Annotated in this window: 171 protein-coding genes and 2 pseudogenes (1 of these 173 running past the window's edge); 78 read left to right on the top strand and 95 right to left on the bottom strand. The window is 66.2% G+C overall.

Going from position 1 to position 183,705, the window contains the following annotated elements; translation table 11 throughout:
- Positions 1-83: 83 nt before the first annotated feature.
- Complete coding sequence (locus tag AGI3411_RS11485) at positions 84-1,844, bottom strand: UvrD-helicase domain-containing protein (RefSeq protein WP_129527491.1); 1,761 nt, start codon at positions 1,842-1,844, stop codon at positions 84-86.
- A gap of 2 nt (positions 1,845-1,846) precedes the next feature.
- A complete protein-coding gene (locus AGI3411_RS11480) occupies positions 1,847-3,652 on the bottom strand; it encodes an ATP-dependent nuclease (protein WP_129527490.1) in 1,806 nt (601 codons plus the stop codon).
- Positions 3,653-4,622: 970 nt separating this feature from the next.
- Between AGI3411_RS11480 and AGI3411_RS11470 the strand changes: the two genes are divergently transcribed.
- The 4 genes from AGI3411_RS11470 to qatD are packed head-to-tail and all read left to right on the top strand — an operon-like array spanning position 4,623 to position 9,365.
- Positions 4,623-6,503: a KAP family P-loop NTPase fold protein gene (locus tag AGI3411_RS11470; protein WP_129527489.1), complete on the top strand. Its 1,881-nt coding sequence runs from the start codon at positions 4,623-4,625 to the stop codon at positions 6,501-6,503.
- Positions 6,503-7,366, top strand: a complete 864-nt coding sequence (gene qatB / locus AGI3411_RS11465; protein WP_129527488.1) for a Qat anti-phage system associated protein QatB — start codon at positions 6,503-6,505, stop codon at positions 7,364-7,366. The genes AGI3411_RS11470 and qatB overlap by 1 nt, the downstream gene beginning before the upstream one ends.
- Positions 7,363-8,628, top strand: a complete 1,266-nt coding sequence (gene qatC, locus AGI3411_RS11460; RefSeq protein WP_129527487.1) for a Qat anti-phage system QueC-like protein QatC — start codon at positions 7,363-7,365, stop codon at positions 8,626-8,628. The genes qatB and qatC overlap by 4 nt, the downstream gene beginning before the upstream one ends.
- A complete protein-coding gene (gene qatD / locus AGI3411_RS11455) occupies positions 8,625-9,365 on the top strand; it encodes a Qat anti-phage system TatD family nuclease QatD (protein ID WP_208748060.1) in 741 nt (246 codons plus the stop codon). The genes qatC and qatD overlap by 4 nt, the downstream gene beginning before the upstream one ends.
- Before the next feature lie 94 nt (positions 9,366-9,459).
- Here qatD and AGI3411_RS11450 read toward each other — a convergent pair whose 3' ends face one another.
- On the bottom strand, positions 9,460-10,086 hold the full coding sequence (locus AGI3411_RS11450) for a tyrosine-type recombinase/integrase (RefSeq protein ID WP_129527486.1): 627 nt from the start codon (positions 10,084-10,086) through the stop codon (positions 9,460-9,462).
- A 190-nt stretch (positions 10,087-10,276) separates the two neighbouring features.
- On the opposite strand from AGI3411_RS11450, the gene AGI3411_RS11445 reads away from it, so the two are divergent.
- Positions 10,277-11,239, top strand: coding sequence for a hypothetical protein (locus tag AGI3411_RS11445; protein WP_129527485.1), 963 nt, complete (start codon positions 10,277-10,279; stop codon positions 11,237-11,239).
- A 195-nt stretch (positions 11,240-11,434) separates the two neighbouring features.
- Here AGI3411_RS11445 and AGI3411_RS11440 read toward each other — a convergent pair whose 3' ends face one another.
- From AGI3411_RS11440 to AGI3411_RS11425, 4 genes are all read right to left on the bottom strand, one after another.
- Positions 11,435-12,694 carry a putative Na+/H+ antiporter gene (locus AGI3411_RS11440; protein ID WP_129527484.1) on the bottom strand — a complete coding sequence of 420 codons (1,260 nt, stop codon included), beginning with the start codon at positions 12,692-12,694 and terminating at the stop codon, positions 11,435-11,437.
- Between the two features lie 42 nt (positions 12,695-12,736).
- Complete coding sequence (locus AGI3411_RS11435) at positions 12,737-13,231, bottom strand: hypothetical protein (protein ID WP_129527483.1); 495 nt, start codon at positions 13,229-13,231, stop codon at positions 12,737-12,739.
- A 72-nt stretch (positions 13,232-13,303) separates the two neighbouring features.
- Positions 13,304-14,824 carry a tripartite tricarboxylate transporter permease gene (locus AGI3411_RS11430; protein WP_129527482.1) on the bottom strand — a complete coding sequence of 507 codons (1,521 nt, stop codon included), beginning with the start codon at positions 14,822-14,824 and terminating at the stop codon, positions 13,304-13,306.
- Positions 14,825-14,827: 3 nt separating this feature from the next.
- Complete coding sequence (locus AGI3411_RS11425; RefSeq protein WP_244240324.1) at positions 14,828-15,313, bottom strand: tripartite tricarboxylate transporter TctB family protein; 486 nt, start codon at positions 15,311-15,313, stop codon at positions 14,828-14,830.
- Between the two features lie 344 nt (positions 15,314-15,657).
- Between AGI3411_RS11425 and AGI3411_RS11420 the strand changes: the two genes are divergently transcribed.
- From AGI3411_RS11420 to AGI3411_RS11410, 3 genes are all read left to right on the top strand, one after another.
- A complete protein-coding gene (locus tag AGI3411_RS11420) occupies positions 15,658-17,028 on the top strand; it encodes a sensor histidine kinase (protein ID WP_129527481.1) in 1,371 nt (456 codons plus the stop codon).
- A gap of 11 nt (positions 17,029-17,039) precedes the next feature.
- Positions 17,040-18,350, top strand: a complete 1,311-nt coding sequence (locus AGI3411_RS11415; protein ID WP_165359150.1) for a sigma-54-dependent transcriptional regulator — start codon at positions 17,040-17,042, stop codon at positions 18,348-18,350.
- Positions 18,351-18,831: 481 nt separating this feature from the next.
- A complete protein-coding gene (locus AGI3411_RS11410) occupies positions 18,832-19,425 on the top strand; it encodes an SMI1/KNR4 family protein (protein ID WP_129527480.1) in 594 nt (197 codons plus the stop codon).
- A 426-nt stretch (positions 19,426-19,851) separates the two neighbouring features.
- Here the strand turns inward: AGI3411_RS11410 and AGI3411_RS11400 are convergent, their stop codons facing one another.
- Positions 19,852-20,745, bottom strand: coding sequence for a LysR family transcriptional regulator (locus AGI3411_RS11400; RefSeq protein WP_129527479.1), 894 nt, complete (start codon positions 20,743-20,745; stop codon positions 19,852-19,854).
- 244 nt (positions 20,746-20,989) lie between these two features.
- Between AGI3411_RS11400 and AGI3411_RS11395 the strand changes: the two genes are divergently transcribed.
- On the top strand, positions 20,990-22,129 hold the full coding sequence (locus AGI3411_RS11395; protein ID WP_208748063.1) for an MFS transporter: 1,140 nt from the start codon (positions 20,990-20,992) through the stop codon (positions 22,127-22,129).
- A gap of 77 nt (positions 22,130-22,206) precedes the next feature.
- On the opposite strand, the gene AGI3411_RS11390 is transcribed toward AGI3411_RS11395, so the two are convergent.
- The 4 genes from AGI3411_RS11390 to AGI3411_RS11375 are packed head-to-tail and all read right to left on the bottom strand — an operon-like array spanning position 22,207 to position 26,569.
- Complete coding sequence (locus AGI3411_RS11390) at positions 22,207-23,223, bottom strand: XdhC family protein (RefSeq protein ID WP_129527477.1); 1,017 nt, start codon at positions 23,221-23,223, stop codon at positions 22,207-22,209.
- A gap of 11 nt (positions 23,224-23,234) precedes the next feature.
- Positions 23,235-23,798: a nucleotidyltransferase family protein gene (locus tag AGI3411_RS11385; RefSeq protein WP_129527476.1), complete on the bottom strand. Its 564-nt coding sequence runs from the start codon at positions 23,796-23,798 to the stop codon at positions 23,235-23,237.
- 9 nt (positions 23,799-23,807) lie between these two features.
- Positions 23,808-26,099 carry a xanthine dehydrogenase family protein molybdopterin-binding subunit gene (locus AGI3411_RS11380; RefSeq protein ID WP_129527475.1) on the bottom strand — a complete coding sequence of 764 codons (2,292 nt, stop codon included), beginning with the start codon at positions 26,097-26,099 and terminating at the stop codon, positions 23,808-23,810.
- A complete protein-coding gene (locus AGI3411_RS11375) occupies positions 26,096-26,569 on the bottom strand; it encodes a (2Fe-2S)-binding protein (RefSeq protein WP_129527474.1) in 474 nt (157 codons plus the stop codon). Before AGI3411_RS11375 ends, AGI3411_RS11380 begins: the two co-directional genes overlap by 4 nt.
- A gap of 310 nt (positions 26,570-26,879) precedes the next feature.
- Between AGI3411_RS11375 and AGI3411_RS30095 the strand changes: the two genes are divergently transcribed.
- Positions 26,880-27,053, top strand: coding sequence for a hypothetical protein (locus tag AGI3411_RS30095; RefSeq protein WP_165359141.1), 174 nt, complete (start codon positions 26,880-26,882; stop codon positions 27,051-27,053).
- Positions 27,054-27,138: 85 nt separating this feature from the next.
- On the opposite strand, the gene AGI3411_RS11370 is transcribed toward AGI3411_RS30095, so the two are convergent.
- From AGI3411_RS11370 to AGI3411_RS11345, 6 genes are read right to left on the bottom strand one after another with little or no spacing between them, the layout of a single operon-like run.
- A complete protein-coding gene (locus tag AGI3411_RS11370; RefSeq protein WP_165359149.1) occupies positions 27,139-27,636 on the bottom strand; it encodes an aromatic-ring-hydroxylating dioxygenase subunit beta in 498 nt (165 codons plus the stop codon).
- 5 nt (positions 27,637-27,641) lie between these two features.
- On the bottom strand, positions 27,642-28,976 hold the full coding sequence (locus AGI3411_RS11365) for an aromatic ring-hydroxylating dioxygenase subunit alpha (RefSeq protein WP_244240323.1): 1,335 nt from the start codon (positions 28,974-28,976) through the stop codon (positions 27,642-27,644).
- Positions 28,977-28,983: 7 nt separating this feature from the next.
- A complete protein-coding gene (locus tag AGI3411_RS11360) occupies positions 28,984-30,894 on the bottom strand; it encodes a dipeptide ABC transporter ATP-binding protein (protein ID WP_129527471.1) in 1,911 nt (636 codons plus the stop codon).
- 4 nt (positions 30,895-30,898) lie between these two features.
- Positions 30,899-31,795 (bottom strand): ABC transporter permease, encoded by an 897-nt coding sequence (locus AGI3411_RS11355; RefSeq protein WP_244240322.1) that lies wholly within the window; start codon positions 31,793-31,795, stop codon positions 30,899-30,901.
- A complete protein-coding gene (locus tag AGI3411_RS11350; RefSeq protein ID WP_129527470.1) occupies positions 31,795-32,811 on the bottom strand; it encodes an ABC transporter permease in 1,017 nt (338 codons plus the stop codon). The genes AGI3411_RS11355 and AGI3411_RS11350 overlap by 1 nt, the downstream gene beginning before the upstream one ends.
- On the bottom strand, positions 32,811-34,361 hold the full coding sequence (locus AGI3411_RS11345) for an ABC transporter substrate-binding protein (RefSeq protein WP_129527469.1): 1,551 nt from the start codon (positions 34,359-34,361) through the stop codon (positions 32,811-32,813). Before AGI3411_RS11345 ends, AGI3411_RS11350 begins: the two co-directional genes overlap by 1 nt.
- 214 nt (positions 34,362-34,575) lie before the next feature.
- Here AGI3411_RS11345 and AGI3411_RS11340 point away from each other — a divergent pair, with 214 nt between their 5' ends.
- From AGI3411_RS11340 to AGI3411_RS11330, 3 genes are all read left to right on the top strand, one after another.
- Positions 34,576-35,070, top strand: coding sequence for a V4R domain-containing protein (locus AGI3411_RS11340; RefSeq protein WP_129527468.1), 495 nt, complete (start codon positions 34,576-34,578; stop codon positions 35,068-35,070).
- Between the two features lie 10 nt (positions 35,071-35,080).
- Positions 35,081-35,791: a GntR family transcriptional regulator gene (locus tag AGI3411_RS11335; RefSeq protein ID WP_129527467.1), complete on the top strand. Its 711-nt coding sequence runs from the start codon at positions 35,081-35,083 to the stop codon at positions 35,789-35,791.
- A 245-nt stretch (positions 35,792-36,036) separates the two neighbouring features.
- A complete protein-coding gene (locus AGI3411_RS11330; protein ID WP_129527466.1) occupies positions 36,037-36,333 on the top strand; it encodes a hypothetical protein in 297 nt (98 codons plus the stop codon).
- A gap of 37 nt (positions 36,334-36,370) precedes the next feature.
- On the opposite strand, the gene AGI3411_RS11325 is transcribed toward AGI3411_RS11330, so the two are convergent.
- Entirely contained in the window at positions 36,371-36,739 is a 369-nt protein-coding gene (locus AGI3411_RS11325) for a winged helix-turn-helix transcriptional regulator (protein WP_129527465.1), read from the bottom strand.
- Positions 36,740-36,844: 105 nt separating this feature from the next.
- Here AGI3411_RS11325 and AGI3411_RS11320 point away from each other — a divergent pair, with 105 nt between their 5' ends.
- Both AGI3411_RS11320 and AGI3411_RS11315 read left to right on the top strand, forming a co-directional pair.
- Positions 36,845-37,549, top strand: coding sequence for a glutathione S-transferase family protein (locus AGI3411_RS11320; RefSeq protein ID WP_129527464.1), 705 nt, complete (start codon positions 36,845-36,847; stop codon positions 37,547-37,549).
- Between the two features lie 101 nt (positions 37,550-37,650).
- Positions 37,651-38,439, top strand: a complete 789-nt coding sequence (locus AGI3411_RS11315; protein ID WP_129527463.1) for a PhzF family phenazine biosynthesis protein — start codon at positions 37,651-37,653, stop codon at positions 38,437-38,439.
- 30 nt (positions 38,440-38,469) lie between these two features.
- Here the strand turns inward: AGI3411_RS11315 and AGI3411_RS11310 are convergent, their stop codons facing one another.
- The 8 genes and pseudogenes from AGI3411_RS11310 to AGI3411_RS11275 form a co-directional block, all read right to left on the bottom strand.
- Entirely contained in the window at positions 38,470-39,711 is a 1,242-nt protein-coding gene (locus AGI3411_RS11310; protein ID WP_129527462.1) for an MFS transporter, read from the bottom strand.
- A gap of 6 nt (positions 39,712-39,717) precedes the next feature.
- Positions 39,718-40,694 (bottom strand): annotated as a pseudogene (locus AGI3411_RS11305) (M20/M25/M40 family metallo-hydrolase).
- Positions 40,695-40,702: 8 nt separating this feature from the next.
- On the bottom strand, positions 40,703-41,197 hold the full coding sequence (locus AGI3411_RS11300; RefSeq protein ID WP_129527461.1) for a 6,7-dimethyl-8-ribityllumazine synthase: 495 nt from the start codon (positions 41,195-41,197) through the stop codon (positions 40,703-40,705).
- Between the two features lie 58 nt (positions 41,198-41,255).
- Positions 41,256-42,731 (bottom strand): sodium:solute symporter family protein, encoded by a 1,476-nt coding sequence (locus tag AGI3411_RS11295; protein WP_129527460.1) that lies wholly within the window; start codon positions 42,729-42,731, stop codon positions 41,256-41,258.
- A complete protein-coding gene (locus AGI3411_RS11290; protein WP_129527459.1) occupies positions 42,728-42,940 on the bottom strand; it encodes a DUF3311 domain-containing protein in 213 nt (70 codons plus the stop codon). Before AGI3411_RS11290 ends, AGI3411_RS11295 begins: the two co-directional genes overlap by 4 nt.
- Positions 42,941-43,075: 135 nt before the next feature.
- Positions 43,076-44,509, bottom strand: a complete 1,434-nt coding sequence (locus AGI3411_RS11285; RefSeq protein ID WP_129527458.1) for an NAD-dependent succinate-semialdehyde dehydrogenase — start codon at positions 44,507-44,509, stop codon at positions 43,076-43,078.
- A 129-nt stretch (positions 44,510-44,638) separates the two neighbouring features.
- On the bottom strand, positions 44,639-45,142 hold the full coding sequence (locus tag AGI3411_RS11280) for a flavin reductase (RefSeq protein WP_129527457.1): 504 nt from the start codon (positions 45,140-45,142) through the stop codon (positions 44,639-44,641).
- A gap of 71 nt (positions 45,143-45,213) precedes the next feature.
- Complete coding sequence (locus tag AGI3411_RS11275) at positions 45,214-46,578, bottom strand: LLM class flavin-dependent oxidoreductase (protein WP_129527456.1); 1,365 nt, start codon at positions 46,576-46,578, stop codon at positions 45,214-45,216.
- Positions 46,579-46,793: 215 nt separating this feature from the next.
- Here AGI3411_RS11275 and AGI3411_RS11270 point away from each other — a divergent pair, with 215 nt between their 5' ends.
- Complete coding sequence (locus AGI3411_RS11270) at positions 46,794-47,360, top strand: helix-turn-helix domain-containing protein (RefSeq protein ID WP_129527455.1); 567 nt, start codon at positions 46,794-46,796, stop codon at positions 47,358-47,360.
- A 21-nt stretch (positions 47,361-47,381) separates the two neighbouring features.
- Here the strand turns inward: AGI3411_RS11270 and AGI3411_RS11265 are convergent, their stop codons facing one another.
- Positions 47,382-47,918: a GNAT family N-acetyltransferase gene (locus AGI3411_RS11265; protein WP_129527454.1), complete on the bottom strand. Its 537-nt coding sequence runs from the start codon at positions 47,916-47,918 to the stop codon at positions 47,382-47,384.
- Positions 47,919-48,078: 160 nt separating this feature from the next.
- Here AGI3411_RS11265 and modA point away from each other — a divergent pair, with 160 nt between their 5' ends.
- From modA to AGI3411_RS11235, 6 genes and pseudogenes are all read left to right on the top strand, one after another.
- Entirely contained in the window at positions 48,079-48,855 is a 777-nt protein-coding gene (gene modA, locus AGI3411_RS11260; RefSeq protein ID WP_129527453.1) for a molybdate ABC transporter substrate-binding protein, read from the top strand.
- Between the two features lie 388 nt (positions 48,856-49,243).
- Positions 49,244-50,191 (top strand): Bug family tripartite tricarboxylate transporter substrate binding protein, encoded by a 948-nt coding sequence (locus AGI3411_RS11255; RefSeq protein ID WP_165359148.1) that lies wholly within the window; start codon positions 49,244-49,246, stop codon positions 50,189-50,191.
- A gap of 24 nt (positions 50,192-50,215) precedes the next feature.
- Positions 50,216-51,229 carry a cyclase family protein gene (locus AGI3411_RS11250; protein WP_129527451.1) on the top strand — a complete coding sequence of 338 codons (1,014 nt, stop codon included), beginning with the start codon at positions 50,216-50,218 and terminating at the stop codon, positions 51,227-51,229.
- Positions 51,230-51,260: 31 nt separating this feature from the next.
- Positions 51,261-52,071: pseudogene (locus tag AGI3411_RS11245) on the top strand (SDR family NAD(P)-dependent oxidoreductase).
- A gap of 45 nt (positions 52,072-52,116) precedes the next feature.
- Positions 52,117-53,124, top strand: coding sequence for a Bug family tripartite tricarboxylate transporter substrate binding protein (locus tag AGI3411_RS11240; RefSeq protein WP_244240321.1), 1,008 nt, complete (start codon positions 52,117-52,119; stop codon positions 53,122-53,124).
- An 11-nt stretch (positions 53,125-53,135) separates the two neighbouring features.
- Positions 53,136-54,110 carry a quinone oxidoreductase family protein gene (locus AGI3411_RS11235; RefSeq protein WP_129527450.1) on the top strand — a complete coding sequence of 325 codons (975 nt, stop codon included), beginning with the start codon at positions 53,136-53,138 and terminating at the stop codon, positions 54,108-54,110.
- Here AGI3411_RS11235 and AGI3411_RS11230 read toward each other — a convergent pair.
- Positions 54,091-55,125, bottom strand: coding sequence for a LacI family DNA-binding transcriptional regulator (locus AGI3411_RS11230; RefSeq protein ID WP_129527449.1), 1,035 nt, complete (start codon positions 55,123-55,125; stop codon positions 54,091-54,093). The two genes, AGI3411_RS11235 and AGI3411_RS11230, sit on opposite strands and share 20 nt — an antisense overlap.
- Positions 55,126-55,333: 208 nt before the next feature.
- Here AGI3411_RS11230 and AGI3411_RS11225 point away from each other — a divergent pair, with 208 nt between their 5' ends.
- From AGI3411_RS11225 to AGI3411_RS11205, 5 genes are read left to right on the top strand one after another with little or no spacing between them, the layout of a single operon-like run.
- Positions 55,334-56,902 (top strand): AMP-binding protein, encoded by a 1,569-nt coding sequence (locus tag AGI3411_RS11225; RefSeq protein WP_129527448.1) that lies wholly within the window; start codon positions 55,334-55,336, stop codon positions 56,900-56,902.
- Between the two features lie 20 nt (positions 56,903-56,922).
- Complete coding sequence (locus AGI3411_RS11220; RefSeq protein WP_129527447.1) at positions 56,923-57,732, top strand: SDR family NAD(P)-dependent oxidoreductase; 810 nt, start codon at positions 56,923-56,925, stop codon at positions 57,730-57,732.
- A gap of 27 nt (positions 57,733-57,759) precedes the next feature.
- Entirely contained in the window at positions 57,760-58,740 is a 981-nt protein-coding gene (locus tag AGI3411_RS11215; RefSeq protein ID WP_129527446.1) for a Bug family tripartite tricarboxylate transporter substrate binding protein, read from the top strand.
- Positions 58,741-58,771: 31 nt separating this feature from the next.
- A complete protein-coding gene (locus tag AGI3411_RS11210; RefSeq protein WP_129527445.1) occupies positions 58,772-59,536 on the top strand; it encodes a citryl-CoA lyase in 765 nt (254 codons plus the stop codon).
- A gap of 55 nt (positions 59,537-59,591) precedes the next feature.
- Complete coding sequence (locus AGI3411_RS11205; RefSeq protein WP_129527444.1) at positions 59,592-60,017, top strand: bleomycin resistance protein; 426 nt, start codon at positions 59,592-59,594, stop codon at positions 60,015-60,017.
- A 46-nt stretch (positions 60,018-60,063) separates the two neighbouring features.
- Here AGI3411_RS11205 and AGI3411_RS11200 read toward each other — a convergent pair whose 3' ends face one another.
- Positions 60,064-60,402 carry a DUF190 domain-containing protein gene (locus tag AGI3411_RS11200; protein ID WP_129527443.1) on the bottom strand — a complete coding sequence of 113 codons (339 nt, stop codon included), beginning with the start codon at positions 60,400-60,402 and terminating at the stop codon, positions 60,064-60,066.
- 185 nt (positions 60,403-60,587) lie between these two features.
- Here AGI3411_RS11200 and AGI3411_RS11195 point away from each other — a divergent pair, with 185 nt between their 5' ends.
- Entirely contained in the window at positions 60,588-61,811 is a 1,224-nt protein-coding gene (locus tag AGI3411_RS11195) for a hypothetical protein (protein ID WP_129527442.1), read from the top strand.
- A 2-nt stretch (positions 61,812-61,813) separates the two neighbouring features.
- On the opposite strand, the gene AGI3411_RS11190 is transcribed toward AGI3411_RS11195, so the two are convergent.
- From AGI3411_RS11190 to AGI3411_RS11170, 5 genes are all read right to left on the bottom strand, one after another.
- Complete coding sequence (locus AGI3411_RS11190; RefSeq protein ID WP_129527441.1) at positions 61,814-63,178, bottom strand: MBL fold metallo-hydrolase RNA specificity domain-containing protein; 1,365 nt, start codon at positions 63,176-63,178, stop codon at positions 61,814-61,816.
- A gap of 16 nt (positions 63,179-63,194) precedes the next feature.
- Complete coding sequence (locus AGI3411_RS11185; RefSeq protein ID WP_129527440.1) at positions 63,195-65,561, bottom strand: phosphoketolase family protein; 2,367 nt, start codon at positions 65,559-65,561, stop codon at positions 63,195-63,197.
- 175 nt (positions 65,562-65,736) lie between these two features.
- Positions 65,737-66,513 carry an SDR family oxidoreductase gene (locus tag AGI3411_RS11180; protein ID WP_129527439.1) on the bottom strand — a complete coding sequence of 259 codons (777 nt, stop codon included), beginning with the start codon at positions 66,511-66,513 and terminating at the stop codon, positions 65,737-65,739.
- A 17-nt stretch (positions 66,514-66,530) separates the two neighbouring features.
- Positions 66,531-67,445, bottom strand: coding sequence for a beta-keto acid cleavage family enzyme (locus AGI3411_RS11175; RefSeq protein WP_129527438.1), 915 nt, complete (start codon positions 67,443-67,445; stop codon positions 66,531-66,533).
- A gap of 55 nt (positions 67,446-67,500) precedes the next feature.
- Positions 67,501-68,718: an ABC transporter substrate-binding protein gene (locus tag AGI3411_RS11170; RefSeq protein ID WP_425265336.1), complete on the bottom strand. Its 1,218-nt coding sequence runs from the start codon at positions 68,716-68,718 to the stop codon at positions 67,501-67,503.
- A 144-nt stretch (positions 68,719-68,862) separates the two neighbouring features.
- On the opposite strand from AGI3411_RS11170, the gene AGI3411_RS11165 reads away from it, so the two are divergent.
- Both AGI3411_RS11165 and AGI3411_RS11160 read left to right on the top strand, forming a co-directional pair.
- The gene (locus AGI3411_RS11165; protein WP_244240320.1) at positions 68,863-69,612 is read left to right on the top strand and encodes a Crp/Fnr family transcriptional regulator; all 750 of its coding nucleotides are present in this window, start codon (positions 68,863-68,865) and stop codon (positions 69,610-69,612) included.
- A gap of 101 nt (positions 69,613-69,713) precedes the next feature.
- On the top strand, positions 69,714-70,187 hold the full coding sequence (locus AGI3411_RS11160; protein WP_129527437.1) for a GNAT family N-acetyltransferase: 474 nt from the start codon (positions 69,714-69,716) through the stop codon (positions 70,185-70,187).
- Here the strand turns inward: AGI3411_RS11160 and AGI3411_RS11155 are convergent.
- From AGI3411_RS11155 to AGI3411_RS11145, 3 genes are read right to left on the bottom strand one after another with little or no spacing between them, the layout of a single operon-like run.
- Entirely contained in the window at positions 70,184-71,695 is a 1,512-nt protein-coding gene (locus AGI3411_RS11155) for a fumarate hydratase (RefSeq protein WP_129527436.1), read from the bottom strand. The two genes, AGI3411_RS11160 and AGI3411_RS11155, sit on opposite strands and share 4 nt — an antisense overlap.
- A 13-nt stretch (positions 71,696-71,708) precedes the next feature.
- Positions 71,709-72,689, bottom strand: a complete 981-nt coding sequence (locus tag AGI3411_RS11150) for a Bug family tripartite tricarboxylate transporter substrate binding protein (protein WP_129527435.1) — start codon at positions 72,687-72,689, stop codon at positions 71,709-71,711.
- Positions 72,690-72,737: 48 nt separating this feature from the next.
- Positions 72,738-74,093: a class-II fumarase/aspartase family protein gene (locus AGI3411_RS11145; protein ID WP_129527434.1), complete on the bottom strand. Its 1,356-nt coding sequence runs from the start codon at positions 74,091-74,093 to the stop codon at positions 72,738-72,740.
- 137 nt (positions 74,094-74,230) lie between these two features.
- Between AGI3411_RS11145 and AGI3411_RS11140 the strand changes: the two genes are divergently transcribed.
- The 5 genes from AGI3411_RS11140 (at position 74,231) to mobB (ending at position 78,777) form a co-directional block, all read left to right on the top strand.
- Positions 74,231-74,953, top strand: a complete 723-nt coding sequence (locus AGI3411_RS11140; RefSeq protein ID WP_129527433.1) for a GntR family transcriptional regulator — start codon at positions 74,231-74,233, stop codon at positions 74,951-74,953.
- A 172-nt stretch (positions 74,954-75,125) separates the two neighbouring features.
- The gene (locus AGI3411_RS11135; RefSeq protein ID WP_244240319.1) at positions 75,126-76,289 is read left to right on the top strand and encodes a putative sulfate/molybdate transporter; all 1,164 of its coding nucleotides are present in this window, start codon (positions 75,126-75,128) and stop codon (positions 76,287-76,289) included.
- 81 nt (positions 76,290-76,370) lie between these two features.
- On the top strand, positions 76,371-76,964 hold the full coding sequence (mobA, locus tag AGI3411_RS11130; protein ID WP_129527432.1) for a molybdenum cofactor guanylyltransferase MobA: 594 nt from the start codon (positions 76,371-76,373) through the stop codon (positions 76,962-76,964).
- Complete coding sequence (gene moeA, locus AGI3411_RS11125) at positions 76,961-78,241, top strand: molybdopterin molybdotransferase MoeA (protein WP_129527431.1); 1,281 nt, start codon at positions 76,961-76,963, stop codon at positions 78,239-78,241. Before mobA ends, moeA begins: the two co-directional genes overlap by 4 nt.
- An 8-nt stretch (positions 78,242-78,249) precedes the next feature.
- Positions 78,250-78,777: a molybdopterin-guanine dinucleotide biosynthesis protein B gene (gene mobB / locus AGI3411_RS11120; RefSeq protein ID WP_129527430.1), complete on the top strand. Its 528-nt coding sequence runs from the start codon at positions 78,250-78,252 to the stop codon at positions 78,775-78,777.
- A 13-nt stretch (positions 78,778-78,790) separates the two neighbouring features.
- On the opposite strand, the gene AGI3411_RS11115 is transcribed toward mobB, so the two are convergent.
- From AGI3411_RS11115 to AGI3411_RS11105, 3 genes are read right to left on the bottom strand one after another with little or no spacing between them, the layout of a single operon-like run.
- Entirely contained in the window at positions 78,791-79,606 is an 816-nt protein-coding gene (locus AGI3411_RS11115; protein ID WP_129527429.1) for an ABC transporter substrate-binding protein, read from the bottom strand.
- The gene (locus AGI3411_RS11110; RefSeq protein ID WP_129527428.1) at positions 79,603-80,298 is read right to left on the bottom strand and encodes an ABC transporter ATP-binding protein; all 696 of its coding nucleotides are present in this window, start codon (positions 80,296-80,298) and stop codon (positions 79,603-79,605) included. The genes AGI3411_RS11115 and AGI3411_RS11110 overlap by 4 nt, the downstream gene beginning before the upstream one ends.
- Positions 80,295-81,032, bottom strand: a complete 738-nt coding sequence (locus tag AGI3411_RS11105; protein WP_129527427.1) for an ABC transporter permease — start codon at positions 81,030-81,032, stop codon at positions 80,295-80,297. Before AGI3411_RS11105 ends, AGI3411_RS11110 begins: the two co-directional genes overlap by 4 nt.
- 144 nt (positions 81,033-81,176) lie before the next feature.
- On the opposite strand from AGI3411_RS11105, the gene AGI3411_RS11100 reads away from it, so the two are divergent.
- Complete coding sequence (locus tag AGI3411_RS11100) at positions 81,177-82,316, top strand: substrate-binding domain-containing protein (protein WP_129527426.1); 1,140 nt, start codon at positions 81,177-81,179, stop codon at positions 82,314-82,316.
- Positions 82,317-82,327: 11 nt separating this feature from the next.
- Here AGI3411_RS11100 and AGI3411_RS11095 read toward each other — a convergent pair whose 3' ends face one another.
- The 12 genes from AGI3411_RS11095 to apbC all read right to left on the bottom strand — a co-directional run bounded on the left by AGI3411_RS11095 (position 82,328) and on the right by apbC (position 94,074).
- Positions 82,328-83,170 (bottom strand): formate dehydrogenase accessory sulfurtransferase FdhD, encoded by an 843-nt coding sequence (locus tag AGI3411_RS11095; protein WP_244240318.1) that lies wholly within the window; start codon positions 83,168-83,170, stop codon positions 82,328-82,330.
- Between the two features lie 123 nt (positions 83,171-83,293).
- Positions 83,294-83,674: a hypothetical protein gene (locus AGI3411_RS11090; RefSeq protein WP_129527424.1), complete on the bottom strand. Its 381-nt coding sequence runs from the start codon at positions 83,672-83,674 to the stop codon at positions 83,294-83,296.
- 22 nt (positions 83,675-83,696) lie between these two features.
- Positions 83,697-84,860, bottom strand: a complete 1,164-nt coding sequence (locus AGI3411_RS11085) for a formate dehydrogenase subunit gamma (protein WP_129527423.1) — start codon at positions 84,858-84,860, stop codon at positions 83,697-83,699.
- A 13-nt stretch (positions 84,861-84,873) separates the two neighbouring features.
- On the bottom strand, positions 84,874-85,098 hold the full coding sequence (locus tag AGI3411_RS11080; protein ID WP_129527422.1) for a hypothetical protein: 225 nt from the start codon (positions 85,096-85,098) through the stop codon (positions 84,874-84,876).
- Positions 85,095-85,733, bottom strand: a complete 639-nt coding sequence (fdh3B, locus tag AGI3411_RS11075) for a formate dehydrogenase FDH3 subunit beta (RefSeq protein ID WP_129527421.1) — start codon at positions 85,731-85,733, stop codon at positions 85,095-85,097. The genes AGI3411_RS11080 and fdh3B overlap by 4 nt, the downstream gene beginning before the upstream one ends.
- A gap of 10 nt (positions 85,734-85,743) precedes the next feature.
- Entirely contained in the window at positions 85,744-88,713 is a 2,970-nt protein-coding gene (locus AGI3411_RS11070) for a formate dehydrogenase subunit alpha (RefSeq protein ID WP_129527420.1), read from the bottom strand.
- A 13-nt stretch (positions 88,714-88,726) separates the two neighbouring features.
- Complete coding sequence (locus AGI3411_RS11065; RefSeq protein WP_129527419.1) at positions 88,727-88,930, bottom strand: formate dehydrogenase; 204 nt, start codon at positions 88,928-88,930, stop codon at positions 88,727-88,729.
- Positions 88,931-89,079: 149 nt separating this feature from the next.
- A complete protein-coding gene (locus AGI3411_RS11060) occupies positions 89,080-89,709 on the bottom strand; it encodes a TorD/DmsD family molecular chaperone (RefSeq protein ID WP_129527418.1) in 630 nt (209 codons plus the stop codon).
- Positions 89,706-91,802: a 4Fe-4S binding protein gene (locus tag AGI3411_RS11055; RefSeq protein ID WP_129527417.1), complete on the bottom strand. Its 2,097-nt coding sequence runs from the start codon at positions 91,800-91,802 to the stop codon at positions 89,706-89,708. Before AGI3411_RS11055 ends, AGI3411_RS11060 begins: the two co-directional genes overlap by 4 nt.
- Entirely contained in the window at positions 91,799-92,410 is a 612-nt protein-coding gene (locus AGI3411_RS11050; RefSeq protein ID WP_129527416.1) for a DUF3306 domain-containing protein, read from the bottom strand. The genes AGI3411_RS11055 and AGI3411_RS11050 overlap by 4 nt, the downstream gene beginning before the upstream one ends.
- Complete coding sequence (locus AGI3411_RS11045; protein ID WP_129527415.1) at positions 92,407-92,973, bottom strand: DUF3305 domain-containing protein; 567 nt, start codon at positions 92,971-92,973, stop codon at positions 92,407-92,409. Before AGI3411_RS11045 ends, AGI3411_RS11050 begins: the two co-directional genes overlap by 4 nt.
- A 12-nt stretch (positions 92,974-92,985) precedes the next feature.
- Positions 92,986-94,074 (bottom strand): iron-sulfur cluster carrier protein ApbC, encoded by a 1,089-nt coding sequence (gene apbC, locus AGI3411_RS11040; protein WP_129527414.1) that lies wholly within the window; start codon positions 94,072-94,074, stop codon positions 92,986-92,988.
- 353 nt (positions 94,075-94,427) lie between these two features.
- Here apbC and AGI3411_RS11035 point away from each other — a divergent pair, with 353 nt between their 5' ends.
- The 3 genes from AGI3411_RS11035 to AGI3411_RS11025 are packed head-to-tail and all read left to right on the top strand — an operon-like array spanning position 94,428 to position 98,247.
- Positions 94,428-94,904, top strand: a complete 477-nt coding sequence (locus AGI3411_RS11035) for a type III secretion system chaperone (protein WP_129527413.1) — start codon at positions 94,428-94,430, stop codon at positions 94,902-94,904.
- A gap of 10 nt (positions 94,905-94,914) precedes the next feature.
- Positions 94,915-97,647: a hypothetical protein gene (locus AGI3411_RS11030; RefSeq protein ID WP_129527412.1), complete on the top strand. Its 2,733-nt coding sequence runs from the start codon at positions 94,915-94,917 to the stop codon at positions 97,645-97,647.
- A 24-nt stretch (positions 97,648-97,671) separates the two neighbouring features.
- Complete coding sequence (locus tag AGI3411_RS11025; RefSeq protein ID WP_129527411.1) at positions 97,672-98,247, top strand: hypothetical protein; 576 nt, start codon at positions 97,672-97,674, stop codon at positions 98,245-98,247.
- 23 nt (positions 98,248-98,270) lie between these two features.
- On the opposite strand, the gene AGI3411_RS11020 is transcribed toward AGI3411_RS11025, so the two are convergent.
- Positions 98,271-99,488 (bottom strand): MFS transporter, encoded by a 1,218-nt coding sequence (locus AGI3411_RS11020; RefSeq protein WP_129527410.1) that lies wholly within the window; start codon positions 99,486-99,488, stop codon positions 98,271-98,273.
- 95 nt (positions 99,489-99,583) lie between these two features.
- On the opposite strand from AGI3411_RS11020, the gene AGI3411_RS11015 reads away from it, so the two are divergent.
- Together AGI3411_RS11015 and AGI3411_RS11010 are read left to right on the top strand one after the other, a co-directional pair.
- A complete protein-coding gene (locus tag AGI3411_RS11015; RefSeq protein ID WP_129527409.1) occupies positions 99,584-100,522 on the top strand; it encodes a LysR family transcriptional regulator in 939 nt (312 codons plus the stop codon).
- Positions 100,523-100,646: 124 nt separating this feature from the next.
- The gene (locus AGI3411_RS11010; protein ID WP_129527408.1) at positions 100,647-102,140 is read left to right on the top strand and encodes an alpha/beta hydrolase; all 1,494 of its coding nucleotides are present in this window, start codon (positions 100,647-100,649) and stop codon (positions 102,138-102,140) included.
- 100 nt (positions 102,141-102,240) lie between these two features.
- Here AGI3411_RS11010 and bla read toward each other — a convergent pair whose 3' ends face one another.
- Complete coding sequence (bla, locus tag AGI3411_RS11005; RefSeq protein ID WP_244240317.1) at positions 102,241-103,137, bottom strand: class A beta-lactamase; 897 nt, start codon at positions 103,135-103,137, stop codon at positions 102,241-102,243.
- 101 nt (positions 103,138-103,238) lie between these two features.
- On the opposite strand from bla, the gene axcR reads away from it, so the two are divergent.
- Positions 103,239-104,099 (top strand): putative beta-lactamase transcriptional repressor AxcR, encoded by an 861-nt coding sequence (axcR, locus tag AGI3411_RS11000; protein WP_129527407.1) that lies wholly within the window; start codon positions 103,239-103,241, stop codon positions 104,097-104,099.
- A gap of 12 nt (positions 104,100-104,111) precedes the next feature.
- Here axcR and AGI3411_RS10995 read toward each other — a convergent pair whose 3' ends face one another.
- Together AGI3411_RS10995 and AGI3411_RS10990 are read right to left on the bottom strand one after the other, a co-directional pair.
- Complete coding sequence (locus AGI3411_RS10995) at positions 104,112-104,861, bottom strand: class I SAM-dependent methyltransferase (RefSeq protein ID WP_129527406.1); 750 nt, start codon at positions 104,859-104,861, stop codon at positions 104,112-104,114.
- Positions 104,862-105,036: 175 nt separating this feature from the next.
- On the bottom strand, positions 105,037-105,939 hold the full coding sequence (locus tag AGI3411_RS10990) for a LysR family transcriptional regulator (protein WP_129527405.1): 903 nt from the start codon (positions 105,937-105,939) through the stop codon (positions 105,037-105,039).
- A gap of 104 nt (positions 105,940-106,043) precedes the next feature.
- On the opposite strand from AGI3411_RS10990, the gene AGI3411_RS10985 reads away from it, so the two are divergent.
- The 6 genes from AGI3411_RS10985 to AGI3411_RS10960 all read left to right on the top strand — a co-directional run bounded on the left by AGI3411_RS10985 (position 106,044) and on the right by AGI3411_RS10960 (position 111,381).
- Positions 106,044-107,063 (top strand): aldo/keto reductase, encoded by a 1,020-nt coding sequence (locus AGI3411_RS10985; RefSeq protein WP_129527404.1) that lies wholly within the window; start codon positions 106,044-106,046, stop codon positions 107,061-107,063.
- A gap of 20 nt (positions 107,064-107,083) precedes the next feature.
- On the top strand, positions 107,084-107,518 hold the full coding sequence (locus AGI3411_RS10980; protein ID WP_129527403.1) for an SRPBCC family protein: 435 nt from the start codon (positions 107,084-107,086) through the stop codon (positions 107,516-107,518).
- A 174-nt stretch (positions 107,519-107,692) separates the two neighbouring features.
- The gene (locus AGI3411_RS10975; RefSeq protein WP_129527402.1) at positions 107,693-108,877 is read left to right on the top strand and encodes an MFS transporter; all 1,185 of its coding nucleotides are present in this window, start codon (positions 107,693-107,695) and stop codon (positions 108,875-108,877) included.
- Between the two features lie 34 nt (positions 108,878-108,911).
- Positions 108,912-109,931, top strand: a complete 1,020-nt coding sequence (locus AGI3411_RS10970; RefSeq protein ID WP_129527401.1) for a TIGR03571 family LLM class oxidoreductase — start codon at positions 108,912-108,914, stop codon at positions 109,929-109,931.
- Positions 109,924-111,042 carry an alkene reductase gene (locus tag AGI3411_RS10965; RefSeq protein WP_129527400.1) on the top strand — a complete coding sequence of 373 codons (1,119 nt, stop codon included), beginning with the start codon at positions 109,924-109,926 and terminating at the stop codon, positions 111,040-111,042. Before AGI3411_RS10970 ends, AGI3411_RS10965 begins: the two co-directional genes overlap by 8 nt.
- Positions 111,043-111,045: 3 nt before the next feature.
- On the top strand, positions 111,046-111,381 hold the full coding sequence (locus tag AGI3411_RS10960; RefSeq protein ID WP_129527399.1) for a MoaF-related domain-containing protein: 336 nt from the start codon (positions 111,046-111,048) through the stop codon (positions 111,379-111,381).
- 24 nt (positions 111,382-111,405) lie between these two features.
- Here AGI3411_RS10960 and AGI3411_RS10955 read toward each other — a convergent pair whose 3' ends face one another.
- From AGI3411_RS10955 to AGI3411_RS10935, 5 genes are read right to left on the bottom strand one after another with little or no spacing between them, the layout of a single operon-like run.
- Positions 111,406-112,128: an ABC transporter ATP-binding protein gene (locus AGI3411_RS10955; RefSeq protein WP_129527398.1), complete on the bottom strand. Its 723-nt coding sequence runs from the start codon at positions 112,126-112,128 to the stop codon at positions 111,406-111,408.
- Positions 112,125-112,859 (bottom strand): ABC transporter ATP-binding protein, encoded by a 735-nt coding sequence (locus AGI3411_RS10950; protein WP_129527397.1) that lies wholly within the window; start codon positions 112,857-112,859, stop codon positions 112,125-112,127. The genes AGI3411_RS10955 and AGI3411_RS10950 overlap by 4 nt, the downstream gene beginning before the upstream one ends.
- The gene (locus AGI3411_RS10945) at positions 112,856-113,803 is read right to left on the bottom strand and encodes a branched-chain amino acid ABC transporter permease (RefSeq protein ID WP_129527396.1); all 948 of its coding nucleotides are present in this window, start codon (positions 113,801-113,803) and stop codon (positions 112,856-112,858) included. The genes AGI3411_RS10950 and AGI3411_RS10945 overlap by 4 nt, the downstream gene beginning before the upstream one ends.
- Positions 113,800-114,663 (bottom strand): branched-chain amino acid ABC transporter permease, encoded by an 864-nt coding sequence (locus AGI3411_RS10940; RefSeq protein WP_129527395.1) that lies wholly within the window; start codon positions 114,661-114,663, stop codon positions 113,800-113,802. The genes AGI3411_RS10945 and AGI3411_RS10940 overlap by 4 nt, the downstream gene beginning before the upstream one ends.
- 30 nt (positions 114,664-114,693) lie before the next feature.
- Positions 114,694-115,902, bottom strand: coding sequence for an amino acid ABC transporter substrate-binding protein (locus AGI3411_RS10935; RefSeq protein ID WP_129527394.1), 1,209 nt, complete (start codon positions 115,900-115,902; stop codon positions 114,694-114,696).
- 151 nt (positions 115,903-116,053) lie between these two features.
- On the opposite strand from AGI3411_RS10935, the gene AGI3411_RS10930 reads away from it, so the two are divergent.
- Positions 116,054-116,644: a low affinity iron permease family protein gene (locus AGI3411_RS10930; RefSeq protein WP_129527393.1), complete on the top strand. Its 591-nt coding sequence runs from the start codon at positions 116,054-116,056 to the stop codon at positions 116,642-116,644.
- A 44-nt stretch (positions 116,645-116,688) separates the two neighbouring features.
- Here the strand turns inward: AGI3411_RS10930 and AGI3411_RS10925 are convergent, their stop codons facing one another.
- Together AGI3411_RS10925 and AGI3411_RS10920 are read right to left on the bottom strand one after the other, a co-directional pair.
- A complete protein-coding gene (locus tag AGI3411_RS10925; protein ID WP_129527392.1) occupies positions 116,689-118,770 on the bottom strand; it encodes a DUF8189 domain-containing protein in 2,082 nt (693 codons plus the stop codon).
- Between the two features lie 117 nt (positions 118,771-118,887).
- Entirely contained in the window at positions 118,888-119,760 is an 873-nt protein-coding gene (locus AGI3411_RS10920) for a LysR substrate-binding domain-containing protein (protein WP_129527391.1), read from the bottom strand.
- Positions 119,761-119,876: 116 nt separating this feature from the next.
- Between AGI3411_RS10920 and trpB the strand changes: the two genes are divergently transcribed.
- Complete coding sequence (gene trpB / locus AGI3411_RS10915; RefSeq protein ID WP_129527390.1) at positions 119,877-121,088, top strand: tryptophan synthase subunit beta; 1,212 nt, start codon at positions 119,877-119,879, stop codon at positions 121,086-121,088.
- The gene (gene trpA, locus AGI3411_RS10910; protein WP_129527389.1) at positions 121,085-121,870 is read left to right on the top strand and encodes a tryptophan synthase subunit alpha; all 786 of its coding nucleotides are present in this window, start codon (positions 121,085-121,087) and stop codon (positions 121,868-121,870) included. The genes trpB and trpA overlap by 4 nt, the downstream gene beginning before the upstream one ends.
- Positions 121,871-121,905: 35 nt before the next feature.
- Here the strand turns inward: trpA and AGI3411_RS10905 are convergent, their stop codons facing one another.
- The 5 genes from AGI3411_RS10905 to AGI3411_RS10885 form a co-directional block, all read right to left on the bottom strand.
- On the bottom strand, positions 121,906-122,280 hold the full coding sequence (locus AGI3411_RS10905; RefSeq protein WP_052097367.1) for a carboxymuconolactone decarboxylase family protein: 375 nt from the start codon (positions 122,278-122,280) through the stop codon (positions 121,906-121,908).
- 20 nt (positions 122,281-122,300) lie between these two features.
- Positions 122,301-123,932 carry a GMC family oxidoreductase gene (locus tag AGI3411_RS10900; protein ID WP_129527388.1) on the bottom strand — a complete coding sequence of 544 codons (1,632 nt, stop codon included), beginning with the start codon at positions 123,930-123,932 and terminating at the stop codon, positions 122,301-122,303.
- 2 nt (positions 123,933-123,934) lie between these two features.
- A complete protein-coding gene (locus tag AGI3411_RS10895; protein ID WP_129527387.1) occupies positions 123,935-125,623 on the bottom strand; it encodes a thiamine pyrophosphate-binding protein in 1,689 nt (562 codons plus the stop codon).
- A gap of 25 nt (positions 125,624-125,648) precedes the next feature.
- Positions 125,649-126,623: a tripartite tricarboxylate transporter substrate-binding protein gene (locus AGI3411_RS10890; RefSeq protein WP_129527386.1), complete on the bottom strand. Its 975-nt coding sequence runs from the start codon at positions 126,621-126,623 to the stop codon at positions 125,649-125,651.
- 81 nt (positions 126,624-126,704) lie between these two features.
- Positions 126,705-127,469: a GntR family transcriptional regulator gene (locus tag AGI3411_RS10885; RefSeq protein WP_129527385.1), complete on the bottom strand. Its 765-nt coding sequence runs from the start codon at positions 127,467-127,469 to the stop codon at positions 126,705-126,707.
- A gap of 267 nt (positions 127,470-127,736) precedes the next feature.
- On the opposite strand from AGI3411_RS10885, the gene AGI3411_RS10880 reads away from it, so the two are divergent.
- Both AGI3411_RS10880 and AGI3411_RS10875 read left to right on the top strand, forming a co-directional pair.
- A complete protein-coding gene (locus tag AGI3411_RS10880) occupies positions 127,737-130,325 on the top strand; it encodes a carbohydrate-binding family V/XII (RefSeq protein ID WP_244240316.1) in 2,589 nt (862 codons plus the stop codon).
- A 112-nt stretch (positions 130,326-130,437) separates the two neighbouring features.
- A complete protein-coding gene (locus AGI3411_RS10875; RefSeq protein WP_129527384.1) occupies positions 130,438-131,046 on the top strand; it encodes a LysE family translocator in 609 nt (202 codons plus the stop codon).
- A gap of 27 nt (positions 131,047-131,073) precedes the next feature.
- On the opposite strand, the gene AGI3411_RS10870 is transcribed toward AGI3411_RS10875, so the two are convergent.
- The 11 genes from AGI3411_RS10870 to AGI3411_RS10820 all read right to left on the bottom strand — a co-directional run bounded on the left by AGI3411_RS10870 (position 131,074) and on the right by AGI3411_RS10820 (position 140,695).
- Positions 131,074-131,817: a hypothetical protein gene (locus AGI3411_RS10870; RefSeq protein WP_129527383.1), complete on the bottom strand. Its 744-nt coding sequence runs from the start codon at positions 131,815-131,817 to the stop codon at positions 131,074-131,076.
- 15 nt (positions 131,818-131,832) lie between these two features.
- Positions 131,833-132,789: an acyl-CoA dehydrogenase family protein gene (locus AGI3411_RS10865; RefSeq protein WP_129527382.1), complete on the bottom strand. Its 957-nt coding sequence runs from the start codon at positions 132,787-132,789 to the stop codon at positions 131,833-131,835.
- The gene (locus AGI3411_RS10860; protein ID WP_129527381.1) at positions 132,782-133,957 is read right to left on the bottom strand and encodes an acyl-CoA dehydrogenase family protein; all 1,176 of its coding nucleotides are present in this window, start codon (positions 133,955-133,957) and stop codon (positions 132,782-132,784) included. Before AGI3411_RS10860 ends, AGI3411_RS10865 begins: the two co-directional genes overlap by 8 nt.
- Before the next feature lie 13 nt (positions 133,958-133,970).
- Positions 133,971-134,642, bottom strand: coding sequence for a CoA-transferase (locus AGI3411_RS10855; RefSeq protein ID WP_129527380.1), 672 nt, complete (start codon positions 134,640-134,642; stop codon positions 133,971-133,973).
- Entirely contained in the window at positions 134,639-135,307 is a 669-nt protein-coding gene (locus tag AGI3411_RS10850; RefSeq protein WP_129527379.1) for a 3-oxoacid CoA-transferase subunit A, read from the bottom strand. Before AGI3411_RS10850 ends, AGI3411_RS10855 begins: the two co-directional genes overlap by 4 nt.
- Entirely contained in the window at positions 135,304-136,182 is an 879-nt protein-coding gene (locus AGI3411_RS10845; RefSeq protein WP_129527378.1) for a MaoC/PaaZ C-terminal domain-containing protein, read from the bottom strand. Before AGI3411_RS10845 ends, AGI3411_RS10850 begins: the two co-directional genes overlap by 4 nt.
- Before the next feature lie 7 nt (positions 136,183-136,189).
- Positions 136,190-137,095 carry an SDR family NAD(P)-dependent oxidoreductase gene (locus AGI3411_RS10840; RefSeq protein ID WP_129527377.1) on the bottom strand — a complete coding sequence of 302 codons (906 nt, stop codon included), beginning with the start codon at positions 137,093-137,095 and terminating at the stop codon, positions 136,190-136,192.
- A 12-nt stretch (positions 137,096-137,107) separates the two neighbouring features.
- Positions 137,108-138,274, bottom strand: coding sequence for an acetyl-CoA acetyltransferase (locus AGI3411_RS10835; RefSeq protein WP_129527376.1), 1,167 nt, complete (start codon positions 138,272-138,274; stop codon positions 137,108-137,110).
- Entirely contained in the window at positions 138,271-138,645 is a 375-nt protein-coding gene (locus AGI3411_RS10830; protein ID WP_165359147.1) for a Zn-ribbon domain-containing OB-fold protein, read from the bottom strand. The genes AGI3411_RS10835 and AGI3411_RS10830 overlap by 4 nt, the downstream gene beginning before the upstream one ends.
- Positions 138,638-139,600, bottom strand: a complete 963-nt coding sequence (locus AGI3411_RS10825; protein ID WP_129527374.1) for a tripartite tricarboxylate transporter substrate binding protein — start codon at positions 139,598-139,600, stop codon at positions 138,638-138,640. Before AGI3411_RS10825 ends, AGI3411_RS10830 begins: the two co-directional genes overlap by 8 nt.
- A 162-nt stretch (positions 139,601-139,762) precedes the next feature.
- Positions 139,763-140,695, bottom strand: coding sequence for a LysR family transcriptional regulator (locus tag AGI3411_RS10820; protein WP_165359146.1), 933 nt, complete (start codon positions 140,693-140,695; stop codon positions 139,763-139,765).
- Positions 140,696-140,846: 151 nt separating this feature from the next.
- On the opposite strand from AGI3411_RS10820, the gene AGI3411_RS10815 reads away from it, so the two are divergent.
- The 4 genes from AGI3411_RS10815 (at position 140,847) to AGI3411_RS10800 (ending at position 144,838) form a co-directional block, all read left to right on the top strand.
- Positions 140,847-141,641 (top strand): enoyl-CoA hydratase, encoded by a 795-nt coding sequence (locus AGI3411_RS10815; protein ID WP_129527372.1) that lies wholly within the window; start codon positions 140,847-140,849, stop codon positions 141,639-141,641.
- Positions 141,641-142,777 (top strand): CaiB/BaiF CoA transferase family protein, encoded by a 1,137-nt coding sequence (locus tag AGI3411_RS10810; RefSeq protein ID WP_129527371.1) that lies wholly within the window; start codon positions 141,641-141,643, stop codon positions 142,775-142,777. Before AGI3411_RS10815 ends, AGI3411_RS10810 begins: the two co-directional genes overlap by 1 nt.
- Before the next feature lie 40 nt (positions 142,778-142,817).
- Entirely contained in the window at positions 142,818-143,729 is a 912-nt protein-coding gene (locus AGI3411_RS10805) for a LysR family transcriptional regulator (protein WP_129527370.1), read from the top strand.
- Positions 143,730-143,842: 113 nt separating this feature from the next.
- Positions 143,843-144,838 (top strand): Bug family tripartite tricarboxylate transporter substrate binding protein, encoded by a 996-nt coding sequence (locus AGI3411_RS10800; RefSeq protein ID WP_129527369.1) that lies wholly within the window; start codon positions 143,843-143,845, stop codon positions 144,836-144,838.
- A gap of 56 nt (positions 144,839-144,894) precedes the next feature.
- Here AGI3411_RS10800 and AGI3411_RS10795 read toward each other — a convergent pair whose 3' ends face one another.
- From AGI3411_RS10795 to AGI3411_RS10765, 7 genes are read right to left on the bottom strand one after another with little or no spacing between them, the layout of a single operon-like run.
- Entirely contained in the window at positions 144,895-146,076 is a 1,182-nt protein-coding gene (locus tag AGI3411_RS10795) for an acetyl-CoA C-acyltransferase (protein WP_129527368.1), read from the bottom strand.
- 14 nt (positions 146,077-146,090) lie between these two features.
- The gene (locus AGI3411_RS10790) at positions 146,091-148,199 is read right to left on the bottom strand and encodes a 3-hydroxyacyl-CoA dehydrogenase NAD-binding domain-containing protein (protein WP_129527367.1); all 2,109 of its coding nucleotides are present in this window, start codon (positions 148,197-148,199) and stop codon (positions 146,091-146,093) included.
- A gap of 28 nt (positions 148,200-148,227) precedes the next feature.
- On the bottom strand, positions 148,228-149,361 hold the full coding sequence (locus tag AGI3411_RS10785; protein ID WP_129527366.1) for an acyl-CoA dehydrogenase family protein: 1,134 nt from the start codon (positions 149,359-149,361) through the stop codon (positions 148,228-148,230).
- A gap of 13 nt (positions 149,362-149,374) precedes the next feature.
- Positions 149,375-150,559 (bottom strand): acyl-CoA dehydrogenase family protein, encoded by a 1,185-nt coding sequence (locus AGI3411_RS10780; RefSeq protein ID WP_129527365.1) that lies wholly within the window; start codon positions 150,557-150,559, stop codon positions 149,375-149,377.
- Positions 150,560-150,584: 25 nt separating this feature from the next.
- The gene (locus AGI3411_RS10775) at positions 150,585-151,448 is read right to left on the bottom strand and encodes an IclR family transcriptional regulator (RefSeq protein WP_129527364.1); all 864 of its coding nucleotides are present in this window, start codon (positions 151,446-151,448) and stop codon (positions 150,585-150,587) included.
- A 13-nt stretch (positions 151,449-151,461) separates the two neighbouring features.
- The gene (locus AGI3411_RS10770) at positions 151,462-152,448 is read right to left on the bottom strand and encodes a Bug family tripartite tricarboxylate transporter substrate binding protein (RefSeq protein WP_129527363.1); all 987 of its coding nucleotides are present in this window, start codon (positions 152,446-152,448) and stop codon (positions 151,462-151,464) included.
- A gap of 45 nt (positions 152,449-152,493) precedes the next feature.
- Entirely contained in the window at positions 152,494-154,017 is a 1,524-nt protein-coding gene (locus AGI3411_RS10765) for a class I adenylate-forming enzyme family protein (RefSeq protein WP_244240315.1), read from the bottom strand.
- 208 nt (positions 154,018-154,225) lie between these two features.
- Between AGI3411_RS10765 and AGI3411_RS10760 the strand changes: the two genes are divergently transcribed.
- Complete coding sequence (locus AGI3411_RS10760) at positions 154,226-154,990, top strand: class II aldolase/adducin family protein (protein WP_129527361.1); 765 nt, start codon at positions 154,226-154,228, stop codon at positions 154,988-154,990.
- A gap of 37 nt (positions 154,991-155,027) precedes the next feature.
- Here AGI3411_RS10760 and AGI3411_RS10755 read toward each other — a convergent pair whose 3' ends face one another.
- Complete coding sequence (locus AGI3411_RS10755; protein ID WP_129527360.1) at positions 155,028-155,537, bottom strand: DUF1993 domain-containing protein; 510 nt, start codon at positions 155,535-155,537, stop codon at positions 155,028-155,030.
- Between the two features lie 135 nt (positions 155,538-155,672).
- Here AGI3411_RS10755 and AGI3411_RS10750 point away from each other — a divergent pair, with 135 nt between their 5' ends.
- The 9 genes from AGI3411_RS10750 to AGI3411_RS10710 all read left to right on the top strand — a co-directional run bounded on the left by AGI3411_RS10750 (position 155,673) and on the right by AGI3411_RS10710 (position 164,989).
- Positions 155,673-156,413 (top strand): GntR family transcriptional regulator, encoded by a 741-nt coding sequence (locus AGI3411_RS10750; protein WP_129527359.1) that lies wholly within the window; start codon positions 155,673-155,675, stop codon positions 156,411-156,413.
- Positions 156,413-157,273, top strand: a complete 861-nt coding sequence (locus tag AGI3411_RS10745) for a sulfite exporter TauE/SafE family protein (protein WP_129527358.1) — start codon at positions 156,413-156,415, stop codon at positions 157,271-157,273. The genes AGI3411_RS10750 and AGI3411_RS10745 overlap by 1 nt, the downstream gene beginning before the upstream one ends.
- Complete coding sequence (locus AGI3411_RS10740) at positions 157,270-157,575, top strand: DUF1634 domain-containing protein (RefSeq protein ID WP_129527357.1); 306 nt, start codon at positions 157,270-157,272, stop codon at positions 157,573-157,575. The genes AGI3411_RS10745 and AGI3411_RS10740 overlap by 4 nt, the downstream gene beginning before the upstream one ends.
- 73 nt (positions 157,576-157,648) lie before the next feature.
- Positions 157,649-158,437 (top strand): alpha/beta fold hydrolase, encoded by a 789-nt coding sequence (locus tag AGI3411_RS10735; protein ID WP_129527356.1) that lies wholly within the window; start codon positions 157,649-157,651, stop codon positions 158,435-158,437.
- 109 nt (positions 158,438-158,546) lie between these two features.
- Entirely contained in the window at positions 158,547-159,542 is a 996-nt protein-coding gene (locus AGI3411_RS10730) for a Dyp-type peroxidase (protein ID WP_129527355.1), read from the top strand.
- A 129-nt stretch (positions 159,543-159,671) separates the two neighbouring features.
- Positions 159,672-161,459: an acyl-CoA dehydrogenase family protein gene (locus AGI3411_RS10725; protein WP_129527354.1), complete on the top strand. Its 1,788-nt coding sequence runs from the start codon at positions 159,672-159,674 to the stop codon at positions 161,457-161,459.
- A 29-nt stretch (positions 161,460-161,488) separates the two neighbouring features.
- Positions 161,489-163,366, top strand: a complete 1,878-nt coding sequence (locus AGI3411_RS10720) for an acyl-CoA synthetase (RefSeq protein ID WP_129527353.1) — start codon at positions 161,489-161,491, stop codon at positions 163,364-163,366.
- Positions 163,367-163,375: 9 nt separating this feature from the next.
- Complete coding sequence (locus tag AGI3411_RS10715) at positions 163,376-164,173, top strand: enoyl-CoA hydratase (RefSeq protein ID WP_129527352.1); 798 nt, start codon at positions 163,376-163,378, stop codon at positions 164,171-164,173.
- A 27-nt stretch (positions 164,174-164,200) separates the two neighbouring features.
- Entirely contained in the window at positions 164,201-164,989 is a 789-nt protein-coding gene (locus AGI3411_RS10710) for a crotonase/enoyl-CoA hydratase family protein (RefSeq protein WP_129527351.1), read from the top strand.
- A 12-nt stretch (positions 164,990-165,001) separates the two neighbouring features.
- Here AGI3411_RS10710 and AGI3411_RS10705 read toward each other — a convergent pair whose 3' ends face one another.
- Positions 165,002-166,126, bottom strand: coding sequence for a PAS domain-containing sensor histidine kinase (locus AGI3411_RS10705; RefSeq protein WP_129527350.1), 1,125 nt, complete (start codon positions 166,124-166,126; stop codon positions 165,002-165,004).
- A 152-nt stretch (positions 166,127-166,278) separates the two neighbouring features.
- On the opposite strand from AGI3411_RS10705, the gene AGI3411_RS10700 reads away from it, so the two are divergent.
- The 3 genes from AGI3411_RS10700 to fhuE all read left to right on the top strand — a co-directional run bounded on the left by AGI3411_RS10700 (position 166,279) and on the right by fhuE (position 170,287).
- Positions 166,279-167,256: a Bug family tripartite tricarboxylate transporter substrate binding protein gene (locus AGI3411_RS10700; protein WP_129527349.1), complete on the top strand. Its 978-nt coding sequence runs from the start codon at positions 166,279-166,281 to the stop codon at positions 167,254-167,256.
- Positions 167,257-167,273: 17 nt separating this feature from the next.
- Entirely contained in the window at positions 167,274-167,900 is a 627-nt protein-coding gene (locus AGI3411_RS10695; protein ID WP_062682641.1) for a response regulator, read from the top strand.
- Between the two features lie 206 nt (positions 167,901-168,106).
- A complete protein-coding gene (gene fhuE, locus AGI3411_RS10690; RefSeq protein WP_129527348.1) occupies positions 168,107-170,287 on the top strand; it encodes a ferric-rhodotorulic acid/ferric-coprogen receptor FhuE in 2,181 nt (726 codons plus the stop codon).
- A 42-nt stretch (positions 170,288-170,329) separates the two neighbouring features.
- Here fhuE and AGI3411_RS10685 read toward each other — a convergent pair whose 3' ends face one another.
- Positions 170,330-171,142, bottom strand: coding sequence for a bestrophin-like domain (locus AGI3411_RS10685; protein ID WP_244240314.1), 813 nt, complete (start codon positions 171,140-171,142; stop codon positions 170,330-170,332).
- Positions 171,143-171,263: 121 nt separating this feature from the next.
- Here AGI3411_RS10685 and AGI3411_RS10680 point away from each other — a divergent pair, with 121 nt between their 5' ends.
- From AGI3411_RS10680 to AGI3411_RS10670, 3 genes are all read left to right on the top strand, one after another.
- Complete coding sequence (locus AGI3411_RS10680; protein WP_129527347.1) at positions 171,264-172,313, top strand: NADP(H)-dependent aldo-keto reductase; 1,050 nt, start codon at positions 171,264-171,266, stop codon at positions 172,311-172,313.
- Positions 172,314-172,661: 348 nt separating this feature from the next.
- Complete coding sequence (locus AGI3411_RS10675) at positions 172,662-173,093, top strand: YciI family protein (protein WP_129527346.1); 432 nt, start codon at positions 172,662-172,664, stop codon at positions 173,091-173,093.
- Between the two features lie 185 nt (positions 173,094-173,278).
- Positions 173,279-175,393 carry a TonB-dependent siderophore receptor gene (locus tag AGI3411_RS10670; RefSeq protein WP_244240327.1) on the top strand — a complete coding sequence of 705 codons (2,115 nt, stop codon included), beginning with the start codon at positions 173,279-173,281 and terminating at the stop codon, positions 175,391-175,393.
- Here AGI3411_RS10670 and AGI3411_RS10665 read toward each other — a convergent pair.
- Entirely contained in the window at positions 175,383-176,201 is an 819-nt protein-coding gene (locus AGI3411_RS10665; protein ID WP_129527344.1) for a metallophosphoesterase, read from the bottom strand. The genes AGI3411_RS10670 and AGI3411_RS10665 overlap by 11 nt on opposite strands.
- A 133-nt stretch (positions 176,202-176,334) precedes the next feature.
- On the opposite strand from AGI3411_RS10665, the gene AGI3411_RS10660 reads away from it, so the two are divergent.
- The 3 genes from AGI3411_RS10660 (at position 176,335) to AGI3411_RS10650 (ending at position 178,488) form a co-directional block, all read left to right on the top strand.
- Positions 176,335-176,766: a lysozyme inhibitor LprI family protein gene (locus AGI3411_RS10660; protein ID WP_129527343.1), complete on the top strand. Its 432-nt coding sequence runs from the start codon at positions 176,335-176,337 to the stop codon at positions 176,764-176,766.
- Between the two features lie 23 nt (positions 176,767-176,789).
- Positions 176,790-177,419, top strand: a complete 630-nt coding sequence (locus AGI3411_RS10655) for a DNA-3-methyladenine glycosylase I (protein WP_129527342.1) — start codon at positions 176,790-176,792, stop codon at positions 177,417-177,419.
- Positions 177,420-177,498: 79 nt separating this feature from the next.
- Positions 177,499-178,488, top strand: a complete 990-nt coding sequence (locus AGI3411_RS10650; protein ID WP_129527341.1) for a bifunctional helix-turn-helix transcriptional regulator/GNAT family N-acetyltransferase — start codon at positions 177,499-177,501, stop codon at positions 178,486-178,488.
- 19 nt (positions 178,489-178,507) lie between these two features.
- Here the strand turns inward: AGI3411_RS10650 and AGI3411_RS30250 are convergent, their stop codons facing one another.
- Positions 178,508-178,954, bottom strand: a complete 447-nt coding sequence (locus tag AGI3411_RS30250; protein ID WP_208748058.1) for a gas vesicle protein — start codon at positions 178,952-178,954, stop codon at positions 178,508-178,510.
- Positions 178,955-179,053: 99 nt separating this feature from the next.
- Positions 179,054-180,037: a helix-turn-helix transcriptional regulator gene (locus AGI3411_RS10640; RefSeq protein ID WP_129527340.1), complete on the bottom strand. Its 984-nt coding sequence runs from the start codon at positions 180,035-180,037 to the stop codon at positions 179,054-179,056.
- Positions 180,038-180,155: 118 nt separating this feature from the next.
- Between AGI3411_RS10640 and AGI3411_RS10635 the strand changes: the two genes are divergently transcribed.
- Positions 180,156-180,761, top strand: a complete 606-nt coding sequence (locus tag AGI3411_RS10635; protein ID WP_129527339.1) for a glutathione S-transferase family protein — start codon at positions 180,156-180,158, stop codon at positions 180,759-180,761.
- Positions 180,762-180,777: 16 nt separating this feature from the next.
- On the opposite strand, the gene AGI3411_RS10630 is transcribed toward AGI3411_RS10635, so the two are convergent.
- The gene (locus AGI3411_RS10630) at positions 180,778-182,118 is read right to left on the bottom strand and encodes a ParB/Srx family N-terminal domain-containing protein (protein ID WP_129527338.1); all 1,341 of its coding nucleotides are present in this window, start codon (positions 182,116-182,118) and stop codon (positions 180,778-180,780) included.
- A gap of 170 nt (positions 182,119-182,288) precedes the next feature.
- On the opposite strand from AGI3411_RS10630, the gene AGI3411_RS10625 reads away from it, so the two are divergent.
- Complete coding sequence (locus AGI3411_RS10625) at positions 182,289-182,768, top strand: nucleoside deaminase (RefSeq protein WP_208748056.1); 480 nt, start codon at positions 182,289-182,291, stop codon at positions 182,766-182,768.
- Between the two features lie 19 nt (positions 182,769-182,787).
- Here AGI3411_RS10625 and AGI3411_RS10620 read toward each other — a convergent pair whose 3' ends face one another.
- Positions 182,788-183,705, bottom strand: partial view of an MFS transporter gene (locus AGI3411_RS10620; protein ID WP_244240313.1) — the 3' portion only. It continues 261 nt past the right edge of the window; 918 of the gene's 1,179 nt are visible here — the last part of the coding sequence; the start codon falls outside the window, past its right edge; the stop codon is at positions 182,788-182,790.

Here is a 183,705-nt window from a genome sequence, read left to right as displayed (position 1 = left end):
TGCTCAGGCGCATCGGCAACAACGGTTTTTAACCCTGGACTCTATGTCGGTGCCGTACTAAGTCTGGGGGCAGGTCACTGCCTCTACAACTTATGTCCGCGCAGGATTGGACATGCCGGCCACATGGGATCCACGATCAACGTGTGAATGCGAGCACGGGTAACCCCCACACGCAGGACTTTGCGGCTTTTAGGATGTGGCACGTCATCCCCTCGCCAAACGAATGAAGACTGTACTCCGGCAGCCGTGCGCCGTGCTTCTCGGACAATGACAACTCCATCGAACTGCTTTCCCTTGGCCTTATGAAAGTTCATCACCTGGAGCCCGGCAGGAGCCTCGATACCATCCAAAATTTGCTCTTGTGCAAGCGCTTGATCTAACGCTAACCGAGCGTTCGTATAGGCACCGTCGCGCAGCCATTCGTTGGCTAAGCCTGCTGAAACTCGATGTCCACGTCGGAAGGCGACTAGGAAGTCAAGCTGGGAAGCCACGCGCAGCAACTCATTTTGGCCAGTGGCTCGAAGAGCGTATTTGACGGTAAGCCAGTCGGTGGCGGGGTCCCCGGTGAAGCCGTCGGCGTGAAGACCTGCAATTAGGCCGCGCAACGCTTTAACGATGTTGATGTTGAGGGTCTTGCCGCCTCGAATTTTTCCCGCCTGCTCCAAGAGTTTGCTCACGGCGGCCTTGGCTTGTCCGGTCGCCCGCCGCGCAGCGGCGATCAGCTCCATGCTGGCTGCCACATCGAGTTCGAGCTGAGCAAGGTCTTTGGGCTCAAGCAGAAACGCCGCAAATCGTGCCGAGAGTAGGGCCTCGGCCTCGTCGAACAGCAGCTTGTGGCGCACAGCCTTGCCTACATTCGGTTCGATTGCGTTGAGCGCATTGGACATGCGTAACGCACTTCTGTTGTTTGACACCAAGATTGCAAGCGTTTGGGGTCGGCTATCGGACTCCGCGCGGATTTTCGACAGCAACTGAGCTATGGCGCGTCGTAGAACATGGTTCCAGTTCGGCGTTGGGTTTTCTGGCCGATAGGAAAAGGAAGAAACCCCTTTATAGGGCGCACCGCGTGCCTGCCCGGCCAGAATGTCGTTGGCAAAGATCAAGATTTCAGAATCTGGACTGCGATGGTTCTGAGTGCCCAGATCGACTTCGAGTGGATGAAGTGCAGCGCGAATCGCTGCGATCCGCTCTGGTCCAACGCCAGGCAGGTAATCGAAGATTTGTTGTTCGAGGTCGGCGAGGCAAACGATCTGCGCATGTGGAGCAAGCATTTCAACGCATTGCCACGCGAATTGCCCGGTATCCTGGGCCTCGTCCACGATGATGATGGGATGCCGTCGCGCGAGCGACGAAAGCAAGTGGCTGCTGGTGGCAAGCAAACGAGTGGCGTTGGGAGCGAACAGGTCGAACGCGATGCGTCCCTCTTCGCGGAACAGCCGCTCGCGCTCAATCAGCCATTGATCCCATTCGTCGTCCTCGTCGTCGATGCCCCCGCTCAGGGCCTTCTCATCCTGTGGCAGCAAAATCGACAGTTTGCGCGGAGCACCGAGCAGGTACGCGTGCGCCTTGAGGATGTCCCAGAAGAAGGAGTGGAAGGTCTGAATCGAAGGTTGCTCTTGCTCGGCTGCTGTAGCTTCTAGCTTGGCCGCGTCGAGGATGCGCGCTACTGCCGCGCGCGAGAAGCTCAGGAAGAGAGCGGACTGCCCAGGCGTCATTCCCTGTTGAATACGCTTGACCGCCTTTCGCAATGCAATGGTCGTCTTGCCGCTGCCAGGGCCACCAGTCACCAGCGCGTGCCCTTCGCAAGCAAGGACACTGTCGCGGAGCGGGCAAGGCTCGTTCATGGTCAGGCGAACAGATCCGCGTTGTCGCCGCCGCCCTCGTCGATGGGCGGCGGCGGCGGGAACAGAGCGAACACGGACGCGAGGAATTGTGTGGCGGTAGCCGGCAGCTCGTTGAATCCGCACTCTTCAAGCAGGCGGGCCGACCAGCCTGCGCCTTTGTTTCCGCCGAGAGCCTCCTTGGCGACGGCCTTGACCGCGTCGTCGGGTGGGCGCGCGTCGGGGATGGCGATATTGCCATATTCGCCGTTTGCTTTGAGGTTTGCGAGGAATGACCAAAGTCGATCCACTGGCACTTCAGCCACCAGGAGGTCTTCAAAGCCCTTGTAGGCGTGCTCGACGTTAATCTCGAAATTTTCCGCAAGTGCCTGAGCCTGCTCGGCTTTGCGCTTCTTCTTGTAGTCGAGGTCGTAGAAAGCGAAGGTGCGCAGCCCCAGCGTTTTGAAGAACTTACCGAACTTGGGCATGTTCGACTCGCCGTCGGCGTCGAAGAACGCCACGCCAGCGATGTCCAAGGGCTGCAAGTTAGGGTCGTTTTCCTCCATGCGGCGCGCAATGATGGGCATCGCATGCAGCTCTGTGACGCCTTCGACGACGATGGCTGCTCGCCCCAGCATGCATTCGGACAACCCCGAGCGAGAGAAGCGCTTGTAGTCGTTGTCTTTGAGGCCCGTTGCGTCGGAGACCTTGCGGGCGCTGACCACACCGCCGTCACGCGAGAGAAGTAGTGTTTTCGACGGCTCGAATTTCTCGATCACAAAGGGCGAGTGGGAGGTCACGAAAGCCTGGGTGGTCTTCGTCAACAAGTATTGGGCGATTCGGCGCTGCGTGTGTGGAGGTACTGCGATCTCGGGCTCCTCCATGGCGAAGATCACGGTGTCGGGTTTGAGATCCGCGATGAACGACAGGAGAGCGAGTACGAGCGTGTTGACAGTGCCGGTTCCCGCATGGGGAAAGGGGACGGGGCCTTGGTCGACAGAGATGGACAGGAAGAACGACATAGTCTTGCGAAGATGCTCGCGCGTGAGCTCCGAGACGTGCAGCTTCGTCGCGTTGCCGGGCGATTCCAGCGCAATGTAACGGTTTAGCCGCTTTTCGACCGAGCGCAAGACAGGAGCGATCTCGGCGGCGTCGGCTTCAATATCGAGGCCGCGCAGTCGCGCGATGGTCTTTTCCCAAAGAGTCGTGCGAACGCCCTTGGTACGTAGGATGATGTCCAGAAGCGAGCCGCGCTCAAGGCTCAGCGCCCGCAATCCCGTGCGCAATGCTCGCAGGTAGAGAAATCCGAACTGCCGCTTGATCGGCTTGGATACGGGCGTCAGTGTGCCTTCCGGTGCGTCGGGGCTGTGGGAAAAGAAAGTCCTGGCTTCGAATTCGTCCTCGGCGAGATCGTATTTGCCAATGGTCTCCAGACGAAGGCAAGGAACGACATGTGGCGGGTTGGCGGCCAGGACTTCGCCCGCATCCAAAAGACGCTGTTCTTCCAAGTGCCAGAATTCTGTATTGCCACCGCACTTGGCATCGATCTCAGCGCTCAGCTCGATCAGGACGACTTCCACGCGCAATGGAATTGACTCGGGCTCGGCATCCTCTTGCACGGGCGAGGCTAGATACTGGGCGTTGTAGAAGTCAAACTCGTCAATCGGCGGGAAGCGGTTCAGTCGGTCGGGCCCCAAGACAAGATCTAGCGCGTCGCAGATGGTGCTCTTACCGACGTTGTTAGAACCGACCATGAGCGTGTGCCCATCGAAAAGCAGTTCCGCAGACTTGATGCCCCGAAAATTCGAGATACTTAGACGAACTACTTTCATTTTCTACTTCCGCTTCGGTTATGGGCAATTCCCAGGGCCAAATGCAGAGCTCTTTCGACCCAGCCATCTATGAATCGTCGCATAGAAATTCCAATCGTCCGTTCGAGGGCGGAACCCTTGAGTTATGCCGAGCCGCGAAGCGGCCTCTGCGGATTTTTAGGTGCGCGTGCGACGTTGAACCGAGATCTGTTCCGTTATTCGGCGATTGATCTTGCGCTTCCATTTAAGCTGTTTGTCCGAGAGCTTCCGCTTGAGGCGTGTGCTAACTAAGAACTTATTTTCAGAGTCATAGATGTATCCCATCTTGCGCCCATGCTCGATGACGTCGAGGTTAGCGTTGGCATATGGATCGTTTGCAATGCGCTTCAGGCCGTCGAACAAGTTGCCCGTATCAATGCCAATGAACCGATTGATGCAAACATTGCCGACGTACGTCGAGTGGCCCGTGATGCGATTTGTTATGTAGCAAATGTTCTTTAATCTCTTGCCCGCAGGGGCACTGATCGAACAATTGCGTAATTTCAACACTCACCAAATCCCACTCAGTGCGGGCTGCGTCAAATATGTCCGACTGCGATAGTGGGAGGATGTGGGCTTTCAGCCTTTCGAAGTTATGTTCCATAGCAATCGCCGGGACACACCTGGCTAAATGCAGAAAAAGTAAAAGTTGGAAATCTCTCGTATAAAAATGACTATAGTCGGAAAGATGGGAGCGAGCATTGCAGAAGAGACCTTAGGCAGACCTAAGAATATTGAGATCGCAGATCGCCCTGAATCTTAATTAGCTCAGCATCGAACAACTGCTCTTGGCGTTATGCCGCCCTAAATGACCGACCGAAGACGGCTCACCATAGATAAGACTAAATAGTGATTTTGAGGTGGATATCCTAGGTTTTGAGAGGGCCGCGCGCCGTAGCGGCAGATCGGAAGTTAATATCAGACAACTTGGCATAGTTGGAGATAATTTGAAATGTGGTCAGACAACGAAACGACCGTCGACTACTTGAATTTCGGTGTGGTAGCGGACGCGTGCGCGAAACTCCTTCAACAGGCGAACGGCACGCCGATTTCGGTCGGCGTATCTGGCGGCTGGGGTGTAGGTAAGACCTCGTTGGTCAGGATGATAGAAGGCCGGTTGAAACAAGCCGATGCTCCGGGGACCAACACCTACGTCATCGTCACATTTAACCCTTGGCTATACCAAGACTTTGAGGGTGCCCGAGGTGCGCTGCTGCAGCTGGTTGGCGATGAGGTCCTGCGGCTGGCGGCCAAGAGCGAGCCCCTGCTAAAGAAGGCGAAGCGCCTCCTCAAGCGCATCAACTTCCTTCGCCTCGCTCAAATGGGTGGTGAAGCCGCCGTGACGCTTTACACAGGTGTGCCTGTCGGCAGCATCGGCTCCGCGGTCATGAAGGCTGCTGGGTTCTTCGGAGTCGGCGGAGACGACGACGCGAAGGAGTCGGGCGATGGAGAAGGCGAGAAGAAGGATAAGGGCGCTAACAAGGAGATGCCCAATGATCTGCTCAAGCCCTCAGAGCCGATCTCATTGCCCAATGAGATCCAGGCGTTCCGCAATGCCCTCGAAGAACTGCTCGAAGAGCTGAAGGTGACGCTGGTCGTTTTCGTGGACGACCTAGACCGCTGTCTGCCCAAGACCGCCATTTCTACGCTGGAATCGATTCGCCTCCTCCTCTTCCTCAAGCGCAGCGCGTTTGTGGTGGCGGCCGATAACGAGTTCATTCGAGGCGCGGTGCGGGTGCACTTCGAAGGGACCGGCATCTCGAGCGAGGTTGCAACGAACTACTTCGACAAGCTCATCCAGGTTCCGCTGCACGTCCCGCGACTTGGCATCAATGAAGCCAAGGCATATCTAGCTTTGCTGCTGATGGAGCGTGCCTATGCTGACGGCGTTTTCGCAAAGGTCGGGTTCGACGCGGCAAAGGAGGCTATCCCAAAGCGCCTGCAAAGCAGCTGGAAAGGCGACGCCGTCACGTCCGAGTTCTTGCAAAGCCTTGTCGGCATGGGCAACACGCCCATGCTCGAGTTGATGCAACTTGCTGAGGGGTTGGCTCCGCTGCTCACCCAGTCGAGCGCCGTAAACGCGAACCCGCGGCTAATGAAACGGTTCCTGAACACGGTATACTTGCGGTCGGCCTTAGCTGCCCCGCAGGGCATCGACCTCGACATCCCTTCTCTTGCAAAGTGGCACCTTGTCGAACGGTGCGACGAAACGTTGGCCAACGCCCTGGCTGCAAGGGTTTCGGCGGACGCCGATGGGCGAGTGACGGCCTTGCGTGAAGCGGAAGCCGCGGCGGCGGCCGGGACGCCGCTCCCCGAGCCCTTCAATGATGACCCCTTTTCGTGCGAATGGCTGCAACTCAAACCGCCGCTGGGAAATGTAGACCTCCGCCCCCTACTGCACTTGAGCAGGGATACGGCGACTCGGGACTTTGGCGCGGACAACATGACTGACCAAGGGCGTGCATTGCGCGACGCCCTGGTCACTGCAACGGCATCGAACGCACCGCTCACTGAAGCCATCCGAGCCGCTGGTGCCATTCAGGCAGGGATGGCCATGGGCAAAGCCTGGCAGCTGAAGGCCGCGATGCGGACGTGGCGCTCGGGTGAGGACGTCGTTCCGCTCATCGAGCCCTGCAAGGTGTACCCGGACCTGGCTGCCCAGGCCGCGGCGCTTTTGGCAGAAGCACCGGTCGGGAAAGTTGGTCCTGGCGTCGTCCCCCTCCTGTACTCGCAGACATGGGCACGCCCCACCCTCGACAAGTGGGAGGCAGACTCTTCGGTGGAGAAACCCACTAAAGCGGCCATCCAGCGGGCGAAGCGGGGGACCAGATAATGGGAACCTCAACGTCAAGTTCCGGCGGCAAAGCCGGCTCGCCGTTTGACCCGGAGTGGCTGATTCCAGAGGCGGCGCCTGCCGGCGGCGACGATGCCGCAGATGGCTCGCGCGATGATGGCGACCACGAGCCTGCTGACACGGGCACCGAAGCTGGAGCCGAGGGGGGCGCCACAGCCGGCGATCAAGAGGCGCCGGATGGGGCTTTTGCGCCCAGTCGCCGGTTCGCCGACGCGCGTTCCAAGATGTCCGCCGCTCTTGGCGGCGGCGGCCGCGACTCATTGCGAGGCGCGGCCAAGAGCATGGTTACCAAGGGCATGGGCGGTGCGCGGCGCGCGGCTTCCACCATGCGAGGTACGGCTCAGGGCGCAGGTGCCCTGGGGCAGTTCTTGGCGTCCGCCCGCGATGGATCTGACCCGCAGGTTGTGGACTGGGTAAATCGCACACGAGCTGCGAGTCTCGCTGCCGACGACCTCATCCTAGAATTGGTCAAGGAGGTCATGCCCGATACGGGCAGCGTGGACGACGAATCGCTGCGCAACGCTGCGGCCGAGGCGCTTGGACTGCTCTACGAACTCAGTCCCGACATCGATGTCTTCAACCTCACGGATGTGCAGATTCACGATGTCATGGCCATCACCATCGCCAACGATGTCTGCAATCGCATGGACCTGCAACTCGGGCAAATCTACGAGCGGCTGAGGCACGACCCGCAACAAGTCCAGCTCTTTCGGAAGGATGTGCGGGAGTACGTGCAGTCGGAAGTTCGTGTCGTCATGGAGCGGCTCGGTGGGACGGGGCTCGACCCGAAGCGGCTCGCCCGAGACGTTCTGCGGTCGGCAATGGAGGTGTTTGCGTCATGACGAAGGTGCTATGTACGTCCGTTAGCCACTTGCCCGCGACGCTCGCAGATGGCGAGCGCGCGTTCACGCTATTTAAGAGCGCCAAGCGCGCCGGCGTTGGAACAATCGCGCAGGGCTGGCGTGGGTCGTTGAAGCGCAAGGGATTCGCTCCAAGCGCTCAGGCTTGGGATTTCGTGCAGTTCTGTTTGTCGGTTTGCGCAGCCGACCTTTGCTGTTTGCGGAACACCAGTGCGGACGGCTGGACTCGGACCATCGAACTCACGGTCGGCTTGCATGAACCTCTTCGGTGGGCACCTTGGAAGGCCCATGTCGAACAGATGTTGAAGGTTCTGACGGGAGATTATTGGACGCTTCACTTCGTCGAGGGCGGGGTTGCGCCTCCGAACGGTAGACTCCAACCGCTGGCCCACGATTGCATCTCGCTTCTGTCGGGCGGTCTTGACAGCCTTGTAGGGGGCATCGATCTGGTGACCAGTGGGCGACAGCCGGCGTTCGTCTCGCAGTTGGCCCACGAGGATTCCGAGCGCCAACGCCGGTACGCCACGCTCCTTGGCGGCGGGGCGACTCACATGCAGTGGAGCCATGGCATCAACTTTACCGGCCGTCGGGAGCCCTCGACGCGCGGTCGCTCGTTGGCGTTCTACGGGTTCGCCGTGATGGCGGCATCCAAGATTGCTGGCCAGCCAGTGCAGGTGTTTGTCCCCGAGAACGGCTTCATCTGCGTCAATCCGCCCCTCGTCCCTGGGCGAGTGTCCAGCCTCAGCACGCGCACGACGCACCCGCTGTTCATGGCAATGCTGCAGGAGCTGCTCGAAGTGTTGGATATCGACGTACGGCTCGAGTTGCCATACCGGTTCAAAACGAAGGGCGAAATGCTGCGCGAATGTGCGAACCAGACCTTGCTTGACACCGTCGCTTCAGATTCCACGAGCTGCGGACGGTACCGAACCTACAATCGAACGCACTGTGGTCGCTGCGTTCCCTGCATGATTCGACGAGCAGCGTTTCTCGCCTGGGGCCATGGCCGCGACAGGACTACCTATACCTTCCCCTCGCTGGCCGGTTCTGACAAGTCCAGCGGACCGGACGACCCTATGGCGGCAGCGCTGGCTGTGTTGTCGGTGCGTGAGCAGGGATTGGACCGCTTCCTTGGCGCCACGCTCGCGTTTGCTGCGCCAGGTGAGCGTGGTTCATATCGGGGGGTGCTCCAAGCTGGTCTTGGTGAACTGGAGGCGTTGCTCCAAGCGGACGGACTGTTATGATGGACTTTCACTGCCACCTCGACCTCTACCCTCGTGCGATGGAGGTCTACCGCGAGGCCGCCCGCCGCAATAAGTTCACCTGGTTGGTGACCACGAGTCCTAAGGCGTTCGCGGCGACGTCGCGAGCGCTGGAGCCGTTGCCTTCAGTACTCATCACACCCGGACTCCATCCCGAAATTGCCCACGAGCGCGCAGCAGAACTAGACCTGCTACTGGAACAGATTGCTGACGTCAAGGCGGTCGGTGAGGTGGGCCTTGATGGGTCGCCTCGTTTCAAAGCCCACTACGAAGTCCAGCGCAAAATTTTCGGCGCGGTCGTCGCCCGGTGCGCGGAGGTGGGAGGCAGAACGCTCAGTGTCCATTCCCGCCGCGCAGTCAGGGACGTATTGGCGGATTTCGAGCGGCATCCGAACTTCGGCACGGCCGTCATGCACTGGTTTTCCGGAAGCAGATCTGAATTGAAGGACGCCGCGGCGCACGGGTGTTGGTTCAGCATCGGGCCGGCGATGTTCGAATCTGCGAATGGCCGGGCCTTGGCTGAAGCAATGCCGCACGACCGCGTTGTGCCAGAAAGCGATGGTCCCTTTGCCAAGGTTGGGGGCAAGTCAGTCTTGCCTTGGAACGCGTCCCAGGTTGCCGAGGGCCTTGCTCCGCTGTGGGCGACAACGCCCGATGAAGCGGCAGAGATTCTTGCTCGAAACGGTCAGGCGCTTCTTTATCTCATGGGCCAACGGTAAGGAAGTGCGCCACCATCGCGACTGGTGGCTGTAAGCAGACACTCGTGAAAGTCCGTTCTTGGCCGGCAAGCGACCGCTCGCCGGCGAGGATGCATCAAACCTCTGTTTGTTCAGCCATCTCAAGAGCATCGTCGACCTCGATACCTAGGTAGCGAACGGTGCTTTCCAGCTTCGTATGCCCGAGCAGCAGCTGTACAGCCCGAAGATTCTTCGTCCGGCGGTAGATCAGCGAGGCTTTTGTACGGCGCATAGTGTGGGTTCCATATGCGGTATCGTCGAGGCCAATCGATGCGACCCAGCGATGCACAATCCGGGCGTACTGCCGCGTCGACAGATGCGGCGATGTATGCAACCGGCTCGGAAACAGAAAATCCGCCGCCTTTAGCCTTCGCGTGTCGATCCATGCTTCAAGGCTCTCACGGGTTTGCTCCGTAATCTCGAATTGGACCGGACGCAGGGTCTTCTGTTGCATGACGGTGGCTCTCGCGGCTACGTGGCTTCCGTGACGGATTTCCTGTACCTGCAGTCGCATGAGATCGCACGCTCGAAGCTTGCTATCAATTGCGAGATTGAACATCGCGAGTTCCCGGGTGTTCGAAGCCATCTGAAGTCTCATTCGAATTGCCCAGATTTCTCGGAGCTTTAGGGGCGGTTTCTGCCCGGTGAGCTTTCCCTTGTTCCAGGGCACACGACGGTCAACGGCGGCATTCGCGGATTCCATGACAATCTCCTTTTGAGTAAGGGGAGATTCAGTGTGCTCCTCCGGAGGGGCGCTATCCGACCCTGAGCAGTCATTTGCGGCTGGAAGGAAACGGCCATTCATCAGGCTGCCGAACTCTAGGCAGAGAACCATATTTTCGTTTACACATAGCATAGCCCTCTACACTGACGTTCAAATCTGGTTAGGCCTTATGACCCGCTACCTCGACACAGTCCCCCATCCTTGGAATTACGCCGTCATTGAGGCGGCGATCTTCAAAAACTCTACGGATGCAAGAACAGCAATCGAGGACACAGAGGGAGGGCGGCTATGGCGGTCGCTTCAGGAACTCGACGACTCCGTTTATGTACTCGAGACGAACATCTCTGATCTATTGGACGAGATTTCGCTATTTTCGGATCGAAGCAAGAACCCCGCCTTCTGGCATCAAGGCGACGGAAGTGAGGCCGACCGCCATACGCGTGAGGTCAAGCGAAAGCTGGCAAATTGCACCGCCGCCCTCATGGCTCTGGTTGATCATGCGCGTAACTTCACCCGTGTATCGCCAGTTTCCGGATACGCAGAAGAGTTGAAGAAACACTTCTCGTCGCCCGGGCTGCATGAATTCTTGCAGTGCCTTCGTAACTACAACACTCACTGGCGTATAGCGCAGGCGAATTGGGAAATTTCCCACAACTTCGAAGTTAAATCAAGGCAGGCGCGCTTTCTTGTGACAAAGACTGAGCTTCTGGCTTGGAACGGTTGGAATGCGATGGCCAAGGGCTACATCGAAGGCTCTGAGGATGCAGTAGACATCTACGAGGTCTTTTCCATCTACCGCGGCAGCGCTCAGAAGTTCTATGCATGGCACCGAGGCGCAGTATTCAGCCAATACAACGCCATACTGCGTCCGTATCTGGAGTACAAGCGTCTGTATGACGGAATCAGCAAAAAGTACAGCTGGAACACGGTGATATCCCACTTGCCCAAGACGCTGAACCCCCTTCAGTACCTCTCGCGGTATTTGCCCTCACACGCGGTCGAGCGTGTTCTCGCTCTTCCCCACAAAAGCAGGCAACAGTTAGATGAAATTATAAGGCTGCTTGATATGGATGAGTTCTGTGACGAGGCACTTCGAGGCAAGGCGTATGCGCTATTTGGCTTAGAAAATTGAGGCCTACGCCCTCGTTCAATTGAGGCTGAAGGTCAGTTTAGGGCAATTCGCATATGTCCGCTTCTGGCCGCGAGCAGACGTCGACGACGGGCTGATTTCGACCCGCTGCGGTCATTAAGCCGAACCCTGCAAAGTTGTCATTCAGTCCGAATGCAGTGAGAGGCTAAAGAGGCAAAAACGGGGCCTTCGCATTGCTCAAAGGAAGAAAAGAAATGCTGCAGCAATAATTGTGGGTACCAACGCACCCGTCAGCAAGCCCAGCATGCTGACCGCACCGTTGGCGAAACTGCCTCGAAGCAGCGCGACCCCCGCCGGGTTCGGCGCATTGGCAATAACTGTCAGCCCGCCACCTGCGACGGCTCCGGCCACTAACATGTACTGAGCTTGGCTAGAGATTCCGTCGATGAGCGAGCCCAGGTAGGTCAAGGCTGCGTTGTCGGTAATCGCTGTGAGCGCCAAAGCGCCGACGAACAGCACGTTCGGGTCAAGCCCGCTCACGATGGGTTGCAACCACCACTGCTGCATGCCTCCCAATACGACAAGACCCGCGAGGAAAAAGCCCACCAATAACGCCTCTTTGATAATGAGAGGGCTTTGGTGCGTTTTGTATGCCTGAGTGTATCCAATGAAAAACAGAAAAAGACCCAGAAAGATAATCGGATGATGAGCGCTTATTACGACAGCGGCCAGAAAAGCCAGGTGCACGACGATCACGACGGCCGATACGGGCGCAGGCGATTTCTTCAGCGACAGCACATCGCCTGAACGCAAGTGGGGACGCAGTAGGGCGGTGACCAGCGTGGCATTGACCAGAACGGCCAGCGCTGCCTTCCAGCCAAACGTATTGAACATGAAGCTGCTATCCCAACCCCAGGTCGAGGCCACCATCAACACAGGCGGGGCGGCATACGAGGTTAGCGTTCCGCCAATCGAAATGTTGACGAACAGCACGCCCAACGCCAGATACTTCAAGCGCTCGGGCATGTCGCGATGAAACACCTGCGGCGCCAGCATCATCGCAGCTATCGTCATTGCTGCGGGTTCGGTCACCAGCGACCCCGCCAATGGCACTAGCGCCAGGCATAGCCAGGCTTTGGCGGTCTGGTCGCGAACGGGAAGCATGCGTGCGACGTGTTCGACAACGCGCATCACCGCCGTCAGCACCGGCAATGAGGCCGCAATGACCATCACCACGAAGACAAATGCGGGTTCGGTGTAGTTGCGCGATTCGGCGTACGCCAGGGCCGTGCTGCCGGAGGCGGCAAGCGCCATCAGGATAAGCAGTATTGCCGCCCAAAAGCCGAACACCACTTCGACTTCTCCCAGCAGGTGCAGCAGGCCGCCGTGGCGCTTGCTGCGATGCGCCAGACGCAAAAAGACCGGCGCGGAAAACGTGTGCACCAGGGCAAGGGCAAAAACAAAAGCGGCGATGACTTCCAATGCGGATTCCGTCACGTGTCAGTTCCTGTACATAAAGGGAGCGGGATAGGCCAACGGTCAGATGCGGGCGGACGATACGCGCGCCACTTCCACCCACAAGCGCGTCATGACGACGTGCCTGACCAGGTCAAAAAGATGCGCAGGCGCGTTGCTTGGCACCAGCACGCGGCGTATTAGCGCCTGAAGATCGACACGGACGCAAGGTTGCAATGCCGCGCGTCCGCGCTGCCGTGACAGCGTGCGCAGGCGCACCCGGGTTTTGCTTGGCATATCTATTTTCAATTCGGCATCCTCCGGGGCCAACACCGCATGATGCAGCGCATCGAGCGTTGTGCAGACATAGACCGATCCGGGCTGCGCGGCTTCGTCTTCAATCTGACGGCGCCATTCCTGCGAGCCAACCAGCGTCGCCGTCGAACCCCGTTCGGACACGTCGAAACGCAGGTGGCTGAATTCAAGCAACTCGATGAATTCTACAAAGGGAAGTTCGCGAACCACGGTCAGCGCCCCGCGCGGCATATTGCCGTCTTTTTGCTGCGCCGATTGTTTCATGACACCCTCCGTCAATGAGAAAAAGGGGAACCGCCGCGCGGCTCCCCATCAAGTACGACAGGCGTAAAGCGATCAGGCGCCGGCCTGAGCCCGCTCAAGCTCGCGGACCCGCTTCCGGTTGCGCACCGTCGAATACACCAGCCAGATTGCAAGCGCGAGGATGGCGTACACGAAGCCGGCGCTGATCGGGCGGTCAATGAACACATTCATGCTGCCGCGTGACAGCAGCAACGCACGGCGGAAGTTTTCTTCGACCATCGGCCCCAGCACGAAGCCCAGCAAGAGCGGCGCGGGCGAGAAACGCAGCTTCAGGAACAGATATCCGACCAGGCCCAGAACCAGCACCATGCCGACATCGAACAGATTGTTGTTCGTGCTGTAGACGCCGACGCAGACAAAGAATAGCGCGGACGGGAACAGGTACTTGTACGGCACCTTCAGCAGCCGTGCCCACATGCCGATCAACGGCAGGTTCATGACCACCAGCATGATGTTGCCGATCCAGAAGCTGGCGATCAGCCCCCAGAACAGATCCGCGTGCTCGGTCACCATCTGAGGGCCTGGCTGAATACCGTGGATGATCAGCGCGCCCAGCATCAAGGCCATGACCGAGTCGCCAGGAATGCCCAGGCTCATCGTGGGGATGAAGCTCGTCTGCGCGGCCGAGTTGTTGGCCGCTTCCGGGCCTGCCACGCCTTCAATCGCGCCGTTGCCGAAGCGCTTGGGCGTCTTCGAGACGCGCTTTTCGACGGCATACGACATGAACGATGCGATCGTTGCGCCGGTGCCGGGCAGGATGCCCAGGACGGCGCCGATGGCGCTGCCGCGCGCAATCGGCATGGCCGACTTCTTGATATCGCCCGGTTCGGGGCGCACGGACATCTTGGGGCCGTCGCCCACGGTGGTGGCTTTGCCGATCCGGTTGACGTTGGCAAAGAAGTCCGCCAGACCGAACAGGCCCATGGCCAGCGCCACCAGCGGAATGCCGTCGCTCAATTCGATGACCCCGAAGCCATAGCGGATGGTGCCGGTATTCACGTCCGTGCCCACCACGCCCAGCAGCAGGCCAAGAAAGACCATGGCGATCCCCTTGATGGCCGAACCCTTGGCGAGCGTGGCCCCCGCGAACAGTCCCAGCATCATCATCGAGAAGTATTCGGCCGGGCCGAACTGAAACGCCACTTCAACCAACAAGGGCGAGAACAGGATCATGATGATGATGCCCACGCTGGCGCCCACAAACGAGGCCATGACCAGCATGAACAGCGCCGATCCCGACTTGCCTTGCCGCGCCAAAGGATTGCCGTCCAGGCATGTGACCGCGTGCGACGGCGTGCCTGGCAGGTTGAGCAGGATGCAGGTGATGCCGCCGCCGTATTGGGCGCCGTAGTAGATGCCGGCCAGCATCATCAAGGCGGCCACCGGCGTCATCGCGTAGGTGAGCGGCAGCAGAATCGAAATGGCTGCCAGGACGCCCATGCCCGGCAGGACGCCGATCATGTTGCCCATGAACACTCCGAATAGCGACCACAGCAGGTTCTCCCACTGCAACGCTACCGAAAAGCCGTGTAGTACGTTGTCGAATAGATCCATTTCCTACCCCCAGCGCAGCATCGGAAACTGCAATTGCAGCGCCCAAGAAAATACCACCGCTCCGAAAACCGTCATCGCCAACGCAAGAATGGCGGCGGACTTCACGGAGTTGGACGTATCGCCCAGCGCCGAGGCGAACACCAGCGCGAAGGTGGCGGGCAAGAAGCCCAGGAAGCTGCCCAGGATGATGAACAGCGCGATGCCGCCAGCGATGCAAGCCATGCCGCGCAAGCGCTCGCGCCGCGTGGGCTGGGGCAATTGTTCTTCGATGAGTTCATCCTGCACTTCATCGGGGTCTGGGCTAAGGGGCACGAGGATGCCCAGCGCAACCAGAAAGCAACCGATCATCAGCGGGAAATAGCCCGGACCCATCCGAGCCAGTTCTCCGATGTTGTATGACGTTGCTTCAAGAATGGTCAGCGCGCCGCACAAAGCGATGAACGCACCGCCCCACAGATCGCGCTTTCTGGAAAATATGGTGCTGCCCACGGCTTGCTCCCCTGTATGTTGTCGACATGCTTCGGCCCGCACAACGTGGCAGGCTGAAGGAGGGGGCACTTTAAGGAGAGCGCCTTGCAATTTGCTTTCATGGTTTGACGGCCCGGATCCGGGAAAACCAGCAGCGGCAAACGCCCGCGTTCACGCGGCTGAACCGGCGTGAACAGCGCTGAACGCGCGATGTTCACGAAAGTGAACAACCCGGCGCCGTTTACTGGCGTTTAGCGGCCTTGGCACGGTTTTTTCCCGTCCCTTGCGCGCTTTCCATTTCTTGCAAATGGGGCGACCAAACTGTCCAAGGCATAATCGCGTTTTCGTGGTCCTTGCGTGTCGCCATGCTTCGCCTGCCCATTACCGCGCGCATTCCGCTTGCGGTGTCATTGCTGTTCTTGTTGATTTCCGCTGCGCTTATTTCGCTGGCGCTGCATGGTGTTTCCCGCCAGTTCGACAGACAGGTATCGGACCTGGGCCAGGTGTACCTGGACGGCTTGTCGGCAGCGATCTTGCCGTCGGTGCAAGCCGGAGATGCGGCGCAGATGGTCGACGTGCTGAACCGCGCGCTGGATACGCACCTGGGCGTGGTTGACCGGACGCTTGCCGTGGTGACCCCCGACCGCCGACTGCTGGCGCATGTGGCGCGCTATCCCGAAGTCGAACCCATTCCCCTTACTTCATTCATCGACGCATCCGGCACGCTGGTCAGCCCGAGGTCGGAAGGGGTGTGGACGTGGCGGCTGCTGGACGACAGCCGGCCGGATCTGGGCACGGTGGTGGCCAATCTGGACGTCAGCGATTTTCTGCGGCAACGCCAGGAACTGGCCTGGGAGCTGGGGCTGGTGGGACTGGCGATCAGCCTGATCGGTGCGGCGCTGTGCTTCGGCATGGCGCGGCGGCTTCAACGTCCCATTATTTCGCTGACCGAGGCGTTGCGCGGCGGCCCGGAGGACCGGCTGCGCCCCATGCGGGTCGCCACCTCTGACCCCGAACTTCAAGAGCTGCTGTCGGCATACAACTGGATGGTTGAAAGCGTTCAGGAACGCGAGGCCTTGGCCGAACGCAATTCGCGCATCGAACGAGAGGCCGTGTTAGGCCGCATGTCGGCCGCGCTGGCGCACGAGGTGCGTAACCCGCTGGGTGGCCTGCGCACCGCCGTGCAGACCTTGAGGCAGTTCGGTGAGCGTGGCGACGTGCGTACCGAGTCGCTGGACTTTATTGAACGTGGCGTGGAAGCGCTGCAAGCCGTGGTGGACGCCAGCTTGCGCACGTTCCGTCCGGGCGCCGCGTTGTTGCGCGAAGAAGATATCGCCGATATCCGCCTGATGGTCGGCGCGCAGGCAGGGCGGGGCGGCGTCCGAGTTCAAGTGCATTGCGAAGGGTTGCAGGGCTTGCGGCTGGCGCTACCGGCCGGCGCCGTCCGCCAGGTGCTGCTGAACCTGGTGCTCAATGCCATTCAGGCTTCACCTTCCGGCGCGCTGGTGCTTGTGTTTGCCCGCGCCCGGCCCACGGTGCTGACCTTGCATGTGGTGGATGTGGGCAGCGGCTTGCCCGCCGCCGCCCGCCGCGCGTTGAAGGGGCTTCCTGCCGAGGGCGAGGGAATGGGATTGGGTATCGTGGCGGATCTGATAAAAAGCATGCAGGGCCGGCTGCGCGTCACGCATCTGGCCAGCGGCACGCGCATCTCGGTGCGCTTGCCTTTTTCGGTATAGGAAAACGCGTCTTGAATGACATACAGGTATTGCTGATCGAAGACGACGAGCTGCTGGGCGGCGCACTGCTGCAACGCTTGCGGCTGGAAGGCATTTCCGCGCAATGGCTGCAAAGCTGCGCGCAAGCGGTCGAACTGTTTCGCAGGACGCGCATGCGCCCGGCCTTCCTGCTGGCCGACATCCGGCTCCCGGATGGCTCCGGTGAAGATCTGTATCGGCGCCTGATCCCATATCTGGCAAGCACCACCGTGGTGTTTGCGACAGCCTACGGCGACATCGCGCAAGCCGTGCGCCTGGTCTCGGCGGGGGCGAACGATTACCTGACCAAGCCCTACGACACCGATGCGCTGGTGGCGCGCATCCGGTCGGTGATCGCCGCCCAGCCCGCCGGACGCCACGAGGGGGTGTTTGACAACCCCTACGCGTTGCACGAGGAAACCTTACCTCTGGCGCAGGAGCTTGAACGTCTTGCTGCCAGTTCGCTGCCTGTGTTGCTGGAAGGCGAGACAGGCTCCGGCAAGGACCGTGCCGCGCGGTATATCCACGCGCGGTCGTCCTTTGCGTCGGGGCCTTTTGTGGCCGTCAACTGCGCCACCTTGGCGACCGATCTGATTGAAAGCCTGTTATTCGGCCATCAGAAAGGGGCGTTCAGCGGAGCCAGCGCGGCGCGCGAAGGTCTGTTCTCAGAGGCGGCGGGCGGCACACTTTATCTGGACGAGGTGACCGAACTGACTCCGCGCGCACAAGCCGCGCTGCTGGGCGTTCTGGAAAACGGCCAGTACCGGCCGCTGGGCGACAGCGCGCCCAGGCAGACGCACTGCCGGGTGCTAGCTAGCACGTGCATCGATCTTCAAGTAGCCATTGAAAAGGGCTCGTTCCGCGCGGACCTCTTCTATCGGCTGGCGGTGGCCAGAGTGGCCACGCCACCGCTGCGGCAGCGCCCAGGCGCATTACCGGGTTTGGCGCGCGCCATCCTTGCGGAGCAGTCATACACGGGGGCCGCCTTGTCCTCCGATGCCCTTCAGGCCATGCATGCGTATGCCTGGCCCGGCAATGTGCGGGAACTAAAGAATCGCATCGCGCGCGCGGCGGTCATGGCGGATGACGCCATACTGCAAAGCGGCGACCTCTTCCCCGAAAGCAAACTTGTAGAAAAGCCGGTTTTGGCAGCCACGCGGTTTGGAGCCGAACAGCGTGCCATCCAGCAAGCCATTGCCGAATCTGGCGGCCATATGGGTCAGGCGGCCAGGCTCCTGGGGATTTCGCGTACAACCTTATGGAAGAAGCTGCGAGAGAGGCGGGACGACGGCGCGGCGAATTGAGTGGGGCTGTTTGTATTCTGCCCAATTGCATCCGGTGCTATGGATGTCCGCTCCCGGCCGAGAGCAGTCGATTGCCATCCTCTTATTGGCTCACTGCCGTCCAGAGGTGATCGTGAATGAATACATTCCCAAGTTCAATGTACTAATTGGCTCAAAATTCCATGTTCAATGAACTTCAACATTGAGATTTGGTTCACGAAGTCGGCGCGTACCAAGTGTGCAGCGTGAACTGGCGTGCGGCTTGTGGTGGCGTGCTGCCCATTTCGGCCCCGAAGTGGCTGGAATCACGCATCTCCACTCACAGGCGCAGTGGCGGATTTTTGGTTCATTGAAGTTGGGAAACCAAGGGAAAGGATTCACTCAAAGTGCGCTGACCATAGGTACGATACGGAAGACGGCGCAATCGGGGATATAGTGGTGCGCCTTCAAGGTTCCCGCCTTTGCGGCGAGCCAGGATTTGTTTTTGATTCAGGAAGCTTGCATGACCATGACCGCCGAACAGTTTCACCAACGCATGTGGGAGATCCTTGATCCGGTGAACAGCGAGTATTTCGAGGTCGTGGCCGCGCCCGCGCCCGCGCCCGGCGCGGAAGCGATCGCTGGTCTGGAGGCCGCTGTCGGCTTCCCGCTGCCGGCGGCGTTTGCGGCCTTCTGCCAGCGTACCAACGGCCTGTGCGTGATGGCGCGCGAGGAAGTCTGGCCGCATGCGAAGGAGTTCGAGGTCGGCCCCGCCTGGACCTTCTGGCGCGGCCTGGTGTTGTTGGGCATCGATGCGCCGGAGTTGCCCGAATGGGCCAGCATCTCGGCGCAGCAGCGCCAGCTCGCCGAGGCCGGTTTGCCTGGCATCCTGCCCGTGCTGAAGATCGTGGGCGATGGCAGCCGGATCTGGGGCGTGGACCAGGCGGGGACAGTCGTGGCGATCGATGATATGGCCGATCTGGAGCCGCTGAGCGGCGGCCTCACCGACCTCTACGCTGAGCAGATCGCTGACCTGATGCAGCGTCAGCAGGACATGGCGCAGAGGCTGGCCGAACGCGCGACGCGCAAGAAAGTGGAGACGGCGCCGCGAGTATGAGTGCAGTCCTGCAAGTCGCGGAAGAACCCCTGGCCGAGGAGGACATCCTGCTGCTGCGCCGTGGCCGCAGCGGCAGATCGCTGACGGCCGTGTTCGCTGGCCTGATGTTCCTGCTGCTGGCGAGCAGCGCGATCCTGTTCGTTGTCCTGTTCGTGTCCGACCGCAGTCTGCGCCGCGGTGCCGACGGCGTGCTGGTCCTGTCGTGCGCGGTGGCGATGGCCGGCTTCGCGGTCTTTCTTGGACGCAGGTTGCTGCGCCTGCCGCGCGCCTGGCGCCGCTTCAACCAGGTGGCCGCGCCGGGCCAGGGCGTCGCGTTCGAGTATCTGGATGAGCGCAGTGCGCGCGTCCATCGAGCCGAAGGTAAATTGGGAGCCGTCCTGCCTTGCGCAGGGCAGGGTGGCCGGCGCCAGTGCAGCAGGACAAGGCTTAGGGACGCGCACGTAATGCGTTTGCTACCAGGGAAAATGCTGCCGAAGGCTGGCGGCGGCTCGGGTAGTACAAGTAATACCCTGGAAAAGGCGGACACCAGTCTTCCAGCACGCGCACTAACCGGCCTTCCGTGATGTGAGGCGCGAACTCGTCCTCGGGCAGGAACGCGATGCCCAGCCCCGCCACTGCGGCGTCCACCATGCTAGGAGAGGTATTGAAGATGAGTTGGCCATTCACCCGCACGTTCAATGGCTGGCCGCGGCGCTCGAAGTCCCACACATAGAGCCCGCCGGCTGATTGCATCCGCATATTGATGCAGTTGTGCTTGATCAGATCGCGGGGATTCTTCGGGATGGGGTTGGCGTCAAAGTAAGCGGGTGAAGCCGCTGCCGCCATGCGAAGCCGCGGCCCGATAGGCAAGGCGATCATATCCTTGTCGATGGTGTCGCCCAGACGCACCCCGGCATCGTACCGATCCGCGACGATATCCCTGAATCCGTAGTTGACGTCGAACTCCATCTTGATATCGGGGTACTCGAGCATCAGGGGAGCCAGCTTCGGCAGCAGCGTTGTCCTGAGGACGTGTTCGCCGCAGGTGATCCGGACCGTGCCCGCCGGCTTGTCGCGCATCTCGGTCAGTTCATCCAGTTCGGCGTCGATCTCGTCAAAACGGTGCCCAATGGCATTCAGCAGACGTTCGCCCGCGGTCGTGGGAGACACACTTCGGGTGGTGCGCGTCAACAGCCGAATCTCAAGTCTTGCTTCGAGCCCGCTGATGGCTTGGCTTAGGGCCGACTGAGTTACGCCCAGCAGCGAGGCGGCGCGGGTGAAACTGCCTTCCCGAGCCACCGTCACGAAATAGAGAAGATCGTTGAGGTTACGTTTGACCATGGCGGAGTTTCTCATGCGTCATTGATTAGCTTAACTAATATACCTTTTAAGTATTGATTAGCTAGTCTGTCGCCGGCGGATGCGCCAACATCGCCCTGTCGCATCGCTGATGCGAAGAAGGTGGATCAGATCGACAGGGATTGGCAACTTCATGAAGATTCGAGCAGGCGAGGCTGCAACGGCCTTTTTTTCAACCCGGTACGAGGCCGGCGTGCAGGCCGCCAATTGGAGCGGTGTCTTCGCCATGTCGTTGTGCGTGTTTGCATTGATCGCTTCCGAATTCATGCCGGTCAGCCTGCTGACGCCGATGGCGACGGACCTTCAGGTCACGGAGGGTATGGCCGGGCAGGGGATTGCGATCTCCGGAGTATTTGCAGTGGCGGCCAGCCTGTCGATTTCCACGGTGGCGAGGGCGATGAACCGAAAGACCCTGCTGCTTGCGCTGACGGCGCTGATGGCCGTGTCCGGCGCCGTGGTTGCGGCGGCACCCAACTTCCTCACCTATATGGCCGGCCGTGCCCTGATCGGGGTGGTGATAGGCGGCTTTTGGTCCATGTCGGCCGCCACGGCCATGCGGCTGGTGCCTGTTCATCAGGTGCCGCGCGCGTTGGCGGTTTTCAACGGCGGCAACGCGTTGGCGACGGTGATAGCCGCGCCGCTAGGCAGCTATCTCGGTGCGGTCATGGGCTGGCGCGGCGCATTTTTTTGCCTGGTGCCGGTGGCCCTGATCGCTTTGGTCTGGCAATGGATCAGTCTGCCGTCCATGCAGAGTCAGGATCATGCGCCTAGTTCCGGCAACGTCTTCAGCGTGTTGAAGTGCCGACCCGTTGCTCTCGGCATGGCCGCGTGCGGTGCCTTTTTCATGGGGCAGTTTGCCTTGTTTACCTACGTGCGGCCATTCCTGGAGACGGTGACGCGCGTCCAGGCTGGCGCGCTGTCTCTCATCCTGCTCGTGATCGGTGTGGCTGGATTCATCGGTACCGCGTTGATCGGCCTGACCCTCAAGCGCGGCCTGTATGGGACGCTGATCGCCATTCCCCTCCTTATGGCGGCGGTCGCGCTCATGCTGATTCCTTTCGGAGCCTGGATGGCCCCCGTCGTCGTCTTGCTGGGCCTGTGGGGCTTGATGGCGACGTCGGCGCCCGTGGGCTGGTGGAGCTGGATCGCCGAAACCATGCCGCGAAATGCGGAGGCCGGCGGCGGCCTGATGGTGGCAGTAATTCAGTTGGCCATCGCCTTCGGCTCCACTCTGGGCGGGCTGCTGTTCGACTCGATAGGCTATCGGAGCACCTTCATCGCGAGTGCCGCCGTGCTGCTCCTCGCGGCAAGCCTGGCGTTTTTAACCTCGCGTGCGCGGGCTTCGGCGTCGGCCCCGCACGCCTGATCTGGGCAGCCTCATGGCTATGAACGCGGGCGTCCTTCTCCATGGCCGAGAACATTGGTCGTCGTCCAGGCCCTGGTTCAGGCAATGGATGTCGTCAAGCGGCGCTTTACCTGTTCGACGGAGAGCGCGGCGGGCAAAGCAACGCCGTTCTTGACTGCAAGGATCTCAGCCATGATGCTCACCGCGATTTCGGCAGGCGTCCTGCTGCCAATATAAATGCCGACCGGCGCGTGCAACCGCTCCAGAGACGTGGTGGTTTCGCCAAAGTGCTCAATGAACCGTTCCCTGCGGCTGCTTGTGTTGCGGCGCGAGCCGATGGCGCCCACGTAGAAGGCAGGGCTGTGAAGCGCTTCCAGTAGCGCAAGATCGTCCAGCTTGGGATCGTGGCTCAGGGCGACGATGCAGGTACGCGTGTCGGGGGCCAGGGCGAGCACGGCGTCGTCAGGCATTTCGCGGGTGATCTGTACGCCGGGCACGGACCAGTTGCCCAGGTGTTCGACCCGTGGATCGCAGACCGTCACTGAAAAGTCGTTGAACAGGGCCATGGTGGCCAAGTATTCCGCCAATACACCGGCTCCGATGAGCAGCATTCGGTACTGCGGCCCCAGGGTGCAGGAGAGCGTCAGGCCATCGAACCGCACCGCGTCCGGCGCCGAAGTCGGGGTCAATGTGACCGCTCCTGTGGCCACGTAGACGGTGCGCTGGACGAGTTGGCCCGATTCCAGCCGCCGTACCAGGGCGTCAAGCGTTTCGAAATCCGGTTGGAACTCCAGCAGCAGCTCCAGCGTGCCGCCGCAAGGCAGCCCGAATCGGTGCGCTTCGTCGGCCGTTACCCCATAGCGCACCAGTTCGGGAGTGCTTTGCGCCATGGCGCCGTCGCCATAGGCACGGGTATACCGGTGAACCAGATCGTCTTCAATGCAGCCGCCGGACACAGAGCCGACGCAGCGCCCGTCCTCACGCAGCGCCATCATGGAGCCGACAGGGCGCGGAGAAGACCCCCAGGTCTTGACTACCGTAGCCAGTAGCAGCCGGTGCCCCTGCGCATGCCAGGAACGGGCTTCTCGCAATACACGGACGTCGACAGTTTCCACGCTGATGCTCCTTAGCTGGGCAGGCGGACCGAAAGCATGGCTTCGGCCCGCGCCAGATCGTCTTGCGTGTCGATGTCCATGGCGATTCCCGGATCGTCCAGATGCAGCACCTCTACGGCGTCCTTATTCCGATATGCCCGCACGATAGCGGCCGCGCCCATGTCCCCGCCAAGCGCCATTAGCGCCTTCCCGCATTCAGCGCCGAATCCGACGGGATGCCCCTGCCGGCCGCTCCAGGACGGGACAACCACCGGCCTCGAGGCCAGGCCCTGCGCCACCTGGCGCAGGCTGCGCGCGTTGATAAGCGGCAAATCGCCGGGCAGAATCAGCCAGCCGGCGGCGTCTTGGGTCGCACGTACTCCTCTTGCAATGGAGTCACCCATGCCACTGTCCGGAGGAGCCCGTTCTGGCCGGACGACGTGGCACGGCAGGCCTGAGTCGGCGACGGCACGAAGGACGCGCTCCAGTACGGGAACGCCCGCCAGTATCGCGTCGAGTTTGTGCGTCGCACCGCCGGACCGGCTAAAGCGCTCCCCTCGGCCGGCGGCCAACACGATGACGGTGGGCTGTTCCATTGCGTTGCGTCAGGCGACTCTGCGCACGGGCAGATTACGAATCCGCTTTCCGGTTGCGGCGAATATGGCATTGCATAGCGCAGGCGCCACGGGTGGAACCGGCGGCTCGCCTACGCCACCGGGCGGCAGGGCGTGGTCGTCGTTGACCAGATGCGTCCGGATCACGCGCGGCGACGCATTGTGGCGCAGCACTTCATAGTCGTGGAAATTGCTTTGCTTCACGCGGCCTTTCTCGAAGGTGATCTCGCCGGTGAGCGCAAGGCTCAAGCCCATGATGGCGCCGCCTTCCATTTGCGCGCGAATGCGTTCGGGGTTGATTTGCGGGCCGCAGTCCATCGCCATGTCCACCGCAACGATGCGTACCTCGCCCTTCTCGTCTACGGCCACCTCGACTACGGTGGCTGTGTAGCTCATGAAGCTGTAGCAGAAGGCCAGGCCAAGGCCATGACCCTTGGGCAGCGTCCTGCCCCATTCAGCCCCTTTGCACGCAGCTTCGATGACACCGCGCAGGCGGCCCGTGTCGTAAGGGTAGCGCTCGGGCGATTCCGAGTAATTCCAGGTGTCGGCCAGCGTGCCCGGGTCAATCCGGCGCGCCGGACCGATAAGGTCAAGCGCGAAATCTCTGGGGTCTTTTCCTGCGTGCTGGGCCAATTCGGCAATGAAGCACTGCGCCGCGAAAGCATGGGGGATGTTGGCTACAGAGCGGAACCACCCGATGCGGGCATGGGCCTCCACTTCGGCTGTTTCCACCCGGACGTTCGGAATACGGTACGGCATGTTGATGGCCGACATGGCCGACTCGAACATCTGCTGGCCTTTGGCCCCTACGGAGAAGAGAGAGGCGATGGTAGGGGCGGCGCTGCGGTGCAGCCAGGATTGGACCTGTCCGCTCTTGTCCAGGACGGCCGCCAAACGCTCGACCGACACGGTGTGCAGGTAATCATGGTGAATGTCGTCCTCGCGCGTCCACACCAGCTTGACCGGCGTGCCTTCGGGCATGGCGCGGGCAACAATGGCGGCCTCATCCACGAAGTCGGGTTTGGACTTGCGGCCAAACCCTCCCCCCAGCAGCAGGACATTTACCTTGACGTTGGCGGGGTCCAGCTTCAGGCGGGCCGCCACCGCATCTCGCGCCGCGACGGGGTTCTGAATGGAGGTCCAGACTTCGGCGTTGTTGCCTTTGATCTGGACGGTGGCCACAGGCGGCTCCATCGAGGCATGGGCAAGATGGGGCACGTAGTATTCCGCGGCCAGGCGATCGGTTTCGGGCGCTTTAGTCCAGACTTGCGCCACGTCGCCTTGATTGCGTATTGCCTTACCGGATTTGCGTGCCGCCGACTCCAGCGCCTGGCGGTAGGCGGCCGAGTCGTAGTTGCCGTTAGGTCCGTCGTCCCATTCGATTTCCAGCGCATCGCGGCCCTGGCGGGCAGCCCAAGTGTTGCGCGCGACGACCGCGACGCCGCCCAGAGGCTGGAACGCCGGCGCGCCTTGCATCGGGGGAATTTCCACGACCTTCAGCACCCCTGGAACGGCCAGCGCCTTGGTACTGTCGAAGCGACGGAGCTTGCCTCCGACGACAGGAGGGCGCGCCACGACTGCATAGACCATGCCGGGCAGACGCATATCCATGCCGTAGCTTGCCTGGCCTTTCCCGATAGCTTCCAGGTCTACGAGTCGGACCTGGTCTTTCCCGATGTAGCGGAACTCACTGCGATCCTTGAGTTTGAGCGCATCGCCAGTGGGGACAGGCTGCCTGGCCGCGTCGGCCGCAAGCTCGCCGTAAGCCAAGCGGCGCCCGGACGGCTGGTGCAGCACCTCATGCTGAACCGCCTTGACCTCGGCAACCGGAACGGACCACTGCGCCGCCGCCGCTGCTTCCAGCATCTGACGGGCCGCCGCGCCGACGCGCCGCATGGGCATCAGGAAGTGGCGGACGCTTCGCGAGCCATCCACGTTCTGGTTGCCATAGCGCACTTCATCGGCTTGCGCCTGTATGACCTTTACGCGATCCCAGCGCGCCTCCATTTCGTCGGCTACCACCATGGGCAGGCTGGTGCGGACCCCCGTGCCCATTTCAGCGCGATGCGCGACGATGGTAACGGTGCCGTCCGCGGCGATGCTGACGAAAACCAGCGGGTCCTCGACGGTGCCGCCGGGCATGCTGTCGGCGCCATATTTCTGAGCGGCAGCCTCCGCGGCCCAGACTGTCGTGATGAGCCCCTTGGATGTGATAGCCAGGGTAAGCGCGCCCAGACCGCCCTGCAGAAAGCTGCGCCGGGAAAGTTGCATGGTGAGCGTCATTGCTTGCCTCCCTGGGCCAGGCGCTTGGCAGCCTGCTGAATGGCGGCCCGGATGCGAGGATACGTGCCGCAGCGGCAGATATTGCCGCTCATGGCGTCCTCGATCTCTTGGTCGGTAGGCTGCGGCGTCGTTTTGAGCAGGCTTACCGCAGTCATGATCTGGCCTGCCTGGCAGTAGCCGCATTGAGCGACATTCTGCTCTATCCAGGCTTGCTGCACCGCCCGGCCGACAGCATCTGCCTCTATCCCTTCGATAGTGGTGATATCGTGGCCCGCCACAGCCGAGAGGGGGGTGACACAGGAACGGATTGGCGCACCGTCCATGTGCACGGTACAGGCGCCGCACAGCGCCATGCCGCATCCGAACTTGGTGCCGGTCATGCCGAGCTCGTCTCTTAGGGTCCAGAGCAAGGGCGTTTCGCCCGGGACGTCGACGTCCTTCGCCTGGCCGTTGATTTGAAGTTGGGTCATAGCGGAATCCTTGGGGGGCGGGCAGGGCAGGCGGTGCCTTGCCTCAGGCATGAGTAAACCACCTCTTTATATCGGAATTTCACCTTAAAATTGCAGAAGAATTCATTAGTTAAGCTAATAGGCCCATTAAGGGACGGTCAGCGCCTGGCCTTGCGCAGTTCGCGTTCGCCACTACGGGGAATTCCAGCACGCTTTGGCTCCGGTTCCATCCGAATATGCCGTGCCGGTGAAGAACCGGGCTGTCCGCCTGCTCAAGCAGAATCATGATGGCAGCCAGTACGTGGCTGTGTTTCAGTAGGGAGCCGCCGCTTTGTTTCTCTATTACCGGATCAGTTTCGTCCTGAGCGTGCTGGCGCATTCGGGCCTGCTCGCCTGCCTCGTGCGCGCAAGGCGGCCCGCGTCGATCCTGCAAGGCCGGCAAGGGGGCGCCATCCATCTCGCGTTCGGGGCGGGCTTTGTCGCCTATGCCCTGTATAGGTTCTAGCCGGGCTGAGTTCCAGGCGCCCCGGTGGGTTCGGCCGCTGGGTCGACGGGCGCCGCCAGTACGGCAGGGGCGTTGACGCGGCGCCTTATAGCAATAGCTGTATTGCCGGAAGGCAGGCATCTGCATTCAGCAATTCGACTTTTTTCATCCGTATCCGGAAGGCGCCCGGCCTGCCTTCGATCGTGTGATAAGCCGTGGCCGCCAGCATTTTCTGGGTATCGCCCTGGGTCTCCATATACAGGAACGGCGTGCGCATGCGGTGCAGCTCCGCCGAGGCATCGCTCGTCAGCACCTGAGGGGCCTGCAGGATGCGCAGCCCCCGCACCGCCGGGTGCAGGGAATGAGCGCGGGGATTGCGGTAGCGTTGGATGCGTAGCCGCAACAGCAGCAGGTCTTCGTGCAGCAGCGACGGCGCCTCGTCGCCCGGGGCCTGGTCTTGCGACAGCGGCATCCAGTACAGGCCCGATTCCGCATACAGGGTAAGCCATTCGTCATAGCGCTGCGTGTCCAGCAGCATGGCCTCGTGGTATACGAATGCCGCCAGCTCTGCCGGGACCGACGCGGTATCTCTATCAGTCGACACAATGTTCACGCCGCGCCTCCCATCAGTTCCAGCCAGCCGCGGTGCTGGTTGCGGATGACCCATTCGTTGTTGCCGCTATCCATGGACGCCGAGGCCTGGCCGATCTCGCTGTCCTGGTATCCCCGATGCAGGCTGAGCCATTCGTTGCCCGAGCAGAGCAGCCCGCGCTGCTGGCTTTCGAACAGGTGTACGTCGTCATGGGCCACGACGGACATGGGCGAGAACACCAGCCGCGCATAGGAAGCCGCGCGCTGCCGCAGGCGGGCGGGGGCGTTCTTCGGTGCGAATGCCCATATCTCGACGAGCGTCCGGTCCACCGCCAGGGGACGCAGGACTCGCAGGATCATGGGAGACGCCTTGGCCGCCAGGCTGGGATAGAGCACGGTGTTCTGCGGGGAAAACTGCAGGATCTGTTGCGCGGCTTCCTGGCCATGGCTCGCCTCGAGTTCCATTTGGTAATCCTGCAGCGGCGCGTAGCCGGTATGGATGCTGAACTTGGTGCCCAGCACGCTGTGCCCGTGCGGCAGCACCCGCGCGCCCATTTCCGAATAGAAGCTGTAGCCGGCCCCGAAGGGCAGCAACTGCTCCATGGCCAGCACGGTATCGCCGTTCTCGGGCAAGTTCTGCGCGACCTCTTTCGCGGCGGAGGCGGCCGACTCGTGCGTGGAAATCGGGTGCACGGTGTCGTTCACGTTTTCCAGGTACAGCTTCCAGTTGCAGTCGATGCGGCTGCGCAGGGGCTGGCCCAGCACCGACAGCTCGCCGTCCGGCGCCCGCGCCACCATGTTGTCCAGCGTGGCCAGGGCCTCGCCGAAATAGCTTGTGAAGTCCGGGCCATCCTCGCTGATCCGAACGAACACGAATCCTCTGTAGTTCATGCTGGCGCCGGGCGAGGACAGACCCTTCCCGGACGGGCACGAAGACAGGTTCGTGCCTTCGTAATCGTTCTTCAACGGAATGGACAGCAGGGAGCCGTCCAGGCGGTAGGTCCAGGCGTGATACGGGCAACGCAGCATCTTGCCGCAGTTGCCCTCGCGTTCGTGCACGAGCTGGCTGCCCTTGTGGGCGCAGCGGTTCATCAGCACCGTCACTTCCTGCGGGCTCTTGCGCAGCATGATCAGCGACTGCCCGGCGATCTCGGTGGTGTAGTAGTCGCCCACGGCGGGTATCTGGCTTTCGTGGCCCACATAAACCCAGGCGTGCGTCCACAGCCGCGCCTGTTCGACGGCGTAGACGCCGGGATCGGTGTACAGGTCCCGATGCACGCGATCCGGACCGACCAGGTGCCGAAAGCCTTCCGGGGAAGTATGGCCTGTCATGTTGTCTCCAATGCGTTTCATGATCGCCTCACGCCGCGGCAGGTTGCGCCGAGGCCGGCGCGGGGGCGGAAAGCGGTACCGGCGCCCAGGCGCGGCTGGCGGAATCGGGCGGGACGGCCGCGATCAGCGCGCGGGTATAGGCGTGCTGCGGCTGATCGAATACCTGGTCGACCGGGCCTTGTTCCACGATCCGGCCCTGGTGCAGCACGAGCACGCGCGTGCACAGGTACCGGACCACGGCCAGATCGTGGGACACGAAGACGAGCGCAATGCCCAGCTCCTGCTTGAGCCGCAACAGCAGATTCAGGATCAGCGCCTGCACCGATACGTCCAGGCCCGACACGATTTCGTCCGCCACGATCAGTCGGGGCGTCACGCACAGGGCCCGGGCGATGTTCACGCGCTGCTTCTGGCCTCCCGACAATTGCGAGGGCAGGCGGTCAACGGCCTCCGGGGGCAGGCCCACGGACGCGAGCAGGCGTCTGGCCATCTCCAGCCGCTGCGACGGACCCGAGCCCGCGCGCTCGGCAAAGGCGCCGGACTCCAGGATCTGGGTCACCAGTTCGCCCACGCGCCGCCGCGGATTCAGGGCCGAATCGGGGTTCTGGAACACCAGCTGCACGTCGCGTGGATCCGCCAGGCAAGCGCGGGGCGGCCGGGCCGTCGATCCTGGATACGCGATGCGTCCGGCGGTGGGCGCGACCATCCCGGCGATCAGGCGCGCCAGGCTGGTCTTGCCGCTGCCGCTTTCGCCGACGATGCCCAGGAATTCGCCGCGCTCCACCGCCAGCGACAGCGGCTGGAGGATCTGCAATCGCGGCCTGGCCCGGAACAGGCGGGCACGGCCTGGGTAGCTCAGCGCCACCTCCGTCAGCGTTACGACGGGCGGGCTTCCGGGCGCCGCAGGCGCCGCCCGCATGGCCAGGAACGCTGCGCTGTCGCCGCCGGCCATCGAGCCCAGCGAGGGAATGGAGGGCAGGCAGCGCGCGGCGCGCTCGCCGCCGCGCTCCAGCAAGGGGATCTCCTGTGCGTCGCAGGCCGCCTGGCGTGATGGGCAGCGGGACGCGAACCGGCAGCCGCGCAGCGTCGCGAAGTCGCGCAGCCCGGGCATGAAGTCGGGCAGGGTGCGCAGGGCCTGCGTCGGCGCCTCCATGCCCGGGGCGGATTCCTTCAGGCTGCGCGTGTAGGGGTGCAGGGGGGTGTCGAGCACCTGCCGCGCGGAACCGAATTCCACGACTTCGCCCGCGTACAGCACGGCGATCGTGTCGCAGACGTGCGCCGCCAGCCGAAGATCGTGCGTGACTAGCACCACGGAGGTCCGGTGGCGCTGTTGCTGGTCGGCCAGCACGCGCATGATCTGCGCCTGCGTAATCACATCCAGGGCGGTGGTGGGCTCGTCTGCGAAGATCAGCGCCGGATCGCCGCAAAACGCCATGGCGATCAGAATGCGCTGGCACTGACCTCCCGACATCTGGTGCGGATACCGCGCCAGCATGCCGGGGGCATCTGTCAGGCCGACCTCCTGCAGGCGCGCGCAGGCGTAGGATTCCCGCTGCGCGGCCGGTATTCCGACGTGGCGCAGATGCTCGAACAGCTGCTGGCGCACCGTCAGCGCGGGATTCAGGCCCGACAGCGGCTCCTGGGGAATGAACGCGATCTGGCGGCCGAGCATGTCGCGGCGCTGCGCCGGCGCCATCTGGTTCAGGTCCGCTCCACGGAACTGGATGGCGCCGGCGGCGATGCGAAAGCCCGGCGGCAGGGTGCCCGACACCATGCGGCCCAGCATGCTTTTGCCGGCGCCCGATTCGCCCACCAGGCCCAGCATGCGGCCTTCGGGGATGTCCAGGTCGATGCCGCGCAGGACGGCGGCGGGCAGGCGCCGGCCGTCGACGTCTACGTCCGTGGTCAGCGTCAGGTTGCGCAAGCTCAATAGCGACATGGGCTCAATTCCTTGCACGTTTGCGCGGATCCAGCAGCTGGCGCATGCCGTCGCTGAGCAGGTTGAAGCCGAAGACCGTCAGCACGATGCCGGTCACCGGCGCGACCAGGGTCCAGATGGCTTCCTGCATGGTGCTGCGGGCGTCGGCGATCATCACGCCCCAGGCGACCACGTCCGCGGGAACGGACAACCCGACGAAGCTCAAGATGGCCTCGACGATAATGGCGATGCCGATCTGCAGGCTGAACAGTGTCAGGATCAGCGGCGCCAGGCCAGGCAGCATCTCGCGCAGCATCACGCGCATATGGCCGAAGCCCATCAGGCGCGCCGCCGTCACGTAGTCGTTGCGGCGGATCTTGAGGGCCTCGGCGCGCACCACCCGGCAGAACCGGGTCCAGTCCACCAGCACGATGGCGAGAATCACGTTGCCCACGCCGGTGCCCAGGCCCACCATCAGGATCAGCGAAAGCACCACCGGCGGGAACGACATCCACAGGTCGACCAGATAGCCGATGCCCTTGTCCACGCGCCCGCCGAAGTAGGCGGCGACCAGGGCCAGGGCGGAACCCACCAGCATGGCGCCCATCGCGGCGCACAGGCCGACCCACAAGGCCACGCGCGTGCCGAAGATCAGCCGCGACAGCACGCAGCGGCCCAGGCTGTCCGTGCCTAGCGGATACTGGGCCATCCCATCGGCCGCCCAGGCGGGCGGCAACAGCGGCGACAGCAGGTCCTGCGCCAGCGGGTCGTTCGGCGCGATGGCGGGCGCGAAGATCGCGATCGCCACCAGCGCCAGCACGATCACGCAGCCCAGGGCGGCCTTGGGCGAAGCGCGCATGGCGGCCCACCAGGCCGATGCGCGCAGCGCAGACGGCGCCGCGCGTACATTCAGCGTAGTCATCAGGTGTCTCTCAAGCGGGGGTCGATCACGGCGTACAGGCAATCCACGCTCGCATTGATCAGCAGGATTACGGCGCAGAACACAAGCGAAATCCCCTGGATCAGGGGAAGATCGTGATTGCGTACGGCCTGAACCATCATGTTGCCGAGGCCAGGGAAGGAAAAGATCATTTCGATCAGCAGGGTGCCGCCGAACAGAAAACCGAACTGCACGCCGATCAGCGTCAAGGTCGGCAGGAAGGCGTTGCGCAGCATGTGCCGCAGGATCACGCGGCTTTCGGGCTGCCCGCGCAGCCGCGCGACCGTCACATACTGTTCGTGGCTGGCCTCCAGCAGGCTGGCGCGCAGCACCCGCACGATCAGGGGGCTGAACCCCAGGGCCAGCGCCAGGGCCGGCAGCACCAGATGCGAGGCCGCGTCGATCCACTCCCGCCAGTGGCCCTGCAACAGGAAGTCCAGGAGCACGAAGCCGGTGTACCCGGACGCGGAGACGTCCGAGCTGAACCGGCCGGAAAAGGGCAGGATGGGCCAATGCACGCCGAAGGCCAGCATCAGGAAGATTCCCCAGAGAAATCCGGGGATGGAGATCAGCAGCACCAGGCCCGCGTCAGCGGCCAGCTCGCCGCGGCGGTCGTGCAGCACATAGAGCAGCAGGCCGCCCGGGATGCTGATCGCCAGCGCCATGAGAAGCGCCACGAACGACAGTTCCAGCGTCGCCGGCAAGGTCGTCGCGATCAGCTGCGTGACGGGCGCGCCGGAACTGATGGAACGGCCCAGGTCGCCGTGCAGGACCTGTCCCAGCCATATGCCGTACTGTGCGACCAGCGAACGGTCGAGCCCCATGGCGTGGCGCAAGGCCTCGACTTCGGCGCGGGTCGCGCTCGGCGGCAGCATCATGCCGAGCGGGTCCGCCGGCAGCAGCCGCAGCACCACGAACACGACGACGGACAGCGCCAACATGGTGGGCACGGCCACCGCCAGGCGGCGCCCGAAATGAGATGCCAGCGCCGCCCACATCAGCGGCTCCAGCGATAGGCCGCAGGCAGGATGTAGCCGGTCTGGTAGACCTTCATGTCCACCGCTTTCTTGGACGCCACCGTGGCGACCGATTGCAGCAGCGGCAGGCTCCATGCGTGTTCCGTCGCCTGGCGGGCCAGTTCGCGGTAACCGTCGTAGCGCTTGGCGGGGTCGCCCTGCGCGGCCAGGGCGTCTATGGTTTTGGCGAGCTCGGGCTCCTTCCAGGTCGAGAAGCGCAGACGCGGATCCAGGATCTTGCCGGCGAAGATTTCAGGGTCGCCGGTCGCATTGGCCCAGCTGTACAGCATGACGCCCGGCACCTTGGACGAATGGCTGAGGTCCAGGTACTTCGCCAGCGTGATTTCCTGCAGGTCCGCCTGGATGCCGATCTGCGACCACATCTGCACGATGGCGCGCGCCATTTCGTAATCGCTGGGGAAGGTGTTGTTGGTCGACAGGAACTGGATCTTCAGCGGCTTGTCGGGCCCGTACCCGGCCTTGGCCAGTTCCGCTTGCGCGGCGGCCTTGTCGTAGGCGTAGCTGAATCCGGCCACGTCGCCAGGTGAGCCCGGCGTGGCCAACACCGAGATCGGCTTGGCCACATTGGCGTAGAACGCCTTGGAAATGGCCTGCTTGTTGATCGCCAGATGCAGGGCGCGCCGCACATGCTCGTTCTGGAACTCCGCAACGTAGCTGGGGATCTGCAGAATGAAGATCTCGCTGTACGGATAGACCTCGGCCTTCAGCGCGGGAATCTTGTTCAGGCGGTTGACTTCGCGCAGCGGAATCTGCACCGCCACGTCGGCCCTGGCCGATTCCAGCATCGCCACGCGCGCGGAAGCGTCCGGAACGAACTCGAACACGATCCGCTTGATCGCGGGCTTCTCGCCCCAGTACTTGTCGAAGGCCTCCAGCACCACGCGCGAGCCGCGTTCGTAGCGCACGATCTTGTACGGGCCGGCGCCGATGGGCGCCGCCTGGAATCCGTCCTCGCCCACCTTTTCGATATAGGCCTTGGGCAGGATGTAGGAAGTCAGGAAGCCCAGATAGTTGGGCGCGGTCGGCGTCGGAGCAGAGAACACCATGACGGCCTGGGTCGGGCTGGAGATCTCTATGTCCTGCAACGCGCCGAAAAAGCCGTTGATGGCCAGGCGCTTTTCCTTCTTCGGGCGGTCGAGGAAGCTGAACTTGAAGTCTTCGGTCGTCAGCGCGGAGCCGTCGTGGAAGGTCACGCCGTCGCGCAGCTCGATGGACAGCCGCATGTTTTTGTCGTCCAGCCAGCGCCAGCGCTTGACCAGCGCGGGCTGCAGCGTCAGGTCGCCGTCGATGAACAGCGGGGAATCGAACACGGCCTTGTACAGCGATTGCCCTGCCGGAAACGTGACGGCGGTCGGATCCCAGGACGGCACATCCACCGGATAGGCGATCTTCAACTCATCCGGTTTGTCTGTCTGGGCCTGCGCCGCCGACGCCGCCAGCCCGCCACCCACCAGCAAAAGACAGGATGCCAGCACCCTGCCCAACCACCGTACCCACCATGCATCAATCATGAACGGCCTCCGATAGCGGAATCGTTGCGGAAGCACCCGGTCGAGCCGAATGCAAACAGTATACTGTTTGTGATTTAAGCATTAATAGTTCATGATTCAACTAATTATTTACCCTGATATCAGCAGGTTATGGTCCTAAAAAAAGTATATTGTTCAGGGATAACCCTAGCCAATCTGGGAAAGTCATTCCTCCCTCGCCACAGGATCTGATCGAATGGGACAGCTGCAACAACGCCTGAAATGGGACCCGAACACGGGCGCCATCCTGGACGCCGACCGCCGCTACGTCATGCTTCGCGCCGACGTCCTGATGGGGCTGTTCGCCGGCCTGCCGCCCGGGCAGCGCGCCCAGGCGCTCGATAGTCTGCAAGCGTCGGTGCGCGCGCATGGCGGCGCATCCGCGCGTGCCTATCGGGCCAGCGCCGCGGCCGCCGACGCATTCCTGCGGGTGATGGCCGAGTCGGCCGCCGACCTGGGATGGGGCGTGTGGCGCTTCGAATCGGGCGGCGCGGCCGCATTGACGCTTGCGGTGCGTAACAGCCCCTTCGCGATGGCAGCTGCCACCCGCGACCGGCCGGTGTGCCACGCGATAACAGGTATGCTCGAAGCCGTAAGCGCGCTGGTGATGGGAGAGCCCAGGACGTTTCGCGAAACCAGGTGCGCTAGCATGGGCGCGCCCTGTTGCGTATTCCAGGCGCAAGACGAGTGAGGCCAGGCCGGTGGAGACGAAGGTAAAAAGCAGAAAAACGAGCAACGCGGCGCGCAAGCCCAATCTGCGCGAACGCGTGTATGGCATCGTCCGCCAACGCATACAGATGGGTCTGATCCGCCTGGAAGACCGCCTGGTGGATCACGATATCGCGCAGGAGCTGCATGTTTCCCGCATGCCGGTCCGCGAAGCGCTTATGCAGTTGAAGAACGAAGGCGTGCTCGAAGGCACGGCGCGCGGTTTCGTGCTGCGCCGGTTCACGCTCGCCGAAATGAACGAGATCTTCGAGATCCGCACCCTGCTCGAACCCTCCGCCGCCGCGTCCGCATCGCTGCATGCGGACCCCAAGAGCCTGGCCGAAATGAAGGGCGCCCTGGAGCAGGCCGAAAGCGCGCACCTCCGGACCGACCTCGACGACTTCATGCGCAGCAACGCGCGCTTCCGGCTGGTCTGGCTCGCCATGGTGCCCAACCGCGAGCTGGCCGGCGCGATTTCGCGCTACATCGATCACGTGCAGGTGGTGCGCCTGGTGACGATGGACGACCAGCAGGTCCGCAGCATCATTCTGGACGGCATGCGGGGCCTGTACGAAGCCTTCCTGTCCGGCGATACCGAACTTGTCCGTGTCCGCATGCTTGGCCATGCGCGCGCGGCGGCCGCCTGCTATTACAGCGCTTATCAGAAAATTTTCGAGTCCGGCCCATCAGGTAAGGGGAATTGAGGGGCGCCTATCTTGCCACCCATTCGCTTTGCAGGGGCGGCCGCGGAGCTGGAGTGACTTTTGGAAGCTTGCCCTAGATGCGTGACGGGCAATTGGAAATCCTCCGCTTGGTCGCCATTCTCGTCTCTATCGCGAATTTCTCGACGCATCTGCATGCGTGTTAAAAATCGCGGTCTGACACCCCTTTTTTTACGCCGCCCAGCGCATCCGCCTGGCCTTTACAGACCTGATAAGGTGCTACCGCCTTGTTCCTCTATTACCGAATCAGTTTCGTCTTGAGCGTGCTGGCGCTCGCGGCCTGGGTGATCGGTGTTGCCACCTATGACGCGCCGCGTCTTGGCGACGGCAATGGCCCGGACCCCCTCGGCGTTCTGCTGTTCTTGTCGCTGTGGCTGGTCGGCCTGCTGCTGGCGCATTCGAGCATGCTTGCCTGCTTCGCGCGCGCCAGGCGGCCCGCGACGATCCTGCAAGGCCGGCAGGGGGTCGCCATCCATCTCGCGCTGTGGGCGGGTTTTCTCGCCTACGCGCTGTATACGTTCTAGCCAGGCTGAGTCCCGGGCCAGCCCTGGCGGGGCAGCCCTAATCCCGCGAGGCGCCGCCGCCTTCACCGGCGCCGGCCACCGCGGAATCCTCGAGCGGCGCCGCATTGTCGTCCCACCAGTCGCCCAATGCCTCCAGCAGCGGCACGAGCGCGCCGCCCGAGGGCGTGAGGTCGTACTCGACGCGCCGGGGATATCCGTCGAAGTCGGTTCGCCGGACGATGCCGGCCAATTCCAGCTTGCGCAGTTCCAGCGTCAACATCCGATGGGAGATCGTCGGATTGTCGCGGCGCAGGTCGCTGAAGCGCTTGGTGCCCTCTTTGAGGTAGTAGATCAGCAGCGTCGGCCACCTGCCGCTCAGGACCTGCATGATCTCTTCGATGGGGCAGCGCGATACCAGGTCTTTCATCGGCGGGGCATGGTCACATAAATGTGCGTAGTTTACTTGTCCCGCCAGGTCCGTAGAATCCCAATCCGCTGCGCAGCGGAACCATTTACTACGGAGAAAATCATCTTGGAACCCATCCTGATTTATGGATTTCCGCTCGGCAGCTCCATGGGGCTCGTCGCGGCGCTGGAGTGGCTTGGCAAGCCATATCGCTTGTGCCGCGTGGACATGCTGGGCGAAATGAGGCTGCCTTCCTATGCGCGGCTCAACGCGCGCCATGAAACGCCTGCTTTCGTCGGCGAGCATGGCATGGCGTTCTCGGAGACCATGGCGATTGCGCGGTGGATCGAGAACCGGGATACCGAGCGGCGCGTCAGCTTCGATCCTCTCTCGCCGGAGTCGGATCGCATGCACCAGTTCATCGCGTTTCTGAATACCGGCTTTACCGCCGCCTACACGCCGCACTGGGTGGCGCTGGAAATGGATCCGCCAGATCCGGCAATGCAGAAAATGCTGAGGGAATGGGGCGCGCAACGCATCATCGAACGGCACGACAAGCTCGAGGCGATGCTTGGCGACACGCCGTTCGTGGTGGGAAACCACCCGACGCTCGCGGACGCCGTGCTGATCGGCGTGGCGCGTTGGCTGGATTTCCATGGCGTTGCCGATCCGACCCGTTGGCCTCGGCTGGCGGCATTGCGGCAGCGTCTGGAAAACGACCCGGCGGTGAAGTATGCCACTGCGCTGGAGACCGGCGAAAGTCCGTCTGGCTCGGGCCTTTGCAAAGGCCACGTGCCTCTGGACGAACTGATATCGGCATACGGCAAATAGGCCGACCAGGAACGGGCGGGCGGCCGGCGCGGCGGCCCCGGATATAGCAAAATGGTGTCTGGCGCCGCGCGCGCGATTCTCCTTTTCTGCCAGGACCCGCCATGCCCCAGTTCGATCTCTATCAGGTTGATGCCTTCACCGCCTCTCCATTCGGCGGCAACCCTGCCGCCGTGGTGCCGCTGGGCGCCTGGCTGCCCGATGAAACGCTGCAGCGCATCGCCGAGGAGAACAACCTTTCCGAAACCGCCTACTTCGTTCGCAAGGGCGATGTCCACGAGCTGCGCTGGTTCACGCCCGCAGTCGAGGTGGATCTTTGCGGGCATGCGACGCTGGCTTCGGCCTACGTCCTGTTCGAGCAGCTGGGGGTGCGGGAGGAGGTGCTGCGGTTCGCCACGCGCAGCGGAGAACTGCGGGTGCGCCGGGCGGGTGACCGGCTGGCGATGGACTTTCCGGCCAAGCGGCCCGAGGCCATGGATATCCCGCCGGGGCTGCTGCGGGCGCTGGGCTTGCCGGACGCCCGGGCGCTGTACCGCACGGACGACTACCTGCTGGTGATCGACGACGAGTCGCTGATCGACGGGCTGACGCCGGATTTCGCGGCGCTCGCGGCGTTCGATACGCGCGGCGTGGCGGTGACCGCGCCGTCATCCAGCTTCGATTTCGTATCGCGCTGGTTCGGGCCGCGGGTCGGCGTGAATGAGGACCCGGTGACGGGTTCCGCGCATACGTCGCTGGCTCCGTACTGGGCGGAGCGCCTGGGCAAGCGCGTCTTGAGCGCGCAGCAGGGCGGGGCGCGCAAGGGGCAGCTTCAATGCGAGGTGCTGGACAATGGCCGGGTGGTCGTCAGCGGGCAGGCCGCGCTGTACATGCGCGGCACGATCCATCTTTGATGCCCGCGGCCACGCCGGCCCCGAGGGCGGTCAATCGTGGATGGTCCGGGCGGTCAGCACGTAGCCCAGCAGACCGATAACGGGGCCGGGCACCAGGACCCAGGCGGCATCCAGGCCGATCTTCTCCAGGACGGACGTGGTCAGCGCGATTGAGACCACGGTAATCGCGAAGCCGATCGAATTCTGGATGGCCAGGGCGGAGCCGACGATTTCGGGCGGACAGTTGCGTGCGGACAGGGCTGAGAATTGCGGCGAGTCCGCAACCACCGAGGCCCCCCAGAGAATCAGGAGCGCCATCATGGCCGCAGCGGGCAGGGCATGCCAGGAAAGCGCGAATATGGCGCCGGAGAGGCCCGAGAGGCAGAGCGCCCCGAGGGCGACCGGCGCGCTTCCATGGCGCCGCGAGACCAGCCCGCCCAGGATGCAACCCAGCGCGCCGACGGCAATGACCGCGAACGAAATTCCCGGAATGCCCGTGAACGGCAGGAAAGAGGCGAGATCCGTGCGGGCCACCAGGACGGGAACAACGGTCCAGAAGGCGTACAGCTCCCACATATGGCCAAAGTATCCCCAGGCCGAGGCGCGGAATTTCCTGACCTTGAAGGCGGACAGCACATTCAGCCTGGCGGGCGCTGCGGCGCTGTCCGCCGCATCGCGCGGGCGCCTGGCGGGCAGGAATGGGCCATCTCCCAGTTTGAGGATCATCAGGCCGCCAGCCACGGCCAGCGCCGAGGACGCGAGCACGACGGATTGCCACGGCAGGCCGGCGCCAAGCTCGCGCAGGAGATGAGGCAGGGCGGTGCCGAGGGTAAGCATGGCGACGAGCTGGGCCAGCGCCATGCCTGTGCGCGCGGGCTCCCAGCTCACGATCAGCTTCATGCCGAGCGGATAGATTCCGGCAAGCGAAAGACCCACGAGAAATCGATAGGCCATCGCGTCGCCGAGGCCATGGGCGGCGAGCGCGAAGAGTCCGTTGAAGACCGCGCCGAGAGCCGTGCTCAAGGCAAATACCCGGCTCGCGGGGTAGCGGTCGGCAAGGCCGAATATGGCCAGGATCAGCGTTCCGGCGATGAAGCCGGCCTGGACTGCGCTCGTCAGCCACCCGATGTCCGACGCAGTGATGTTCCACGAGATGGCCAGGTCAGGCGCTGCGCTGTTCGCGCTGAACCACAGCGACGTGCCCAGTAACTGCGCGACCGCGATCACGGCCGACGGGCGTAGCCAGCGGTTCGTTTCCAGGCTGGGGGAAGTGGCTTTCATGCGGTTTTCCATCCGGATTCACCCGATCGCCTGACCGCCCCGCGCCTGCCGGAAGTAGGCATGCGCGAGATCGACCCAGTACCGGACGCCATGCGGAATGGCCGTATCGTTGAAGTCGTAATTGGGATGATGAAGATTATGCGATTTCCCGCCCGGCGAACCATTTCCAATAAGAATATATGCGCCGGGCTTTGCCTGAAGCATGAAGCCGAAGTCTTCCGAGGTCATGTTCGGCGGCGTGTCCACGTCCACTTTGTCGGCCCCGAAGGCATCCTGCAGAACCTGCGCGCAAAGCCGTGTTTCGGCTGCGGAGTTCACGGTTGCCGGATAGAACTGGAAGAATTCCACGGAGATGCTGGCGTCCTGGGCCAGCGCCAGGCCCTTGCAGAGATTGCTCATGCCGCGTTGCAGCATCTCCAGGACGCCGGTGGAGAGGGTGCGCGCCGTCCCGCGTATTTCGACACTCTCGGGTATGACGTTATCGGTGTGTCCGGCGTTGAGCATGCATACGGAGATCACGGCGGGGTCTATGGGATTCTTGTGCCGCGCCGCCAGGGTTTGGCGCCCGCGCCGCCTTCTTCGCCGGGCTGGAACACGAAATGCACGGTTCCGGGCAGCTGGGGCTGGAGCTTCAGGGCCCTGGCTGCCCCCAGCAGCATGACGATGTGGCCGTCGTGGCCGCAGGCGTGCATGCGGCCCTGGTGCCGCGAGGCATGTGCGAAATCATTGGCTTCCTGGATCGGCAGGGCGTCCATGTCCGCTCGCAGCATGATGGCACGGCCGGGGTCCCTGCCGGGCAGCGTGGCCACCAGGCCGGTCTCGGCGATGCCCCGTTCGACGGCATAGCCGTAACTTTCCAGGGCCTGGGCGATGGCGTCGGAAGTGAGATGCTCTTCGAAGCGCAGCTCCGGCCTGGCATGAAGCTGCTTGCGCAGCTCGCAGAGGCGCTCGATCGGATCTAGGGAAACGCCGGCGGCGCAGGTGTCTATGTCCATGGCGGGCCTCAGGCGGCTTGGTCGAGGTCTTGCGGAGGGAGGTCGAGCTCGAACCTGTTCAGCGCGTCGAGCATGCCCGCGCAGGCATCGGCGACCTCTCTGCCCTTGTGCTGCAGGTGATCGGAGAAGAATTTCTCGTGGTCCCCATGTGAATGAAAGTGATGGGGAGTCAGCGACATCGAGAACACCGGAACGTTTGTTTCCAGCTGCACGCGCATCAGGCCGTCGACGACGGCTTGCGCGACGAACTCGTGCCGGTAGATGCCCCCGTCGACGACCAGGGCGGCGCCCACGATCGCGTCGTATCGCCCGGACAGCGCGGCGCGCTTGGCCAGCAGGGGGATTTCGAAGGCGCCGGGCACGTCGTAGGTGTCGATGCGATTCAACGCCCAGCCATAGTGGGCCATCGTGTCGTAGAAGGCCAGCCTGGAGTGGGCCAGCAAGGCGGAGTGCCAGCTGGACTGAATGTAGGCGATGCGCCTGGTCTGTTTCTTGGTCCGCATAAACGTACGTTTGCGGCGCCGTTCGCGATGAACGGCGCCGCAGGCTCGGGGTCAGTGGTTAGGAAGCATTGGCGGAAAGCCGGCCCGGGGCGGAGAGGCCGCGTGTGGCGATCGAAACGACGGTCAGGACGACCAGATTGAAGAACAGTGCGATCATGCCGACGTTCAAGTCCTTCAACGCAGTCGGCAGGAACGGGAACATGCCCGCGACGGTTTGCTTGGTCAGCGAAACGTAGGCCACCGTGGAGACGCCCACAATGATGCCGGCGAAGGCCGCCGGTTTCGAGACAGGGTTCGACTTGAGCAGGCTGGCCAGGAAAACGGGAAAGAGCTGCGTCACGAACGCATAGGCCATGAGCAGCAGCGCCACGATGGTGTCTCCGCCGCCCAGGGTGAAGAACACGGCGACTGCCATGATCACGGGCGCAAGCCACTTGGCGACGCGGGCGATGTGCGCATCTTCCACGCCGGGCCGCAGGGGCCGGTAGACGTTGTTCGCGAGCAGGGTCGCGGACGTCATCAGAATCATGGAGCCAGGGACCAGCGCCGTGAGGATGCCTGCCGCGCCGATGACGCCGACGAACCAGGGGTCGAACGTCTGCAGCGAAATCTTGAAGAGCGCCAGGTCGATGTCGCCGCCTTTCAGGCCGGGCACCTGCAGGATCGCGGAGAAGCCGACAAACAGGATGAACAGCAGCATGAGCTGATAGATCGGCAGGATGAATGCGTTCTTGCGGAGCACGCCGTCGCCCTTCGCGGTGTACACGGCCATGAACATATGCGGCCACATATAGAAGCCGAGCGTCGACAGCACGACCGTCGAAACCATCCAGGTCGGGCTTTGGCCCACGTCACGAAGCGCCAGGAAGCCCGGTTTCGCCGCCTCGATGGCGGTGAACATGTTCTCGATGCCGCCGTAATAGTGGTACGGCAAGTACAGTCCGAGGAAGATGGCCACGAACATGACCAGCGCGTCCTTGATGACCGACGTCCAGGCCGATCCGTGCACGCCTGACAGCGCGACATAGGCGGCCACAACGATCGCGCCGATGATGACGCCCTGGTTCGCGGAGATGGCCGAGTAGGACGAGATGCTGACGATGATGCCCAGTCCCTTCAGCTGCAGCACCAGATAGGGAATCAGCGCGATGAAGCCGACGATGGCGACCAGCACGCCCAGCGCGTTGCTGTTGTACTTCGAGGCGAAGAAGTCGGGCTGGGAAAGCAGCCGGCGTTCCTTCGCATAGCGCCATACGGGCGGCAGGATGAAGTAGGAAAGGATGAATGGCAGGCTGCCGTACCCCAAAAGGTAGTAAGCGCCGGCGCCACTGCCATAGGCGAATCCACTGCCGCCGAGGAAGACAAAAGTGGTGTAGATTTCCCCGGCCATCAGCAGGAAGACGATCGCGGCGCCGAACCCACGGCCCCCGACGGTCCACTGCTCCAGGCTCATGTCCTTGCCGCGCCTGGCACGAATCCCGAGAAAGAGCGCGACCCCAACTGCCAAAGCAATAAAGATCAGTGCGCTGTTCATTTTGCGTGCCCGTCCTGCTGGGTGGATTCCGCCTTTTGGTCAGCGTAGTAAATGACCGCCATCACGATCGATGTCAGGACGAGGGACAGCGTCAGCCAAGACAGCAGAAACGGCATCCCGAGCATGAACGGGGTGACGCGATTCAGAAAGAACGGCCCAACAAGGACCATCAGGACTGGCGCCAGCGCCAGGGTGTGAACGGCTCGCATGGATAGATCTCCGATTTTTCCCTTGTGATTGGACGCGGTTCGACCTCAAGGCGATGGGTCATCGCCTCGATAATCTCTACGCGCGCTTGTTACGGTGAGCGTGGCCGACGCTCACCGCTTATCGTCGATGGAGGCTCAGGCCCAATCCATCAAATGCGAGATGCTCTTGACGTGCGTATAGCACTCAAGGCCTTCTGTGCCGCCCTCGCGGCCGTAGCCGCTTTCCTTGACGCCGCCGAACGGCGTTTCGGATACCGCCGACACCAGGTGATTGATCGCCAGGTTGCCCACTTCGAGCTCGTCGCCCAGCTTGTACGCATTGGCAGCGGACGTGGTGAAGGCGTAGCCCGCCAGCCCGTACGGCAAGGCGTTCGCGCGCGCGATGGCCTCGTCGATGTGAGTGACACGCACGATGAGGATCAGCGGGCCGAACGGTTCTTCGTGCATGGCGCGGGCGTTGTCGGGAACGTCGGCAAGCACGGTAAAGGGGTAGACGCACCCCGCGCCGGAAGGCGGGTTCCCGCCGCAGACCAGGCGCGCGCCGCGTTCGAGCGCATCTTTCGTCAGAGCGTCGATGGCGTCGAAGCGGCGGCGGTTGACCACCGGCCCGATGTCGTTGCCGGCGTCCATCGCGTTGCCCGCCTTGATCTGGCTTCCATGGCGCTGCATGGCGTCGACGAAGGCGTCGTAGACCGCCGCATGGACGAAGAAGCGGGTAGGCGAGACGCACACCTGGCCCGCGTTGTTGAGCTTGCCCTTGATGCAGGCGATTGCCGCCTTCTCCGGATCCGCATCCTCGCAGATCACGACGGGAGCGTGGCCGCCCAGTTCCAGGATCGCCGGTTTCATGTGCTGGGCGGCCAGCCCCGCCAGGTGTTTGCCCACGGGAGTCGACCCCGTGAACGTGATGCCGCGTACCGCCGGGCTCGCGATCAGATGCGCCGAGATCATCGCCGGATCTCCGAACACGACGTTCAATACGCCGTCGGGCAGCCCCGCGTCCTTGAACGCCTTTGCGAGCAGCACGGCGCCGGCCGGCGTTTCCTCGGCAGCCTTGAGAATGATCGAGCAGCCCGCGGCCAATGCGCCGCCCACCTTCCGAGCGGGGGAGCTCATCGGGAAGTTCCAGGGCGTGAAGGCCGCGATGACGCCGATGGGTTCGCGGATCACCGTATGGCGCATGCCGGGCTCGGCCGGGACGATGCGGCCGTAGAGCCGCTTCCCTTCGTTTGCGTCCCAAGTCATCAGGTCGCAGCCGCGGAGCACCTCGGCCCGGGCCTGGGCGAGGGTCTTGCCCTGTTCCAGAGAAATGGCGTGGGCGATTTCCTCTACGCGTTCGCGGATCAGGGCTATGGCCCGCAGCATGATTTCCGCGCGCAGGGCGGGCGCGGTCTTTCTCCAGGCGCGGAACCCTTGGGCGGCCGCTTGGATGGCGTCGTCGAGATCCTGCGCGCCGGCCCTGGGGACCGAGCCGATGACCGTGCCGTCGGAGGGATTGGTGACCGGGTCGCCGGCGACTTGGCGCCATTGGCCGCCGATAAACATCTGGATTTCTGGGTAAGCGTGCATTCTGGTGTCCAAAATTCTGATTTCGTTCTTCGATGCGGCTGCCGCCGGGCAAGCCCCGGCCATCGTCAGCCGCCGGACGAAGGAAAGAGGGGCTTGCCGCGCCCGCCCCGGGAGGGGGGACGGCGGAGGTCAGGCGTGGGCGGGTTGCGGCGCCTGCGGCAGGCGGTGGAAGTCGCGGCCGAAATACACCAGGCCTTCGCGGCCGACGGTGCTGCGGATCGCCTTGATTGCGCAATAGAAGACGGTGTGCGTCCCGACTTCGTTCATGGACATCACTTCGCAGTCCAGGGCGGCGACGCCATCGACAAGCGCCGGCGCGCCGGTTTCCAGGCGATCCCAGGTGGCCGCAGCAAAACGCGATTCCATGGGCACGCTCTTGGAGGCGAACTGCATGGCGATGTGGCTTTGGTCGCCGGCCAGCACATTCACGCACAGATTGCCGTTCTCGCGGATTACGGCGTTGTTCTTGCTTGCCCTGTTGATGCAGACGAGCAGGGTAGGAGGATCGTCCGTCACGGAGCAGACCGCGGAAACCGTGCAGCCGGCAAGCCCCGCCTTACCTTCGCTGGTAATGACGTTGACCGCCGCGCCCAGGCCCGACATGGCTTCTCGGTAGCTCGATTTGTCAATCATGGTGGCACCTTCTCGTTATCCTGCCGGGCATGCGGGCCGGGAGACGCCGCAAGCCCCGGCGCGACTACGGCTTATTTACCGTTGCTGCGATAGCTGGCCGCGGGATGCGAGGCCGGGAGGCGGGCGTGGCCAAACAGCTTTTCGCGATAGCAGCCATCGTTGTACGAGGCCTTGTAGACGCCACGTTCCTGCAATTGCGGAATCAGGTGCTCGATGACCTCATCGAAGCATTCGGGAACCACTGTGCGCGATAAATTGAAACCATCGACGTCGGCTTCTTCGCTCCAGCCGATCAACTGCTCGGCGATCTGATCGACGGAACCGACCCAAGGCGTTTGCCGGCTGCCGAGAACCATTTGTTCCAGCAGTTTTCGGCGCGTCCATTGCGGGCCGCTGGCGCGCGTCATGGCTTCCACGTTCGAGACGATCGCCTGGCTCTTGCCGGTATCGATGGGTTCGTCGATGTCGTACTTTGCAAAGTCGATTCCGAGCGACGCCGCCGCATGGGCAAGGGCGCCTTCGGTGCTGACGTACTTTCGGTACTCCGCGAATTTTTCCTGGGCCTCGGCTTCCGTGCGGCCGATGATCAGGGTGGCGCCCAGGAAGACCTTGACGTCATCCGCCCGCCGGCCGAGCTGCACCGCCTGGGCGCGGATGTCGCTGACGATTTCTTTGACGCCTTCCTTCTTCTGCCCATTGACGAAGACGCATTCGGCGTGCGTGGCCGCGAACTTGCGGCCGCGGGAGGAGGAGCCCGCCTGATACAGCACCGGCGTGCGCTGCGGAGAGGGCGCGCAAAGATGCATGGCGTCTACCTTGTATTGCGGCCCCGAGTGATGGATCGTCCGGATCTTGGCCGGATCGGCATAGATCCCGCGCTCGCGGTCAACCAGGACGGCATCGTCGTCCCAGCTGCCTTCCCAGAGTTTGTAGACCAGCGACATGTATTCGTCCGCCAGGTCGTAGCGGTCGTCGTGGGCGATCTGGCCGTCGATGCCGATGGCGCGGGCCGCGCTGTCGAGATAGCCGGTGACGATGTTCCAGCCGACCCGGCCCCCGGTCAGGTGGTCCAGCGTCGACATGCGGCGCGCGAACAGGAACGGCTGCTCATACGTAAGGTTGGAGGTAACGCCGAAGCCAAGATGCTTCGTCACGGCCGCCATGGCGGGGATGAGCAGCGTCGGATCGTTCACGGGAACCTGCGCGGCGCTGCGCAGGGCGGCGTCGGCGTTTCCGCCGAACACATCGTAGACACCGACCACGTCGGCGAAGAAGATCCCGTCGAAGAGGCCTGCTTCGAGCCGTTTGGCGTAATCTACCCAGTACTGCAGTTCTCCGTGCCGCGTCGATTGGTCACGCGGGTGTGTCCACAGGCCCTGTTGGATGTGGCCGACACAATTCATGTCGAAGGCATTGAAGCGAATTTCACGTGACATATCAGTTTCCGAAGCTGTACTTGGTGAGTTCCGGGCAAGCCCGAATCGCCGGTCTGGCTGTGGTGTCAATTATAGTGAACGATTGATCACTATCAAAGATCTTCCATCTAGGGACAAACCCGGAAGTCCGATGTGTGCTACGAAACCGGCATGGCCGGCAGGCATGACGCGGGCCGATACAATGACGAACAGAACCAGTAGCGCTTACCGCCACCATGAACAGCCCACTTCCTGATCCTTCCATTGCCATCGCCACGCGGCTTCGCATCGAGCGCGAGGCCAGGGGCTGGTCGTTGGGTGACCTGGCCGACAAGTCCGGCGTGTCCAAGGCGATGATCAGCAAGATCGAACGCTGCGAAGCCAGCCCCACCGCGACGATCCTGGGCAAGCTGTCCGGCGCGTTCGGGCTTCAGCTGTCCATGCTCCTGGCCCTGGCCGAGCGGACTGGCGAACGCCTGAGCAAGGCGGATTCGCAATCGGTATGGGTAGACCCGGAAACCGGCTATGAGCGCCGGGTGGTGTCGCCCCGCAACGGGACGATGCTTGAGATGGTGCAAGTGACCCTGCCCGCCGGCGTGCGGGTCGAATACCCGGCCAGCGCCTTTGTCTTCCAGCACCAGCAGATCTGGGTTCTCGAGGGAACCCTGACGTTCCACGAAGGGGAAACCACGCATGTCCTGGAACATGGGGACTGCCTGCAGCTTGGCCTGCCGGCCGCATGCGCATTCCATAATGCGACGGACGTGCCCTGCGTCTACGTGGTGGCGCTGATCCGCCGCTAGGGCCGTCGCAGCGTATCGGGTTCAGCCGTCCACGGGTTGGGCCGGGCCTTCGAGGCGGAGCTGATAAAAGCTCGCGTCCAGCCACCGGCCGAACTTGAAGCCGACTTCCGGCATGGTCCCGACGTGTTTGAAACCGAGCTTCTCGTGCAGCGCGATACTGCCCGCGTTCGTTGCGTCGATGCAGCCGATGAGGACGTGGACGCTTGATTCGCGCGCCCGGGCGATAAGGGCGGACAGGAGCGACCTGCCAAGCCCGCAGCCGCGGTAGTCCTTATGGACGTAGACGCTGTGCTCCACGGTGTACTTGAAGGCGGGGAAAGCGCGGAATGTGCCCCAGCTGGCAAAGCCGGCTAGCGTGCCGTCGTCCGTGAAGGCCCCGATCACCGGGAAGCCGCCCGCCGTTTTCGCCTGGAACCAGGCCACCATCGCGGCCGGCTCGCGTTGGCGGTAGTCATAGAGCGCCGTCGAGTTCAGGATCGCTTCGTTCAAGATATCGAGGATCGCGGTCGAATGCTGTTCAGCGCGGCAATCGGCAAATTTGAACGTGGGCTGAGGCATGTTCTGTCTGTCTACTATAGAAAACAATCGAATCCTATAAGGGATGACTATTGTGCGCCATCTTTGAAACGTATGGAAATATAGCCTTGTTACCAGCCTTCACGACGTGGTATCTATCCCCGATGTCGGACCGCGCCCGCGGTTGTTCCTAAGCGTTGCCATGAAATTCCTGCACCTCCTGTTTGCCGCAGCACCTCTTTTCGGAGCCAGTTTCAGTCCTAATGCCCTGGCCGGGGAAGTGCGAGTCGCCGTCGCGACCTTGCTTGCCGAACCGCTGCGCGCCATCGCCCAAAGCTTTGAAAAGGATACCGGTAACAAGGTGATCCTTACGGTGGGCAACACCAGCGAACTGCTGCGGCAAATCATCGATGGCGCCCGGTACGATCTATTGCTGCCCAATAACACGGCGGCTTTGAAGGAGCTGGAGGACCGCAATCTGGTCGTGGCCGGCACGCGTTTTACCTACGCGAGGAATTCGCTGGTGCTGTGGTCTCCGGAGGAGGGTTACGTCGACCCTCAGGGTAAGGTCCTGACCCGCAAGAAATTCGATCGGCTGTCAGTCGTGAGCCCGGCGCTTGTGTATGGCCAGCCGGCGAAGCAGGTGCTCGACAACCTCGGCATCGCCCGCGAGATCTCGGCCAAGCTGGTCGAACGCCACGACATCGCCGAGTCCCGGCAGTTCGTTGCTTCCGACGCTCCAAGCCTGGGCATCGTGACCTTGTCGCAGGTATACGCCAACGGCAGGCTCTTGCGGGGATCGGCCTGGCTGATCCCGCAATCGCTCTACGATCCCATCAGGCAGCAGACCGTCATTCTCGATGAAGGCCGGAACAACCCGACGGCGCGCTCGTTCCAGTTTTATCTCAAGGGTTCCAAGGCCGGTTCGATCCTGCTTGGCTATGGCTATAAACACGAAGTGATCGCTGGCGCGCTCTGAAATCCCCACGGTGCGCAACGCACCGGCAAGCGTAGCCCGTTCATGGGAAACCAAGGCCCTTCAGGGCCTGCCGCTGCCTGATTCCTCCCCCATTGGCACGCATCCGCGCGTAGCCCGTCTCCTCACCTCGCATCCCGGCCATTGCAATGCTGGCCGTCCCGGCCTCGCCCTTACCGAAGCTGGAAATATATGCCCTATTTGTTATTGGTGAACCGTTTCATTGTGTGCTAGAGTTGGCAAAAATTATGAAGACGGCCATTAATTCATAGGGAATTCAATGGCAATATGGGGAGGCGCGGTGCTTTTTTATTCAAATAATGAATCGGTTCAAATGGCGAGAGGCTTATCCGGCGGAGCCGTGCCGGGGCGCCGCGGATTTCTGACTGGCATGCTGGGCATGGCGGCCATGGGCCTGTCCGGCGCCAGCCGCGCCGCGGCCTACCCTTCGCGGGCGCTGACGCTGTATGTGCCTTTCGCCGCCGGCGGAATTGCCGACAGCAATGCACGCCTGGTGGCTGAAAAACTGGCGGCCGCGCTTGGGCAGCCTTTTGTCGTGGACAACCGGCCAGGCGCCGGCGGCAACATCGCCCTTGGCGTGGCTACGCGCGCGGCGCCCGATGGATACAGCCTGATGTTCGGCACCAATGGCACGCACGCCGCGAACCGGTATCTGTACAAGGATTTTCCCTATGACCCGCTACGGGACTTCGTGCCCGTGCATGGCCTGTTCGCCGACTTCAACGTGCTGGTCACCGGCGCGGCGACGCCGTTCGCCACGTTCGACGAGTTCCTGGTCCAGGCCCGCAAGCGGCCGGGCCAGTTGACGTATGCCTCGGCCGGCGTGGGCACGGCCCAGCACCTGGTGGCGGAGCTGCTGCAACAGGTGGCTGGCATCCGGTTGCTGCACGTTCCCTACAAGGGCGCCGGCCTGGCGATGAACGATCTGATGGCCGGCACGGTGGACGTGATGTTCGATTACCCCATTACCAGCTTGCCGCTGATCGGCGCGGGGAAACTGCGCGCGCTCGTGACGACGGGGCTGCGGCCCTTGCCGAGCCTGCCGGGAGTTCCCACCATCGCCGAGGCCGGATACGCCGGGGCGCAGTCGTCGGTGTGGTCGGGATTGTTCGCGCCGCGCGGCACCCCGGCCGAAGCGGTGGAGACATTGTCCGGTGCCTGCGGCCGCGTCCTGGCGGACCCGGCCGTGCAGGCGCGCGCCGCGCAGAACGGCACTGAATTGCTGGGCAAGCTCGATGCGCGGTCATTTCCTGCATTCGTCGCGGCCGAGGCCGGGCGCTGGCAGGGCATCGTGCAATCCGCGCACGTGCAATTGTGATGTGATGGCAAGGAACGATAGAAAATGAACCCACGCTGGAAAGTACGGCCCTCGGAATCGAACTGGGGCGACTTCGGGCCGGACGACGAACTGGGCCGGCTGAACCTGATCACGCCCGAGGCGGTCCTGCGGGGAGTGCGCGAAGTGTGGGAGGGGCGCAGCATCTGCCTGAGCCTGCCGCTGAACCTGCCGGGCGGCAATGTGCTGAATCCGCGCCGCCATCCGCCGGTGCTGGCGCCGACGCGGCGGGATGGGCGTCCCGTCTACAACCTGCCCGTCGACCCTGACGGCCACGCGCATACGGACGTTGTCTGCGATGACGCGGTAACCCTGCACACGCAGTACTCCACCCAGTGGGACAGCTTCGCCCACGTGGGGCACCGGTTCGACGTGGAGGGAAATGGCGAACCCGTGGCGGTGTACTACAACGGCTTTCGCGCCGGCGTCGACGTTGTCGGTCCCGAAGACGGGGCGCCGCCGGGCGCGCATCGCCTGGGTATCCAGACCATGGCGGAAAAAGCCATCCAATCGCGCGGCGTGCTACTGGACCTGCATGCGCTGTGCGGCGACGTGCGCCAGTATGTGGGCTATGAGCTGCTGATGCGCGCCGTGGATGCCGCCGGCGGCGATATCCAGTCCGGCGACATGCTGTGCCTGTACACGGGGTTCGCCGACAAGATCGTGGCCATGGGCGGCGCGCCCGACGCGGCGGTGCTCGATAGCAGCTGCGCCGTGCTGGATGGGCGCGATGAGCGCCTGCGGCGCTGGATCGTCGATAGCGGGATTGCCGCGCTCTGCGCCGACAACTACGCGGTCGAAGGCATACCGGGCCGGCCGGCTGCGGAGCCCTGCGCGCGCTTGCCCCTGCATCAGTTGTGCCTGTTCCAGTACGGGATCCCCTTGGGCGAGCTTTGGCACCTGTCCGAGCTGGCGCACGCCCTGGCCGCGCAAGGACGCTCGAAATTCCTGCTGACCGCGCCGCCGCTGCGCCTGCCCGGCGCAGTGGGATCTCCCGTCACTCCGGTGGCCACGCTTTGAGCCGCCGCGCTCCTTCCATCAAGAGTCCATCATGAGCCTAGTACAGAAATCCGAAGCCGCCGCATCGTGCCTGGAGGGCCGCCGCATCCTGGTGGTGGGGGCGGGGCGCTCGTCCGGCGCGCGCCAGCCTGCGGCGAATGGCAATGCCGCGTGCCTGGCGCTGGCGCGCGCCGGCGCGCGCGTGGCTTGCGCCGACCGCGACCTCGAGGCCGCGGAGCGCACCGTGGGCGATATCTCCGAGCTTGGCGGGCAGGCGATGGCCTTGCAGGCCGACGTGTCGGACGTGGCGCAGATCGAGGGCATGATCGACCGGGCGGCCGAGGCCCTTGGCGGATTGGACGGCCTGGTCCTGAACGTGGGCGTCAGCCACCGCACGCCGCTGTCGGGACTGACCCCCGAGAACTGGGACGCGGTGCTGAACGTCAATACCCGGGCGCATGTGTTCTGCGCCAAATATGCATTGCCCAGAATGGCGCCGGGGGGGCTCCATCGTATTCGTATCATCCACCGCATCGCGCCGTCCGGGCGGGCGCAACCCCGCCTACGAAACGTCGAAAGCGGCGCTGTCGGCCGTATGCCGGGCGGTGGCGCTGGAAGGCCAGCCGGCGGGCATACGGGCCAACACCGTGGTGCTGGGCCTGATCGACACGCCCATGGGCCGGGCGGCCACCCAGGCCAGGCCGGACCGGCTGGCGCAGCCCATGCCTTTCGGACGGCAGGGAACCGCGGAAGAAGTGGCGGCCGCGATCCGGTTCCTGTTGTCCGACGAGGCCAGCTATATCAACGCTGTTGAATTGCCGGTGGACGGAGGCATGTCGGCCGGCATCGTCTTGCGCAAATAGGGCGGCGCACGCCGCACTCATACATAACAACACCAGGAGACAACGATGAACCCTCGCTTTTTCTTGCGCCTGGCCGTGCTGGGCATGAAGCGCATGCTGGCGCTAGGCATGGCCGCAAGCGCCGTGGCCGCCGTGCCCGGTCTGGCGGCCGCCGCCTATCCGGAGCGACCCATCCGATACGTAATTCCCTTCCCGCCTGGCGGCTCCACGGATACGACGGGCCGAATCCTGGCGGAAGCCATGTCGAAGATCCTCGGCCAGCCCGTCGTCGTGGAGAATCGCGGCGGCGCCGGCGGCAACATCGGCGCCGCGCACGTGGCGGGTTCGCCGCCCGACGGCTACACCCTGCTGCAGGGAACGATCGGAACGCACGGAATCAATCCGACGCTGTACGAGAATCCGGCTTTCGACGCGCGCAAGGATTTCGAGCCCATTGCGCGCATGACGGCAGGCACGAACGTGCTGGTGGTGAACCCTTCGGTGCCCGCCAAAACGGTGCAGGAACTGATCGCGTGGGCGAAGGCGAATCCGGGCAAGCTGATGATGGGATCATCCGGCGCGGGCAGCAGCATCCACATGTCGGGCGAACTGTTCCAGGTGCTGACGGGCACCCGCTTCACCCACGTGCCGTATCGCGGCGGCGGCCCGGCCATGAACGACCTGCTGGCCGGGCACATCCAGCTCATGTTCGACAACCTGAACGTTTCCCTGCCGCACATCCAGGCCGGCAAGGTGCGCGCCCTGGGCGTGACCAGCCGCAACCGCGCCTCCGTGCTGCCGGACGTGCCCACGCTGATGGAGGCCGGCGTCCCAGGCTACGAGGTCACCAGCTGGAGCGGCATCTTCGCGCCCGCCGGCACGCCGCGGCCTATCGTGGAAAAGCTCAACGCCGTCATCAATCAGGCGCTGGCAAGCGATTCGGTGCGTGAGCGCTTCGATGAGGCCGGCATCCAGATCGACCTGATGGGCGTTGACCAGTTCAAGGCCTTCGTCGACAGCGAGATCGACCGCTGGGGCGACATCGTCAAGAAGTCGGGCGCGAAGGCGCAATAGTGGCCACGATGATGCGTGCGCTCGTCCTTGGGGCGGACGGACCTGTGCTGGCCCGGGCGCCGGTGCCGCGGCCGGGGCCGGCGGAAGTCCGGCTGCGGGTGCAGGCCTGCGCCCTCAACCGCGCCGACCTCTACATGGCCGAAGGCCGCCGCCACGGGGACGCCGGAGGGCCGGGCGCCATCCTGGGCCTGGAGTGGGCCGGGGTCGTGGACGCGGTGGGAGCCGAGGTGCCGGGCCATGTCCGCGTCGGACAGCGCGTCATGGGTTCGGGGCGCGGGGCCTTTGCGGACTATGCGGTCGCAGACTGGGGGCGCGTGCTGCCCATGCCGGACGGACTGGAACCCGCGCAGGCCGCCACCTTGCCCATCGCGCTGCAGACCATGCACGACGCGCTGGTGACCCACGGAGGCCTGCGGGCGGGCGCGTCGCTGTTGATCCATGGCGCGTCGAGCGCCGTGGGCCTGATGGCGCTGCGGATCGCGCGCTGTCTGAAGGCGGGCTGGGTGGGAGGCAGTTCGACCAATGCGGAAAAGCGCCAGCGCCTGGCCGGGCTGGGCATGGACCTGGTCGTCGATCCTTCCGTCTCCGGCTGGTCCGGGCAGGTGCTGGATGCCACGGCCGGCAGGGGAGCGGACCTGGTGGTGGACATGCTGTCGGGGCCGAGCATCAACGAAACCCTGGCGGCTACCGCCATCGAAGGGCATATCGTGAACGTGGGCCGGCTGGCGGGCCGGGCGGGCAGCTTCGATTTCGATCTGCATGCCTTGCGGCGGGTGCGCTACAGCGGCGTCACGTTCCGCACCCGCACCCGCGAGGAAGTCAGGCGGATCACCGCGAGCATGCTGCGCGACCTGAGCGGCCCCTTGAAGGATGGGAAGCTGAGCCTGCCGGTGGATCGCGAGTTCACGTTGGAGCAAGGCGCGCAGGCCCTGGCCTATATGTGCGCCAATGGCCACTTCGGCAAGATCATCCTGCGCGTCGCTTGACGGGGCCGCAGGATTGGCGCTCGATCAGCGCATAGGGAAAAACGCTGGTGCGGGGCTCGGATTGCGCTTCGCCGCTGCGGGCCTGGATGCGTTCCAGCAGCATCGCCGAAGCGCAGTCGGCCACCGATTCCACCGGTGTGCGCAGCACGGTCAACGGGGGCGCGTAGTCCTCGGCGAAGTCGGAATCCCCGATGCCGACCACGGAGATGTCTTCGGGCACCCGCTTGCCCATCGTCGCGATGGCCCGCAACGTGCTGCTCAGGGTTTGCGTGCCCTGCGCAATGATGGCTGTGGGCGCATCGGGCCGGCCCAGCAGGTCGGTGATGGCGTCGTAGGCCGAACTGGTGGGGGAGGGCCCCTGGATCAGCAGGTCGGGAACGGGCAGGTGCGCCGCCTTGAACGCCGCCTTGTAGCCTTCGATGCGCCTGCGCACGGGGCGGCTGCGGGCCTGCCACAGCACGAGAGCGATCCGGGTATGGCCAAGGGAAATCAGATGACGGACCGTATCGGCAATGCCTTTGGCGTGGTCGTACAGGACGGCGTCCGCCTTGACGTCCATGTCGCGGTCGTAGATCACCGCAGGCATGGTCAGGTTCTGCACCGCATCCAGCACGTCGGGATCGCGCTCGTTGCCCGGCGCGATGATCACGCCGTCCATGCCGCGCAGCTGGAAAGTGTTCAGGATGCTGACTTCGCGCTTCGGGTCATTGAGCCCGTTAGCCAGCAGCAGCATGTAGCCGGCGTTGAAGAAGCGGGCCTCGAGCGCCCGGAACGCGCGCGCATAGAGAGGGTTGGTGACGTCGGAGAACATGCAGCCGATGGTCTTGCTGCTGCGCGAACGCAAAGCCTGCGCCGCATGATTGGGGCGATAACGCAGCGCGGCGATGGCGCGTTCGACTTTAGCGCGAACTTCGGGCGTGACGTTGGCGGCGCCGTTGATCACGCGAGACGCGCTGCCCACCGAGGTGCCAGCCAGGGCCGCGACGTCCCGGATGCTGATTTTTTTTTGCCGCATGTAGATCCCTTTTGCAGCGCGAAAGTATAACCCAGGCCCGTCCGCGAGCACGCCTGGCGAAGGCCCGACGTCCAGTCATTTCTTGTTCTGTTGATGAAACGATTCATTTGAGCATATACTCCGCATTCGTTGAGCAGATAAACATGATGGTGAAACGATGCAAAGGTCTTGTGCCTAGCCGTCGCACCGCCCTCACACAAGGACAGCAATGACTACACACCGTGCCCATGTCGGAGGCACCATCGGCGACTTGATCATCCAGGCGATCGCGCGCTATCCGGACCGCGTGGCGTTCATCGACGAGCAGTCCCAGCTCAGCTATCGCCAGCTTGGACGTCGCATCGGCCAGGCCATGGCGGCGTTCTCGGCGTTGGGGCTCAAGCGCGGCGACGGCGTTGCCCAGCTCTCAGGAAACCGCAGCGACGTATTCGTGGTGATGGCGGCCGCCTACCTGATGGGGTTGCGCTCGGTCACGCTGCACGGCATGGGCGGGCTGGATGACCACGCGTACATCGTCCGCGACGCCGAGGCATGCTTCTTCATCGCGGACGGGGGCTACCGGGAGCGGCTGGATGCGCTGCGCGAGCATTGCCCCGCCGTGCGCCACTGGTATTCGCACGACAGTGGCGTGGCGGGCCAGGCATCCTTCTGGGAGTATGCGCAGGAACAGGAGCCCGCGCCCTTGCGCGTCACGGCCGAGGCCGATGACGTCATCCGCCTCGCCTATACCGGCGGCACCACGGGCAAGCCGAAGGGCGTCATGCTGACCAACCGCTCGATGTGGATGCAGGCGGTGCTTCTGCTGGCCGCGCGCCAGCTGCCGGCGGAATTGCGCCTGCTGTGCCCCACGCCCATCTCGCACGGCGCCGGCGCGATGCTGGTGCCCACGCTGTGGCGCGGCGGAACCATCATCCTGCAGCGGGGGTTCGATCCCGAGAAATACATCGCGGCGCTGCAGGCGCACCGGGCTTCCTTCAGCTTCCTGGTGCCCACCATGGTGTACGCGATCCTGGACCATCCGCTGTGCCAGGGAGCCGATTTTTCGTCGCTGCGGCTGTTGTCGTACGGCGCGTCGCCCATGGCTCCCGCGCGCATCGAGGAAGCGCTGCGCGTGTTCGGGCCCGTGCTGGTCCAGAGCTACGGCCAGACCGAAAGTCCCAGCAACATCCTGTTCCTGTCCCAGGAAGACCATGCGCGCACCGACGTCAATACGCTGGGCTCGGCGGGCATGCCGTATCCGGGCGTGACGGTGGAGTTGCTGGACGACCAGGACCAACCGGTCGAGCCGGGCGAGATAGGCGAGCTGTGCGTGCGCAGCCCCTTGGTGATGGAGGGCTATTGGAAGCAGCCGGACCTGACGGCGGAAGTGCTGCGCAACGGCTGGCTGCACACCGGCGACATGGCCTATCGCGACCCCCACGGCTATTACTTCCTCGTCGACCGCAAGAAGGACATGATTATTTCGGGCGGCTTCAACGTCTATCCGAAGGAAGTCGAGAACGTGCTGGCGGCGCATCCCACGGTGGCCGCGGCAGCCGTGATCGGCGTACCCGACGATAAATGGGGCGAGGCGGTCAAGGCCGTGGTGGTGCTGCGGCCCGGAGGCGCCGTCACCGAAGACGACCTGAAGGCGGCAGTGCGCAATGCAAAAGGGCCAGTCAACACGCCGAAGTCGATCGATTTCGTGGACGCGCTGCCCCTGACTACGCTGGGCAAGCCCGACAAGAACCAGTTGCGCGCCCGCTATTGGGGCGACCGCAAGCGCAAGATCAATTAATGGAAATACAGGGGAAGACTATGAGCATGGAAATCCAGGCCGCCGGGCGGTCGCTGGAAGGCCGGGTGGCCATCGTGACGGGCGCGGGTTCGCGCGCCGACGGCATCGGCAACGGCCGGGCCGCCGCCATCCTGCTGGCGCGCGACGGCGCGCGCGTGGCGTTGATCGACGCCGTCGAGGAATGGGCGGAGGTGACGCGGCGCATGATCGAGGACGAAGGCGGCGAGGCGCTGATCCTGCCCTGCGACGTGAGCGTCGATGCGCAATGCGCCCAAGCTGTGCGCGAGGTCCGGCAGCGCTGGGGCCGGCTCGACATCCTGGTCAATAACGTGGGCGTGGGCGGCCCGGCCGGCAACGCAGTCGATCTGGACCTGGAGGAATGGGACCGGGCCCTGCGGATCAATGTCACGTCGATGGTGCTGATGGCGCGCCATTGCATTCCGGCCATGCGCGAGCAGGGGCGCGGCGCCATCGTGAACGTGGCGTCGGTGGCGGGCCTGATGGGCGGCCATCCCAGCCTGCTCTATCCCACGTCGAAGGGCGCGGTGGTCAATATGACCCGCGCCATGGCCGCGCATCACGGGGAAGAGGGAATACGCGTCAACTGCGTGGCTCCGGGCATGGTCCACACGCCCATGGTGTATGCGCGCGGCATGTCGGACGAAAAGCGCGAGATCCGCCGCAAGCGTTCGCTGCTGCGCACCGAGGGCAATGGCTGGGATGTCGGGCACGCCATCCGCTATCTGGCGAGCGACGAGGCGCGCTGGATGACGGGCGTGGTTCTGCCGGTGGATGCGGGCACCACCGCCGGACGGCATTCCTATCAATAAGCCCGCGCAATCGCACCGGAGGAAAGCATGAAGAACTGGAACAGGAAACTGATGGCGGCCGCCGCGGCCGCGTGCGCCTTGCTGATGGGGTCGCAAGCCCGCGCGCAAGACTACCCCAGCCACAGCCTCACGCTGGTGGTGCCGTTCGCGGCGGCCGGCATATCCGACAATCAGTCGCGCCTGCTGGCGCGCAAACTGGCCGACATCCTGGGGCAGCCCGTCGTGGTCGAGAACCGGCCCGGCGCCAGCGGCATGATCGGCGCCGAGGCCGTGGCGCATGCCAAGCCGGACGGCTATACGCTGCTGTATGGCACCCACGGAACGCAGGCCGCCAATCTGGCGCTGTTCGACAACGTGCGCATCGATCCGCCCAAGGACCTGCGCGCGGTGCACTCGCTGTTCCGCCAGTCGACCGTGCTGGTGGCCAATGCCGCCACGCCGTACCACAGCCTGGGCGACCTGGTGCAGGCGGCCAAGCAACGGCCGGGAGCGGTGAACTACGCTTCGGCCGGCTCGGGCACGCAGACCCATCTGGCGGCGGCCAAGCTGCAATCGGCGGCGGGCATCTCCATGACGCATGTGCCCTACAAGGGGGCGGGGCCGGCGCTGTCCGACGTATTGGCGGGCAATGTGGAGATCATGTTCAGCTACCCCGAATCGGTAAGCCAGCATATCCAGGCGGGCAAGCTGCGCGCGCTGGCGGTGGCGGGCTCGAACCGGCTGGACGCCATGCCGACGGTACCCACCATGGCCGAGGCAGGCTATCCGGATGCGGCGCTGGAGGGCTGGTCGGGGGTGTTCGTGCCCGCGGGCACGCCGGACGCCGTGGTCGCCAAGCTGGCCAGCGCGATCGGGCAGATTACCCAGGCGCCGGACGTCGTGGCCGCGATGGCGGCCATCAGCAGTTTCCCCATGGGCTTGTCCGACCAGCAGTTCCAGCGCTTCGTGGAGGAAGAGGTGCCGCGTTGGAAAGCCGTGGTGCGCCAATCGGGCGCGCGCCTGGAATAAGCGGCCCGCCCGAATCTGAAAAGGAAAGCACATGTTCAAGAGCGATATCGGCGGCGGCGACGCCGACCACATCAGCATCAGAGGTTATGACCTGGTCGAGGACCTGATCGACAAGCGCGACTTTGTCGATGTCCTGTGCCTGACGGTGCTGGGAAGTTTTCCGGACGCCAACCAGCGCCGCATGATCAATATGTTCCTGGTGACCGCGGCGGACCACGGCCTGACGCCCAGCGCGCTGGCGACCCGCCTGACCCTGCACGGAGCGCCGGAGTCCATGCAGGGCGCGGTGGCGGCCGGCCTGCTGGGCGCGGGCAGCCGCTATCTGGGCGTGGTGGAGTACGCCGCGCGCTTCCTGCAGCAGGCCGCGGCGGATTTCGAGGGTTCCGACGAGGACGCGGCCGCGTTGGCCGCGCATGCCGAAGGCGTGGTGGCGAGCGAGCGCGAGGCGCGCCGGCGCATTCCCGGAATCGGGCATCCCATCCACGTCGAGGCCGACCCGCGCTCCAACAAGATACTGGCGGTGGCTGCCGACTGCGGCTACTACGGCAGGCATTGCCGCTATGTGCTGGCCCTGGCCGAGGCTGCAAGCCGCGTATTCGGCAAGCCGGTGCCGTTGAACGCGACGGGCGCCAAGGCGGCGGTGTTGCTCGACATGGGCCTCAGCCCTGAGTTCGGCAAGGGCATGACGCTCATAGGCCGGGTGGCGGGGCTGATCGCGCATGTCATCGAAGAGCGCGAGCAGCCGATCTCCCAGGCGCTATGGGACGTCGCAAGCGGGAAGCAGAACGGCCGCTAGCGGCTGCGCGGGCAGGTTCTGGCATCATGCGGGTTCTGAAAACCTGGAGAGCCCGATGACTGAGCTTCGCCGTGCCCGCATGGTGCCTGAACTGCTGGTAAGCGACCTGTCGCGCAGCCTGGCCTTCTGGATGGATCTGTGCGGCTTCGAGATCGCCTATCGGCGGGAGGACGAGGGTTTCGTCTACCTGGATCTGGACGGCGCGCAATTCATGCTGGAAGAGGTGCGCGGCGGCGAGAACTGGATCACGGCCCCTCTCGACGCGCCGCGGGGCCGGGGCATCAACTTCGAGGTCAAAGTGCAGGCCATAGAGCCGTTGCTGGAGCGCCTGGCGGCTGCCGGATGGGCGTTGTACCGCGAGCCGCAAGAGCGCTGGTATCGCAGCAATGCGGTCGAGGTCGGCGTGCGCCAATTCCTGGTGCAGGACCCGGACGGATACCTGCTGCGCTTTTCGGCCTGGATCGGCGACCGTCCGGCCTGACGGCCAGCCGCGCGCCCGCCGGCGCCCGCGCCGGCGGAACGCCGGTTCAGGCCGCGATAGTGGAGGCGGGCTCGCCTATCGTGCCGAATTCCACGCGGCTCTTCGCATAGAAGAGGTGCAGGCCGGGCTCGTTGCGCAGGCGTTCCATCAGCGCCTCGCATTCCTCCGCGGACACAATCATGGTTATTTCCACCGGTTGGTCGGCCAGGTCGAAGAAATGCGCGGAATGCAGGCGGTGATGGCTGCCCAGCCCTTCCTGCGCGCTGACCAGCGTGGCGCCGCGGATCTGCATCGATTGGGCCAGCGTCAGCAGCCATTGGCATAGCTGCTGATGGCCATGCCGGCGCTCTTGCTGGGTAAAGAAGGTGAGCTGATATCCGTCCATGGACGACTCCCGCGGAGCACGGCGTGCGCGCCGCACAGCGGCAGGCCGGCGCAATCCGGTTCGGCACTAGCGATACACTGGCGGCCAGTGGAAAAACGCCATCTCCATGCAAATCCAGTGTACGCCCCGCAAATTGGCCGCGCAATCGAACGGAACTGCCTGGATATTCGACGAGGCCTTTGACATTGAAGACCGGAAATTATCTGTTCGGTATCATCGTTTCCTTCGCGCTGGCGGGCCTGGTGGCGGCTCTCAGCGTGTATGCCGTGACCAGCCCCTATCTGGGCTGGGGGGCGGTGGCCCTGCTGAGCTACGGGCTGCTGTTCGGCGGGCCGCTGGTCATCGTGCTGCTGCTGACATGGGTCGTATACATGGTGCGCGACCGCGCAAGCATGCCCGGGCGGGCTCATGCCTTGCTGCTCCTGCCCACGCTGCTGGCGGCGATGATCGTGCCGGTCAGCGAGTCCGTCCAGCAGAGCCGGCGCGACCGTTTCCGCGAGGCGCACCCGGCGATCACCGAGACGCACGTCAATCTGAGCAGCGGCATGATCCGGTTCGATACACGCGGCGGCTATAGATCGTCGGACGCAGTGAGCTATCTGGAGCCCGGATCGGCCGAAAACCGCCGCTTCGCCAGGTTTTCTCGGTATCAGCATGAGATCCCGGAGGGAGGAGGGAAATTCCCCTACGCGGGCGCGCGGCTGAAGGAGGACGTCCGGCTTTACGAGTATCCCGGCCAGGATGGGGCGCCGGGCACGTCCGTGCCGCTGCGGCGCCTGCCCCAACCGGAAATGGGCAAGCTGGCGGCGGCGCATGCGTATGGCGAGGCCTCGTTGCTTGTGTACCAGTATTTCCATTATGCCGACCATGTCGAGGTGGCGCCGAGCATCGCGCGTTTCGCCGCAACGACCGAGGACGCGATGACGCGGGCCCGCATCCCGGGGCTGGCGATCTTCGGCCTGGAGAATTACACGCCCCAGACGATCTTCAGGGTGGAAATCAACGGTCAGACGCTGGATCTGGGTGAGTACGCCGCGCGCAGCCTCGGACCTCGGCCGTGCGATCAATCCGGGGGCGGCAGTCCTGCCTTGCTCGATCTGGATCCGCCCGTGCGCCTGCGCTGGCAGGCCCTGGAAGATCCCGAGGCCTGGCATGAGGCGACGGTGGCCGTGCCCGCTTTCAGCCAGGCGAGCAAGGCCGACCCCGATACCGGCCTGGTGCGCGTGCGCCTGTATCTGCTGCCCGATGGCGAGGTGGCAGCCGAACGCTATAAAGAGATCCGTTCCCGGGATGGGAAACTCGCCGTCCGCGCCACCGGGCTGCCCGAGCAGGCGAAGCCTTACGCGCGGTGCAGCAGCGGCGCCTATGCCCAGTACAACCCGCAGACGGTCACGCTGCTGCCCAACTGAGGCTAGTCCGTGAGCGGATACATCTGGTCCTGCAAGGGCACGGTGGCATGCCAGCCAAGTTCGCGCTGGATGCGCTCGCGCAGGGCCTCGGAGGCCTCCGGCTCGCCATGGACGATGAAGACCCGGCGCGGCGCCTCGCGAAAGCCGGACAGCCAGCGCATGAGTTCATCGCTGTCGGCGTGCGCCGACAGCATGGGCAATTCGGTGACTTCCGCGTTGATGCTTATCCACTGGCCGTAGATCCGGGTTTCGGCGGCGCCGTTCAGCAGCTTGCGCCCGCGCGTGCCGGCGGCCTGGAAGCCGGAGAAGAGCAGGGTGTTGCGGTGGTCGCCGCCGAAGGCGGCGATGTGATGCAGCACCCGGCCGCCAGTCGCCATGCCGCTGGCCGAAATGATGACCTTGGGATAGCGGTTGGCCGACAAGGCCTTGGATTCTTCGACATCGCGCACGTAGGTCACGGCCGAGCAGGCGGCCTCGTACTCGCGCGCGGGCAGCTTGTGCTCGCCGGCGTGCCGTTCCAGCAGCTCGGTCGCGCTCGTCGCCATCGGGCTGTCGAGGTAGACAGGGACGTTCTGCAGCCGCCCGGCCTGGCGCAGCTTCCACAGCGCGTAAATCAGGGTCTGCGCCCGGCCCACCGCGAAGGCGGGGATCACCACGGTGCCGCCGCGCTGCACGGTGCGATCGATGACCGCGCCCAGCGCTTCGACGGGATCGGCGGTGTCGTGGCGCCGGTTGCCGTAGGTGGACTCAATGACGATGTAATCGGCTCGCGGAACGGCTTCGGGGTCGTGCATGACCGGGTCGCCGTAGCGGCCGAGGTCGCCGGAGAAGACCACGCGCATTCCGCCCATGTCGATCTGCGCGGTGGCCGCGCCAAGAATGTGCCCGGCGCGGCGCAGGGTCAGTTTCGCGCCGCCGGGCAAGGCGGCCGGCTGGTGCAGGGGGACGTCCGCAAAGCGCCTCATCGCCCGTTCGGCGTCGACAACACGGTAGAGCGGCAGCGCCGGCGCATGCTTGGAGAAGCCCTTGCGGTTGGCGAATTCGGCATCCTTCTCCTGCAAATTGGCGCTGTCCAGCAGGATCAGTTCCGCGACGTCGCGGGTTGCGGAGGTGGCATGGATGCTGCCCTTGAATCCGTCTGTCACCAGCCGCGGCAGGTAGCCGCAGTGATCCAGATGGGCATGGGTCAGCACGACCGCGTCGATGTCGGCGGGCGAGACGGGCAGGCGCTGCCAGTTGAGCTCGCGCAGGTTCTTCAGGCCCTGGAACAGCCCGCAGTCGATCAGCAGGCGGGTGTCTCCGTGGCTCAGCAGGTGCTTGGATCCGGTGACGGTGCCGGCGCCGCCAAGGCAGGTCAGTGAGAGCATGGTTTCCTCGTGAGCGTCAGGACAGGGGGGCGAGCAGGTCGGCGGGCTTGCCGTGGCCGTCGATGGCGCGTAGCCGGGGCGGGTCCAGCACGTCCTGGCGGCGCCAGCCCGCCACGGCGGCCGCGGCATCGACCGCGTGCGCCCAGGTGCAGCGGTTGGCGAAGAGCATGCCCGGCACGTCCAGCGTGCCGCCCCGGCTGATGTAGCCAAGCGCCCGGGTGCGGGCCGGCCCGCCGTCCAGCCGGCGCAGGATGCCCAGCATGGGTTCGGGGCGGGTATGGCACAGCAGTACGCGCGGCAACCCCGGCGGGAAGAGCGCGCGCACGTCGGCATCCGGAAGGACGAAGCCGGATTCAAGCTCGTCGCGTGCAATGCGCAGGCGGCCGGGCTCGATCACCACGGATACGCAGCATTCGTGTCCGCGAGCGGCCAGATGGTCGCGCGCCTTCAGGGCCTCTTCGAGCTGGTAGGCGCCTATGGCGACGAATTGCAGCACGCTGGCCGACGGGTCGCCCGCGACATGCGCCGCGCCGCGTTCCACGAGGGACTCGGCGGCCCGCACGTCGAAGCGATGCGCGCCGTCGCGCTTGGACACGACGATGCAGGCCACCTGGGCGCGGCGCGCGTAGACGGCCCGCAACGCCGCCGCGGCGCTATTGCCATCCACGGGGAAGAGCACGCGGGAGGTATCGGACATCTCGCCCAGCAGGGCTTCGCCTATAGTGGGATCCTGGTGCGATTGCTCGTTCTTGGCGTTCTCCCAGGTATGGGATGTCACCACCAGGGGGACCGATAGCCATCCCGGCGATTGCCCGAGCTCTTTCTGGCGGCGGGCGAAGATGATTTCCTGGCGCAGCAGGCCCAGCATCTTCACAGCGAAGGCTTCATAGCTGACGATGAGGTTCAGGCCGGCCTTGTTCGCAAGCGCAGCGGCGGCCACGGCCTCTTCGTTCAACGCAGTAATGACGGAGCCGTGCAGGCCCTCCGGCACCTCGGCTTCCGGACGATTGACGCGATGCTTGAGCAGGGCCAGCGTGCCGCCCATCTTGTTGCTGGCCAGTTCGTCCGGGTTGCCGACGCGCACGCGCAGGGTGGGGTTGGCCCGCGCCAGTTCCACGAACCAGCGATCCAGCGCGGCCATGGCGCTGCCCTGGCCGCCGACGGTTTCCCAGGCCGGCGTGGGCAGCGCGGGAGCATCGGGATGGCGGTGCGCCATGGGATGCCGGCTTTCGCGAGGGCGCCCTTGGGAATCGTGGTTGGAGAGGGCGGCGATGGCGGCATCCAGCTCGGGCCCGGAAACGAAAAGACGGCTCGCGCCTTCGTTGAAAGCGTCCCGCGCCGCGCGGTCGACGCGGGGATTTCCGCCTAGCGGCAGGTTGTGCGCGGCATTGGTTCCCGCGCCGGGGAAGCCGAAACCTTTTTCGGTCTCGGCGATGACGTAGGGCAGCCGGGCGGGGTACTGGAAATCCGCTTCCGCCAGGCGGGCTGCCAGCCGCGCTTCGGCTTCGAGGATGGCCCAGGCGATGGCCGCGGGGTCGCGGCCATCGACGATGAGGGGATCGAAACCGTTGTGCCGCAGGTCTTCGGCCAGCCAATGCGCGCCGCCTTCCTGCACGATCTGCGTGCGCTGCTCGATGCGCCGGCCGTTGAGGATCATGACGGGAACGGCCTGGCCGCAATCCTCCGCTCGCCACCAGCGCGTAGCCCAGTCGGATCCGCGCTGCTCTTCAAAGGCGCCGTCGCTCAGGAAGGCCACCAGGCCCTCGCCGGGCAGGGGAATATGCACGTATTGCAGGCCGGCAAAGCCCAGATAGCCGCCCTCGGAGACGGCGCCCGCCGTATTGGGTCCGGCATGGCTGCCCAGCGGAACGGCGGGCAGCCCCTGGGCGTCGATGGCGTAGGAGTAGAAATCGTTGATGAGGCGGGCCAGGCCGGCTTCGCTGCGATCGTAGCGTCCGCGCTGCGCCGCGGAGACGTCGCCGGTCAAGGCGTTGACGGCTTCGATGGCGGCCACGCAATGGCCCTGGCCCATCAGCCAGCCGCGGGTTATCCCGCTCAGCGCATTGGCCAGCAGGTAGCCCACGAAGGCGGGCGCCATGTTGAGCGACCCACCCGTATGGCCCTCAGGATTGGGTTTGAAGTCCTCGGCCGCCAGCGGGGCGCCGGCCGGGTCGATGCGCCGGGCGTAGGTCATGTGCGCCACCACGTTCATGGCGGCGCAGCCCAGCCGGTCCGCCGCGGCCAGCATGGCATAGGCATCGTCCGGACCGGGGATGCGGCCAGCGGCCGCAAGGCTGCCCACCAGCGCGTCCACGCGGGTGACCGTGTCGGCACGGTGCTGGATAGGGCCGTGGCCCGATAGCCAACGATCGCGGAGTTCCATCGCGGTGTTCCCATGAAAGAGCGATGCGGATGAGGGGCGACGATGGCTTGATTATGGCGCAACGGGGCGGTTCTGGCGGAGCCGTGCTCCGCCAGAACCTTGATGCAACTCAAAGGTTTGGGCGCTTAGTGTGCCGACCCGCAGAGGCGGGCGCGCGTATCCGCCGGGCAGCGCATCAGCCCAGGTGCTCCACGTTGCCGCAGACGGAAATGCTCTGGCCGCTGATCATCCCGCCTTCGTCCGAGCACAGGAACGCAACCTGGGCGGCCACGTCTTCCGGGCTCGTCATGCGGCGCAGCGACACGCCGGACACGAGTTGCGCGCGCATCTCGTCGTTGCTGACGCCGGCCGCGGTGGCGCGGGCGGCGATGATGCGCTCGACCCGTTCGCCGGCCACCACGCCCGGCAGCACGGAGTTGACGCGGATGTTGGACGGGCCCAGTTCCATGGCCCAGGTCTGCGTCAGGCCGGCCAGCCCGAACTTGCTGGCGCTATAGGGCGTGCGCAGCGAGAAGCCCAGGCGGCCCGCCACCGAGGAAATGTTGATAATCGCGCCGCCGCCGGCCGCCCGCAGCAGGGGAACGGCGCTCCGGGCGCACAGGAAGGTGCCGGTCAGATTGACGTCCAGCGTATTGCGCCAGGCATCCAGCGTGGTGTCTTCGAGCCGGCTGGTGGGGCCGGACACCCCGGCGTTATTGATCAGCGCGTCGAGCCCGCCCCATTTTTCGGACAGTTGGGCGAACAGGGCCAGCACCTGTTCCTCGGATGAGACGTCGCACACGCTCACGCTCAGGCGGGGATGGCTGCCCTCGGCGGCGCGGCAGGCCTCCGTGTCCACGTCGCAGGCGTGCACCTCGGCGCCGGATTCCAGGAATTTGCGCGCGATCGCCAGCCCGATGCCGTTCGCGCCCGCCGTGACGAGGACGCGCTTGCCTGTCAATGATTCGCTCATATCGTTCCGTTTCCCCGTCATGCCGCGAATTCGGGCCGGGGGCCGTCGGTTCGGGGCAGGCCCATGATTTCCCTGGCTTCCGCGGGCGTGGCCGGTTCCATGTCCAATTCGCGGATGATGCGCACGATGCGCTCGGTCAGTTGCACATTGGTGGCCAGTTCGCCGTGGCGGTAGTACAGATTGTCTTCCAGCCCGACGCGGGCGTGGCCGCCCAGCAGCAGCGCGCTGATGTTCGCTTCCAGCTGCGACGGGCCGATGCCGCTGACGCAGAAGACGGCGTTCCCGGGCAGCAGGTCCACCATCATCTGCAAATGGCGCGGCGAAAACGGCATGGCGTTCTGGAAGTTGCGGTGGACGTTCATGACCAGGTTGATGAAGGGCGGCCCGTCGTCCAGGCCCTCATCGATCAGCGTGGTGGCGTCCTGGATGATGTGCGTGGGGCTGAACACCTCCCACTCCGGCTTGATGCCGCGCGCTTTCATGCCGGCGGCCAGTTCGCGCGCCTTGCTCAGGGGCGTGTTCATCAGGTATTCGCGGTCGCCGAAGGCCAGGTTCAGCGTGGTGGCGTCCAGCGTGCACATCTCGGCGCCCGCGTCCATGCCCTTGAGCCGTTCCTCCCACAGGATTTCCCAGGTGCCGGGCGTGGTCTCCTTGACCATGTCCCCGTGCACGCCGCCGCCGGTGGAGTTGTTCAGCACGATGTCGCAGCGGTCCCGGATGAGCCGGTTCATCTCGCGGTAGATCGACGCGTCGCAGGTGGCCTGGTCGTCGGGCCGGCGCGCGTGCAGCGCCACCACGCTGGCGCCGGCGTTGTAGCAGCGGTAGACGTCTTCCGCGATTTCGCCGGGCTGCGTGGGGAGGTTCGGGTTCTGGCTCTTGAATGCCATGCCGCCGGTCGGGGCGATGGTCACGATGACTTTGCGTTTTGCCATTGGGTTCTCTTTCAGATGTGCGTCGGACGGGTCCGCGCGGCTGCGCGGCCCCCGCTTATTTCCACAGCGCGCAGCGGCTTTCGGACTTCTTGGTGAAGGCCTCGTTGCCGTCGATGGTCTGCACGACGTTGAAATAGTCCCAGGGCTCCTTGGACTGTTCCGGCGTCTTGACCTGCAGCAGGTACATATCGTGCACGACGCGGCCGTCGGGCCGCACCACGCCGTCCTTGATGTACATGTCGTTCAGCTTGCCCGCGCGCAGGTGGGCGAGCACTTTGTCGGCGTCGTCCGTGCCCGTGGCCTTGACCGCGCGCAGGTACTGCAGCGCGGCCGAGTAATCGGCGGCCTGCAAGGACGAGGGCATGGCCTGCCGCCGCTTGAAGAACTCCCGGCTCCAGGCGCGGGCGTCATCCGAACCGTTCCAGTACCAGCTGTCCGTCAGGTACATGCCCTGCGTCGGGGCCAGCCCCATGGCGTGGATGTCGTTGATGAACATGATCATGCCGGCCAGCTTCATGGTCTGGGTGATGCCGAATTCATTGGCGGCCTTGATCGCGTTAGTGGCGTCGGCGCCTGCGTTAGCCAGGGCCAGGATCTCCGCCTTGCTGCTTTGCGCCTGCAGCAGGAACGAGGAAAAATCGCTCGACGACAGCGGGTGCTTGACCGAGCCGAGGACGGTGCCGCCGCCGGCCTGGATCACGGTGGTCGTGTCGGCCTGCAGCGCCGTGCCGAAGGCGTAGTCCGCCGTCAGGAAGTACCAGGTCTTGCCCCCCGCCTTGACCACGGCGCCGCCGGTGCCGCGCGCCTGTGCGACGGTGTCGTAAGCGTAGTTCAGGGTATAGGGCGTGCACTGTTCATTCGTTAGCGCCGGCGCGCCCGCGCCGACCACGATGATGGGCCTTTTCTTGTCCGAGGCGACCTTGGACATGGCCAGCGCCGTGCTGGAATTGGTGCCCCCGATCAGCATGTCCAGGCCTTTCTGGTCGAACCATTCCCTGGCCTTGGCCGAGGCGATGTCGGCCTTGTTCTGGTGGTCCGCGACCAGCAGCTCGATCTTCTTGCCGTCGATCGCGCCGCCCATCTCTTCTATCGCCATTTTTATGGCTTCCGCGCCGCCGGGGCCGTCGGGGCCGGAATACACGCCGGACAGGTCGGTGATGAAGCCGATCCGTATGACGTCGTCCGAGATCTGCGCATGGGCCGCGCCTGACCCCGCCAACAGGATGGCGCCGCAGGTGGCGGCGGCGGACATTGCGCGCGACATTGACAACATTCCAGTCTCCTCTTATGTTTTTTGGCCCGACGGGCTTCCTTATTCTGTGGCCGAGCCTGTCGCACGGACAGTCACCATGGTGACAAAGACCCTTAGGGTTTACCTGGGCAGGGCCACACAGCCGGCGATGAGGAAGCTATGTGCATGGCGTCTGCGAAAACTGGGGACGAGCCTTTGAGCGCGCGGTGGCGGCGCGCGCAAGGCGCGGTGGACAGAATGCTGGGGGTCGTGCCCTGGTACAACGGCCTGCCGGACGCCGAGCGCGAAGAAATCCGCGGCAGGCTGCGCATGGTGTCGCTTCAAACGGGCGAGTACCTGTTCCGCGCCGGCGAACGCTCGCCCGGCTGGTACGGCGTGGTCGACGGGCTGGTGAAGTGGTCGTCGCGCGGCGCCGACGGCAAGACCCTGTCGCTGGCGGGCTTCAGCACGGGAAGCTGGTTCGGCGAAGCCACCATGATCCGCGGCGCGCGCTTCGAATACGAAGTGGTCGCCTTGCGGCCGAGCCGCGTCGTGATATTGCCGCGCGACACCTGCGAATGGCTCTGGAACAACAATATCGAGTTCACCAAAGCGCTGATGGAGCATCTGGCGCAGCGGGTGGATTGGCTGATGGCGAGCTACACGGGCAATGTGCTGCTCGACGTCGACACCATGGTGGCGCGGGCCGTCGCGGCGCAGCTTGCGGCGGAATCGCATTCGGGAACTGACGGACGCCTCAAGATATCGCAGGAGGAAATCGCCAGCCTTTGCGGTGTTTCGCGCCAGCGCTGCAATGCCGCCTTGACGCGGCTGGCCCGCGCCGGGGTGCTGCAGACGCGCTATGGCGGCCTGACCATCCTGGATCGCGAAGCGCTGCACCAGCACGCGAAGCTGAACGGCAAAGCCAGGAATTGAAGCGCTGCGGGGCAAGCGGAGGGGGCGTGAACCGGAGATCCGCCCGTGGATGGATAATGCCAACACCAGCAGAACGGGGTGGACGCGTGATGGCGAGCGAATTGGCGGTACGTACGGCCGGGCAGGACGACGACGAATGGATCGTTGCCGCGCATGGGGAGGTCTATGCCGCGGAATTCGGTTTCGATAGGCGATTTCAGCAGGGCATCGCCGGGAAGATGCATGCCTTTCGCCGGCTGCCAGGCACGTTCAACCGCGTCTGGGTCGGATGGATCGCGGGGCAGCGCGCGGCGTCGATTGCGGTTTCCGACCAGCCTGGCGAGGTGGCGTTCCTGAATTTCGTGCTGGTCTTGCCGCAATACCGGGGCAGGGGCGTGGGGCGCGCCATGATGAACACGGCCCTGGACCATGCGCGCACGCACGCGCTGAAGGAAATGCAGCTTGAAACCTATAGCTGCCTTGTCGACGCAAGAGCGCTGTACGGGCGGCTGGGGTTCCGCATGACGCAGGCAATCCCCGGGAAACAGGCGTTCGGGCAGACGTTCGAACAGGAATTCTGGGCCTTGCGTCTCTAGGCGGAAGGCGCCGGCGCCAGCGGGAAAACGGTATACGTCGTTTTGCCGCGGGCATCCACGGCGACCGTCACAGGCATATCGCGCACTTCAAATTCGTAGATCGCCTCCATGCCCAGGTCGGCAAAGGCCACCACGCGGGCGGATTGGACCGTCTGCGCCACAAGGTATGCCGCCCCGCCCACGGCGCTGAGGTAGGCGGCGCCATGCGTCTTGATGGCCTTGGTCGCCACGGCGCCGCGTTCCGCCTTTCCTATGGTCACAAGCAGGCCGGTTTCCGCCAGCAGCTGCGGCATGAACTTGTCCATGCGGGTGGCGGTAGTGGGGCCTGCCGGGCCTACTGCTTCGCCGGGCACGGGGTCTACCGGCCCCACGTAGTAGAGCGCCCGGCCGCGCAGGGGAACCGGCAAGGGCTTGCCCTGGGCGAGCAGGTCCGCCATGCGTTTGTGCGCGGCATCGCGCCCCGTCAACAGCTTGCCCGACAGCAGCAGCGTGTCCCCCGCCGCCCAGCCGGCCACTTCGGTCTGCGTGAGCGTGTCCAGGTCCACGCGCTTGCCTTCCTGTGCGGGCAACGCGTCTGGAATGCCTTCCCAGATGGCGGGGTCGGGCGGGGGAAACCGCGCGGGCCCCGCGCCGGGCATATCGAAAGAGACAAAGCGCGTGGCGGCGCAATTGGGTACCAGCGCCACGGGCAGGAGGGCGGCATGGGAGGGCGCGGCCGCCACTTTTACATCCAGCACCGTCGTGGCGCCGCCCAGTCCTTGGGCGCCGATGCCCAGCGCGTTGACGCGCTGGTACACCTCGATGCGCAGCCGTTCTTCAGGGGTGCTAGCGCCCCGGCGCAGCAGGGCGGGCATGTCGATCTCGCGGAATAGGGCGTGCTTGGCCATGGCCACCGCCTGTTCGGGCGTGCCGCCGACGCCCAGGCCGAGCACGCCCGGCGGACACCAGCCGGCGCCCATGCCCGGCAACTGCGACACGACCCAATCGGCGACGGAGTCGCTGGGGTTGAGCATCGCATAGCGTGTCTTGACGTCGCCGCCGCCGCCCTTGGCCACGACGGTCAAGGCTAGCGCGTCGCCTTCGACCAGCTCCACCTGCAAGATGGCGGGGGTGTTGTCGCGGGTGTTGCGGCGCGCGCCCAGCGGATCCAGGATCATCGACGCCCGCAGCGGATTCTCGGCGCAACCGTAGGCGCGGGCGACGGCGCGGTTGGCCAGCGCCTGCAGGCTGGGCGTGGGCCCGGGGCCGTCATGGCGGATGCGCACGTCCATGCCCATCCTGATGTACACATGCGCCACGCCCGTATCCTGACAGACGGGCCTGCGGGCCCGCGCGCTGAGCTTGCTGTTGATCAGCAGCTGCAGCAGCGCGTTGCGGGCGGGCGCCTGGGTTTCCTCGGCATGCGCCGCCTTCAGCGCCCGCACGAAGTCTGCCGGATGCGTGTGGCTGACCGCCTGCAACGCGTCGGCAATACTGGTTTCGATGTCTGAGGCTTCGACGACGCGCATGGCCGTGTGCTCCTTATTGCAGCGTGATGCCCGCTTGCTTGATGACTTGCGCCCAGCGCTTGCCTTCGTCGGCGGTGAACTGCTGGAAGGCGGCGGGCGCATATTGCTCGGGCGGCAGCAGCTGGATGCCCTGTTCCGCCATCTTGCCGGTGAACGCCTGGTCCGCCAGCGCCTTCTGCCAAGCCTGGTACAGGGTCTGCACCACCTTGTTGGGCGTGCCCTTGGGCGCGTACAAGCCGTACCAGGTGGACACCTGGAAGCCCGGTATCGCCTTTTCTCCCATGGTGGGCACATCGGGATACTGCGCCATGCGGTCGGCCGAGGTCAGCCCCAGCGCTCGGACCTTGCCGCCTTTGGTTTGCGGCAGGGCGGTATTGGTCTGGTCGAACATGGCGTCTACCTGATTGCCCATCAGGTCGTTCAGGGCGGGGCCTGCGCCCTTGTAGGCGACGGGGGTGATGGCGATGCCGGCCTGGCTGGCGAACATGGCGGCCACCAGGTGCGAGGTGGATCCGACGCCGGCGTTGCTGAAATTCAGCTTGCCCGGGTGCTGCTTGCCATAGGCAATCAGGTCCGGCAGCGATTTGTGCGGCGACGATTCGCCCACCAGCAGCACCAGCGGGGTGTCGGGGAAGCGGAACACGGCCTGGAAATCCTTGACCGGGTCGTACGGAAGGCGGGCATAGAGCGATGGCGCCGCCGCCATGTAGCCGATATGGCCGACCAGGAAGGTATAGCCGTCGGGCGCGGACTTGGCCGCCTTGGCCGCGCCGATGGTGCCGCCCGCGCCGCCGACGTTCTCGATCAGGATCGTCTGGTTGAGTTCCTGCGCGACGCGGTTCGCTACATTGCGCGCCATCGCGTCCGTCGGGCCGCCGGCCGAGAAAGGAACGATCCACGTGATCGCCCGGCTGGGGTAGTTGTCTTGCGCTTGCGCGCCCATCGGCAAGGCGAACGCGCCCGCCACGGTCAATGCCGTTATCCAGTGCTTCATGAGTTGACTCCGTCCTCTTGTTTTTATGGACCAAGAAAAGGCTGCCGTTCAGGCCAGCCCGGGGTAAGGGCGGGCCCGCATGCGGTCCACCATGTCGGGGGCGGCCCCCAGGTAATTGGCGGGCGCGCACAGGCGCTCGATGGCCTCGGAATCCAGTCGGTCGACTACCCGCGCGTCCTCGTTCAAGACGTCGGCCAGGCGGCGGCGCGAGGTGGCGGCGATCCGGCAGGCGTCGTACACCACGTCGTGCGCGGTCTGGCGGCCGATATGCGGGGCCAGTCCCATCATCACGGCTTCGGCCACGATGAGCCCGCCGGACAGGTCCAGGTTGCTTGCCATGCGGGCGGTGTCCACTTCCAGCCCGCCCAGCATGAACCGAGCCTGGTGCAGCGCGCCCGCGGTCAGCACGAAGGCTTCCGGCACGGCCGTCCACTCGACATGCCACGGCCCGGTGGCGCGTTCGAAATCCTGCAGCATCGCGTCCAGCGCCAGACCGGCATGCTGGCGGACGGTCTTGGACGCGCTCCACATCAGTTCGCACGAAATCGGGTTGCGCTTCTGCGGCATGGTGCTGGAGGCCCCGCGGCCCTTCACGAACGGTTCGAAGGCTTCGCCCAGTTCGTTGGTCATCATGAGCATGATGTCCACGGCGATCTTGCCCAGCGACCCCGCGACCAGTGCCAGGAATTGCACGGTTTCCGCCAGGCCATCGCGGGCGACGTGCCAGGTAACGGGCGTGGCACCCAGACCCAGCTCTTGCATCAGCGCGGCGTGCACCGCCAGGCCCTCGTCTCCCAGGGAGGCCAGCGTGCCGGCCGCGCCGCCGAACTGGCCGATCAGGACGCGCGGGCGCAGCTGGGCCAGGCGTTCGCGATGGCGGCGCACCATCAGCAGCCAGACGGCGGCCTTGTAGCCGAAGGTAATCGGCAGGGCGTGCTGCAGGTGCGTGCGTCCGGCCATCGGCGTATCGCGATACCGCAGCGCCAGCGCGTCCAGGATGCCGTCCAGGGCCGCCAGGTCGTCGTCGATGATTGCCAGGGCATCGCGCACCTGCAGCACCGTGGCGGTGTCCATGATGTCTTGCGTGGTGGCGCCCCAGTGCAGGTATTCGCCTTCCGCGCCGCACATCCGGGATAGCTGGTGCACCAGCGGCAGGATCGGATAGCCGACGATCTCGGTCTCCACCCGCAGCTCGTCCATATCGATGGCGGCGGCGTCGGCGCGGGCCTCGATCGCGCTGGCGGCCTGGGGCGGAATGATGCCCAGCCGGCCCTGCACGCGGGCCAGCGCTACTTCGGTTTCCACATAGCGCCGCACGGTGGCGGCATCGTCGAACACCGCGCGCATCGCGGCAGTGCCGAACATGTCTTTGAACAGGGCGGATTCGAGGACCGAGACTGGCATAAATGTACGCTCATAAAAAGTTGTACGTACATTTAAGCAGGCGCAAAAGGGGACGTCAACGCCGGGGATTACCCGTAGATGAAGCCGGCCAGGCGGCAACAGATAGAATGCGGGGTGTCGCCAACCAGCCCCTTGCCATGTCCATTACGCTGTACACCCGCATCTCGGAAGAATTGGCGCGACGTATCGCGAGCGAGGAATATCCCGTCGGGACGGTCTTGCCCGCCGAGAACGCCTTGGCCGAGGAATTCGACGCCAGCCGGCACACGGTGCGCGCGGCCTTGCGCCAATTGCAGGACCTGGGCCTGATCGCGCGCCGCCGGGGCAGCGGCACGGTGGTGACCGCCGCCCGCTCCAAGGCGGGTTTCAGCCAATCCCTGCGTTCCCTGGAAGACCTGGTACAGCTCGCCGCGCGCTCGCCGCGCAGCATCCGGCAAATACAGGAAGTGGTGGTGGACGTGGAGCTTGCCGCCCGGCTGGGCGTGGGGCCCGGCACGCGATGGCTGAAGTTCTCTTCTACGCGCGGGGCAGAAGGCGAGGCGCCGGTGGTGTGGACGGAGCTGTACGTCGATGCGCATTACAAGGGAGTGCGCGCTCTGGTGCGCAAGCATCCCGACCGTCTGGTGTCGGAACTGATCGAAGAACACTATGGCCGGCGCATTGCGTCGGTCGAGCAGACCATCTCCGCCTGCGCCTTGCCGCCGGTTGCCGCGCGCGAGCTAGAGGTGGCGCCGGAGTCGCCGGGCCTGTTTATCCTGCGGCATTACAAGGATCAGGCCGGCCGCATCGTCGAAGTGTCCTGCTCGTACCATCCCGCCGGCCGCTATGAGTTTTCGACGACGCTGATACGAGAGCACTAGCCCTCGACGCCGCCATTCGTTTTGCGCCAGCGCGTTTTCCCTGTGCGGCGGCGTTGCCCAAGGCGGAATCCGCCGCGGTAAGATGCGTCATGCTTTCCAAGTCCGGTCTTCTGGAATCGCTTCCTTTTTGCGCCTGGTTCCAAGCCAGTCAATTTTCCTGGAACGTGCCCCCATGACTGATTCCGACGTCACCGATGCCGTCCCGGCCTCCAATCGCTACGACAGGATGGAATGGGCAGGCGCCTTCGGCGACCTGGGAACGCTGATTCCGTTCGTCGCCGCCTATATCGGCGTGCTGGGCATGGACCCCTTCGGCATCCTGTTCGCGTTCGGCCTGTCGATGCTCGTGTGCGGCCTGTATTACCGGACGCCCATTCCCGTTCAGCCCATGAAGGCCATCGGCGCCGCAGCCTCCATCCAGGCCGTGCAGACAGCCGTGGTTACGCCCGGGGCGGTCCACGTCGCCGCGCTGGCCACGGGGCTGGTGTGGCTATTGCTGGCGCTCAGCGGCTTCATGCGCCATGTCGCGCGCTGGGTGCCCGCCACCGTGGTCTACGCGATCCTGTTGGGGCTGGGCGTGGGCTTCATGCTGCAGGGCGTGAAAATGATGCACGGCGACCTGCCGGCCGCCGTCGCCGCGGGAGCTATGGCGCTGGCGCTGCTGCGGAGCCGGCGCCTTCCCGCCATGTTCTTCCTCCTGTTATTCGGCGCGGCGCTGGGAATCTGGCGCCAGCCCGACCTTCTGGCCCAGCTGTTGTCGACCCCGCCGGCCTTGCGCCTGCCGCGCTGGGAACTGGGCGGGCTGGACTGGAACCAGGTCTTCGTGGCCATCGTTCTGCTGGTCCTGCCCCAGATTCCGCTGACGCTGGGCAATGCGATTCTCGCCATCAGCCGGGAAAACAACCGGCTCTTCCCCGAGCGCCCCGTGTCCGAAAGCGGCATCGCCCTCTCCACGGGGCTGATGAATCTGTTCGCGGGCGTGAGCGGCGGGGTGCCGATGTGCCACGGCGCGGGCGGCATGGCCGGCCACGTCGCATTCGGCGCCCGCACGGGCGGCTCGGTGGTGATCCTGGGCGGCCTGCTGCTCGTCATGGCGCTGTTTTTCAGCGGCACGGTAGTGACGCTGTTCCAGCTGTTTCCGCCCGCGGTATTGGGGGTGCTGCTATTCATCACCGGCCTGCAGCTGGCGGTGGGCAACGGCGGCCTGCCCGAAGCGCGGCAGGAACGCGCCGTGGTGCTGGCCAGCGCGGCCGTCTGCATCTGGAACGTGGCCGCCGGCTTCCTCCTGGGCTGTGCGCTGCACTACGCGATGAAGCGCGGCTGGCTACGCCTGTAGAGGCGGTATCCGGCGGCGCCAGCCGCTATACTGGCTGCTATGACCGCAGGGCCGCAAGTGCGGCCGGAACTCGTGAGTGCGATGATAAATAAAAGCCAAATCACCGGGTTGATCCTGGCCGGCGGGCGAGGCAGCCGCATGGGGGGCGTGGACAAGGGCTTGCAGAATTTCCAGGGCATTCCCCTGGCGATGCACGCCTTGCTGCGCCTGGGGCCGCAGGTCGGGGAAATCATGGTCAACGCGAATCGCAACCTGGCGGCGTATGAGTCCCTGGGCGCGCCCGTGTGGCCCGACGCCGACGCCGATTTTGCCGGGCCGCTGGCCGGCTTCGCCGCGGGGCTGGAGCGCTGCGAGACCGAGTATCTCGTCACCGTGCCCTGTGATTCGCCGCTGTTTCCGCCGGACATGGTGGAGCGCCTTGCGGCCGCGCTGCAAGAGGCCGATGCGGACATCGCCATGGTGGCCACGCGCGAGGGCGGCGTCGTGCGCGCCCAACCCGTGTTCTGCCTGCTCAAGACCGCGCTGCTGGGCAGTCTGTTGGCATTTCTGGATAGCGGCCAGAGAAAGATCGACATCTGGACCGCCAGCCATGCCTGTGTCGAGGTGGTGTTCGAAGATTCGCATGCCTTTGCCGGCGCCAACACGTTAACTGAACTGCAGCAGCTTCAATCATGAGCCCCGACCGTCCCGCGACCCTCGCCGCCATTGCCTCCTGCGTCGATGGCTATGACCCGAACGCCTTGCCGATCGAGCAGGCGCGGGAGTTCATCGACCGCCTGGTGCCGCGCCTCGGCGCCATCGAAGTCTTGCCCCTGCGCGCTGCGCTGGGCCGCACGCTGGCGCGCGACGTCATCTCCGACATCGATGTGCCCGCGCACGATAATTCGGCCATGGACGGCTATGCCCTGCGCGGCGCCGATCTACGCGCCGGCGGCGATACCGTCCTGCAGGTCGTGGGCAGCGGGCTGGCGGGCGAGAAGTTCGAAGGGGTGGCCGGGCCGGGGCAGTGCGTGCGCATCATGACCGGCGCGATCATGCCGGCCGGCCTGGATACCGTGGTTCCCCAGGAGTTCGTGCAGCAGGAGCGCGGCGCCATCACCATTCCCGCCGGCATACTGCGCCCGGGAGACAACAGACGGCTGGCCGGAGAAGACCTGGCGCGTGGCGAGCCGGCGCTGTCGGCCGGCCGGGTGCTGCGGCCCGCCGATATCGGCATGCTGGCTTCGCTGGGCCGAGGCGAAGTGCCTGTGCGGCGCCGCGTGCGCGTGGCGTTCTTTTCCACCGGCAATGAATTGCGTTCCATCGGCGAGCCGCTGGGCGAAGGCTGCGTGTACGACAGCAATCGCTACACGCTATGGTGCATGCTGCAGCGCCTGGGCGTCGAGATGCTGGACATGGGCGTGGTGCGCGACGACGAAGCCTCTCTGGACGCGGCTTTTTCGGCCGCCGCCGCCAACGCCGACGTCGTCATCACCTCGGGCGGTGTCAGCGTGGGCGAGGCCGACTACACCAAGAAAGTCATGGCGCGCCTGGGCGACGTGCTGTTCTGGAAAATCGCCATGCGGCCGGGGCGGCCGCTGGCCATCGGCCGCATCGGGCAGGCCATTCTTTTCGGTTTGCCGGGCAATCCAGTGGCCGTCATGGTGACCTTCTACGCCCTGGTGCGCGACGCGCTCCTGGCCATGGGCGGCGCCGAGCCGCAAGCGCTGCCTCTACTGCGTTGCGTGACGCCCAGGGCCATACGCAAGAAGCCCGGCCGCACAGAGTACCAGCGCGCCATCGTCACCCGCGCCGAAGACGGCGGCTGGCAGGCGAGTATCACGGGCTCGCAGGGCTCGGGCATCCTGCGCAGCATGAGCCAGGCCAACGGCCTGCTGGTATTGGGGCATGAGCAAGGCAATATCGCCGCGGGCGAATATGTCGACGTCCTGCCTTTCGATGGCTTGATCTGAGGCGCCGGATGACCCGAGTGATAGGTTTTGCCGGATGGAGCGGCGCGGGCAAGACGCAGTTGCTCACGCGCCTGATTCCCGTGCTGAAGTCCCGCGGCCTGAGTGTGTCCACGCTCAAGCATGCGCACCATGCTTTCGATATCGACCACCCGGGCAAGGATTCCTACTTGCACCGCGAGGCCGGCGCCAGCGAGGTGCTGATCGCCTCTTCATCGCGCTGGGCGCTCATGCATGAATTGCGCGGGGCGCCCGAGCCGGGGCTGGGCGAACTGCTCGGCCACATGAGCGCGGTGGACCTGGTGCTCATCGAGGGCTTCAAGCGCAATCCGCATATCAAGATCGAGGTGCATCGGGAAGCCAACGCGAAGCCCTGGCTGTATCCGGATGACGCCAGCATCGGCGCCATCGCCAGCGATGTGCCGCCGCCGGCGGGCGGCGGCCTGCCCTGGGTTGGCCTGAACGATTACGAAGCCGTCGCGGACCTGGTCCAGGCGCATGCCTGGCCCCTGGAGCAGGTGCTGGCGTCCATGCCCTGACGGCGGTCGCCGTTTACGGGTTGGCGTTCGGGAAGAACAGCTGCTGGCCGTTGATCTTGTAGCTTGCGATCGTGTCCTGTCCGGCCTTGGACGTGACCCAGTCGACGAACTTCTGGGCGGGGGCCGATTTGACGTGCGCATGCTTGGCCGGGTTGACCACCATCACGCCATATTGGTTGAAGAGCTTCTTGTCGCCCTCGACCAGCACTTTCAGGTCGCCGGGATTCTTGAAGCTGAGCCAGGTGCCTCGATCCGACAGCACGTAGGCATTCATCGACGACGCCATGTTCAGCGCCGGGCCCATGCCGCAGCCGCACTCTTTGTAGCCGGTTCCCTTGTTGTCCAGGCCGGCCTGCTTCCAGTAGCGCAATTCCGCCGCATGCGTGCCGCTCTTGTCTCCGCGGGAGATAAAGGGCGCGTTGGCGCCCGCCAGCTTGTTCAGGGCCGCGACGATGTCGTTGCCCTTGGCGCCCGCGGGGTCCCCGGACGGCCCGATGAGGACGAAATCGTTGTACATCACCGGATACCGCTTGACCGCGTAGCCCTCCGAAACGAATTTCTCCTCGGCGGCCTGGTCATGGACGAAGACCACGTCGGCGTCGCCGCGGCGAGCGGTATCCAGCGCCTGGCCGGTGCCTTGCGCGACAACCTTGATGTCGATGCCGCTGGCTGCCTTGAAGGCCGGCAGCAGCTGCGAGAACAGGCCCGATTGCTCGGTGGAGGTGGTGGAGGCCATGGTGATGGTCTCCGCCTTGACGGGCGCCATGGCGAGCGCCGCGGCCAGACCAGTGAACGTGACGCTGTATCGCAGGGTGGTGAGCGGATTCATAGGATGCGTTCTCCTTTCAGGAACAGACTTGCAGTTTCAGGCAGCGGGCCATTGAAGAAATCGTGCACGGGCAGGTCGGCCAGGATCCGGCCGTGGTCCAGATAGATGACGCGATCGGCCAGCCGCTGCACCTGGCCGAGGTTGTGGCTGGCGAAGACCATCGTGGCCGACTTGTCCGCGCTGAAAAACTGCATCAGGTTCTCGACTTCGCGCTTGGAGTGCGGATCGAGGCTGGCGGTCGGTTCGTCCAGCAGCAGGGCTTCGGGAGACTGCGCCCAGGCGCGCGCCAGCGCCAGGCGCTGCTTCTGCCCGCCGGACAGGCTGCGCGCGTTGCGGCCCGCCAGGTCGGTCATTTCGACCTGCTCCAGGGCCTGGGCGGCGCGCTTGCGCGCCTGGCGCCAGGCCGTGCCGCGCAGCCACAGGCCCAGCGCGACATTGTTCAAGGCCGAGGTACGCAACATATAGGGATGCTGGAACAGCATGGCTTGCCGGTTTGTGGGCAAGCAGCAGGTCCGTCCCGAACTGGGGCGCGCCAGTCCGTGCAAAACGCGCAGCAGCGTGCTCTTGCCGCTGCCGTTGGCGCCGACGAGCGCCACGCGTTCACCGGCGCCTATGGTCAGCCGCAGATCGCGCAGGGCATGGACGGTGCCATAGCGCACATGGACCTCGTCCAGTTCGAAGAGCGCGCTCATAGTGCTTCCTGCGCGAAAGTTGCCGCGCTTGCCCCGTCGCGCTGTTCGCGCCAGCGCCGCACGATGGCGCCGAGGATGTTCAGCACCAGCACGACGGTCAGCAGCACCAGGCCCAGCGCCATGGCCATGGGCAGGTCGCCCTTGCTGGTTTCCAGGGCGATCGCGGTGGTCATGACGCGGGTGTAGCCGTCGATATTGCCGCCCACCACCATGACCGCGCCGACCTCGGAGATGGCGCGCCCGAAGGCCGCGATCACGATGGTGACGAGGGCAAAGCGTTCGTCCCACAGCAGGAGCAGGCCGCGCATCGAGGCCGGCGCGCCGAGGGAACGCAGTTGTTCGCCATGGTCGGCTTCCGCGTCGCCCACGGTCTGGCGCACCAGCGCGGTCACGAAGGGCAGCACGAGGATGGTTTGCGCCAGCACCATGGCCTTGAAGGAAAAGAGCCAGCCCAGGAAACCCAGGGGGCCGGAATGCGACAGCAGGAGGTAGACGACTAGGCCGACCACCACGGACGGCAGGGCCAGCGAGGTATTGAGCAGCGTCAGGACTGCCGGTTTGCCGCGAAATTGCGCGACGCTCAGCCAGGCGCCCGCGGCCATGCCGAGCGTACAGGCCAGGATACAGGCGGTCACGCTGACGGCAAGCGAGCGTCCGACAATGGCCAGCAGGACTGGGTCGAGCGAGATGATAAGCCGCAGCGCAGTCTGCACGCTCTCAAGAAGTGTGTTCATGCCTGTTTTTCTCAGTATCCCCGGGGCAGGGTATCGCATGCGCTGCCCACGAACCATATGAAGTGGATTGCATAGCGGCGTGCCCGGGTTTGCGCTACGCTGCTTCGATGTAATCTGCGGGTTTTTTGAGGCATACTCGCCGCCGTGCATAGCATCGAACTCACCTATCTGCTGGGCGCCAACGGCGCGCAACCGGCCCTGATCCGCAACGCCCTGATGGACTTGCTGTTCGCCGTGCGCGAACACGGATCGATCTCGGCCGCAGCCAAGGCGCTGGGCCTGTCGTACCGGCACGTATGGGGCGAACTGAAGCGCTGGGAACAGACGCTGGGCCGCACCCTTATCGTCTGGGACAAGGGCCAGCCCGCCCGCCTGAACGAGTTCGGTGAAAAGCTGCTATGGGCCGAGCGCCAGGCCCAGGCCCGGCTGGCTCCGCAGATCAGCGCCCTGCGCGCCGAGCTGGAGCGCACCTTCGCCGTGGCCTTCGACAACGCCGCGCATGTGGTGCCGCTATATGCCAGCCACGACGACGCGCTTGCTGCATTGCAGGAACATGCCGTCGCGTCGGCCAAGCTGCACCTGGATGTGCGCTACGCGGGCAGCCTGGACGCCATCAGCGCCCTTAACGAGGGACGCTGCGTGATGGCCGGATTCCATACCCGCCAGACGCCGATGCCGGGCTCGCGCAGCGAACGGGCCTACAAGCCCCTGCTGCAGCCGGGGCTGCACAAGATCATCGGGTTCGCGCAGCGCGACCAGGGGCTGATCGTGCCTCGGGGAAACCCGCGAGGCCTGCGCGGGTTTGCGGACCTGCTGCAGCCGGGCCTGCGTTACGTGAACCGCGCGCTGGGCACCGGCACGCGCGTCCTGTTCGACGAACTGCTCGAAGAGGCCGGCATCGACGCCCAGGCCATCGATGGCTATCAGCGCACCGAGCCTTCGCACAAGGCCGTGGCGCACGCGGTCGCCTCGGGCAGCGCCGACGCCGGCCTGGGGATTGCCTCGGCGGCGGTGCGCGAACGGCTGGATTTCGTGCCGCTGGTCAAGGAAAACTATTTCCTGGTGTGCCTGAAATCGACGCTCGACCAGCCCTCGACGCTGGCGCTGATGGAAATCCTGCGCAGCGCGACGTGGCAGGCGCTGCTCGCCCGTATGCCGGGCTATACCCCGACGGACAGCGGTGAAGTGCTGTCGCTGCGGCGCATGCTGCCGTGGTGGGATTTCGGCGGCAAGCCCAAGCGGCGCGCCGCCGGCGTGAAGCCGGGCAAGGCCCCCCGGAGCTGACGCCGGGCCGGTCAGCCGGCGGCTGCCGGCGGAAAGCGCTCGGCGGCCAGTTCGGGCTGGAGCACGAGCCGTTCGGGCGCGGTGTAGCAAATGAAGCGCTTGTTGATGGCGCGCCCGATCGCGCACAGGCCAAGCTGTTCCGCGATTTCGTAGCCCATTTGGGTGATGCCGCTGCGCGAGACCACGATGGGCACGCCCATCTGCGCCGACTTCATGACCATTTCGCTCGTCAACCGCCCGGTGGTATAGAACACCTTGTCGTCGCCGTCCTGCCCCTGGGCGCCTTGCAGCCACATCCAGCCGGCGATGGTGTCGATGGCGTTGTGGCGGCCGACATCCTCGACGAACATGAGCATTTCGGCGCCGCGGAACAGGGCACAGCCATGCACCGATCCGGCCGATTTATAGGTGGTTTCCTGCAGGCGTATGGCGTTGAGCAGGCCATACAGCTCGTCCTGGCCCAGACGCGCGTCAGGCGCCAGGCGGATGCCGTCGATTTCGTCCATCAGGTCGCCGAACACACTGCCCTGGCCGCATCCGGTCGTGACGACGCGCTTCTTGGTGCGGGCTTCGATGTCGGCGATGCCATGGCGCGTTTCCACCGCGGCGGCGTTGACTTCCCAGTCCACGGTTACGTTGAGGACTTCGTCCAGCTCGCGTACCAGGCGCTGGTTGCGCAGGTATCCCAGGACCAGCAGCTCGGGCAGGGCGCCCAGAGTCATCAGGGTGACGATTTCGCGCCGGTCCACATAGATCGTAAGCGGCCGCTCGGCCGGGATGGACAGCGTTTCGCGCTGGCCATGTTCATTGACGACCTCCACGTCGCGGGTCAGCGGAGCGCGGGCGGCGGTCATGCGAGGAAGCGTTTGTGTCATGGGGCGGGCGGAAGTCGGCGGCGCGGAGCCAGGGGTATCCGGCAAAGTCTAAAACAAAAGGCCCGGCACGCAAGGGCCGGGCCCGGATGCGCGCGGCCGGATTCAAGGCTTGGGCTTGCTGTCGGCGGCCGGGGTGCCGGTGCTGGGCGGCTGCGTGGCCGTGCCCGCGGGCGAGTGGGCGCCGGAGGCTTCGCGCGGTTTTTCTTCGGGGCGGACATAGGCGAAAGGCCCCGGGTCCTGGCAGCCGGCCGTCGCCATTGGCGCACGCGTGGTTTTGCCGGCGGCCTTGGCCTGCTCGAAATAAATGGCCGCAACGCGATCCTGCGACTGGCACAGCTGGTAAGCGGCCACCTTGGCCGACCAGGCCGCCTTGGCGGCGGTCTCGGCGGCGCGCGCCTGGGCCTCGGCGCTGGGCGGGGGGAGCTTGGCGTAAGCCGCCGGCGAGGCGGCCAGCACGAGGAGTATTGCGGCGATCTTTTTCATGCGGACTCCTTGCGCCGGGCCGTCAGGCGCCGGCCGGGCGGGTGGGACGCGGCTTGGCGTCTTTGTCTGGCGTGCGCTGGGCAGGGATCTTGCCGGCCTGGATATCGTCGTACCAGAGCTCGTGGTGCTCGCGCGCCCAGGCTTCATCGACGTAGCCGGTCTTCATGGCCTTGAAAGCGCCTTGCATGCCGATGGTGCCCAGATAGATATGGCCCATGATCATGCAGGTCATGAGGATGACCGACACGGCGTGGATCATGTGGGCGATCTGCATGTTGCCGCGCGAGTAGTCCAGGCCCGGCGCGACCTTGTCCAGGAACAGGCCCGAGAAGACTGCGATCAGCCCGAGGAACAGCATCCCGCCCCAGAACATGATTTTTTCGCCGGCATTGAAGCGGTGCGACGGCACGTGCGTCGTTCTCAGGAGCCCGCCGCCCTTCTTGAGCCAGATCAGGTCGTAGCGGCGCGGGATGTTGTCCTTGATGAAGGTCAGCAGCACCACGATGAGCGACACGGCGAACACCGGTCCGACGAAGTTATGGATGGTTTTCAGGAGCCAGGTCATCCAGCCGTACAGGGCGCTGCCCATGATGGGCAGCAGGAAGAACTTGCCGAAGGCCATCACGATCCCCGAAATCGCCAGGATCACGAAGGCCGTTGCGTTGACCCAGTGCGCGGCGCGCTCGAAGCAGGTGAACCGCTCGATGCGGCGGCCGGTGGGCGCCTCGTGCATCTTGATCGAGCCCTTGCCCAGAAAGAACAGCAAGATGGCGACCAGGATGATGAGCAGCAAGCCGCCGCCGTAGGGAATGATCCAGTTGTTGCGCACCTGGCGCCAGGCCTCGCCGGCGGTCGTGAACTTCGAGCCGGGATACTGCACGAATCGCTGGATCAGGACGCCGGCCTCGGGCGCCTCACTGCGCGGCAGGCTGGAATAGCCGGGTTCTCCGGAATTGACCTGCCGCCACATCGGCGCATTGTTGCCCGGCTGGACCTTGGCGCGTTCGGCATTGGTCTGCTCGGCATAGCCCGGCAGTTCATTGGCGTCGGGCTTGACCTCGAAGATGTTGGCGCTCTGGATGCCGCCCAGCCCACCGGACGCGGGCTGCGAGGGGGCGTTCTGGGCAACCGCCGGCGCCAGGGCCGATGCGCAGATCGCCAGTGCCGCGATGAGTGACCGTATCATGGCAAGCTCCCGATCAATACACTCTCGTGTATTCGTTCTGGCCCCGCTGGGTGCGGGTCTTCATCTCTTGCTGCCAACTGTTCTTGTCGCCTGGCTTCCAGCCCGCGGCCATGAAGTTGCTGCCGGTTCCGTCGTAGTAAGGCTTGCCGACGTTGCCGGAGTGCAACTCCTGGGAGGGCTCGCTGCAGGCCGACAGCAGAAGCAGGGCGGTGGCCATGAGGGCGAGGCGGGCGTTCATGGCTTGGCCTTCGCGGGTTGCTGTTGGTCCGCGGGCGGCTGGCCGGCCTGCTGCGAGCCGTAGGCGGTGCCCCAGCCCCACACTTCGGCGCCCTTGCCGCGATGCACGACGCGGGTGCGGAAGATGTCGGCCACCACGTCGCCGTCACCGGCCAGCAGGGCCTTGGTCGAGCACATTTCGGCACAGGCCGGCAATTTTCCTTCGGCCAGGCGGTTGCGGCCGTATTTCTCGAATTCGGCGGCGCTGCCGTGTTCTTCGGGGCCGCCCGCGCAGAAGGTGCATTTGTCCATCTTGCCGCGCACGCCGAAATTGCCCTCCGAGGGGAACTGCGGGGCGCCGAAAGGACAGGCATAGGAGCAGTAGCCGCAGCCGATACAGGTGTCCTTGTTATGCAGGACCACGCCTTCGTCGGTGCGATAGAAGCAGTTCACCGGGCAGACCGCCATACAGGGCGCGTCGCTGCAATGCATGCAGGCTACCGAGATGGACTTTTCGCCGGGCACGCCGTCGTTGAGCGTGACCACGCGGCGGCGGTTGACGCCCCAGGGCACTTCGTGTTCGTTCTTGCAGGCGGTGACGCAGCTATTGCACTCGATACACCGTTCCGCATCACAGACAAATTTCATGCGAGCCATTGCGTTCTCCTTAAGCTCTTTCTATGTTGCAGATGGTGGTCTTGGTTTCCTGCATCATCGTCACGGAGTCGTAGCCGTACGTGGTGCCGGTGTTGACAGCCTCGCCGCGCACGATGGGCGCCGCGCCTTCCGGATAGTTCGCGAGCAGGTCCTGGCCCTGCCAGCGGCCCGAAAAGTGGAACGGCATGAATGCGGTGTCGGCGCCCACGCGTTCGGTGACCAGGGCCTGCACGTTCAGGCGCGCGCCCGTGGGCGTGACGACCCAGCAGCGGTCGCCGTTGCGAATGCCCCGGTCGGCCGCCGCCTTGGGGTTGAGCTCGACGAACATTTCCTGCTGCAGCTCGGCCAGCCAGGGGTTGGAGCGCGTTTCCTCGCCGCCGCCCTCGTATTCGACCAGACGGCCCGAGGTGAGGATGAGCGGGAATTTCTCGTACAGCTTGTCGGCGACGTTCTTTTTTTGCAGGGTGGTGTACAGCGTGGGCAAGCGCCAGAAGGTCTTGATGTCCGCCTGGGCGGGATATTTCTCGACCAGGTCCGGACGCGTGCCGTAGATCGGTTCGCGGTGCTGCGGAATCGCGTCGGGGAAGTTCCAGACCACGGCGCGCGCCTTGGCATTGCCGAACGGGTAGCAACCGTGGATTTTCATGACCACGCGGATGATGCCGCCGGAGGGATCCGTCTTCCAGTTCTTGCCTTCCGCGGCGGCCTTTTCCTCGGCGGTGAGGTCATCCCACCAGCCCAGCTTCTTCAGCAGCACATGATCGAACTCCGGGTACCCGGTGGTGAGGTCCGCGCCCTTGGAGTGCGAGCCGTCTTCGGCCAACAGGTTCACGCCATTGCGTTCGACCCCGAAATTGGCGCGGAAATTACCCCCGCCGTCCATGACGTTCAGGCTGGTGTCGTAGAGGTTCGCCGTGCCGGGGTGCTTCAGGCTTGGCGTGCCCCAACAGGGCCAGGGAAGGCCGAAGTAGTCGCCCGTCAGGTCGTAGCCGGTTTCGGCATCCTTGCCGCCCTTGGCGCGCAGCGTTTTCACGTCGAACATCTGCATGTTGCGCATGTGCGCCTTCAGGCGTTCGGGGCTCTGGCCGGTGTAGCCGATGGTCCAGCACGTGGCGTTGATCTCGCGCAGGATGTCCTCGACGACCGGTTCATCCATGTCCTTGACCTTCTGCATCTTGTAGTTCTTGCAGAGTTCCTTGCCAAAGCCCAGTTTCTCGGCAAGCTGGTACATGATCATGTGGTCGGTACGGCTTTCCCACAGCGGTTCGATGACCTTTTCGCGCCATTGCAGCGAGCGGTTCGACGCGGTACAGCTGCCGTTGGTCTCGAACTGCGTTGCGGCGGGCAGCAGATAAACCGCCCGGTTGGGATTCAGGTCTTCCGCCTTGCCCGGCATGGCGGCCATCGCGGCGGTGGCCGAAGGATACGGATCGACCACCACCAGGAGGTCCAGTTTGTCCATGGCGCGCTTCATTTCCAGCCCGCGCGTCTGCGAGTTGGGCGCGTGCCCCCAATAAAACACCGCGCGCAGGTTGGTTTCCTGGTCGATGAGGTCGGGGTTTTCGAGCACGCCGTCAATCCAGCGCGATACGGTGATGCCCGGCTTGGTCATCAAGGCAGGCGACGCGTAGCGGGCCTTGATCCATTCGTAATCGACGCCCCAGATGTGGGCGAAGTGCTTCCAGGAGCCTTCGGCCAGGCCGTAGTAGCCCGGTAGCGAATCCGGGTTGGGACCCACGTCGGTGGCGCCTTGCACGTTGTCGTGGCCGCGGAAGATGTTGGCGCCGCCGCCCGACCTGCCGACGTTGCCCAGCGCCAGCTGCACGATACAGGACGCGCGCACCATGGCATTGCCGATCGAGTGCTGGGTCTGGCCCATGCACCATACGAGCGTGCCGGGCCGGTTTTCGTGCATCAGCTTGGCCACCTTGAACATGGTCGCTTCGTCGACGCCGCAGGCGTCCTCGACTTTGTCGGGCGTCCATTTGGCCAGGATGTCGGCCTTGACCTCGTCCATGCCGTAGACGCGCGCATTGATGTACGCCTTGTCTTCCCAGCCGTTCTTGAAGACGTGGTACAGCAGGCCGAACAGAAAGGGGATGTCGGTGCCCGAGCGGATGCGCACGTAATGGTCGGCCTTGGCCGCCGTGCGGGTAAAGCGCGGGTCGACCACGATCATCTTGCAGCCGGTTTCCTTGGCGTGCAGCATGTGCAGCATCGATACCGGGTGCGCTTCGGCGGCGTTGGAGCCGATGTACAGCGCCACTTTGGAATTCTGCATGTCGTTGTACGAATTGGTCATGGCGCCGTAGCCCCATGTATTCGCAACGCCGGCCACCGTGGTCGAGTGGCAGATGCGCGCCTGGTGGTCGCAGTTGTTGCTGCCCCAGAAACTGACGAACTTGCGCAGCAGGTACGATTGCTCGTTGTTGTGCTTGGAAGAGCCGATCCAGTAGACGGAATCCGGACCGCTTTCCTTGCGCAATTGCATCAGCTTGGCGGTGATTTCCTGGTAGGCGGTGTCCCAGCTGATGCGCTGGTACTTGCCGTTGACCAGTTTCATGGGATAGCGCAGGCGGTGTTCGCCGTGGCCGTGCTCGCGCACCGACGCGCCCTTGGCGCAATGCGCGCCCAGGTTGATGGGCGAATCGAACACCGGTTCCTGGCGCACCCAGACGCCGTTCTCGACGACGGCGTCCACCGCGCACCCGACGGAACAGTGCGTACAGACGGTGCGGCGCACTTCGATCTTGGTGTTGCCGATGGCCACCCCGGCCTTGCCTTCGGCGGCTTCGGCGCGCTGGAGCAGCGACAGCTGGGTGGCCGCGAGGCCGGCGCCCACGCCCAGGCCAGAGCGGCGCAGGAAGGAACGGCGGTCCATGGTGGGAAGCGCTTGCGCCATGCCGCGGCGCAGGCTCTGCACGAATCTCGACTCGGAGGCGCCGGCGGCGGCTCCGCTGGTTTTCTTGGTCAGCAACATGCCGGGCTCCGTATCAAACGAGGGTGGTCTTGTAGTAGCGCTTGACGTGTTCGCTCAGGCGATAGCCGCCGCCCTGCGTGGGCGCGGCCTGCGTATCCGCGGCGGCCGGCTTGGCCTGCACGCCGGGGAGGACGACGGCCCCGACAGCAGCGGCGCCTACCGTGGCCGTACCCGCGAAGAATTTGCGGCGCGAACGATTGGTCGGACTTTGCGACATGGTCGTCTCCTGGCATTTGGCTATGAAATTCTTTGCATAATGTACCCCGTGACCTGGGGCAGGACAACCGCCAGAAGGCGGAGTCGCAGGTTGCGCTGCACAATGGCAGATGCCGAATCGCAGACGGGAATCAGTTCAGTTCGAGCCCGCTATCCCAGCATGTCGAACCCCTGGGCTTCGACATTCGCGAAGGCCAGAAGAAAGGCCGCCGCCCGCGCATAGAAACGCGCGGCGGGATGGGCGGCGATGGTTGCGCCCATGTCGTGGACCCAAGGCTGGATGTGCGTGCTGAAGAATTCGCGCTGGCGGGTCAGGTTGGACACGCCGGCGTCTTCGCCCGCGATCAGGTAGCGCATGACCTCGCACAGAAAGGCGATGTGATCTTCGGTTTCGGACACGGTTGCGTCGCGCGCCAGGCCCAGCACCTGCAGGTCGTTGCGCAGGCCCACCAGCGGCTTTTCGTTCAGGAAGCCGGTCAGGTAGTGCGAACCGAATAGATAGACCTCGGGTTTTCCCATGCCGCCGAACAGCGTGTCGTACTCGGCCGCGATGGCGGCGTCGCCCATCGCCTGGGCTTCCCGCTGCAGGTCTTGCCAGGGCGCCTCGAGGAAACTGCCGGCGTCCGGCGCTTGCGGTTCCGCCTTGCGCAGGGCTTCCAGCAGTTCGGGAGACGCCGGGGCGTAGAACAATTGGGCGAGCAGGCCGTAGATTTCGGCGCGGGCGACCTCCTCGTCGAAATCCGAAGGCGGGGGCAGGGCGGCGGACACGGAAACGGTCATAGTTGCGTGATCTTGGTTTCGTTTTCGGACGAGTACATTTCAATGACGCGGCAATCGCCGCACATCTTCAGGCGCTCGAGCGCTGCGCCCTGGAACATGGCGTGGCCGGCCAGCCGGCCGAGCATCGCTTCGACGCCCTTAACCGTGCCAAAAGGCTTGTTGCAGCGCACGCAATGGAACGGCTGGGTCTCGTTGATGACGACGGCTTCCTTGCGCCGCGGGGCCAGCAGCAGGCGCGGGACAAGCTTGATCGCCTGTTCGGGACAGGTCGTGGCGCACAGGCCGCATTGCACGCAGTTCTTTTCCAGGAAGCGCAGCTGCGGCGCCTGGGGATTGTCCAGCAGCGCGCTGGATGGACAGGCGCTCACGCAACTCATGCAGAGCGTGCAGCGCTCATTGTCGACTTCCAGCCCGCCCAGCGCGGCACCTGTGCCGGGAACGCCGGCGGGCAGCGGGATCGCCGGCGGCAGCGGCGCGGGAGCGTGGGCGATCAGGTGGTCCAGCGCCAGTTCCAGCGTGGTCCGCTTTTCCGGCGCGACCGCGTGGCGCGCGTGTTCGGCGGGCGCCTGGGGCTTGCGGCCGGCCAGGGCAAGCAGCGTCCGATCCAGCCCGGCCGGCTCCGACTCGCGGATCAGGTGCAAGTGCTGCCCGGCATAGCCCAGGCCGTTGAGCAGGGTTTGGGCCACTTCCATTTGTGCGGCCAGGCCGTCCAGGTATTGCGGCGCCTCTTCGCCGGTGGTCAGCACGGCGATCTGACTGGCGCCGTAGGCCACGGCCGAGAGCCACAGGTCCGCGCCCAGGCTGGCGGTGTGCCACAGCGATACCGGGATGACGTTGGCCGGGACGCCGTGGGCCACGCCCAGCGCGGCGGCGCGTCCTAGCTGGTCGATGAGGGCCTGGCCGCGGTCCTGGCTGTGCAGCAGCACGATGGCGTCGCGCCCGCCGGCCCGCGAGTAGGTGGACAGCAGCGTGCGCAGGCGCGCGCCTTGGTCGGCGATGCGCGGATAGCTGTAGCTGATGGCTCCCGTCGGACAGACGGTGGTACAGGCGCCGCAGCCGACGCAGAGATTGGGGTTTACCTTGATTTGCTGATTGCGGACATCGCTCGAGATGGCTTCGGCGGAGCAGATCTGCACGCAGGCGTCGCAGCCCACGGTGGTATTGCGGCTATGGGCGCAGAGCTTCTGCTTGTAGTCGAAAAACTTGGGCTTCTCGAACTCGCCGACCAGGTCGCGCAGCCGCAATAGCACGCCCGGATCCGTGCCGTCCCAGGTGAAATAGCCTTGGGGCGGGGCATGGCGGGTGAATACGGGCTGCGTGCCGAGGTTCAGCACCAGGTCGAAGGTTTCGGCGTAGGTTTCCGGCGGGCGGCTGAAATCAATCGCGCCCGCCACCTTACAGGAGGCCACACAGTCCCGGTGTGACCGGCACAGGTCGCCATTGACCTGGTAGTCCAGCCCGATGGCGCCTTCCGGACAGGCCGCCAGGCAGGCATTGCAACGGGTACAGAGGTCCAGGTCGATGGGGTTGTCCTGGGTCCATTGGGCTTCGAAGGCGCCCAGCCAGCCGGTCACGGCGCCCAGGTGGCCGGACAGGATGGGAAAACGCCTGTCCTGCGAGCCGCCGCGCTCGCCGAACCCTTGGGCAAATATCGTGACGTTCAGTACGTCGTCGAGCAGGGCGGCCGCCTGTTCGGCGCGATCCACCGGGCCGATGATCAGCAGGCGGCCCGCGCTTTTGTAGGTGACGGTGGGCACCGGGTCGGGGTCGGGCAGATGGGCGGCCGCCAGCAGCGCCGCCAGTTTCGGCATGGCCTGCGCGGCATCGCGGCTCCAGCCGCCGGTCTCCCGGATATTGATGAACTTCACGGGCGCGACGGCGCCTTCGGTGGCGGCGCCCAGTTCCCCGAACAGGCGCTTTTCCTGCGTACAGGCCACCACGACATCGCTTTCGCCGCGTATGGCCTGCTGGAAGGCGCCCGCTTCGCGGCGGCACAACGTGGAATGCAGGGTCAGTGTTTCGCCCAGTGCCTCGCCCAGCGCTTCGGGCGCCAGCGGCATTGTGCGATTGCAGTCGCAGATGAGTGTCGTCATGGCTTGGTTCCAGCGGTCGGTACCGGCTCGGCGGCGGACGGCAGTCCGGCGGGGGAATCGTCGGGCGTGGGCAAGGCTGGGGCGGCGACGCCGCCGGCGTCCGCCGCGCCGTTTTCGATGTCAGGCGCGCTTGCGCGTTCGGGCGCCGGGCTTGCTTGCGCGCCATCGGCCAGGGCGCTGGCGGCGCAGCGGGCCTCTTCTTCGAAAAAGCCGAAGATCTTGGATACCGCCATCTTGCGCAGGGCGGACTCCGGAAGCGGCGCCAACTGTGAATAGTCGTCTATATAAGTATCCAGCCCGTCCATCACGTTGTAATGCGGGTCGGCAAACAGCTTCTTGAGCGCCGCGTTCTTGACGTCGGGCGCCACGCCACGGATCACGAAGCGGCTGAAATCGGAATCGGCCGTGAGCGCCCGGACGTCGTCCATCGTGGGCAGCGCGGGCTCGGCCGGCTGTTCGGGCGGCGCAACCGGCGTGTCATCGAGGGCGGGCGCATCTTCGGCCAGGACCTCCGGCACGGGCGGCTTGTCCTGGAGTTCGCTTTCCCGTGCTTCGATTTTCCGGCGCGACCAGCGATGCAGGAAGCCTGAATGGCGTTCTTCGGTCATGATGGCTCGCCGCCGAATTTCTTGACGGTAGTGACGGATGCCGGGTTGCCGAAGCGGTCCTGCAGCGACTGGAAGCTGGCGGGGCGCCGCCGCCGCTTGGGCTCGGGCACATAGTAAGTGGCCACGAATGCCTTGATCCACGCCACGATATCGGGCGGCGCCGGCACCTGCTCTACGGTTTCCTGGGCGTCCAGCCAGCGTCCGGCATCGTGGTAGCTCAACGTGACGATTTCAGGGCGTGCGAGCGGCGCTTCGGCCACCGAGGGGCTTTCTTCCATGCGCCACAGCACGAACCAGCAGGGCGCAGGGGCCGACGCATTGAGCAGATAGCCCTCCGCGTCATCCTTGAACAGGCGGACGGTGAAACCGGGATGCAGCCAGCGCTCTTGCGTGTCGTCGTGGTAGAGCAGGCGCGGGTCGGCGCCGAACCCCGGCTCGTTGACCACGACGTCCTCGAGCACCCACCGCCATTCCTGCCATCGGCTCATGGCGCCGGTGATGCGCTCTTTGCGCATCAGCACCGCGACGTCCAGCGTGAGGGGGATGGGTGGAAAAGTTTCCATGAGCCGCTTCCGTTACGCGCGCTTGATGGCGATGGCCGAGAACTTGGCGGAATAGTCCTTGTCCATGTCCGCCACGGCTACGGCCACCTGACGCGCCAGCGATTTATACAGCCCGGCGACTTCGCCGTCGGGGTCGAAGACGACCGAGGGGCGTCCGCTGTCGGCCTGGAGGCGGATATTGATGTCCAGCGGCAGCGCGCCCAGATAGGCCAGGTCGTAGTCGGCCGCCATTTTCTGGCCGCCGCCCGAGCCGAAAATGTGCTCGGCGTTGCCGCATTTGCTACAGACGTGCACCGCCATGTTTTCGACGACGCCCAGGATCGGAACCCCGACCTTCTCGAACATCTTCACCCCCTTGCGCGCGTCCAGCAGGGCGATGTCTTGCGGCGTGGTGACGACCACGGCGCCGGTGACCGGCACCTTCTGGCTCAGCGTGAGGTGAATGTCGCCCGTGCCGGGAGGCATGTCGATGATCAGGTAATCGAGGTTCTTCCAGTTGGTTTTGCGCAGCAATTGTTCAAGCGCCTGCACTGCCATGGGGCCGCGCCAGATCATGGCTTCGTCGGCATCCACGAGAAAGCCGATCGACATCACCTGCACGCCGTAGTTTTCCAGCGGCTCCATGGTGTCGCCGTCTTCGCTTTGGGGGCGGCCTTCGATGCCCATCATCAAGGCCTGGCTTGGGCCATAGATATCGGCGTCGAGCAGGCCCACTCTGGCGCCTTCCGCGGCCAGGGCGAGGGCCAGATTGGCTGCCGTCGTGCTCTTTCCGACGCCGCCCTTGCCGGAGGCGACGGCGATCACGTTCTTCACGTTGGGCAGGAGCGCCACGCCGCGCTGCACGGCATGGGTGCCGATGACGCTTTGAAGGTTGACGGACACGTTCTGGACGCCGGGCACCGTCTTCGCCGCGCCGATGAGCGCGCGGCGCAATGCCGGTATCTGGCTTTTGGCTGGATAGCCCAACTCGACATCGAAGGAAACGTCGCCGTCGGCGCTAATGTCCAGGTTCTTGATTGCACGCGCCGAAACGAAATCCTTGCGGGTATTGGGATCCAGGCAGGTTTGCAGCGCTTTGAGCAGGGTATCGGAGGCAACCATCGGGCTTTTTATGAAGGGTGTCGACAACAAATAGGTGCACCTTCAGGAGCGTCTTGCCCCTGGATGACCTGGGCAACTCATCTTAGCAGAGGCAGCAGTGCACAGCGACGGGACTTGCCGCCGCGGGATTCCCTTTAACCGCGCTTCTCGATGCTGAATGCCCATGGCCCGTTCAGCGGCGCGCGCCTAGGGTTTTCCCTCGAAGGCGCCGGGTTCGCGTTGCCTTCTGAATTTCCACGCGTGAATGGCCCGATCCGGCTCCGGGAACTTCCCGATTGTCCCTGTTACTCAGGCTGCATCCGAACACGCGTTCGCCTCGATAGACGCAATCTCCAAGCTGGAGGAAATCCTCGATGTCCAAGCAAAACCTGCAAACCCTGCTGCAACGCATCGGCCAGATGGTCGGCATTCCCGATCTGGCTCTGGACGATGACGGCCACTGCCAATTGCGCCTGGACGGCAAGCTGGACATCGCCATCGAATTCGTCGAAGACGGCGAACAGGCGGTCTTCACTGCGCGCTGCGGCGCGTTCGGCGACCACAATCGTGCCCGCGTGCTGCAGCAGATCGCGGACGCCAATTTCTATTGGACCGGTTCAGGCGGAGGCACGCTGTCGACCAATTCGCGGGAAGGCATGGTGTACCTGCAGTTTCGCGAGCCGACCACGCAGATGGACCAGGCCCGGCTGGAGAAGCTGTTGCAGGCGCTCGTCATGAACGCCGAACGCTGGGCCGGCCGCCTGGCCGATGCCGTATCGGATTCCTCTCTCGCTCCGGAGACGGCGCCCGAAACCGCGCTGCCCGGCGGCATGCTGGCCAGCTGGGCCTGAGGAGCGCATCGTGCCCGGCATTCAACTGAACAGCTTCGCCAACCACGCGCAAGGTGCCGCCGACTCGCGTTTCACGCTCGACGACAACGGCGGCCTGCAATCTACCGGCAAGCGCAACATCGGCAATCTCTTCACGCGTGCCTGGGATTGCATGACACGCAGCGATGCGCAGGTCGCGGCCAACAAGGCGGCCGCCAACAGCTTCGTCAGTGCCCTGCGCGAAGAATACGGCGACGAGATCGCCAACGTCATGTCGCGCGACCTGCAGGCCCAGGTGTCCAAGGGGCGGCCGCTGACCGGCTACCGCATCGAGCAGGTGCTGGCGAAGGCCGACCGGATGAGCACCCACATCCAGGCCCAGAACGGCCAGCTGCTTGACGGCTGCCTGCCCGCGCTGACCGACTGGGCCTTGCGCGTAACCGGCGGCAGTTCGCATCCCAGCGTGCTGGGCCGCGCGCAGACCGTGCAGGTGTTGCGCCAGGCCATTGAAGGATCCCAGGCCTTCCAGCAGCACGCGTTCCAGAACGCCGCGCACATGCTGATGGATATGTTCGGCGAGGATGGCGCCGGACAGGCTGCGCAGGAATTTTTCGACCACTTCAAGGGCACCGCCAAGCAGGCGCTGGAGCACGAAGTCTCGGTGCGCCTGATGCCCGGCAGCACCGCGTTGCGCGATACTTGCGGCGACGACGTGATCAACCACTGCTTCAGCACGCTGCCCGGCGAAGAGCAGGGCAAGCTCAGGGAGATCGAGGCCTATCTGGGCGACACCATCAAAGAGTCGCTGCGCATGGACGGAAAAATGTCGCCGTCGAAGGTCGGCGTCTATGTCGGCATGCATGAGTACCTCGAAAGCAGCGTCGAGCATCTGAGCGGCCTGGACACGAGCGGCATGAGCGATGTCGAGAAATCCTATGTCGACGCCATGCGCGACGATGCGCTCCTCATGCAGGGGATGATCAAGGACCGGCTGGGCCTGCAGGGCCTGACGTCCGGCCAGATGCGCGCGCTGACCGACGTCAATCGGGACGCCGGGATGCTCGAGCAGGATGTCGGCGAAGGCCGGCTGCAGCAGGCTGATCAGGCGTGCCGCGGCCTGGCGCAAAGCCTCGGCGACTCGCTGGAGATACTGCGCGGCGTCGCGCCCGGCAATGCGGAGACGCGCATGGTGCTGACGTCCGTCATGGAACGGGGCGAAAGCGCGCTGTCGATGGCGCGCGACCTTCCCGGCGCGGTGACGAAGGGACTGCGCAGCGAAGACATGGTGTCGTCCAGCCACGACGCGCGCGACGTCCTGGCGCGGCTGGGCGAGGGCGGCTTCGACGGCCCGGACATTGCGTGGATGCACGCGCAGGGGCTGAACGTGGGCGATACCGTCATGCGCTTCTCGTCCGAGCAGATCCAGTTGCTGAAGGTCCAGGGCCTGAGCATCGAACTGGGCCTGCAGTACCTAGACAAGGGGGTGCCCATCCATCAGCGCACGCTGGTGGACGACTACCGCGACGAGCTGATCGTCGGCGTACCCAAGGCCTTGGGCGGCGGGCAGGTCAGCAAGCCTTACGACGTTACCTACGGTCGCGACCGCATGGTCTACAAGGAGCCTCAGATCAATCCTGAAACGGGCGAGGAAAGCGGCTTCGGCCCGTCGTCCAGGGTGCTGGGCATCGACCCCGGGAAGCCGCAGATGACGGTCCGCAATGTGGCCACCCGGGTCGTCGACGAACTGCTCGGCTTCAATCTCGTGCCCGACACCAGGATCGGCGTCCTCGACGGCAAGCTGGGGCTGGTAATGGGCTTTGCCGAGGGCATTGCGCCCCGCTACACCGTTGATACGGACGATACGTCCCGGCAATGGGGGCAGATGGTCATGGCGTACGGAGACGAAAATCCCGATCTGCTGCAATCCGTCAAGGACGGCGACCCGGAAACCGTCACCGTTCTCATGGATTTGGTGAGGGCCAATGACAGCCGCTATGAGCTGGGCGCTTTCGACGTCACCGACACCGAACAGGCCCGGCAAATCCTGCAGCTTGCCGATGGTTCGCCGGATGAACGGGAAACGGCCCAGACGCTGCTGCGCGGGCTGCCGGGGAAAATCGAAGATGGCCGCGTCATCCAGGAACTGCGCATCACCGCGATGCGGCAACGCGGCGACCGGGACCTGGAGTTCGACGACCCGGTGGTACGGCAGGGGCTGGTGAAACTGCAGTTGCTGGACGCGCTGACCGCGCAGGGCGATCGGCACCAGGCCAACTACATCGTCACCCAGGATGCGGGCGGCCGTTATACCGGCGTCGTCGCCATCGACAACGACCAGGCCTTCGGCACGAAGATCGGAAATCCCAATGACCTGTTGCGCCGGGTTTCGGGGAAGATGGTCATGGGGCCGGACGGCGTGATGCGCGGCGGCACGCAGAACCTGAATGGCGTGATGCTGCCCGGGGTGGTCGACCGCGACATGAAGGCCGCCTTCGATGAGATGACGCCGGAGGCGCTGCGCGCGCAGTTGGCCGGCCTGTTGCCTGACCAGGAGATCGAGCTGGCCGCCCAGCGCCTGGCCGTGATCAAAAGCCATCTGCAACAGCTCGAGCGCAACGGTATGGTGATCGACCCCGCCGACTGGGGCGGCGACAAGGTGACGGCCGCGTTGCAGGACGAACACAGCAGCTATGTGGCGCGCGACCGCAAGTACATCGGCCAGTTGCGGCAGGAAGAGGACCTGGAAAACCAGGCCTCGCTTTGAGCCGCCAGACGCCAAGGAAACATTATGGACACGACTTCCAACACGCCATCCGGCGCTACCACCCTCGACTCCGCCCGGAAGCTTTACCAGGGAGAGGGGTTGGCCCTGCCGCCGGTGCCGGCCGCGCAGGCCCTGCGCCTGCGCCAGGTCGGCGCCACCGCCTATGCCAGCCGCGATCTCGACTGGACGCTATACGACTTCGCGAATTTCGCGGATGAGCTGCAGTCCGGCAAGGCGGTGGAACCTTACGTGGCGTTCGGCCTGTCCGGGCACGGGCTGGCCTTGCAGGCGGCCCATTATTACGCCGTCACCGCCCATTGCGCCGTGCTGTTCCAGATGCAATGGGGGACGCCGATGAACCGCCCCGAGCAGGACCGCGAGCGCCATGACGCGGTGCTGGCGCTCGCGCAGAAGCTGCAGGCGGCGGCCGGCGCGCAGGCCGCGTCCGGGAAGCTGCCTGCCGGCCAGCGCATGGTGGCAGCCGAAAGCAGTTTTCACGGATCGCGCTGGGCCTGGCTGCCGGCCGATGATCCCGTCTGGCATCCCAGTCGCGGCGGCGTGATCATGGACGCCTTGATCGCGGTGAAGCAACTGGCCTGACCTTGCCGCGCCGCCCGGGCGGCTCAGGCTTCGCATTGCGCCACTCGGGCCGGCCGGCGCGGCAAGGTCCGCAGCGCCAGGGCGCCGGCGGCCGTCGCGGTGGCCAGCGCCGTCACGCCGACCCAGCCCCAATGGGCCAGCGCCATGCTGCCCAGCGCGCCACCCGCCGCCATGCCGACGAACACGCCCGTCATGAGCACCGCATTCAGGCGGCTGCGCGCGGCCGGGTCGATGCCGTACACGATGCTTTGATGGGCGATCAGCGACATCTGGATGCCCAGGTCGAAGCCGACGGCGCTGCCGGCGATCAGCCACAACGCGGCGGACGGCGGCAAGGCGGGCAGCAGCGCCATCGAGGCGAAGGACAGGGCCGTCAGGGCGGCACCCAGGCGGCCGAGCCGCGCGGGGCCATGGCGGTCGGCAACGCGGCCGACCAGCGGCGCGGCCAGCGCGCCCGCAGCGCCCGCCAGGCCGAAGGCCCCGGCGGCATCCGCGCCCAGGTGGAACGGCGCCTCGTGCAGCATGACGGCAAGGGTGGACCAGAAGGCGCTGAAGCCCATGTACAGCAATCCCTGCGCAATGGCGCTGCGGCGCAGTTCCGGATGCTGGCGCCACAAGGTGCCCAGCGACCCGAGCAGGGCCCGGTAGGGCAGGCGGCTGGTCGGCGCGAAGCCGGGCAGATGACGCCACAGCGCCAGTGCCAGCGCAAGAATCGCCAGCGCCGCCAGCCAGAACATGACGCGCCAGCCGAGATTTTCCGCCACGAAGCCGCCGATCACCCGGGACAGCAGAATGCCCAGCAACAGGCCGGTCATCACCGTTCCCACGATCGCGCCGCGGCGCTCGGCGGGCGCCAGCGTGGCGGCCGCGGGCACGATGTCCTGCGCCATGGTCGCTGCAAGGCCGACCGTGAAACTGGCCGCCAGCATCAGGCCCATGCCCGGGGCGAAGCCGGCCAGAAGCAGGGCGGCGGCCAGTACGGCGGACTTGGCCAGGATGATGCGCTTGCGGTCGTAGCGGTCGCCCAGCGGAGCCAGCAGCAATATGCCGAACGCATAACCAAGCTGGGTCAGCGTAGGAATCCAGCCCAGCGCGCCGGGCGCGGCGTTCAGCTCGGCGCCTAGCACGCCCAGCATCGGCTGGCTGTAGTAGAGGGAGGCGACGGCCAGGCCGGCGCCGACGGCCAGCAGCACGATCAGGCCGCGTGTCAGCGGGGTTTCGGAGGAGTTCGAGGAACGCATGATGAAAGTCCGAAGGAGAGTGTGGCGCAGATTGTGAATCTTGCTTCGGAGAGGTGGTAGCCCTGTTATGGGTAGATCCGTTATACGATGGGCGTATGATCAAGCCTCAAATCCCGGCGACGGGCACCGACCGCCTGCTGCTCATCGAGACCTTCGTGCGTATCGTGGAGGCCGGCAGCCTGTCGGCAGCCGCCGCGCAGTTGGGGGGGACGCAGCCCACGGTCAGCCGGCGCCTCCAGCTGCTCGAACGCACGCTGGGCGTGCGCCTGCTGCAACGGTCCACCCACGCCATCCGCCTGACCGAGGATGGCCAGCGCTGCTACGAACGCGCCAAGGAGCTCATTGCCGGCTGGCAGTCCTTTGAAAGCGAGGTGCGCGGCGCCGTCGAAGAGCCCGCGGGCATGCTGCGGGTGGTCGCTCCGCACGCTTTCGGCCAGCATCAATTCGTGGAACCGCTAGCGCACTACCTGCGGCTGTACCCCAAGATGCGCGTTGAATGGCTGCTGCATGACCGCATGCCCGACTTCATCGCCGAAAACGTCGATTGCGCCTTGCGCGTGGGCCCCGTCACCGATCCGTCGGTGGTTGCGCTGAAATTGGGCGAGGTGCCGCGCATCGTGGTGGCGGCGCCCAGCCTGCTGCCGTCTGGCGAAGTGCCGCAGCACCCCAGGCAGCTTGCCGGGCTGCCATGGCTGGCGTTGCGTACCTTCTACCGCAACGAGGTCGCCCTCACGAACCTGGATACGGGCGAGGCGGCGCGCTTCGGCATCGAGCCCCGCCTGTCCACCGATGGCCTGTATGCGCTGCGCCGCGCGGCGGTGCTGGGATTGGGAGTGGGGCTGGGTTCGGCCTGGGCCATGGCCGAGGACATGGCCCAGGGGCGCCTCGTGCACGCGGCGCCGCGCTGGCATGCCGAGCCGCTGCCGGTGTATCTGGTCTATGCGCCTTCGCGCTATCAGCCGGCGCGGTTGCGCCGCTTCATCGAGATCATGCGCGAGCACCTGCCGGTCGAACTGCGCAACGTCGAGGCCTGAGGCGGCCGGACGGCGCAAAGCGGGCGCCTCCGCCGAACCTTGCGTTATTGAGTCCGGCTTCGTAAGCTAGCCGGGTCTTGTCCATCAGTACTGCATTTCAAGCTGCCTCTTGGGGATTGGGATCATGTATCTGAGTAGCGGATTACCCACGGGGCCGCGACGCACCGCCTGGCGCCGGACCAGGAAAGCCCTGCGCGTGCTTGGCCTGGTCGTTGCCGTTTTCCTGGCCACGGCGATAGGCATCCGTCTCTTCGACATCCATCAGAGTCCGCCGCTGGCCGTCTGGCATACCTATGTTCCCGAAGAACTGAGCCGCGACGCGCTCGATCACAGCACCTGGCAGGATTACCTGGCGCGCGAAAAGAAGATCTTCGCCGAGGTCCGCAAGCAGGTGACCGAGCAGCTGGAGCCGGAAGACCGGACCGAGAGCAACCGCTATTTCAGCGGCGCGGTGGTCTATCCCGCGCGTTTTGCGCACGATTGGAACCTGTCGTATGCGCTCGATCCCGACGGTGACCCCGCCGGCGTGGCGGTCCTGCTGCACGGGTTGACCGATTCTCCCTACAGCCTGAGACATATTGCCGCGCATTACCGCGACGCGGGCTATGCGGTGGTGGCGATCCGCCTGCCGGGGCATGGCACGGTGCCTGGCGGCCTGACCGACGCCGCCTGGGAGGACTGGGCCGCGGCGACGCGGCTGGCGGTGCGCGAGGCGAGGCGGCGCGTGCCCGCGCCGAAGCCCTTGCATATCGTGGGCTTTTCCAACGGCGGAGCGCTTGCCTTGATGTACGCCATGGACGCCATCGACGACCCCGGGCAGGCCCGGCCGGACCGCTTGATCCTGATCTCGCCCATGATCGGCATCACGCAGTTTGCGCGCTTTGCCGGCCTGGCCGGGCTGCCCGCGATACTGCCGGCCTTCGCCAAGGCAGCCTGGCTGAGCATCGTGCCGGAGTTCAATCCGTTCAAGTACAACTCGTTTCCGGTGAACGCGGCGCGCCAATCGTATGAGCTGACCCGCGTGCTGCAGGAGAACATCGCCACCCGGCAGCGCCAGGGCTCCCTGGACAAGTTGCCGCCCATCCTGACGTTCCACTCGGTGCTGGACTTCACGGTCAGCACCCGCGCGCTGATCAACGCCCTTTACGCCCGCCTGCCGGCCAACGGCAGCGACCTGGTGCTGTTCGACCTGAACCGCGCCACCAAGCTCGGGCCGCTGTTCCGGCGCGGCGTGGAATGGTCGCTGTCCGGCACGCTGCCGCGCGAACAGCACAACTACCGGCTGACCATCGTCACCAACGCCTCGTCGATGTCCAGCGACATGGTCGAGCGCATCAGCGAGGCGGGCGATACCCACGTGGTCGATCATGCCATCGGCATGCAGTACCCGCGCGAGATCTATTCGCTGTCGCACGTGGCCTTGCCCTTCCCGAGCAGTGATTCGCTGTACGGCCAGCACCCGGACAACATCGAGGAGTACGGCATCAGCCTGGGCGCGATGTCGATCCGGGGCGAAGTGGGCGCGCTGGTGAGCGGCATGGATACGCTGGCAAGGCTGACGTCCAATCCGTTCTATCCCTATCTGATCAAGCGCATCGACGGCGTCATTGCCCAATGAGGGCGATTTGAAAACCGCCTCTCCAAGATCGCGAAAGCGGTGAACCTGAAGCCCATGCAATAGGAGCCCCGGCGCGCCGCGCGGATCCGCCCCGGGGGCGCTATCCCAGAGCCGCGACCCGCTTGCCGACTTCGGCGATGATCCGGTCGCGCTCGTCCATGGGGATGGCGGTGGTTTCCAGATAGACGCACACGATGATGGGGGCGCCGCCGGGCGCTTGCGCGAAGCCCGCGTCGTTGGCGCCGACCTTCGAATAGGTGCCGGTCTTTTCGCCGACCTTCCAGTCCGCCGGGAATCCCGCGCGCAGGCGTTTGCCGCCCGTGATGCTGGCCAGGAGCCAGGATTGCAGCAGCTGCCGCGATTGCGGCTTGAGGGCCTGGCCGAACAGCAGGGCGTTGAGCGTGGCGCTCATCGCGTGCGGGCTGGTGGTGTCCAGCGGTTCGCCCGCGTGGGGGCGGTTCAATTCGGGTTCATAGCGGTCGTGGCGCGTGACGATGTCGCCCAGGCTGCGCAGGTAGCGGGTCAGCGCCTGGGGGCCACCGTAGCTGCGGTGCATGAGGTTGGCGGCCGTGTTGTCGCTGGTGGTGACGGTGGCCTCGCAAAGTTCGGCGAGCGTCATGCCCTGCGGACCGACGTGCCGCCGCGTGACGGGCGCGTGCTCCTGGAGATCCGCTTCGGTGATGGGAATGCGCCGCGTCAGTTGGTCTTCGCCGCGATCCGCACGCGCCAGGATATAGGCTGCGGCCAGCGTCTTGAACGAGCTCAGCATCAGGAAGCGTTCGTCGCCACGATAGCCGGCTACCTGTCCGCTGGCCGTATCCAGAAGCCCGACTCCCAGGCGCCCTTGACTGGACGCTTCCAGCTCGGCTAGCGCTTGGTCGAACGCAGCCAGGCGATCCGGCGTCCATCGATATTTCTTATCTGTCTGGCTTCGCGCCAGTACAGGCATCCATCCGGCCAGGATGATGGCCGCGGTGAAGCTTCTTCTCGTAATCAAGACGTTCTCCTTTGAAAAACGCTTGCATGCTAGGCGCTGGACGGCGTCGTGAACAAACGGGAATAATTGTGGCCATCCCCTAGAAAAACTTATGCCACGCCATGGATCTTCCACTGAACGCCCTGCGAGCCTTTCAAGTGTCGGCGCGGCACCTGAGTTTTACCCGGGCGGCGCAGGAGCTCAACCTGACGCAGGCGGCCGTCAGCCAGCACGTCAAGAACCTGGAGGCGCGGCTGGGCGTGGCGCTGTTCCGGCGCGTGCCGCGCGGCCTCGTGCTGACGGATGAAGGCCTGGCCCTGATGCCGGTGCTGTCCGAATCGTTCGACCGGATCGCGATAGCCCTGCAGGGCTATCGGGGCAAAGTCCGGCGGCAGGTGCTGTCGGTGGGCGTAGTGGGGACCTTCGCGGTGGGCTGGCTGCTGCCGCGCATGCGCGGCTTCCAGTCCTTGAATCCGCAGGTGGATCTGCGCGTGTTCTCGAACAACAACCGCGTCGACCTGGCCGCCGAGGGCCTGGACCTGGCGATACGCTTTGGCGACGGCAATTGGCACGGCATCGATGCGCAGCCGCTGCTGTCCGCGCCCTTATCGCCGGTGTGCGCGCCCGCCGTGGCACCGCGGCTGCGCACCGCGCGGGACGTGTTGCGCGAGCCCCTGCTGCGTTCTTACCGGCCGGACGAATGGCCCGCGTGGTTCGCGGCGGCGGGCCTGGAGCCACCGCTGGTGCAAGGCTCTATGTTCGATTCGTCGCTGGTGCTGGCCGATGCGGCGGCGCAGGGCGCCGGCATTGCCCTGTTGCCTGTGCGCCTGTTCGAGCGCGAGTTCCTTTCGGGCCGGCTGCTGCGTCCGTTCGCGCTGGAGGTGGAGACCGGAAAATACTGGCTGACCCGCATCGCCAGCCGCCGTCCGAACGCCGCCATGCAGGCTTTCAGCGGCTGGATGCACGGCGCGCTGGCGGCCTAGCGCGGCGCGGCTTTAACGGACGGCCTCGATCAGGTGGCGGGTGGAGTGGGCAATGACAGGCGTGCCCTGGCGCATCTGGCTGTCCAGCTCACGCAGCGGGTCGAGGTACTTCCGCACGGAAAAGTCCGGCACCCACCACACGCACTTGCGCAGGATCCAGATGACCGCGCCCACGTCGTAAAAAGCCAGACGGCAGCGCGCGAGGCGCAGATCGGCGATGGACAGGCCTGCGGCCCGCGCGGCGGCCGCTTCGTCTTGCGGATCGCGCCGGGCGCGCTCGCGCGGCAGGGGGCCAAGAAAGCGCTCGATCAGTTCGAACGCCGAGGCAGGGCCCACGTGCTGTGCGAAGTAGCGGCCGCCCGGGACGAGGACCCGATGGATCTCGCGCCAGTCCGGGCGCACGGGATGCCGCGCAGTGACGAGCTCGAACGAGGCGTCCGCAAACGGCAGCGCGGCGCCTTCTGCCACCTGCACCACGCTGACGCCGCGCACGGCCAGGCGCGCGTGCGCCTGCCGTGCGTTGGGAGGCCAGGTTTCGGTCGCGCACATGCGCGGCGGAAAGCGCGGGGCCTCGGCAAGCACTTCGCCGCCGCCCGTGTCGAGGTCGAGCGCGGATTGGGCCTGCGCCAGGCGCTGCGCCAGCAACCGCGCGTAGCCCCAGGGCGGGCGTTCTTCGGTGGCGCGTCCGGCGAGCCAGCCGAATCCCCAGCCGGTCACATCGGCGGCCTCGGCTTCGGCAACGAGTTGGTCGAAGGGTTTCATGGTGTCGAATGTCTCCTGGCGACCCCGTCGGAGCCGCGGCCGCCATTGCCATGAAGGAAATCGCGCATGGGAAACCGCAGCGCGCCGGGCGAATACGCTTTTGCAGGATAGGCGTCATCGGTCCAGGTTCGCCTCAAGTACAGGGATCGGTTATGCGCCCGCGCCCGGGTTCATGTTAGCTGGCGTCTGTGGCCGTCTTGATCAAGGTTTCGCGGAAAGTCTGCACGAGGGGCCGCAGATTGATCTTGTGCCAGGCCGCCCAGAGCGGCGTGCGATAGGAAAATTCGGGCAATTCGCGCATGACGACGCCCGCCGGAGCCTGGTGCCGCAGGCTTCGCTGGACGGTGGTCACGCCGAGCCCCGCGGCGACCAGGCCCAGGGCGGCCAGCGGTTCCGTGGCTTCCATCGAAATCGTTGGCGTGAAGCCGGCTTTCGCGCAGGCCGCGATGAATGTGTCGTGCCGCAGCGCGCTTTCCTTGTGCATGACGCCGATCCACTTCTGCGCGGCGAGATCGGCCGACGTGATCTGCGCTGCCTCGGCCAGGGGATGCCCCGCGGGTAGCACCAGCAGCATCGGATCGTTGAGCACCTGTGCCGCTTCGAGGTCAGGGTCGTCGGGCGAGGGCGGCTCGCAAACGAGCGCGATATCCAGGCTGCGCTGGCGCAACCCTTCCAGCTGCGTTTCCGATTGTTGGTTGTACAGCGCGATGTGCACCGCCGGACGGCCGTCGCTCAATTCGCGCAGCGCATTCGGCAGCACGCCCGAATGCATTGCGTATTCCAGGTACCCGATGCAGAGGCCGCCCTCGTCGCCGCGGCCGAGGCGGCGGGCCAGAGATTCGAGCCGGTTGGCATGCGTCAGGAAGGCCTTTGTTTCCGCCAGCAACGTGCGTCCGTCGCGGGTCAGGCGGATCCGCTGCTGGGAGCGCTCGAAAAGCACCAGCTCGAGCTTTTCCTCGAGTTGGGCGATTTGGCGGCTGAGAGGAGATTGGGAGATATGCAGCCGCTCGGCCGCGCGCCCGACGTGCTCTTCCTCGGCGACGGCGACGAAATAATGAAGTTGGCGGAGATCCAGCATGTTAAGACCTTGAAAGACTCATCTTGTGCAAATTATGTCTTGGACAGACTTAAGTGGCAACCCTAGACTGCCTTCACCTCAACAAATCTACACATGGAGCAATCATGAGCATCAAGGAAAAACTCGCCGGAAACGTACTGGGTTTCGGCACCGCCCCGTTGGGCAACATGTTTCGCGATATCCCGGAAGCGGAAGCCCAGGCTACGGTGGATGCGGCCTGGGAGCATGGCGTGCGTTACTTCGATACCGCCCCGTTTTACGGCGCGGGCCTGGCCGAAATCCGGCTGGGCGAAGCGCTGGCCCGGCGCAAGCGCGACGAATACGTGCTCAGCACCAAGGTGGGCCGCCTGATCCTCGACGAAGTCGAGGACGCCAGCGCCCGTGCGCTGGGTGAAAAGAGCGGCCTGTTTGCGGCCGGACGGCCCAATCGGCTGGTCAACGACTACTCCGCCGACGCGACGTTGCGCTCGATCGACGACAGCCTCAAGCGGATGAAGACCGACCGCATCGATATTGTCTGGATCCACGATATCGCCCAGGACTTTTACGGCGATGAGTGGCTGTCGTACTTCGAAGTGGCCCGCAAGGGCGCCTTCCGTGTCCTGACCCGCCTGCGCGAAGAAGGCGTGATCAAGGCCTGGGGCCTGGGCGTGAACCGCGTCGAGCCGATCGAGCTGACGCTCGATCTCTCCGAAGCGCAGCCCGACGGGTTCCTGCTTGCCGGCCGCTATTCCCTGCTCGACCACGAACGCGCGCTGCAGCGCCTGATGCCGAAGGCGGCGCAGCGCAATACCGGGATCGTGGTAGGCGGCCCGTACAGCTCCGGCATCCTGGCCGGCGGAACGCATTTCGAATACCAGAAGGCTCCTGCCGAAATCATCGCCCAGGTCGAGCGCATCAAGGCGATCGCGCAGCAGCATGGCGTTGGCATCAAGGCGGCGGCGCTGCAGTTCGTGCTGGCGAATCCCGCGGTGGCGGCCGTCATTCCGGGTGCAAGCCGGCCGGCGCGCGTTGCCGAAGACGCCGCCGCGCTGAAGGAAACCATTCCCGCCGCTTTCTGGCACGAACTGCGCGAGCAGCGCCTGGTTGCCGCGAACGCGCCGCTGCCCGTCGACCGCATCTGATATCCGACGAGAAATCCATCATGGCTCAAGCTTCTGCAACGATCACGCTGCCGGTCGAACCCGGCAAGGTATGGCAATTGATCGGCGGCTTCGATTCGCTGCCCGACTGGCTGCCGTACATCCCGAAGAGCGAAGTGAGCGAGGGCGGCCGTGTGCGCCGCCTCGCCAACCCCGACGGGGACGCCATTGTCGAACGGCTGGAAGCCTTCGACAACGGCGCGCGCAGCTACACCTATTCCATCCTCGAAGCGCCGTTTCCCGTCACGGGATACCGCTCCACGCTGCGCGTGGTCGGCCTGGACGGCGACCGGGCCTCGCGGGTCGAGTGGTCCGGCGAGTTCACGCCGGCGGGCGTCAGCGACGAAGCGGCCTCGGGCTTGTTCGAGGGCATCTACCGGGACGGCCTGACGGCGCTGGCGGCCACGCTGGCCGCGGCGGCCGGCGCCACGTCCTGAGCGTGAGGATGCGCGCCATTGCGCGCCTGGACGGTCCGCGCCGCCAGGCGCGCACCCGGCGCGCATTCGCTTATTTGATTTGAAGTCAAAAGAATTTGGACCATCCAGGGCTTAATCCACAAATATAAAGCGCGCACACTTCGGTCCATTCGAGAATTTCATTGGAGCGCAGTCATGCCTCTTGCCCTGCTTGCCCTCACTCTGGCGGCCTTTGCCATCGGCACCACAGAGTTCGTCATCGTCGGTCTCATCCCGACCATCGCCACGGATCTGGGAGTGTCCCTGCCGTCGGCCGGGCTGCTGGTCAGCCTGTATGCCCTGGGCGTCGCCGTGGGCGCGCCCATCCTGACCGCCCTGACCGGGCGGGTGCCGCGCAAGCCCCTGCTGGTCGGGCTGATGGCGCTGTTCACCGTCGGCAACCTGGTGGCCTGGCTTGCGCCCGGCTATGCGACGCTGATCGTGGCGCGCCTTCTGACGGGCCTGGCACATGGCGTGTTCTTTTCGGTCGGCTCCATCGTCGCCACCAGCCTGGTGCCGCGCGAGAAGGCCGCCAGCGCCATCGCCACCATGTTCAGCGGCATGACCGTGGCCTTCGTCACCGGCATTCCGCTGGGCACCTTCATCGGGCAGCATTTCGGCTGGCGCACGACCTTTCTTGCGGTCGCCGCGTTTGGCGTGATCGCCCTGATCGGCGCGCTGCTGCTGGTGCCGCGCAATATCCCTCACGCCGCGCCGGCGCCACTGCGCCGCCAGGCTCGCGTGCTGCTGCAACCGCGCCTGCTGCTGGTCTACGCGATGACTGCCGTCGGCTACGGCGGCTCGCTGATCGCGTTCACCTTCCTGGCGCCCATTCTCGAAACCGTCGCCGGCTTCAAGCCGGACATGGTGGGGCTGGTGCTGCTGGCCTACGGCATTTCGGTCGCGGGGGGCAACATCTGGGGCGGCCGACTGGCCGACCGCCGCGGCCCGGTGGCTGCGCTGAAGATCATCTTCGGTTTGCTGGCCCTAGTTCTGCTCGTGCTCACGTTCACCGCACCGAGCAAGCCGCTGGTGGTATTGACCGTGCTGGCCTGGGGCGCCGTGGCCTTCGGCAATGTGCCGAGCCTGCAGGTCTACGTGGTGCGCCAGGCCGAGCAGGTCGCGCCCGACGCGACCGACGTTGCCGCCGGCTTCAATATCTCCGCCTTCAACCTCGGCGTGGCAGGCGGATCGTGGGCCGGCGCGCTGGTGGTCGACCACCTGGGCCTCGAGCACACGCCCTGGATCGCGGCGGTGGTCACGCTGGCCGCGTTGGGCCTGACCGTGCTGTCCGGGCGGCTGGACAACCGCGCCGCGGCCGTTCGGCCGGCGCAGGCCTGATCTTTTTCCCGGAACCCGATTTAGGAGCCATTCCATGAACATCCTGGAACGCAACGGCCGCGAAGCCGACCTCAAGAACCTGGCCAAGCCGGGCGCGCTGGCCCGCCTGAGCGCGGGCGGCTTCAGCATCGGCATCGAGGCCCCGCTGGACAACGACTGGACGCTTGCCGGCGACCAGGCGCGGCGCCAGGCCGGCCGCCTGCCGGGCGAGCCCGATCTGCTGCGCCACGCCGACTTGGCGCAACTGGCCGACCGGCTCGGCTTTCGCGCCCTGTGGGTGCGGGATGTGCCCGTGTACGACCCGTCCTTCGGCGACGCGGCGCAGGTCTTCGAGATGTTTTCCTACCTGGGCTACCTGGCCGGCATCACGCGCGACATCCTGCTGGGCACCGCCGCCGTGGTGCTGCCGATACGCGAGCCGCTGCTGACGCTGAAATCCGCGGCCACCGTGCAGCGCCTGAGCCGCGGCCGCCTGCTGCTGGGCGTGGCCAGCGGCGACCGGCCCGTGGAATACCCGCTGTTTGGCCGCGACTTCGCGGGCCGTGGCGGCAACTTCCGCGAGCAGGTTGCGCTGCTGCGCGAAGGCGCGCCGTCCCGCCTGCCCCCGGGGCTGGAGGTCCTGCCGCGGCTGGACGCGCCGTTGCCGCTGCTGGTTGCGGGCCTGGCCCAGCAAACCCCGGGCTGGATCGGCGAACACATGGACGGCTGCCTCGCCTATCCGGGCACGCCCGGCGACCATGCGCGCCGGGCCGCGGCCTGGCGCAACGTGGCTGGCGCCAAGCCCTACGCCAGCTTCATCCATCTGGACCTGGCCGAACGCGCCGATGAGCCGATGCAGCGCTGGCGCTTCGGCTTTCGCGGCGGCCGCGAGGCGCTGGCCGACGAACTGCGCGCCCTGCGCGCGGCCGGCGTCGATCACGTCGGCCTGCATTTCCGCCGCAACCAACGGCCGCTCGCCGAAACCTTCCACGAGATCGCCGAGCACGTGCTGCCCCTTTTCCACACCCCATCGCCAGCCGTGACCGCGGCCGCCGAGGAGACCTGCAATGCCTGATATCAAAGATCCGCTCTTCCAGCCGTATTCCCTGGGAAGCCTTCAACTGCCCAACCGCGTTGTGATGCCGCCGATGACGCGTTCGCGCGCCAGCCAGCCCGGCGACGTGCCCAACGCGCTGATGGCCGAGTACTACGCGCAGCGCGCCAGCGCCGGACTGATCGTGAGCGAGGGCACCTGGATCTCGCCGCTGGGCAAAGGCTATGCCTGGACGCCCGGCATCCACACGCCGGCGCAGGTCGCGGGCTGGCGCCAGGTGACCGAGGCGGTGCATGCCGCCTGCGGCCGCATCTACGCCCAGCTCTGGCATGTGGGCCGGCTGAGCCACACCAGCCTGCTGGGCGGGCAGGCGCCCGTGTCGTCGTCCGCGATCCAGGCCGAAGGCGTGAACGTGTTCGTCGCCGAGAACGACGGCACGCCCGGCTTCGTGCAGGCATCCCGGCCGCGTGCGCTGGACAAGGCGGAAATCCGCGCCATCGTCGACGAGTACCGGCAGGCGTCGCGCAATGCCGTGGCGGCCGGGTTCGACGGCGTCGAACTGCATGCCGCCAACGGCTATCTGGCCAACCAGTTCATCGATTCCAACGCCAACGACCGCACGGACGAATACGGCGGTTCGCTGGAGAACCGCCTGCGTTTCCTGGACGAGGTGGCCCGCGCGCTGGTCGAAGGCGTGGGCGACGCGAGCCGCGTCGGCATCCGCCTGGCGCCACTGACCACGCTCAACGGCTGCGCCGACGCCGATCCCGAAACCACCTACCTGGCGGCGGCCAAGCTGCTGGGAGAGATCGGCGTGGGCTACCTCCACATCGCCGAGGCCGACTGGGACGACGCGCCGCTGATGCCGGTCGCGTTCAAGGAGCGCCTGCGCACGGCCTTTCCCGGCACGTTGATCTACGCGGGCCATTACACGGCCGAGCGCGCGCGCGAAGCCGTGGCGCGGGGCTGGGCCGACCTGATCGGCTTCGGCCGTCCCTTTGTCGCCAACCCAGACCTGCCCGAGCGCCTGCGCATCGGCGCGCCCTTGAATGAACACGACCGCGCCACGCTGTTCGGCGGCGAAGCCCGCGGCCTGATCGACTATCCCGCGCTGGAAGCGGCGGAGGCCTGAACCATGGAAAACCAATCCCCCGACACCAAGCCGCTCTTCGCCGGACGCAGCTTCCGGGTCGACTACGAAGGGCTGTCTGCCCACAACTGCTATGCCGAGGACGGGGCGACGATCCGCTACGAGATTGTCTCCGGCCCCTACGCCGGGGCCAGCGGCGAGGCGCGCTGCCTGTGGCAGCAGGTCGGCGACGGCGTTTATGCGATCTCCTGGCAGGAAGCCGACGGCGCTACCGTCGTGCATCTGGACGATTTCGTGCGGGGCCGTTCGCGCGCCTTCTTTACGGCGGCCGACCTCAGCTTCTACCGCATGGTAGGGGCGCTGACGGCGCTGCCGGAATAGGCCGCCCGCTTGGCGCTGCGGGCGTCAGACCCCCAGATACGCCTGCCGCACCTTGGGATCGGTCAACAGTTCCGCCGCGGGGCCGCTGTGCACGATGCGGCCGGTCTCCATCACGTAGCCGCGATCGGCGCCCGACAGCGCAAGGTGGACGTCCTGCTCGACGAGCAGGACCGTGACGCCTTCGCGCTGGATGTCGGCCAGCACGCCCATCAATTGCTCGACCACCACCGGCGCCAGGCCAAGGCTCATTTCGTCGATCATCATGAGCGCGGGCGCGGCCATCAGCGCGCGCGCCATGGCGCACATTTGCTGTTCGCCGCCGGACATGCTGCCGGCGAGCTGCCCGCGTCTTTCCGATAGCCGTGGAAAGAACCCATAGACCTTGTCCAGGTCGCGCGCGATGTCCGCCTTGGCGGTGCGCCGGTAAGCGCCCATCAGCAGATTGTCCTGCACGCTCATGCGGTCGAACAGCTGCCGGCCTTCGGGGACCTGGACCATGCCGCTGGCGAAGGCCTGGTCGGGCGCGGCCTGCGACAGCTGCCGGCCGTTCATTACGATGCTGCCGGTACTGGGCAGCACGCGCGACAGCGCGCGCAGCAGCGTGGTCTTGCCCGCGCCGTTGCTGCCGACCAGCGCCACGATCTCGGCGCGCCGCACTTCGAGCGAGACGTCGGTCAGCACCGGCAGTTCGCCGTAGCCGGCGCTCAGGCCTTCGACCTTCAGCAGGGGAGCGGCGGTCTCGTTCATGCGCGCTGCCTTCCCAGGTAAGCCTGCACCACCTCCGCATTGGCCAGTACTTCGCCGGGAGGGCCGTCGGCGATTTTCTCGCCGTGGTGCAGCACCAGGAGCCGGTTCGACAGGCTCTTGATGGCTTTGATGACATGTTCGATGACCAGGACGCTGATACCGGTGGCGCGCACCTTGCGAATCACGTCGATGACCTCGTCGATCTCGACCAGGTTCAGGCCCGCCATGACCTCGTCGCAGAGCAGGACCCGGGGCTGCATGGCCAGGGCCTTGGCCAGTTCGAGCCGCTTGCGGCCGGGGCCGCCGAGCGCTTCGGCTCGCTGGCCGGCCGCGCGGCCCAGGCCGACGAAGTCCAGGCAGGCCCGCGCCTGCTCGCGGGCCTGCGCGAGGTCGGGCTGGCCGCCGCCGCGGCCGAACAGCGCGCCGACCGCGACGTTGTCCAGGACCGAGAGGCCGGGGAAAGGGCGCATGATCTGGAAGGTCCGGCCGATGCCCAGGCGGGCCCGGCGGTACGCGGGCAGATTGCCTATCGGGTTGCCCTGGTACAGGATCTCGCCATGCGTGGGCGCGAGGGTGCCGCTGATCAGGCTGACCAGGGTGGTCTTGCCGGCGCCGTTGGGGCCGATGAGCCCCAGTATTTCGCCCTCTGCCAGTGTGAAGCTGACCTGGTTCACGGCCACCAGTCCGGCGAAGCGCCGCGTGACGTTGCGGATTTCCAGGATGGCGCTCATAGCTTGTGGGCCCGGATGTTTTCGATGAAATAGCGCCATCCCGATTTTCTGTAGCGGCGCAGCAGGTCGGTCAGCCCGCGCGGCATCAGCACCACCGCCGCGACAATGACGGCGCCGAAGAACAGGCCCGCGGCGCTGGTGACCTCGCTGGACAGCAGCTCGGATATCGCCGACAGGGAAAAGGCGCCCACGACGGGGCCGAGTACGGTGCCCGCGCCGCCGAATACGGCCATGATGATCATCTTGACGTTCAGCCCGATGTCGAAGGCGCTTTCCGGGTCCAGGAAGGTGATCCAGTAGGCATGGATGCCGCCCGCCAGCGCGCTGAACACCCCCGACAGCGCGAACGCCGCCACCTTGTACAAGGTGGTGTTCACGCCCATGACGGCCGCGCCTTCTTCGTTCTCCCGGATCGCGATCAGGCCGAAGCCGAACTTGCTGCGCGTCAGCCAGGCGACGGTCAGCGTCGCCAGTACCAGCAGGCCGAGCGACAGCTCATAGAACAGCGGATCGTTGTTGAGCGGCGGTAGCACCAGGCCGATGTTCTGGCCGGCCAGCTCGATGTTCGAAACGATGGCCGTCATGACCTGGGCCAGCGCCAGGGTGGCGATGGCGAAGTAATGGCCGCGCAGCCGCAGCACCGGCATGCCCAGCAGCAGGGCGAAGGCCACGGCCAGCACGACGCCGAACGCCAGGCCGGCCGCGAAGGGCAGCTCCCACTGCACCATGGCGATCGCCACGCCGTAGCTGCCCAAGCCATAGAACACCGAATTGCCGAAGGACGCGTAGCCGGTGTACCCGCCAATGATGTTCCATCCCTGCGCGAGCACGGCCAGCAACAGGGTGTTGATGCCGAACTGCACCAGTACGTCCGAGCCGTACCAGGGCACGCCGGCCAGGGCGGCCACCGCCGCCAGCGCCAGGATCGCGCGCCAGGTTTTCATGCCGCTCTGCCCAGCAGGCCGCTGGGCCGCAGGAACAGCACCAGCACCAGGATGCCGAAACTGGCGACGTCGGCGAACGTCGGCCCCACGTACAGCGTGGTCAGCGATTCGATGATGCCCAGGAACAGCCCGCCCACCATGACGCCCAGCGGATTGTCCAGCCCGCCGATGATGGAAATGGCGAAGCACTTCGCGGTCAGCGTCGCCCCGATGTAGGGATTGATCTGCGAGACGGTCCCGTACAGTCCGCCGGCCGCGCCGGCCAGCGCCAGGCCCAGTCCGAACGTGACGGCATAGAGATGGCGCGGCTCTACCCCATAGAGGCGCGCCGCCACCAGGTTCTGCGCGGTGGCGCGGATGGCGCGGCCCAGGCGGCTGTGCAGCAGGAACAGCCACATGCCCAGCGTGAGCGCCAGCGCCACGCCGAACGCCGCCAGCCGCGCCATGGGCAGCGTTACGGCGCCAAGCGTATAGCTGTCGCCCGCGTAGGGAGGATTGATGGTGCGGAAGTCGGCCGAGAACACCAGCTGCGCCAGGTAGGTCAGCACGACCTCCAGGCCGAAGGTGATGAGCAGCGTATTGAACATGGGCGCGCGCACGATCAGGTTCAACAGCCCGCGCTGCAGGGCGTAGCCCAGCGCGAACAGGGCGGCGGCCGTCAGCGGCAGCCCCAGAAAGGGATCCACGCCCAGGTCCGTGTACAGATACCAGGACGCGTACGCGCCCAGCATGATGAACGCGCCGTGAGCGAGGTTGACGATGTTCAGCACGCCCCAGACCAGCGCCAGGCCCTGGGCCATCACGGCATACAGTCCGCCGAGCAGTATGCCGTTGACGAGGATTTGCGCGAGCAGGTCCATCGCATGATCCCTGGGCCTCTTGCGGGCCGCCTATCGCGCGTTCCAGGCCGGCATCGGATATTTGGGCTGCGTGATGAAGCCCTTGGCGCCGTAGACCTCCGCCAGCTTGTCGCCCTGCACCTGGATCACCACCTGCGGCAGGTCGATCTGCCCATGGGCGTTGAAGGCGATGGGGCCGTACAGGCTGTCGAAGCGGGTCTTGGCCAGGGCATCGCGCACCTTCTGCGGATCCATGCTGCCGGCGCTCTCCATGGCCTGCGCCAGAGCTTCGACGTCGGCCACGCCGGAGGCCGCGTGGTAGTCCGGGTCATAGCCGTACTTCGCCTTGTAGGCCCGCGCAAACTGTTCGGCGTCGCCGAACCAGCGGTCTTTCAGCGCTGCCGACGGCAGCCAGGCGGTCATGCCGAAGGCATAGTCCGCATCGGCGCCAAGCGCCTTGCGGAAATCCTCCGAGGGCACGCCGACCGTGAACGAATACATCTTGGGCGCGACGGCGAGGCTCTTGGCTTGGCGCACGAAATTCAGGATCTCCGTCTCGTGTCCGGCCACCAGGACCGCGTCCACCTTCTTGCTTTTTATCTGCGACAGCAGCGAGTTGAAGTCCGTTGCGTTGGTGCTGTAGCGTTCGTCCATCGCGACATGCAGCCCGGCCGCTTTCAGCATGGGGCGTGTGCCCTGGGCAACCGATACGTCGAACGAATCGTCCGCGTACAGCAGCGCAACGCTGGCCGGCACCGGCTTGAGCGCCTTGAGCATTTCGACCGTGCTGCCGAAGTAATTGCTGGCGGGCGCCAAGGTGCCGAATATGTACTTGAACTTGCGCGAAAAGATCTGGTCCGACGCGCCGCCGCCCTGGACCATGGGCACCTTGTACTTTTCCGATACGGCGGAATCGGCCAGCGCGAAGTTGCTGGCGAAGGGGCCTAGCAGCAGATTGACCTTGTCCTGGGTGACGAGCTGCGTGTACTGGCGCACGCTCAGGTTCACGTCCGATTGGTTGTCGTAGATCTTGAGCGCCAGCTTGTGTGCCGCTCCGCCGATCTTCACGCCGCCCGCGGCGTTTATCTGATCCACCGCGATCTGGTAGGCGTCGCGATAGTAGCGTCCGGTGTTGGCGACGGGGCCGGTGAGTTGGATGGAGGCGCCGAGCACGATGTCCGGCGCTTCGGGGGCTGCGACCGCGCCTGCGGAGAGGACGAGGGCCAGCGCGGGCAGCGCATGCAATAGTCTCCGAGACATGATGATGTCTCCTTTATGGACCTTATGGGTTCCATTCTCGGACTCGCTTGGTTACGTTAACCTGAACCGGAGCTCGCAATCGGCCGCGGCCGATGCGCGCGGGCACGGCGCTTGCTGCAAGCGATCCGTGCCGTTACATCCCGGAGGAAACATGGACGCGTCCCGTGCCCCAAGAAATGGTTCGCCGCGATCGCCGAGCAAATCCGTCGCGACTTATTTCGATCACTTCGCCGCGGCGGTCACGGCGTGGGCGGGGTCCTCGATCGCGTTTGGCCTTGCGGTCGGCGTGGTGGCGGCATGGGCCCTGACCGGTCCGGTTTCCGGATACTCCGAGAGCTGGCAACTGGTGATAAACACCGGCACGACCATCGTGACCTTTCTCATGGTGTTCCTCATCCAGCAGAGCCAGAACAAGAACGATCGGGCGCTGCATCTGAAGATCGACGATCTGCTTATCGCGCTGAAGGACGCGGACGAGGATCTGGTCGACGCCGAGCGCCTGGATGACGACCGGCTGGTCGCTCTTGCGGCGGCATTGACCGCGCATGCCAAGCGCATGGCGAGGGACAAGCGCAGGCGGCTGGCGGACGAGCGGAAAGGGCGGGCGCCGGAAGGGGGCGGACGCGAAGCCATGAAGACGGCGCGGCGGCGCCGCGTTGCGGGCCGCGGGCCAGGGGGAAGGCGCCAGGCGGCAGCGCTCTCCGGTGCGCGTTCCAGCCTGAAGCCGAAGGGCCTGGCCTAGGGGGCGAGCGGGCGCGGGCCGTGCCTGCGGCCCGCGCCTTCATGTCACTGTACCGAGGTCGGGGCGGCCGTACGCGAGGCTTGCGTCGGCATGCGTTCCACGGTCAGCGAGCCGGGGGTGCCAACGGCGGGGCGCACTACCGCCGCGTGGTTGGCGTCATTGGCGCCCAGGTTGGGCAGATCCGAGGGGCGCGCGGCCACGGCCGCGAACGCGCTGCCGCCGCTGGACGGCACGCCGTCCAGAGTCAGGCTTGCAGCCCAGGCGCCGCTATGGCGCGAGAGCACTTGGTAGCGTTGCTGTCCGCCCGTGGTGCGCGCGACAACGTACAGCGTGCCGTCGATGATGTTGAGCGCGGGCGGCGAAGCGGCCTCCGCGTCCAGCTTCGCCGGCTTGCCGTGTTCGACGAGCCAGAGCTGGCCGCCCGCACGCTCCAGGATGGCGAGCACGACGTTGCCCTGGGCGTCCGCGCCGATGGCCGGGCGTCCGATGTAGGGCACGCCGAGGTCGGCGGGGGCGCTCCAATCCATGTCGAGATCGGTAGTGTCGCCGGTCTCCAGCAGCCGGGTCAGATGATTGTTGGCGCGCTGACGGAAATAGAGCTCGATGCGGTTTTCATGGTCGCGGATCGCGGCCAGGCCGCCCGCGGCAGTCGGCGCCGGCACGGGGCGCCATCCTTGCCATTCGGGACGATGGCCTTTGGCGGCCGGCAATTGGCGCGTATAGAAGAGTTCGCCCTTGGACGTGACCGCGAAAACGACGTAGCGCCCATCGGAGCCACGCGCCGCGGCAGGGCCGCCGGTGGCGCCTTCGAGCAGAGGCAGGTCCTGCCAGGTGCTCCAGCCGCCGTCGATGCCGGAAGGCGCGATCCAGTGAAGCCGGTCGTCGTAGCCCAGCGCCACGGCGGCGGCTTCCCCGCGCGGGGCCACGGCCGGGATCTGCGTCACCCGCACGCCGCCCAGCGCTTGCCAGCCTTGCCAGGTGCCATCGTGGCGCTGCTTGTTCGCCCACACGCCGCCCAGCGGATCGCGCGCCATCAGGCCGGCGGTGCCGTCGGCGTGGGTGAACGAGACCAGCGGCCCGCTGGTGCGACCTCCCAGGCTCCGCCAGCGGCGCTGGCCGGAATCCCAGCGGTTGACGGCGGCATTGGTTTCTCCGGCGGCGAACACCACGAGGCCGCCGCGGCCGTCCGGGTACAGCTGCGGCGTCATGTCCTGGCGCGACACGTAGTACGCCCGCTGTACCCAGGCGGCGGCCGGCCCGGCGGGCTCCTTGCAGCCGGTGGGCCCGGCGCAATAGTGATAGTCGTTCCAGGCGTAGTGCTGGAAGATCACCGACTTGCTGGCGATCTCCGTGTCGGTGAGGTTGCTGGCGCGTTCCTGGCTTGGGTAGTCGATGTAGCCCGTCTCGGCGTAGTTGCCCGGGACGCGGACCATGGCTTCGCGCACCAGCCGCGCGCTGGCGATATGGTCCGGATGGCCATGGCCGGCGCAACGCCAGCACAGCTGCGTGTAGGGCACCGCGATCGTGTCGTCCAGGTGGCGCACCGTGGTGGGGGCGTACTGGCGGATCACGTCCGCCAAGGTGCCGATCAGTTGTTCGCGCGTGTAGGACTCGGCGTAGGGGCCCAGCGTTTCGACGCTTTGCCCGGGTTCCGATTCGGTGCGGCTCAGCGGCGTCAGGCTGCCCCAGCCCTTGCCCAGCCAGGGGTCCTTCAGGCGCATGTGCCAGAGCTGGACGCGCGGATTGCCCTGCAGCGTGAAGCGCGCGAAATGGTGTCCTCCGGCGGTGCCGGCATCTTCTTTCCAGACGTCGGGTTCGTGCGCCATGTAGGCATAAGCGGCGCGCACGCCGCGCTCGCGGCCCAGCATGTAGCTTTCGCCTTCGCCCGCGTCGCTGGCGGTCAGGTAGACCACGCGCACGCAGCCGCCCGCCTCGATGTTGGAGGCGATGTCCGGATTCATGAACAACAGGTCGTCATCCAGGTGGGCAACGAACGCCAGATCCTTGATGCCGTGGCATTGCGCGAGCGTGGGAGGGGAAGCGAATGCTTGATGGGAAAGCAGGACCGCAAGGGTAGCGAATAGCGCCCGGCCAACGGGGCGCAGCAAGGCCTTCAGAACGTGCATAACAGGGCGCGGCAGAAAAGGCGTCGCGCGGCAGGGAATTAATGAGTCGAAAAGTATAGCGGTGGCGGACGCCGGACTGTTGACGGGATATGGGGCCGGATAGCCGCCCGCGCGGCGCTAGCCCGCGCTCTCCAGCAGCCAGCCGCGCAGCCGTTCCAACGAGGCATCAGCGCGTGCCGGATCCTTGCGCGTGCATAGGCTGAAGGCCGCGCCGCTTTCGACGAAGCCCAGCGGCGCGGCCAGCCGCCCTCGGTGCAGGTCGGCTTCGACCAGCACCGACGGGGCAATGGCGATGCCCAGGCCAGCGGCGGCGGCTTCGAGCATATGGCCCAGATGATCGAATTCGCGGCCGGGTTGCCTGGTGGCCAGCCGGAGATCCTGGCGTGCCGCCCAGTCCTGCCAGGCGTCGGGCCGGGATGTGGTGTGCAGCAGTGGGGCGTCCAGGACGTCGGCCGGCCGCCGGATGCGATCGGCCCACGCAGGGGCGCAGACGGGGCCGATGGTTTCCGCGAAGAGCGGGGTGACGGCCCATTCGCCTGGCCAGCCGCGGCCGGCCAGGATCAGCGCGTCGACCCGCTGGGTATTCAGCAGGGCCGGGTCTGCCGCCGTTTGCAGCCTTATCCGGATATCCGGATGCAGGGCCTCGAAGCGTTCCAGCCGGGGAATGAGCCAGTTGGACAGGAAGCTGGCAGGCGCCCCTACGGCCAGTTCCGCCGGCTGCGAGCTGCGCTTGAGTTCATCGCAGCGGCGTTCGAGCAGGTCGAACGCTTCCTGGGTGGCGCGTTGCAAGTCCAGGCCCGCCGCCGTCACGTGGACGCCGCCCGGGCGGCGCTCGAAGAGCGGACAACCGAGCCATTCTTCCAGTTGCCGGACCTGTTGGCTGACCGCGCTATGGGTAACGCAAAGCTCTTTCGCCGCCAGCGTGAAGCTTGAATGGCGGGCCGCGCCGTCGAAGAACCGCAGCGCGTTGAGGGAAGGGAGGCGTCGCATGATCTTGATGTTAGCTGTACTTACATTGGTGCTAAACAAATAATTGATTTAAATAAGTTTTTCATGAAGATAGCATAAGCATGAGTCTCGCATTATTGCCACGGAACCAGCGATCCATGCCATCCTCCTCCATCCATCCGGCCGTTCCCGACAGCCTCGGCCAATTCGGCTCCTACGGCGGTCGCTATATGCCCGAAACGCTCATTCCCGCGCTGGACGAGCTGGAACGCAGCTTCAGGACGGCGCTGGCTGACGAGGATTTCTGGCAGGCCTACCGCGAGCTGCTGGCCGACTACGTCGGCCGTCCCAGCCCCTTGTTCCTGGCCCGGGGCATCTCGCGGGAACTGGGAGGCGCGCAGGTGTACCTCAAGCGCGAGGACCTGAACCACACCGGCGCGCACAAGATCAACAACTGCCTGGGACAGATCCTGCTCGCGCTCCGCATGGGCAAGCGGCGCATCGTCGCGGAAACGGGCGCGGGGCAGCATGGCGTGGCGACCGCGACGGTCTGCGCCCTGCATGGCCTGGAGTGCGTGGTGTACATGGGGGCGGAAGACATGGCGCGCCAGGCCGTCAACGTGCGCCGGATGCGCATGCTCGGCGCCGAGGTGCGCGCCGTGCATGGCGGGACGGCCACGCTGAAGGATGCGATGAACGAGGCCCTGCGGGATTGGATCGCGCACCCCGCCGACACGTATTACCTGCTGGGCACCGGCGCCGGGCCGCATCCCTATCCCTGGCTTGTGCGGGAGTTCCAGAAAGTGATCGGCGAGGAGACGCGTCAGCAAATCACGGCCAAGACGGGGCGCATGCCGGACGCCATGGTTGCCTGCGTGGGCGGAGGCTCCAATGCGATGGGGTTCTTCTATCCCTTCCTGGAATCGGAAGGCGTGCGGTTATACGGCGTCGAGGCGGGGGGCTTGGGCCTGGCCAGCGGCGCGCACGCGGCCAGCATCACCGCCGGCCACGCTGGCGTGCTTCACGGCTGCCGCAGCTACTACCTGCAGGACGAGGACGGACAGATCCTGAACGCGCATTCGGTGTCGGCTGGGCTCGATTATCCGGGCGTGGGCCCAGAGCATGCATTGCTGCACGACCGCGGGCGCGTGGCCTACGTGTCCGTGACGGACGCGGATGCCGTGTCCGCCTTTCATTGGCTGACGCGCAAGGAGGGCATCCTGCCCGCGCTGGAAAGCGCCCATGCGCTCGCGTATGTCCGCGAACTCGCGCCGCGGATGGGGCGCGACGAGATCCTCGTCGTCTGCCTGAGCGGGCGCGGCGACAAGGACCTGGATACGGTTATGCAATTCGGCGAGGTAGCGCGATGACACGGCTGGACCACACTCTATCGGCGCTGCGCCAATCCGGCCGCAGCGGTTTGGTGACCTACTTCGCGGCGGGCGATCCCGATTCCGGTTCCTGCCTGGCGCTGCTGCGCGGCCTGCCGGAGGCGGGCGCCGACGTGATCGAACTGGGCATGCCGTTCAGCGATCCCGTCGCCGACGGTCCCATCCTGCAACGGGCCAACGCCCGCGCGCTGGCGGGTGGCCAGACCTTGAAGCGCACGCTGGCGCTGGTGCGCGACTTCCGGGCGTCGGAGAAGGATACGCCGCTGGTGCTGATGGGATACCTGAACCCCATACTGCGGCACGGCGCCGGGGCCTTCATGGCGGACGCCGCGGCAGCGGGGGTGGACGGGCTGATCATCATTGATCTGCCCATCGAGCATGCCGGCGAGATTGGCCGGGAAGCGCGCACGCACGGCGTCCACCTCATCCGCATGTCCGCGCCCACTTCCGAGGACGCGCGGCTGGCGCAGCTGCTGGCCGATGCCAGCGGGTTCGTCTATCACATCATGCTGGCCGGCACGACCGGCGCGGCGCTGCCGGATGAGCGCCGCATCGCCCGGGACCTGGACCGGCTGCGCGCGCATACGCGGCTGCCGGTCGCCGCCGGCTTCGGAGTGCGCTCCCCGGAAGCGGCGCGGCTCGTCGGCCGGCACGCGGACCTGGTGGCCGTCGGCTCCCGGCTTGCCGAAGTGCTGGCGGAGCGTGGCGTCGCCGGGGCGCTGGACGAGGTGCGCGGGCTGGCGGCTGCCTTGCGCAGATGAGGCGGCGGCGGGCATGCCCGCGCCTTATCGTGCGCTCAGGCCGGGCGCTGCCCGCCTGTTTCTTCCATGAGGATGGGAATGGCCAGGTTGCAGGAATGGATGCCCATGACGGTGGTGAGCTGGATCGCTTCGAGCAGTTCTTCCCGCGTCGCGCCGGCCTTGAGGGCATTGCGCATGTGGCGCCGCACGCCCGGGCCGTACAGGTGGGTCGTGGCGGCGTTGATGGCGACGAGTATCAACTCCTTGTATTTCTGCGGGAGCGGGCCATTGCGCTGCGGCACGCTGCGAAAGGCCAGATAGGCCTCCATGAACTCCGGGTCCAGTTCCCGCAGCTGGTCCCAGAGCGGATTCCAGTCGCCCTTGGCGATATGCGCTTCGCACAAGGGGGTAGGGCGTGTCTTGTCAGGCATGGTGGGGCTCCTGGAGCGGGTCAGCCGCCGGCGGCATCGGCAAGAATGAATTCCGCCGCGCGCTCGCCGATCATCATGGCGGGCGCGTTCGTGTTGGAGGAGGCGATGGTGGGCATGACCGAAATGTCCGCTACGCGCAGCCCCTGCAGGCCATGCACCTTCAGGCGTTCGTCCACCACGGATTCGCCGGGCCGCCCCATGCGGCAGGTGCCGACGGTATGCCATGCGGTCTGGCCCGTCTGCCTGGCGTAGGCGAGCAGGTCCGAGTCGGATGCGGCGGCGGCGCCCGGCCGCTCTTCGTTGACGATGACGGGCCGCAGGGCCGCCTGCCCGGCGATTCCGCGGATCAGGCGCAGCATGGCGACGGCCGTCGTCCGGTCATGGGCGTCCTGCAGGTAGTTCGGATTGATGGAGGGCGCTATCCGGGGATCGGCCGAAACGGCATGGATGCTGCCGCGAGAGCGCGGGTACAGCATGAACCCGCCGATCGAGAAACCGGGGAATTTGTCGATGCCGCCCACGCCATCGCGCGAATACCGGTCCTTGCCGCTGATGTGGTAGATGCGGATCATGACGTCGGGGTGCGGCAGCGCGGCGGACGTGCGCGTGATCGCATGGGCGGTCGACGAGGTGCCCGCCAGCAGCCCCTTGCGGCCGGCGAGATACCGCAGCGCGGCCTTCACCTTGTGGAAGGGGCTGCGCATGATGTCGTTGATGGTTTCGGCGATGGACGAGCGATAGGTGCACCGCACTTGCAGGTGATCGCTCATGTGCTCACCCACGTCGGGCAGGTCGAGCACGACTCCAATGCCCAGCGACCGCAGCCGCGCGGCGTCGCCGACGCCGGACAGCTCCAGCAATTGCGGCGATTGCACGGCGCCCGCGCACAGGACCGTTTCGCGATGGGCGCTGGCCGATCGGGTGGAACCGTTCCAGTCGTACTCCACGCCGACACATCGCGTGCCGTCGAAGCGCAGGCGGCGCACGAAGGCGTGCGTGCGCACGACCAGGTTGGCCCGCTGCCGCGCCGGCCGCAAGTACCCGACCGCGGCGCTGCAGCGCCTGCCCGCGTGCGCGCTCTGTTCCAGGTAGCGCACGCCTTCATAGTTGACCGCGTTGTAGTCCTCGGTCGGCGCGATGCCGGCCTGGCGGCAGGCGGCGATGTAGGCGTCGGAGATCTTGTCCGGGTCCCGGATGGCGCGGTCGGTGATCTGGATCGGTCCCGACCGGCCACGCAGCGGATGGCGGGAATAGGGGTTGTTTTCGATCTTGCCGAAGTACGGCAGCAGGGTCTGGAAGTCCCAGCCCTTGATGCTGAACGCGTTCTCCCAGCTGTCGTATTCCTGCGGATCGCCCCAGACGTAGGCCATGCCGTTGACCGAACTGGAGCCGCCCAGCACCTTGCCGCGCGGCCAATAGATCTGCTGCCCCGCCAGGTTGGCCTGCGGCTCGGTCTTGAATGGCCAGACCACTTTTTCGTTGGTCAGCAGCCTGCCTACGCCCAGGGGAATATGGATCCACATGTTGCGGTCTTCGTCGCCGCCTTCCAGAAGCAGCACACGATGCTTGCCCGAAGCGCTCAGGCGATTGGCCGCCACGCAGCCCGCCGATCCCGCTCCGACCACGATGTAGTCGAATTGTTCTGCTGTCATGATCACTTTGCGCGGTTCTTGAAGGAATCCCTACGGAAGCTGTAGAGGGCGTTGGGGTCGACCTGGATGTCGACGACCGCGGGGCGGCCGCAGCGTATGGCGGCATCCACCGTCCGCGCCAGGTCGGCGGCGCGTTCCACGCGAAAACCTTGCGCTCCCCAGAGCTCCGCGAGCTTGTCGTAGGGCGGATTGGGCACGTCGGCGCCGAGGTAGCGCTGTTCGAAGAAGTCGCGCTGGTAGGCTTTTTCGGCGCCCCAGCAGCCGTTGTTCATGACGAGGCACACCGTATTGATGCCGTTGGCGACGGCCGTGCCGATCTCGCTGCAGGCCATGCCGAAGCCGCCGTCGCCCATCAGGCTGATGACGGTGCGGTCGGGGCGCGCCAGCTTGGCGCCCAGGCCGCAGGCGTACGAGAAGCCCACCAGGCCGAAGTCCAGCGGCGTGAACAGCGCGGGCGTCTGCGCGTAGCGCATCTGGTCGGTGGCCTGCAGGCAGAGCGTGCCCGCGTCCATGGTGTAGATGGCGTCGTCGGGCGCCACGTCCCGCAGCGTCTTGAACAGATACGCCGGCTGCAGCGGGTCGCTGCCGCTGCCGGCGGCTTCATCGCGCTGCTGCAGCAGCGCGCGGCGCTGTTCGGCGAACCGGGCGACCCAGGCCGCGCTCCCGGGATGCGCGGGCAGGCCTTGCAGCGCGGCGACGAGATCCTGGGCGACGGTGTCGGCGTCGCCCAGGATGCCGACGTGCACGGGGAAGAAGCGGCCCAGGGCGGTGGGCTCGATTTCCACCTGGATCAGCTTGGCGGAGGGATTGAGGCTGTCGCGCTGGTAGAACGTGGTGTTGAAGCCGAGCCGGGTGCCCAGGGCCAGGATGACGTCGGCCTGCTTGGCGAGGTCGGACGCCACCGCATTGCCGCGCGGCCCGACCTGGCCGGCATACAGGGGATGCTGGCACGAGATCGCGTCGCCGTGGCCGGGGGACATGGCGATCGGCGCGTTCAGCCGTTCGGCAAGCGCCAGCACGGCGCGCTGGCTGAGGCTGTTCTTGACGCCGCCGCCGGCAATGATCAGCGGCCGTTCCGCCTGCGCCAGCATCTGCGCCGCCTGTTCCAGCAGCGCCCGCGGCGCGGTCACCGCGCCGAACACCTGGGCGCGCTCGAATGCGCCATAGGCCGATGACTCCAGCGAATCCGCCAGCAGGTCGCGCGGCAGGTTCAGCATGACGGGGCCGCGCCGGGGCGACAGGGCGGTCCTGAACGCTTCGCCCACCATTTCGGGGATGCGGGCGGTCTGCGTGAGCGTGTACGTCTTTTTCGTGATGGGCTTGAACAGCGATTGCTGGTCGACTTCCTGGAAGGCGTCCCGGTAGATGTGGGCGGAGCTGAGCGATCCGCCCAGCGCTACCACGGGCGAGTAGGCGGCGTGGGCCTGCGCCAGCCCGGTCACCAGGTTGGTCGCGCCCGGCCCGTTCTGCCCGGCGAGGAAGACGCCCGCCTGGCCGGACGCGCGGGCATAGCCGTCGGCCATGTGCACGCCGGTGCGCTCGTCGCGTACGCCGATGAAGCGGATGTCGCGCGCATCGTACAGCGCGTCGAATATTTCCATGCCTGCGGATCCGATCAGTCCGAATACGTGGTCCGTGCCCTGGGCGCCCAGCGCCGCCACGACCGCTTGGCCGCCCGTCATGTTCTTCATGTGATTCTCCTTCGATGCGATACGGTTATTGGTTGGCTTTCAGGATCTTGTTGAACTTGTCCATCTCGCGCGCGATGTACTCGTCGAAGACCTTGAGCTGCCGGTTGTCCGGCACCAGGCCCTGGCGCGTCAGCTGCTCCTGGACGGCGGGATCCCGGCTGACCTGCGCGATCGCGTCGGCCAGCGCCTGCTTCACGGCGGGCGCGGTCCGGGAATTCATCACCACCCCGTACCAGATGCTGTAGTCGAAGTTGCCCAGGCCGATTTCCGCCACCGTCGGCGTATCCGGCAGCAGCGCCGAGCGCTTGGGGCTGGTGACGGCGAGCGCTTTCAGCTGGCCCGACTGGATGAAAGGCAGGGCCAGCGCGATCGGCGGAAAGGACACGTCGACGCGGCCGGCGGCCACTTCGGCCACGCCTTCCTGCACGCCCTTGTAGGGGATGTGTTCCAGGTGGACGCCCGCTTCCTGGTTGAAGTAGCGGCCCACCAGGTCGGTAGCCGAGTTCACGCCCGCCGAGCCGTAGGTGAAGCGGGCGTCGGGGCGCCGCGCGGCGTCCACGAAATCGCGCAGTTTGTCGTAGGGGTTCTTGCGGTTCACGACGATCAGCGTGGGCGAGGAGGCGATCGCGGCGATGCCGGAGAAATCCTTGAGCGTGTCGTACGGCATCTTGTCGTTGACGGCGGGAATGACCACGTACGACGAGGACACGAACAGCATGGTGTTCTTGTCGACCGGCTCGTTCAGCGTGCGCTGGGCGCCCACCAGCCCGCCCGCGCCCGGCTTGTTCTCGACGACGACGGCCTGGCCCAGCAGCGGGCCCAGCTTTTCGGCATAGATCCGGGCAATGATGTCGATGAGCGCGCCGGGGCTGAACGGCACGATGATGCGCAGCGGCGCATCGAACTTGACCGGGGCCGGCGCGGCCAGGGCCTGGGAGGAACCTGCGAGGAAGAGCGCGGCGGCGATGCCGGCTTTCAGGCGGCGGTGGAGTGAAAGCATGGTTGTCCCCTTGATATGGTGTCATCATTCTAAATGTCGACATTTTTACTTTAATGGATAAGTTGGCTCGCTACAAGGGGTTCAGGTCTTGCCGGTGCGCGAAAGTTCTTCGAGCACGGCGTCGCGGTTCTGGACTGCCAGCCGGTAATGGCAGGCGGCGGCGCGTTCGGGATCGTGCCCGGTGATCGCCTGGATCGTTTCTTCCCAGGCGCGCAGGGAGCGTTCGCGCCGTTCGAGGGTGGCCAGGCTGATGCGGACGTAGCGGCCGATCTGCTTGGCGATGTCGCTCGCATAACTGGCCAGGATGGCGTTGTCGGCCAGGCTGGCGATGTATTCGACCAGCTCGCGGCTGTGGCGTGTGTATTCGGCGGGTTCGCCGATGTTGTCGGCCAGCAGGCGCAGGCGGCCCTTCAGGATGTCGGCCTCCGCGGGCGAGCAGCGTTCGGCCGCCAGCCGCGAGGCGGTCGACACCATGGCGGCGCGCACCGCGTACAGATCCAGGATTTCCTTGGCGGACAGCTGCGTGACGCAGGCGCCGCGTTGCGGGCGGATGGTGGCCAGGCCGCGGATCTCCAGCAGGCGCAGGGCCTCGCGCACGGTGGCGCGGCTGACGCCGTAGGTGGCGGCAAGCTCCGTTTCGCGCAAGCGGTCGCCAGGCGCCCACCGGCCGTCGGCGATCTGTTCGGCGAGCAGGTCAGCGATCTGCAGGGGCAGGGTCTTGAGAAGATTGGCGTTTTGCAGCGGCTGGGGCATCTTGTGGCGGGTGGAGCATCCGGGGGAATCGTGCGCCCACGCATTGTAGGCCAGCGCGCGCCGTTTTAGCGCCTGATGCTTGAATGTCGACATTGATCTTTTCGTGAATTGGCGGGCGAGGCGTCCACGGCCAGGCCGGCCCAAGCCGTGCCTGGAATGGCTGCGACAGAAGTTGAGGTGCCGGCAATGGCGCGTGCGCCACTGGACGTTTCCTGGATGTAGACTCCGGGACGAGGCAGGGGGCGGCCATAGTTCGGCTCCTTGCGCGTTTGACGCTGTTATAGAAGGTCCGGCCGAACCCGGCAATCGCATTCTCCGGCACAGGTGCGTGACTCCCGAATACCTTGAAAGGAGCTTTACATGGTGCAAGGCTTGTTCAAATCGTGGCGTCCGCAATCGCGGCCGGTGACCCTTTCCGCAGGCCGGCACCTGCGCATGTTGCCCCTGAGCCTCGCCCTGGCCGGCCTGGCTGCCGGGGCGGGTCTGACGCTGTCCGGGGTAGCGCAGGCGCAGGATGCGGCTCAGACGCAGTCTTCCCAGGCCGGGCCGTCGCAGGCGGATGCCGCGCGCGCGCTGCAATGGCCGCGCAGTTTCGACGCGCCCGACGGTTCTAAGGTGGAGCTGTACCAGCCGCAGATCGATGTCTGGAACGGGGATCGTCTTAGCGGCCGGATGGCGGTGGCGGTCGGGCCGGCCAAAGGGACCCCGACCTATGGCGTCGCGGACTTTTCCGCTCGGGCCGAAGTCAACAAGCCGGCCGGCCTGGTCCACCTGTCCGACATTCGGATAGAGCGCGTGCAGGTACCGACTGCGCCGCAAGAGGCATCCAGACTGCGCAGCCTGCTCGAAGCGCGGCTGCCGGCCTCGGGCGTGGTTACTCCGCTTGATGCGCTGCAACTGAGCTATACGCTGTCCAAGAACAGCCCCGCCACCAAGACCGTGGCCGTGGACAACGCGCCTCCTCGCATTGTGTATCGCACCGTGCCTACCGTCCTCGTGCTGGTCGATGGCCCGCCGTCGTGGGCGGATGTACCCGATGCGCGCGGCTGGCGCCGGGTGGTCAACACCCGGGCGCTGGTGCTGGCGGACAGCGCCGGGCGCAACTTCCTGCAGGCCGCGGGGCATTGGTACGAGTCGGGCAGCATCGATGGCCAGTGGCGGACGGTCGAGCAGCCGTCTTCCGCGCTGCTGGAGGCCGCCGAGGCGGCGCGCCGCAAGGTCGAACCAGACCCGCTGCTGCCTCATGACGGCAAGGCCACGCTGCGGGCGCCGGGCGTCGTCGTGTCCACCGTGCCGGCCGAGTTGCTGATAACCAGCGGGCAGCCGGAAATGCGCCCGGTGCCGGGCACCTCGCTGTTGGCGGTCTCCAACGCCGATCACGCGCTCTTCATGGATCCCGCCGACAACCGATATTACCTGCTGGTGTCGGGCCGCTGGTTCCGCGGCTCGGGCCTGGAGGGGCCCTGGTCGTACGTGCCGGGCAAGAGTCTGCCGCGCGACTTCGCGCGGATCCCGGCCAAGGACCCGCAGTCGGGCGTGCTGGCTTCGGTGCCCGGCACGCCGCAAGCCAAAGAGGCCGTCATTGCTTCGACCATCCCGCAGATGGCGACGGTGTCGCGCAACGAGGCGAAGCTGGCCGTGGAGTACGCAGGCGGCTCGCCGACAATGCGGCCGGTCGCCGGCACGACGCTGTACTACGCCGCCAATTCCCAAGTGCCCGTGATCCAGGCCGACGGCCGCTACTACGCCCTGTCGCGGGCGGTCTGGTTTGTGTCTGACTCGGCCTTCGGGCCGTGGCGCGTGGCCGACAAGGTGCCTCCGGTCATCTACGCCATTCCCGCCAACTCGCCCTTGCACTACGTCACCTACGTGCAGGTTTACGGTTCCACCGCGCAGAGCGTGGTGTTCGGCTACACGCCGGGCTACATGGGCGTGGTGGTCGCGCCCGATGGCACGGTGGTCTACGGCACGGGTTACTCCTATCCGCCCGTCATCGTGCAGGACACCTGGGTTGGCTACCCGCCCAGTTACGGTTATGACGCCGCCTTCGATACCGCGGCCGGCTTTGCCTTCGGCTTCGCCGCTGCGGCGGCCTGGGGCGGCGCAGCACCCTACTGGGGACCATATTGGGGTGGGGCATACTGGCGCGGCGCGGATGTGAACCACGTCGACGTCTATGGCGCCTGGGGCGGATCCGGCGTGGTTACCCACGCGGCCGGCTGGAATGGCTGGACGGGCACGCAGTGGCAAGGCAGCCATGCCGAGGGCTACAACCCCTGGACCGGCGCGGGATTCGAGGGTTCGCGCGGCGCGGCCTATAACGAGTACACCGGCAACGCCGCCGCCGGTCGCCGGGGCGCCTACACCGACCCGGTCACGGGCGCGTCGGGCGCGGGCCGCGCGGGCGTAGTCTCCAATGACGACGGGCAGTGGGCGGCGGGCCGTCAAGACGCGCGCACCAATGCTTACACGGGCCGCACCACGGTGTCTTCCGCCACGGCGACGGGCACGGGAGGAGACGTCAACAGCGTGGACCGGCGCGGCGCGACATATGACCGCAACACGGGCAACGCCGCGGCCTGGAACAACGGCAACGTCTATGCCGACCACAACGGCAACGTCTACGAGCACAACGACAATGGCTGGCAACAGCACACGTCTTCGGGCTGGCAGCCGGTGCAGTCGACCAGGACGCAGTCCGGCGATTCGGCCTACCTGAACGGCCAACGCCAGGCGCGCGATTATTCCAGCCAGCGCACCGACGACTTCCAGGGTGGCGGCTGGCAGAATCGGACGGAGGGCGGAGGTTGGCAGGACCGCATGGGCGGCAGCGACGGTGGCGGTTGGCGCGATCGCATGGGTGGCGGCGATGGCGGCGGTTGGCGCGGCCGCGGCGGCGGTGGCTGGGGCGGCGGCTTTGGCGGATTCCGCGGCGGTTTCCGGCGCTGATCCCGATGGCCGGGCGGCAGCGTCCGGCTCTCGGGGGGGGGCTCCGGCGGATTTGCGCCGTCCCCGCGCCCGGGGCTAGACTGCCCGTTTCCCCTTTCTGCGGCATTTCGCCATGGCGCTGCATAGCTGGCTCATCTATCTGGTCGCGGTCATCGGTCTGTCGGTGACCCCCGGCCCCAATACGCTGCTTGCGCTGACTCACGGTGCGTTGCACGGTCATCGCAAGGCGCTGTGCACCATCGCCGGCGGCGCGGTCGGTTTCGTTGCATTGATTGCCTTGTCGATGTTGGGCATCAGCGCATTGCTCAAAGCCTGGGGGCCTGCCTTGACCGTGCTGAAGTGGGGCGGCGGCGCCTATCTGATCTGGCTCGGCATCCAGCTGTGGCGCTCGCCCGGCGTGCAATTGCAGCCGGCGCCGGACATGCCGCGGATGCGTGGCATGCGGATGTTCAGCCAGGGCTTCCTGTCCGCCATTTCCAATCCCAAGGCGCTGTTGTTTTACGGCGCCTTCCTGCCGCAGTTCATCGACCCGGCCCGCAGCCTGCTGACGCAGTTCGCGATCATGGCCGCCACCTTCACGGCCGTCGAATTCCTGGTCGAGTACGTGCTGGCGCGTCTGGCGCATCGCGTGCGACCCTGGCTCGAACGCGCTGGCCGGCGTTTCAACAAGGTTTGTGGCGGCCTGTTCGCCGCTATGGGGGCGGCCCTGCCGGGGTCGTGATCGGTCCTCGGGCGCGGTCCAGCGCCATCACGCCGCCGGCTGCCACCGCCCAGACTCCGGGTCGACGGCGACGCGCACGCCGTCCAGGCGAACCTGCTCTTCGTCCAGCTGCCGGGCGCCTGGAAGGTCGATGTCGAAAGCGACGCCCAGCATCCGCGCGACGCTGGCCGTTTCTATCGGCAATTCCCAGGTGAGGAACAGCTGCGAGAAATCCTGGCCGGAAGGGAAATCGCTTTCGTGGAATACGTCGCGGCCGCGCGGCACGACGCCGTGGGGTTGCGCTGTATCGAAGACCATGGCGGTGCCGCGGGCCAGCGGGATCCGCTGGCCGGTGCCGGGAAATAGCACGTCGAGCCCTTTGTCTTCGCTCAGGAAGAGATTGCAGAAGGCCGCGGCGCCGTACTGCGCGGCGTCATGATGGTAGCGGGCGCCGCGGCAAGCCATGAGGGCGATGTCGGCGCCGGCCAGCACTCCGTCTTCCAGCCCCAGCCCGCGCATCCAGGCGTCCATCGCCTGCAGGCAGAGGCTATGGCCGGGCCAGCGCGCCTGCGTCCGGGCGAGGGGCATCTGTTCGACGTCGCCCGGTTCCAGGCATAGCCGCGCCGAGATCTCCCGGTCCCAGTCCGCCAGCACGCGCGCGGGCGGGGCAGGCAGATCCAGCGTGCCGCTCAGCACCGCGCCGCCCACGCCGCGGCTGCGCATGGCGTCGCCGCTCAGGTAGTAGGCGGTCAGGCGGCCGGGCGTGCGATGGATTGGAGTGTGTCGGTCCATGTGCGCATGGTACCGCTAGCCCTGCAGCAGCGCCGCCGTGCGCTCGGCCTCGACGGCCAGCCGGTAGGCGCGTTTCAGGTAGAGCTGGGCGTCGTGCTCCCACGAGAAGCCTATGCCTCCGTGGACCTGGATGGACAGCTTCACGGCGCGGCGCGCGGCGGCCGTGGCCACGCGCGTGGCCGCGGCCGCCAGCGCCGGATCGAGCGTGGCGCGCGAGCGCAGCAGCGCTTCCACGGCATAGCGGCTGTTGTCCAGGCCGATCCAGGCATCGACCAGCGGATGCTTCACGGCCTGGAACTGCCCAATGGCGCGTCCGAACTGTTCGCGCTCCTTGGCATAGGCGATAGCCAGGTCCAGGGCCGCGCCCGCCGCGCCGGCCAACTGCGCAAGCAGGAAAGCCTGGTGGTTCTGCAGCGCGGGCAGGACCTGTCCATCCGGCAGTTCCGCTTGCGCCAGCGCGGGGCCGCGCAGGCGGGCCAGTGCCGTGGTCGGATCCAGGCCCTGCACGGGCTCCAGCATCGCGGGATCCAGGCGCGCCAGGCGCCAGCCGCCGTCCGTCCGGCTCAGGCGCAGGTACTGGGCGGACGGGCCGTAGTCGTCGATCCATCCATCTTCATCGCCGGCGCGGTCGCAGCGGATGCTGGCCGGATGGGCGGCCAGGTCGAGCACGACCGGCGAGAGGGCGGGTTCCCGTTCCAGCAGCACTTGGGCGAGAAAGGCGGAGGGGCCATAGGGCAGGGTGAGCAGCGCGCGCCCGGCCCATTCGCCCATGAGGAGGGTGCCGGGGCCATATTCGGCCTGGAAGGCTTCTGAGCCCGCTTCCAGCCAGCCGCCTTCGGCCAGCTCCTTCCACAAAGCGAGCTGGGTAGCGGCGTGCGCGGGCAGCGCGCGGCGGGCGTAGGTGGGGGGATGCTGTTCTTCCAGCAGGCGGCCGAAGGTCGAGGACAGCAAGGTCCTGATTTCGCTATGCATGTTGTTTTCTGTCCTTGGGCAGGCCGAGCAGGCGTTCGCCCACGATGTTGCGTTGGATCTCCGACGTGCCGGCCACGATGGTCTCGGCCCTCGACCACAGGAATTCGCGCAGTACGCTGGCGGGGGCGGCGTACGGGGCGCCGGCCTGGGGCCCCAGGATGGCCGCTTCGCCCAGGAGTTCCACGCGCTGTTCCCAGACCTGCTGGCGGGTTTCGCTCCACATCAGCTTGAGCATGGCGCCGTCGATGCCGGGGGTGTCTCCCGAGGCCACCTGCCGCAGCACGCGATCCACACGCCAGCGGATGACCTGGCAGGCGTCCGCCAGATCCTGGACGCGGCGCGCGTGCACGGCGCGCTCGTCCGGTGCCAGCGGCGCTTGCGCGAGCGCGGCTTCCAGTTCGCGGAGCTCGTCTTCCAGCTGCACGACCCGGGGCATGAAATAGATGCCGCGCTCGTATTCGGCCGCCGCCATCGCGATGCGCCAGCCTTCGCCGGGTTCGCCCAGGATGCGGCCTTCGGGCACCGCCACCGCTTCGAACAGCACTTCGTTGTAGTCCGCTTCGCCCGTCATCTGGCGTATCGGTTCGACGCGCACGCCGTGGGCGCGCATGTCGATGAGCATGAAGCTCAGGCCGCGATGGGCCTGGCTGTCCGGCTCGGTGCGGACCAGCGCGAAGCACCATTTGGCCAGGTGCGCCTGGGTGGTCCAGATCTTGCGGCCGTCGACAAGCCAGCCGGCGGGTTCGGCGCGGGCCCGGGTGCGCACGGAGGACAGGTCGGAGCCGGTCTGGGGCTCGGAGTAGCCCTGGCACCAGATCTCGCTGCCATCCCGGATGCCCGGCAGGAACAGGGCCTTTTGCGCGGGCGTGCCGAAGCGCAGCAGGGTGGGCGCGAGGATCGCGTGCGCAATGCTGTTGATGGGCTGCGGCGCGTGCAGGCGCGCGCAGAGCTCATGGAAGGCGATCAGCGTGGCCGTGGGCAGTTCGCGGCCGCCGTATTCGCGCGGCCAGGTCAGGGCGATCAGATCGGCCTCGCACAGCATGCGATTCCAGGCCTGGCGGCATTCCGGCGTGTGCGAGGCGGTGTCCGGATACCGGGCGCGCAGCCGCGCGAGCGCCGCCCGCAACCAGGCGTCGGCGTCTTCGAGGAAGTTTTCGGTGCGTATCATGGAGATGGCGGAATCAGGAATGGCTAAGGTGCAGGATGCGGGGTTCGCCTTCGAAGCGCAGCGGCGCATCGATCCAGCGGCCCAGCTCCGAGGGCGGCAGGCCTTCGACCAGGGCGACGGGCACGAATGCTCCGTTACGCACCTCGAAGATGCCGATGTCGGCATAGACGCGGCCGACGACGTCGGCGCCGGTGAGCGGCAGCGTGCAGCGGCTGCGCAGGCGCGGACGGCCTTCGCGGGTGAGCGCTTCCATCATGACCCAGACCTCGCGGGCGCCCGCGGCCAGATCCATGGCGCCGCCCACCGAAGGCATGGGGTCGTCCGCGCCTAGTGACCAGTTCGCCAGATCGCCGTGGCAGGACACCTCGAAGGCGCCCAGCACGGTGATGTCGATGTGGCCGCCGCGCATGATGGAAAAGGAATAGACGTGGTCGAAGATGGCCGCGCCTTCGGTGAGCGCGATGGATTGCTTGCTGGCATTGATGAGATCGCCGTCGGCGGTCTCGTGGGCTTGCAGCAGGCGCATGCCCAGGATGCCGTTCTCGCTGTGCAGCTGGACGCCGCGCTCCGGGTCCAGGCGGTCGGTAACCAGGGTAGGCATGCCGATGCCCAGATTGACCACGGCGCCGGCCGGCAGGTCGCCGGCCACCAGCGCGGCCAGGTGGTTGCGTGTCAGTCGTTTCATTGAGGGCTCCCCAACAGCCGGTGGACGAACAGGCTGGGCGTGACGATGGCGTCCGGATCCAGCGCGCCACAAGGCAGGATCTCGTCGACTTCCACGATGGTGGTCCGCGCCGCCATGCACATCACCGGTCCGAAGTTGCGCTGGGCGCGCCGGTACACCAGATTGCCCAGGCGGTCGGCGCGGTGGGCGCGCACGAAAGCGAAGTCCGCGCGCAGCGGCTCCTCGAGCACGTAGCCGCGGCCGCCAACGATGCGCGTTTCCTTGCCCTCGGCCAGCGGCGTGCCGTAGCCCGTGGGCGAGAAGAAGGGGCCCAGGCCCGCGCCGGCGGCGCGGATGCGCTCGACCAGTGTGCCCTGCGGCATTACCTCCACGGTCAGGCTGCCCGACTGTACCCGTTCGCGGATCACGTCGTTGCCCGGCATGCGGGGGTAGGAACAGATGATGCGGCTGACGCGGCCCGAGGCGACCAGGGCCAGGAAGCTCGTTTCACCAGCGCCGGCGTTGTTGTTGATCAGGGTGAGACCGCGTACGCCGGGCTTGGCCAGCAGAGCGGCCAGCAGGCGCGCGGGAATGCCCGAGCCGCCGAAGCCGCCCACGAAAATGGCGGCGCCGGATTCCACGCCGCGCAGGGCATCCTGCGCGTCGAGGCAGGTCTTGTCTTTCATTGTCCATCCTCCGTTGCCCACGCCGCGCGCCCTTGTGCGCACAGGGTGCCTTCCTGGTGGCAGGCCAGCGCCAGCCCGCGGGAATGGCGCCACCATGAGACCGCGACGGGCAGGCTGGGATAGACCGGCGCCAGGAAGCGCAGGTCCAGCTGGCCCAGCCGCAGGCGGGACGCTTCCCGCAGGCCGGGTTCCAGCGCACGGTTCACGATGCCGAGCAAGGCCGCGCCATGCAGGATGGGCCGCTCGTAGCCGGCCTGCCGCGCGCTCGCCGGGTCCACGTGCAAGGGGTTGCGGTCGGCGTTCAGACGGTACAGCGCGGCCTGGTTGCGGCAGGTGGGCACGATGACGGCGCCGTCGGGCGGTGCGGCCGGTGGCGCGGGGATCGGCTCCGGCAGGGGGTCGCTCAAGGCGGCGTCGCCTTTCGAATAACCGCCGTCTCCGCGGCAGATGTTCAACTGCTCGATGACGGCAAGGTCTTGCCCCGTGGCGGCGTCGCTCAGCGTGCGCCGGGTCACGACAAAGGCGCCGGGTCGCTTGTCGGCGATGTGGCTGACTGCCATTCGGCAGGACACCTGGCCGCGCGCGGGCAGGGGGCGGATGAAGCGCATGCGCTGCTCGCCGTGCACGACGCGGCGCCAGTCCAGGCCATGGCGCGGATCGCGCATCCAGAAGCCGGGGTAGGCCAGCACGGCCGCCATGGCGGGCAGGGCGCGCAGCCCCTGCTCGTAGATGAAGTGTGTTTCATCGCCCAGGGGGGCGCCTTCCGCCAGGCCGGCGCCCACGCCCAGGGCATAGAGGATGCAGTCATCCTCGCCATAGGCCTGGCGCTCGGTCTCGAAGACATGGGACTTCAAGCGGTGATAGTCCAGCGCCATGGCCGCCTCAGACCGGATCCCAGGAAAACACCTGGGCCGAGGTGTCCAGAGGCATGAAGGACGCGCGCAGCGCCGCCATGCCGTGCTCGGCGATGCTTTGCGCGGTCCAGCCTTCCGAGCGGTGCACCGAGCGCACCGGGCGCGATTGGCTCATGAGGAAGATCTCGTTCAGGCGGATGGCGAATACCTGTCCCGTTACCTCGGCCGAGGCGTCGGAGGCCAGGTAGCAGATGAGCGGCGCGATGGTTTCCGGCCCCATGCGGCGGATCTTCTCGACGTGGCGCGCCTGCTCTTCGGTCTTGGCGGGGATGGTCTCCGTCATGCGGCTCCAGGCCAGAGGCGCGATGCAGTTCGAGCGCACGTTGAACGCGGCCATGTCCAGCGCCATGGCCTTGGACAGGCCCACGATGCCCAGCTTGGCGGCGCAGTAGTTGGCCTGGCCGCGGTTGCCGATGACGGCCGAATTTGACGTCATGTTGATCAGGCTGCCGCCGCTCTGTTCGCGGAAGTGGCGGGCGGCGGCGTGGCTGAGGTTGAAGCAGCCGTACAAGTGCACCTTGACCACGGCGTCGAAGTCCTCGGGGGTGAGGCGGTGGAACATCTTGTCGCGCACGATGCCGGCGTTGTTCACGATGGCGTCCACCCGGCCATAGGTGTCGGCGGCAGTCTCGACGATGCGCTGCGCGCTGGCGTACTCGGCCACCGAATCGCCGCTGGCGATGGCTTCGCCGCCGGCGGCGCGGATTTCCTCCACGACCTGCGAGGCCGTGCTCTGCGAGGCGCTCGTGCCGTCGAGCGAAACGTTCAGGTCGTTGACGACCACGCGGGCGCCCTGCGCCGCCAGGGCCAGCGCCGCGGCGCGGCCGATACCGTTGGCCGCGCCGGTGACGACGACCACTTTTCCTTCCAGCATTCCAGATCTCCTTCAGTCCATCCAATTGGTCAGCACGGTCGTGGCCTGGGCGCTCAGCACCCCGCCGTTGCCATGCACGAGCGCGGTGCGCGCCTGCTTCACCTGCCGGTCGCCGCATTCGCCGCGCAACTGCCGCACCGCTTCCACCAGGCCGAACATGCTGTACATGCCGGGGTGCACGCAGGACAGCCCGCCGCCGTTGGTGTTCACGGGCAGTTCGCCGCTGGGGGCAATGCGTCCGCCGGACACGAAGGCGCCGCCTTCGCCCTTGCGGCAGAACCCCATGTCCTCCAGGAACAGGATGGGGTTGATGGTGAAAGCGTCATAGAGCTGCACCAGATCGATGTCGGCCAGCGAGACCCCGGCCCGCTCGCGCGCCTGGCCGGCGCTTTCGCCCGCCACGGTGCGCGTCAGGTCGGCCATGCAGGAGATCTGGCGATGCGAATGCGCCATGGCGGTGCCCAGCACATAGACGGGACGGGCCACTTCGGCGCGCTCGGCGGCGGTCACGACGATGGCGCCCGCGCCATCCGTCACGAGGCAGCAATCGCGCGCGGTCAGCGGCGAGGAAATCATGCGCGCCGACAGCACGTCGCCGATGGAGAGCGGTTCGCGCTTGTAGGCTTCCGGGTTCAGTTGCGCCCAGGCGCGCGCGGCGACCGCGACTTCGGCCAGCTGTTCGCGGGTGGTGCCGTATTCATGCATATGGCGGCGCGTCGCCAAGGCGTAGCTGGTCGGCGGATTGAAGGGCTGGAACGGCTCTTCGTACGGAAACGGATCCAGCTTCGCGCGGGCGCCGGAGGTCGCCGAGACGCCATTGCCGCCGCGCGGCGTGGCGCCATAGGCGATCACGACGTTGCGGCACAGGCCGGCCTGGATGGCCGCGGCCGCAATCAGCAGATGGCCGACGAAGGATGCGCCGCCGATCTGGGTGCTGTTCATGAACCGCGGGAACACGCCCAGGTACTCGGCCAGCTTGTTCAGCCACATCGACGAGGAGAGGCTGGCGCTCATCAGGCCGTCGATCTCTTCCATCCGCAGCCCTGCATCCCGCACCGCGGCGTGTACCGCCAGCGAAGTGACTTCCAGGTCGTTCAGGCCGCCGGCATCTCCGATGCCGGCCGTGGCGCAGCCGGTGATGGCGATGGCGCCGCGCAGGTTCCTGTTCCAGCCGGTCATGGCGCCTCCTGTTCGAACACGACCCGCGCGCGCTGCGGGTCGGGCCGGGCCGTCAGCCGCATGCCGATGCGCGGTTCGCCCGGCCCCAGCAGCGTGGACATCATGCGAAAGCCCTCGTCCATGTCGGCCAGGATGACGTTGCGCGCGGGCGCTTGGGGCGTGGCGGGGATCTCCGAATAGGAATAGAGCGTGGCCCCGGCGCGCATGGGGCGCCAGGCGTATTCCTGCGACCGGCAGTGCGTGCAATGCGTGCGTGGAAAGAAGAAGGCAAGCCCGCAGCTGCGGCAGACCTGGACTTCCAGCCGTCCCGCGCGCAGCGTCTCGGCGAAATACGTTTCCGGCGACGGGGAGCCGTTGCGGACGTCACTCATCCTTGACCCCGGCCTGCGTGATGACGGCTTGCCACTTGTCCATCTCATCGTTGACGAACTTCCGGTACTGGGGAACGTCCATGTCGCCGGGTTCGGAGCCGGTCGAGCGGATGTATTCCTGGGTGGCCGACGCCATCACCGCCTTGCGGATTTCGGCGTTCAGGGTCTGGACGATGTCGGCGGGGGTGCCGGCCGGTGCATAGGCGCCCACCCAGGTGTTCAGGTCGAAGCCCTTGTAGCCCAGTTCGTTGAGCGTGGGCACGTCGGGATAGCGGGATTGGCGCTGTGCGGAAGCGATGGCCAGCGGAATGATCTTGCCCGATTGCAGATAGGCGTTGGCGGTTACCGACTCGGCCATGCCGAAGGGAACCTGGCCCGATACCAGGTCCGTCATGGCTGGACCCGCGCCACGGTAGGACACGTGCATCAACGGCAGCCCGCTCTGGGACCGCAGCAGCTCGCCGACGATGTGGGGAGCGCCGCCGGCGCCGGCCGTGCCATAGGGAACGGAAGGCTGCTTCTGGGCGTAGGCCTTGAAATCCGCGAAGGTCTTGATGCCCTGGTTGGCGTTGACCAGCAGGAAGTTCGGGCTGACCGCCAGCAGGGCGATGGGCTCGAAGTCCTTGCGCGCGTCGTACGGCAGCTTCTTCAGGACGGGGTTGATCACATGGCTGGTCGCGCCGACCAGCACGGTATAGCCGTCCGGCTTCTGGCGCGAAACGTATTCGGTCGCGATCTGGCCGGTGGCGCCCGGCTTGTTCTCCACCACGAAGGGCTTGCCGAGGCGGGTCTGCAAGTCGGCGGCGATGCGGCGGGTCAGGATGTCGGTCATGCCGCCGGGCGCGTAGGCCACGACCAGGGTCACCGGCTTGGCGGGATAGTTGTCGGCGGCGGCGATGGCGGGAACGGCGGCGAGCAGCGTCAGCAGCTGCTTCAGGCGGGACTTCAGTTTCATGTCGGGGGTCTCCTCGTCCTGCGGGCATGTCTGCCCTGCGTGGTTATGGTGTCGAGGGACCATCCCGGAGCGCGTGGCAGGCCGCCTGCTCAGGGGGCCTCGACGCGTCAATGATGAAAGCGGCTCATCATTCCAACAATTGATTAATTGTCATGAAGGCATTCATGAAAGCGATGAATCGCCCGAGGGCGCCGGCTGGCCGAGTCCATCGAGGTGCGTTTCGAACGCAGCGAGAAAGGCGGTGGCGGCGCGCGGCAGCAGGTGGCCGGCGCGGCGCAGGATGGACAGTTCGTGCAGGACTTGGGGCGGGTCGGCGATGCAGAGGGCGTGCAGGCCCATTTCCTCGCAGACGCTGCGCACGTAGCTGGGCATGACCGTGATGCCCATGCCGCCCCGGATCATGGCGAACGCCGTGGTCAGGCTGCCGGTCTGCGCCACGCTGCGCACCGTCAGGCCCTGGTCCAGCAGGATCTGGTCCATTTTGCGGCGCACGGCATAGGTGCCGCGCAACAGGATGTGGGGATAGCGGGCCAGATCGCGCCAGCGCGCCTGGCCCGCGGCGGCCAGCGGATGGCCGGCGGGCACCACGGCGTACATGGGGCCGCGGTAGGCAACGCGGCAGTCCAGCCGGGGATCCTGGCTTTCGACCGCCACCAGGCCCAGGTCGGCCTTGCCGTGCAGCACGTGTTCGGTGGCTTCGTCGCCGGTGAGTTCGTGCAGGTCGAAGACGATGTTGGGATGGCGCGCATGGAACCGGGCCACCACCGGCGCCACGAGTGTGTGCATCATGATGGGAGAGGCGGCGATGGACACTTCGCCGCGCTCCAGCCCCGCCAGGCTGCTCAGGCTGCGTTCGGCCGCGCGCAGCGACCCGAAGGCTTCCTGGGCGTAGGCGTACAGCTCGGCGGTGCCTTCCAGCAGTTCCACGCCCCGGGCAGAGCGCTCGAACAGCGCCAGGCCCACGGACTTTTCCAGTTCGGAGCACAGCTTGCTGACGGTGGATTGCGTCAGGTTCAGCGCCTCGGCGGCGTGGGTGAAATTCTTCAGCTCGTAGACGGCGCAGAAGGCCCGAAGCTGGCGCAGCGTGATGCCCATGGTACGACTCCCGCAAGAGGCGGCTATCGTACCCAAGCCGCAGGCCATTACGTAATTTATTCCGTTTAAGACTTATTCTATGAAAATTACTCGTTTGTTGTGATCAAACGAGACCCGTAGCATCGGTGGCATCCCCCTAGCTGGAGCTTCCATGACCGCGCCTATTCCTACCTTTGCCCACGCCCTCGTGACCCGCGACGAGCGGGGCGTCTACACGCTGCAGATCCATGACGCCAAGAGCCTGAACATTCTGGCCTCGCCGGTGACGCTCAGCCTGATCGAAGCCGCCCGCTGGATCGCGTCGCAGGACGACGCCCGGGCCGTGGTCATCCGGGGCACAGGCGACAAGGCCTTCGTGGGCGGCGCCAACATCTACGAAATGGCCGAGCTCGATCCCCAGGGCGCGCGCGCCTTCATCACGCGTCTGCGCGATCTCTGCGACGCGGTCGCCGCGATCCCGGCCCCCACGATCGCGCGCATCCCGGGCTTCTGCCTGGGCGCGGGCATGGAGCTGGCCGCGGCCTGCGATATCCGCCTGGGCTCGACGGACGCCGTCTTCGGCATGCCCGAGGTGCGCGTCGGCATTCCGTCGGTAATCCATGCCGTGCTGCTGCCGGCGATCATCGGCCCCGGCCCTACCAATTGGCTGCTGCTGACCGGTGAGACGGTGAACGCGGCGCAGGCCTCGCAGTGGGGCTTCCTGGAGTTCGTCAGCGAACCGGGCGAGCTCGACGCGCTGGTCGAACGCACCGTGGCGCCCATCGCCGAAAGCGGTCCGCTCGCCGTGCGCTCGCAGAAGGCCTTGCTGCGCTACTGGAGCGAGTCCACCGTGGAGGCTGGCTTGGACCGCAGCGTGGCCGCCTTCGGCGAGGCGTTCACCACCGACGAGCCGCGCCGCTACATGGCGCCTTTCGTCAATCGCAAAAAGCGCCAGGAGGCCAAATAATGGCCGGCCCGCTCGCGGGCGTGCGCGTCATCGACATGACGTCGGTGGCCATGGGCCCTTACGCCACGCAGATCCTGGCCGACATGGGCGCCGAGGTCATCAAGGTAGAGGCGCCCGAAGGCGACGTGTTCCGCACGTCGGCGCCGGCCGCGCATGCGGGCATGGGGCCTGCCTACCTCAATCTCAACCGCAACAAACACAGCGTGACGCTGGACGCCAAGGCGCCAGCCGATCGCGAGCGCCTGCTGCAGCTGATCGACGGCGCGGATGTGTTCGTCTCGAACGTCCGCACGGCGGCGCTGGCCAGGCTGGGGCTGGACGCGGCGGCGCTGTGCGCGCGCAACGCCCGCCTCATTTACTGTTCGGCTGTGGGCTTCGGCCAGGACGGCCCCTACGCGGCGCGCCCGGCATTCGATGACATCATCCAGGCGATGAGCGGGCTGGCCGACCTGCAGGGCCGCAACAGTGGGGCGCCGGCCTACGTGAACACGATTCTTGCGGACAAGGTGGCGGGCCTGACGCTGGCCTACGCCATTCCCATGGCGCTGTACGAGCGCGAACGTTCGGGGCAGGGCCAGGCCATCGAGGTCCCCATGTTCGAAACGCTGGTTTCGTTCACGCTGATCGAGCACATGAGCGGCCACAGTTTCGTTCCGCCCCTGGGGCCCATGGGCTACAGCCGCGTGCTGTCACCGCAGCGGCGTCCCTACCGCACGCGCGACGGCTATCTGGCCCTGCTGCCCTATACCGACGCGCAATGGCGGCGCTTCTTCGCCCTGGCCGAGCGTCCCGACCTGGCGGCCGATGCCCGCTACGTCGACGCGGCGGCGCGCGCGCGGCATTTCGACGAGCTCTACCAGGATCTGGCGGACATCGTCGCGCTGCGCGGCACCAGCGAGTGGCTGGCGCTGCTGGCGGAGGCGGATATTCCGCATTCGCCGGTGAATACGCCGGAGGCCCTGTTCGACGACCCGCATCTGCAGGCCACCGGCTTCTTCCAGCGCGTGGATCACCCCACCGAAGGGCCGTTGATGGCGGCCGGCATTCCGGTGCGCTTCTCGCGCACGCCGGGCGAAATCAACCGCCTGGCGCCGCGCCAGGACGCCGATCGCGATATGCTCCCGGGTGGGCGCTGAGGCTGGCATGGCCGGGGAGCGCCAGGCGGCGACTTCGACCATGAACATCACTCTCAAGCAATTGCGCGTTTTCTGCGCACTCTACGAACTGCGCAGTTTCACGGCGGCCGCCCGCGCGGCCTTCGTGACCCAATCCGCCGTCAGCAAGCTTTGCGCCGAATTGGAGGCCGAGGTCGGCCAGCCGCTGTTCGAACGCTCCACGCGCAGCGTCACGCCCTGCGACGGGGCGGCCGACTTCTACGCCTACGCGCAGGAAATCCTCGGCACCGTGCGGGCCGCCGAACGCAGCATGTCGGGGCTGCGCACCCTGGAGCGCGGCACCGTGGGCGTGGCGACCTCGCCGCTCATGATGGTCGGCCTGTTGGGCGATGTGGTCGCGGACTACCACCGCGCGCATCCCAGCGTGAAGCTGGATCTCTTCGAATTGTCGACCGACGATACCTTCGAGCACGTGCGCAACGGGCGCGCGGACTTCGGCATCGTCTCGGTCGAGACCCCGTCGGACGAACTCGCCACGCGCGTGATCTACCGCGACACCATGTACGCCGTGTGCGCGCCGCGGCACGCGCTGACCCGCAAGCGCTCGGTATCGTGGGCGGACGTCGCGGCCCACGATCACATCATGCTGCGCAACGTGTATAGCGTGCGGCGCAGCCTGGACCGCGTGGCGGCCGACCTGAACCTGGAATTCCGCTACCGCATCGAGGCGGGCATGCTGACGTCGGCGTTGAAGCTCGTGGGCGCCGGGCTGGGCATTACCGTCGTGCCCGGCTACGCCTGCGACCTGGCGCGGCAGCTCGGCTTGCGCATCCTGGCGATCGACGGCGCGCGCAGGCACGGACACGAGCTCTGGCTGATCCAGCGGCGCAACGCGCGCCTGTCGCTGGCGGCGTCGGCCTTCCTCCAGGCCACCGAGGATTATCTGCGTTCGCGGCAAGCGGAAGAGAATTAATCCTGGTTTGGAATAAGTCTATGAAAATTAGTCCCTTGTTGGGATAAGCGGTGCGCAAGCATCATACGGCCTGAGTTGAAGAGGCCGACTCGCGGCCCCGACAGGAGACAAGCATGACTCAATCGTCCGGCGCGCGGCGCCGCCTTCTGGCCGCTGGCAGCTTTGCCGCCCTGACCGCGCTTGCGGGCGCCTTGCCCGTTGGCGCCGCGCAGGCGCAAGCGGCCTATCCCGACAAGCCCATCACCATCGTCGTGCCGTTCTCGCCCGGCAGCGCCACCGACACCAGCGCGCGCATCATCGCCGAAAAGCTCGGCCCGCGCCTGAACGTGCCGGTCGTGATCGAGAACAAGCCCGGCGCGTCCGGCACCATCGGCTCGTCGTTCACGGCCCGCTCCCAGCCCGACGGCTACACGCTGATCCTCACCAGCAGTTCGACGCACTCGGCGACCCCGGCGCTGTTCCGCAAATTGCCTTTCGATCCGACCGGCGATTTCATACATGTGATCCGGATCGCCACCATCCCGATGATGCTGGTGGTGCGCGACGACGCGCCGTACAAGTCGCTGCAGGAACTGGTCAAGGCCACGCAGGCCAAGCCCTTGAACTACGCATACGGCTCGCCCACCAGCCAGATCGCCGGCGCCACGTTCAACACCGTGGCCGGCGCGGCCGCCAACGGCGTGCCGTACAAGAGCCAGCCGCCCGCCGTGACAGATCTGCTGGGCGGCCACGTCGACTACCTGTTCGCCGACCTGTCCGTCGTCACGTCCTTCATGCAGGCGGGAAAGCTGCGCGGGCTGGCCTACACGGGCCATGAGCGCGCCAAGGAATTCCCGAACGTTCCGACGCTGGCCGAGCTGGGCTACAAGAACTTCGACCTGGTCGTCTGGGTCGGGGTCGCCGCGCCGGCCAAGACGCCCGACGCCATTGTGCAGAAGCTGAACCAGGAAGTCGCCGCCATCCTGCGCGAACCCGACGTTCTCCAGCGCTTCGAATCCCTGGGCATGCAGGTGTCGCCCAATACCGTCGCCGAGCATCAGGCGTTCGCGCAAGCGCAGCGCAAAGTCTGGACGCAACGCGCGATCGACGCAAAGATCGAACCGCAATAACCGGCGGTTTGCATAAAACAAGGGGCGGCTCCAGGCCGCCCCTTGTTCTTGGCCGGTCAGAAAATCTCGAACAGCCCCGCCGCGCCCATGCCGCCGCCGACGCACATGGTGACGACGGCGAACCTGGCGCCGCGGCGCCGGCCTTCGAGCAGGACGTGCCCTGTCAGGCGCGCGCCGGTCACGCCGAAGGGATGGCCCAGGGAAATCGAGCCGCCATTCACATTGAGCCGCTCCATCGGAATGCCGAGACGGCGCTGGCAGTAGAGCGCCTGCGATGCGAAGGCTTCGTTGAGTTCCCACAGGCCGATGTCTTCAACCTTGAGGCCATGGCGTTCCAGCAGGCGAGGCACGGCGTAGACCGGGCCGATGCCCATTTCGTCCGGCGCGCAGCCCGCCACGGCCATGCCGCGGAACGCGCCCAGCGGTTCAAGGTTGGCGCGCTCGGCGTCGCGGGCGTCCATCAGCACGCAGGCCGCGGCGCCATCGGCCAGCTGCGAGGCATTGCCCGCGGTGACGAACCGGTCCGGACCCATGACCGGCGCCAGGCCTGCCAGGCCGTCGGCAGTCGTCGAGGGGCGGTTGCAGTTGTCGGCGCTGACCGTGACTTCTTCCCGGCGCGTGGCGCCGGTCGCCTTGTCGGCGATTTCCATGGTGGCGCGCACGGCGATGATCTCGTCGTCGAAGCGGCCCTCGCGCTGGGCCGCGGCCGTCAGCTGCTGGCTGCGCAGGGCGAAGGCGTCCTGGTCTTCGCGGCTGATGCCGTAGCGCTGCGCGACGATGTCCGCGGTGGCGATCATGGGCAGGTAGAGCTGGGGGACCTGCGCCTGGAGCCAGTCGTCGATGCCGCTTACGCCATCATCGCGCGTGCGCAGCAGCGAGCAGCTTTCCACGCCGCCAGCGATGACGGGGCCGGAATGCCCCATGGCCACGCGGGCGGCGGCGTCGGCCACGGCCTGCAGGCCAGAGGCGCAAAAGCGGTTGACCGTGGCGCCCGCGACGCTTTGCGGCAGCCCGGCGCGCAACGCCGCCTGCCGGGCCACGTTGCGGCCGGTGGTGCCTTCCGGATAGCCGCAGCCCAGGACCACGTCCTCGATGCTGTCCGGGTCCACGCCGGCGCGCTCGACCGCGGCCTGGATCGCATGGGCGGCCAGAGTGGGCCCCTGAGTGATGTTGAACTCGCCGCGCTTGGCCTTGGTGAGCGGGGTGCGCGCGGTGGAGACGATGACGGCTTCTCGCATGATGGGGAGGTTCCTCAGTGTTGTTGGTTCAGCTTGCCGAAGGTCGAGCCTTCGCGCACCAGGCGCCGCAGCAATTCCGACGGCGCCCAGAATCCGGCGTCTTCCCGGGCGTAGGATTCAAGGTCGGCCAGAATGGCCGGCAGGCCAACGTCGTCGGCGTATTTCATGGGGCCGCCGCGCCAGCGCGGGAAGCCGTAGCCGTTGACCAGCGCGGTGTCGATATCCGCCGGCCGCAACGCGATGCCATCTTCGAGCACCTTGGCGGCCTCGTTGACCAGGGCAGCCATGTAGCGGCGCACGATTTCCTCGTCCTTGAACGGGCGGGCCTCGATGCCGCGTTCGGCGCGTTCCGCCTCGATCACTGCCAGCACCTCGGGGTCCTGGCGGCCGCGTTGGCCGCGTTCGGGGTAGAGGTAGTAGCCCCGGCCCGTCTTCTGGCCGAACCAGCCGCGCTCGCACAGCCGGTCGGCCACGCGCACGTAGCGGGCTTCGGGCGGGCGCGTGGCGGCCTTGCGCTTGCGCGTGGCCCAGCCGATGTCGCCGCCGGTCAAATCCGCTGTGCGGAAGGGGCCCATGGCATAGCCGAAGCTTTCAAGCGCCTGGTCGATCTGGTACGGAGAGGCGCCGTCCTCCATCATGAAATTGGCGGCTTCGCGGTAGACGTAGAGAATGCGGTTGCCGATGAATCCGTCGCACACGCCGGCGCGCACCGGCACCTTACGCAGCCGCCGCGCAAGCGCGAAGCTGGTCGCCACGACGTCGTCGGCGACCTGCTCCGGCACGACGATCTCCAGCAGTTTCATGACGTTGGCGGGCGAGAAGAAGTGCAGCCCGATGACGTCCTGCGGGCGCGAGATGCCTCGCGCGATCCGATTGATGTCCAGGTAGGAAGTATTGGTGGCCAGGATGGCGCCGGGCCGGCAGACCCGGTCCAGTTCGGCGAAAACTTGCGCTTTGACGTCCATGTCCTCGAACACCGCCTCGACCACCAGGTCGGCCGCGGACAGCGCAGCGTAGTCGGTCGCCGCGCTCAGCCGCGACAGGCGTTGCGCGCGCGCGGCCGCATCGAGCTTTCCGGAATCCACCTGCCGTTGGTAGACACTATTGATCCGGTCCAGGCCGGCCTGCAGCGAGGCCGCGTCGCGCTCGATCAGCACTACGTCCAGGCCGGCATTGAGCATGGCCACGGCGATGCCGGCGCCCATGGTGCCGCCGCCCACAACGCCGGCTTGCTGGACGGCGCGGGGCCGCGCCTGGCCGGCGGGCGATTTGCCCGCCTGCTTTTCGGCGAAGAAGGCATGCGCCAGGCCGCGGTGTTCGGGACTGGCCACGCATTGCAGAAAGGCCTGGCGCTCGAATTGCAGACCGGCTTCCAAGGGCTGTTCCAGCGCCGCCTGAATGCAGTCCAGCAACAGGCGCTGCGCAGGCAGGGAATGGGGTTTGGCGGCGAGGCGTTCGCGCTGCACCGCAATGGCCGCCAGCCCGGCCTGCCTGCCGGCCTCGCCGTCCGCCCTGGGGCGCGAGACAGCCGCGTCGTCGCCCAGCGCCCGGGCCTTGCGCACGGCCGCGTCCAGCAAGGTCGCTTCATCGCAGACCGCGTCCAGCAGCCCCAGCGCCAGCGCGGCATCGCCGCTGACATCGCGGCCCTCGAGGATCAGCGGCAGGGCCGCCGTGGCGCCGATGAGGCGGGGCAGCCGTTGGGTGCCGCCGCCGCCGGGCAGCAGCCCGAGCTTGACCTCGGGCAGGCCCAGTCTGGCGCCGGCAGTGCCGATACGGGCATGCGCCGCCAGCGCCAGTTCCAGGCCGCCGCCCAGGGCCACGCCCTGCAAGGCGGCGACCACGGGTTTGGCGCTGGCCTCGATGAGCAGGGCGACGTCGCCGGCCCAGGGCGGTTGCCGGGGCTGGCCGAACTCCCGGATGTCGGCGCCGGCGCTGAAGTTGCCGCCCGCGCCGTGCAGCACGATGGCCTGCACCGACGGGTCGAGGGCGGCGGTTTGCAGCGCGGCGTACAGCTGTTGCCGCAGCGCGTGGTCCAGCGTATTGAGCGGCGGGTGGTTCAAACCGAGCAGCAGGACGCCGTCCTGTTGCGTGGCGAGGATGCGGGGCTGTTCTGGCGTAGGCATGGCGGGACAGGGATCGGGGATAACGGTTTCAGGCGGGGGAGGACGCGGCAAGGCCTTCGGCCAGCAGCGCGAGATGGTCGTCCTGCGAGCCGAAGGCGGCGTCGCAGCACAGCAGCTTGCGGTAATAGTGGCCGATGGGATATTCGTAGGCCATGCCCATGCCGCCGTGCAGCTGGATGGCCTGCCCGCCGACGTGGCGCGCGCTTCTGCCTACCGTGAGCTTGGCCAGGCTGAGGTCGCGGCGCGCCTCGGCGTCGCCCGCGGCCGCCTGGTCGGCGCGCAGGGCGGCCAGCAGCGTCATGGAGCGGGCGCGCTCGGCGGCGATCAGCATGTTCACATAGCGGTGCTGCAGCACTTGCAGCGCCGCCAGGGGCTTGCCGAACTGACTGCGCTCATGCAGGTAGTCGCGGCAGATCTCCAGCGCGCGTTCCATGGCGCCCAGGGCGGCGGCGCAGGTGGCGGCCAGCCCACGGTAGACGGCTCGCAGCAATAGGGCTTCGGCCGCGGGGCCGCTCGCGAGGCAGGCGGTGGCGGGCGTGTCCTGGAAAGCAATATCGGCGCTACGTGTGCCGTCGGCCAGCGGGGCGCCGCTGCGGACCAGCCCTTCGGCGGCCCCGTCCACCAGCAGCAGCGTCAGGCCGTCGTCGCTGCGCGCCGAGACCACGAGCCAGTCGGCTTGCGCGCCGTTATCGACGAGCACCTTGCGGCCGGACAGGCGCCAGGTTTGGCCTTCGCGGCCGGCGCGGGTATCGGTCTGCAGCGGCGCGAAGCCGCGGTCGCTTTCGGTCCAGGCGAGCGCCAGGGAGGCCTGGCCCGAAAGCGCGGCCTGCAGCGCCTGTGCCGCCGCGGAGCCGGGCGCCGCGCCGGCCAGCAGCGGCGCCGCCAGGATGGCGCTGGGCAAGAGCGGTTCGGTGCAGAGCGCCGCGCCGGCGCCTTCCATCAGCAGCATCGTTTCTTCCGGCCCCAGGCCCAGGCCGCCGTCGTCCGGCGGCACCGTCAGGCCCAGCCAGCCCAGCTCGCCCATGGCGCGCCAGGCAGCGGAGGCGGCGCCCGCGGGCTGGGCCAGCCGCTCGAGATGGCGATCGAATCCGTAGGCGGTCGAAAAGTAATCGAACACGCTTGCGCGGATCATCTCTTGTTCGTCGGAGAGGTTCAGGTTCATGGCGTGTCCTTGCTTATTTCTGGAATCGGCTCTTCGCGATCACGGTCTTCTGGATCTCGGAACTGCCGCCGTAGATCGTGGCCACGCGGTTGAACAGGTGGTCGCCCAGCAGGCCGTGCGCCGTGGTGTCGCCGATCGGCGACTGCGTGTAGCGGCCGGTGTAGACCATGCCGTAGCGGCCGGCCAGGTCCAGCAGCAGCTCGGTCAGCGCCTGGCAGATTTCCGACCCCTCGATCTTCAGCATGGAGGAATCCGCGATATCGAAGCCGGCTCCCGGACGGTAGGCCGACAGAGCGCGCAGTTCGGTCAGCTCGAGCGCGCGCAGCCGCGCCTCGATGTCGCACAGCCGTTGGCGGTAAAGCGGGTTGTCGATCGGGCGGCTGCCATCGGCCAGCGGATGCGAGGCCAGCCGCTGCGCGCGCGCCAGCTGCATGCGCGAGCGGCCCACGCGGGCGATCATGGCGCGCTCGTGGCCGAGCAGGAATTTGGCATACGTCCAGCCTTCGCCTTCCTTGCCGACGAGCCCCGACTTGGGCACGCGGACGTCATTGAAGAACACTTCGCAGATGCTGGCGCCTTCGTCGATGGTGCGCACCGGACGGACTTCGACGCCGGGCGTCTTCATGTCGAGCAGCAGGAAGGAAATGCCTTGCTGCGGTTTGCCCGTGTCCGCCGTGCGCGCCAGGCAGAACATCATGTCGGCGAAGCGCCCATGGGTCGTCCAGGCTTTCTGGCCGTTGAGCAGATAGTGGTCGCCGCAATCGACGGCGCGGGTGCGCAGCGAGGCGAGGTCCGAGCCCGCGTTCGGTTCGGAGAAACCCTGGCACCACCAGGTGTCGGAGTTCAGGATGGCGGGCAGGTACAAGGCCTTCTGCGCTTCCGAACCGAAGGTGTAGATCACCGGACCCACCATGGATATGCCGAACGGTATGGTCTCGGGCGCGCATTGCAGGGCCAGTTCATGCAGGAATACGCGCTGCTTGCTCAGGCTCCAGCCCGTGCCGCCGTATTGCGCGGGCCAGGCCGGCGCGATCCAGCCCTTGCGGTGCAGGTGCTTCTGCCAGTCCACGTACTCCTGCTTTTCGAGCTTCTCGCCATACAGGACCTTGCGGCGGACAGTCTCGGGCAGGTGGGCCTGCGCGTAGCGGCGGACCTCCAGGCGGAATTCCTGCTCTTCGGGCGTGACTTCAATATCCATGGTGATGATCGCTCTATGGTTGCCTTCAGATCGGCGGGATGGAAGGGGACGCCTTGATGTGGATGGGCACATCCGGCAGGAACTCGGCGGCGACGTCATTGACCGTGCGCGGGATATCGCGCAGGCGCGCCGCGACGTCCTGCCGGTTTCCGGCGATGGCCAGCGCCAGGAGGCCGGAGCGCGCTCCTGCGCCGGGGTCGCTGACCAGCGCGAAGGAAAAAGAGGCGCGGTTCGCGTTTTGCAGGCGGTGCGAATAGACGAAGCCTGCCTGGCGGGCCTTGTCGACGATGGCGAGCACCTGCCGCAAGGACGAAACCGGCGACTTGTGCTCGGCCCGCGCCAGGCAGACGCTGGCGATGGCGCACACCTCATCGTCGGGCAGCTGCGCCAGCAGCGCGTATCCCATGCCCGTATCGATCAGCGGCCGCACCGCGCCGATCGGAACCTGCGTCTTGCGGTCCTTGGCGCCGTAGAGCACGTGGGCGTACTGGACGTAGCGGCCGCTGCGCTGACCGAGGATGATGCTCAGGCCCAGCCGTTCGCTCAGCGCGCGCATGGCCAGGCGCAGGTTGCTGCGGGGCAGGGCCAGGTCGTGCACCCAGCCGCCCAGCAGGTTGAGCCGCAGGCTGGGCATATAGGTGCCATCGTCGGGGTTGTGGCACAGATAGCCCATGCGCATCAGCGTCTGGACCAGCATCCAGGTGCTGGACTGCGGATAGCCGCTGGCGCGCACAATCTCCGCCAGCGTGACCGGGCACCCCAGCTGTTCGAGCAGTTCGATCAGTTCGAGCACGCGCTGGGCCGATTTGACCGAACGCGGGCCCAGGTCACGCGTGCTGTCCTTGACGGACGCGTCGGGAAGTTCGAGCCGGCGGGAGGATCGGGACATGGGGAATGGCCGCTCAGTCGGTGCGGATGTTGGCCTTGTTCGCCAGGTCGGCCCAACGCTGCAGGTCGGTCTGGAAGAAGGCGGCGAAGGTTTTGGGATCGCTGCCCACCGGATCCAGGTTCATGCCGACGAGCTTGGCCTGGACCTCCGGCGCCTTGACGGCCCCGGCGATTTGCGCCGCCATGTCCTGGACGATGGCGTCGGGGGTGCCCTTGGCGGCGAACAGCCCGAACCAGGCGCCCAGGTTGAAACCCTGATAGCCGAGTTCTCCCATGGTCGGGATCTGGGGCAGCGTCGCCATGCGTTTGTCGCCGGTCACGGCCAGGACGCGGACGCGGTCCGAGTTCAGGTGGGGCAGGGCCGAGCCGATGTCGGGAAACGCGAAGGAAACCACGCCGGCCAGCAGGTCCGACATCATGGGGGCGGCGCCCTTGTATGGCACGTGCTGGGCGTTGGTCTTCGTTTCCTGCAGGAACTGCGCGCCCAGGAAATGTCCCGTCGAACCGTTGCCGTAGGAACCATAGCTGTACTTCTGGGGCGAGGCGCGCAGCGCATCCACCAGGGCTTTGACCGAGTCCACGTCGACGCTGCTGCGGTTGACCACCAGCACGTTGGATGACCTGGCGACCAGCGAGACCGGGATGAAGTCGGTGTCGACGCGGTAGGGCAGCTTCACCGTGGACGTGGCGGGCAGCTGGGACATGGTGGTGAATCCGAGCATGAAGGTGTAGCCGTCGGCGGGCGCGCCGAGCACCGCATTGCCCGCGATGACGCCCGAGCCGCCCGCGCGGTTTTCGACCACGATGGGTTGCTTGAGGGCGCCGCCGATATGCTGGGCCAGCAGGCGGGCGACCGTGTCGGCCCCGCCGCCGGCGGCGCTGGGCACGATGAAGCGGATCGGCCGCGCGGGCCAGGCGTCCGCCGCCTGCGCGGGCAGGCTGCACGCCGCGACCAGCGCGGCGGCCGCCGCAAGAAAATGCCTTCTGGCTGCCTGTTTCACGTTTGTCTCCTGTTGTTGGGTATTTTCTGTTGGTGTGTGTCGACGTCAGCTTCCGCGCGCCAGGTCGACCATGGCTTTGCGCAGTATTTTTCCGTTGTCCGCGGCAGGCAGGCGGGCCAGCAGGACGATCTTCTGGGGCCGCTTGTAGGGCGCCAGCCGCTCGCGCGCGAACGCCTGCAGGGCGTCCACCTGGACGCTTCGCCCTTCCTCCGCCTCGATGAACGCGACGATCTGCTCATCGCCCTCTTTGGGGACGCCGACCACGCAGGATTGGCGCACCCCGGCGTACGCGTTCAGCGCCGCCTCGACTTCGCTGGGGTAGACGTTGAAGCCGGACCGGATGATGAGGTCCTTGATGCGGCCCATGACGAACAGGGCGCCGTCGGGGGCTGCGCGCAACAGGTCGCCGGTGCGCAGCCAGCCGTCGTCGCCAAGGGCCTGGGCCGTCTGCTCGGGCGCCTTGTAATAGCCCTTCATGACGTTGGGGCCGCGCACCTGCAGCTCGCCCACTTCGCCCGGCGCGACGGCCTGCGCATGTTCGTCGACGATGCGCGCCTGTATGCCCGGAATCAGGTAGCCCACGCTCAGGTCCGCGCGCCGTTGGCGGTAGGGCACCATGCTGATCGTCGGCGAGGCTTCGGTCAGCCCGTAGCCGTTGTTGATCGGTTCGCCGAATATGGCTTCGATGCGAGCCTTGAGGGATGGATCCAGCGGCGCGCCGCCGCAATGCAGCAGGCGGATCCGCGGCGCGGCGATGGCCGCTCCCTGTTCATGGGCCTGCAGCACGCGCACGTACATAGCGGGTACGCCGTGCAGCATCGTCACGCCCTGGGCCAGGGCGGCGATCGCGTGCGAAACGTCGAAACGGCTGGCCAGCTGCAGCGTGGCGCCGGCGCCCAGCGCGGCAAGCGCCACGCTGCTCAGGCCGTACACATGGGAGATGGGCAGGGCCGAATAGACGAGATCGGCCGGGCCGGTCCCGCGGGCATGCCGCGCGACCGCCGAGGAATGGCCCAGATTGGCGTGCGTAAGCATCACGCCTTTGGGCGTGCCGGTGGTGCCGCTGGTGTAGATCATGACGGCGACCTGGTCGCGCGCGTCCGCCTGCACGGGTTCGGCCCGCGCGGCGGGGTCAGCTTCCGTGCACGAAAGGCCCAGCCCGGCGGTGTCGAACTCGCTTGCGCCGTGGCGCAAGCCGTGGGCTCGGGCGTCGGCCGACAGGCCGCTGGTGGCCAGCAGGAGCCGGGGCTCGCAGTGCGCCTTGATGGCGTCGACCTCGACTGCGGTCATGCGGGCGTTGACGACGACCGCCCAGGCGTCGAGCCGGCTGCATGCCAGCACCGCGGCCAGTTGGGCGCCGCCGCTTTCCCCGATGATCAACAGGCGGTCGCCGGCGCGCAGCCCGCGGGCCGCCAGGCCATCCGCCAGCGCGAGGACGGCGGCATCGAGTTGCGCGTAGGTCCACCGGCCTTCATCGGAAATCAGAGCCACATGATCGGCCTGGCGGGACAGGTGCCGGCCGACCAGTTGGTGAATGCGGAAATCGGTATCGGGAAGATCGACGGACATAGGAGCGGCAAGAGGGCTGCAATTGAGTCGAATCATAGGAATGATGATGGGGCATTTCCATCACATATGTGAATTCTCCGCCCGGGGGCGCTCGGGAACGGCCGGCCGGCGGACGCCGGGCGCGCCGGTTTCCGGCAAAGGGAATAAAGTACCCGGCAAGGCCCGGCGTTCGATCGCCGCAGGCAGATTCCGCAAACAAGGAGACGGTATGGATACGGTAGGCAACACGGGCGGCAGCGTGCGCGAACGCGTCGGTGCAACGGAATGGCAGGTCCGCAAGGACCTGGCGGCGTTGTACCGGCTGGTGGCGCTGTTCGGCTGGGACGATCTGATCTTCACGCACATCACGGCCAAGGTACCCGGGACGGAACACTTCCTGATCAACCCCTACGGGATGATGTTCGATGAGATCACGGCGTCCAGCCTGGTCAAGATCGACCTGGACGGCCGCAAGGTCATGGAATCCGAGTACGACATCAATCCCGCGGGCTTCACGATCCACAGCTGTATCCACGCCGCCCGCAAGGATGCGATGTGCGTGCTGCACACGCACTCAATCAATGGCGTGGCGGTATCGGCGCAGAAGGAGGGGCTGCTGCCCTTGTCGCAGTTCGCGTTCATCGTGCTGCGCTCTCTCGGCTACCACGATTACGAAGGCCTGGCGCTCAACCCCGAGGAGCAGCCGCGCCTGGTGCGCGACCTGGGCAGCAACAGCTACCTCATCCTGCGTAATCATGGCCTGCTGACGGTGGGGCAGAGCATGGCCGAGGCGTTCCAGGCCATGCACCGCCTGGAGGCCGCCTGCATGGTGCAGGTGCGGGCCCAGGCCGGCGGGGAGCTGACCTACATCCCGCCCGACATCCTGAAGAACGCGACGGTCGAGTCGCAGGCCGACCGCGCGCACAAGGCCATGCTGGCTTGGCCGGGGCTGCTGCGCCGGCTGGACCGCCGCAACCCCGGCTACGCGGAGTAGGCGGTCGCGGGCCCCGCGCGGGGCCCGCGACGTCGAATCAGTACTTGCCCATGTAATCGCGCTTGCCGATTTCCAGGCCGTTGTGGCGCAGGATGTCGTAGGCGGTGGTCACGTGGAAGAAGAACTGCGGCAGGCCATAGTGCAGCAGGTAGGCGCTGCCGCTCAGCTTCTTTTCCTTGGGCGTGCCGGGACGCAGCACGATTTCCAGGGCTTCGCTCTGTTCGAACTGTTCGGGGCCGAACGAGGCCAGGTGTTCCAGCGTCTTGGCGATCAGGGCCTGCAGGCCGGCGAAGCTGGCCTCGCTGTCCGGCCACGACGGGACTTCCGCGCCGGCCAGGCGCGAGGCGATGCCCTTGGCGAAGTCCGACGCGATCTGCACCTGGCGCGACAGGGGGAACATGTCGGGGAACAGGCGGGCGCCCAGATACGCCTGCGGGTCGATGTTCTTTTCCGCGGCGTGGGTTTCCGCCTTCTTCAGCACGTCGGACAAGGCCGACAGCATTTGCGTCAGGACGGGAACGGAGGCGCTGTGCATGAAACTGCTCATTTCGTGTCTCGCTTGAAAAGGGCGCCGGCGCGGGAAGCGCCGGCAGGCCCCCGAAGACTACCAGTTGCCGGCTCCGGCACCCCTAATGCCCCTCCGGTGTTGCGTCATCATGACATCATGATGTTATGATGGCTCATGCAAAAAAACGTCGAACATGCTCCGCTCTACGTCAAGGTGGAAACGGCGCTGGCCGCGGAAATCGCCGCCGGCATCCTGCCGTCCGGCAGCCGCCTGCCCACGGAAGGCCAGCTGATCGAGCGCTTCGCCGTCAGCCGCACCACGGTGCGCAAGGCGGTGGAAAACCTGGTTGCGCGCGGCCTGGTGGAAATCCGGCGCGGCAAGGGCACCTTCGTCACGGAACCCAAGCTGACCCAGGCGTTGACGTCGCTGAGCGGATTCGTCGAAGACATGACCGCGCTCGGCCGCCAGGCCACGGCGCGCCTGCTGGACAAGCGGCCGGTGCCCGCCACGGAAGACGTGGCGCGCCAGCTGGAAGTGGCGCGGGGCGCGATGGTCTACCGCATCGAGCGCGTGCGCCTGGCGGACGGCACGGCCATGTCGTTCGATGAAACCTACCTGCCGCTGGACATCGGCGAGAAGGTCGCCAGCAACGACCTGGAGGCCGAGCCCATCTTCGACCTGCTGGAACTGCGCTACGAGCTGCCGCTGATCGAAGCCCAGTACCAGCTCGAAGCCGTGACGGCGGACGAGCATGTGGCGCAGGCCCTGGGCGTGGAGGCCGGCAGCCCGATCTTCCTGATCGAGCGCACGTCTTACACGGAAGGGCAGCGGCCCGTCGACTATGAAAAGCTCTACTACCGCGGCGACCTGATCCGGTTTTCCACCCGCTTGTCGCGGCTTGCGCGCAAAGCGTGATGGACGCGTCCGGGATCTTCTGGCTTTTCGCCGCGGCGTTCGGCGCCAGCGCGCTGGGCGGCGTGCTGGGCATGGCCAGCGGCATTTTCATCGTACCCATCCTGACGTTGTTGTTCGGTGTCGACATCCACGTCGCCATCGGCGCCAGCATCATTTCGGTGATCGCCTGCTCTTGCGGCAGCGCGGCGCCCTTCCTCAAAGGCCGCCTGACCAACGTCCGGCTCGCCATCGTGCTCGAAACGGCCACCACGCTCGGCGCGCTGACCGGCGTGTTCCTCATCGGCATCGTTTCCACGGAATTCCTCTATGGCCTGTTCGCCGCCATCCTGGCCCTGTCCGCGCAGCAGATGCTGGCGCGCCGCCGCGAGGCGCCCGATACCGGCGCGCCCGACGCCGCCAGCTGGGCCACGGCGCTGCGCCTGCATTCGAGCTTTCCCGACCGGGCCCAGGGCAGGGAAGTGCACTACCAGGTCGGCCGCGTGCCGCTGGGCCTTTCGCTGATGTATGGCGCGGGCCTGATCTCGGCGCTGCTGGGCATCGGTTCGGGCGTGCTCAAGATTCCCGCGATGGACGCGGCCTTGCGGTTGCCGATCAAAGTGTCCTCGGCCACGTCGAACTTCATGATCGGCGTGACCGCCGCGGCCAGCGCCGGCGCTTACTTCGTGCGGGGCGACATCGATATCGGCATCGCCGGGCCGGTCGCGCTGGGCTCGGTCGCGGGGGCGCTGCTCGGCGCCCGCCTGCTGATGGGGCTGCCCGCGGACAAGCTGCGCCTCTTCTTTGTCATCGTCCTGGCGCTGCTGGCCGTGCAGATGCTCCTGAGCGCCCTGGGCGTGTCCATTCCCGGAGGGCCGGCATGAACCCGCAACCGGAAAAACAGGCCAGGCGCGACCGCGGCATCGCGGCGCTGCTCTGGTACGGCACCTGGGCCGCCTCGGCCTGCATCGCCATCGGGATGGCGCTGGACTTCCTGCCGCCGGCCGGCGGCCAGGCCGGCTACCGCTTCGTGCAGGCGGGCGTGGCGCTCTTCATCCTGCTGCCGGTCGCGCGGGTGGCGCTGATGCTGGCCCTCTTCCTGCGCGAACGCGACTACGCCTACACCGCGATTTCCGCGCTCGTCCTGCTCATCATCGCGGCCGGCGTCCTGTCCGGCCCGCAATGAGCCGGCGCCGCCGGATTTTTTATAATCCGGGTGCGCCGCGATGGCGTGCCGCCTCTTATCCCAGGATTCGTTCATGCTTTCCATTACCAGCCAGGATGTCTACGTACCCACCAGCCAGGGCCGCCTGTTCGCGCGGCGCTGGGATCCCGCAGGCGCGGATGCGGCCGGCGCGTCCATCGTGCTGCTGCACGACTCGCTGGGTTGCGTGGAACTGTGGCGCGACTTTCCGGAACTCCTGGCGCGGGAAACCGGGCGCAGCGTGATCGCCTATGACCGGCTGGGCTTCGGCCGCTCCGACCCGAACCCCGCTACCTTCGAAACCGGCTTCGTCGAAGCCGAGGCGCGCGACGGATTCCGCCAGCTGCGGGAAGCGCTGGGCATCGGTCCGTTCGTCGCCTTCGGCCACAGCGTGGGCGGCGGCATGGCGATCTGCTGCGCGGGCGTGTACGAATCGGATTGCCAGGCCCTGATCACCGAATCGGCGCAGGCGTTCGCCGAAGACCGCACACTGGAAGGCATCAGCGCCGCCAAGCGGAACTTCGACGAACCCGGCCAGCTGGACCGGCTGAAGAAGTACCACGGCGAGAAAGCCGCCTGGGTGCTGGGCGCCTGGGTCGACACGTGGCTGTCGCCCAGCTTCGCCGACTGGAATCTCGACGAGCCGCTGCGCCAGGTGCGCTGCCCGGTGCTGGCCCTGCACGGCGAAGTGGACGAATACGGGTCGCCGCTGCACCCCGAGCGCATCGCGCGCCTGACGGGCGGCCGCCCCGTGCTGCTGGAGAATTGCGGCCATGTCCCGCACCGCGAGCAGAGCCGCATCGTCCTGGACCTGGTGGGCCAGTGGCTGAAGGCGGTGCACTGACACGCGGGCTTGCCGACCCCGCCGGCATTCACACTGCCGTGATCCGCGCTTAGAATCGGCCTAGCTTGTCTCTCCGCGCCCCGCGCCCGTTTCCAAGGTTTCAGATCCGATGTCCGATACTCCGCCTCTCTCCCAGGCCGTGCACAACACGACCACCCGCCATGCGATCTTCATGGTCGCGACCCTGAACGCCGTCGCAGGCGCTGCCGAGACGGTGCGCGGGTGGTGCGAGGACGTCGCGAACCTGGTGCGCTCGGTAGGCACGCGTGCCCCCGAACAGAACCTCTCCTGTGTCTGTGCGTTCGGCTCCAGCGCCTGGGACGCGCTCTTTGGTGCGCCGCGCCCCGCGGCGCTGCATCCCTTCCGCGAGTTCGGATCGGGCGAGCGCGTGGCCGTGGCTACGCCGGGCGACATCCTGCTGCATATCCGCGCCGATTCGATGGATCTCTGTTTCGAGCTCGCGACGCTGCTGCGCAATGGATTGGGCGACGCCGTAACGGTCGTGGATGAAATCCACGGTTTCCGCTACTTCGACCGGCGCGCCATCATCGGCTTCGTCGACGGGACCGAGAATCCGGAAGGGCGCGAGGCGGCCGACTTCACCGTGATCGGCGACGAGGATGCCGAGTTCGCGGGCGGCAGCTACGTGCTGGTGCAGAAGTACCTGCACGACATGACAGGCTGGAATGCGCTGACCGTGGAAAACCAGGAAGGCATCATCGGCCGCCACAAGCTGTCCAACGTGGAGCTTGGCGATGACGTCAAGCCGTCGTGGTCCCACAGCTCCCTGACCACCCTCGAGGAAAACGGCGAAGAAGTAAAGATCGTGCGCGACAACATGCCCTTCGGCCGGCCGGGCTCGGGGGAGTTCGGCACCTACTTCATCGGCTACGCGCGTTCGCCCGCGCCCATCGAGCAGATGCTCGAAAACATGTTCGTCGGCCGGCCCGCCGGCAACTACGACCGCCTGCTGGACTACAGCCGCGCGGTCACGGGCTGCCTGTTCTTCGTGCCCTCGGCCGACCTCCTGGAGTCGCTCGCCTCGCGGGAGCCGGCCGCGAGCGAAGCCGCCGTCGCGCCGTCGGCGGCGGGGGCCGCGGCATAGGGGCATAGCGCGTCGCCGATGCCGGCGCTATCGGAATTCGCTGACAACCATATCGGCCAACGCTGACATTACGCCGGCCGGACGTCCGTTGCACACTGGCGCATACCGAGTCAGGAGCGGCAGGACGATATGAAAGACGGGCTTTACACGGCGCCTCAGCGCGACATGCAGTTTGCGCTTTACGAGGTCCTCGATGTCGAAACGGAACTGGGCCGGCGCGCCGGCGGCGCGCCCATGGACCGCGAGACCCTGGACCAGATCCTGGAAGGCGCGGACCGCCTGTGCCACGGCGTGCTGGCGCCGCTGAACGCCAGCGGCGACCGCGAGGGCTGCCGCCTGGAAGGCCACGAGGTGCGCACGCCGGCGGGCTTCGGCCAGGCCTACCGGGCCTACACCGAGGGCGGCTGGTCGGGCCTGTGCGCCAGCGAGGAGCACGGCGGCCAGGCGCTGCCCACCGTGGCCTCGGCCATCGTGGGCGAGATGCTGGGCGGATCGAATATCTCGTTCGCGCTCTACCCGCGGCTGTCCGAAGGCGCCTATCGCTGCATCCGCGCCAACGCCACCCCCGAACTCCAGGCCGTGTACGGCCCCAAGCTGGCCAGCGGCGAGTGGACGGGCACGATGTGCCTGACCGAGGCGCAGGCGGGCACCGATCTGGGCCTGTTGCGCACCAAGGCCGTCCCCGACGGCGACGGCGCCTACCGTATCAGCGGCGGCAAGATCTTCATTTCCTCGGGCGAGCACGACCTGGCGCCCAACATCGTGCACATGGTGCTGGCGCGCCTGCCGGACGCGCCGGCCGGCACGCGCGGCATCTCGCTGTTCCTGGTGCCCAAGTTCCTGCCCGACGCCGACGGCCGGCCGGGCGAGCGCAACGGCGTCTACTGCGATGCCATCGAGCACAAGCTGGGGCTGCACGCCAACGCAACCTGCGTGCTGCGCTTCGAGCAGGCCCGGGGCTACCTAGTGGGCGAGGCCAACAAGGGCCTGACCGCGATGTTCGTCATGATGAATTCCGCGCGGCTGGGCACGGGCGCGCAGGCCCTGGGGCTGACCGAGACCGCCTTGCAGAAATCGCTGGCCTACGCCGCCGAGCGCCTGCAATCGCGCGCGCCGGGGCAGGAGCGGGCGGTCACGCGGGCCGATCCCATCCTGCTGCAGCCGGACGTGCGGCGTATGTTGCTCACGCAGCAGGCCTGGGCGCAGGGCGCGCGCATGTTCCTGTACTGGCTGGCCTTGCAGATCGACGCCGAGCAGCATGCGGCGGACCCGGCCGAGCGCGACCGCGCGGGCGGGCTGCTGAGCCTGCTGACGCCGGTGGCCAAGGCCTTCGTGTCCGACAATGCCGTCGAGTCGGTGAACCTGGCGATGCAGGTTCATGGCGGCAGCGGCTACATCGTCGAGTCCGGCATCGAGCAGACGCTGCGCGACGTGCGCATCCTGCCTATCTACGAGGGCACCAACGGGGTGCAGGCGCACGATCTGCTGGCCCGCAAGGTGTTGGCGGACGAAGGCGGCAGGCTGGGGCAACTGCTGGCGCTGGCGCGGGCGCAGGCCGATGCGGTCGAAGCGTCCGGGGCCGGCGCGGAGTTCGGCGCGCCCCTGCGCGAGCTGGCCGGCCGCATCGAGGAGGCGGTGCCGCGCCTGGCGGCGCTGGCCGCCGGCGACCCGGCGCAGGTCGGCGCGTCGTCCACCGATTTCCTGCGCATCGTCGGCCACCTGGTCTACGGCTACTTCTGGAGCCGCGCCGCCCAGGCCGCCTGGACCCGGCTGCCCGAGGGCGATCCCCTGCGCGCCGAAAAGCTGGCCACGGCGCGCTTTTACTTCGAACATCTGTTTCCCGAAACCGAGATGCGCCTGCGGCGGCTGTTCGTGCCGGCCGAGCGCTACACCAATCCGTGCGCGCTCGCCGTGTGAGGCCGGCGCGCACCGCGTAAGAAGAAGATATGGAGACACCTCAATACTGGGTTCGCGCCGACCTGTCCACGGCCGAACGCATCCGCGCCTTCGAAGCGACGCCGCTTGCGGCGCGCGGCCTGCCCGACAGCACCTACGCGTTCCTGGCGCGCAGCTGCCGCCAGGCGCCGCAGGCCACGGCGATCCGCTATCTGCGCGATCCGTCCTGCCGCGACGCGCCGGAGGACGTCAGTTTCGGCCGCCTGCTGGAGCGCATCCATCAGACGGCCAACCTGGTGCGCGGCGAAGGCCTGGGCGCGGACGACGTGGTCAGCCTGCTGCTGCCCAATACGCCCCAGGCGCAATACGCGCTGTGGGGCGGCCAGGCGGCGGCCGTGGTCAATCCGATCAACTGGATGCTGGAAGCCGAGGCCATCGCGGCCATCGTGCGCGCCGCCGGCGCCCGCATGCTCATGGCCTATGGCGGGGATCCGGAGATCGAGATCTGGGACAAGGTCCTGCGCGTGGCCGAGCTCTGTCCGCAACTCCAGACCATCGTGAGGCTGGGGGGCGACCGAGGAGGTGCGGCGCCGGCCGGCGCGCGCTTCCTGGATTACGACGCCGTCATCGACGGCTATCGCGGCGACGCGCTGGACTTCGAACGCGATTTCCGGCCCGGCGACCTGGCCTCGCTGTTCCCCACCGGGGGCACGACGGGCGCGCCGAAGCTGGTGCGGCACAGCCACTGGAACGAGGTGGTCAGCGCCTGGCTGAGCGCGGCCGTGGCCGGCATCGTCGAAGGCGAAAGCCGCCTGTCGGCGACGCCGCTCTACCACGTGGTGGGCGCCTTCGCCGGCTCGCTGGCCACGCTGGCGCGCGGCGGCACCCTGGTGCTGGCGACCTCGGTGGGCTGGAAGCACCCGCAGCTGCTGCCGCAGATCTGGAAGGTCGTGGAGGCCTGCCGGGTGAACTACCTGACCATCGTGCCCACGATCATGAACCAGCTGGTGCAGATGCCGATCGGCGGCCATGACATTTCCTGCGTCAAGGGCGTGCTGTCCGGTTCCGCGCCGCTGTCGGAGAACGTTGCGCGCCGCTTCCTGGCGATGACCGGCCTGGCGGTGCGCGAAGGCTATGGGCTGACCGAGACCACGTCGGTCTGCATGATGAACCCCAAGGGCGGCGAGGTGAAGACCGGTTCGGTCGGCCTGCTGTTCCCCTACCACCGCGCCCGCGTGGTGGCGCTGGACCGCCGCGCCGGCGCGCGCGATTGCGCGCCCGGGGAGTCCGGCGTGCTGGCCCTGTCCGGCCCCACGGTGTTCAGCAGCTACGCGGCTGGCGGGCAGGAGGGCTTCCTGGAGCCGGGATGGCTGGATACGGGCGACCTCGCCCGGATCGACGAGGACGGCTACCTCTGGATCACCGGACGGACGAAGGACCTGATCATCCGCAGCGGGCACAACATCGATCCCAAGGCGGTGGAGGAAGCCTTCTACCGCCATCCCCAAGTGCTGGAAGCCGCCGTGGTGGCGCGCCCCGACAGCTATGCGGGCGAAGTGCCCGTGGCCTACGTGCAGCTGGTGGCCGGGGCCGACATCGACGCGGCCCGGCTGCTGGACGAGGTGCGGCCCGCCATCTCGGAACGCGCGGCCGTGCCCAAGGACTGCTACCTCATGGCCGGCCTGCCCAAGTCGCCGGTCGGCAAGATCCTCAAGAACCGCCTGCGCGAAGACGCCACGCTGCGCGGTTTCGACAAGGCCTTGCGCGCCGCCGGCATCGAATCGGGCTACACGCTGACGCTGGAGCCCGGCGAGCCCGTGCGCATCCGCCTGGACGGCGCGCAGCCCGATGCGCAGCGCGTGCGCGATGCGCTGGCCAGCTTCACCACCGCCTATCTGATCGTAACGGCCGACCCGGCCTCTGTGTAGGAGATCGTCATGTCTTATGAACTCATCCGCGTCGAGCGCCTCGGCCCGGTCTGCCGCATCTACCTGAATCGTCCGGAGGTGCGCAACGCCCAGGACCGCAGCCTGCTGCGCGAACTGGACGGCGCCCTGCGCGAGGCCGAGGCCGACGACGCGGTCCGGGTGGTGATCATCGGCGCCGTGGGCGACCATTTCTCGGCCGGCCACGACCTGAAGTCGGCGCGGGTGGAGCGCCCCAATCCCACCGTGGAGCAACGGTGGAACTACGAAGAGGAACACTTCCTCGAATACTGCCTGCGCCTGCACGACCTGAAGAAGCCGACCATCGCGCAGGTGCAGGGCGCCTGCATCGCCGGCGGCTACATGGTCGCCAATATGTGCGACCTCATCGTCTGCGCCGACAACGCCTTCTTCTCGGATCCGGTGGCCCACTCGATGGGCACGGCCAGCCTGGAAGTGCTGATCCATCCCTGGGTGATGGGCATGCGCAAGGCCAAGGAACTGATCTTCACGGGCGCGCGCCTGCCGGCGGCCGAAGCCCTGCAGATCGGCATGATCAACCGCGTGGTTCCCGTCGCGGAACTGGAGCAGGCCACGCTGGACCTGGCCAACACCATCGCCGCCGCGCCGCCTTACGGTTTGCGCTTCACCAAACGGTCCTTGAACCGGACCTGGGACGCGCAGGGATTCCGGGCGGCCATCCACGCCCATTTCGACCTGCACCAGCTTTCCCACGTGACGGAGGAGTTCCAGGAGCATCTGAAGCGCGGGCTGGATTCGACCATCAAGCGGGCCAAGGGCCTGTCCTGAACCCTTCGCGAGCACAAGGAGACAGACATGGAAGAGAGCAAGAAGGCCGGTGAAGTGCGCATGGAGCGCGATGGTGCCATCTGCGTCATCAAGGTCGACAACGTGGCGAAGAAGAACGCGTTCTCGCCCGAGATGATGGAGCAGCTCGCCCAGCACCTGACGCGCTTCGAAGAGGACGACAGCCTGTGGGTGGCGGTGCTGTGCGCCGAAGGCGAGCACACCACGGCGGGCCTGGACATGCCGAAGTTCTTCGGCCCGACCGCCACCGCCCGGCCGCGGCCGGACGCCTGGGTGGACCCGTTCGGCTTGAAGCGGCGCGCCACCAAGCCGGTGATCGCCGTGGTGCAGGGAATCACGTACACCATCGGCATCGAGATCATGCTGGCCTGCGACATCGTGGTGGCCGCCGACACGGCGCGTTTCGGCCAGCTGGAATCGCGCCGGGGCATCGCGCCGCTGGGCGGCGCGCACTTCCGCTACTTGACCCGCACGGGCTGGGGCAATGCCATGTACCACCTGTTCCTGTGCGAGGAATTCGGCGCGCAGCGCGCGTTGGAACTGGGCTTCGTGCAGGAAGTCGTGCCCTACGGCCAGCAGCTGGACCGGGCGCTGGACCTGGCCCGCCGCATCTGCCGCAACGCGCCGCTGGGCATCCGCGCCACCAAGGAAGCCGCGCTGAAATACCTGGAAGGCGGCGAGCAGGCCGCGATCGCCTGCATTCCGCAGATCCGGGAGAAAGTCTTCGCCTCCGAAGACTTCAAGGAAGGCATCCAGTCCTTCATCGAGCGGCGCGAAGCCCGCTTCCAGGGCCGCTAACGTGAACAGGCCCTAGGGGACGTCGGCGCCGTCCGGGCTCGGGCGGCCGGGGGCCGGGATCCTGACCGTGAGCAGGGTGCCGCCGCCGGCGGCCGGCTCCACCGACAGGGTGCCGCCCATGCGGCGGGCCCGTTCGCGCATCCCCAGCAATCCATAGGCGCCGGGGCGCTGGGCGTTGTCCGCCATGCCCTGGCCGTTGTCGCGCACCGACAGCAGCACCTCATCGCCGTCGCGTCCCAGCCGCACCCAGACCTCGCTGGCCTGCGCGTGCTTGGCCACGTTGGTCAGGCTTTCCTGGAAGATGCGGTACAGGTGGCCCATGGCGTCCATGTCCAGGCCCAGCTCGCCCGCTTCCGGTTCATGGCGGCAGGCCACGCCGTAGCGCGCCTCGAACTGCCGCAGATGATTGGCGATGGCCGCGGGCAAGCCCAGGTGCGGCAAGGCGCTGGGATGCAGGTCCTCGGAGATCTGCCGGACCGTGGCGATGGTGTCCTGCACCAGCCCCAGGCATTCGGCCACCTGCCGTTCCAGGTGGGCGCGGGGATCGCGGTGGGCGTCTCCGGGCAGCGTCTTGCCGATGTTGCGGGCCAGGCGGGAGATGTCGAACTTCAAGGCGGACAGCATGCCGCCCACGGCGTCGTGCAACTCCATGGCGATGCGCTGCCGCTCGGCTTCGCGCACCGATTCGATGTGGCTGACCAGCTCCGCCAGCGCCGCCTTCGACTGCTGCAATTCCTCCTGCCGCTGCAGGCGCAGCGTGGCGTCGATGCCGACGCCGATCACCGCGGGCTGGCCGCGGAAATCGATCAGCCGGCCATGGATCTCGATGGCCCGCGCCTGCCCGTCGGGCAATTGCAGATGCACGGTGAAGGTGGAGTCCTTGTCGCTTCCGGCCAGGCGCCGCTCGTATTGCCGCATCAGCGAGTCGCGCTGCTGCGGCGGCGCCACCCTGGCCAGCGGGCGGCCGATCAGTTTCTCGCGGGGCACGCCGCAAAGCCGCGCGAACGCCTCGTTCACGTAGATCAGGTGGTCGTGCTGCAGCAGGTAGATGCCGGCCACGGACTGTTCGATCAAACCTTCGAACAGCAGGCGGTAGTTGGGGTCTTCGCGGCTCAGCGGCCAGCGGAATTCTTGCATGAGAGGCGCGGCGTAGGAAAACGATGACAGGACAATCGGCTAATTCCGACAGATCGATGGGCAAGCCTCTATTTACACTGTCCACACACTAAAGGACCCCAAGGTTGCGTGTCAATCCGAGGGGCACGGAGCAGGGCACTTGGAGACAGACTGTGCATAGACGTTCTTTCATGAAAATTGGCGGCGCCGCGTCGGTGGCCGCGCTGGGCCTGCCGTTCGGCGTGCGCGCGGTGGGGGGCTTTCCCGAAAAGCCCATCCGCGTGATGGTCGGCTTCTCGGCGGGCGGCGTGACGGACATCGTGGTGCGCGCCCTGGCCGAGAGCGCCTCGTCGGTGTTCGGCCAGCCCATCATCGTCGAGAACAAGCTGGGCGCGGGCGGCGTCATGCCGGCCTACCAGCTGCAGAACGCCACGCCCGACGGCTACACCATCGGCCTGATCGCGCACAGCGTTTTCCGCCTGCCCTACATCTCCAACATCAAGTGGGACCCGGCCGCCGACCTGGACTACATCATCCGTCTCACCGGCTTCACCTGGGGCCTGGTGGTGGCGGCCGATTCGCCCATCAAGACCTTCGAGGACTACGTCGCCTATGCCCGCAAGAACCCGGGCAAGATGACCTACGGCACCGTGGGCAGCCTGACCACGCAGCACCTCACGATGGAGCAGATTTCCGCCAGCCTGGGGCTGCAGCTCACCAACGTGCCGTACAAGGGCGTGGCGGAAGCGCTGCCGGCGCTCATGGGCGGGCACATCATGTCGGTGGCCGACGCGTCGTCCTGGGTGCCCTATGTGACGTCCGGGAAAATGCGGCTGCTGGTGGTCTGGACCGAAAAGCGCGTGCCGCGCTTCCCGGACGTGCCGACCCTGCGCGACGTGGGCATCGACATGGTGCAGACCTCGCCCTGGGGCCTCGCCGCGCCCAAGGGCACGCCGCCCGAGGCCATCCGCCGCCTGCACGACGGCTTCAAGGAGGCCATGGCGCAAAAGCCCTTCCAGGACGCGCTCGCGAACTATGATATGGAACAGCAGTACATGGATGGAACCGCGTACCGGCAGTTCGCGCGCGAATCCATCGACAAGGAAAACCGCATTCTCGCGTCCCTCAACGTTCCCCGCGGCGGGCAATAGCGCCGCCGCCAGCTCCCATGATTCGTGTCCTGATAGTCGATGACCACACCATTTTCCGGGACGGCCTGAAACGGCTGCTCGCGGAGGAAGACGATATCAGCGTCACGGGCGAGACCGCCGATGCGTCCGAGGCCCTGAGCCTGCTGCGCGCCAACAGCTACGACGTCGTCTTGCTGGACGTCAACCTGAGGGGGCGCAGCGGCCTGGACGTGCTGCCGTCCATCCGCGCGGAATGGCCGCGGCTGCCCATCATCGTGCTCAGCATGTATCCCGCCGAGCAATACGCCCTGCGCGCCTTCGAAGTGGGCGCCAGCGGCTACGTGGCCAAGGACATGGACTCCAAGGTCCTGGTGCTGTCCATCCGCCAGGCCGCGGCCGGCGGACGCTACTTCCCGGCCGAGCTCTCCGGCGACGCGGTCTCCGCCATCGCGCGCGGGGAAGTGCTGCACGACAAGCTCTCCCCGCGCGAATACCAGATCATGATGCTGATCGTGCAGGGCATGCGCCTCACCGACATCGCCACCCAGCTCATCGTCAGCGTCAAGACCATCAGCACCTATCGCCAGCGCATCCTGCAGAAGCTCAAGGCGGGCAGCAACGCCGAACTGGTGCAGTACGTCATCCGGCACGGCCTGATCGACTGACCGAAAACGGGCGCGCCGTCGCGCTCGGCTCCGACACCGCATTCCTTGTTCTCCGGGCAGGCACGCCAGGCGGGGAGCGCCGTCGTTTTTCCTCGAAATAGGGAGGTGTTTCGGTCACAACGCTGACAGGAATATTAAAAACATATGAGAATCATTTGCATTAAAATACCCACCGATTTGAAACTTTGTCTAGGGGAAAGCCACAAATGCAAGACCATCGGAAGGCACGTCGCCAACTTTTCGCGCTTCGGCGCACTCCCTGCCTGGTGCTGATGGCGCTGGCCTGCGGCGGAGCCGCCGCCCAGGAAGCGGGTGTCGCCACGCTGCCCACCGTCCAGGTGCTGGGAGACACGGATAGCACGACCACGGAAGGAACCGGCTCCTACACGCCGCGCGCCACCGCCGCCAGCACCGGCATGCCGCTGACGCTGCGCGAGACGCCGCAGTCCGTCACGGTGGTCACGCGCCAGCGCATGGAGGACGAGAACATGCTTTCGCTCGTGGACGTGATGGCCAGCACGCCCGGGATCTCGGTGCAGAACTACGACAGCGAGCGCTACTCCTTCAACTCGCGCGGTTTCAGCGTCAGCAATTACATGTATGACGGCGTCCCCACGAGTTTCGACACCGGCTACGCCGCGGGCGAATCGGCGCTGGATCCCATCATCTACGACCGCGTCGAAGTCGTGCGGGGCGCCACCGGCCTGATGTCCGGCACCGGCAACCCCTCGGCTTCCATCAACCTGGTGCGCAAGCATGCCATCAGCCGCGAGTTCACCGCCGACATGAGCGTCAGCGCCGGCAATTGGGACACCTATCGCGGGACGCTGGACCTGTCCACGCCGCTCACCGCCAACGGCAACGTGCGCGGCCGGATCGTGTCGGCCTACCAGGACAACCATTCCTACCTGGACGGCTACCAGAACCGCAAGAAAATCTTCTACGGGATAGTGGACGCCGACATCACGTCGCGCACCACGTTGAGCGTGGGCTTCAATTACCAGGACAACGATCCGACGCGCAGCAGCTGGGGCGGCTTCCCGCTGTGGTACGCGGACGGCGGCCGCACCGACTGGTCCCGTTCGCTGAACACCGGCGCCGATTGGTCGTCGTGGGCCAGCACGACGCAGGGCGCGTTCGCCAGCCTGGAGCACCGCTTCGACAACGGCTGGACCGTGCATGCGGTGGGCTCGCATTCCAAGAACGAGATGGACGCGAAGCTGCTGTACCTGTACGGCTGGCCCGACCGCAATACCGGCCTGGGCATGAATGCTTCGCCTTCGTGGTACCTGGGCGATCGCAAGCAGAACAGCGTGGACGTGAAGGCCTCAGGGCCGTTCACGCTGTTCGGCCGCCGCCACGAAGCCGTGGTGGGCGCGAGCTTCAACCGCCAGTACGCCGACTTCGACTACCGCTCGGCCATTTCCCCGGCGTCGGTGGGCAACTTCCTGGAGTGGAACGGGGCCTACCCCGAGCCCGAATGGAACGACACGTCCGTTACCGCCACCCGCTACACCACCAAGCAGACCGGCTGGTACGGCGCGCTGCGTCTGAACCTCGCGGATCCGCTCAAGCTCATCGTGGGCGGGCGCTACAGCACCTGGGAGACGGATTCCGTCGGTTTCGGCGGCGGCGACCGCCAGGCCTTCGACAAGAACAAATTCATTCCGTACGCCGGCCTGCTGTACGACATCAGCGACAACTACACCGTCTACGTCAGCTACACCGGGATCTTCAACCCGCAGAGCTACCAGGACCGCAACGGCAATTGGCTCGACCCGCTGGAAGGAAAGTCGTACGAAGCCGGCATCAAGGGAGAATTCCTGGAGGGCAGGCTGAACGCCAGCGCGGCCGTATTCCAGGTCGAGCAGGACAACGTGGCCCAGGTGGACCCCGGTTATATGGTGCCCGGCACCATCAACCAGGCCTACACCGCGGCGCAGGGCACCCGCAGCCGCGGCTTCGACCTGGAGGTTTCGGGTGAAGTGATGCCGGGCTGGAACCTGGCCGCCGGCTGGTCGCACTGGACCGCGAGCGATGGCGACGGCAACGCCATCCAGACCGACCAGCCGCGCAGCCTGGTGCGCCTGTTCACCACCTACCAACTGCCGGGCGACTGGAATCGCCTGACCGTGGGCGGCGGCGTGAACTGGCAAAGCCACGTGTACACCATCGCCAGCGGCCCCAACGGCGACGAGCGCGTCGGACAGGGCAGCTATGCCATCACCAACCTGATGGCCCGCTACCGCTTCAACCGCAACCTGAGCGCGCAGCTCAACGTCAACAACCTGTTCGACCGCAAGTACTACAGCCAGATCGGGTTCTACAGCCAGGGCGCCTGGGGGGCGGGCCGCAGCGCGATGCTGACGATGCGCTATCAGTACTGACGGGGCGGGCGGCAGGAACGGCGCGCGGCGAGGCCGCCGCGCCTACCGCCCCTGTTCCTGCTCCAGCGTCGCCTTCATCCGCAGCATGCTGTCCTGGCTGACCATGATGACGCCGGTGGCCGGCTGGTCGATGTCCAGGATGAAGGTCAGGACCAGGGAGATCAGCGTGGCGAACAAGCCCGTCGAAATGAGCCGCCTGCGCTTTTGCAGGCCCGTTCCATAGGCGATGAACGCCATCGCGCCCGAGGTGACGATGAACAGCAGGTAGAACACGGGCTCCGGCACGTGGTTCTCGAGCGCGACGCGGCGCTTCTCGTTGACCTGCGCCATCTCGTTGATGGCCTGGATGAACATGACGCTGGAGATCGACGGCGGGGATTCCAGGACGCTTGCCGTCGTGGAGCGGATCTGGCGTTCGATGCGCCGCGAGGTGGCGCCGGCGGCGGACAGCCGTGCGCTGTCGTTGTCGGCGTCGTGGAAGTCCAGCGCCGTTGTCGCGTACTCCAGCAGCAGGGCGGCGATCGGATCGCGGGCGGCGGGAGGAAGCAGTTGAGACCGCCAGTAGGCGTTGCCGATGGCGTTGGCTTCTTCCAGCACCAGGTTCTTGCGCGCCTCGAAACGCGTGACCGACATCGCGAAGGTGAACCCCAGCAGCAGTGCCAGGAGCCCGAGCAGGGCGGACTGCAGCGCGCCGATGTGGCTCTTGGCGGTTTCGTCGGATGCCCTGCGCAGCTTGCGCCCGAGGCGGAAGCTGAGTTCGATGATCGCCAGGAAGACGACGACGCAGATGAAAAAAATGTAAGTCTCGTCGATTTCCCGCAGCACGTTGGTTTCCCGGAGTCGATCGGGTGTCAAGCGTATGCCGATTCGAGCAGGGCGGGCAAGGGCGGCTTTACCCGGGGTCTGCAAGGCGCGAGACAGGAATCTTGGAGTAAGGTGTTGCCTCCCTTGTAAGCGATTCCGCACGGAGCAGAACTTGAAATACCGCAAACTCGGCCGCACCGACCTGGATGTCAGCCTGATCGGGCTGGGCACCATGACCTGGGGCGAGCAGAATACCGAAGCCCAGGCGCACCAGCAGCTGGATTACGCCCTCGAGCGCGGCGTCAACCTGGTCGATGCCGCCGAGATGTACCCGGTGCCGCCCAAGCCCGAAACCCAGGGCCTGACCGAGACCTATATCGGCACCTGGCTGGCGCGCAGCAAGCGGCGCCACGACATCGTGCTGGCCAGCAAGGTGGCCGGCCCGGTGCGCGACGCCAAGCGGCCCGGCCACATCCGTGACGGCAAGACCTTCCTGGACCGCAAGAACCTGACCGCCGCCCTGGACGCCAGCCTGAAGCGCCTGCAGACCGACTACCTGGACCTTTACCAGCTGCATTGGCCGGACCGCAGCACCGCCACCTTCGGCAAGCTGTCCTATCCCTGGGTGAAGGACGAATACACCGTGCCGATCGAAGAAACGCTGGAAGTCCTGCAGGACTTCGTGCGCGCGGGCAAGGTGCGTCACGTCGGCGTGTCGAACGAAACGCCCTGGGGCGTCGGGCAGTTCCTGCGCCACGCCGAGACCAAGGGCCTGCCGCGCATCGCCTCGATCCAGAACGCATACAGCCTGCTGAACCGGGTCTTCGAAATCGGCCTGTCGGAATTCACCCACCAAGAAGACGTGGGCTTGCTGGCGTACTCCCCGCTGGCGATGGGCATGCTTTGCGGCAAGTACCTGGACGGCGCGCGTCCCGCCGGCGCCCGCCTGACGCTGTACACGCGTTTTACCCGCTACAGCAATCCGCAGGCCGAGGCCGCCACGCACGAGTACGTCGAACTGGCGCGCGAGCACGGCCTGTCGCCGACCCACCTGGCCCTCGCCTGGGTAAACCAGCGTCCCTTCGTGACCAGCAATCTGATCGGCGCCACCACGCTGGAACAGCTCAAGGAAAACATCGACAGCGTGGACGTCACGCTGCCGGCCGAGGTGCTGGAGGCGGTCGACCGGATCCACGCCCGCCAGCCGAATCCGGCGCCCTGAGGGGCGGCGAGAGGCCAAGTCCAGTGTCTGACACCCGTGGCGAGGAGAGCCCAAGTGCCAGTGTCTGACACCCGTGGCGGGGAGAGCCCAAGTGCCAGTGTCTGACACCCATACGAGACGATGCGCCGGGCTGAAACAGACCTTCCCGGGTGTCTGACACCAGCAAAAGAGCACCGCGCTTCGGTGTCAGACACCCGGCGGGCACCGGCGCAAATCCCGGATCGTCCCGTACGGGTGTCAGACACCGAGACGGTCACACTCTTTTTCATCGCCGCTGTCGATTCGGCGCCGTGGCGTTCGTCGTCTTCCAGGAGCGAGAATGTTCCGACAACCACTTGGGAGATCGACATGCGATTCATGGTGCTAGTCAAGGCGACGGCGGACAGCGAAGCGGGCCTCATGCCCACCGAACAGCTGCTGGCCGATATGGGCCGGTTCAACGAGGAACTGGTGAAGGCGGGAGTCATGCTGGGAGGCGAGGGCCTGCACCCCAGTTCGAAAGGCGTGCGCGTGCGTTTTTCGGGCACGGGAAGGCAGGTGATCGACGGGCCGTTCGCGGAAACCAAGGAATTGGTGGCCGGCTTCTGGATCTGGGAGTGCGCGTCCCTGGAGGAGGCGATCTCCTGGGTCAAGCGCTGCCCCAACCCCATGCCGGGCGACTCCGAAATAGAGATCCGGCAGTTCTACGAGGCCGCGGACTTCGGCGAAGCCTTTACCCCGGAGCTGCGCGAACAGGAGGAACGGCTGCGCGAGCAGCTGGAGAATAAGCGGTCGCAGTGACACGGCGGACCACGGGCCCGGGCGGGGCAGGGAATTTTCGCGATTGATAATATAATTGCGAATCAGTCCTATTTATTAGAATATTCTTTCCCTCCCGCTCTGGAGAATTCAACGTGGTCCGTTTCGCTTCCACCAGGAAGTGCCGTGCGCGCAAGCAAGCACGGTTCTCAGTCGCGCCTTGCGCAATTGCCCTGACCCTGGGCATCGTCCATTCCGCTGGCGCGCATGCCCAATCCACGCCGGCGTCCGCCGGCCCGGCCCCGGATTCGCAGGGCGTGGCCCAGCTTCCCGCCGTGACCGTCAACGCGACGGCGGTGGACGATACGCTCGAACACCTGTCGGCGCCGGTGAACACCGGCGCGCTGGGCAACCGCAGCCAGCTGGAGACGCCGTTTTCCACCACCGTCGTGACGGCGGCGGATATCGAGGAGCGGCAGGTCAACAAGTTGGGCGACGTGTTCGCCCTGGACGCGTCGGTGACCGACAACAGCGCGTCCTACGGCGCGTGGGCGAGCTATCTCAGCGTGCGCGGCCTGCCCCTGGACTGGCAGAACTCCTACCGGATCGACGGCAAGCCGTTCCTGAGCTATGTCACGACCCTGCCTTATGAGCATTTCGAGCAGATCGATCTGCTCAAGGGGGCGTCGGGCTTCATGTACGGCTTCGGTTCGCCCGGCGGCCTGATCAACTATGTGACCAAGAAGCCGACCGACGAACCCGTGCGGACCATCGAACTGGGCTACGTGTCCAAGGGGCTGCTGCGCGAGCACGTGGACCTGGGCGGCCGCGTGGGCGAGGAGGGCCGGTTCGGCTACCGCCTCAATGCGACGCACGACGAAGGCAACACCTACAACGGCGGCTCGCTCTACCAGGACTCGGTGTCGCTGGCGCTGGACGCGCGCCTGACCGACAGGCTGACCTGGGATTTCCAGTCCATCTATCAGGACCGCAAGGCGATCCGCCAGGAACCGACCCTTTACGCGGGCATGATGGCGGGGTCCGAGCTGCCGTCGCCGGTGCGCAACGACAATGGCCTGATGGTGGGCGAGGGCCCGTACGCGGACAACAAGTTCCGCTTCTATTCGACCGGGCTGAAGTACCAGCTGTCCGACAACTGGACGGTGCGCACCGACTACAGCTACAGCTCCACGCGCACGCGCCGCAACGAGTCGGTGCTGTTCCTGCAGAACCAGGCCGGCGACTATGACGATTACCGCTCGGACTACGGCGAAGCGTATGCATACAACCAGTGGCAGGGCATGGTGGAAGGCCGCTTTGCCACCGGCCCCCTGAAGCACCAGGTGGTGGCGGGCGCGTCGTGGCAGAAGCAGAAGAACGACTACAGCTCCAACGGCGTCTATCAGTTGCAGGGCACGGGCAACCTGCGTTCGCAGAACACCAATACTTACTACAGCGAAGGCAGCCTGGACCTGTACCGCGCGGCCGAGATCACGCAGAAAGCGCTGTTCCTGAGCGACACGATCGACCTGACCGGCGGCTGGTCCGTGCTGGGCGGCCTGCGCTACACCAACTATGAACAGGTCGGCTTCGACGCCACCGGCGCGCGCGCCTCGAGCTACGACAAGAACGGGGTGCTCACGCCGACGCTGGCGCTGATGTACAACATCACGCCGCAGACGATGGCCTATGCGAGCTACATCGAATCGCTGGAGCCCGGCTCATCGGTCGGCAACACCTATGCAAACTTCGGCGAGCTGCTCGATCCGCTCAAGAGTAAGCAGTACGAACTGGGCATCAAGACCAACCAGGACGGTTGGGCGGCGACCGCGGCGCTGTTCCGGATCGAGAAGAAAGCGGAATACGCCAACGCGGCCAACGAGCTGGTGCAGGACGGAAAATCGATCTACCAGGGCCTGGAGTTGGGGGCGTCCACCCGCATCGCCACGAACTGGAACGTGGGCGGCAGCCTGATGTTCCTGGACACCGAATATAAAAAGGGGTCGAACTTCACGGGCAACCGCGTCGCGGGCGCGCCCAAGTTCGTCGCCGCGGCGCAGGTCGCCTACGCGGTGCCGCAACTGCCCGGCCTGAAGCTGCGCGCCGACGTGAAGTACACCGGCAGCACCATGCTGGGCGCGTCCAACAAGGTGGAGGTAGCGGACTACGCCATCGTCAACATCGGCGCCACGTACGACACGCGGATCTACGGTTACGAGACCACCTTCCGCGCCGGTATCAACAACCTGGCGGACAAGCGCTATTGGCTGTACCAGTCGTCGGATTACGTGAAGGCCGGCGATCCGCGCACCTATAGCCTGAGCGCCAGCCTCAAGTTCTAGGGGGGGCCAGGTCCCACACCCGGTCGGGCGTGAAGTCCTGCTGCTCGCCCTTCTTGGCGTAGCCCAGCGGGTTGGCAAGCACCCGGCAGCCGTCCTTCATATAGTCCTGCGGACAATGCAGGTGGCCGTGCAGCCAGTAGTCGGCCAGGGGCAGCAGGCGGTCGAGCGCATTGCAGAACCCCGCGGTGCCGGCGGTTACGCCATAGCGGGGATCCGCGCTGGCCAGGGTGGGCGCGAAGTGGGTGATCGCTACCGTGGGGCCGTCGAACGGCTCGTGCAGGGCGGCCTCCAGCCATTGCTGGCAGGCCAGCCCCTGCTCCCGCATCTGCTCGGCCATGAAGGGGGCGCCATGGCGGCGCATCTCCGCTTTTTCCAGATAGAAGTCCGCCGCGCGAAACGCCTTGGCGCGCTTCTTCAGCACCTCGCCCAGGGCATCGCCGTCGGCGGCGAGCGCGTCGAAATCCGTCCAGAGCGTGGTGCCGGCCAGGCGCATGCCGCCGATGACGAGCGTTTCGCGTTCCAGCCAAAGAATGTCCAGCTCGCGGCACAGTTCGCGCAGGCGGTCGTGCGTCTCGTCGAAGTCCAGGTTGTCGTATTCGTGATTGCCCGGCACGTACACCACGGGCGTGGGCCAGCCGTTGCGCGGCGAATAGCTGCCCAGGCCGAAGTCCGTTCCTTCCAGCCGGGACCCCCGCCGGTACGAGCCGATGTCCCCGGCCAGCACCAGCAGTTCGGCGCCGGGCGCGGGCCGGGCCAGGAACGTGGGATCGGTTTCGAGATGCAGGTCAGAGAGCAATTGGATTTTCATACGTGCAATCTTAGGCGACTGCGGCCATCGCCACCCCTGCGGGACCCTGCCTTTCCATGAGACACTTTCCCGGATCGACCGGGACAATGCTGGCGCGGGCGCCCGGACCGCAAAGACAGACTGGAGGAAATTCATGCGTATCGCGATCATGGCGGCAGCCGGCCTGATGCTGATGCAGGCGGCTGGCGCGCAGGCGCAGCCACAGCCGCAATTGCGGCCGATCGACTGCAGCAAGGCGGCCACGCAGACGGACATGAGCATGTGCGCCGATCAGGCGTACCGCAAGTCCGACGCCGATCTGAACGCTGCCTACAAGGAAGTGAACGCGCGCCTGAAGGACGACAAAACCGCGCTGACCCAGTTCCACGCCGCGCAGCGGGCCTGGCTGTTTTTCCGCGACGCGGAATGCGCCTTCGCGTCGGCGGGCACGTCGGGCGGCAGCGCCTATCCGATGGCGTTGAGCACCTGCCTGGACAAGCTGACGCAGGCGCGCACCAAGGAATTGCAGGCCTACCTGAAGTGCGAAGAGGGTGACCTGACTTGTCCGGTGCCGGGCAAACCGTAACGGCGATCCGGGAAGGCGACTGCATGGGCAACGGCAATTCCGGTCTGATTACGGACGGCGAGGGCGTGGCGCGCTGCTTCTGGCAGCCGTCCATGCCCGATTATCACGACCACGAATGGGGCCGTCCGGTGGCGGACGACCGCAGGCTGTACGAGAAGATCTGCCTGGAAGGCTTCCAGGCCGGGATGGCCTGGATCACCATACTGCGCAAGCGCGAAGCGTTCCGCGCCGCATTCGACGATTTCGATTTCGAACGCGTGGCGCGCTACACGGACCGCGACGTGGAACGCCTGATGGCCGATGCGGGCATCGTGCGCAACCGCAGCAAGATCCTGTCCGCCATCAACAATGCCCGGTGCGCGCGGGCCCTGGCCGACGAAACGGGTTCCCTGTCGGGCTGGCTATGGACGCATGAACCGCCGCCGCAGGACCGGCCCCCGGCGGTGGACCTGGACTACTGGAACAACAATCCGACCTCGGCCGCGTCCACGGCGTTGTCGCGCGCCCTGAAGAAGCGCGGTTGGACCTTCGTGGGGCCGACGACCATGTATGCGTTCATGCAGGCGGTGGGCATGGTCAACGACCATCTGGACGGCTGCGCCTGCCGCGAGGACATCGAACAGGCGCGGGCCGGCTTCAAGCGGCCGTCCTAGCGTGCCCGGGTGTGCGGGGCTTGAATTGGTTGCGGCTCGCAAGTATATTGGTTGCGAGTCGCAACTTTTTAGGCGCGCCATGGACCTGATCGATATTCCCTCCCAGTCCCGGGACAAGACCATCCAGGATTTGCGGGAGTTCTCCCGCAAGCTGGTTCGCGAACTGGGTTTCATGCGCACGTCGCTGGCCGGCAGCGAACTGGCGCCGTCGGCGGTTCACGCCATTATCGAAATCGGCTTGCAGCCGGGCATCCAGGCGCGCGACTTGGCGGCGATCCTGAGGCTGGACAAATCCAATACCAGCCGCCAGGTGGCCAAACTGGAGTCCGCCGGGCTGCTGACCCGTGAAACCGATAGCGATGACGCGCGCGCGTCGCGCCTGTACCTGAGCGAGGCAGGCCTCGAGCTGCGGGGGCGGATCGACCAGTTCGCCACCGACCAGGTGTCGCGCGCGCTCAGGCGGCTGGTTCCGGCCGACCAGGAATCGCTGATCCGCTTTCTTTCGCTCTACGCCGATGCCCTATCGCAAGAGAATCCCAACATGGCCCAGGCCGGGGAAGCAGGGGGTATCGAACCCCTGATCCGGGAAGGCTATGTGCCGGGCTGCATCGGCGACGTGGCCAGCCTGCATGCGCGGTATTACGCGCAGGCCTCGGGCTTCGGCGTGTATTTCGAACGCAAGGTCGCCACCGAGTTGGCGGCGTTCGCCGAAGGCCTGCCCGCGGCGGGCAGGAACCTATGGCTGTACGTGGACGGCGGCAGGGCATTGGCCTCGATCGTGATCGACGGCGACTTGGCCGCCCGCCAGGCGCATCTGCGCTGGTTCATCGTCGACGAGTCGCTGCGGGGAATGGGCGTGGGCCGCGCGCTGCTGGCGCGGGCCCTGGCGTTCGCCGATGCGCAGTATGACGAAACCTACCTCTGGACCTTCAAGGGGCTGGACGCGGCCAGGCATCTCTATGAAGCGGCCGGCTTCGGCTTGACGGACGAGTCGGAAGGCCGGCAATGGGGCCGCGTGGTGACGGAGCAACGCTTCGTGCGGCGCAACCCGGGCGCCGGGCCGCGCTGACACCTGGAAGGCGGGCTCGTCAGCCCGCCGTTTCGGCCTGCAGGCGGCCGAGGATGAAGCCGTCGACCGAGCTGGTGCGGCCGCGCCACAGCGTGGGCTGCCCGGCGATGGGCGTGCCGTCCGCGGTGAAGAACAAGGCGTCGGCCAGATGGATGTAGTTCGGCAGCGGATCGGCCGGCTGCGGTACGCGGAAGACGTCGCCCAATTCCGCCAGGGAGGCGTGCACGGCGTCGCGGGCGGCCACGTCCAGCGTGTTTAGCGACCCCGTGAAGCTGGCCGCGAAGCTATCGAAGTATTTCGCGCCCGACACGATCGAGCCCGACACGAGCATGCCGCCCATCTGCAGGGTGACGCCGATGCTTTCGATCTGGCTGCCGTTGTTGACCAGGTTGACCAGGAATTGCAGGAAGGCGTCGGCGTCGGGCGCGCCGCCGGCGCCCGGGTTGGCGTTGGGAACGTTGTTCATGGAGGGATTCTTGGGATGTTCTGGAAAGCAGCCAAGATACTCGAATTGCGGGCGAAATACGCGGGATGAAATAGGCCGAAAAACAGCCAGATTCGGCCCTTATCCCCCTGCTTCGGGAGCCGGCATTCTTTCCAGGCTGCGCGCCAGCCTTTCCGCCGCCAGCCGCAGGCGATCGCGCAGCGCCGCAGGCGCGAGGACCTCGAACTCCACGCCCAGCGCCATTAGCCAGTACACCAGCGCGTCCAGCGAATGCACGGGGCATTGCAGCAGGCACCGCGCGGCGTCCAGCGGTTCAATCTGGCCCGCGCCCGGCGGGATCCGCGCAGCCATGACGGCGCGCGGCGCATGCAGGATCACGCGCGCCGGTTCGGGGTGGGGCGCCATGTTCACCGCGCGCGACACGTAGGCGCGCAGGTCGCCGCCTTCGGGCGGCGGCCGCGGCGCGAAATGCGCGCCGATTTTCGGGGCGCCCGCGATGCGATCGATGCGAAAGGTGCGCCAGTCGTCGCGCGCCGGGTCCCAGGCCACCAGGTACCAGCGATACCCGGTATGCGCCAATCCTTGCGGTTCGACCAGCCGGGTGCTGGCCAGGCCCTTGCCGTCCGTGTAGTCGAAGCCGATCCGCATTTGGTCGCGGCAGGCGGCGGCAAGCGTGGCCAGCAGCGTGGCGTCGACGGCGGCGCCTTCGCGCGGCACCGGCACGATGGCCGAACGCAGGGCGTCCACCCGGCGCCGCAGGCGTTGCGGCATGGCCTGTTCCAGCTTTACCAGCGCCCGCAGCGCGGTTTCCTCGATGCCGCCGATCGTGCCCGTGGCCGCGGTGCGCAGCGTAAGCGCCACGGCCAGGGCTTCGTCATCGTCCAGCAGCAGGGGCGGCAGGGCGTGCCCGGCCCGAAAGGCGTAGCCGCCGGCCACGCCGCTGCTGGCATGGATGGGGTAGCCCAGCTCGCGCAGTTTGTCGATGTCGCGCCGCAGGGTGCGGGGGTGGATGGCCAGCGCCGCGGCCAGTTCGGTTCCGGCCCAATGGCGGCGGGTCTGCAGCAGCGACAGCAGGCGCAGGAGACGGTTGCTGGAAGTAAGCATCGGGGAACGATAACTTGTATCGAGGGCGGAATCTGTCCGCAATGGATTCTACAGTGGCTTCCGTCGTCGGCGGCACCGGCCGCGACGCCTGTCCCTTGATTGAATTGGAGATTTGCCCATGTCTATCGTCTTTTATTGGCACCCCATGTCCAGCGCGACCCCGGTGGCCTGCGCGCTTGCCGAACTGGCCGTGCCGCACGAGCGCGTCAAGGTGGATATCACGGCGGGGGAACAGCGCCGCCCGGCGTTCCTGGCGCTGAACCCGAACGGCAAGGTTCCCACGCTGACGGTGGATGGCGCTCCCCTGTTCGAAGCCCTGGCGATACAGCTGTGGCTGGGAGAGTGTTACGGCGTGGAGCGCGGCCTGTGGCCCGCCGCCGGCACGCCTGAACGCCTGCTGGCGATGTCATGGTGCGCCTGGTCCTATGTCAGCTACGGCGCGGCGGTAATGCGCCTGTATCTCGCCACGCAGGGCGAGGACGCGCCAGGCGGCGCCGAGGCGGAGCGCGTCCTGCGCGACGTGGATGCATTGCTGGAGGTGCTGGACGGCCATCTGTCGCGCCAGCCCTGGATGCTGGGCGCGGCCTATTCGCTGGCCGATCTGGTGGTCGGATCGGTGATCGGCTATAGCGCCTATCTGGGGGCAAGGGTGGCCTCGCATCCGCATGTGCAGGTCTGGCTGGGCAAGGTCCAGGCCAGGCCCGCCATGCAGATCGACGCGTAGGGACCCTGCACCGTTCCTACCAGCCCCAGCAGGTGCCTGCCGCCGGCTTGCCGCAGCTGCGGTAGTTCACGGCGAACCAGAGCTTGCCCGCGCCGCGCGGGGTGCCGTCGGCCTTGACGTCGTGGCGCGGCAGTTCTTCGAGGGTGTCGCGGGCCTTCTTGGTGGGCGAGCCGCTGGCCGCATTGGGCTCGAGTGCGATGCGGCCCAGGCTGGCGGCGTCGCGGTCGTCGTACACGATGTCGGTATCGGCCAGCGCGCCCATTTTCAGCGAAGCGTCGCGCACCGCGGCGGCGTAGCTGTCGTTCGCGCCGGCGGGAAGCAGGTCCTTGCCCAGGGTGCTGGGGGCGAGGATCTGCGCTGTGGTGGCGGGCGCGGCCATCAGGTACTGGTCCAGGGCGGGCAATTGGCCGCCCACGGCCTGGCGGCGCAGCCAGTCGCCCCACAGGAACTCGGCGAACTCGGGCAGATTGCCGTTGCCGTAGGCGATGTCGCGGGTGAAGTACACCAGCGAGCGGTAGCGGTCTTCCTGCATGCCGCCGGGTTCCTCGGCGCTGGCCAGACCGAGCCGGGAGGGCAGCTGGTCCACGGTAATCGGCTGGTTCTGGCCATCGCGCAGCCAGGTGCGCCGTTCATCGACCATGCGTTGCCAGAATGCCGACGCGCCGGCCAGGTTGCTGTAGTTGGCGTCCACCTTGACCCAGACCGGCAGCTTGGGGCCGCCGTCGAAGATGGCGCGCAGCGACGAGAACGTGTGGTGGCCGTCGGTCAGGTAGAGATTGCCGTCCCAGCCGACCACGACGGTCTTGAGGTTGGCGGCATGCGTGCCGGGCGCGTCCTTGCACGCAAAAGTGTCGGGCTGGTCCAGGCGGGCGGCGCGTGCTTCGGCGATGGTCTGGAAGGCCTGCTCGCGTTCGGTCCCGCCCATGTCTTCGCAATAGTCGTCGAATTTCTTGCCGACGGTCCGGTTCAGGTAGTCCAGTTGCAGCACGGGATCGGCCGCCCAGGTGGCGCGGTCGAAATCGCCTTGCCAGCGGCCCAGCTTGTAATAGATCTGGTCGTAGCCGATGGCGGCCTGGGTAGGGCGCAGTTCTTCGATGCGCACGCGGATGACGTCGCCCGCCTTGGTGTCCAGGTAGGCGGCATTGCGCGGCGGCGTCTGCGGGGTGGGCGGGGTTTCCGTGGCGGGGGGCGGTTCGACGGCCGCCGGGGGGTCGCTGACCGGCTCGTCGTCGTCGTCCCCGCCGCCGTTGCAGGCCGCCAGAGCCAGGGGCAGGAGGGCCGCCGCCAGCAGGCGCAGGAAGGCTTGCGGGCGGGCGCTGGGAAGAGAGAATCGCGAAAGCGGGGAGGTCGGGATCATCGGGCCGTTTTGGGATCTATGTTTCAAAAGGTAGCCGATGATGGGCTACCTGTGTTGCCGGGAGATTGCACTGGCCCGGATTTCCGCGGACCGTCGCCGCGAACGTGCAAGAATGCCCGCATGCCGCGGTCCGCCGTCGGGCCGATCGATCCACTTTCTGGAGATTCGCCATGCCTGCCGAAGATACCCGTTTGACCGATGCTGCCCTGATGCGCGAGGCCGTGGCCCTGGCGCGGGACAACATGCGCGGCGGCGGCCGCCCGTTCGGCGCGGTGGTTGCGTTCGAGGGGCAGGTGGTGGCGCGCGGCGTCAACGAGATCCTGGCCTCGCATGATCCCACCGCCCACGCCGAGATCCAGGCCATCCGGCACGCCAGTCGCGCGCTGGGCCGTCCGCGCCTGGACGGATGCGTGGTGTATGCCAGCGGGCATCCCTGCCCGATGTGCATGGCCGCCATGCATATGTGCGGAATCGCACGCGCGTTCTACGCCTATTCCAACGAGGACGGCGAGCCCTACGGCCTGTCGACCGCCGCCGTCTATGCGCAGATGGCGCTGCCGCCCGAAGGGCAATCCCTGCCGCTGCGCGCGCTGCGGCCCGACGGGGAAGACGGCCTGTACGCCGAATGGCAGGCCGCGGGCCGGCCATAGCGGGCTGGTGCCGGGGCGTTCAGTCTTTCCCGCGGTGTTGCGCGCGGTGCGCGGCCAGCAACAGGGCGGCGACCGCGAGCCAGGCCAGGGACAGGGGCCGCGGCGACTCGAAGGGCAGCCAGGAGGTGGCCGCCAGCCCCAGCCCAAGCAGGCTGTAGTAGGCCACGCCGAACAGGGCGCCGGCGCGTCCCAGGCAATGGCCATAGTGCTGCAGCGCCGGGCCCAGGAGGTTCGGGATGGCAAGCCCGTAGCCCGCGAACAGGGGTAGCGCGGCCAAGGCCCACAGTGGGCCAGGCGCAGGGTCGAGCAGAATGGCGGCCGCCTGAGCCGCTACGCCGGCCAGCACGCAGCGCAGCCCATACGCCACGCGTATCGCGGGCCCCGCGCCGCCCGGCAGGCGGCCATTGAACAGGGCGCCGAGGGTGCCGGCCAGGGCAACCGCCAGCCCGATCCAGCCGAAGCCCAGCCCGGGCAGCGGGCCCGTCATGAAGGGGCCCGCCGAATAGAACGAGAACACCAGCAGGTTCAGGCCGGCGACCTGCGCGGCGGCGCAGCGCAGCGAACGGTCGCCCAGCATCTGCCGGGCCAGGACGGGTAGCGCGACATGCCTGGCGGCGTCGCCGCGGGTCTCCCGCAGCAGCGCGATGCCGGCCAGCAGCGCCAGTCCGATGGCCAGCGCGATCGCCGCCAGCACGCCCTGGTAGCCCTGCCGGTTCGAGACCAATTGCCCGGCCAGCGGCCCGGCGGCGGGTGACCACGCCAGCACGGCGCCTAGCGTCACGAAGTAGCGGGTCAGCGGCTCGCCGCGCAGGCGGTCGCGCAGCAGCGTCTGCGTGGTGACGGAGCAGGTGGCAAGGCCCAGTGCCTGGATGAACCGCCCCAGCAGCACTATCTCGAACCGGGGCGCGAACAGCGCGCAGAGCGTTCCCGCCAGGCC

It is taken from the genome of Achromobacter agilis, from assembly GCF_900496965.1.
In the GTDB taxonomy this organism is placed as follows: Bacteria; Pseudomonadota; Gammaproteobacteria; order Burkholderiales; family Burkholderiaceae_B; genus Achromobacter; species Achromobacter agilis.
The sequence above is the reverse complement of the archived record's forward strand: the minus strand, read 5'-3'. Positions and strand labels throughout refer to the sequence as shown.

Excerpts from the sequence above, each read along its gene's own strand:
- AGI3411_RS11410 (WP_129527480.1), top strand. The coding sequence starts at position 18,832 with ATGACCATGACCGCCGAACAGTTTCACCAACGCATGTGGGAGATCCTT.
- AGI3411_RS10760 (WP_129527361.1), top strand. The coding sequence starts at position 154,226 with ATGGATACGGTAGGCAACACGGGCGGCAGCGTGCGCGAACGCGTCGGT.
- AGI3411_RS10965 (WP_129527400.1), top strand. The coding sequence starts at position 109,924 with ATGCCTGATATCAAAGATCCGCTCTTCCAGCCGTATTCCCTGGGAAGC.
- AGI3411_RS10975 (WP_129527402.1), top strand. The coding sequence starts at position 107,693 with ATGCCTCTTGCCCTGCTTGCCCTCACTCTGGCGGCCTTTGCCATCGGC.
- AGI3411_RS10675 (WP_129527346.1), top strand. The coding sequence starts at position 172,662 with ATGCGATTCATGGTGCTAGTCAAGGCGACGGCGGACAGCGAAGCGGGC.
- AGI3411_RS11485 (WP_129527491.1), bottom strand. The coding sequence starts at position 1,844 with ATGAACGAGCCTTGCCCGCTCCGCGACAGTGTCCTTGCTTGCGAAGGG.
- AGI3411_RS11470 (WP_129527489.1), top strand. The coding sequence starts at position 4,623 with ATGTGGTCAGACAACGAAACGACCGTCGACTACTTGAATTTCGGTGTG.
- AGI3411_RS10740 (WP_129527357.1), top strand. The coding sequence starts at position 157,270 with ATGAACCCGCAACCGGAAAAACAGGCCAGGCGCGACCGCGGCATCGCG.
- AGI3411_RS11200 (WP_129527443.1), bottom strand. The coding sequence starts at position 60,402 with ATGGACGGATATCAGCTCACCTTCTTTACCCAGCAAGAGCGCCGGCAT.
- AGI3411_RS10825 (WP_129527374.1), bottom strand. The coding sequence starts at position 139,600 with ATGAAACTGAAGTCCCGCCTGAAGCAGCTGCTGACGCTGCTCGCCGCC.
- AGI3411_RS10960 (WP_129527399.1), top strand. The coding sequence starts at position 111,046 with ATGGAAAACCAATCCCCCGACACCAAGCCGCTCTTCGCCGGACGCAGC.
- axcR (WP_129527407.1), top strand. The coding sequence starts at position 103,239 with ATGGATCTTCCACTGAACGCCCTGCGAGCCTTTCAAGTGTCGGCGCGG.
- AGI3411_RS11140 (WP_129527433.1), top strand. The coding sequence starts at position 74,231 with ATGTCCATTACGCTGTACACCCGCATCTCGGAAGAATTGGCGCGACGT.
- AGI3411_RS11265 (WP_129527454.1), bottom strand. The coding sequence starts at position 47,918 with ATGCCTCAGCCCACGTTCAAATTTGCCGATTGCCGCGCTGAACAGCAT.
- AGI3411_RS11295 (WP_129527460.1), bottom strand. The coding sequence starts at position 42,731 with ATGAACAGCGCACTGATCTTTATTGCTTTGGCAGTTGGGGTCGCGCTC.
- AGI3411_RS11350 (WP_129527470.1), bottom strand. The coding sequence starts at position 32,811 with ATGTGGGCGGCGCTGGCATCTCATTTCGGGCGCCGCCTGGCGGTGGCC.
- AGI3411_RS11025 (WP_129527411.1), top strand. The coding sequence starts at position 97,672 with ATGGACACGACTTCCAACACGCCATCCGGCGCTACCACCCTCGACTCC.
- AGI3411_RS10720 (WP_129527353.1), top strand. The coding sequence starts at position 161,489 with ATGGAGACACCTCAATACTGGGTTCGCGCCGACCTGTCCACGGCCGAA.
- AGI3411_RS30250 (WP_208748058.1), bottom strand. The coding sequence starts at position 178,954 with ATGAACAACGTTCCCAACGCCAACCCGGGCGCCGGCGGCGCGCCCGAC.
- AGI3411_RS11150 (WP_129527435.1), bottom strand. The coding sequence starts at position 72,689 with ATGAAGCACTGGATAACGGCATTGACCGTGGCGGGCGCGTTCGCCTTG.
- AGI3411_RS11085 (WP_129527423.1), bottom strand. The coding sequence starts at position 84,860 with ATGATACGGTCACTCATCGCGGCACTGGCGATCTGCGCATCGGCCCTG.
- AGI3411_RS10800 (WP_129527369.1), top strand. The coding sequence starts at position 143,843 with ATGACTCAATCGTCCGGCGCGCGGCGCCGCCTTCTGGCCGCTGGCAGC.
- AGI3411_RS11095 (WP_244240318.1), bottom strand. The coding sequence starts at position 83,170 with ATGACCGCCGCCCGCGCTCCGCTGACCCGCGACGTGGAGGTCGTCAAT.
- AGI3411_RS11225 (WP_129527448.1), top strand. The coding sequence starts at position 55,334 with ATGACTACACACCGTGCCCATGTCGGAGGCACCATCGGCGACTTGATC.
- AGI3411_RS10765 (WP_244240315.1), bottom strand. The coding sequence starts at position 154,017 with ATGTCCGTCGATCTTCCCGATACCGATTTCCGCATTCACCAACTGGTC.
- AGI3411_RS11340 (WP_129527468.1), top strand. The coding sequence starts at position 34,576 with ATGGGACAGCTGCAACAACGCCTGAAATGGGACCCGAACACGGGCGCC.
- AGI3411_RS10790 (WP_129527367.1), bottom strand. The coding sequence starts at position 148,199 with ATGCCTACGCCAGAACAGCCCCGCATCCTCGCCACGCAACAGGACGGC.
- AGI3411_RS11190 (WP_129527441.1), bottom strand. The coding sequence starts at position 63,178 with ATGCTCTCACTGACCTGCCTTGGCGGCGCCGGCACCGTCACCGGATCC.
- AGI3411_RS11065 (WP_129527419.1), bottom strand. The coding sequence starts at position 88,930 with ATGTCGCAAAGTCCGACCAATCGTTCGCGCCGCAAATTCTTCGCGGGT.
- AGI3411_RS10695 (WP_062682641.1), top strand. The coding sequence starts at position 167,274 with ATGATTCGTGTCCTGATAGTCGATGACCACACCATTTTCCGGGACGGC.
- AGI3411_RS11430 (WP_129527482.1), bottom strand. The coding sequence starts at position 14,824 with ATGGATCTATTCGACAACGTACTACACGGCTTTTCGGTAGCGTTGCAG.
- AGI3411_RS10815 (WP_129527372.1), top strand. The coding sequence starts at position 140,847 with ATGACCGCGCCTATTCCTACCTTTGCCCACGCCCTCGTGACCCGCGAC.
- AGI3411_RS11135 (WP_244240319.1), top strand. The coding sequence starts at position 75,126 with ATGACTGATTCCGACGTCACCGATGCCGTCCCGGCCTCCAATCGCTAC.
- AGI3411_RS11105 (WP_129527427.1), bottom strand. The coding sequence starts at position 81,032 with ATGAACACACTTCTTGAGAGCGTGCAGACTGCGCTGCGGCTTATCATC.
- AGI3411_RS11420 (WP_129527481.1), top strand. The coding sequence starts at position 15,658 with ATGCTTCGCCTGCCCATTACCGCGCGCATTCCGCTTGCGGTGTCATTG.
- AGI3411_RS11090 (WP_129527424.1), bottom strand. The coding sequence starts at position 83,674 with ATGAAAAAGATCGCCGCAATACTCCTCGTGCTGGCCGCCTCGCCGGCG.
- AGI3411_RS11045 (WP_129527415.1), bottom strand. The coding sequence starts at position 92,973 with ATGGAAACTTTTCCACCCATCCCCCTCACGCTGGACGTCGCGGTGCTG.
- AGI3411_RS10820 (WP_165359146.1), bottom strand. The coding sequence starts at position 140,695 with ATGGGCATCACGCTGCGCCAGCTTCGGGCCTTCTGCGCCGTCTACGAG.
- AGI3411_RS11450 (WP_129527486.1), bottom strand. The coding sequence starts at position 10,086 with ATGGAATCCGCGAATGCCGCCGTTGACCGTCGTGTGCCCTGGAACAAG.
- AGI3411_RS10805 (WP_129527370.1), top strand. The coding sequence starts at position 142,818 with ATGAACATCACTCTCAAGCAATTGCGCGTTTTCTGCGCACTCTACGAA.
- AGI3411_RS10980 (WP_129527403.1), top strand. The coding sequence starts at position 107,084 with ATGGCTCAAGCTTCTGCAACGATCACGCTGCCGGTCGAACCCGGCAAG.
- AGI3411_RS11230 (WP_129527449.1), bottom strand. The coding sequence starts at position 55,125 with ATGCGGCAAAAAAAAATCAGCATCCGGGACGTCGCGGCCCTGGCTGGC.
- mobA (WP_129527432.1), top strand. The coding sequence starts at position 76,371 with ATGATAAATAAAAGCCAAATCACCGGGTTGATCCTGGCCGGCGGGCGA.
- AGI3411_RS11235 (WP_129527450.1), top strand. The coding sequence starts at position 53,136 with ATGCGTGCGCTCGTCCTTGGGGCGGACGGACCTGTGCTGGCCCGGGCG.
- AGI3411_RS11170 (WP_425265336.1), bottom strand. The coding sequence starts at position 68,718 with ATGTTGTCAATGTCGCGCGCAATGTCCGCCGCCGCCACCTGCGGCGCC.
- AGI3411_RS11110 (WP_129527428.1), bottom strand. The coding sequence starts at position 80,298 with ATGAGCGCGCTCTTCGAACTGGACGAGGTCCATGTGCGCTATGGCACC.
- AGI3411_RS11240 (WP_244240321.1), top strand. The coding sequence starts at position 52,117 with ATGAACCCTCGCTTTTTCTTGCGCCTGGCCGTGCTGGGCATGAAGCGC.
- AGI3411_RS10875 (WP_129527384.1), top strand. The coding sequence starts at position 130,438 with ATGGCGCTGCATAGCTGGCTCATCTATCTGGTCGCGGTCATCGGTCTG.
- AGI3411_RS10900 (WP_129527388.1), bottom strand. The coding sequence starts at position 123,932 with ATGACAGCAGAACAATTCGACTACATCGTGGTCGGAGCGGGATCGGCG.
- trpA (WP_129527389.1), top strand. The coding sequence starts at position 121,085 with ATGACACGGCTGGACCACACTCTATCGGCGCTGCGCCAATCCGGCCGC.
- qatC (WP_129527487.1), top strand. The coding sequence starts at position 7,363 with ATGACGAAGGTGCTATGTACGTCCGTTAGCCACTTGCCCGCGACGCTC.
- AGI3411_RS11480 (WP_129527490.1), bottom strand. The coding sequence starts at position 3,652 with ATGAAAGTAGTTCGTCTAAGTATCTCGAATTTTCGGGGCATCAAGTCT.
- AGI3411_RS10970 (WP_129527401.1), top strand. The coding sequence starts at position 108,912 with ATGAACATCCTGGAACGCAACGGCCGCGAAGCCGACCTCAAGAACCTG.
- AGI3411_RS10920 (WP_129527391.1), bottom strand. The coding sequence starts at position 119,760 with ATGCGACGCCTCCCTTCCCTCAACGCGCTGCGGTTCTTCGACGGCGCG.
- apbC (WP_129527414.1), bottom strand. The coding sequence starts at position 94,074 with ATGGTTGCCTCCGATACCCTGCTCAAAGCGCTGCAAACCTGCCTGGAT.
- AGI3411_RS11375 (WP_129527474.1), bottom strand. The coding sequence starts at position 26,569 with ATGACCCAACTTCAAATCAACGGCCAGGCGAAGGACGTCGACGTCCCG.
- AGI3411_RS10870 (WP_129527383.1), bottom strand. The coding sequence starts at position 131,817 with ATGGACCGACACACTCCAATCCATCGCACGCCCGGCCGCCTGACCGCC.
- AGI3411_RS10940 (WP_129527395.1), bottom strand. The coding sequence starts at position 114,663 with ATGGACCTGCTCGCGCAAATCCTCGTCAACGGCATACTGCTCGGCGGA.
- AGI3411_RS11270 (WP_129527455.1), top strand. The coding sequence starts at position 46,794 with ATGAACAGCCCACTTCCTGATCCTTCCATTGCCATCGCCACGCGGCTT.
- AGI3411_RS10860 (WP_129527381.1), bottom strand. The coding sequence starts at position 133,957 with ATGATACGCACCGAAAACTTCCTCGAAGACGCCGACGCCTGGTTGCGG.
- AGI3411_RS11180 (WP_129527439.1), bottom strand. The coding sequence starts at position 66,513 with ATGAGCGAATCATTGACAGGCAAGCGCGTCCTCGTCACGGCGGGCGCG.
- AGI3411_RS11080 (WP_129527422.1), bottom strand. The coding sequence starts at position 85,098 with ATGAACGCCCGCCTCGCCCTCATGGCCACCGCCCTGCTTCTGCTGTCG.
- AGI3411_RS10935 (WP_129527394.1), bottom strand. The coding sequence starts at position 115,902 with ATGTCTCGGAGACTATTGCATGCGCTGCCCGCGCTGGCCCTCGTCCTC.
- AGI3411_RS10930 (WP_129527393.1), top strand. The coding sequence starts at position 116,054 with ATGGACGCGTCCCGTGCCCCAAGAAATGGTTCGCCGCGATCGCCGAGC.
- AGI3411_RS10895 (WP_129527387.1), bottom strand. The coding sequence starts at position 125,623 with ATGAAGAACATGACGGGCGGCCAAGCGGTCGTGGCGGCGCTGGGCGCC.
- AGI3411_RS10845 (WP_129527378.1), bottom strand. The coding sequence starts at position 136,182 with ATGGCGCTGGACTATCACCGCTTGAAGTCCCATGTCTTCGAGACCGAG.
- trpB (WP_129527390.1), top strand. The coding sequence starts at position 119,877 with ATGCCATCCTCCTCCATCCATCCGGCCGTTCCCGACAGCCTCGGCCAA.
- AGI3411_RS10905 (WP_052097367.1), bottom strand. The coding sequence starts at position 122,280 with ATGCCTGACAAGACACGCCCTACCCCCTTGTGCGAAGCGCATATCGCC.
- modA (WP_129527453.1), top strand. The coding sequence starts at position 48,079 with ATGAAATTCCTGCACCTCCTGTTTGCCGCAGCACCTCTTTTCGGAGCC.
- AGI3411_RS11205 (WP_129527444.1), top strand. The coding sequence starts at position 59,592 with ATGACTGAGCTTCGCCGTGCCCGCATGGTGCCTGAACTGCTGGTAAGC.
- AGI3411_RS10855 (WP_129527380.1), bottom strand. The coding sequence starts at position 134,642 with ATGAAACGACTGACACGCAACCACCTGGCCGCGCTGGTGGCCGGCGAC.
- AGI3411_RS10835 (WP_129527376.1), bottom strand. The coding sequence starts at position 138,274 with ATGACCGGCTGGAACAGGAACCTGCGCGGCGCCATCGCCATCACCGGC.
- AGI3411_RS11255 (WP_165359148.1), top strand. The coding sequence starts at position 49,244 with ATGCTGGGCATGGCGGCCATGGGCCTGTCCGGCGCCAGCCGCGCCGCG.
- AGI3411_RS10785 (WP_129527366.1), bottom strand. The coding sequence starts at position 149,361 with ATGAACCTGAACCTCTCCGACGAACAAGAGATGATCCGCGCAAGCGTG.
- AGI3411_RS11280 (WP_129527457.1), bottom strand. The coding sequence starts at position 45,142 with ATGATTGACAAATCGAGCTACCGAGAAGCCATGTCGGGCCTGGGCGCG.
- AGI3411_RS10735 (WP_129527356.1), top strand. The coding sequence starts at position 157,649 with ATGCTTTCCATTACCAGCCAGGATGTCTACGTACCCACCAGCCAGGGC.
- qatD (WP_208748060.1), top strand. The coding sequence starts at position 8,625 with ATGATGGACTTTCACTGCCACCTCGACCTCTACCCTCGTGCGATGGAG.
- AGI3411_RS10640 (WP_129527340.1), bottom strand. The coding sequence starts at position 180,037 with ATGCTTACTTCCAGCAACCGTCTCCTGCGCCTGCTGTCGCTGCTGCAG.
- AGI3411_RS11035 (WP_129527413.1), top strand. The coding sequence starts at position 94,428 with ATGTCCAAGCAAAACCTGCAAACCCTGCTGCAACGCATCGGCCAGATG.
- AGI3411_RS11325 (WP_129527465.1), bottom strand. The coding sequence starts at position 36,739 with ATGAAAGACCTGGTATCGCGCTGCCCCATCGAAGAGATCATGCAGGTC.
- mobB (WP_129527430.1), top strand. The coding sequence starts at position 78,250 with ATGACCCGAGTGATAGGTTTTGCCGGATGGAGCGGCGCGGGCAAGACG.
- AGI3411_RS10750 (WP_129527359.1), top strand. The coding sequence starts at position 155,673 with ATGCAAAAAAACGTCGAACATGCTCCGCTCTACGTCAAGGTGGAAACG.
- AGI3411_RS10950 (WP_129527397.1), bottom strand. The coding sequence starts at position 112,859 with ATGAGCGCCATCCTGGAAATCCGCAACGTCACGCGGCGCTTCGCCGGA.
- AGI3411_RS11315 (WP_129527463.1), top strand. The coding sequence starts at position 37,651 with ATGCCCCAGTTCGATCTCTATCAGGTTGATGCCTTCACCGCCTCTCCA.
- AGI3411_RS10830 (WP_165359147.1), bottom strand. The coding sequence starts at position 138,645 with ATGAGTGACGTCCGCAACGGCTCCCCGTCGCCGGAAACGTATTTCGCC.
- AGI3411_RS11380 (WP_129527475.1), bottom strand. The coding sequence starts at position 26,099 with ATGACGCTCACCATGCAACTTTCCCGGCGCAGCTTTCTGCAGGGCGGT.
- AGI3411_RS10710 (WP_129527351.1), top strand. The coding sequence starts at position 164,201 with ATGGAAGAGAGCAAGAAGGCCGGTGAAGTGCGCATGGAGCGCGATGGT.
- AGI3411_RS11385 (WP_129527476.1), bottom strand. The coding sequence starts at position 23,798 with ATGGAACAGCCCACCGTCATCGTGTTGGCCGCCGGCCGAGGGGAGCGC.
- AGI3411_RS10755 (WP_129527360.1), bottom strand. The coding sequence starts at position 155,537 with ATGAGCAGTTTCATGCACAGCGCCTCCGTTCCCGTCCTGACGCAAATG.
- AGI3411_RS10990 (WP_129527405.1), bottom strand. The coding sequence starts at position 105,939 with ATGCTGGATCTCCGCCAACTTCATTATTTCGTCGCCGTCGCCGAGGAA.
- AGI3411_RS10880 (WP_244240316.1), top strand. The coding sequence starts at position 127,737 with ATGGTGCAAGGCTTGTTCAAATCGTGGCGTCCGCAATCGCGGCCGGTG.
- AGI3411_RS10890 (WP_129527386.1), bottom strand. The coding sequence starts at position 126,623 with ATGCTTTCACTCCACCGCCGCCTGAAAGCCGGCATCGCCGCCGCGCTC.
- AGI3411_RS11060 (WP_129527418.1), bottom strand. The coding sequence starts at position 89,709 with ATGACCGTTTCCGTGTCCGCCGCCCTGCCCCCGCCTTCGGATTTCGAC.
- AGI3411_RS11445 (WP_129527485.1), top strand. The coding sequence starts at position 10,277 with ATGACCCGCTACCTCGACACAGTCCCCCATCCTTGGAATTACGCCGTC.
- AGI3411_RS11010 (WP_129527408.1), top strand. The coding sequence starts at position 100,647 with ATGTATCTGAGTAGCGGATTACCCACGGGGCCGCGACGCACCGCCTGG.
- AGI3411_RS11055 (WP_129527417.1), bottom strand. The coding sequence starts at position 91,802 with ATGACGACACTCATCTGCGACTGCAATCGCACAATGCCGCTGGCGCCC.
- AGI3411_RS11015 (WP_129527409.1), top strand. The coding sequence starts at position 99,584 with ATGATCAAGCCTCAAATCCCGGCGACGGGCACCGACCGCCTGCTGCTC.
- AGI3411_RS10985 (WP_129527404.1), top strand. The coding sequence starts at position 106,044 with ATGAGCATCAAGGAAAAACTCGCCGGAAACGTACTGGGTTTCGGCACC.
- qatB (WP_129527488.1), top strand. The coding sequence starts at position 6,503 with ATGGGAACCTCAACGTCAAGTTCCGGCGGCAAAGCCGGCTCGCCGTTT.
- AGI3411_RS11285 (WP_129527458.1), bottom strand. The coding sequence starts at position 44,509 with ATGCACGCTTACCCAGAAATCCAGATGTTTATCGGCGGCCAATGGCGC.
- AGI3411_RS11220 (WP_129527447.1), top strand. The coding sequence starts at position 56,923 with ATGAGCATGGAAATCCAGGCCGCCGGGCGGTCGCTGGAAGGCCGGGTG.
- AGI3411_RS11210 (WP_129527445.1), top strand. The coding sequence starts at position 58,772 with ATGTTCAAGAGCGATATCGGCGGCGGCGACGCCGACCACATCAGCATC.
- AGI3411_RS11435 (WP_129527483.1), bottom strand. The coding sequence starts at position 13,231 with ATGAAACAATCGGCGCAGCAAAAAGACGGCAATATGCCGCGCGGGGCG.
- AGI3411_RS10725 (WP_129527354.1), top strand. The coding sequence starts at position 159,672 with ATGAAAGACGGGCTTTACACGGCGCCTCAGCGCGACATGCAGTTTGCG.
- AGI3411_RS11165 (WP_244240320.1), top strand. The coding sequence starts at position 68,863 with ATGGCGTCTGCGAAAACTGGGGACGAGCCTTTGAGCGCGCGGTGGCGG.
- AGI3411_RS10715 (WP_129527352.1), top strand. The coding sequence starts at position 163,376 with ATGTCTTATGAACTCATCCGCGTCGAGCGCCTCGGCCCGGTCTGCCGC.
- AGI3411_RS10665 (WP_129527344.1), bottom strand. The coding sequence starts at position 176,201 with ATGAAAATCCAATTGCTCTCTGACCTGCATCTCGAAACCGATCCCACG.
- AGI3411_RS10635 (WP_129527339.1), top strand. The coding sequence starts at position 180,156 with ATGTCTATCGTCTTTTATTGGCACCCCATGTCCAGCGCGACCCCGGTG.
- AGI3411_RS11275 (WP_129527456.1), bottom strand. The coding sequence starts at position 46,578 with ATGTCACGTGAAATTCGCTTCAATGCCTTCGACATGAATTGTGTCGGC.
- AGI3411_RS10630 (WP_129527338.1), bottom strand. The coding sequence starts at position 182,118 with ATGATCCCGACCTCCCCGCTTTCGCGATTCTCTCTTCCCAGCGCCCGC.
- AGI3411_RS10850 (WP_129527379.1), bottom strand. The coding sequence starts at position 135,307 with ATGAAAGACAAGACCTGCCTCGACGCGCAGGATGCCCTGCGCGGCGTG.
- AGI3411_RS10795 (WP_129527368.1), bottom strand. The coding sequence starts at position 146,076 with ATGCGAGAAGCCGTCATCGTCTCCACCGCGCGCACCCCGCTCACCAAG.
- moeA (WP_129527431.1), top strand. The coding sequence starts at position 76,961 with ATGAGCCCCGACCGTCCCGCGACCCTCGCCGCCATTGCCTCCTGCGTC.
- AGI3411_RS11355 (WP_244240322.1), bottom strand. The coding sequence starts at position 31,795 with ATGACTACGCTGAATGTACGCGCGGCGCCGTCTGCGCTGCGCGCATCG.
- AGI3411_RS10865 (WP_129527382.1), bottom strand. The coding sequence starts at position 132,789 with ATGCATAGCGAAATCAGGACCTTGCTGTCCTCGACCTTCGGCCGCCTG.
- AGI3411_RS11395 (WP_208748063.1), top strand. The coding sequence starts at position 20,990 with ATGTCGTTGTGCGTGTTTGCATTGATCGCTTCCGAATTCATGCCGGTC.
- AGI3411_RS11250 (WP_129527451.1), top strand. The coding sequence starts at position 50,216 with ATGAACCCACGCTGGAAAGTACGGCCCTCGGAATCGAACTGGGGCGAC.
- AGI3411_RS10660 (WP_129527343.1), top strand. The coding sequence starts at position 176,335 with ATGCGTATCGCGATCATGGCGGCAGCCGGCCTGATGCTGATGCAGGCG.
- AGI3411_RS11400 (WP_129527479.1), bottom strand. The coding sequence starts at position 20,745 with ATGGTCAAACGTAACCTCAACGATCTTCTCTATTTCGTGACGGTGGCT.
- AGI3411_RS11070 (WP_129527420.1), bottom strand. The coding sequence starts at position 88,713 with ATGTTGCTGACCAAGAAAACCAGCGGAGCCGCCGCCGGCGCCTCCGAG.
- AGI3411_RS10885 (WP_129527385.1), bottom strand. The coding sequence starts at position 127,469 with ATGTCGACATTCAAGCATCAGGCGCTAAAACGGCGCGCGCTGGCCTAC.
- AGI3411_RS10625 (WP_208748056.1), top strand. The coding sequence starts at position 182,289 with ATGCCTGCCGAAGATACCCGTTTGACCGATGCTGCCCTGATGCGCGAG.
- AGI3411_RS11300 (WP_129527461.1), bottom strand. The coding sequence starts at position 41,197 with ATGCGGACCAAGAAACAGACCAGGCGCATCGCCTACATTCAGTCCAGC.
- AGI3411_RS11310 (WP_129527462.1), bottom strand. The coding sequence starts at position 39,711 with ATGGAAAACCGCATGAAAGCCACTTCCCCCAGCCTGGAAACGAACCGC.
- AGI3411_RS11290 (WP_129527459.1), bottom strand. The coding sequence starts at position 42,940 with ATGCGAGCCGTTCACACCCTGGCGCTGGCGCCAGTCCTGATGGTCCTT.
- AGI3411_RS10780 (WP_129527365.1), bottom strand. The coding sequence starts at position 150,559 with ATGGATATTGAAGTCACGCCCGAAGAGCAGGAATTCCGCCTGGAGGTC.
- AGI3411_RS10775 (WP_129527364.1), bottom strand. The coding sequence starts at position 151,448 with ATGTCCCGATCCTCCCGCCGGCTCGAACTTCCCGACGCGTCCGTCAAG.
- AGI3411_RS10655 (WP_129527342.1), top strand. The coding sequence starts at position 176,790 with ATGGGCAACGGCAATTCCGGTCTGATTACGGACGGCGAGGGCGTGGCG.
- AGI3411_RS10925 (WP_129527392.1), bottom strand. The coding sequence starts at position 118,770 with ATGCACGTTCTGAAGGCCTTGCTGCGCCCCGTTGGCCGGGCGCTATTC.
- AGI3411_RS11020 (WP_129527410.1), bottom strand. The coding sequence starts at position 99,488 with ATGCGTTCCTCGAACTCCTCCGAAACCCCGCTGACACGCGGCCTGATC.
- AGI3411_RS10810 (WP_129527371.1), top strand. The coding sequence starts at position 141,641 with ATGGCCGGCCCGCTCGCGGGCGTGCGCGTCATCGACATGACGTCGGTG.
- AGI3411_RS11360 (WP_129527471.1), bottom strand. The coding sequence starts at position 30,894 with ATGTCGCTATTGAGCTTGCGCAACCTGACGCTGACCACGGACGTAGAC.
- AGI3411_RS10840 (WP_129527377.1), bottom strand. The coding sequence starts at position 137,095 with ATGCTGGAAGGAAAAGTGGTCGTCGTCACCGGCGCGGCCAACGGTATC.
- fhuE (WP_129527348.1), top strand. The coding sequence starts at position 168,107 with ATGCAAGACCATCGGAAGGCACGTCGCCAACTTTTCGCGCTTCGGCGC.
- fdh3B (WP_129527421.1), bottom strand. The coding sequence starts at position 85,733 with ATGGCTCGCATGAAATTTGTCTGTGATGCGGAACGGTGTATCGAGTGC.
- AGI3411_RS11115 (WP_129527429.1), bottom strand. The coding sequence starts at position 79,606 with ATGAATCCGCTCACCACCCTGCGATACAGCGTCACGTTCACTGGTCTG.
- AGI3411_RS11185 (WP_129527440.1), bottom strand. The coding sequence starts at position 65,561 with ATGGAACTCCGCGATCGTTGGCTATCGGGCCACGGCCCTATCCAGCAC.
- AGI3411_RS11365 (WP_244240323.1), bottom strand. The coding sequence starts at position 28,976 with ATGAAACGCATTGGAGACAACATGACAGGCCATACTTCCCCGGAAGGC.
- AGI3411_RS10730 (WP_129527355.1), top strand. The coding sequence starts at position 158,547 with ATGTCCGATACTCCGCCTCTCTCCCAGGCCGTGCACAACACGACCACC.
- AGI3411_RS10650 (WP_129527341.1), top strand. The coding sequence starts at position 177,499 with ATGGACCTGATCGATATTCCCTCCCAGTCCCGGGACAAGACCATCCAG.
- AGI3411_RS11050 (WP_129527416.1), bottom strand. The coding sequence starts at position 92,410 with ATGACCGAAGAACGCCATTCAGGCTTCCTGCATCGCTGGTCGCGCCGG.
- AGI3411_RS11345 (WP_129527469.1), bottom strand. The coding sequence starts at position 34,361 with ATGATTGATGCATGGTGGGTACGGTGGTTGGGCAGGGTGCTGGCATCC.
- AGI3411_RS11215 (WP_129527446.1), top strand. The coding sequence starts at position 57,760 with ATGAAGAACTGGAACAGGAAACTGATGGCGGCCGCCGCGGCCGCGTGC.
- AGI3411_RS10745 (WP_129527358.1), top strand. The coding sequence starts at position 156,413 with ATGGACGCGTCCGGGATCTTCTGGCTTTTCGCCGCGGCGTTCGGCGCC.
- AGI3411_RS11175 (WP_129527438.1), bottom strand. The coding sequence starts at position 67,445 with ATGGCAAAACGCAAAGTCATCGTGACCATCGCCCCGACCGGCGGCATG.
- AGI3411_RS11155 (WP_129527436.1), bottom strand. The coding sequence starts at position 71,695 with ATGCGCGTCGTCGAAGCCTCAGACATCGAAACCAGTATTGCCGACGCG.
- AGI3411_RS10955 (WP_129527398.1), bottom strand. The coding sequence starts at position 112,128 with ATGAACGAGACCGCCGCTCCCCTGCTGAAGGTCGAAGGCCTGAGCGCC.
- AGI3411_RS10995 (WP_129527406.1), bottom strand. The coding sequence starts at position 104,861 with ATGAAACCCTTCGACCAACTCGTTGCCGAAGCCGAGGCCGCCGATGTG.
- AGI3411_RS11145 (WP_129527434.1), bottom strand. The coding sequence starts at position 74,093 with ATGCCAGTCTCGGTCCTCGAATCCGCCCTGTTCAAAGACATGTTCGGC.
- AGI3411_RS10705 (WP_129527350.1), bottom strand. The coding sequence starts at position 166,126 with ATGCAAGAATTCCGCTGGCCGCTGAGCCGCGAAGACCCCAACTACCGC.
- AGI3411_RS10945 (WP_129527396.1), bottom strand. The coding sequence starts at position 113,803 with ATGAAAACCTGGCGCGCGATCCTGGCGCTGGCGGCGGTGGCCGCCCTG.